Below are 230,686 nucleotides of genomic sequence, written 5' to 3' on the forward strand. Positions count from 1 at the left end.
GCTTGTAGCCGTTCTCGATGCTCAACTGCATCAGCTGCTGCACTTCAGGCGGCAGGGATTTGGTGGTGGACACATCCGCCAGCGCGGAGGTCGCCACGCCATCGGTATGTACGCCAATCGAGTCCAGCGTATTTTCAACGGTGTTAATCACCCCGAAAATACCGATGGAGCCGGTGAGGGTGCTCGGGTTTGCCACGATGTAGTTAGCCGGCGTGGAGATCCAGTAACCGCCAGACGCGGCCATACCGCCCATGGAGACCACCACCGGTTTACCGGCTGCTTTCGCCGCCGCCAGCTCTTCACGAATGACTTCCGATGCGCTGACGCTGCCGCCAGGGCTGTTTACGCGCAGGACGATCGCTTTCACTTTCGGATCGAGACGGGCATCGCGGATCTGAGCCACAGTGGTGTCGCCGCCGACGTTGCCTGGGGTCTCTTCGCCATCCATGATCGCGCCGTTAGCAAAGATCACCGCAATGGAAGCACCCTGATCGGCCGGCGTTTTGACGTTGTAATCGTAATAGCTGATGGCGCGATAGTTATTATCCGCTTTGCTCCAGCCAAACTGTTTGGTGAGCGCTTTCTCCACGTCGGTGGAGGTGCCCAGCTCATCAACCAGTTTATTATTCAGCGCGTATTGTGCGGTATCGCCATCCACTTTACGCAGGCCGTCCAGCAGGCCCTGAGCGCCTGGGAACAGCTGCTGCGCCGTGATTTGACGGTTGGCAGCGATGGTATTGAGGTAGTTCTGCCACAGTTCGCCAATCCAGCGGCTATCGGCTTCACGGGCGGCCGGTGACATATCGTCGCGGATAAACGGCTCAACCGCCGATTTATAGGTACCGACGCGGAAGACATGGGTAGACACTTTCAGTTTATCGAGCAGCGACTTGTAGTACAGCCCGTTGGTGGCAAAACCGTGCAGGTCGACTTCACCCTGTGGAGACAGCCAGATTTTGTTGGCGAAGCTCGCCAGATAATACTGCCCCTGGCTGTAGCTGCTACCAACGGCATAGACCGGCTTACCGCTGTCGCGGAATTCGCGCAGGGCTTTACCGATGTACTGCATCGACGGCTGATCGCCGCCGGCAAAATTTTTCAGATCCAGCACGATACCGGTGATATTCCGGTCATCTTTGGCCTGACGAATGGTTTGGACGATATCAAACAGCGAGTTTTCCTGCAGGCGGTCGGAGCTGGCGCCAAAAAGCTGGCGACCGATAACCCCGAGCTTGCTGCTGGCGGACGGTTTATCCACCACCACGCCGGTGATATCCAGCAGCAACGCGCCGCGTGCCGCATGTTCCGGTGTGCTGCTGCTGAACTGCGCCCAGATACCGACACACACCAGGACCAGCAGCAGGAATACCAGGTTCAGTGCGAGCTGGCGAATAAAATTGAGCACCCGCCATGTCCATTTAAAAAATCCGGCGAGCAGCCGCCAAAGAGTTCGCATGTATTCTCCCTAACATTGTTAAAAATGGGCTAACCGCGGGGGTTGCCGCGTCTGGTTATCCTAAAGAGACGACTGGCGGTTGTCAGCAGGAATCACCGGTCGTGCTGTAACAAAATTCTCGTGCATGTTAATTTTATGAAAAATGACATCACAGGAGTTATACAGATGGATGCTCTCGAACTACTGGTTAACCGCCGCAGCGCCTCGCGCCTGACCGAACCGGCACCGGCTGGCGAACAGCTGGAAAACATTCTTCGCGCTGGCCTGCGCGCCCCGGACCACGGCACGCTGCAGCCGTGGCGCTTTTATATTATTGCTGATGACGGCCGCGAACGCTTCAGCCAGCTGCTGGAGAAAGGGGCGATTGCCGCCGGGCAGGATGAAAAAGGGATCGAAAAAGCACGTAGCGCGCCGTTCCGTGCGCCGTTGATCATTACCGTCGTCGCCCGCTGCGAAGATCATCCGAAGGTGCCGAAGTGGGAGCAGGAGATGTCGGCGGGATGTGCGGTAATGGCCATGCAGATGGCGGCGGTCGCGCAAGGCTTTAACGGCATCTGGCGCAGCGGCGCCCTGACCGAAAGCCCGGTGGTTCGTGACGGCTTTGCCTGCCGTGAGCAGGATAAAATCGTCGGTTTTCTCTACCTCGGTACGCCGCAGCTGAAAGCCTCCACCACCATTTCAGTGCCTGACACCTCGCCGTTTGTGATCCGTTTCTGATCGCCATCGGATAGCCCGGCAGGCATAACCTGCCGGGCTGTGTGGAAACGCTCTCTTTTGAATCTGCCCGGAAACGTGCCCCTTGCGATAAATGCAGCAGAATTTGTATTTGTCACCCCCTCCACCGGTAAAATCGGACTTTTGTCTGCTTAATGAGCAACCACTCGCGATTTAAGACTGACGGACTTACTACCTTGGCGTTTGAGCGCTACCATAGCGGGATTGCAATGACAGGAGATGTCCATGAGCGAGCAAGCTATTCGTTTAACGCAATACAGCCACGGAGCCGGTTGTGGTTGTAAAATTTCCCCGAAAGTGCTGGAAACGATCCTCAAGAGCGATCGGGCCAAGTTTATCGACCCGAACCTGCTGGTCGGCAATGAGACCAGCGATGATGCCGCGGTCTACGACCTGGGCAACGGTACGTCCATTATCAGCACCACCGACTTTTTTATGCCGATTGTCGATAATCCGTTCGACTTTGGGCGTATCGCCGCGACCAACGCCATCAGCGACATCTTCGCGATGGGTGGAAAACCGATCATGGCGATTGCCATTCTGGGCTGGCCGATCAATACCCTGGCGCCGGAAATTGCCCGCGAAGTGGTTGATGGCGGGCGCTTTGCCTGTCAGCAGGCCGGTATCTCGCTGGCGGGCGGCCACTCCATTGACGCCCCGGAGCCTATTTTTGGCCTCGCGGTGACCGGCGTCGTGCCGACGGAGCGAATCAAGAAAAACAGTACCGCCCAGGCGGGCTGCAAGCTCTTCCTCACTAAACCTCTCGGGATTGGCGTGTTGACCACGGCAGAGAAAAAATCGCTGCTCAAAGCAGAGCATCAGGGACTGGCAACGGAAACCATGTGCCAGATGAACCTCGCCGGGGCGGCTTTCGCCAATATTGAAGGGGTCAAAGCGATGACCGACGTCACCGGTTTTGGTCTGTTGGGCCACCTGAGTGAAGTGTGCCGCGGCGCTGGCGTGCAGGCGTTGCTTAACTATGCGGATATCCCGAAACTGCCGGGCGTGGAAGCGTATATCGCGGCGGGCGCGGTGCCTGGCGGTACCGGGCGTAACTTTGCCAGCTACGGTCACCTGATGGGCGAGATGCCGGCAGAGTGGCGCGATCTGCTGTGCGATCCGCAAACCTCCGGCGGTCTGCTGCTGGCGGTGACGCCGGATGCGCAGGATGAGGTCTGTGCCGCTGCGCAAGAGTTCGGCATTCAACTGGCCGCCATCGGCGAGCTGGTAACCGCCAGGGGCGGACGCCCGATGATCGAGATCCGTTGATTACATGCGGTTGTTTATAGCGGAAAAACCCAGCCTCGGGCGTGCCATCGCTGAAGTGCTACCCAAACCGCACCGGAAAGGTGATGGCTATATCGAGTGTGGCAACGGGCAGGTGGTCACCTGGTGTATCGGCCATCTGCTGGAGCAGGCCCAGCCGGACGTCTATGACGGCCGCTATGCACGCTGGAACCTTCTGGACCTGCCCATTGTGCCGGAAAAATGGCAGCTGCAGCCAAAACCGTCGGTCACCAAGCAGCTCAACGTGATCAAGCGTCTGCTTGGCGATGCGCAGGAGGTGATTCACGCAGGTGACCCCGACAGAGAGGGGCAGTTGCTGGTGGATGAAGTGCTCGACTATCTGCAGCTGGCGCCGGAAAAGCGTCAGCAGGTGCAGCGCTGCCTGATTAACGACCTTAACCCGCAGGCGGTAGAGCGGGCGATTTCGCGTCTGCGCGCCAACAGCGAATTTATTCCGCTGTGCGTGTCGGCCCTGGCGCGCGCCCGTGCCGACTGGCTGTATGGCATCAACATGACCCGCGCCTATACGCTGCTGGGCCGCAATGCCGGCTATCAGGGCGTGCTCTCGGTCGGCCGTGTCCAGACGCCGGTACTGGGGCTGGTGGTGCGGCGTGACGAAGAGATCGAGAACTTCGTGGCCAAAGATTTCTTTGACGTCAAAGCACATATCGTGACGCCGAAAGAGGAACATTTCGTCGCCACCTGGCAGCCAAGCGATGCCTGCGAACCCTATCAGGATGAAGAGGGCCGCTTGCTGCATCGCCCGTTGGCTGAGCACGTCGTAGCGCGCATTGAAGGCCAGCCGGCGCTGGTGACCGCCTATAACGATAAGCGGGATTCTGAGCCGGCACCGCTGCCGTTTTCCCTCTCGGCGCTGCAGATTGAGGCCGCGAAACGCTTCGGCTTTAGTGCGCAGAACGTGCTGGATATCTGCCAGAAGCTGTATGAAACGCACAAGCTGATCACCTATCCGCGTTCAGACAGCCGCTACCTGCCGGAGGAGCATTTCGCCGGTCGCCATTCGGTGCTGAATGCTATTGCGGTGCATGCCGCGGATCTGCTGCCGCAACCGGTGGTTGACCCGGAAATCCGCAACCGCTGCTGGGATGACAAAAAGGTCGATGCTCACCATGCGATCATCCCGACCGCCCGCAGCAGCAAGGTGAAGCTCACGGATAACGAAGAGAAGGTCTATGGCCTGATTGCCCGTCAGTATCTGATGCAGTTCTGTCCGGATGCGGTATTCCGTAAGTGTCAGATCGATCTCGATATCGCCAACGGCAAATTTGTCGCCAAAGCGCGCTTCCTGGCGGAAGCCGGCTGGCGGACGCTGCTCGGCAACAAAGAGCGCGATGAAGAGAACGACGGGACGCCGCTGCCGGTGGTGGCGAAGGACGACGAACTGCTGTGTGAAAAGGGCGAGGTCGTTGAACGCCAGACTCAGCCGCCGCGCTACTTCACCGATGCGACGCTGCTGTCGGCGATGACCGGGATCGCCCGCTTTGTGCAGGATAAAGATCTGAAGAAAATCCTGCGCGCGACCGACGGCCTGGGAACGGAAGCGACCCGTGCCGGGATCATCGAGCTGCTGTTTAAGCGCGGTTTTCTGGTTAAAAAAGGGCGCTATATTCACTCTTCCGACGCGGGACGGGCGTTGATCCACTCGCTGCCGGAAATGGCGGCCCGCCCGGATATGACCGCCCACTGGGAGTCGGTGCTGACGCAAATCAGCGAAAAGCAGTGCCGCTATCAGGACTTTATGCAGCCGCTGGTCGGCACGTTGTACCAGTTGATTGACCAGGCCCGGAGCACGCCGGTGCGCCAGTTCCGCGGCATCGTCGCTCCCGGAGATGGCAAAAAGAGCTTCAGCAAAGGCAAGGCGAAAGCTAAACCGAAAGCACGAAAACCGGCGGCGGATCCCGCCGCTGACAATCCATAATAAAAAACCCCGGCTGTCCGGGGTTTTTTATGCGTGGTGCTCAGGTCGTTGTGCGGCAGGTCTTAGATAACGCCCTGCGCCAGCATGGCGTCAGCCACTTTGACGAACCCGGCGATGTTGGCGCCACGAACGTAGTTAGTCTGCTGAGCCTCACCGCCGTATTCAACACAGGCGTGGTGAATGTCGAGCATGATGTGATGCAGACGCGCGTCGACTTTCTCGGCTTTCCAGCTCATGCGCGCGGCGTTCTGCGCCATTTCGAGGCCTGAAGTGGCAACGCCGCCGGCGTTGGCCGCTTTGCCCGGTGCGAACAGGACGCCCGCTTCGAGGAACAGGTCGGTGGCGGCGATCGTGGTCGGCATATTGGCGCCTTCCGCAACAGCCTTCACGCCGTTTGCAATCAGCACGCGCGCGGCATCGGTATCCAGTTCGTTCTGGGTGGCGCATGGCAGCGCGATATCAACCGGCACGGACCACGGCTGCTGGCCTTCGAGGTAAACCAGACCATATTCACGCGCGTAATCGGCAACCCGGCCGTCGCGGCTGGCTTTGATTTCGCACAGACGGGCAAGTTTTTCCGGCGTGAAGCCGGCTTCATCGACCACGGTGCCGCTGGAGTCGGAAGCGGTGATGACGCGCGCGCCCAGCTCCATCGCTTTTTCGATGGCGTACTGCGCGACGTTGCCGGAACCGGAGACCGCAACGCGCATCCCTTCAAAGCCCAGACCGTGACGCTTGAGCATCGCGTCGGTGAAGTAGACCAGGCCGTAACCGGTCGCTTCCGGACGGATCAGGCTGCCGCCGAAGGAGAGCCCTTTACCGGTGAAGACGCAGGCGCTGTTGTTGGAGAGCTTACGCATCATCCCGGCCATAAAGCCGACTTCACGACCGCCAACGCCGATATCGCCCGCCGGAACGTCGGTATCCGGGCCTAAATGACGATACAGCTCGGTCATCAGCGCCTGACAGAAGCGCATCACTTCGCCATCGCTTTTACCTTTAGGATCGAAGTCGCTACCGCCTTTACCGCCGCCCATTGGCAGCGTGGTGAGGGCATTCTTGAAGGTCTGTTCAAAGCCGAGGAACTTGAGGATCGACAGGTTAACCGACGGGTGGAAGCGCATCCCGCCTTTGTACGGACCAATGGCGGAGTTGAACTGCACGCGCCAGGCGCGGTTGACCTGAACCTGATTGCGGTCGTCGACCCAAACCACACGGAACTGAATAGCACGTTCTGGTTCAACCAGACGTTCCAGCAGCGAGAGCTGGCGATAGCGCGGATTTTCCTCAAGGAACGGCCACAGCGTGGTCATGACCTCGCGGACGGCTTGAGCAAATTCGGTTTGCTGAGGATCGCGCTGTTGAACGCGGGTGAGAAAACTTTCCAGAGTGCACATCTGATCCATAGATATAATTTCCCCTTATGGTTGTGGTTGCATGTATTCGCGTCACATTTCAGATTGCCTCGTCGCCAGCGTCAAAAGCGTGTTAGCGGCGGTTGCGCGGTAATCTGAATGATTTTTGGTCTGTTTTTTTATTATGCGGCCCTTGAAAAGGCCGGTTTTCCGACTATAACACCGGGAATCGTTAGGCAAGCAAGGAAAAATTAACCTGACAGGAAAATTTATAATCTGGCGTCTGTCATAACTAAAAACGATGACGCCAGATGAAAGGGCTAGCGGGGAAGGTCGGTCGCGCGTTGGGCGATAAAGGCATGCAGCAGCGGGACATCCGCCGGGGCGAGGTTAAAGGTTAACGCCTCCTGCGGGGTACACCAGTGCAGTTGCTGGTGGTAGCGGGCGGCGAGCAGCCCGCTAAAACGCGGCACCCACCAGGCGTGCAGGTGAATCAGGCGGCCGGAAACCTCGCGCTGATGGCTGGCGATGTAGCGTTCCACTTCGGCGGTGATGCCGAGCTCTTCCTGCAGTTCGCGGATCAGCGCCTGGGGCTGGCTTTCGCCAGGCTCGACTTTGCCACCGGCAAACTCCCACATGCCAGGCTGATCGGCGTGGGCAGGGCGCTGCGCCAGCAGAATGTTGCCGTCCTGTTCAATGACGGCGGCCACTACATCAAGCGTTTTTTGCATCTGAATCATCGTTCCTTGCAGGATAATGGCCTATTATCACCGTCTTTGTCTGTACCAGACAACCTTTAGCCCGCTGGAGATATGTCGTGCTCGATCGTCATCTGCATCCCCGCCTGAAACCGTTACTCAATGTTTGCGCTGCGCGTCTGGAGCGCATCGGCGTGACGGCCGATGGCGTTACGCTGACCGGCTTCGCCATTGGCGTACTGGCGTTACCGTTTCTGGCGTTAGGCTGGTACGGCGCAGCGTTGGTGGCGATTGTGCTGAACCGCCTGCTGGACGGCCTGGATGGTGCGCTGGCGCGTCGTCGGGGATTGACCGACGCGGGCGGGTTTCTTGATATCGCGCTCGATTTTCTGTTTTATGCGCTGGTACCGTTTGGTTTTATCCTCGCCGATCCGGCACTGAACGCGGTGGCCGGCGGCTGGCTGCTGTTTGCTTTTATCGGCACCGGCAGCAGTTTCCTCGCCTTTGCGGCGCTGGCGGCAAAACATCAGATTGATAACCCAGGCTACGCCCACAAATCTTTTTACTATCTGGGCGGGTTGACGGAGGGGAGTGAAACGATCCTGCTGTTTGTGCTCTGCTGCCTGTTTCCGGCGCACTTTGCGTGGCTGGCCTGGCTGTTCGGCACGCTGTGCTGGCTGACGACCGCCACCCGGATTTACAGTGGCTACCTGACGCTGAAGCAGCTTCAGCGTCAGGCGTAGAGGATTACAGGCTACTCTGGGGCCCGCGTTCGCCGCGCTGTACCGGGTTTTTCGGATTGCTGCTCCATTCGTACCAGCCGCCGTCATACACCGAGACATTTTTCCAGCCCATGGCCCGGGCATACATGAAGGTTTCAGAAGCGCGCCAGCCGGTACCGCAGTAGAACGCCACCTGCTGATCCGGGCGGATATTCCACTGTTGCCACATCGCAGCAATATCGTCGGCGCTGCGCATGGTGCCGTCCGGGTTATGGAAGTCTTCCATGTGGGTTGAGTCACTACCGGCGTGTCCCCAGCGGGCACCGGCGATCTCACCTTTGGGCTTGATATAGCTGTAGCCGCTGGTGGTGCCGACAAACTCAGGCCAGGAACGAATGCTGACCAGCGACGCATCCTGGCGGTGCAGCAGCCCGCGCGCCTGTTGCTCATTGAGCATCAGCTGCGGCTGACCGGGGATCGGTGCGCCGAAGTCCGGCGCCGGTTTCGGCTCCGCTGGCGTCCCTCGTTCTACCGGCAAGCCCGCATCGGACCAGGTTTTCCAGCCGCCATCGAGCAGACGAACGTCCTTCACTCCGGCATACAGCAGAATCTGCGCCACGCGGGCCGCTGCATACACGTCACGGCCGTAGAGGATCACCGTGGTGTCGTGGCGAATCCCCTGTTTTGCCAGCAGTGCCTTCAGCTTGTCGTCAGAGACCTTGTTCCACAGCGGTTCGCTCTCCACCTCGTTGGTATCGATGTAGCCGGCGCCGGGAATATGATTCAGCAGATAAAACTTCGGCGCGCCCCAGGCGGCCTCCAGCACTTTCCACTCTCCGGCCGGCGCGGCGGCCACCGCTTTGCCTTGCTGGAGATCGTGCAGCCACTGCGGGTAAACCAGTTGTTCAAAATGCGGCAGCTTTTGCAGGCGGTCGGCCTGGGTGAGCGCATCGCTCAGGGTGTTGAGGTGGGTAAACCCTGCGGCCTGCAGACGCGCTGCCACTTTGCGGTTGTCCGCTTCGCTATCGTACAGCGCCAGCGGCGAGGTGGCCTGCAGCTGGTGCTGTTTCGCCCAGGCGCTAAGCTGGTCGTCGCTCATGGCGCTGAGCCAGCTGGCGGAGAGGTTCAGCGCCTGCGGTTCATGGCCCTGGGGACCGTTGGCGGACTGGGGCCAGCCGTTGTAGAACGCGCTCAGACGGGTATCGATAGCGACACCGTGCTGTTGTTGCAAGGCGGAGAGCGTCAGCGTTGGCATGGTTTCAGCGGCGGAGGTGGTAGTAGCAGCAAGCCCGATCAGCAGGGCGAGTGCGGTCAATTGAGAAACACGTTTCATCGAAATGCCCGACAAGAGAAAATTGAGCGCACATTCTCCACTGCGACGCGGGCAAATTCTTTGCGGTAACGCAGGTTCGCCGGGGTTTCATTGCCAGTCGCTCATTTTCAGACAACGACCGTGGTCGGGGATATCGTGGCTGTCGTGAGTCACCAGCACGGCGGGGATCGCCAGCCGCGCCAGTTCATCGAAAACCCACTGGCGAAAATCGGCGCGCAGTTCGGCATCCAGGCGGTTAAAAGGCTCGTCCAGCAGCAGCGCCAGCGGCCGCGCCAGCAGCGCCCGCAGCAGGCTCACTCGCGCACGCTGGCCGCCGGAGAGGGTCGCCGGATCGCGGGAGTCGAACCCGGCCAATCCGGCCCGCTCCAGCGCCTGTTGCACCTGATCTTTGCGTTCGCCGCCGCGCACTTCAGCCGGCAGCGCCAGCAGCAGATTGTGCCCGACGCTGAAGTGATCAAACAGCAGCGCATCCTGAAATAAAATCCCGATCCGACGCCGTTCGGTGGGCAGCGTGTCGCAGCGGCTGTCGGCCAGCCACAGTTCGCCCGTGGCCTGAAAATGTTCCGCCAGCGCGCCTACCATCCAGGCAAACAGCGTGGATTTCCCGCTACCGGAAGGGCCCATCAGCGTCAGCACTTCGCCGGCACGCACGGAAAACCCGACCTCGCGCAGCAGCGGCTGGTGGTGTTGTGTCAGGGTCAGATTCTTGACGGTGAGCACTAGCGTAATCCTCGGCGATAGCGGCCAGCCACGAAGGCCAGCAGGGCAGTCAGACTAAAACAGAATGCCGGCAGCAGCAGTTGCCATAAGGCCTGCGCGGCAAGGGTTTGCGTATCGCCGCCGGCGCTGAGCGCCACGGCTTCACTGGTGAGGGTGGTCATCCGCCCGGCCCCTAACCACAGTGTAGGCAGATATTGCGCGATACTCACCGAAAAACCGACCGCCAGCGCCGCCAGCAGCGGACGCAGCATCAGCGGCAGCGTGACCCGGAAGAATATCTTACCGCGTCCCCAGCCAAGGGTGCGGGCGACCAACGCCATACGCGGATCGCGCTGCCGCCACGCCGGGCGCAAAATAAATAACATCCACGGGATCACCCACAGCAGATGGCCCCACAATACGGTCATTAACTGGCCGTCCAGCCAGGCGTACAGCGCCAGCTGATACTGTCCGTCAGCCAGCGGGAGCGCGGGTAATACCAACGGCAGCCAGACCCAGCTATCGCCACGGGACGGGCCACACTCCAGCCACAGCAGGCACAGCGCAGCGCCGATCGGCGCGGCCAGCAGCGCCAGCGTCAGGCTGGTGGCGAGGCTGCCGCTGACCGGCGCGCTGCCGTATGCCAGCCAGGCCAGAAACAGCGCGCAGCCCAGACCGCAGAACGGCAGAAGGCCTGCCAGCAGTCGACCGGATTGCGCTTTCGGTTGCGGGCGGCGAATGCCGCGCAGATCCGCGGGCTGCCGCTGCCGGAGACGCCACAGGCCCCAGCCGCCAGCGACCAGACCCGCGAGGATCAGCAGCAGCAGCAGGCTGGCGAGGGCCCCTTTTGCCTGCTGGAGTTCATCGCCCTGGTTTAACCATTGCCAGGCCAGCACCGCCAGGGTCGGTGGGTTTCCCGGACCGATCACCAGCGCAACATCGACCACCGACAGGCTCCACGCGGTGGTGGCGATCAGCACCAACGTCATCGCGGGCAATAGCGTCGGCAGAATAAGCCATTTCAGGCACTGCCAGCGGCCGTAGCCGAGGCTTTTCATCACCGTGACCTGCTCCGCCAGCCGTTTTTCTCCCAGCAGGCCATACACCACCCACAACAAAAAACCGCTCTCCTTGACGGCGAGGGTTAGCCCCAGGCCGATACCGTAACGGTCGGCGAAGGGGGTACACAGGGTACAGACACGATAGAACCAGCCGCCTTCGGCAAAGAGCAGCAGCGCCGCGGTAGCAAAAGCAACATGGGGCACCGCCAGCAGCAGCGGCAGACGTGAGGCCAGCCGCTGCCAGCCGCGAGAGGGCCACAGCGCGCTAACGATCGTCAGGGTGATCGCTGCCGCACCTGCCACCGCCAGCAGGGTTGAAACCAGGGTGGCGGCCAGCGCCTGCCACAGTTGTGGGTCGGCAAACAGCGCCTGCCAGCTGGCAAGCTGAAGCGCCGGGGCGATCATCAACGCGATGCCGGGGAGCACGGGCAGATAAATCAGCACCATGCTTCCCCAGGCCAGCAGGATCAGTGCGTACCGTAGCGGCGCAGCCATTCCTGCTCCAACGCATCAACCCAGGCCGCGTGCGGTTCCGCCAGTACCGGCGGTCTGTTTTGCGGCATCAGCACCTGTAGCGCTTGCTGCTGCTGGGTGGAGAGCGATTCCGGATTTAACACGCTCGGATCGCCCCAGATGGCCGGGTCGGCTTTACGCAACTGTGCCGCGGGCGAAAGCAGGAAATTGGCCACCACTTTGGCCCCGGCAGAGGCGCGGGCGCTGGCCGGGATCGCCACAAAGTGGACGTTGCCGAGCATGCCGCGTTTGAAGCCAAAGCTGTAGCTGTCAGTCGGCAGTTCACCGCTGGCGGCTTTCTGCAGGGCGTGCAATGGGTTAAAGGTCATTGATAACACGAGGGTGCCGTTGGTCAGCATCGCATCCATCCGGGAGGGGGACGCCGGGAAGTCCCGTCCTGCGCGCCATAGCTGAGGATGGAGCTGATCGAGATAGTGCCATAGCGGCGCGGTCACCGCGGCATAGCTTTTGGCGTCCGGCGGCTGACGCAGAGCCTCCGGCCGCTCCGTCAGGTTAATCAGCAACTGCTCGAGAAAAGCGGTCCCGGTGAAGTCCGGCGGACGCGGATAGGTGATGGTGCCTGGATGCGCGGTGGCAAAGTCCAGCAGGGCCTGCGCATCGCGGGGCGGCATCGGGGTTTGCGCGCGGCGGGCAATAAAGGTGAGCTGCGCGCCGCCCCATGGTGATTCAGCGCCATCGGTGGGGACGGAGAAATCTTCCCGGACCGGCAGACGGGTATCGACGTAACGCCAGTTAGGCAGCGACTCTGCCCAGCCGGTTTGCAGCAGCCTGGCGGCCTTCAGATTGTGAAAGTTCTCGCCATTGACCCACAGCAGATCCACCGAGCCATTATGCTTGCGCCCGGCCCGGGCCTCGCTTTTCAGGCGTTTGACGGTATCGGCAGCATCGGCGATATGCACGATCCGCAGATCGACGGCATAGTCGCGTTTCACTTCGTCGCTGACCCAGTCGAGGTAGCGATTCACCGCCGGGTCGCCGCCCCAGGCGTTAAACCACACCGTCTGACCGCGAGCCTGCTCTTTGATGAGCTGCCAGCTTTCACCGGCGCTGGCGATGCTCGGCGTGAACCACAGCGCCGCCAGCCAGAGTAAACAATAACGCATACCCATATCCTTATGATCTGTTGTCGGAAGAGGTGGCCGTGGGGATCTGACACAAGCCTTGCGCCGGGATCGCCATGGCGGAGTTAAAGCGGGCGGAGAGATTTTGTAACCCGATCAGCGCCGTCAGTTCGGTCAGGGCCTGAGGGTCGAAGCTGTCGGCCAGCCGGGCGCGCAGCGCATCGTCAACGGTGGGCGGCGTGAGGCTGGCGGCCTCGGCATAGCTCAGCGCCAGCCGCTCCTGCTCGCTAAACAGCGGGCTATGGCGCCAGTCGGCTACCGCTTGTAATTTATCGACGCTACCGGTGCGTTCCGCCAGCTTCATGCTGGTGATATCCACGCAGAATTCGCACAAGCACATCTGGGCAATGCGGGCGCTGACCAGCGAGCGCAGCACCGGGTCGAGGGGCGAGCGTTTACGTTCCAGGTAGCCGACGAACATCGACACCAGGTAAAACACAAACGGGATACGCCCCCACCAGCGGATAGGACTGAGCACCTCGCCGTAGTGGCGACGATGGAGCCACGCCTGCGGGCGAAGGAGCAGGGGGATGGTGTCGAGCGGCGGCAGTCGCATCAGGACTTCCTCTTATGTCGTTCGAGATAACAGGCTTTGGCGATAAAGATAATTAACGCCAAAGCACACAGAATCGATAATGTGGTGACCAGCCAGAAGGTGCCTCCGGTCAGCATACTGCCTGCCCAGGAGTATATGATAGTCGCAGGCAGCTGGCCGATGCCGGTGGCGAGCATAAACTGGCGAAAGCGAATCGAGGTCAGGCCGGCCGCGTAGCTGATGGGGTCGAAGGGGACGAACGGCAAAAGCCGGCAGATTAAAATCGTATGCTTGCCGTAGCGCTCGAAAAAACTGTCCATCCCATGCAGTACCGTTTTGCCGGTCAGTTTTTCCACCGCTTCGCGCCCGAGAATTCTGGCGATATAAAAGCACAGCGCCGCGCCGGCCATGGCGCTGCTCCAGGAGAGCAGCCCGCCCCAGAAGGCGCCAAATAACGAGGCGTTGGCAAAGGTGATCAGAAAGGCGGGTAGCGGGGCGACCACCGCCTGTAACAGCATTAAGGCGAAGGAGACCAGCGCCGCCTGAGCGCCATAAGAGTCAATAAAGCGCTCAATAGCCTGCTGATCTAAGGCGGAAAACGCCGCCAGGCTGTGCTCAATGAAGGCGTTGACGCCGGGGATCAGGCACCAGGCGAGCAGCGCGATCATCCCCGCGACGATAAGCGCGCCCCGCCAGTACCAGACTAAAGACCCGTTATTTTTCGCCATCGTTCACCTGCCACCCGTCGGCAGAAATCTGCCGCTGGCGGGCAAAGATTTTTGCCCCCTGAATGATGCCAAACAAGACCAGACCGGCGAGGCTCAGCTTCAGCACGAAGCCCAGGGTGATCCCCTCCCGGACAAGCTCGCTGGCCATCAGGGTGTAGATGAACAGCCCCGGCAGAGTGGTCAGCGCCGAGATCAGCGTGAATGACCAGAACGGAATAGCCGTCAGGCCATAAGCGTAGTTCTGGATATTGTAGGGAAACAGGGGAACCAGGCGGGTCAAAATTAAAAAGTCGCTGCCGCTGCGGGCCATGCCGCGTTCGATCGCCTGAAAGGTGGCGCTATGACCGGCATATTTCAGCAGCAGATCGCGCCCCAGCCAGCGGGCCAGCAGGAAAGAGAGCGCCGAGGCCATCGTCGCCGCACACAGCGAGAGTATCGTTCCCCACAGCGGGCCAAAGACCACGCCGCCGACCATCACCAGGATACTGCCCGGGATCAGGCACAGGGTGGCGACGATAAACAGGGCGATGTACAGCGTCCAGCCCAGGGCACCGCTCTGGCGGATGAGGGTCTGCAGATGATGAAAATGCGTAATCAGGTCGGCGAAGCCGGAAAAGGTGATAACGACGGTCAGAACAGAGAGCAGGGCGATAATAATCAGCAGCTTATATTCTGCCGGGTAACGGCTTCTTTTGCATTGCGGAGTCTCCTGTATCAACCCTGTGTCGCGCGCGCTTTCCCACCGGGAAAAGTGGGCGAGACAGTATTACAAATGACGAATCACAACAATGTCTTACCGCTGATTTATTGATGTTGCTCAGAAAAAGGTGACTCTCCACGACCGCAAGGGCCGGGAGAGTCGATAGCGCGATGGCGTTACGGTTTAAAGGTGGCCCAGATCGGCGCATGATCCGACGGTTTTTCCATACCGCGGATCTCGTAATCGATGCCGGTTTCAACGCAGCGCTGGGCCAATGGTTCGCTGGCCAGCAGCAGGTCAATACGCAGCCCGCGGTTATCGTCGAAGCCTTTAGAGCGGTAGTCGAACCACGAGAAACGATCGTTAGTTTGTGGGTTGGCATGGCGCCAGGTATCGACCAGCCCCCAGCCCATCAGGCGATCCATCCACTCACGCTCTTCCGGCAGGAACGAGCACTTGCCGGTGCGCAGCCAGCGCTTGCGGTTCTCTTCGCCGATGCCGATATCCAGATCGGTCGCGCTGATGTTCATATCGCCCATGATCAGCACCGGATTGTCTTTATTCAGCGCGCTCTCAAGGTAGTTTTGCAGGTTCTGGTAAAACGCGGCTTTGGCCGGGAATTTGGTTTCGTGATCGCGACTTTCCCCCTGCGGGAAGTAGCCGTTAATGACCGTGACGTTACCGAATGCCGAAGGAATCTCCGCCATGATGATGCGGCGCTGGGCCTCTTCGCCATCATCAGGGAACCCGCGACGCACCGAGACCGGCGTCTCTTTGGTCAGCAGCGCCACGCCGTAGTGGCCTTTTTGTCCGTGGTAGAACACGTTATAGCCGAGCTTTGCGACCTCTTCGAGAGGAAACATGTCGTCGTGCACTTTGGTTTCTTGTAAGCCGATCACGTCGGGCTGGTGCTTGTCGACGATGGCGGCCAGCTGGTGAGGACGGGCACGCAGGCCGTTGATATTAAAAGAGACAAATTTCATAGTCGCTGCCACTGTGCAAGGTGAATAGTGCAGGGATGGTAGCAGAATTTCGTCGAGCTGGCTGCCGGAAGGCATTTTATTGTGCCTGTTAGTGTTATAGGCGCGGCGAGGGTTGCTATTGCGCACCATGCTGGCGCAAGTTGCGCCAAAAAAGGGCGAATTTTTACGATAAATTTCGTATACGATCACAAATGCAGAATTATATTTTCCTCATGCATAACACAGCTGTTTTATTCACTGCCTGTGGCGCAATGTAAGATAGTTATTCACTAATTATGCATTTAATGTGAATGATACACTTTTGTAACTCCTTGATATTCCGTTATCGACCTCGGTTTATGCACTTTTACTGCTGGCTGGCACGAAGTGTGCAATCTACATTTACAGCGTAACAACTCATAATATTTAACATTATTCATACTTTTTATTTACCGGAAGAGGTCGATATGTCTCAGTCAATTACGCGTAGCAACTTTGATGAATGGATGATGCCGGTCTACGCGCCGGCGGCTTTTATTCCGGTACGTGGTGAAGGGTCGCGCCTGTGGGATCAGCAGGGCAAAGAGTACATCGACTTTGCCGGCGGTATCGCGGTTAACGCGCTTGGTCATGCTCACCCGCGGCTGGTTAAGGCGCTGACGGAACAAGCCGGAAAATTCTGGCACACCGGCAACGGCTACACCAATGAGCCGGTCCTGCGTCTCGCGAAACAGCTTATCGACGCCACCTTCGCCGACCGGGTGTTCTTCTGTAACTCCGGCGCGGAGGCCAACGAGGCGGCGCTGAAACTAGCGCGTAAATACGCCCACGATCGCTTCGGTAGCCAGAAAAGCGGCATCGTGGCATTCAACAACGCTTTCCACGGGCGCACCTTGTTTACCGTCTCCGCCGGCGGACAACCGGCTTATTCTCAGGATTTCGCGCCGCTGCCGCCGCAGATCCAGCATGCCGCCTATAACGATCTCGACGCCGCCCGCGCGCTGATCGATGACAACACCTGCGCGGTGATTGTGGAGCCGATGCAGGGTGAAGGTGGCGTAGTGCCCGCCGACCCGGCGTTTCTGCGCGGCCTGCGTGAACTGTGCGATGCCCATCAGGCGCTGCTGATTTTTGATGAAGTCCAGACCGGCGTGGGGCGTACCGGCGAACTGTACGCCTACATGCACTATGGCGTGACACCGGATCTGCTGTCGACGGCGAAAGCGCTGGGCGGCGGTTTCCCGATTGGCGCGCTGCTGGCGAGCGAAACCTGCGCCAGCGTCATGACGGTGGGGACCCACGGGACCACCTACGGCGGGAACCCGCTGGCCTGCGCGGTGGCGGGTGAAGTGTTGTCCATCGTCAATACGCCGGCGGTGCTGAACGGCGTTAAGCAACGTCATCAGTGGTTTAGCGAACGACTGAACGCCATTAACGCCCGTTACGGCCTGTTCAAGGAGATCCGTGGCATGGGCTTGCTGATCGGCTGCGTGCTGAACGATGCCTGGGCCGGCAAGGCGAAAGCCATCAGTACGCAGGCTGCGGAAGACGGGCTGATGATTTTGATTGCCGGGGCCAACGTGGTGCGTTTCGCCCCGGCGCTGATTGTGAGTGAGGAAGAGGTGAACGCCGGGCTGGATCGCTTTGAGCTGGCCTGCCGCCACTTCCTCGCGGGAGCGTCATCATGATGGTGATCCGTCCGGTTGCGCCAGACGACCTGGCCGGTCTGATGATCCTTGCCGGAGAAACCGGCGGCGGGCTGACGTCGTTGCCGGCGGATGAAGCGACGCTGGCGGCACGCATTGAGCGCTCAATGAAGACCTGGCGTGGAGAGCTGCCAAAAAGCGAACAGGGTTACGTGTTTGTGCTGGAAGACAGCGTCAGCGGCAAGGTGGTGGGGATTTGCGCCATTGAAGTGGCTGTAGGGCTGAACGATCCCTGGTACAACTACCGCGTGGGGACGCAGGTGCATGCCTCGAAAGAGCTTAACGTCTACAACGCGCTGCCGACCCTGTTTCTCAGCAACGATCACACCGGCAGCAGCGAGTTGTGCACGCTGTTTCTCGACCCCGCCTGGCGTAAAGAGGGCAACGGCTACCTGCTGTCGAAATCGCGCTTTATGTTTATGGCCGCGTTTCGCGAGCACTTTAATGAAAAAGTGGTGGCGGAGATGCGCGGCGTGATTGACGAGAATGGCTACTCGCCGTTCTGGGAAAGCCTCGGCAAACGCTTTTTTGCCATGGAGTTTTCCCGCGCTGACTACCTGTGCGGCACCGGGCAAAAAGCCTTTATTGCTGCCTTGATGCCTAAGCATCCGCTGTATATCGACTTTTTATCCGACGAAGCGCGTGCGGTGATCGGCGAGGTACACCCGCAAACCGCGCCGGCTCGCACGGTGCTGGAGAAAGAAGGGTTCCGTTACCGCAACTATATCGACATCTTTGACGGCGGGCCGACGCTGGAGTGCGACATTGACCGGGTGCGGGCGATTCGGAAAAGCCGGATGGTGACCGTGGCTGAAGGACAACCTGCGCCGGGGGAATGGCCGCTTTGCCTGGTGGCCAATGAACAGTATCAGCAGTTTCGCGCCATGCTGGTAGCGGCCGATCCGCAGACCGATCGCCTGTTGTTAAGCGCCCGCGAACTGGATGTCCTGAAATGCCACGCTGGCGACTCGCTGCGGTTGGTTCAGCTGATCCCTGAGGAGAAAAAATCATGAGTTTATGGATTAACGGCGACTGGCAGAGCGGACGCGGCCCGGCCCGCACTAAAACCGACCCGGTCAGCCAGGTGCTGCTGTGGCAGGGCAACGACGCCGATGCAGAGCAGGTTGCCCTGGCGGTGAAGGCCGCGCGCCAGGCGTTCCCGGCGTGGGCCAGGCAGCCATTCAGCGCCCGCCAGGCGATCGTCGAAAAATTTGCCGCGCTGCTGGAGACGCACAAAGCCGCGCTGACGGCGATTATCGCGGCGGAAACCGGCAAGCCGCAATGGGAGGCCGCCACGGAAATCGGCGCGATGATCAACAAGATTGCGATCTCGCTGAAAGCCTACCATAGCCGTACCGGTGAAGCGCAGACCACCATGAGCGACGGTGCGGCAACGCTGCGCCACCGGCCTCACGGGGTGCTGGCGGTATTTGGTCCCTACAACTTCCCCGGGCATCTGCCTAATGGCCATATCGTGCCGGCGCTGCTGGCCGGCAATACGCTGGTGTTCAAGCCCAGCGAGCTGACGCCCAACAGCGGTGAGGCGGTGGTGAAACTGTGGGCCGAGGCGGGTCTGCCGCCGGGGGTGTTGAACCTGCTCCAGGGCGGACGGGAAACCGGCGAAATGCTGAGCGCCCGGCCGGATATTGACGGGCTGTTGTTTACCGGCAGTTCAGCGACCGGCTTTCAGCTGCATCGCCAGCTGGCCGGGCAACCGGAAAAAATTCTGGCGCTCGAAATGGGAGGCAATAACCCGCTGATCGTTGATGAACCGCAGGATATTGATGCGGCGGTGCATCTGACTATTCAGTCGGCCTTTATCACCGCCGGGCAGCGCTGCACCTGCGCGCGTCGGCTGCTGGTGAAGCGGGGCGAAACCGGCGATCGTTTTCTTGATCGGTTGGTGACAGTGTCACAAAACGTGATTCCCGGCGCCTGGGACGCGTCCCCCCAGCCGTTCATGGGTGGATTGATTTCTGCCCAGGCGGCGCACAAGGTCCATCAGGCCTGGCTCAAACTGGTTGCCAGCGGCGGCACCACGCTGCTGGAGCCTCGGCTGCTGCAGGCCGGTACCTCGCTGCTGACGCCGGGGATTATCGAGCTGACGGAAGTGGCCGGGGTTGCGGATGAGGAAGTCTTCGGGCCGCTGCTTGGGGTCTGGCGTTATGACGATTTTGATCAGGCGATAGCGCTGGCGAACGCCACTCGTTTCGGCCTCTCATGCGGGCTGATCTCGCCCGAGCGGGAGAAATTCGACCGCCTGCTGCTGGAGGCGCGGGCCGGGATCGTCAACTGGAATAAACCGCTGACCGGCGCGGCCAGTACCGCGCCCTTTGGCGGGACCGGTGCCTCAGGTAACCATCGTCCGGGCGCGTGGTACGCCGCGGATTATTGCGCCTGGCCGATGGCAAGCCTCGAAACGCCGACCCTGAGCATGCCGGAAACCCTCAGCCCTGGTCTCGAGTTTTGGCGGGGTGGGTCGCGATGAAAGCCTGGGAGCTGAATCTTGACGGGCTTCCTGGCCTGACTCATCACTACGCCGGGCTTTCTTTTGGCAATGAGGCCTCGACCCGCCACCGCTACCGGGTCTCCAGCCCGCTGCTGGCGGCACAGCAGGGGCTCAAGAAGATGAAAGCGCTGGCGGATGCCGGGTATCCGCAGGCGGTGATGCCGCCGCAGGAGCGGCCGAATGTGCCGTTGTTGCGCCAGTTGGGCTTCAGCGGCAGCGACCCGCAGGTGATCGAGAAGGCGGCACGACAGGCACCGGATCTGCTGTCGGCGGTCAGTTCGGCTTCGTCGATGTGGGTAGCTAACGCGGCTACGGTGTCACCCTCCGTCGATTCGCTCGACGGCCGGGTACACCTGACCGTTGCCAATCTTAACGATAAATTCCATCGCGCCAGCGAAGCGCCGACCACGGAGGCATTGCTGCGGGCGATCTTTCCCGACCCGCAACATTTTGCTGTCCATTCGGCGCTCCCACAGGTGGCGCTGTTCGGCGATGAAGGGGCGGCCAACCACAACCGGCTGGGCGCGGAGTATGGTGCTCCCGGTCTGCAGCTCTTTATCTATGGCCGTCAGCAGGGTGGTAATGGCGAGCGCCCGCAGCGTTATCCGGCACGCCAGACCCGCGAAGCTAGTGAAGCGGTCGCTCGCCTGAACCAGGTTAACCCGTGGCAGGTGATTTTTGCCCAGCAGAACCCGGCGATCATCGACAAAGGCGTGTTTCATAACGATGTGATTGCGGTCAGCAATCAGCAGGTGCTGTTTTGCCATGAGCAGGCGTTTGTCGATCAGCCTCAGCTGATGCAGCAGCTGGCCGGGCAGGTCGCCGGTTTTACGCCGGTCGTGGTGCCGACCCGCGCCGTCAGCGTAGAAGATGCGGTGGCGACCTATCTGTTCAACAGCCAGTTGCTGAGTAAACCCGATGGCGCGATGCGTTTGATATTGCCTCAGGAGGCGCGGGAACATGCCGGGGTCTGGCGCTATCTGAACCAGCTGCTGGCGGAAGATAACCCGATTGATGAGCTGCAGGTGTACGACCTGCGCGAAAGCATGGCCAACGGCGGCGGTCCGGCCTGTCTGCGCTTGCGAGTGGTGGTGCGCGAAGAGGAGCTTCGGGCCGTCAACCCGGCGGTGATGATGAACGATGCGCTATTCGCCACCCTCAATGACTGGGTCGAACGCTACTATCGCGACCGTCTGACCCAGGCGGATCTGGCTGACCCGCAGTTGCTGAGCGAAGGCCGCGAGGCTCTCGACCGGCTGACGCAAATCCTGCAGCTTGGTTCCGTCTACCCGTTCCAGCACTAGCTGCGGTCGTGTTTATCTTTTCAAGGAGGCGTCGTGGACGACTTTCTGGCATTAACCCTGGCGGAGCGCTTGCCCCACCATTTTCATGGCGAAACCGCCCATTTTCGCTGGCACTGGCTGGATTGTGGGGTGCTGCAACTGACTCCCCACGCCCGCTGCGAGCGTTCGCTGGTGCTCTCATCAGGCCTGCACGGCAATGAAACCGCGCCGGTGGAAATGGTGCATGATCTGCTCCAGCAACTGTTTACCGGCGAGCTACCGCTGCGCTGGCGGCTGCTGGTGGTTTTTGGCAACCCTGGCGCGTTACGGGCGGATAAACGCTACCTCGATAGCGATATTAACCGGATGTTTGGTGGGCGCTGGCAGCAGTTTCCCGCCGGTGAGGAGACCCGCAGAGCGCGTCTGCTGGAAAAGACGCTGACCCGGTTTTATGCCGCCTCTACGGGACTGCGCTGGCACCTGGATTTACATACGGCCATCCGCGGGTCGCGACATCCGCGCTTCGGCGTGCTTCCGGCGCGGGAAACGCCGTGGGACGAGGGATTCTTACACTGGCTGGCAGGAGCCGGGCTGGAGGCGCTGGTGTTTCATCAGCAGCCGGCGGGAACCTTCAGTCATTACAGCAGCGAACATTTTGACGCGCTCTCCTGTACGCTTGAGCTGGGTAAGGCGCTACCGTTTGGGGAAAATGACCTTGCGCAATTCGCCGTCACCCGCAAGGCCTTAATGCGCCTGCTGGTGGGCGATCTGACGGTGGTTGACAGCGACGCGGCGCCGCTACGCTACCGGGTGGTGCAGCAGATCATCCGCAAGAGTGATAATTTCCAGCTGCATATGTCGGCACAGACCCTCAACTTTACCGCCTTCACCGCCGGCACTCTGCTGGCAGAAGATGGCGAGACACGTTACACGGTGGAAAAGGCGCAGGAGTACGTGCTGTTTCCTAACCCTTCGGTGGCGACGGGCCTGCGCGCCGGGCTGATGCTGGAGCGCATCCCCTGAATATCTTCGCCGCTCATGCGGGCGGCGTCGTTAATTTTTCACCGCCATTTTTTAGTTCCGTTCTTATTTTTTCGTGCTTTGAGATTTGATTGCGGATTATTCCTGGATAAATGCTTTGTTTTTAATCTGTGTTGCTTTATAGTTTTGGTGAATGTCATAAAAAACAGCCTGTTAAATAACATTTGTTGCAATTATTTTCCTCCCTTCCTTATTTTCTCCATAATTGGTGAGAAACTGTTTATTACACTTTCATTGTTTTACTCTTGCTCTGACTAATTGACGATAAACGTCGTAAAGTTTATCTCGTCAACACGGCAAATCGCCGTAAGAATAACGTAAAGTAAGGACTGACTATGAAGAAGATTACTGCTCTGTTTGTTGCCTCTACCCTGGCTCTGGGCGCGGCTAACCTGGCCCACGCTGCTGATACCACTGCAACACAAACCGAAAGCAAACCGATGATGCACCATAAAGGAATGCACGGCGGCCCGCACGAGATGATGTTCAAAGGTCTGAACCTGACCGATGCGCAAAAACAGCAGGTCCGCGACATCATGAAAGGCCAGCGTGACAACATGAAACGTCCGTCACTGGACGAACGCCGCGCGATGCATGACCTGATCGCCAGCGATACCTTCGACAAAGCGAAGGCAGAAGCGCAGATTGACAAGATGGAAGCCCAGCACAAAGCAATGGCGCTTTCCCGTATGGAAACCCAGAACAAGATCTACAACATCCTGACGCCGGAACAGAAAAAACAGTTCAATGCGAATTTTGAGAAGCATCTGACAGATCGCAAAGTGCCAGAAGGTAAAATGCCTGCATCAGCTGAGTAATTCAGCGCCCGAATGAAGACCGCCGGTCTTGCCCAACACTTGCCGTATGGCATTGGGCAGGACCGGCGGTTTTTTCGTTTGTGCAGTACCGATTTTTTGTTCTTCACCGCAAAAAATAACCCCGGCAGAGGCCGGGGTTGCGTCGTGAGCAGGGCAGGCGCTACTTTTTCCAGAAATCGTCGAAGACGGTGATCGGCGGGCGGCGCTTATGCTCGGTTTTCAGATACCAGCCTTCAATGATGCCCGCGGTTTTGGCATCCAGCGTTTTGCCTTCCAGATAGTCGTCGATATTTTCGTAGGTCACACCAAGGGCCACTTCATCCGGCAGGGACGGGCGGTTGTCTTCCAGATCGGCGGTCGGGAGCTTCTTATAGAGATGCTCCGGGCAGCCTAATTGCGCCAGCAGTTGCTTGCCCTGGCGTTTATTGAGGCGGAAGATCGGGTTGATGTCCGTACCGCCGTCACCGTATTTGGTGAAGAAACCGGTAATCGCCTCTGCGGCGTGGTCGGTGCCGACCACCACACCGTGGGTCATACCGGCAATGCTGTACTGAGCTTTCATGCGTTCACGGGCTTTCTCATTGCCGCGAACAAAGTCGCTGAGCTCGATGCCGGCTTCACGCAAAGCCTGCTCGCTGGCCAGCACGGCACCCTTAATATTCACCGTCAGCACGCGATCGGGCTGAATAAAGGCGATGGCGTCCTGACAGTCCTGCTCATCCGCCTGAACGCCGTAGGGCAGGCGCACGGCGATAAACTGCAGCTCCGTCTTCCCGGTTTCCGCACGCAGTTCATTGATAGCCTGCTGGCACAGTTTCCCGGTCAACGTTGAGTCCTGGCCGCCGCTGATGCCCAACACCAGGGACTGTATAAAAGGATAGGTCTGCAAATAGGATTTCAAGAAATCCACGCTGCGGCGGATCTCGCCTTCAGCATCAATCTGGGGCTTAGCACCCAGCGCCTGAATAATTTCGTGTTGTAGCGTCATCGCGCCCTCCGGGAAGTGAATCTGTTTGGCTGCCAGTTAGGGTTTAAGCTACCTCTTTGACGGTAAAACGACAAGGATCACAGTTTTGACTGATGTAAAAGAAGGCAATCAACGACATATACCCGTCATACTTCAAGTTACATGTACGTTGGCTTTCCTCGCTCACCCCAGTCACTTACTTGAGTAAGCTCCTGGGGATTCCCTGCGTCGCCGCCTTCCTGTAACTCGAATTATTTAGGGTATGTTTTTTTATTAGAAAGATCTTAAATTTAGCCGATTTGGACCTTCAGCTTGAAAAATAACGGTTTTTATTCCAGGCTTATTAACACACGAATAAAAGAGGACGGAATATGAACAAGCATTTTGCAGGATTTTTAGGCGCAGCAGCAGTATTGACCATTCTGGCTGGTTGTACTGCCTACGATCGTACCGCTGACCAGTTCACGCAGCCGGTAGTTAAAGATGTGAAAAAAGGCATGACCCGTTCACAGGTCCTGCAGATCGCGGGTAAACCGGCCTCTGAGGTCACTATGATCCACGCTCGCGGAACCTGCCAGACCTACATCCTGGGTCAACGAGATGGTAAAATGGAGACCTACTTTGTCGCCCTCGATGAGACCGGGCACGTCATGAACTCTGGCTACCAGACCTGTGCCGAATACGATACCGACCCGCGCACGACTAAGTAGTTCATCACGCTTAGATCTACGAAAGCCCGACCACCGGTCGGGCTTTTTCATGAGCACTGATGCTTATTTAATTGCGCGAATTATTTGAGGGAAATGTGAAGGTTGTCAAAACGCGAGGTCAATGAGAGACAATTTTGATTAACCAGGAATTATCCAGGCCCCGAACGATGCCGTATACTCAATGCATAAACAATATTAATCGAATGACGACACGCCTTAGCCGGCTTTCAGACATAAGGTGATTCTGAAGCCGCCAGGTCTTACAAATTGAGGAAGCGCTCATGGAAAAGAAACACATCTATTTATTCTGTTCGGCTGGAATGTCTACATCACTGCTGGTCTCAAAAATGCGGGCGCAGGCAGAAAAATATGAAGTGCCGGTCATCATTGAAGCCTATCCGGAAACCCTGGCCGGAGAAAAAGGCCCGCAAGCTGATGTCGTATTATTAGGCCCACAAATTGCGTATATGCTTCCAGAAATTCAGCGGCTGCTGTCGAATAAGCCGGTGGAAGTTATCGACTCAACGCTGTATGGCAAAGTCGATGGTTTAGGTGTCCTGAAAGCGGCCGTTGCGGCCATTAAGAAAGCTGCTGCACAATAATTTTATTTTAAAACTCGATATCTTTTCGTGATTTCGCTGGGGAAATTGTCCTCAACGGTAATATGGAATCAGCGAAAAAGTGAAAGGTGAGAGTTTATTTCCCGTCAAAGAGTAATTTCATACATCATGCCGTAATTATTCGATTACGGCTTTAAAGGGTATTTGATATGAGTAAAGTGATTGACTCGCTTGAAAAGGTACTCCTTCCTTTTGCTGTTAAAATAGGAAAGCAACCGCACATCAATGCGATTAAAAACGGCTTTATTAAATTAATGCCGCTGACCCTTGCGGGGGCCATGTTCGTATTAATCAACAACGTATTTTTGAGTTTTGGTGAAGGTTCTTTCTTCTATTCAATGGGTATTCGCCTGGATGGCTCAACCATTGAAACATTAAACGGCTTTAAAGCCATCGGCGGTAACGTTTATAACGGTACGTTAGGCATTATGTCGCTGATGGCGCCATTCTTTATCGGCATGGCGCTGGCCGAAGAGCGAAAAGTCGATCCGCTGGCGGCAGGTCTGCTGTCGGTCGCAGCATTTATGACCGTGACTCCCTACAGCGTGGGCGAAGCCTATGCGGTCGGTGCCAACTGGCTGGGTGGGGCGAACATTATCTCGGGCATGATTATCGGCCTGCTGGTGGCAGAAATGTTCACCTTTGTTATCCGTCGCAACTGGGTTATCACCCTGCCGGATAGCGTGCCGGCCTCGGTATCGCGTTCATTCTCAGCGTTGATTCCGGGTTTCCTGATCCTGTCCGTATTCGGCATTATCTCGTGGCTGCTGGCGAACCATGGCAGCAACTTCCACCAGATTATCATGGACTCCATCTCCAAACCGCTGGCGTCAATGGGCAGCGTGGTGGGCTGGGCTTACGTTATCTTCAACTCCCTGCTGTGGTTCTTTGGTGTACACGGTTCACTGGCGCTGACCGCGCTGGATAACGGCATCATGACCCCATGGGCGCTGGAAAACATCGCGCTGTACAACCAGTACGGTTCTGTTGAAGCCGCTATCGCCGCGGGTAAAGAGTTCCACTTCTGGGCTAAGCCGATGCTGGATTCCTACATCCTGCTGGGTGGTTCCGGGGCAACGCTCGGTCTGATTATCGCCATCTTCATCGGTTCACGCCGTGCGGATCACCGTCAGGTGGCTAAGCTGGCGCTGCCGTCAGGCATCTTCCAGATTAACGAGCCGATTCTGTTTGGTCTGCCGATCATCATGAACCCGGTGATGTTCATCCCGTTCGTCCTGATTCAGCCGATTCTGGCGGCGATTACGCTTGCTGCCTACTCGATGGGGATTATCCCACCGGTGACCAACCTGGCACCGTGGACCATGCCTACCGGCCTCGGCGCGTTCTTTAACAGTAACGGTAGTATCGCTGCACTCTTCGTAGCGCTGTTCAACCTGGGTGTGTCGGTGCTGGTTTACCTGCCGTTCGTGGCGGTCTCCAACAAGGCGCAGGCGGTGATTGAAGAGCAGGAAAGCGAAGAAGATATCGCTAACGCACTGAAATTCTGATGTCGAGCGGTACGGGAGCACTCCCGTACCGCCTGAGAAACGAGGGAATAATTATGTTTGATCTGGACCATATCGACGCAGTTGCTGCACCTGAGAACGACCTCGAAGAGGTGGTGATGGGGCTGATTATCAACTCCGGACAGGCCCGCAGCCTGGCCTATGCGGCACTGAAGCAGGCAAAGCAGGGCGACTTCGCCGCCGCTAAAAACATGATGGAGCAGTCGCGCCTGGCGCTGAGTGAAGCACATCGTGTACAGACCCAACTGATTGAAAGCGATGAAGGTGAAGGCAAAATGAAGGTCAGCCTGGTGCTGGTTCATGCGCAAGATCATTTGATGACCTCAATGCTGGCACGTGAGCTGGTTGCCGAATTGATTGAGCTGCACGAGAAGGTACAATAGGCCATCTACACGATGAGGCAGCCAAAGATGATAACCACCGAGATCAGTACCGCCAGAGAACAGCAGCTTTTCAACGGCAAAGATTTTCATGTGGTTATCTACAACAAGACGGAAAGCGTAAGCGGTCTTCACCAGCATGATTATTACGAGTACACCATCGTTTTAACCGGGCGTTATTACCAGGAAATCAACGGTAAACGGGTGCTGCTGGAGCGCGGGGATTTTGTCTTTATCCCAATGGGGTCGCATCATCAGAGCTTTTATGCTTTTGGCGCGACACGCATTCTTAACGTGGGTATCAGCAAGCGTTTCTTTGAGAAACACTATTTACCGCTGCTGCCGTTTGGACTGGTCGCTTCACAGGTCTACGCTGTCAAAAGCACCTTTCTTAGCTATATCGAGTCGGTGATTGCTTCGCTGAATTTTCGCGATACCGAATTTGACGAATTTATTGAACTGGTGTCGTTTTATACCATTAACCGTTTACGGCATTACCGCGAGGAGCCGGTGCAGGATGTCATTCCGCAATGGCTGAAAAATACCGTCGAGGATATGCACGATAAACTGAAGTTTGGCGAAGGGGCGCTTGAGAATATGGTCGAGCGTTCCGGGAGAACTCAGGAATATTTGACCCGGGCGACCCAGCGCTATTATGGTAAAACGCCGATGCAGATTATTAATGATATTCGCATCAACTTCGCGAAAAAACAGCTGGAAATCACCAACTATTCGGTCACTGATATTGCCTATGAGTCGGGATACAGTAGCCCAAGTCTGTTTATTAAAACATTCAAACGGCTGACCTCGTTTACCCCGAGCAATTATCGTAAAAAGCTGACCAGCATTAATTAATCCGGGGCGGAATGTTCCGCCTCAGACACTATTCAAGTTACTGTCCGTGTAGATGCGGAGGGTAGGCTACGTGTAATTTGCGATGCCATAAGGGAGAGTAAAATGAGCCAGAAATTAAAAGTTGTCACGATCGGCGGCGGAAGCAGCTATACCCCAGAATTACTGGAAGGGTTCCTGAAACGTTATCACGAACTGCCGATAACGGAACTGTGGCTGGTGGACGTGGCGGAAGGCCAGGAAAAACTCGATATTATTCATGCACTGTGCGAGCGCATGGTGGAAAAAGCCGGCGTGCCGATCAAGGTCTACAAAACGCTGGATCGCCGTGCCGCCCTCGAAGGCGCCCACTTCGTTACCACCCAGCTGCGCGTCGGCCAGCTTAAGGCCCGTGAAAAAGACGAGCGCATTCCGCTCAGCCACGGCTATCTGGGTCAGGAAACCAACGGCGCAGGCGGGTTGTTTAAAGGCCTGCGTACCATTCCGGTGATTTTTGATATCGTCAAAGACGTGCAGGAAATCTGCCCGGACGCCTGGATCATCAACTTCACCAACCCGGCCGGGATGGTCACCGAAGCGGTCTATCGTCACACCGGCTTCAAACGTTTCATCGGCGTCTGCAACATTCCGATCGGCATGAAAATGTTCATCACCGACGTTCTGCAGCTGAGCCCGAGCGATGAGCTGTCTATCGATCTGTTTGGTCTGAACCACCTGGTGTTCGTGCGCGATGTGCTGGTTAACGGCGTGTCTCGTTTCGACGAGCTGCTGGATGGTGTCGCAGCCGGCACCCTGAGCGCCAACTCGGTGAAAAACATCTTCGATCTGCCGTTCAGCGAGGGGCTGATTCGCTCTCTGCGCCTGATTCCGTGCTCCTATCTGCTGTACTACTTCAAGCCAAAAGAGATGCTGGCTATCGAAATGGGCGAGTATTACAAAGGCGGCGCCCGTGCCCAGGTGGTACAGAAGGTCGAGAAACAGCTGTTCGAGCTGTATAAAAATCCGGATCTCAACGTCAAGCCGAAAGAGCTGGAGCTGCGCGGCGGGGCCTATTACTCCGATGCGGCCTGCGAAGTCATCAACGCCATCTACAATGACAAGCAGACCGAGCACTACGTCAACATTCCGCACCATGGCCATATCGATAACATCCCGGCCGACTGGGCGGTGGAAATGACCTGTACGCTGGGCCGTGACGGAGCCACCCCGACGCCACGTATTACGCATTTCGATGAGAAAGTGCTGGGGCTGATTTATACAATCAAAGGGTTTGAAGTGGCGGCCAGCCAGGCGGCGATCAGCGGGGAGCTTAACGATGTGCTGCTGGCGCTGAATTTAAGCCCGCTGATTCATTCGGACCGCGATGCCGAACTGCTGGCGCGTGAAATGATCCTGGCGCACGAAAAGTGGCTACCAAACTTTGCGGCGACCATTGAAAAACTGAAACACTAACGGGAGCGGCCGATGGAACGCGTGTTAATCGTTAATGCCGACGATTTTGGCCTGAGTAAAGGCCAGAACTACGGGATTATTGAAGCCTGCAAAAATGGACTTGTCACGTCGACAACGGCGCTGGTCAATGGGGCGGCTATTGGTCACGCCGCCCAGCTGAGCCGCAGCGTCCCGGAACTGGGCATCGGGATGCATTTTGTCCTGACGCTGGGTGAGCCGTTATCGGCCATGCCGGGGCTGACCCGCGAGGGACGGTTAGGCAAGTGGATCTGGCAGATGGCGGAAGAAGACAGCCTGCCGCTGGACGAAATCGCGCATGAGCTGGAGTGCCAGTATCGCCGGTTTGTCGAGCTGTTTGGCTGCGAACCGACGCACATCGACAGCCATCATCATGTGCATATGATCGCCGGGATTTACCCGATTGTGGCCGCGTTTGCCCGCGAAAAAGGAGTGGCGCTGCGGATTGACCGCCAGCTCGCCCAGCGGGACGGCCTGGCGCAGGACGCGGCGCGTAGCAGCGACGGCTTTGCCAGCGAGTTCTATGGTGAGGCCATTTCTGAAGCGCTGTTTTTGCAAACCCTCGATGACTCCATCCAACGTGATGAAGCATCGCTGGAAGTGATGTGTCACCCGGCATTTGTCGATAACACCATCATGGGGAGCGCCTATTGCTACCCGCGCCTGGCGGAGCTGGAGGTGCTGACGTCGGCATCGCTGAAGTATGCGATTGCCGAACGCGGTTATCGTTTAGGCACCTATCGCGACGTGTAATCTGAAGCGCACAGGGGAGGTTTGTCCTCCCCTGATTTCATCTCAACCCACTCTCTGATATTCCGCCAGCCGCACTGAACGTACAACGTTAGGGGCGACGAAAGGGGCTGCAATCGGCTATCATAGCTGATTATGTCTCCCGCTTTGTTTAGTGAATCTATCGGTTATGAAAACACTTCGCCAACAAAATCGCCCTGTCATTAGCTACGTGCCTCGAGTGGAGCCAGCCCCGCCGGAACACGCCGTCAAAATGGACGGTTTTCGCGATGTGTGGCTGCTGCGGGGTAAATATGTCGCGTTCGTGCTGATGGGCGAGAACTTCCGGCGTTCACCGCCGTTTACTCTGCCAGAGGCGGCACAGCGCTGGGCTATGCAGACCCGCCAGGAAGGCGACATCGCTTCCTGATAGCCCGGTGAACCATAAAAAAAACCGCAGAGGTTACCCTCTGCGGTTTTTTTATGCCTGCCCGGAAAGGGCGGTTAGCGATGCGCCAGTTCGGCGTCTTCTTCGCTGTCGAGAATCGTTTTGTCGGTCTGGCGCAGCCACTGGCTGGTCAGGGTGCCGGCGGTCATCGAGCCGCTGACGTTGAGAGCGGTACGGCCCATATCGATCAGCGGTTCAACGGAGATCAGCAGGGCGACCAGCGTCACCGGCAGACCCATCGCTGGCAGCACGATCAGCGCCGCGAAGGTCGCGCCGCCACCGACGCCAGCAACGCCGGCGGAGCTGACGGTCACCATGCCGACCAGGGTGGCGATCCACAGCGGGTCAAGCGGGTTGATGCCAACGGTTGGTGCAACCATGACTGCCAGCATCGCCGGGTACAGGCCCGCACAGCCGTTCTGGCCGATAGTCGCCCCGAAGGAGGCAGAGAAGCTGGCGATAGATTCCGGTACACCCAGACGACGGGTTTGCGCTTCGACGTTCAGCGGAATAGACGCGGCGCTGGAACGGCTGGTAAAGGCAAAGGTCAGAACCGGCCACACCTTACGGAAGTATTTCAGCGGGCTCACGCCGTTGATCGCCAGCAGCAGACCGTGCACCACAAACATGATGCCGAGGCCAAGGTAAGAGGCCACCACAAAGCTGCCCAGCTTAACGATGTCCTGCAGATTGGAACCGGCCACGACTTTGGTCATCAGCGCCAGTACGCCGTACGGCGTTAACTGCATCACCAGACGTACCAGCTTCATTACCCAGCCCTGCAGGGTGTCGATGGCGGTCAGCACGCGTTGGCCTTTGGCTACGTCGTCTTTCAGCAGCTTCAGCGCCGCGACGCCGAGGAACGCGGAGAAGATAACGATGCTGATGATCGAGGTCGGGTTGGCGCCGGTCAGGTCAGCAAACGGGTTCTTCGGAATGAAAGAGAGGATCAGCTGCGGGACGCTGAGGTCGGCAACTTTGCCAACGTAATTGCTCTGAATGGCGTTGAGGCGGGCGGTTTCCGCTGTACCCTGCACCAGACCTTCGGCGGTCAGACCAAACAGGTTGGTCACCAGCACGCCGACCAGCGCGGCGATCAGGGTGGTGAACAGCAGCGTACCGATGCTCAGGAAGCTGATTTTGCCCAATTGAGAAGCGTTATGCAGACGCGCAACTGCACTCAGAATCGAGGCAAATACCAGCGGCATCACGATCATTTGCAGCAGCTGGACGTAGCCATTGCCGACGATGTTGAACCACTGAATGGAGTCTTTCAGCACCTGGCTGTCAGAACCGTAGATCAGCTGCAGCGCCAGGCCGAATACCACGCCGACCACGAGGCCGACCAGGACTTTTTTGGCGAGGCTCCACTGTTTATGCCGCGTTTGCCCCAGCGCAAACAGTAAAACCGCGAACACGATAACGTTCGCTATTAATGGAAAATTCATCCCCGTTCTCCTGATTTGTTTTTTTATCTGGCTGGTCTGTTACCAGCGCTATGGGCGCAAGGTTAGCAGAAGCGGAATTCATTACTTATATTCAAATGGAATTGATTATAACTAATCTGCGTTTTCCGCCTGTTTATCGTCCGCCCTGATGACTAATAAAGCGATTAAAGGTGATCTGCAGTGAATTAATCATCCCCGATGACCAGCGCACGGCGCTGTTTTCGGCGAAGGTTTGCGGCATCCAGACGGCATAAACAAACAGCGCCATACAGAGCGCGCGCTCCAGCTGGTTGCCTTTACGTGGCGCGAGGATCGGCAGGCGAAAGCGCCAGCGGCAGGGCCACAGCAGCGGAACCCCCGCCGGCGTCAGCATATCGGCAAGAATATGGCTCAGATAACCCAGCACCAGCCCCTGTACCGCGTCGGCGGGCACAATCCAGCTTTCCGGTACTTTCAGATAAAACAGCGTTATGGCGCCGAAGACCGCCAGCAGGCTATGGGTAAACCCCCGATGGCCAAAGGCCCGGGCAACCGGTTTGGCTATCCAGCTTAATCGCTGCCCGAGAAACGACTTAGGATGATCGATATCCGGCAGCAGGCAGGTCAGCACCGCGGAGGGGACAATATGCCACCAGTCACCCTGTGCCAGCACGGGAGTTAACTCTGCGTTTTTCGCAAATACCGCACAGGCGATAGAAAAGAGGAGATGGCCTTCCGCCGTCATGATAAAAACCCTAAACTGTCAATTCATACAGTATAGGGTTTTTATACAGTACACGGAAGAGGTGACGGTGTAACTCTATGTCACAAAAATATCACCGTGCCAGCCAGCCGCCATCCACCGCAAGGGTATAACCATTCACATAATCCGCCGCGCCGGAGGCCAGGAATACCACCGGGCCTTGCAGGTCATCGGCAACGCCCCAGCGACCGGCAGGAATACGGTCAAGGATCTCTTTGCTGCGCTCGGCGTCATCCCGCAATTGTTGGGTGTTATTGGTGGCCATGTAGCCTGGCGCAATGGCATTGACGTTAATCTGGTGCCCGGCCCATTCGTTGGCCATCAGGCGGGTCAGGCCCAGCACACCGCTCTTGGATGCGGTATACGAGGGGACGCGGATGCCGCCCTGGAAAGAGAGCATCGAGGCGATGTTAATGATCTTGCCGCCGCACCCTTGCTGAATAAACTGCCTGGCAACCGCCTGCGATAAAAAGAACACCGACTTGAGGTTGAGGTTCAGCACATCGTCCCAGTCCTGCTCCGTAAACGTCAGGGCGTCCGCACGGCGAATGGTGCCGGCGTTATTGACCAGAATATCGATATGGCCCATGGCGGAGACCGCTTTGGCGACGATCTCGCTAATATCATCCTGACGGCTGAGGTCGGCCTGAATGGCGGTGAACCGGCGGCCCAGCGCCTCGACTTTGGCGGCCGTTTCGTGGGGGATCTTCCGATTGACGCCGACGATATCACACCCGGCCTGCGCAAGGCCCAGCGTCATCCCTTGACCCAGTCCCTTGTCACATCCCGTCACGATCGCGACCTTACCCGTCAGGTCGAAGGCGTTAAGTACCATATTCACCTCTGTATGCCGATTGATATATACGTTAAACATCACCGTTATGTTCAAGCATAGAGGCTGAGGCAGGAAAAAACAATTAAAAATGAAACGCTGTTTTATTTTGTGATGGGCGGATTATCACCCGCTCATCACAACGGGAAGGAAAATCAGAGGCCGAGTTCAGCGGCGGTCAGCGAGGACAGGGTTGCGAGGCGGACGTCAGCCAGCACAAAACGTGGGTCGTTGCGGTTTTCCTCGGCAGGCACCACGATCGAGCGCATCCGGGCCGCTTTGCTGGCGATCATTCCGTTGACGGAGTCTTCCAGCGCGACGCAGGCCATGGGGTCGACGCCGAGGCTGGCGGCGCAGTTAAGGTACACCTGTGGATGGGGCTTGCTGTAGGGCAGCGATTCGGCAGAGGAAAGGGCATCGAACTGGTCGCGTAGATCAAACATGGCGAGCACTTTTTCCAGCATACGTAGCGGCGAGGCAGAGGCGAGGCCAATCTTCAGCCCCTGGGCTTTGCACAGGGCAACGGCTTCACGGGCGCCCGGCAGTAACGGCTGGGAGGCTTCAACCAGTTGAATCGCACGGTTGATAATTAGCGCGGTGACCTCGGCGCGGTCCGGGCCTTGCCACGGTTGTTGGGCAAACCACAGGTCCACCACTAAATCGATGCGCAGTCCCAGCATGTCCGGCAGCTCATCGCGGCGGCTGATATCGACACCAAGGCTTGCAATAACCTCCAGTTCCGCCTGATCCCATAGCGGCTCGGAGTCAATCAGTAATCCATCCATATCAAAAATAGCGGCATGAATGTGTCGCTTTGCTGACATAAGTCCCTCTCCAGTAGCGTAAGTAGTATGAATATCTCCTCATGGTATATCATACCGCGCATTATTGGGCGAAATTCGCCACTGAAGGTAGACTTAGCAAGTGGTTAAGGCGTCTTAATTAAGGGGAATCGATGACGTATCAACAAGCTGGACGCATTGCAGTGCTTAAACGCATTTTAGGGTGGGTGATTTTTATTCCCGCGGTGATTTCGACGCTGATTTCGGTACTGAAGTTTATGTACGAGCACAGCGAAAAGAAGCCGGGCATTGATGCGGTGCTGATGGACTTTGCGCACGTCATGATTGAAATGATGCGTTTCAATACGCCATTTCTTAACTTTTTCTGGTACAACTCGCCGCTGCCGGATTTTCGACACAGCCTGAATATCGGCTTCTGGATTATCTATATCCTGGTGTTTGTCGGCATGGCGTTACAGGCCTCGGGCGCGCGGATGAGTCGTCAGGCGAAGTTCCTGCGTGAAGGGGTGGAAGATCAGCTGCTGCTGGAACAGGCCAAAGGGCCAGAAGGGCGCACCCGTGAGCAAATTGCGGGGAGTATCGTGGTGCCGCGTCATACTATCCTGGTGCAATACTTTCCGCTGTATATCCTGCCGGTGATCGTGATTGTTCTCGGCTATATCTTCTTCTCTCTACTCGGCTTCCTGTAACAAAAACGGCCCGGTAAACCGGGCCATTTTTTGGTGTTACTCGCCAGGAATGGCGCGCGGTTTACCTTGATTGTCGACCGCGACGTAGATAAACAGTGCTTCCGTCGCTTTATAGCGCTGACCAATCGGTTCTGAAGAGACCTTCTTCACCCACACTTCGATGTTGATGGTGATAGAGGTGTTGCCACGCTTCACGCAGCGCGCATAACAGCACACCACGTCACCCACGGCGACCGGTCGTAAAAAGGTCATGCCGTCTACGCGCACGGTCACCACGCGACCATGGGCGATCTCCTTGGCCATAATGGCGCCGCCGATATCCATTTGCGACATCAACCACCCACCAAAAATATCGCCATTGGCGTTCGTGTCCGCCGGCATCGCCAGGGTGCGTAAAACCATTTCGCCCTTCGGCGCGAGATCTGTTGTTGTCATTCTGTACTCTGTGCTGGTCAATGAAGATCAGCGCGATGCTACTATGAAAATGGCGGGGAGAAAACAGGGGAATGACCTGGTGCGGCGTGGGATGTCGCAGTGAGAATCACTGCTCCCTCCTGGGGAGGTGGACGGCAGGAGGGAGGAGAACTGGATGTTGTCATGCAAGAGCGTCAGAATATTTCATTAATTTGATTATCTTGTCCTTCATTATCCACTTCTGTTCAACGATTTTATCGTTAATCTGTGCCAGCCTTTTCTGGTCGGTTTTGACGATATTTGGTGTCAATTCATTGATTCCAGAAGCTAAATTTTTGTTGGTTTCGCATCGATACCCACATTCATACAGCAAATCATTCAGCGCTTTTTCAGAGGCATTGAGATTTTCATAAGTTCGTATGTAGGAAGAAACCTCTGCGGCACTGTTAAGCACAAAAAATTTGGATGGCACCGATGGGGATTTATCAATATCAATCGTGATTGAGTCATCAGGAACAAACGTGGTGGCAAATGGTTTGTCCGACACCGGCGATCTGGCCGTGACATCGAACAGCTCACCATCAGGTGACATCAAAACAGCATGATGAGTGGCCACCAGAAAACAGCCTGGCCAACGATTTACTTCCCAACCTAATAACATCTTACCGCCTACTTTTTTTATCGCGGCTGCGACGTTCCAGTAGGCGTTCCCGTTCGGGCCTGGAGTATCAATAACCGGCACCAATACCGGTTTTTGTGAAGGGCTAAGCAAGGACGAGAATTCCAGAAGCTGCGGATCATTTACAGGTACATGTTTATAGATAGCGCCGGACCTTACCATATGTTCTCCTTGCCATGTCGTGTCACATCATGTGTTTAGTGTATATCAGTAACGGGACAACACCAGGCGATGTGACTCATTACCACTCGATGATAAACAAGGTCTGTTGCATTGGTAGAAACCGCAGGTGGGGGCACAATAGCAAAGCGGGCTGATAATGATTTAAGCCCTTGATGTAATATTATTTGTCTTCTGTCGCCCTAAAAAAAACACGCTTCGTGGTATGCGGCCACAAAGCGTGCTGTTTTGTTTATTCCCCACCAGGCTTGAACTGCTTGACGTGAGGTTTTATTTTACGTCACTCACTTATCGTCCTGCGGCATGTGGCGGTAGATATACACGCCGCTCAGCAGGGTGAAGACCAGCGTCAGCGCCGTCAGGCCGAAGACCTTGAAGTTGACCCAGATATTCTGCGGTAACCAGAAGGCGATGTAGATATTGGCCAGCCCGCAAAGAATAAAGAACAGCGCCCAGGCAAGGTTCAGGCGCGACCAGACCTGTTGCGGCAGAGTCAGCTCTTTACCCAGCATGCGCTGGATCAGCGGCTTTTTCATCACCCACTGGCTGAACAGCAGCGCACCGGCGAACAGCACATAGATGACCGTGACCTTCCATTTAATAAACTCATCGTTATGGAAGAAAATCGTCAGACCACCAAAAACGGCCACCAGTACGAAGGTGATCAGCGCCATTTTTTCAACTTTGCGATAGCGTACCCAGGTGTAGATCAACACGATAGCGGTAGCGACAATCAGCGCGGTGGTCGCGGCGTAGATATCATAGAGCTTGTAGAATGCGAAGAAGACTACCAGCGGTAAAAAATCCAGAAACTGCTTCATACATTGGATCCGTTGTTCAGAGATGGCCGGAGTGATTACCGGCCAGGGTTAAATTTAGTGGCGAATAAGCATATACAAGCGGAACAGATAGATCAGCAGCAGGGCGGAAATCAGGTTGCTGATCGTATTGATGACCACTGCGCCGACGTTTGGCGTCAGTACCGCGAAGCTCGATGCAAACAGCAGCAGCAGGGTTTTCGCCAGCAGCCAGCCGAGGATCACCGGTGCCACCAGACGTAAATTGGCCCACGCCAGACGGATACTGCTACGCATGGCGTTGAAGATCCCCAGCTTATCCTGCACCAGCATGATAGGGGCAAAGGACAGCACGATCGCCAGCAGTACGCCCGGCACCAGAACCAGCATCATCCCCATCTGCACCACAAAGGTGGTGAACAGGATCAGCAGCAGCAGCTTTGGCATGACCGGCGCAGAAGCACCAATCGCGCGCAGGGCACTGACCCGCTGGCCTGCGGAAACCAGCTGAATCAACAGCAGCATGCCGCCGGCGAGAATCGCATTCCCGACCAGACCGGAAAAGGTTGAGGCCGCCGAGGCACGCAGCAGGATCTGCTGTTGCTCAGGGGTCATGTTCTGTACCAGTTCAAACAGCCCGGCGCTACCCGCCAGATTGTCGCCTTCGCTAAGTATTGAGAGCTGCTCTTCACTGGGTGAAAAAGCATGGCCAAGGACTACCGTAATTAATGCGCACAACAACGCAATCAGCAAAATGGTGACGAACTGATTACGAAAGAAATTTCCCGTGTCACGGTAGACGGACTTCGCCGTGATAGACATGCACTCTCCTTGAGTATTGCTGGTGTTAGCTAGCCGGCGATTGTACCGCAAATCCCTTCGGCGTAGCACGCTCTGCTCACATCAGGCTAAGTATATCTTTGTAAAGACGGATGAAGACAACAATCACTCGCGGACACCGTTTTTCACGGCTGTTCGGGGAGTAAGTCGCCAGTATTAGTGCATCCGGGTTAAAACTGATGTAATCGATCATGATTCAATTACAGTCATTTACAGAAAATTAATCTGGATCAATAAATGTTACATCTCATGACTTAGTGTGATCTATGTTGGATCAAACGTAACTCATTATGGGTATATTCACCGCGCAATAACCATAATGAGGAAGTGGATATGAAAAAATTAGCAGTGGCTGGCATTATTTTAAGCACCCTTTCTGGCAGCGTCTGGGCGCATGAAGCCGGGGAGTTCTTTATCCGTGCAGGTACGGCGACCGTCCGCCCGACGGAAGGCTCGGATAACGTGTTGGGAAGTCTGGGCGGCTTCAACGTCAACAATAATACGCAGTTGGGGTTAACCTTCACCTACATGGCGACGGACAACATTGGCGTTGAGCTGCTGGCCGCTACGCCGTTCCGCCATAAAGTCGGCACCGGTCCGACGGGCAACATTGCCACCGTAAACCTGCTCCCGCCAACCTTAATGGCTCAGTGGTACTTCGGCGACGCCCAGAGCAAAGTCCGTCCCTATATCGGTGCCGGTATCAACTACACCACCTTCTTTAATGAAGACTTTAACGATACCGGCAAAGACGCCGGGCTGTCGGATCTGAGCCTGAAGGATTCGTGGGGGGCGGCAGGCCAGGTGGGGCTGGACTATCTGATCAACCGCGACTGGCTGCTGAACATGTCGGTGTGGTACATGGATATCGACACCGATGTGAAATTTAAAGCCGGTGGCGTCGACCAGAAAGTCAGTACCCGTCTGGATCCGTGGGTGTTTATGTTCTCCGCGGGTTACCGGTTCTAAACGCGTCTGCGCTGTCTGAGTGAAGCTGGTTGCAGTATGACCAGCTTTGCTGTTCCTGAACTACGGGGCTCGCCCGGCTTAGGCAGCAGGTGGCATGAGGCCCCAAAAAAAAAGCCCGCACAAGTGCGGGCGAAAAATACTGGAAGCAATGTGAGCAATGTCGTACCGAATACCTGAGTGTTTTGCTCAACTATTCGGTAATGAGAAAGATAATAGTTCTCATCTAAGATATCAACCCCAACTTTTGTGCGGAAGCGATTTTTTTAATCGATCATAAAAACGGTGCGTTTCTGACTGTTATCTTGCGGCCAGGCGCTGGCCACGTCGGCTAGCGGCAGCGGGGTAGTGGCGATGGTAAAACCTCCTGCGACGGCGGCCTGTAACATTTCACCGGTGGCGGCAAGCAGCTGCGGCATCGACAGGCTGCCAATACCGCTGCCCATCAGCTGCAACGGCGCAGATCGCAGCACGGCAGCGTTGAGTGCTATACCGCTACCGGCAAGGGAACCGACCTGAACATAGCGCACCGGCGCGTGGCCCGGGCTGTGTTTTGCCAGCGCGGGCAACATGATTTCGGCGCTGTGTCCCCATAAATAATCCACCACCACGTCAATCTGCTGCGCCGCCTGCTCGCTAAACCGGGCGCGCAGCGTCGGCTCATCCTCCGTCAGGTTGATGCAGACATCGGCGTCGAGTACAGCCAGCGCCTGCGCATTGCGACCGGTGGCGATGACCTTTTTAGCCCCCAGAAAACGGGCAATTTGTACCGCCAGCTGCCCGGCGCTGCCGGTGGCGCCGTTAATCAATACCGTCTCTCCGGCGACCACCCCGGCACGCTTCACCAGCGCGGCCCAGGCCGACATGCCGGGATTCGCCATGGCGGCGGCGGTAACATCATCCAGCGCATCCGGCAACGGCAGGCAATGCCTGAGCGCGACCGGAGCCCATTGCGCCATGCTCCCCCACGGGGCTGTCGGGAAGGCGAAGTAGACGCGCTGCCCGTCGGCAAGGGTTCCGGCGCCATCGATACCGACGACAAACGGCAGCTGGCCGTCATAGCTGTAGTGCTTGCCGCTGGCACGGCTCTTCACCACGTGGCTGATGGCGGCAGCGTTCACCTTGACCAACGCATGCTGCGAATCGGCCTGAGGATCGTTAAAATCGGCCCATACGGGCCCTTGTTGCAGGTCAAAAACAACGGCGGCTTTCATAATGTTATCTCCTGAAGATGATTATGTGTAAAATGCACATATCTGATAACGGCACTATACCCGGTTAAAAAATATATGCAAGATGCACATAATGATTACGACATCACCGATTTCCACGGCGCGCTGCTCGACATCATCAACGTGATGAATCAACCGGTGCGCGATGAGCAGCTGCTGCAGGCGGCGGATGTGCAGCTCGATCATGTGCTGTTTCCGCTGCTGGTGGCGATAAGCCGCTACGGGCCGGTGGGGGTAGTGGAACTGGCGGATGGTCTGGGGCGCGATTACACCACCGTCAGCCGCCAGCTGAAAAAACTGGAAGCGCAGGGGCTGGCGATAAAGCAGCCGAATGCCAACGACCGACGGATCAGTGAAGTGACGCTGAGCGAGCCAGGCATGGCGTTGATTGACCGAATTGCGGTAGCCAGAACGCGGCTGATGAATCAGGTGCTGGCGGGGTGGGATGAAGCGGATGTGCGGGCGTTATTTCGTCTGACGCGGCAATATGCCAATAGCCTGCAGCAAAAATAACCGCCTGGCGTGGTGCCAGGCGGCGGCGGCCGTTATGCTGCTTTGGTGGCAGCTTTCAGGCTCTGGACGAAGGTTTTCAGCTCGGCCAGCATGGTCTGCGGATCGTTCAGGTTGCGCTCGATGATTTTGACGATTGCCGAGCCGGAAATGGCCCCGGCGGCGCCAGCGTCAAGCGCGGCAGTGACCTGATCCGGCGCGGAGATACCAAAGCCCTGCAGCGGCGGCGCGGCGTTGTATTCGGCCAGTTTTGCCACCAGATGGTGCAGCGGCAGCGCGGCGCGGTTTTCCGCCCCGGTAACCCCGGCGCGTGACAGCAGGTAGGTATAGCCGCGTCCCCAGGAGGCGATCTGGCGCAGCAGTTCGTCATCGGCGTTCGGCGGGCAGATGAAGATCGGCGCGATGTTATGGCGCAGCGCGGCCTGACGGAACGGTGCGGACTCTTCAATCGGAACGTCGGCGACCAGCACCGAATCAACACCCACGCGCTGGCATTCGGCGTAGAATTCGTCGATCCCCGGGCTGAATACCAGATTCGCGTACATCAGCAGGCCAATCGGGATCGTCGGGTGCTTTTGGCGGATCGCTGCCAGCATCTCAAAACATTGCGCCGGGTTCACACCGGCAGCAAAGGCGCGCAGGGTGGCACCCTGAATGGTTGGGCCGTCCGCCAGCGGGTCGGAGAAGGGGATCCCCAGCTCCAGCGCATCGGCGCCGGCTTCAATCAGCGTATCAATGATTTTTAACGACAGTTCCGGGTTCGGGTCGCCGAGGGTGACGAAAGGAACAAACGCGCCTTCCTGGCGACTTTTCAGTTGTGCAAACAGCGTCTCATAACGTTCCATCAGATTTCCCCTCGCGCTTTCAGAATGTCGTGTACGGTGAAGATGTCTTTATCGCCGCGACCGGACAGGTTAACCACTAGCAGCTGCTCTTTTTCCGGGTTCTCACGCATCATTTTCAAGGCGTGGGCCAGCGCATGGGAGGACTCAAGGGCCGGAATAATCCCTTCATGACGGGAGAGGGCTTTAAAGGCGTCCAGCGCTTCGTTGTCGGTAATCGAGACGTAATCGGCGCGCCCGGTACTGTTGAGGAAGGCGTGCTGCGGGCCAACCGACGGGAAATCGAGACCGGCCGAAATGGAGTAGGACTCTTCAATCTGACCGTCAGCGGTCTGCATCATCGGCGACTTCATGCCGAAGTAGATGCCAACGCGGCCGTGTTTCAGCGGCGCGCCGTGTTCCCCGGTTTCAATCCCGTGGCCTGCCGGCTCGACGCCGATCAGTCCGACGTTGGTTTCGTCGATAAAGTCAGCAAACATGCCGATGGCGTTGGAACCGCCGCCGACGCAGGCAATAACCGCATCCGGCAGACGTCCTTCTTTATCCAGAATCTGCGCTTTGGTCTCTTCGCCAATCATCCGCTGGAACTCACGCACGATGGTCGGGAACGGGTGCGGACCCGCGGCGGTGCCGAGCATGTAGTGCGCGGTTTCGTAGCTGCCAGACCAGTCGCGCAGCGCTTCGTTACAAGCATCTTTCAGGGTGGCGGAACCGCTGTGTACCGGAATCACCTCAGCGCCCATTAAACGCATACGGAAGACGTTCGGCGACTGACGCTCAACGTCTTTTGCTCCCATATAGATGCGGCATTTCAGGCCGAGCAGGGCGCTGGCGAGCGCCGAGGCCACACCGTGCTGACCGGCGCCGGTTTCAGCGATAATTTCGGTTTTACCCATGCGCTTAGCCAGCAGCGCCTGACCCAGAACCTGGTTAGTTTTGTGCGCGCCGCCGTGCAGCAGGTCTTCACGCTTGAGGTACAGCGTGGTGCGGGTCCCTTCGGTCAGGTTACGGCATTTGGTCAGCGCCGTCGGGCGACCGGCGTAGTTTTTCAGCAGATCGCTAAATTCGGCCTGAAACGCAGGATCTTTCTGCGCGCTGACGAATGCTTCTTCCAGCTGGCGCAGGGCAGGCATCAGGATCTGCGGGACGTACATACCGCCGAATTCACCAAAATAGGGGTTCAGTAAAGTACTCATTATTGCATTGCTCCTTAATATGCGCGCAGCGTCTGGAAAACCGAGGCCAGCTTGCTGGCATCTTTAATCCCCGGCTGCGACTCAACGCCTGAATTAAAATCGAGTCCGGCACAACCGCTTTTGGCGGCGTCTACACAGTTATCGGCACCCAGACCGCCCGCCAGTATGACGTTACGCAGGTCCTGGCCTTGCAGCAGTGTCCAGTCGAAACGCTGACCGCTGCCGCCCTGGCCATTATCGAAAAGATACTTGTCGACGTGGTTGAGATCGCGCGGCGGCAGCGTGTCGCTGACGCTCAGGGCTTTCCAGATATCAACGTCATCCGCCAGCGCCGCGCGCAGGGCGTCGATGTAGGCCTGATCTTCGTTGCCATGCAGTTGAATGGCCGCCAGCTGCAGATGCTCTGCCCGTGCCGCGACTTCGGCGACGGGCGCATCGCGGAACACGCCAACGTAACGCAGCGGCGCCGCCTGGGTAATCTCTTTTGCCTGCGTCTCGTTCACCACGCGCGGTGAGGTAGGGACGAAAATCAGACCGCCATAAATCGCGCCGGATTCACAGGCAATCTGCGCATCCTGTGGGCGGGTCAGGCCGCAGACTTTGTTTTCCCCGAGCAGCACGCGCTTCACGGCGCCATCGAGGTCGGCATGTTCCATCAGCGCGGAGCCGATCAGGAAGCCGTTGGCAAAATGGCTGAGCTCGCGCACTTCGGCGTAGGTATGAATGCCGGATTCGCTGATCACCGTGACATCATGGCCCAGACGTGGCGCCAGCTGACGGGTGCGGTTCAGGTCGATCGACATATCGCGCAGGTCGCGGTTGTTAATCCCGACCACTTTGGCTTCCAGCGCAATCGCGCGCTCCAGCTCTTCTTCGTTGCTGACTTCGGTCAGCACGCCCATATTCAGGCTGTGGGCGACGGCGGCCAGCTGACGATACTGCTCGTCATCCAGCACCGACAGCATCAGCAGGCAAGCATCGGCCTGGTAATAACGCGCTAGGTATATCTGGTAAGGATCGATGGTGAAATCCTTGCACAGTATCGGCTGCGGCGCGATGGCGCTGACGATCGGCAGAAAGTCGAAGCTGCCCTGGAAATATTTCTCATCACACAGTACGGAGATGGCTGAGGCGTAGTTTTTATAGACGCCGGCGATAGCGGCCGGGTCAAAATTCTGGCGAATCAGTCCTTTGGACGGAGACGCTTTTTTGCATTCCAGAATAAACGCGGTGCGGGTTCCGGCAAGCGCATCGTAAAAGTGGCGCTGTGTCGGGACGACCTCATTCAGAAAACTGGCTAACGGTTGCTGTTGTTTGCGGGCTTCTACCCAAATCGCTTTGTCGGCAACGATTTTTGCTAAAACGGTCTGCATTATTTACCCTCTTGCCGCTAATGCGGTCACTCTGTCATAGGCCGCTCCGCTGCGCAGCACGTTGATCACCTGCTCAGCGTTGGCTTTCAGGTCTTCATGCCCGTGTAAACGCATTAGCATCGCGACGTTGGCGGCGACAGCGGCTTCATGAGCGGCTTCACCTTTACCTTGTAGCAAGCGCGTAAGAATGTCACGGTTTTCTTCCGGCGTGCCGCCAGCCAGCTGCTCCTGATGGTAAGGGGTCAGACCGAAGTCCGTTGCCGTCAACTGATAGCTTTTGATTTCACCGTTGTGCAGCTCGGCAACCACCGTCGGCGCATGCAGCGACACTTCATCCATTCCGCCGCTATGCACCACCGCCGCACGTTGATAACCCAGCACTCGCAGAGTTTCGGCAATTGGCAACACCAGTTCCGGGCTGTAGACGCCAATCAGCGCCAGCGGCGGATGCGCCGGGTTGATCAACGGCCCGAGCACGTTAAACAGCGTGCGGGTTTTCAGCTGCTGACGGACCGGCATCGCGTGGCGGAAACCGGTGTGATACTTCGGTGCGAACAGGAAGCAGACCCCCAGTTCATCCAGCGCGGCGCGGGATTTATCGGCATTCATGTCCAGGTTGATACCGAAGGCGGCCAGCAGGTCGGAAGACCCCGATTTGCTGGAGACGCTACGGTTACCGTGTTTCGCCACCTTCAGGCCACAGGCCGCGGCAACAAAGGCGCTGGCGGTGGAAATATTGATGCTGTTGCTGCCGTCGCCGCCAGTGCCGACGATATCGGCAAACAGGTAATCCGGGCGTGGGAACGGCGCGGCATTTTCCAGCAGCGCGGTGGCGGCACCGGCAATTTCCTGTGGCTGCTCGCCACGCACCTTCATGCTGACCAGCGCGGCAGCCAGCTGCTCGGGCTTGACCTCACCCCGCACAACCGCAGAGAACAGCTGATGACTCTCCTGCTGGCTCAGGGTTTCGGCCTGATACAGTTTTTCGAGAATCGGCTGGATGGTGTTGGTTTGCTCCAGTTTCTGCAGCGCCCACGCCAGCGTTTGTTCCAGCAGACGCGCGCCCTGGGTGGTGAGAATAGATTCCGGATGGAACTGGAAGCCGCAGACGCGATCCGCATCATGACGTACTGCCATGACCATGCCGTTAAAGTTGGCGTTGATGGTCAGCCCGGCCGGAATATTGCTGCCGACCAGTGAATGATAGCGGGCAACCGGCAGCGGATTAGTCAGTCCGGCAAACATCGCCTGACCATCATGTTCAATGCTGGAGGCTTTACCGTGCAGGATCTCGCCGGCCTGGCCGACATAACCGCCGTAGGCTTCGACAATCGCCTGATGACCGAGGCAGATGCCGATGATCGGCAGCTTGCCGCGCATCCGGGTCAGCAGCTCAGGCATGCAGCCCGCTTCGCTGGGGGTGCCAGGGCCTGGGGAAAGCATCAGTACCGGGTTGTCCATGGTGCCGATACGCTCAATCAAGGTCTGTGCCGGGACGGAGTTACGGTAAATCACCACGTTATGACCGTTAGCGCGTAGCTGGTCTGCCAGGTTATAGGTAAAAGAATCGATATTATCGAGCAGCAGAATGTCGGCCATCAGAAAGTCTCCTTAGCGTGGTGGGCCTGGGCGATTGCGCGCAGCACCGCGCGAGCTTTATTGCGGGTTTCATCCGCTTCGGACTGAGGCACGGAATCCAGAACGATACCGGCACCGGCCTGAACGGTGGCAATGCCATCCTGGACATAGGCAGAACGAATGACGATGCAGGTATCGAGGTCGCCGTGGGCGGTAAAGTAGCCGACGGCACCGCCGTAGCTGCCGCGACGCTTGCCTTCGGCAGCGGCGATAAGCTGCATGGCGCGCACTTTTGGCGCTCCGCTGAGGGTGCCCATATTCATACAGGCGCGGTAGGCGTGCAGGACGTCAAGGTCGCTGCGCAGCTCACCGACCACGCGGGAAACCAGGTGCATGACGAAAGAGTAGCGGTCAACTTTGGTGAGGTCGGCGACGTAGCGGCTGCCCGGCGTACAAATGCGTGCCAGATCGTTACGCGCCAGGTCGACCAGCATCAGGTGCTCGGACATCTCTTTATGGTCAGTACGCATTTCCAGTTCGATACGGCTGTCGAGATCGCGATCCAGCGACCCGTCGGCGCGGCGGCCGCGAGGGCGGGTTCCGGCAATCGGGTAGATCTCGATCTGGCGGCTCAGCGCGTCATATTTCAGCGAGCTTTCCGGCGAGGCGCCGAACAGCGAGAAGTCGTTATCCTGCATAAAGAACATGTACGGGCTAGGGTTGCTCTTCTTCAGCACATCGTAGGCTGCCAGTGCCGATGGGCAGGGCAGTGAGAAGCGGCGCGATGGCACCACCTGGAAAATCTCACCGGCCCGGATGGCGCGCTGCATTTTGCGCACTACGGCGCCGTACTCTTCGTCGGTCTGATCGCAGTCGCAGGTCATCGCTTCGACTTTAGTGACCGGCAGCGGCGCCGGCGGTTCGTTGAGCTGCTGGCGCAGTTGAGCAATGCGCTGGGTCAGGCGCTGTTTTTCGCTCTCCAGCGGGGTGAACAGGCTCGACTGAATGCGGGTGTTTTTGGTCTGGTGATCGATAACCAGCAGGGTTTCCGCCAGGTAGAAGCAGTAATCCGGGCAGGCGGTATCGCTCTCCAGCGGCGGCAGGTTTTCAAACCCGGCGACCAGGTCATAGGCAAACAGGCCGCCGAAGAACATCGCTTCACGCTCATCTTGCGGGACGGTTACCAGCTCCTGCAACAGGCGGAAGGCGTCGAAGACCGATAAAGAGCACAGGCGCGCGTCTTCATCCAGCAGGGCGCTGATCGGTGGAAACGTCAGGATTCTGCTGTTTGGCTGGCGCTGATTGTCGATGCCTGCCGGCAGCACGTTATCCAGTAACTCCAGCAGGGCCGCGCCGTTGGCGGAGAGCGCCTGAATAGTGACGGTGTCACTTAATGCGGTAATGCGCAGCGCGCTGTCAACCAGCAGCAGGCTCTTTAAATCATCTTTACTGTCAATGTCTGCAGATTCCAGCAGCAGCGTGGCGGGACGCGCGCCGCACAGCTGGTGGAACAACGCCGTCGGGTTTTCGCGGTAGATGGCGTCGCTGGTGAGAAGCTCGAGTGCCGGTTTTGTTGTTTGCATTATTATTCTCGCCTTTCGGTATAATATTTTGTCCAATAAAAAGCCCGCTCATTGGCGGGCCGGGTATCTGTATGCTGAGTGCAAAACGCGATTACGCCGCCCGATATCAGGAGGTGCGCCACCAGCCGTGCAGAGTGATAGATTGCGTTTTCATCGTGATACCCCTTCATGTGAACTTGCGTACTAGTTAACTAGTCCAGAGGAATAAAGTCAACCCTTGTTTGCAGATTTTCTCCGCGAGTCGGTATGATAATGCGCTAATTTAAGTCTATGTCCAGCAGGAGTCTCTTTGAGCGACAGTCAATACGCAGTGATTTACGATCTGCACAGCCATACCACCGCCTCTGACGGGCGGTTGACTCCAGAAGAACTGGTTCATCGCGCGCACCAGATGCGGGTCGGGACGCTGGCAATCACCGACCATGATACCGTGGCGGCGATCCCCGCGGCCCAGGCCGAAATTACCCGTTCCGGCCTGCCGCTGACGCTGGTGACCGGCGTTGAGATTTCCACTCTGTGGGAAAACCATGAAATTCACATCGTGGGTCTCAATATTGATATTGCCCATCCGGCGATGATCAACCTGTTAGAGGAACAGAAAGCCCGCCGCATGTTGCGGGCGCAGTTAATTGCCGAACGGCTGGACAAAGCGCGGATCCCCGGCGCCTGGGAAGGGGCGCTGGCGCTCGCCGACGGCGGGGCGGTTACCCGCGGACACTTCGCGCGCTTCCTGGTCGAAGCCGGTCACGCCAGCAATATGGCCGACGTTTTCAAAAAATATCTCGCGCGTGGGAAAACCGGTTACGTTCCCCCGCAGTGGTGTACAATAAAACAAGCGATTGATGTCATTCATCATTCTGGCGGCAAAGCGGTTATCGCCCATCCCGGGCGTTACGACCTCTCCGCCAAGTGGCTGAAACGGCTGTTGGCCCACTTCAGTGAGCAGGGTGGCGATGCGATGGAGCTGGCGCAATGTCAGCAGGCGCCCCATGAACGTACGCAGCTTGCCGCGTACGCTGCACAGTTTGGTCTGCTCGGTTCGCAAGGTTCTGATTTTCATCAGCCTTGCCCGTGGATTGAGCTGGGCCGCAAGCTCTGGCTACCCGCAGGCGTAGAAGGGATCTGGCACAGCTGGGAAACGGCCGCAGAATAAAATTGAGAGGGAAATATGAGCCAGTTTTTTTATATTCATCCGGATAACCCGCAGGCTCGGTTGATTAACCAGGCGGTGGAAATTGTGCGTAAGGGTGGGGTGATTGTCTATCCCACAGATTCCGGTTACGCGCTGGGGTGTAAGATCGAAGATAAAGGCGCCATGGAGCGTATTTGCCGCATTCGTCAGCTGCCAGATGGTCACAACTTCACCCTGATGTGTCGCGATCTGTCCGAGCTGTCGACTTACGCGTTTGTCGATAACGTGGCCTTCCGACTGATTAAAAACAATACGCCGGGCAACTACACGTTTATCCTCAAAGGGACCAAAGAGGTGCCGCGCCGTCTGTTGCAGGAAAAACGCAAGACCATCGGGATGCGTGTCCCGTCGAACCCGATAGCCCAGATGCTGTTGGAGACGTTGGGTGAGCCGATGCTGTCGACCTCGCTGATGCTCCCCGGCAGCGAATTCACCGAGTCCGACCCGGAAGAGATCAAAGACCGTCTGGAAAAGCTGGTGGATTTGATTATTCACGGGGGTTATCTGGGGCAACAGCCGACAACCGTTATCGATCTGACCGAAGATTCGCCGGTGGTGCTGCGTGAAGGCGTTGGCGATGTAAAACCGTTCCAGTAAATATCCACACCGGGCGGTATATTGCTGACCGCCCGGCATGCTGTTCCCTCCATAGTTTATTTTAAGATAACATTCGCATTGCGGCTGTTTTTTAACCTCGCTACTATTATTGCGCTTACGATGTCTGCTGCAGACAGCGTTTTAATAGAATCTGAATATTATGCATAAGCTGACAATTTATCCTTCTGCTGGTTTTAAGAAGGATAAACCCCTGTTGAACACCGTTATTCTTTTTAGTCTGACGGTGGCGCTGTATGCCGTTGGGCAATTTATTGGTCATCACGGTACTGCGCTATTCTGGCCAATGAACGCAGTAGTGGCAGGATTATTTATTCGTCACCAGTCTCTGCGCCAGCCTTACTATTTTGTGATTTTTATCCTGGCGGTTTTGTTTTCTGGCCTGGTGCTCGATAACTACGACCTGACCGGCATACTGATGAACATGTCTGATATTGCTTTCGTGGCAATATTAAGCGGGTTGATATTAAGAGAACGCCAGCCCGCCGAACCTCATTTAAAAATAACCATATTTCGACTGTACAGTTACTGTTTGTTGACCGGGTTACTGTGCGCTATTCCGGGCAGTTATTTTTATGCCCAGATGCATCAGAGCGACTTCTGGCAAATCTACCCGGCCTGGCTGAGTGAAGAGTTTACCACCAGCGTGCTGGTATTACCGGTCATCTTAATTCGCAGAGCAGAGCGCACACCGCGACGCATAACGCTGAGTCGACCATTACCGTTGGTCCTGCTGGTGCTGTCGCTGACGGTTTCCATCACCACCGGTACCCTGGAAAGTATGGGGACGCTGTCGATGATCCTGCCGGCGTTGATCTGGTGTGCGATTGTCTACTCGCTGCCGACGACGTGCTTACTGACCTTGCTGGCCGGCGTTGTTGAAGTGCTGATGGTGGACCAAAAGGTTTCCGGAGTTCATCTGATGGGGCAGATCCCGCCGATCATTTCGGCGCGATTAGGTATCGCAGCCGTTGCGCTCAGCCCGCTGATTGTAGCGGTCAGCGTTGAGGCGGTTAATACCCTCGTTAAGCAGCTCTCACATCAGGTCAGGTATGACTATTTGACCCGGGTCTATTCGCGTTTTGGCCTCTATGAACGGCTAAAAGAGTTGGATGATACCGGCAATGCCACCCCGCTTAACGTGTTGATTCTTGATATCGACCATTTCAAGAACATTAACGATACCTGGGGACATGACTGCGGCGATCGCGTGCTTACCGCCTTTGCGGGCCGGGTGAAGAGCGTCGTCGGTAAGCTTGGCATCGTCGCCCGTCTGGGTGGCGAAGAGTTTGCGGTTATTATGGCCGGCAAACCCGGTGACGCGGGTTTACAACTGGCGGAAGAGATCCGTCAGGCCGTTGAGGAAATGGAAGTTGAATGGGGCAGTAAAAAGCTGTCACTGACTGTCAGTATTGGACTGAGCTACGGAACAGCGATGCGGCAGAATATTGTCGATATCTTTGACAAGCTGCTATCAGAAGCAGATGGCTATTTATACCAATCGAAAAAAACGGGGCGCAATCGTACCAGCGCACCGTCCGTATTGGCAATTCGCTAGCCGATAGCTTCATTCTGATTGCCCTTGATGCGTCATTGTGGGGTGATATTTATTAAACGAATTCACCCACATGGGTATAACGTGTCCTATGACCAAATCTTCTTATAAAATGTATCCGTTCACTTTATTAAAAAGTGTGCTTCTGGTTTCTCTGATTTTATTGATTATCATTATTGTTTGCCTGACTGGGTTATTTAATTATCAGTCTCATCAGGTGGAAGAGGTGGTCAGTAAGCAATTGCTGCTCAGTAATAGCCAACTGGTGCAACATAAGCTGGAAGATTTCTTCGAGCGCCCGCTGCAGGTCAGTAATCTGTTGCAGCAATATATTCAGGGCAGTGACGACAATATCCCGGAACAGCAACTGGTGCCGGAGTTAGTCTATTTAACTGCTCATGCGCTGAATTCCACTCCGGCATTTAAAAGCCTTTCCTGGGCTGAAACCAGCGGTCGTTACTATTCCGTGGTGCGAAACGATCACAGCAACCAAATCTATTTACAACGCACGCTGGCTAGCGAGCCGCAGCGCCTGGTGAGCTATAGCGGCATCACCAAAGATTCGACGATTGTCAAAGTTAACGAGCATTTCAACGTTACCGGGCAGCCGTGGTTTGTGAAGGCGCGACAAAAGAAGCAACCTTTCTGGAGTATCGAACGCCTCACCGGGAGCCCGACCATCATCTATCATCTGCCGGTATTCAATAAGCAGGGGATGTTCCGCGGGCTGATCTCCAGCGGGACGATGCCGGCCGATATGAAGGGATATTTGCAAAGTATTCTTCCGGGCACCCGCTCAGCGCTGTTGATAAGCGATGAAAGCAACCATATCGTCGCTTCCTCGGGCATCACCGCGGCGCTGCAACAAAACCAGCCGGTGATTCGCCAGATCCTCAAGACCAGCCGTCCACAGGACGTCACGTCCTTTAACATCGATGGCCGCGAGTACCTGGCGACCGTCTTTGATGTCCAGGATCGCGATCGGGCATTGAAGTGGAAGGCACTGATGATCGCGCCTTATAAGCAGGCAAATACCGCGATGAACCAGCAGCGGTTGATGATGACCCTCAGCAATATGCTGTTCATTTTTGCGCTGATGGTCGTTCTGGCGCTCATTATTTCTCACTTTACCGGCACCCTGAAAGAAGTGGCGGATAAAGTGCGGCCTGGCCTGATGCCGTGGACTAAACAGCCTAAACGGCTGTTCCCGGAAATTGCCAACCTCGATGAGGCGCTGAATAACGTCTCGCAGACCCTGCCTGGGGCCTTCGAAAATAAGCGTAAGAAGTTAGAAGAGGATCCGGAAACCGGCTTTTTAAACCGCAACGGCCTGCTGCTGACCGAGTCGCTGTATGACAACCGCAACCTGTTAGCGATGGTGCATGTCAGCAACTACAACTCGGTGAAGAACGTGCTAGGCAATGAGCTGGCACGCCAGTTTATCCGCCAGTTTGCCCTGCGTATCCGCGAGATCCTGCCGGAAGGGGCGCTGTGCTGCCGCGATCGTGAAGATCTGTTTATCATCGCGTTTGCCGGAACCTATGAAAGCAAAGATGTGGCCTATTACAGCTCATTGCTCTCCTCGATATTCCGCCTGGCGACGCCGGAGTCATCCGGTGATGCGCATATTTTCACCGGCCACGTCGGGATGGTTCAGGACACGCTGTCGCAGGAGAACATCAGCGAATGCCTGATGAACGTCAGTATTGCCTTACAGCATGCGCAACTTCAACGCAGCGGAGCCAGCGAGTTGTTTACCTCGCAAATGCGCGAAGAAGAGGTCAATAACCTGCGTCTGCACCAGGCCCTGTGCGATGACCTGCAGACCGAAGGTTTCCACCTGGTGTTGCAGCCCATCGTCTCCTTTGAAGAAGGCAGCCACTGCAAAGAGGGTGAATGCCTGATCCGCTGGCAGTCCAACGTGCTGGGCTTTGTGCCGCCGGACAAATTTATTGGTCTGGCCGAGCATACCGGCATGATTGTGCCGCTCGGTAAGTGGATTGTCGAAACCGCCTGTCGCGAACTGGCAGCCTTTATCGCCAACGGTGCGCCGCAGGACTTTAAACTGCATGTGAATATTTCCGCGGTGCAGCTACAACAACCTGATTTCTCGACTCATTTACTGGCTGCCATCCAGCGCTATGAGCTGATGAACAGCAATATTTGCATCGAAATTACGGAAAGCGTCCTGCTGCACGATACCCACCGGGTGGTGAAGATCCTCGCCTATTTGCGCCGTCTGGGCGTATCGGTGGCGATTGATGATTTTGGCTCTGGTTATTCCAGCCTCTCTTACCTGCATTCATTACCGTTTGACTGCCTGAAAATCGATCGCGGGTTTGTGAAAAACGTGCTGGATGACAAGAAGAGTGAGGCGGTGATCGCCTCCGTACTGATGCTGGCACAAAGCTTTGAAGTTCCGCTGGTTGCCGAAGGGGTCGAAACCGCAGAAATGGCGGCCAAGCTCAAGGAGATGGGATGTGACCTCGCTCAGGGTTACTACTACTCCCGACCGAAGGCCTTCGATCAATTCGCACCGGAAAACGGCATTTTGTTTGTCGAGCCGGAATAACGGCGGCACCTTCGGGAGACTCTATGCAAATTCTCAAGAAACAGTTTTCGATCAAGAGCTATCCGCTGTCGCTGGCGCACATGATTCCGTTAACGCTGCTTACTACCGTCATCGCGGTTTTGCTGATCGTTTATACTTTTCTCTACTTCCAGGGCTCGGCTTTTATTGATGAAGTCAGCCAGAGCATTCTCAGCGCCAGGCGAATCGCCATCGAAGAGGCCATCCACGACTATATCGATGTTCCGATCCAGTCGAATGCCATTATTGTTCATGCCATTGGCCGTGAAGAGGGCGATACCATCGAGGTTCGTCATCTGGTCAGCGATATCGCCAATACCCTCAACAATGTGTTTATCAATAAGCAGTATCTGAGCACCATTGAGTTTGGTAGCGTAAATGGCGACCTGGTTCAGGTGGCACATGATAAAGCGCATTCGGATAATGACTATCTCTCGCTCAAGGATGCGCAAACTCAGCATCAACTGACGGTCTACAACCATCTCAGCGTGAACGCCAGCGTCGATAAAACGATCGACAATGTGGATGTTTTACAGAGCGCGTGGTTTAAGCCTGTCGCACACAGCCAGAATGCTGGCTGGACAACCCCTTTTCAGAACGATGAGCATCGTCAGGAAATCGCGGTCGCGTACAGTTCCCCGGCGTTTAACCGTCAGGGGAAATTTGTCGGCGTGGTGGCCAGCGAAATGCATCTCGAAGAACTGAATCAGCAACTGGAAAAACTCAAACCCTTTCCGAGCAGCGTGCTGTTGATCGTCAACGAGCAGCAGCAATTGATCGCCTCATCCCTGCCGACGCTGGCGCACGGTATGTTGAAAAAAGAGGGGCAGAGCGCGCTCACGCTGCAAAAGCTGGATTCCCTCGACAACCCGGTTATCGTCGCGGCGAACGAGGCGATAAAACAGGCGCAGCAGCCAGGCCTGCAAGCGATGACGGTGCAGGGCAAAGATTATTACGTCGACGCCTTCCCGGTACGAGACCGCGAGTCATTACTGCAATGGCAGGGGGTGATTATCAGCCCGGCGAAGACCATTACCCACACGGTAGTGAAGTATTCGATGATGACGATGGCGGTGCTGTTTCTGGTGCTGATTACTGGCCTTCTGGTGGTGTTCTGGGTGTTGAAACGGGTGGCGAAACCGCTGCAGGATATCGTGCGTAAGTCCGACCAACTGGCGACACACCGCTGGACCCCGCCGGATAATAAGCGGCATTTCCCGGAGATTGTCTCCCTCGAAACCACCTTTATGGCGCTGTCGTACAAGCTGGCGGAAAGTTTTGAAAGCCAGCGGCGGAAAATTGAAGAGGATGAAAGCACGGGGCTTTTTACCCGGGCGGGGCTGCTGCAACAAGATGCGCTCTACAGTCGCCGCAACCTGCTGGGGCTGGTGAGTATCAGCAACATGAACACCATTATTAACTCGCTAGGGGCGGAGTACGGCAACACCTTTATTAATGAGTTTATCCGCCGTCTGCAGACATTGCTGCCGACGGACACGCTGCTCGCCCGCGATAAAGACGATAAGATCATTATTGTTTTCCCAGGGATGAATCAGCAAAAGGATTATCAACGCTACCGCGACATTTTATCGTCACTGTTTATCAGCGAAGAACTGGAGCACTATCCCTCAGATAAAAAGTATGTCTATACCGGTAATGTCGGGATGGTGTTCAGCGAGATCACCGCGCAGAACGTGACCCAGGTGCTGCAGGAAGCCTGGATTACGTTGAAGCAGGCGCAAAAGCAGGGCAATGGTGTGGTTACGCTGTTCTCCAGCGAAATGCGCGATCACGAACTGTTTAATATCCGCCTGCATGAGCACCTGAGCGATGCGATTCATCGGCAGGAGTTTCATCTGGTCCTGCAGCCTATTATCGATCAGGGCGATGAGGAACATTGCCGTGAAGGGGAGTGTCTGATCCGCTGGCATTCTGAGGTGCTGGGTGACGTTCCTCCTGACCGCTTTATTCCGCTGGCCGAAGAAACCGGGCTTATCATCCCGCTGGGGAAATGGATCATTGAAGAGGCGTGCCGTGAGCTGGCCGCGATGATTGCCCGCGGCGCGCCGAAAGATTTCGTTATCTATATTAATGTCTCGGCGATCCAGATCCTGCAGCAGGATTTTGCCTGGCACTTAATGGATTCCATCCGCCGCAATGGGCTGTCAAATGCCAACGTCTGCATCGAGATCACCGAACGCGTGCTGGCCAATAATGTTGAGCGGATTGGTAAGATGTTGAGCTACCTGCGTCGCCACGGTATATCGGTCTCGCTCGATGACTTTGGCGCCAATTTCTCCAGCCTGTCCTATTTGCATACGCTACCGTTCGACAGTATTAAAATCGACCAGCAGTTTATCAGCGATTATCTGGATGATGAGAAAGCGACATCGGTGATTAACTCGCTGATCGTGCTGGCTCGCGGGTTTAAAGTGCCGCTGATTGCTGAAGGGATAGAAGATGAGGGCGTGAAGCAGCAGCTGCAGAAGCTGGGGTGCCAGAAGGCGCAAGGGTACTACTTCCATCACCCGGCGGCCTTTTCCAGCTTCCGCTGCGAAACCGGGGCCTTCTATTACCAGAATGAGAGCCCCGCTGACGATGAAAAAGAGGGTGAACCTGCGTGAAATTGTGCGCAACAGGGAGGATAAAGGCGGCAATCTGACGCATAATCGATGGAGCCTGTAGACCGGCGTAGCAGGCGAATGCAACGCAAAGCAGCATTCATTTTTTAGTTAGTGTAGAATAGCCGCCCACGTAGACGGGCGGGCCCGGCTTTGGCTGAAGATAACGCCCCCCTTTGATGTAGAAAGCATCTACAAAACAACTGGTTATATAGCTATCCGGTTGTTTTATAAAGTATACCAGACGCCTGGGAAGGCGACACCTTAAGGAAGCTCAATGAGCGAGAAACTACAGAAAGTGCTGGCCCGCGCCGGCCACGGCTCCCGCCGTGAGATTGAATCTAAAATCGAAGCTGGCCGCGTCAGCGTCGATGGCAAAATCGCCACCCTCGGCGATCGCGTTGAAGTTGTACAGGGTATGAAAATTCGTATTGATGGTCATGTGATCTCGGTGAAAGAGTCTGCTGAGCAGATTTGCCGCGTCCTGGCGTACTACAAACCGGAAGGTGAACTCTGTACCCGTAACGATCCGGAAGGCCGTCCGACGGTGTTTGACCGTTTACCAAAACTGCGTGGCGCACGCTGGATTGCGGTGGGGCGTCTGGACGTCAACACCTGCGGTCTGCTGCTGTTTACCACCGATGGTGAACTGGCAAACCGACTGATGCACCCAAGCCGTGAAGTCGAACGTGAATACGCCGTGCGCGTGTTTGGTCAGGTTGACGAAGACAAACTGCGTCAGCTGTCTCGCGGCGTGCAGCTGGAAGATGGCCCGGCGGCCTTTAAAACTATCAAGTTTGCCGGCGGTGAAGGGATCAACCAGTGGTATAACGTCACGCTGACCGAAGGGCGTAACCGTGAAGTCCGTCGCCTGTGGGAGGCCGTCGGTGTTCAGGTCAGCCGTCTGATCCGCGTTCGCTACGGCGATATCCCGCTGCCAAAAGGCCTGCCTCGCGGCGGCTATACCGAGCTGGATCTGGCGCAGACCAACTACCTGCGTGAGCTGGTGGAGCTGCCGGCAGAAACCACCACTAAAGTAGCGGTAGAGAAAGATCGTCGTCGTGTGAAGGCGAATCAGATTCGTCGCGCTGTCAAACGCCATAGCCAGGTGGGCAACAGCAGCAATCGCCGCTCTGGTGGCAGCCGTAACAACGGCTAATCTCCTGATGTCCGGTGGGTTCCCGCCGGACACCTTTTTGCAGTAAATCTTCCTGTAGTGCCTCTACCGCTGTCGTCATTGACGCTGGCGTACCATCATGCGTGGTGGGTACGGCGAGCGCTTAGTAATCAATTCCCATCTGCGCTTTGAGCCCGGCATCGAAGGCGTGCTTCACCGGCCGCAGCTCGCTGACGGTATCGGCCAGGTCGATTAACTCGCGATGACAGCCGCGCCCGGTGATAATCACCGTTTGTTGGGCAGGGCGGTTGCGCAGTGCCGACAGCACCTCTTCAAGCGGCAGGTAGTCGTAGGCCACCATGTAGGTCAGCTCGTCAAGCAGAACCATATCCAGCGTCTCGTCAGCCAGCATCCGCCGCGCGTGTTGCCAGACGGCGAGGCAGGCAGCGGTGTCGCTTTCCCGATCCTGGGTATTCCAGGTAAACCCGGTGGCCATCACCTGAAATTCAACCCCGTGTGGCTCCAGCAGGTTGCGCTCGCCATTGGGCCAGGTACCTTTAATAAACTGGATGACGCCGGCTTTTTTACCATGCCCGATGGCACGGGTGACGGTGCCAAAACCGGCGGTGGTTTTTCCTTTCCCGTTACCGGTGAACACGATAACAATGCCGCGTTCTTCCTGCGCTGCCGCCACTCGGGCGTCGACTTTATCTTTTACCCGCTGCTGGCGTTCACGGTAACGTTCATCACTCATTGTGCAATTCCTGGTTTGCGCCCGGGCTGGGCATCGAAGGTCATTCCCGTCTTACGACGGCTGTCATCGCCCATCAACCATAAATAGACCGGCATGATATCGGCGGGAGTTTTCAGCTTTTGCGGATCTTCCGTCGGGAAGGCATTGGCGCGCATTTTGGTGCGCGTGCCACCCGGATTAATGCAGTTCACCCGCAGGTGACGGCTCTGATACTCTTCGGCCAGCACCTGCATCATCCCTTCAGTCGCAAACTTGGAGGCAGCGTATGCGCCCCAGTTGGCGCGTCCCTGACGGCCAACGCTGGAGGAGGTGAAGACCAATGAGCCCGACTCGGACTTCAGTAATAAAGGAAGCAGGGCCTGGGTCAGCATAAAGGTGCCGTTGACGTTAACCTGCATTACCTGCTGCCAGACGTCCGGTTTTTGCTGGTCCATCGGACACACGTCGCCCAGCAGGCCGGCGTTATGCAGCACGCCATCGAGGCGCGGGTAGTGGATGCTTATCTGTTGCGCCAGCTGCTGACACGCCTGAGGGGTACAGGTGAGCAGATCCAGCGTAAACCACGGCGCGGGGATCCCGCCGGCCTGTTGAATTTCATGCGAGACGCTTTTCAGCTTCTCTTCGTTACGCCCGACCAGGATAACGCTGGCGTTGTAGCGCGCGTAGGTCAGCGCGGCTTCACGACCGATCCCATCGCTGGCGCCGGTAACCAGAATGATGCGATCTTTTAATAAATGACTCTGCGGCTGATAGTGCACGGCGACTCCTTGAGCAATCTGCAGACGATCGCACGGTGTATTCGGTATCTCACTTTTGCGTTTTATGCCTGAAACAGGCGGCTATTGCAATCGGCGAAGGGGGAAACACGTATCGAAATGAATATCTTGCAACGTTTTCAGCGTCGCTAAAAAAAAGAGGAACGAGCCTCGTACCGCACACAAAGCGCAGAGACTTCCTGAAGGCGGCTGATGTACACTGTGCTTCAACGTCAGTGGTTTACACAAGGTGAAAACGTGGAATTACTTGCTCAATATGGCCTGTTTTTGGCCAAAATCGTGACAGTGGTTGTCGCGATTGCGGTTATTGCCGCAATTATCGTTAACCAGGCTCTGCGCAAGAAACAGCGCGGTGAGCTGCGGGTGACTAATCTTAGCGAGCAATACAAGGATATGCGGGAAGAGCTGGCGGTAGCGCTGCTCGATGGCCCGCAGCAAAAGCTCTGGCATAAAGCGCAAAAGAAAAAGCTCAAGCAGGAGGCGAAAGCCGCCAAAGCGCGAGCCAAACTGGGATCGGCGGAGCCGGACAGCAAACCGCGTGCCTGGGTGCTGGATTTTAAAGGCAGTATGGATGCGCACGAAGTCGGTAGCCTGCGCGAAGAGATAACCGCAGTGCTGGCGGCGGTAAAACCCCGCGACCAGGTTATTCTGCGTCTGGAAAGCCCCGGTGGCGTGGTCCACGGTTATGGCCTGGCAGCCTCGCAACTGCAGCGTCTGCGTGACAAAAAAATTCCACTCACCGTCGCGGTCGATAAAGTCGCGGCCAGCGGTGGCTATATGATGGCCTGCGTGGCGAACAACATTGTTGCCGCTCCCTTTGCCATCCTCGGCTCTATCGGTGTGGTGGCGCAGATCCCAAACCTTCACCGTTTCCTGAAGAGCAAAGAGATCGATATTGAGCTGCATACCGCCGGGCAGTACAAACGGACCTTAACACTGCTGGGTGAGAACACCGATGAAGGCCGCCGCAAGTTCCGCGAAGACCTGAACGAGACCCATCAGTTGTTCAAAGATTTTGTCCATGAAATGCGCCCCTCGCTGGATATCGAGCAAGTGGCAACCGGTGAACACTGGTATGGCGTGCAGGCGCTGGAGAAGGGGCTGGTGGACGCGGTGAAAACCAGTGACGAGCTGCTTCTGGGCCTGATTGACACTCATGACGTGATTGCCGTGCGTTACCAGCAGCGTAAAAAAATGCTCGACCGCTTTACCGGGAGCGCCGCGGAAAGTGCCGACCGGTTACTGCTCCGCTGGTGGCAGCGGGGACAAAAACCGCTGATGTAACTGGCTTATCAAACAACAACGCGAGGCAAATGCCTCGCGTTGACATTATGGGCTTTGGATATATTACAAAGTCTAATCTGCCAGGTGGTATTTGTCTGACAGCGTATGCGCCAGATATTTGAACATATTAAATACCGCAGTGCTCCTGGGCGTTGGCAGGCCTTGCTCATCAAGATAAAACTCGCCGCTGAAAACCAGTACGCCATTACGTTGAACAACGTCGGTCGCTTCGATTCCGGCGAGCGTGTCTTCATGTTCACGAATGAGTTTATTCGCTACTTCAAGTAGTGTCTGGCGATCGATAGGTTGGGTTGTATCTTGCATAACGGACTCCTGTGTTTCTTCCTGCGATAGTTTACGCCGCGTGGCGAGCAGGGGCAAATTTTCCATTTAGAATACATGGATAATGGCAAGGGTCTAAGAAACATGACTTTACTGGCAGGATTTGCATTTGCATGCTAATAAAGTTGCGTAACGAATTTTATCAGGTACAGTGTGACGCTTTCGGCGATCTGGCAACAGATTTGCTTGACATTCGGCCAAAAATTCTTCGTGCTATGTCACCTGACGGGCAAACGTCAGTAAACTCAGCTATCTGGTTTTATGGATGTGAAACCAGACGTGCAAAGGGTTGATATCCATCGACGGCGTCGCAACATTTGACGTACGCCACCCATGGATGGTGAATCAACATGTGCGATCTATTCCTGGATGAATCAAATTAGGTAAAGGTGAATATGGGTAAAGCTCTCGTTATCGTTGAGTCCCCGGCAAAAGCCAAAACGATCAATAAGTATCTGGGTAATGACTACGTGGTGAAATCCAGCGTCGGTCATATCCGCGATTTGCCGACCAGTGGCTCAGCCTCCAAAAAGAGCGCCGACTCTACCTCCACCAAAGGGGCTAAAAAGCCTAAAAAGGATGAACGTAGCGCTCTGGTCAATCGTATGGGCGTCGACCCATGGCATGACTGGGATGCACAGTACGAAGTACTTCCGGGTAAAGAAAAGGTAGTTTCAGAACTCAAACAGTTGGCTGAAAAAGCCGACCATATCTATCTCGCAACTGACCTTGACCGCGAAGGGGAAGCCATTGCATGGCACCTGCGGGAAGTTATCGGTGGAGATGAAAAACGCTATAGCCGCGTGGTGTTCAATGAAATCACTAAAAACGCGATCCGTCAGGCATTTGATAAGCCAGGCGAGCTGAATATCGATCGTGTTAATGCCCAGCAGGCGCGTCGCTTTATGGACCGCGTCGTGGGCTATATGGTTTCTCCGCTGCTGTGGAAAAAAATTGCGCGTGGCCTGTCTGCCGGCCGCGTCCAGTCCGTTGCTGTGCGTCTGGTGGTTGAACGCGAACGCGAAATTAAAGCCTTCGTCCCGGAAGAGTTCTGGGAAATCGACGCCAGTACCACCACCCCGGGGGGCGATGCCTTACCGCTGGAAGTCACGCACAAGCACGACAAGCCATTCCGTCCGGTTAACCGTGACGAGACCATGGCCGCGGTGGCGTTACTGGAAAAAGCCAGCTACAGCGTCCTCGAGCGTGAAGATAAACCGACCAGCAGCAAGCCGGGTGCGCCGTTTATCACCTCGACGTTGCAGCAGGCCGCCAGTACGCGTCTGGGCTTTGGGGTAAAGAAAACCATGATGATGGCGCAGCGTCTCTATGAGGCGGGCTACATCACCTATATGCGTACCGACTCCACCAATCTGAGCCAGGACGCGCTCAGCATGGTTCGCGGGTATATCGACGATAACTTTGGTAAAAAGTATCTGCCGGAAAACGCCAACCAGTACACCAGCAAAGAAAACTCGCAGGAAGCGCACGAAGCGATTCGTCCTTCTGATGTGAGCGTGATGGCTGAAGACCTGAAAGGGATGGAAGCGGACGCGCTGAAACTGTATCAGCTGATCTGGCGCCAGTTTGTCGCCTGTCAGATGACACCGGCGCAGTACGACTCCACCACGCTGACCGTGAAGGCCGGTGACTTCAAACTGAAAGCGCGTGGTCGTACCCTGCGCTTTGACGGTTGGACCAAAGTGATGCCGGCGCTGCGTAAAGGCGATGAAGATCGCACCTTACCGGTGGTCAATCAGGGCGAGAGCCTGACCCTGGTTGAACTGATGCCAGCGCAGCACTTCACCAAACCGCCGGCGCGCTTTAGTGAAGCGTCGTTGGTAAAAGAGCTGGAGAAACGCGGTATCGGCCGTCCGTCTACCTATGCGTCGATCATCTCGACCATTCAGGATCGCGGTTACGTGCGGGTAGAAAACCGTCGCTTCTATGCAGAAAAAATGGGTGAGATTGTCACCGATCGCCTCGAAGAGAACTTCCGCGATCTGATGAACTACGATTTCACCGCGCAGATGGAAGACCGTCTTGACCAGGTGGCTAACCACCAGGCCGAGTGGCGTAAGGTGCTGGACCACTTCTTTGGCGACTTCACCACCCAGCTGGAAACGGCTGAGAAGGATCCGGAAGAGGGCGGCATGCAGCCGAACCCGATGGTGCTGACCAGCATCGACTGTCCGACCTGTGGCCGCAAGATGGGTATTCGTACCGCCAGCACCGGTGTGTTCCTCGGCTGCTCTGGCTACGCGTTGCCGCCGAAAGAACGCTGCAAAACCACCATTAACCTGGTGCCGGAAAATGAAGTGCTCAACGTGCTGGAAGGCGATGACGCCGAAACCAACGCGCTGCGTGCCAAACGTCGTTGCCAGAAATGCGGCACGGCGATGGACAGCTACCTGATCGATCCGAAGCGCAAGCTGCACGTCTGTGGTAACAACCCGACCTGCGACGGCTACGAGATTGAAGAGGGCGAATTCCGCATCAAGGGCTATGACGGCCCGGTCGTGGAGTGCGAGAAATGTGGTTCTGAAATGCACCTGAAAATGGGGCGTTTCGGCAAATACATGGCCTGCACCAACGACGAATGTAAGAATACGCGTAAAATTCTGCGTAATGGCGAAGTGGCTCCGCCGAAGGAAGATCCGGTTCCATTACCGGAACTGCCTTGTGAAAAATCGGATGCCTATTTTGTGCTGCGTGATGGTGCGGCAGGGGTCTTCCTTGCGGCTAACACCTTCCCGAAATCACGTGAAACACGTGCGCCATTAGTTGAAGAACTGTACCGCTTCCGCGATCGTCTGGCCGAGAAACTGCGTTATCTCGCCGATGCACCGCAGCAGGATCCTGAAGGCAACAAAACGCTGGTGCGTTTTAGCCGTAAGACCAAGCAGCAGTACGTGGCCTCAGAGAAAGATGGCAAAGCGACCGGCTGGTCAGCCTTCTATATTGATGGCAAATGGACTGAAGCGAAAAAGTAAGCGCATGACTCTCCTTGAAAGGGCCGCATAGCGGCCCTTTTTCTTGCTGATTTTTCAGCTAAAATGGTTTTTATTCCCCGCCTGAACGCTGCCTTATAACCGGCTTATTATTTTTTGTTAGTGTCTATACACTGAAGGTATAAATGATATAGTGGTTATAGTTAATCTCTTTTTTATTATTAAATCGTCTTATACATCATCGTTTCAGCGTGCCTGATGGCGATATCACTGCAACCCGCAGGGATCGTCCTGGCGTGCAACAGACCTCAATCGATTGAAACGTTCATGTATCAAGCTGGCTCATTTTACGCGTTAACGGATATCAGCCATGAAATTACAGCAGCTCCGCTACATCGTTGAGGTGGTTAACCATAATCTGAACGTCTCTTCTACTGCCGAAGGCCTGTATACCTCGCAGCCCGGCATCAGTAAGCAGGTTCGGATGCTGGAAGATGAACTTGGCATTCAGATTTTTGCCCGTAGCGGCAAACACTTAACTCAGGTCACTCCTGCCGGCCAGGAGATCATCCGTATTGCACGCGAAGTGCTGTCCAAGGTTGATGCGATTAAATCGGTGGCCGGCGAACATACCTGGCCCGACAAAGGCTCATTGTACGTGGCCACCACCCACACCCAGGCCCGCTATGCGCTCCCTGGCGTGATTAAGGGCTTTATTGAACGTTATCCTCGAGTCTCTCTGCATATGCATCAGGGCTCGCCGACGCAGATTGCTGAAGCGGTCTCAAAGGGCAATGCCGATTTCGCCATCGCCACCGAAGCGCTGCATCTGTACGATGACCTGGTGATGCTACCGTGCTACCACTGGAATCGCTCGATCGTGGTGACGCCGGAACATCCGCTGGCCTCCCGAGGCTCGGTGACGATTGAAGAGCTGGCGCAATACCCGCTGGTGACCTACACCTTTGGCTTTACCGGCCGCTCCGAACTGGATACCGCGTTTAACCGTGCCGGGCTGACGCCGCGTATCGTCTTCACCGCCACCGATGCCGATGTCATCAAAACCTATGTGCGTCTGGGCCTTGGCGTCGGGGTGATTGCCAGCATGGCGGTTGATCCGGTCTCCGATCCGGATCTCGTCAAGCTGGATGCTAACGGCATCTTCAGCCACAGCACCACCAAAATAGGCTTCCGTCGCAGCACCTTCCTGCGTAGCTATATGTATGATTTTATTCAACGTTTTGCGCCGCATTTGACGCGTGATGTGGTTGATACGGCGGTGGCTTTACGTTCGAATGAAGACATTGAGGCGATGTTTAAAGATATTAAACTGCCGGAAAAGTGAGAGCACTGCATATCTGGCATCCCCGGGTGGGATGCCAAATCCTATAATGGCCCTTAATTACATTTGTAAACGTCGTCTAAATCACAAAAATCATTATTTCTATTAACACGAATGCAAATATACCCGGTGGGGTCAAAATAATAATCAAAGATAATAGGAGAAATCAGAATTCACTGGATTAATTTATTATCTCTAATTAAGCTTTAACTGTACCTGATAATTTTAGCGATTGGTGGTGATAAAATGATTAGTGATATCGATTATATGAAGTTGGCGATGTCACAGGAAAGTGACAAAACGGAGATTGATCCTGTGTTGAGGAGTCGGGCCTGGAGCGCCGTACTCATCGGGTTAGCGATGTTCTGGAGTATCATCGCGCTCGTCGTCTGTAACGTTTGGATCATCAGCTGAGCGTACATTTTCTGGAAGGCGGTATGTTTCATTTTTATGACAGCGAAATCGTGAGAAATTATTTTAGTTAATAACCCGCGGCGACAAGGAGGATATATTTCGCGACCACAAGTTTTAAACAATCATCCCTTCTGTTGAACTAATCGTCAGACACCTGGCGATTAGTTCTTTCTGTACTCATGTACTAATACGATTCCCTCAGACATATTCCTTTCTATCAATTTCATTCGACAATATACCCTGTCTTTATTCAGGTTTTTTGTTTTTAGCGCTTTTGCCGATTTTAGCAATTTGGGTTGTTATCAAAGTGTTATGGCTGGGATGTGTTATCTTTATTATTAACCCTGAGGAGATTCAGGGCATGCCATCCCTGCAATAAAGGAGGAGCTATGTCGTCAACCCTACGAGCAGCCAGTAAGGATACGCTACAGGTCAAAAATAAAACCTACCATTACTACAGCTTACCGCTGGCCGCTAAACAACTGGGCGATCTGACCCGTCTACCCAAATCGCTCAAAGTACTGCTGGAAAACCTGCTGCGCTGGCAGGACGGTGACTCCGTGACCGCCGAAGACATTCAGGCCCTCGCGGGCTGGCTTGAACATGCGCATGCTGACCGGGAGATTGCCTATCGTCCTGCGCGCGTGTTGATGCAAGATTTTACCGGCGTCCCGGCAGTGGTCGATTTAGCCGCCATGCGTGAAGCGGTAAAACGGTTGGGAGGAGATACGGCGAAGGTTAATCCGCTGTCGCCCGTTGATCTGGTGATTGACCACTCGGTGACGGTCGACCGCTTTGGCCATCAGTCGGCGTTCGAAGAGAACGTCCGCCTTGAAATGGAACGCAACCACGAACGGTATGTGTTCCTGCGCTGGGGGCAGCAGGCCTTCAGCCGCTTCAGCGTCGTGCCGCCGGGCACCGGTATTTGCCACCAGGTTAACCTCGAATACCTCGGGAAAGCGGTCTGGAGCGAAGAACAAAACGGCGAGTGGCTCGCCTGGCCTGACACCCTGGTGGGAACCGACTCGCATACCACGATGATCAACGGGTTGGGGGTACTCGGCTGGGGCGTCGGCGGTATTGAAGCGGAAGCCGCAATGTTAGGACAGCCGGTCTCCATGTTGATCCCGGATGTGGTGGGCTTTAAGCTCAGCGGTAAACTGCGCGAAGGGATCACCGCCACCGACCTGGTGCTGACGGTAACCCAGATGCTGCGCCAGCATGGCGTGGTTGGTAAGTTTGTCGAATTCTATGGTGATGGTCTGGATTCACTGCCGCTGGCGGACCGCGCTACCATCGCCAATATGGCGCCTGAATACGGGGCGACCTGCGGTTTCTTCCCGATCGACGCCGTCACCCTGAGCTACATGCGCCTGAGTGGCCGCAGCGACGAGCAGGTGGCGCTGGTGGAAGCCTATGCCAAAGCGCAGGGCATGTGGCGCCAGTCTGGGGATGAGCCGGTCTTCACCAGCACGCTGGCGTTGGATATGGCTTCGGTGGAAGCCAGCCTGGCAGGGCCGAAGCGGCCGCAGGATCGCGTGGCGCTGGGCGATGTACCCAAGGCATTCGCCGCCAGCAGCGAGCTGGAAGTCAATCGGGCACAAAACGCTCGTCAGCCGGTAGACTATACGCTGAACGGACACCATTACGCTTTGCCGGACGGTGCAGTGGCCATTGCCGCCATTACGTCGTGCACCAATACCTCCAACCCCAGCGTGCTGATGGCGGCCGGTCTGCTGGCGAAAAAAGCGGTGGAACTGGGCCTCAAACCACAGCCGTGGGTCAAAGCATCGCTGGCGCCGGGGTCCAAAGTGGTCTCGGATTACCTGGCGCATGCCGGACTGACGCCGTACCTCGATGCGCTTGGTTTTAACCTCGTCGGTTATGGCTGCACCACCTGCATCGGTAACTCCGGGCCGCTGCCAGAACCGATCGAAGAGGCCATCAAAAAAGGTGATTTAACCGTCGGCGCGGTGCTGTCGGGTAACCGTAACTTTGAAGGGCGCATTCATCCGCTGGTGAAAACCAACTGGCTGGCGTCGCCGCCGCTGGTGGTGGCCTATGCGCTGGCCGGGAATATGAACATCAACCTGACGAGCGACCCGCTGGGTACCAGTAAAGAGGGGCAGCCGGTCTATCTGAAAGATATCTGGCCGAGCGGCCATGAGATTGCTCGGGCGGTGGAGCAGGTCTCGACCGAGATGTTCCACAAAGAGTACGCGGAGGTGTTTGAAGGTACTGCGGAGTGGAAAGCGATTGAGGTCGAACGCTCCGACACCTATGACTGGCAGGAAGACTCCACCTACATTCGCCTGTCGCCCTTTTTTGATGACATGGGGGTACAGCCGAAGCCGGTGGAAGATATTCACGGGGCGCGCATTCTGGCGATGCTCGGGGACTCGGTCACTACCGACCATATTTCCCCTGCCGGGAGTATCAAAGCCGACAGCCCGGCCGGGCGCTATTTGCAAGAGCACGGCGTGGCGCGCGCGGACTTTAACTCCTACGGCTCCCGTCGCGGTAACCACGAAGTGATGATGCGCGGTACTTTTGCCAACATCCGTATTCGCAACGAAATGGTACCGGGCGTTGAGGGGGGGATGACCCGCCACCTGCCGGGCAGCGAACCAATCGCTATCTATGACGCGGCGATGCAGTATAAACGCGAGGGCGTACCGCTGGCGGTGGTCGCCGGGAAAGAGTACGGCTCCGGCTCCAGCCGCGACTGGGCAGCTAAAGGACCGCGTCTGCTGGGCGTGCGGGTGGTGATTGCCGAGTCCTTCGAGCGTATTCACCGTTCTAACCTGATTGGGATGGGGATCCTGCCGCTGGAGTTCCCGCAGGGCGTCACGCGCAAAACGCTGGGCCTCAGTGGTGAAGAGCAGATCGACATCGGCAATCTTCAGGCGCTACAGCCTGGTGCAACGGTTGAGGTGGTCTTAACGCGCGCGGACGGCAGGCGGGAAGTGCTTGACTGCCGCTGCCGCATCGATACCGCCACAGAGCTCACCTACTATCAGAATGACGGCATTCTGCATTATGTGATCCGCAATATGCTGTAAATGTTGTAAAAAAAGGGCCAGCAATCGCTGGCCCTGAATCTTTTCAGACACCTTACTTATTCAGCAGGTGACCCATCTTCGCGGCTTTCGTATCCAGATAATGGGCATTCTTCGGATTGCGGCCGACAATCAGCGGCACGCGCTCGACGATATTGATACCGGCTTCGGTCAGGATTTCGACCTTCTTCGGGTTGTTGGTCAGCAGACGAACCTGGTCAACATGCAGAAGTTTGAACATATCGGCACACAGCGTGAAATCGCGCTCATCGGCGGCAAAACCCAGCTGATGGTTCGCTTCTACGGTGTCGTAGCCCTGATCCTGTAACGCATAGGCGCGGATCTTATTCAGCAGACCGATATTACGGCCTTCCTGACGATGGTACAGCAGAATGCCGCGTCCCTCTTCGGCAATATGCGACAGGGCCGCTTCCAGCTGAAAACCACAATCACAACGCAGACTAAAAAGGGCATCGCCCGTTAAGCACTCAGAGTGTACGCGAGCCAGGACGGGCTGCTGGCCCGAAATGTCGCCGAATACCAGTGCGACATGGTCCTGCCCGGTTGCCAGTTCTTCAAATCCCACCATCAGGAAATCGCCCCAGGGGGTTGGCAGTTTGGCTTCTGCCACACGTTTAAGCTGCATGTGATTCTCCAGATTTTGTCAGCACCTGAATGTGCTTTCTGTTTGCCGCTATTTTGCCACAATGCCGTGACGTTCTCCTAATTACGCACGGCTGCCTGCGCGTAAAGCGCACAAACGAACCACTTTCCGTTATGATAGTCGAAAGATGAAATAAGGAGATAAGATGCTGTCGATAGCCAGACGAACTGCCGTTGCGGCGACACTGCTCATTGTTATGCCCGCCGTGGTCTGGATATCCGGATGGAAGTGGCAGCCCGGACTGCATGGTGCCGAACTCAAACTGCTGTACTGGGTGACCGAGAGCGTGACCCAGCCGTGGGGAATTATCACCCATACGCTGTTATGCGGCTGGTTCCTGTGGTGTCTGCGTTTTCGCCTGCGCGCGGCCGTGGTGCTGTTTATGATACTGGCGGCGGCAATATTGCTGGGGCAAGGCATTAAATCCTGGATTAAAGAGCAGGCGCAGGAACCGCGCCCGTATGTGGTCTGGTTAGAAAAGAGCCAACAGGTGCCCGTCGATCAATTCTACGCGTTAAAACGCAAAGAACGCGCTAAACTGGTGCATGAACAGCTGGCGCAGCAGCAGGATATTCCTAAATTCCTGCGTAAGCACTGGCAAAAAGAAACCGGGTTTGCGTTCCCTTCCGGCCACACCATGTTTGCCGCCAGCTGGGCGCTGCTCGGCGTGGGGCTGCTGTGGCCGCGTCGGCGTTGGTTGACCATGGCCGTTCTGCTGACGTGGGCAACGGCGGTGATGGGCAGCCGCCTGGCGCTGGGTATGCACTGGCCGCAGGACCTGATTGTTGCAACGCTTATCTCGTGGTTGCTGGTGACGCTGGCGACCTGGCTCACGCAGCGGCTGTGCGGTCCGCTTACGCCACCGGGCGAAGAGGCCCAGGATATTAAGAAACGGGCGATAAAACAGGAATAGCGTTGATTTTCGCGCCAGCCGGACACATATCCTGACAGGGTGTCATGCTTTTCCATTTCACCACTGCAGCGAAAATGATACTTTATAGGGCTGAATGCGGGATTTTTTCGCTCAACCCACAAAACGGGAAGTAGTGTGAAATATTTACTTATTTTCTTACTGGTACTCGCCATCTTCGTCATCTCGGTGACGCTGGGCGCGCAAAATGATCAACAGGTCACCTTCAACTATCTGCTTGCGCAGGGTGAATTCCGTATTTCAACGTTGCTGGCGGTCCTTTTCGCCGCAGGTTTTGCGATTGGCTGGCTGATTTGCGGCCTTTTCTGGCTGCGGGTACGCGTTTCCCTGGTTCGCGCTGAACGTAAAATTAAGCGTCTCGAACATCAAATTGCTCCTGCCAGCACCACGCTGGCTGGCGCAGCCGTTCCTGCGCTGAAGGAATAATCATTTATGCTGGAGTTGTTGTTTCTGCTTTTGCCCGTTGCCGCTGCTTATGGATGGTATATGGGGCGCAGAAGTGCACAACAGTCCAAACAGGACGATGCGAGCCGCCTGTCACGTGATTACGTGACCGGGGTGAACTTCCTGTTGAGCAATCAGCAGGATAAAGCCGTGGATCTGTTCCTCGACATGCTGAAAGAGGACACCGGCACCGTTGAGGCCCACCTGACGCTGGGTAACCTGTTCCGCTCCCGCGGCGAGGTTGACCGGGCAATTCGTATTCACCAGAGCCTGATGGAAAGCGCCTCGCTGACCTACGACCAGCGACTGCTGGCCGTGCAGCAGCTTGGTCGCGACTACATGGCCGCCGGCCTCTACGACCGCGCGGAAGATATGTTCAAGCAGCTGGTAGACGAGACCGATTTTCGCCTTGGCGCGTTGCAGCAGTTGCTGCAAATCTATCAGGCCACCAGCGACTGGCAGTCTGCTATTGATGTCGCCGAACGGCTGGTTAAGCTCGGCAAAGAAAAACACCGGGGCGATATCGCCAACTTCTGGTGTGAGCTGGCGCTGCAGCAGATGGCAAACAGCGATATGGACAAAGCCATGACGCTGCTGAAGAAAGGCGCAGCGGCTGACCGCAACAGCGCCCGGGTATCGATAATGATGGGCCGGGTGTGGATGGAGAAGGGCGACTACGCTAAAGCGGTAGAAAGCCTCGAGCGGGTCATCAATCAGGATAAAGAGCTGGTGGGGGAAACCCTCGATATGCTGCAGACCTGCTACCAGCAGCTGGGGAAACTCGACGAGTGGGAGCAGTTCTTACGCCGCTGTGCCGATGAAAACACCGGCGCCACCGCCGAGCTGATGCTGGCGCAAATTCTTGAGCAGCGGGAAGGGATCGAGTCTGCGCAAAACTATGTGACCCGCCAGCTGGAGCGTCATCCGACTATGCGGGTGTTCCACAAGCTGATGGACTATCACCTCAATGAAGCCGAAGAAGGGCGCGCGAAAGAGAGCCTCGGCGTGCTGCGCAATATGGTGGGTGAGCAGGTGCGCAGTAAACCGCGCTATCGCTGCCAGAAATGTGGCTTCACCGCCCATACGCTCTACTGGCACTGCCCGTCCTGCCGCTCATGGTCAACCATTAAACCGATTCGCGGCCTCGACGGACAATAACCGTCGCAAGGTCTAAAAAAAGTCGCGTTTTAGTTACAACATACTAATGAGTTTATCGCGTTTCACCACTTCAGCGCCGCAGACAGCCTCGTCTGGCAGGGGATAAAAGCAGCCTGTCAATTTGCCGATATCGCAGGTAGAATGCTGCCCGTTTACCTTTTTTGCGCCAGACGGCGCCTATCAACAATTAAGGTCTGGTCACGATGTCTACTGCTACCTCTTCTCCTCGCGTTGTTACATCCTCTCCGGTTGTTGTTGCGCTCGATTATGATAACCGCGACAAAGCGCTGGCATTTGTTGACCTTATCGACCCGCGCGATTGCCGCCTGAAGGTGGGCAAAGAGATGTTTACGCTGCTGGGGCCGCAGTTTGTTCGCGATCTGCATCAGCGTGGCTTCGAGGTGTTCCTCGATCTGAAATTCCATGATATCCCGAACACCACCGCTCGTGCTGTGGCAGCGGCGGCAGAGCTTGGCGTCTGGATGGTTAACGTGCATGCCTCCGGCGGCGCGCGGATGATGACCGCGGCGCGTGAAGCGCTGCTGCCGTTTGGTAACGATGCGCCACTGCTGATTGCCGTAACCGTACTGACCAGTATGGAAGCCTGCGACCTGCAGGATCTCGGGATCACGTTATCGCCTGCCGATCATGCAGCGAAGCTGGCGGCATTAACCCAGCGCTGTGGTCTGGATGGCGTGGTGTGCTCGGCGCAAGAAGCGGTGCGCTTCAAGCAGGAGCTGGGCCAGGCATTTAAGCTGGTCACGCCGGGTATCCGTCCGCAGGGCAGCGACGCGGGCGATCAGCGTCGTATTATGACCCCGGAACAGGCACAGGAAGCCGGCGTTGACTATATGGTTATCGGTCGTCCGGTCACCCAGTCTGCGGACCCGGCTGCGACCTTACGCAGCATCAATGCATCACTGCACAAGGGGGCATAATGAGCGATTCTAATAGCCGGCTGGTCTATTCGACCGACAGCGGCCGCATCGATGAACCCAAGGCGGTGGTGGAACGTCCGAAAGGTGACGGCGTGGTACGCATTCAGCGCCAGACCAGCGGCCGTAAAGGTAAGGGCGTATGCCTGATCACCGGAATCGACCTCGATGATGATGCGCTGGCGAAACTGGCCGCTGAGCTGAAAAAGAAATGCGGCTGCGGCGGTTCAGTTAAGGACGGTGTTATTGAGATTCAGGGAGATAAGCGGGATCTGCTGAAATCGCTGCTGGAAGCCAAAGGCATGAAAGTAAAACTGGCGGGCGGTTAATATGACAAGGCCACGGTAAATACCGTGGCCTTGATACTTTCAGGTGCGTAAGTCTGATGAAGTAAATTATTTTTATTGGTTGTTCAGTTTAAAACTTATTTGCCAACCTGGTGGCCGATAATCCCACCGACAGCCGCGCCACCCAGAGTCCCCAGGGTGCTACCATCGGTTAATACTGCGCCACCAATTGCGCCCGCACCCGCACCAATAGCGGTATTACGATCGCGTTTAGACCAGTTAGAGCAAGCGCTCAGAGACATTGCGACGGTGATAGCCAGTACTGCGGCAGCCATTTTTTTGCTCGTTGAAGTCATCATAATTTTTCTCCTGAATAATCTATTCATGGATCCAACTTCCCTTAAATCATAGCGTGATGCTCAGGCTTAAGGGCTATTCCATGAAACTTAAGTTGCGCAGGTGTTACTTTAATCACGCGGGTGATAGTCACTTCCTGTTATATCGCTAACATTAATTCTACTTTTTTTAAATTTTACCGGCAGGTAAAAACTCTTAATTGCCGGCTCGGAAAACTCTCAGATAGGCCGCGTGGCGCCTGCGCCCACGATGGTGGGCGGCGGAAGGAGAAGCGAAAGGAGAAGGGGATGACTGGGGAGAAATCAGCTGCAGCTGACGATATCAACGGTTAAACCATTGGCCGCCAGCTGCTGGCGTGCATCGTCACTCAGGTTTTCATCGGTAATCAGGCGGCTAAAGAGCGTCGTCGGCCCGAGCGGATACGGATGCACCACGCTGAACTTCGAACTGTCGCTCAACACAATGGCTTCACATCCTTTCGCCAGCACCGCGTTGACCACATCGGCGCGCATCATATCTTTCCCGGTAAAACCGGTTTCCGGCTGCCAGCCATCAATACCGATAAAGGCCTTGCTGAAATGCACCTGCTGGATAAATTGCCGGGTCAGGGGGCCGACCATGCTTTCGCTGCGTTTCTGGTACAGTCCGCCGAGCAGAATTACTTCGCCAGGGGTCTCCTTCAGCAGATGGGCAATATAGCTGCTGACGGTAATGATGGTGATATCCCCGCGCTCAGCCAGCGTACGGGCCAGCAGGGCGTTACAGCTGCCGTTTTCGATAAACACCGTCTCTCCGGCATTGACCAGGCTGGCGGCCCGGCTGGCGAGCTCTCGCTTGATAGAGAAGTAGGTCATCATGCGGGTTTCGACATCTTCACTGTCCAACGGAACGGCGAAACCGTGAGTCCGGCGCAGATAGCTCTGCTTTTCCAGTAAATTTAAATCCTGGCGAATCGTAACTTCGGAAACACCGGTCATTTTGGCGAGATCGGCCACGCTCATGCGGCCTTTATCGATGACCATTTGCAAAATACTTTGTTGTCGGGCGTTCATAGCAACATCGCAGTTAGAGGGCTATTTTGCCGACAATCGACTCCAGCGGGCGATTGTGGCGAGATGGACGTTCAGATTTCCCAGGGTGCTTTTGGCTGGCCGGGCTTTGTTTCCGCTTGATCGTCAGTGAGCGCCTGAAGCTCCGCTTTCAGGATCTCCAGATTGTGGATCGCAGAGTGATAATCTCCAGCAACCAGAATATCCAGCACGGTATCGATGCGTTGGGCGAGCAGGCGGGCATTCAATTCAGACATAGCATTATCCTGGTGACAAAAACGAATGAAATCAATGATGCAAAAAACGGATGAAAAAGAGAAGTGAAAAAATAGCACAACATAAATCATTCGAGCATAAATGGCGGAGAAATGCGGTCAAATGAGGTGATAAAAAGAGCGGCCCCTGGGTTCAGGAGCCGCTGAGGCGTGCTATCAGGCGAACGGACGCGCGATGACGCTGCGGGTTTCCATGCGAACTTCAGCAATCTTGACGTCGATAACATCAGTCACCTTGTAGACGGTCTCACCTTTGATCTGGACGGTGCCGTTTTCCTGGCTGCAGACCAGCTCATCGCGGACGGCGTGCAGGAACGGCGCCGGGATAAAGGCGACGGCGCCGTTATCCACCAGACGTACGCGCATACCGCCACGGCTGATATCAATGATTTCAGCGGCAAAACGGGTATCGGTCCCCGCCTGCGGATTCAGATAACGGGCATACAGCCAGTCACCGACATCGCGCTCGGCCATGCGGTTCAGGCGACGACGCTCGGCCATCTGAACGGCAACTTCATCCTGCGGACGAGAGGCACTTTCACCTTTGATAATCGCTTTCAGCAGACGATGGTTAATCATGTCGCCATACTTACGAATCGGTGAAGTCCAGGTGGCATAGGCTTCCAGGCCAAGGCCGAAGTGCGGGCCTGGCTCGGTGCTGATCTCTGCGTAGGACTGGAAACGACGAATGCGGCTGTCGAGGAAGCCTGATGGTTGGGCATCCAGTTCGCGACGCAGTTTACAGAAGCCGTCGAGGGTCAGGACTTCGACCGGATCAACATGCACGTCATGCGTTTTCAGCAGTGCTGCCAGCTGCTCGGTGTTCGCCGGATCAAAACCGGTATGAACGTTATAAACACCAAAGCCCAGCTTGTCGCGCAGGACACGAGCGGCGCAGATGTTGGCGGCAATCATTGACTCTTCGACGATGCGGTTGGCGATGCGGCGCGGTTCGGCCACGATATCCAGCACTTCGCCTTTTTCACCCAGCACGAAACGGTAGTCCGGGCGGTCTTTGAACACCAGCGCATGGGTCTGACGCCATTGGCTGCGGCGCAGGCAGACATCCTGCAGCAGGTTAATCTGCTGTGCGATAGCGTCGCTTTCTGGCTGCCAGCTGCCGGTTTTTTCCAGCCAGTCGGAGACGTTGTCATAAGCCAGCTTCGCTTTTGACTCGATGGTAGCGGCGAAGAATTCAATATCATCTTCGATAGTACCGTCGGCGGCCAGCGTCATGCGGCAGGCCAGAACCGGGCGCACAACCTGGGGGCGCAGCGAGCACAGGTCGTCAGACAGTTCACGCGGCAGCATCGGGATATTGAAGCCCGGCAGATAGTTGGTGAACGCGCGGATTTTTGCGGTCTGATCCAGCTTGCTACCTTCAGCAATCCAGGCGGTCGGATCGGCAATCGCGACGGTCAGGTGCAGTTTGCCGTCGTCGGCTGTCTCGACATACAGCGCATCATCCATATCTTCGGTGCTGGCGCTGTCGATGGTGACGAAGTCCAGCGCCGTTAAATCGCGACGTTCCAGACCTTCATCCTGCATCTCGGTGGCGACGCCATCCGGGGCTTCTTTTTCCAGATTATGGCGTGCCAGCGTGACCCACCAGGGAACGAAATGATCGTCACTGAAGGTAATGAACTGGGTTAATTCCGCGTAAAAACCACGGTCGCCTTTCAGCGGATGACGGCGCATTTCTGCAACGGCCCAGTCACCCTGTTGAAAATCATGGCTCACGCTACGGTCGGCGCGGCAAGGGATAGCGTCTTTCAGCAGCGGATGATCGGGAACAATCGACAGGCGGTCATCTTTCTTATGCACTTTACCGACGAAACGCGTCAGGAAAGGCTCAATCAATGTTTCCGGCTCAGCGCTTTCGCGCTCTTTTTCAGTGTGGATCACGGCGCTGATACGGTCGCCATGCATCACTTTTTTCATTTGCGGCGGCGGAATAAAGTAGCTTTTCTGCGCATCAACTTCGAGGAAGCCAAAGCCTTTTTCCGTACCCTTTACGACCCCTTCAACACGAGGAGTCTGAGAATGCAGTTGCTGTTTAAGCTGCGCGAGCAGCGGGTTGTCCTGAAACATAATTAGGTATTTTCGTGGCTAAAAGAGCGGCTGACATTTTTACGCGATAATGCCTGTTGCAGCAAGCGATGTTTGGCATTTTAGGTCTGCTGACTCACATTCCCGAGGGCGATTTTCAGACGATTAATCCAGCCGCACAAACCGCACCACGCCAGAATATCGATAATCTCTCGCGGCGAAAGCCCCTGCTCGATCAACGGGGTTAATTGCGCAGCGCTTAACCGGGCAGGAGCGCGGGTTAAAAGTTGTGCCGCCTGCAGCAGCGCGTACTCATCGGGATGGTTTTTTCCCCAGTGCGTCAGGCCGTTATCGTCATGACGCAGCAGTGTGGACAGCGCGTCGCTTTCTGCGTCCGTCTGCACCCAGGCGTTAAAACAGCTGACGCTTCCGTTGATGCGGGCGGACAGCAGCGCCATCGACGCGGCATGGGGCTGAAGGTCGTGTAAGCGGCCCAGCAGGGTATTCTGGGTTTTGAAGATGGCTTCGTGGGTCGCCAGCAGCGGCGCCAGCGCGGAAAATTCAGAGTGTGGCTGACAGCTTGCCAGCAGGGCCTGGCGCTCATCATCCGCATAGCGCCATTCGGTTTCGTTCACATCGGGCTGCCAGCTGACGGGATCGGGCGAAAACAGCTCTGCCGGAGCATCGTCTTGCTGCGGCATACCCGGCATCCAGCGCACAGGGAAGCCCATTAGCGCGTGAAAGGTGGCAATGGTCCGCGCCTGAAAGCCGATAAAGCCAATAATTTGATTGATGAGGATGATATCGCGCGGGGTTAAGCCCACCTCATCGAGCTGGCTGCGGGACAGCGCGGTAATCACCGACGGGGAACTGGCTAACTGGCGGGCATATTGCGTAATTTGTGCCAGCCGGCGGTTGCTTTCCCGGGAAGAGTCCGGGCCGGACAGCGGCGCGAGGCGTGCGGCATAGTGATTGCACAGCCGCTGGACGCCATACACCTGGGCGACGGTCAGGGCGGTGCTCAGGCGATCGTAGGCACTCAATGTATGTAATCGGTTGACCATCACGGTGGCAGGGAAAAAGGCATCGGCCAGCCGCCTGGCCGGCAGCAGCCAGCCTGCATGCACCTGGCTCCAGGCTTCCGGCAACGTCAGATCGAGTAAAAAGCGGTCTTCGACATCGGCGGCTTCAGGGACGAGTGGCAGTACATCGACCGGGCAGATGGTTGACTGGGTTTCATGATACCAGTGATTTTTGCCATAAACGCGGCGTTGCTCCATGGGCGTTCCTTGATAGGTATATGACTAGCCGCACTTTTGTGGGCCATATATGCATAACTATCCTGGCGTAACCCTGAGGCAGTAGAAAATATTGATCCGTGCTAACAAATAGCGGATTGGAATAACAGAAAGGGGAACAGGCGGGGGAGACCCCTCCTCAGAGACCCGAGGAGGGGAAGGAACTTATTTCAGTTCCAGCTCATTCATTGCCGCGATGCTAAAGCCACCATCGACATGAACGACTTCACCGGAGATACCGGCAGACAGGTCAGAGCACAGGAAGGCTGCGCTGTTGCCGACGTCTTCGGTAGTGACGGTGCGACGAATCGGGGTAACCGCTTCGCAGTGGGCCAGCATTTTACGGAAATCTTTGATCCCGGATGCTGCCAGAGTACGGATCGGACCCGCAGAGATAGCGTTGACGCGCACGCCTTCCGGACCCATCGCGTTCGCCATATAGCGTACGTTAGCTTCCAGGGATGCTTTCGCCAGACCCATGACGTTGTAGTTCGGGATTGCGCGCTCTGCGCCCAGGTAGGACAGGGTCAGCAGGGCCGAACCCGGATTCAGCATGCCGCGGCAGGCTTTCGCCATCGCCACGAAGCTGTAAGCGCTGATGTCGTGGGCAATTTTGAAGCCTTCACGGGTGACCGCGTTAACGTAATCGCCGTCCAGCTGATCCGCCGGTGCGAAACCGATGGAGTGAACGAAACCGTCAAACTTCGGCCACACGTTGCTCAGTTCAGTGAACAGAGACTCGATGCTCTCATCTTCAGCCACGTCGCACGGCAGTACGATGTTTGAACCCAGTGCCGCAGCAAATTCTTCCACACGACCTTTCAGTTTTTCGTTCTGATAGGTGAACGCCAGTTCAGCCCCTTCACGGTGCATTGCTTGCGCAATACCGTAGGCGATGGACAGTTTGCTGGCAACGCCAGTCACCAGAATGCGCTTACCGGAAAGAAAACCCATAGCTTTAATCCTTATCGTTATTGCTTATTTTTACTTTAACAATCATGGGGTTAAGGTTGTTATTTCAAAATAACTCAAATTTAGCCGAGAATTATATCCCACTGACGACCCCTTGTGTCACGCTATTTTCGTGTCTTCACACGTAATGACGACCGGACACCCTCCAGTATATCACCGGATATCAGCCCCGTTTGACGTCATTCACCCGGCCAATTTCACTCGGGTGACGGGTAATTTGGGCCAGCAATAACAGGGCATCGGCAGAGTCCGGCGTCATGATGCCAGGCGACTCCCCCTGCCAGCCGACCCCTGAGCGGGCATCATAGCTAGCGCCAGCCAGCTGCCAGCGTCCCTGCAGCACCCAGGCAATCCCTTCGCTGCCGGGCAGTTGCTGGTCGGAGACGATGCTGACGCTGGCGCTGGCCCGGCTGCGCTGGGTCATAATATTAAAATCCAGCCCCGGAGCGGTGATGCCTTCGCTCCTGAGCGCCCATTCGCCGGGAAATGCCCACGGCTGCTGATGCCTCAGCTGATGATTAATTCCGTCGCCCCGCAGCCACAGCGGTTCGCCTTCCAGCAGCATGATCACCCGATCGATGCCGGTAAACTGGGAGAACGGGCCGTCGCTTTGCAGCGTGGCGATGCTGGCGCGCCAGAGAAACGGCGCATCGGGGTCGGGTGACGGAACGCAGAGGATTTCACGTGTCGTACCGCCGCCGTTTTTCCACGATGTCATCGGCAAAGAGGAGAAGGTAAAGGAAGTCAGCATCGCAGTTTCACCATCAGGTCAGTTTTTTGGTTGTGTAACGCTGCGTCATCATTGTGAGCGATGAGGGATTTGTCAATGCTTGTATAGACAAGTGCTGTTGGCGGAGGGGACAAAATTAAAAGCAGATGTGGGCGATCGCGGGAAATGCACAATCCCGACGGCAGCGCCGTCAGGATAGTATACAGACGGTTATTTCCCGTCTTTACGCCAGGCATCGGCGGTGAGCGCTTCACCGAAGTGTCCGGCAATCAGGCGCCTGGTCAAATCGTGCAGCGGCGAAGCCAGCACGTCGGCGGTGCTGCCGCGCTCGACCACTTCCCCCTGGTGCATCACCAGCACCTGATCGCTGATATGCTTCATCATGCCGAGATGCTGGGTGACATAGATATATGAAATTCCCTGTTTTTCCTGAAGCTCCAGCATCAGATTAATCAGCTGCGAGCGCATCGACATATCCAGCGAGGCGAGGGCTTCATCGCAGATGATTACCTTCGGGCGCAGGATCAGCGCTCGGGCCAGACCCAGACGCTGTTTCTGTCCCGGCGCCAGCATATGGGGATAGTAGCTGACGTGATCCGGCAACAGGCCGACCATTCGCAGCGTTTCAATGATCTGCTTCTCCCGGGACTCGGGTTCGAGGTCGGTATTCAGGCGCAGCGGAAAGTCGAGGATCTGCGAAATTCGCTGGCGCGGGTTAAGCGAAGTGGAGGGATCCTGGAAGATCATGCGAATCCGCTGGCTACGGAACGAGTAATCGCCAAACGCCAGAGGATGGTCGTCGATCAGCAGGTCGCCGGAGGTCGGCTCAATCATCCCGGCCAGCATTTTCGCCAGGGTTGATTTCCCCGAGCCGTTCTCACCAATGATCGCCAGAGTTTGACGCTCGCGCAGGGTAAAACTCAGCGGTTTGACCGCTTCCACCGTCTGACGCCGAAACCAACCGGTACGGTAGCGAAAGGTCTTACTCAGATTGCGGACTTCGAGCAATGTTTCGACCATTTCACTCTTTCTCCATGTTCAACGGGAAATGACAGGCGTACAGATGCGTTCTGGCACCGACCAGACGCGGCGTCTCAATGCATTCTCGTTGCGCGTACGGGCAGCGCGGCCCCAACCGACAGCCGATCGGCAGTTGTTCAAGCAGGGGAATCGCGCCCGACAGGGTATTAAGACGGCTTTTATGCGGCAAGGCGCTACCGAAATCAGGGATCGCGCGGATCAATGCCTGGGTGTACGGATGGTGGGGCGTGTTCACCAGCTCTTCGCTGAGCGCCGTCTCCACCGTTTGCCCGCAGTACATCACATTGATTTTATCCGCCCACTTGCTGAGCATCTGCATATCGTGGCTGATCAGCAAAATCGTGGTGTTATTGTTCTGGTTCAAGCGGGTGAGCAGGCGGATGATCTGCGCCTGGGTCGTTGGCTCCATGGCGTTGGTCGGCTCATCGGCGATCAGCAGACGCGGCTGGTTGGCGAGGGCGATGGCAATCATCACCTTCTGACACTCCCCGTCGGTTAATTCATAGGGAAAACTGCGCATCGCATCTTTGTGGTCTTTGATCCCGACGCGATGGAGCAGTTCGATGGCCCGGCGTTTACGCCAGCCTATACGCTGCCACCAGTGGCCTTTAAAGGTCCAGCCGGGGATATTCTGCATCAACTGCAGACCGATGCGTTCAGACGGATCCAGACAGGATTGCGGCTCCTGGAAAATCATCGACACGTTGTGGCCGATAAGCTTGCGGCGCTCGCGGTTGGAGAGGCGCAGCAGGTCGATATCATCGAAGCGCATGCGGTCTGCGGTAACCCGCCAGTTATCTTTGGTCACCCCGCAGATCGCTTTGGCGATCAGACTTTTACCGGAGCCGGATTCTCCCACCAGGCCACGAATTTCCCCTTCCGCGAGGGTCAGGCTGACGCGGTCGACGGCTTTGACCCAGCCTTCGTTGGTTTTGAACTCAATGGTTAAATTGCGAATATCGAGTAACGGCATTATTCCACCCCGGCGATAATGGCACGGCGGATACCGTCGCCCAGCAGATTGACCAACAGCACGCTAATCATGATTGCCGCACCGGGCAGCATGACCGTCCACGGGGCCACGTAGATAAGCTCCAGCGCGTCGCCTAGCATCGCGCCCCATTCCGGCGAAGGGAGCTGGGCACCAAGGTCGAGAAAACCGAGGGCGGCAATATCCAGAATGGCCATCGACAGGGCGCGGGTGATCTCCGTCACCAGCCCGGAAGCGATATTGGGCAGCACCGCAAACCACAAAATATTGAGGGTCGAGGCCCCGTCGAGACGGGCGGCGATGACGTACTCTTTTTCCAGTTCGTCATGCACCATGCTGTAGACCGAGCGGACGATGCGCGGCAGCAACGCCAGCCACACGGCAAACATCGCATGGCTCAGATGCGGCCCGGCAAAGGCGACGACGATAATCGCCAGCAGCAGCGACGGAATCGACAGCAGGGTATCGAGGATGTGGTTCAGCATCGCCGACAGCAGGCCGTGGGTCGAACCGGCGATAACCCCGAGCACCAGGCCGAACAGGGTGGCCGCGAAGGTCACCACAAAGGCGCCGCCCACGGTGGGAGCCGCGCCGCTTAACAGCCGACTCAGCACATCGCGACCGAGATCGTCGGTGCCGAGGAAGAACGACACTTCACCATAGCGCGACCATGATGGCGGCAGCAGCTGATAGCCGAGGAACTGCTGATCGATACCGTAGGGGGCAAACCAGCCGCCGAAAACACACAGCAGGATCAGAGCGGCACAGCCATACAGGCCGATCATAGCGGTGGTATCGCCGTAGAATTTCCGCCATACGGTACGCAGCGCGCCAGGCGGGCGCTTTTCCAGATAGACGCTATCGTAGGGCATATGAATCCGTTTTAAGTTTGTTAGTCATGCTTAATTTCTTTTCAAGAATCCCGCTATTATCAACGCCTTGTCAGTATGTAACGCTTTATTTTTGTGTGTTCTTCATAGATTTGAAGGTTATCAATTTACGCTAATGTGTACACTGATGTGTATATCTTCTTCCGGAGTGTACACATTGCTTACCGACACAAAATTAAGAAAAGCTCTTGGCAAAAAAAGAGACCAAATCGAGGTCATTTCAGACGCACATGGTCTGAATGTCAGGTTGTCTACATCCGGCAGTATAACATTCTTTTACCGCTACAGATGGAACGGGAAAGCCGCTCAACTAACGATTGGTGATTATCCAACCACCTCATTAGCTCATGCGCGAGAACGTAGGCAGCAGTTCAGGGCTTGGCTAGCGGAAGGGCTTGATCCTAGACGGCAAGTAGTACTCGAGAAACAGAAAAAAGTAGAAGCGCTTACAGTGAAAGAAGCATTCGATTACTGGGAGAAGTACTACTGCATCCCTGAAGGTCTGGTAAAAATCAAAGTTAACCGCCGCGACTTCAATAATCATATAGCCCCAGTGCTCGGAAATATGATTGTAGATCAGACAACTAAAGCTCACTGGCTAAATCTTTTTGACGGTATGGGGCGAAGAGTGGTTACAGGGCAAATGCTCGGTTTGATGCAGCGCACATTTCGTTTCTGTTCCAACCGTGGGGTAATTAACGTGAACCCTATTGAAAGCCTTAGACGATCAGATGTAGGGCTCACAGCAGCTGTAAAAGATCGCAGGTTAAGTGATGATGAAATCATTACAGTTTGGAATGCCCTGCCTGAGATGAAATATAGGCAGCAATTGATAATGAAGTTTCTCATTATGACTGGCTGTCGAAGTACAGAGATCAGAACAGCAAAATGGGAATGGTTTGATTTCAAGGAACAAACATGGACTATCCCGGCAAGTGACTATAAAACTGGGAAGTCGGTGAGAAGGGCGCTTCCTGAGGCTGTAATACAGATGATGGTAGCTGAAAAAGAAACATCAGTTTCAAAACATGTTGTGACGTTGTCACGATACAGGGGGCCAGAAGATGACAGGCCGCCACTTCAACCAAACGTGGCTCTGTTCTCTGCGCAGATAATTGCAAAAACAGGGATGAAACCTTGGTCGCTTCATGATTTGAGAAGAACAGTGGCGACGCGCCTTTCTGAATTAGGTGCGCCACCACATGTTGTGGAAAAACTACTAGGGCATCATATGTCTGGAGTCATGGCGCGGTATAACCTCCACGATTATTTGGATGATCAGCGTCATTGGCTTGCTGTTTGGCAACGTCATCTTGAGAAGTTGATTGGCCAGCCTCTGGTTTGATACCCATGTTGTCTTCCCAAGCAAGAAGGTCTGACAAACGCCATCTTTTAGGACTGCCATTTATTTTTGGCTTCGGAAACGGCTGAGAAAAGTACGATGGCATCCGGGATGGTGTGCTCCAGAAATACAGTGTGCTGCGCGAAATTTTGTATCTGGACAGAATGTCACTGGTTATCAATATTTCATCTTGGAAATGAGATGCGTTATTCATAAAAGCCCCTTAGTTACATTGTCCAGGAAGATGCTGCAGCCTACGGGCGCAGCTCATGGCCGTCGCCACATAACTGCATTTTCTGTTTACAACTTCTACAGTGATCTTTGAGCCTTGAACCACCACCGTATAAGTTCTCTTCGTTTTCTGTCGCCCGTAGGCGCCATAAAGCTCAACATGTTTTGCCAGTGCGGCATCACAAGCCTGGCAGCCCAGCGGTGATTGCTTGCTTCGGTTTATCAGTCGCATATCCACCTCACACAAATACATCAACTGGATCGCCAGCTGCGCGCGCGTTGTCGTTCGCCTCCCGACGGAGGCCGAGAACATAGCCAACGGGATCCCAACTGGACAGAATTGCATTGAGCTCTTTCTGGCTGTGCCAGGTTGTCAGGCGTTTTTTAAGCTCGGTGGCGCAGGCGCGCAAGTTCTCCCGAGTAGGGCCGGCCATCTTCATGCACAAGCACAAAGTCAGAAGCAGATCCGAATATTCGTCGGCGGCCGCGCGCAATGCCGCAGGGTCGATGCTGGCTTACCGGGTTGATCCCGACTATCTTTACGGCTCTGGATACCGTATCCCGCGAACAGGTCGGTTTTATCCCGGCTGTATCGCGCAATGCGAAAGCTGATGCGGCGGCGAAGGATCAGACTGTTACTGCGCCAGTTGCTCCACCGGCAACCACAGTTGATATTACGCCGGGGGCTACTGCACCAAATGATGGCGACCAGACGATCGGTACCGTTGATGTCAAAATCACCAAATCCAAAATGGCCCCGGTCAAATGGAACGGCGAAGAGCAGTTGGCCCTTGGTCCGGCCGGTACTTACAACACCATCCTGGCGGATCAGTTCAAGCAAGCGTTCCGTGCGCTGGCAAATGAGATGGACTCGGATCTCGCGGCTTTGTATTTAGCTTCCTCCCGCGCTGTCGGTACGGCTGGTACTACTCCATTCGGGATTGCTGGCGATCTGTCGGATGCGGCAAATGCGCGCCAGGTATTGTCCGATAACGGCTCCCCGACTACCGATTTGCAGATGGTCCTTGGTTCCTCTGCGATTGCTAACCTCCGTGGTAAACAGTCAGTTCTGTTCAAGGTGAACGAGTCTGGTACCGATGCGCTGCTGCGTGAGGGTATCGTGGGGCGACTGGAAGGATTCAACATCCATGAATCCGCGCATGTTAAGAAACGCGCGGCATCGGCTGCCACTGATTATCTGGTAAATGGTGCAAAATCGGAGGGTGATATCCTGATCGCGATTGATAAAGGCCATGTTTTTTGCTCCAAAAAGAAGATTCGCCCAAACGAGGGTTTGAGCGAAAGTCAGGAGCTTTTTACAATCAGCTATTTCAAGGAGTTAGAGAGTGCTGATTGGCTATGCGAGGGTCTCAACGGTAGACCAAAACCTCGATTTACAGAAAAATGCACTAATTCGTGCAGAATGTGAGCTTGTTTTTGAAGATATGGCCAGCGGGAAAAATGCCAGGCGACCTGGTTTAAAGCGTGCGTTGCGCAGACTCAAGCCTGGTGATGTGCTGGTGGTCTGGAAGCTGGATCGGCTTGGGCGCAGCGTGCGCGACTTAATAACCATGGTATCGGAGCTACAGCAGCGCGGCGTAAACTTTCGCAGCCTGACTGACTCGATCGACACGTCGACCCCTGCAGGCCGTTTCTTCTTTCATGTCATGAGTGCGCTGGCAGAAATGGAACGAGAGTTGATCGTCGAACGTACTCGCGCTGGTTTAGCCGCAGCAAGGGAGCAGGGGAGAATTGGAGGGCGGCGTCGGGTAATGACGACTGATATCGTGGAACATTGCCGCCGGATGCTCGCAAATGGAGCTACCCGACAGCAGGCTGCAGATGTTATTGGGGTTGGGGTAAAGACGATTTACAAATATTTCCCTGTAGCTGGCGTAGGGAATTTTGAGAATCAGTAATCGTCAGGGATGTTGGAGATACCGCCCCACACGATAATCAGGCCAAGTATAGTCATGGCAAATAAGGTTACAGATACGCCTGAGATGATTAAAAATGTCATATAGTTCCTTGAGGTGTGTGTTGTCATTCATTAGACAGCAGGAACTGTAGAAGGTTGTGAGCTTTACAAATTTCTGGCAATCGTTTTTTGGTTAAGTAAACGGCCAATGGCTATATGTAAGAGTTAGTTGGGAACCACCAAGTACTTACTCGGGAACCTCTTGGTAAAGAATTGCAGGGATAATCGGAGATAGTTTGAAGACTACTAAGATATTTCCCCGGAAAACATTGCCTCATCCTTATAAACTTAAGGTTTTCAACGTGGTAAAGCCTGCTGCTATTACAAAGTAGTCAGCAAGATAGATTCATGGTACATGACAAGTAGAATGGTTCATTTATATAAAGAGGCTTCGCCTTCAGGACGCGTTTTGAATCTGCGATGCATCCACAGGTATTGCTCAGGGGCTCGGAGAATTTCATGCTCGATGATCTTATTCATATAACCCGCTGCGGCGACCTTGTCTTCCCCTGGATAGCCTGACAACGGATTGCTGATATACATGCGATAACCTTTTTTATCGCTACGTCGAATCATGCTAAGTGTGATCAGTTGTGCACCTGCGAGTTTTGACAGAGCATATGTTCCGTTCGTTGAGGCTGCTTTTTTTACCGAGAAAAAAGGTGCAAAAACGCTTCCCTTAGGCCCATAATCCTGATCTGGTGCAAACCACACGGCTTCACCAGCTTTCAATGCATGAACAAAACCAGATAAATTACGCCGATTAATCATCGCCTTATTTGAACGCATACGACCTTTTGTCTGTACCCATTCCATTAATAGATTATTGTGTGGGCGATACGTAGCCATCATAGGATGGCATAAACCCATTACTCTTCCACACAACTCAAGGGACATAAAATGAATCCCGACAACCATTACCCCTCTGGTCGCACCGGTCAGGTTTTCAAGCCCTTCGACATCAAACCATTTTTTGACTCTCGCATCACTCCAGAACCAGGCCATTCCTGTTTCCATCAGCCCCAGTCCGAGAGAAACAAAGTTTTTCTTGACCATCTGGTTTCGGGCAAACGGTGTCATTCCTGGAAAGCAGAGTTCGATATTTCTAATCGCAATTCCTTCCCGACGTTTCAGAAAGGGTCTGGATATTTTTCCAAGACCAGAGCCCAGAATATGTAAAACCGGGTAAGGAAGCTGAACGAGAAGCCACAGCAGACCCAAACCAGTCCAGGTAAGCCAGTAGCGGGGATGGAGTAAATTATAAGTAAAAGTCTGTGACATAAATTTCCTTAATGCTAATGGAGTTATAACGCAAAAGGGAAATGCTGAGAAAATTCGTCTTTAGCGATACTCATTCTTTTAGACAGTTTGAATTCGTATAAATTCAGAAGAAACAATTTCAATTACTGGCAACAGTTTTTGAATAGTCAGGGATACATTGTAAATCAGCAAAGTTATGCTGTTATAACTTCATGGGTTTTTCATTGATATTCAAGAAATTGTCTTCTGGATTCATCATCATCAAGGTACTCAAAAGAAAGAAGGCGAATTTTGGTAAGTTTATAAAACCACTCACAATCGTTTCGTTGAATAATTTCGCCTGGTTTGAAACATATCCCGGATGCCACCCGGATAATGGCATATTTACCATTACTAAACCTGACCCGGTGAATACAGAAAGGTTGGCCAGCCTGCCCGTGACAGCTGTTCGACAGGATACGTCCTTCAATAAAAACAGATTTTTTAGATTTCATTATCATACCCTCGACAACTGCAGTACAGGAGGAACGTTGTCATTTTCCGACATCACTGACGTTAAGTGGCAGAAGCTAATCAGCCGCCGATACACCAGCATTCTGAAGGTCTGAACAACAGTCCGCAGGCAGGGCACTCAAGAACCGCATCTTTTCTTAGCTTACCTGCTTTCTGATCAGCTCTGTGTGCGCATACCGGGCAGGCAACATGAACCGGTCTTTCTTTAAAATATCTGAGCCCTTTTGTATAAGACATAAATGATTCTCTGAGGAATACAGTAATTATTATACGCTTTGATATAAAAATAACTGGCATAAGTTATGTTAAGTTGTGTCTGAATCAGGATGTAAGATATTGAAAATTGAACGTCTGATTTATGATACACTATCCTTCCGTGAGAAATTTATGATGAAATCAGAAGACACCCTTGACTGGTATCCGGCACAACTACCGCCAGTGAAAATTATTCTTGGTGAAGCCGTGCTGGCTGTGGGTAAACAGGGCAGACCGATTAATACCCGCACCTTGCTGGAATACCTTCAGGTCATGCAGGACAAACAAAAAAGGCGGGATGACAAAATCGCCATGCAGACTGCGATTGATGTTCTCAGGGATAATCAGCGCATTAACGGCAGACGTTAATGCACCTCCGGGATCAGTGTCAGTTCTGAATGATCTCAACCGTATGGTTTTGTCCATCATCCTTCAGCGGTATTCTGTCATCAGGGAGGAGAACACCATCCAGCGTCACGGAATATTCTGCATCGCCGCGTGAGACACTAATCTGATAGTGGCTTTCACCATACTGATAAGCAATAGAAAAAGACGGCCACGCATCCGGTAATAGGGCATGAACACTAAAGTCAGTGCCGGTGCGTTTTATCCCCAGTAATTCCTCGGTAAGTAAACGCCAGGCCCAGCCTGCAGAACCGGTGTACCAGCTCCAGCCTGCACGACCAGTATGGGGAGCTACGCTGTAGACATCAGCACTCATGACATAAGGTTCAGCTTTATAAATCCCGACAGAGCCCGCATTGAGAGTATGATTTACAGGGTTGAGCATTGACCAGAGTTGCCAGGCACGTTTGGCATTCCCCATCCGGGCAAATGCCATCACGGCCCAGATGGCGCCATGAGTATACTGCCCTCCGTTTTCCCGCACACCGGGCAGGTACCCCTGTATGTAGCCCGGATTTGGACCGTGTCCGTCGAAAGGAGGCGTTAACAGTTTGATCAGCCCGCCTTTGTTATCCACAAGGTGCTTATCCAGCGCCTGCAGGGCTTTTGCGCACCGTCCCGGGCTCGCGGCACCGGACAATACAGACCAGCTCTGCGCAATCGCATCAATCCGGCAGTCCTGTGAGGTTTTCGATCCCAGGGGAGTACCATCGTCAAAATACCCGCGCCGGTACCATTCCCCATCCCAGGCGTGGGCTTCGAGATTGCTTTGCAGGCGCAGAGCCTGTGAATGGCACATCGCGGCGACGCTTTCATCCAGCCTGCGCTCCGCCAGCGCTGCAAACCGCTGCAAAATGTCGTACAGGAAGAAGCCCAGCCAGACGCTTTCACCTTTGCCTTCGATACCCACCCGGTTCATCCCGTCATTCCAGTCACCAGCCCCCATCAGCGGCAGGCCATGCCCCCCGAACCGAAGTCCATGGCGAATAGCTTTGACACAGTGTAACCAGAGAGTCTCTCCGATGCCGCTGATGACCGGCGTGTCATAGACAGACTCTTCACCAGGCGGAAGCGGGCGCCCCTCCAGATAAGGAATGTGTATTCCCAGAGCCTCCATATCCCCCGTCGTTTCAACATAGTGGCAAACGGCAAGCGGCAGCCACAGGTAGTCATCTGAACAACGGGTACGGACACCGTTACCGTGTGGTGGGTGCCACCAGTGCTGCACATCCCCCTCGATAAACTGCCGGGAGGCACAGAGTATTATCTGTTCACGCAACCGGTTCGGATCAGCATGGCTCAGTGCCAGTGAATCCTGCAACTGATCGCGAAAACCATATGCACCGCCAGACTGATAGTAACCACTGCGGGCCATAAGGCGACAGGCGACTGTCTGATATAACAGCCAGCCATTGACCAGTAAATTTACTGACGTGTCGGGGGTGTTAACCACGATTTTATCGAGCACATTGTGCCAGTGGTTATGAATCCGGTTCAGCTCCTGGCGGACTGTATCCTCGTTCATGTAATGGGCCAGCGTCTCATTAGCACAAACATCATTCTCTTCTGCGCCGAGGATAAAAATAAACGTCCTCTGATCCCCATCAATTAATGTTACCGTCGATTGTACCGCCCCGCAGGGATCCAGACCGGCGCCCGTGTTACCTGAAAGCCTGCGCAGTTTCATGGCTGACGGCGCGTGAAGGGAACCATTACGGCCAATAAACTCCCGACGGTCCCCGGTCAGCGAACAGTCATTACCGCTGACGGCAAAAAATGCAGTTCGGCCTCCACCATTATCACCATAAAAGTTGTTCGCCAGCACCCCGCAACCGCCAGACGTTCTGGCCGCATGTGTCACAATGTGAGGAGCTGAGCGAGTTCGTGATCCTCCGAGCGTCCACTCTACATAACCTGTGACGGAGAGTTGACGTGTCCGTCCCGAAGAGTTACTGAGTGTCAGGAGCACCAGTTTAACTGGCGCCTCTTCGGCAACCAGGACCGTCAGCTCGCTGTCTATTCCACTCTCTCGATGGGCAAAAACGCTGTAGCCAAAACCATGCCGGGTCAGGTAATCACCGTGTCCGCGAACAGGCAACGCTGTCGGTGACCAGTTTACCCCGGTCTCTTCATCACGCAGATAAAACGCCTCGCCAGAGCGATCGCTCACAGGATCGTTTTCCCAGGGTGTTAACCGGTATTCATGGGCATTCTCATACCAGGTATAGGCCTGTCCTGCCTCTGAGATCACGCTGCCAAAACGGGGATTTGCCAGTACGTTTGACCAGGGAGCCGGTGTCTGCGCATTTTCCCGCATAACAATTTGATATTCCCGTCCATCCTGAGAAAATCCACCGAACCCATTGAAATAGCATAACTGACTGATATCGGGGGGCCAGTCCGTATGTTGATTACGCTCGCGCACTGCACGCGGCATGAATGCTATGACCGGCGATTTCAGGGTATGGATACGCTGGTTAAGCTGCTCATTAATACTCCCTGCGCGGTCATCAAGATAAAGACAGGCCACGCTCATCAGAAGCAACTTATCTTCTGCGGAGAGATGCTCGCCATTACGGACAAAAAGACCGCCCGTTTTGTCCAGCAGACTGGCTTCAGACCCCGCATAAATTAATTCCATAATTTGATTTTGTAATCCCTGCTGGTAGCCACCGGGGCTGTTATTCAGGATAACCAAATCAACATCCAGTCCTTTCTGTCGCCAGTAACGGTGTGCCTGAATCAGTGTGGTCACTGAGGCGATACTTTCTTCGCCGGTTATACTGAGCAGTACTATCGGCAGATCGCCTGAAATTGCCCAGCCCCACAGACCGGACTGACCACGCCGGTTGCGGCTGATCACCTGGCCTTCAGCGCGTAGCTCCTGGACAGGGTAAAGCACAGCACTGGCGAGACGATTAAACAAAGTTGCATCATCTTCACTGGCATTCATCTGGCGTAATACCACCAGACTGTGAGACCAGGCCAGTTCAAAGACGCGATCGGCAATAGGGTAATCGCGATATTTTTCCAGCAGGGCCAGGCTCTGCTGGCGGTTCTCGCTGATACCATAAACGATATCAATCGTAACCGGATGCCCCGGCTGTAGAGTGATGGAGTGACGTATAGCCAGTATCGGATCCAGCACTGACCCCGACGTGTTGCTGAGCGTCCCTCCCGCCTCTATTGCCTGGGCATTCGCAGGATTTCTGCCACGTCCAATAAACCTTGCCCTGTCCGTTTCAAACGACACGTTATTTCGGTTATCGCCGTGCACCACCATCATGTGAAACAGGCAAGGACCCGGTTCATCCGGTGAGCGCGGGCGCCGGTGGCAAAGAATAGCGTCACGCTCAGGAGCCAGCTCAGTCTGAATAAACAGATTGCTGAATGCCGGGTGTGCCAGATCGCTGGCAGCCGCTGCCAGGACCACTTCAACATAGGTTGTCAGCTCCAGAGAGCGAGGCTTGCGACCACGATGAATCAGTGTGAGCCGTCGCAATTCAACATCATCCTCCGGAGAGATCACCACCTGAGTTTTGACGCTGAGTCCCCCGAAGCTGCGTCTGAATTCTGCCCCCGCATCGGTGAATAACACTTCCTCGTCTTGTCCGCTGATGTAGCCTGTCGGTTGCCAGGTATTGCTCCACACATCTCCCGTCTGGGTATCGCGGATATAGCAGAATGCTCCCCAGTTATCACGGGTGGAATCACTGCGCCAGCGTGTTATTGCAATATCGTTCCAGCGACTGTAACCGCCGCCGGCTGCGGTCAGCATCAGATGATAATGGCCGTTGGACAGAAGTTGAATATCCGGGGCAGGGGTATCCACGCTATAGAAAATACGGGGTTCATAGCGGATGGGTTTGACCCTGCCCTCATGAGATTCAAAATGACGGCGCGGACTGTACAGATCGACCGCATCCGGCACGCGCTCCTGTAACAGCAGACTCGCTGACCGGAATACCGTACTGGACATAAAGCGTTCAGTCATGGGGGCGTCAAGCAGCACATGAGCCAGCGCCTGAAATGCCATACCCTGGTGATGCGCCATCCAGGACTGTACCACCGCATAGAGCTGACCGGTTGCAAGACGTGAGGGGGTATAGTCCAGCGCTTCATAAAAACCGTATTCTCCGCGTGCACCATTTTTTTGCAGCCTGAACAGGTTCTCACAGGCTTTCTGCGGGGAAACCATCAGCGCCAGCAGCGTGGCGTAAGGAGCAACAACCATGTCATCGGCAAGCCCCCTGCGCAGACCGAGCCCCGGTACGCCAAATGCCTGATACTGATAATTATGCTGAACATCAAAAGCATGATAGCCAGACTCTGAAACACCCCATGGTACCCCGCGTTCTTTCCCCCAGTGAATCTGGCGCATAACCGCCGACTGACTCATTTCATCGAGCAGGCTGCCGGGCCAGGTGGGCATCACCAGATTCGGCATCAGATATTCAAACATGGATCCGCTCCATGACATCAGGGCCGTTTCATTATCAATCGTGGTAAACAATCGACCCAGCGCGTACCAGCTTTTAAGAGGCAGCTGATTAGTCGCAATGGCAAGAAAACTGGTCAGGCGGATTTCAGACGGCAGGAGATCGTAGTGGCTCTTGTCAGGCGTATTCGTGTCACAGTTATAACCGACGCTGAGCAGACTGGTTGCTTCACTGTACAGAAAGGCGAAATCCATCCGGGCATGCTCATCCAGCCGCTGTTCCAGCTCGGTGATAATATTGAGTCGCATTCGGGCCTGCTCCGCCACTGACGCCGGAGGCGTTTCTGTACCGGTTAATGTCGGACGGGCAAGCTCGCTCAGCGTCGGCAGCGTCTGCTCATTCCAGGATACAGGTAACCAGCCAAGCAACAGAGACCACTCATGGCAAAGCTGAACCAGTTGATGCTCCAGATGTCCTGCCCAGCGCATCTGAAGAGGTGACCCCTGATGGCATAACATGGTCAGATGGTTGCACTGGGTGCGCATGTTTTTCAGTTCGCTGATAAACGCCTGCGGAGAGAGCGACACCGCATTCAGGCAATGCTTGCGCAGCAGTCTCAGGCTGTCAGGTGGGTTCTTACCCCACTGTTTTTCCAGAATATCCAGCGTATCGTTCAGTCCTGCCAGTATCTGTTGGCTGCTTAAAACAGGCTGATGACGCATGGCGGACAGCCCTGCACGCAGCGTCAACAAATGCCCGGCCATGTTGCCGCTGTCGACGCTGGAGATATAGCGTGGACTGAGGGGGACCAGCGTACGGGTGTCATACCAGTTGTACAGATGGCCCCGGTAGTGCTCCATTTTATCCAGCGTGTCGAGTGTGAGCGACACGCGCCGGAGCACCTCTCCGCCGGGCAGGTAGCCAAAGTCCCATGCCGTCAGGTTAGCCATTAGTGAAAGACCAATATTGGTAGGAGAAGTTCGGTGTGCCACCGTCGGTTGTGGTATTTCCTGATAATTATCAGGCGGAAGCCAGTTCTCTTTTTCTGTGGCAAAGGTTTCAAAAAATGCCCAGATTTCACGGCTTGTCTGGCGTAACAGCTGTTTTTGTTCCTGACCTGGCGAAAAAACCTTACGCACGGGCTGACGACTCAGCCAGCTCATCAGCAACGGCGCCACACACCATACCAAACCGATCGGTAACACAATCCCCAGCAGCTGGGGGGCCAATTTTCCGGTCAGAATTATCAGCGTCACGCCACCGGCAACATTCAGCCACATCGCCTGATAAAAACGTGCAACAGTGGATCTGGCCTGATTGCTGTCCTGGCTGTGGCTGACCCACTGGCTGAGGTGACGCCTGCTTATCCCCAGTCGCCATAGCGTCACGGCGATCGCTTTCAGCGAATATCCGGCTTCGTGTGGCAGTATCGCAAAATTAAGGCTGATACCTGACAGACGCTTTAGCGCGCCCGCCCCCACCAGTAACAGATGCGGCTTCACGCGGCGACGCAGAGGTTTATGCAGAAGGTCATGGGTGATGCAGAGGAGGGCTGGCAACAGCCATATCAGCAACAGTATGCCCAGCCAGTAAACCGGATTGGGTACCCAAAGCAGAGCGAAGAACAGCAATATCAGTAAGGAGGGGGCGACCAGACTGCGACGTAGATTATCGAGTAATTTCCAGTAAGAAAGCGCGGTCAGCGGATTCCTGACCCGGGTTCCATCGGCTTTTCTGACGCGTGGTTTTAGCCAGTTAAGCAGTTGCCAGTCACCCCGGATCCAGCGTGAACGGCGTGCAACGTCCGACAGATAATTATTAGGGTACTGTTCGTAGAGTAACACCTCACTCAGCAGACCCGAGCGCGCATAGCATCCTTCAAGCAGATCGTGGCTGAGTACCAGATTTTCCGGGCAGATGTTCGTAGTGGCCTGCATAAAAATATCAACATCGTAAATCCCTTTGCCCACAAACGAGCCTTCCCCAAAGAGATCCTGATAAATATCCGAAGACATCATAGAATAGGGGTTATTACCCGGTATGCTGCTGCGCAGGGCGGCGTAACGCCCCTGACCGTTACGTGGTATCTCCTCAGCAAGACCGGGTTGTAAAATACCAAATCCTTTGACCACCCTCTGGCGTACCGGATCATACTCTGGCGTATTCAACGGATGGGCCATCGCCGCGACCAGTTTGTGAGCCGTATCGCGCGGCAACACCGTATCACTGTCCAGGGTAATGACGTATTTTATGTGACCCGGTAAAAGGTGGGCAGGCATGTCTGCAACGCTGACGAATTGCGTTCCGGGATGGCGCAACCAGCTGTTCAGTAACGCCAGTTTTCCCCGCTTGCGTTCATAGCCCATCCACGCTCCTTCCGAGGGGTTCCATTCAGGCTGGCGATGTAACAGATAAAAACGTGGTCGGCCGGAGGGGTAGCGGCGATTAAGCGCCTGCGTATCGGCGATAGCCTGTCTGAGCAGCGCGTGACTTTCCGGCGAGGGTTCATTTTCAGAATCAGCAAAATCAGTGAGCAGCGCGAACCTGAGATTTTCGTTTTCATTCCCCAACCAGCAGACTTCAAGACTGGTGAGGAGCTGGCTGAAACTTTCGTGGCTGGTCAACATGCAGGGAATGACTAACATGGTGGCACTGTCAGCGGGAATACCGGCTGAAAAATCCATCCCCGGCAAGGGTCGAGGAACGCGAAAACGGGTGGTTGCATCACTGAGCAAATCGCTCATTAACTGAGTTAAAGCGATAACCAGAGGTAATATCACCGCGATTAACAACCAACCTGCGCCCTGCATGGCAGTTTCGTGCAATATTGCCGCGGTCGCTGCGGTTGTCAACAACGCCAGGCTACCAAGCCATGACAGCAGGGTTATTCTGTTGAAACTGTGCCGCAAGCGTATGAGTCTTGAGGTGTCTGCCAGGAGATGTATATCCAGTGCCTGTCGACCTTCGCCGGCGAGATAATAACCAACATGATGTTCCGGTGTATTGGGGGCTTTTTCCTCTGAAAGCGCCAGCACCCTGTCAGCAACCTCAGGCTCGCTGAGCCCACTGTCTCTGGCCAGGACCTCAACTACGTGCCGGTAATGATCCCGGGTATTGAAGTGCATCCGGGGATAGATACCGGCAGGATCATTGCTTAATACCTGTTCGACGACGCTTATCGTTTCGGCGAAATCAGCCCAGTCCGTTTCACCCAGTAATCGCAGACCTGCGATGCTGTTACTGACAGACAGCTGGCTGGCGGCAAGCTGTTGATTGAAGTTATTTATGAGAATGTCAGTGGTGACTCCCTGTTCCCGAAGGCACTGATCAACCCAGGTAAGAGGTAACGACAGCGCGTTGCCGTGCCCCTGCAGACGCCGCACCAGTTCTGCGACAAACGCGCTGGATAACGGAGGACGGGAGCGCGCCAAATCGGCAACCACCATAATTAAATCACCAGGCGCACTCTCTGCACATTCGAAAATCCTGGTTATCCACGTATCTGCCAGGTTTCTGTCCTGTTGCGCTTTTATCACTTCCATACTGATACGACGAAGATTTTCAATCAGCGCCAGTCGAAGCATTCCCGGTAATGCCCAGACTTCACCCAGCGTCAGCGGCGTCACCTGTTGATAGGCAGCGAGATAGCTGGTCAGACTGGTGGCATCCCAGCGGCCATCACCGTGAGCAATGGCCTCTGATGCGATATGATAAATTCTTGGGCAATTCAGCGGCGACATCAGCGACGGGAGACCTTTACCAAAACTTTTCGGCAAGTGCTGGCGGACGGTACGGATTTGTTCCTCAATCAGATAATAATTGTCCAGCAACCACTCCCCGGCGGGCATGATACTGGTCTTTTTACCTGCATTAAGCTCATAGCAGTTTTGGGTGATAACGGCCTCATTGTCGCCAAGCCGTTTCAGAAGATAATAGGGATGTTTATCCGGTGATACTTTATGGGTCCGCGCCAGCTTCTGACCATAGCGTTCCATCTGGGCAGTCGAAAAGAGTTCTGACCGCGGAGTGCTTTCGCTTGCAGGATCGTTCGCCGAAAACGTTACGTTTTCGGCAGCATTCACCGGAATACGGGGGCGGTTAAACCACGCTCTGGGGTTCATTTTCATAGCATTGCTCTGATGCGACATTAGCGCGCAGGAGCAGTTGCGAAATCAGTTCAGAAACGTTCTCTCAGGATGGGCGTAAGGCATCAGGGATTTAACAGCTGCTGGGATTTAACTTAAGTATAGAAGATGGTTCTGTCCACGGCGGATCAGTTGATACTAGCGCCGTGAGATAAACAGGGCTTTACACCGAGGGCAAAGCATGGCCTGATTGCGCCGGATTTTTGCCATCGGTTGAACTGATTTGAAACCACAAACAGTGCAGACAACAGTGGCAGTAGATGCACCGCTGAAGAATTTCATTGCGTAATTGATAATAGACATAACCATTAACCTTTCAATGAATGAACTTCACCGTATCACATATGGTTAAGTTTTAATCTGTTTATTTTGTGACCCTGAAATTCAGGAGAGGTAAATGTTCGCAGCCACAGGCCCTCTGGGACCATTGATCCGACAGAATTCTATGCGGCTTCCTGGGATGAGTAATTCTGATTCGCGGGAGTTAACGGCTGAAATGTGAAGCAGAACATCTTTTCGCCCATCTGAAGGGATGATGAGGCCTTTACCACTGAGAATGTCAAAGCTTTTGACAATGCCTGTCATTTTATGGGACAAGTCGATTCCTTATTAAAAACACGTAAAGACTATACATTCAAAATAGTATATTGCCACACTTAATTTTCCTGCAGGACTTCTGGATGGCTAAAAAATAATTTGCGTATTAGTATCTCCCGTGTCTTAATGAATCCTGTTAGTTCAATGTACAAACGAACGTTAAACATTTTCTGGTCAGTCCTCATTACCAGGCGCTATCGCTGATATCCCCTCCTTTTGAGTCATACCTTTAATACTATACGTTTACTATTAATACTATCATGTATAACGGGAGTCAGTATGTCCACAAGAATTAAAGGTTTGGTAAAATGGTTTAACGAAGATAAAGGTTTTGGTTTCATTTCACCTCTTGACGGAAGCAAGGATGTCTTCGTCCATTTTTCCGCACTCCATGGTGAGAATTTCAATACCTTATTTGAAGGGCAGAAAGTTGAGTTCGCCATGCAGAGTGGTGAAAAAGGGCCTGCTGCTACAAACGTAATACTTTGCGATAAATGAAGATTTGTGGGCCCGCGACAACGATGAAGGATTATTCCTGAGTAGACAGGTCCATAAATTAAATCAGAGAAAGTCGGTTGTTTTTTTAATATCAGGTCAACATGTTTTTCGCAATTATGAGTGTGCTGACCGATGTGATGAAGTGCAGGACTGCTGCCTGAAAGCCTGAAAGCCTGAAAGCCTGAAAGCCTGAAAGCCTGAAAGCCTGAAAGCCTGAAAGCCTGAAAGCCTGAAAGCAGAAGCTAACTGCTTGTTAAATAATAAAGTGCGTAAGAGACGAGACTGCCTTCGAAAGCATCACGTCCCTGATTGTATTTTAATTGCATCGGCATTTATAGAAGAGAGTGACGGGAAAGACTAACAGAATTATGGTGGCATATGATAAAAGTACTCGTTTTCTTTAATACCGAATCCTGTAAAGTCATGACCGTTCCGGAGGGTACATCCTCAATCAGACAGGAATACCCAAACGGTGAAGAAATACATCTACAGATTATGTCTGCAGGCTTTCCTTCATTAACCGGTGATCATGATGTTATTTACGTAGCCTCTGACAGACAGTTAATGTCACAGGAAATACTCGATGCGTTCCGGAAATATTTATAGCATTTTCGTTATGTTCTCTGCTTCAAATTGAATTGCGTATTTACCCTATTTATCAGAAGCGAACAAAGAATGAGTTAAAATCTTTGTGGCTTGCTAATAGCAGGCTTTTTTTTACATGTTCATTTTTAATAATCGGTCTCATATAAGGAAGTCACTCTTTGTGCACTGACAAAATGCAGATATCTTTCTAACCTGATGACTTTGCTGCTGGAATGTTCATCATGCACGACTGAAGCCGCGAGTCATGGGGGGATACCTAAATATTTACCGGGAGGAACCCGGCATCATATTGATACATCCAGACAATGCAACAAGGGCTTTTTCACCGGATATTCCGTTTTCTGACCCAGTAAGTTATTATCGAAAAATTATTATTTATTTCCGCTTTTGGCATTAGGCGTACGTCTGGCTATGTGCATTTGATTGCCTCAATCAATTATTCCCCTGATTTTTCACATTTCTTACGGCGCGCGTCACTGCATGCCAGATAAATTTGTCTGCGGGCACGGTGCCATTCGCAGCTAACTCCTCTGACTCTTTCCCTCCAATGTCCTGCCTCATCCATTATCTTGCTGCTTCTGGCGACAGTACCAGAGGCTGGTGGTCGTGGATATCTATTAGACCTTTTTCTGTTGCTGCGGTGACGATCAGAAAGCCTTCTGTTTCGTCTCCACGTTCAAATGGTGTGCTTCCGATTGCCGCCATGAATATCGGCTGGCCATCGGCGCGATGGATAAAGTAGAGTGGGTTGCTTCTTGTCACCTTCTTTCTTCCATCCGAAGCCCCCATCAGCAAAGCAGATCGCCCGGCCATGTTGCCATAGCGCCTTAAACATCCTGCTGGTGGCCACAGTTTCAACACGCGCGTTAATCAGTGGAGCCTTATCCCACCACCCGGGCGCATAACCCCAGAAGACAGGATCGATATGCAGTTGTTCGTCGCGTTCGCTCAGGAGCAAAACCTTTGTACCTGGCGACACGTTGTACCGGCCGATTGGTTCGGGGTCATAAGCGATATCCCGCTCAGCCTCTTCAGCCAAATAAGCCAGGTACTCTTCACGGGTTTGTGATTGAGCAAAGCGTCCGCACATGGTTACCTCCCGTTTGCAGACTGAAAGTATAGAATGTGTGGAGGAGTAGGAAGAGAACTCCGACAGCAATCAAACTGATGACTGTCGGAGCTAACGTTAAAAACAATGTGTACAAAATTGTGTATTAAAGTCAGGAATATCGAAGAATTTTAAAATTTAACTCATTGTTTTTAATTGATAAAGGTTTTTGCTTTGTAGGTGCTATCGTAAGGCATACCATTCCTTATGTTTCAGCGGGTTAGCCATCGCTCCCAGAATGTCTGATATCACGTTGACGGTAATCACCAGTGCGCCAATCACCATCACGCCTGCCGAAATCGCGGCGTAATCCTGCTGGCGGATGGCATTAATCAACCAGCGGCCCAGGCCCGGCCAGCTAAAGACCATCTCGGTGATCATCGCCAGGGTCAGCATGGTTGAAAACTGCAGGCCAAGACGCGGGATCACCGGCGGCAGGGCGTTGTGCAGCACGTGGCGATGTAAAATCGTGCGTCGTGAAACGCCACGGGTGGCGGCGGCCTTAACATAGTTGGTGTCATACACTTCGCTGGTGCTGATGCGCATCAGGCGGATCACTTCGGTGGTAGGCGCCACCGCCAGCGTGAGGACCGGTAAAACCATATGGCGCGCGGCGCTAACGATCATCTCATGGCGCCACGGTGAATCGGAAAGCCAGGCGTCAATCAGTGCAAAGCCGGTAACGGTTTTCACTTCATAGAGCAAGTCAAAGCGCCCGGAAACCGGGAACCAGCCGAGCGTCAGGGAGAAAAACAGCGTCAGCAATAGCGCCAGCCAGAACACCGGAATCGAAAATCCCACCAGCGCGAGGGCGCTGATCAGGGTATCCGGCCACTTATTGCGCATGATGCCCGCCAGCATCCCCACCGGGATACCGATTAACAGCGCAAAGCCAAACGCGAGGATGCACAGCTCCATGGTCGCCGGGAACACCTCTTTCAACTGCTCTGAAATCAGCTGGCCGTTAATGCTGGAGACGCCGAAGTCCCAATGTAGCAGTCCGGTGAACCAGAACTGCCAGGCATTCCACAACGAGGCGCCCTGCAACGGGGCATGGGGCGTAAAATAGCTCAGGCTGAAGCCCACGAAGGTCAGGAAAAAGAGCGTCACCAGCAGGAGCAGCAGGCGGCGCAGGGTAAAAATAATCATGGTTTTTTCACCTCGTCTTTTTTCTCCCGCGAGACGCCCGCAAAGGAGGCGTTACCGAACGGACTCAGGATCAGACCTTTCATATCATAGCGGTAGGCCTGCAGGCGCAGCGATGACGCCAGCGGCAGCACCGGCAGGTCGCGAGCCAGGATATGCTGCGCTTCTTTATAAGCCTCAATGCGTGAAGCCAGTTGCTGTGAGCGTAGCGCTTTTTGCAGCACCTCATCGAATTCGCGGTTGCACCAGTGGGCAAAGTTGGTCTGCGAGGCAATGGCCGCGCAGCTCAGCAGCGGACGGAAAAAACTGTCCGGGTCATTACTGTCGGTAGCCCAACCGGAAAGGGTCAGATCGTGGTTCATGTCCATCAATCTGGCTTCCTGGAATCGGCCCTCCACCGGCACGATAATGACCTTCACGCCAATTTGCGCCATGTCCGCCTGGATAAGCTCCGCGGTTTTCAGCGGGCTGGGGTTCCAGGCCTGCGAGCTGGTCGGGACCCAGAGCTTCAGCGTCAGCTTTTCCAGACCTAGCGCTTTAAGCTGGGCCCGGGCTTCCTTCGGGTTGTATTCCGTGATTTTTGCGTCGTTATCGTAGGCCCACGAGGCGCGCGGCAGCATCGACGCGGCGGTTTCGGCGGTACCGTAATAAATGGACTGCATCAGACGCTGGTTATTAATGGCCAGCGCCAGCGCGTGGCGAACTTCGGGTTTATCAAGCGGCGGTCGGGCGGTATTGAACGCCAGCCACGCGATGTTCATGCCCGGGCGCAGCGTCAGGCGCAGGCGCGGATCGTCACGGAGGATCGTTAACTGGCTGGCAGCCGGCCAGGCCAGCACATCGCACTCACCGGTTAACAGTTTCGACAAACGCCCCGTGCCGCCAGAGCCGAGATCGACCACCACCTGCGGCATCAGCGGCTTACCGCGCCAGTAGCCAGGATGGCGCTGCAGGCGTACATACTGCCCCGCGCGATACTCTTCAAGCTGGAACGGACCGGTGCCGACCGGCTGGCGATCGAGCTGTTCCTGGCGATCGACTTTGGCCAGCTGTGCGCCATATTCCGCCGACATCACCGAGGCATAGTGGGTCGCCAGATGCCAGAGGAACGAGGCATCCGGCTGTTTCAGGCGAAATTCGACGGTTTGATTATCCAGCTTGCGCACGCTCTCAACGCTGTCGGCGAACTGCAAACTGTCGAAATAGGGGAAGCTGCTGCCGTTGACGTTGTGCCACGGATCGTCGCGCTTAAAAATGCGGTTGAAGGTGAAAATCACATCGTCTGCATTAAAAGCGCGAGAGGGCTTAAACCAGGAGGTTGACTGGAAAGCGACGTGAGGACGCAGATGGAAGCGGTATGTGGCACCGTTATCCAGCACTTCCCAGCTTTCCGCCAGCTGCGGCACCAGCCGGTAGGTATAAGGGTCGACATCCAGCAGGCGGTCGTAGAGTTGAGCCGCTAAGGTATCGACAATCAGCCCGCTGCTGACTTTCTGCGGGTTAAAGGTATTGACCTGACCGCTCACACAGTAAACAAAACCGCTGTCGCGGATGTCGGCATCTGGCGGCAACGTGGGCGCGGCCATTGCCTGCGTACACAGCAGCGATAGCGTCGCCAGCAGGGAGGAGAGTTTCAGGCGCATAATATTTTTTTGGTTATAGAGCAGAGCTCTGTTTTATTAATGTTCAATGACATATTCCATCACCTTAAACGCTCACAGGAACCATTTCGTCAGTCGCTGCGTTATGTGCAAGAGCACCACTCCTTCGAGTATACCTCGTAAACCCATCCGGCGTTTTTATCTGCCATTTCCCTGAATAAACGCGTAAAACCCGCGAGGGCGCAAGCCGCGCCGATCGTCATGCGTCCAGGGAGGTGACGGGTTGATATTCATCAAAAACCTGAGGGTATGGTGCTCTTTTAAGCGCTTCTCAGCATATTCATGCGTTGTATGGGGGATAATGAAACATGGTATCTTTTTATGGCTGAATTCTCCAGTAAGCTTGGTGATTACAGCGGAAGCAGGCGGTTATAACGCCCGATATACTCCTTGGGTGTGATTTCAATTTCTGAGCCTTCACGATGGGTGGCCACGAAAGTCCGCAATACCATCCCGCTGCGTTTCTCGCTAATTTCCCAGCCTTGCTGGCGATAGGCATCAAGAGTCGAACGAATACACAGGTCCGAGAAAATCATCATCACCGACAGCGCAGGTGAATGATGATGCTTCATGGTGTGGGTTAAGCTGACGTGGGCCGCATAGCGACTAAGAGTATGAATATTAACCGGAATCATGTGCGTTTTCAGTCCATTGAACGATGATGGCGCAGACTATAATTCACATTGACACATCTTGCCAGTTACAAATATTTAACCGCCAGTGTGCTGAAAACACAGGGCAATCTGGCCAGGCAGACGACGGGGGGTAAAATGCGGGTTACTGCTGTTGCGAGCGACCCGCATGGCATCGCGAAGGCTGGAATCAGGCGCTATCAGGTGAGCGAATGGGCCAGTCTGGTCAGGGCAAACTGCAGTACTTTTTCGCCATCAAAGGCGGCGTAGGGCAGGCTTTCAATCACCGCAATCTGCTGGTTATCCAGCAACACGGCAGCGATCTCATCGGTCTTATATTGAATATGTGGCGCCACTAAAACCGCGTGGTAGGCGGGAGCCACGCTAAAGACATTCTCCAGACCGACGGCGCTAATCAGCATATTCATCCCCTGAGCATCCGCGATTTTTTGCATTTTCTTCGCTAAGAGGTTCGCGGTTTCCCCGAACAAGCAACATATCAGTAGTTTTTTCACGGTGTGATCCTCGATGGAGTCCCGTGTCTACATTATGCCGCTGCGGTTGATGAAAATGCGCAGTGCATCAATTAGTGCAGCAAATTGTCTGATTAATCACCTAACGGGGTGAACTCATAAAGCACCAGCGCATTGCTGTCCAGGGAGTCGACAATATGCCAGCCGCTCTCCGGTGCCTCTTCCGAAACGCTCAGCGCCGGGCGGGCCTTGTGCATCAGCCAGTGATAATCCTCATCGTCCGGGCCGCTGTGGCTGCGAAAGGCTTCAAACAGCGGGAATAATGCGCCGTGATGCTGATCGAACAGATGCTGCTTCACCCGCCAGCGCCCGTCAAGTCCGGACAGTCGGACGCTGTAGGGCTGACGAAAGCGCTGGATAAACGCCTCTTCGCTGGAGAGCCAGGGGTTGAACACTACCGTATTACGCAGCAGAAGCTGATACTGATTACCGTGACGTAACAGCAACATTTTTTTGTCGTTAACCAGCACGTCGCCGCGCAGCCGTCGCCATAACCACAGCACCCAGTATACGGGACGGGGCAGGCCGTGGAGATAATGCAGCGCCAGGCTGGAGGTATCCAGCTTACCGGTAACGCTCGATTCCCCTTGCAGGCCAGAGTTGAGCCAGAAGCCCGCCAGCCATACCTGCTCCGCCAGCCCCAGCAGGTTATCCATCAGCAATGCGCCGCGGAAAAACCGACCGTTGGTGTCGCGGGTATTGCCGGTTAAGGTATTCCAGGACAGCAGCCAGACCGGCAGCGACAGCTGACGCTGGCGCAGGGCGCTGTGGATCTGCCGCAGCTTATGTACCGGATAGTTTTCGCTCGAGGCCAGCTTGCTGCTATCCAACTGGGCCAGATCCAGTAGCTCATTGGCGTCGGCCTGGCAGGCGAGAAAGCTGGCTTCGCTGAGGATGGGCGACTGCAGCAGCGGATCATCGCCAATGGCAAGCTCCGGGAAGCGGTGCCAGACCCCCAGCTGCGGCTGCGACAGATAAGTCTGTAAGGTCTCTCGCTGCTGCAGCCAGGCATGCTGGCGGGCCGCTTCGGTGGCCTGGGGAGACCAGTGCCAGACAAAACGCCAGCTGGCGAGGGTTGCCGCCGGGAAATGGTTGGCGGCGAGGCGCAAAAAGCGCTGTAGCAAATCGCAGCGGGTGGTCAGCCCGGTATGTAAAATCACCCCCCAACCCATTTTCGCCAGCCAGCTGAAAATCTGCTGCAGGTTATACCAGCAGGCGTAGCCGGCCATTTGCGGGTCGTCCCAGCCGGTGGCAAACAGCCGGCTGCTGAGAAAAGGATCGTTAATATCAATCGCGTAGACCGGCAGGCTGCGGTGCAGCTGCTCCAGCTCGCGGCGTACATCCTCACGCAGTAAATCATCCAGCTCCCGGACGGTGACCACCATGCGGGTGTGGCGTAAGGTGGCGACGCGGGCCGGCAGCTGGCGCAGATCGATCTGCCGGGTTTGCTGCGGGTTGAGCAGCGGCGGCGGGTTGTCCCAGCCATTCTGTTCCGGCTCGTTGAGGCGGGCATAGAGACGCTCGACGGCCACCGGCTGCCAGATATCCACCAGCCCGGTGCGCGGGCGCCCGGATTCGCCGCTGGTTTGCGGGTGCTGCTGGCGAAACTGACGCGGTGTCACCTCATGCAGGCGTTTAAACAGATCGCTCATGATGCGGGTGCTGGCGAAACCTTGTTCCTGGGCAATCTGCTGGACCGGTTTGCGGGTGGCGATCAGCTGCTCCGCCGCCTTATTGAGGCGCAGGGCGGTAATGTACTGCATGAAGCTCATGCCCACTTCCTTGCGAAACAGGCGCGACAGCCAGGCTTCAGAGACAAACTCGGCGGCGGCAACATCGTGGAGCGAAAGCCGACGCTGGTAGTTTGCATCGATACGCGCCACCACCCGCGCAATGCGCCGGCTCCACTTCTCGGCCCCGCGTTTGGGGCTGGAAGCCAGCGGGCGAGAGAAACGGGTAGAGAGCAGCAGGGCAATCTCGCTCAGCCAGCGGTTGGCTTCAAGCCGGTAGCGGGCCTGATGATTCACCAGCTCTATCACCAGCAGCTGGCGCATTAACCGGCGGAGGTTATCATCGGCGTCGCGCGTTTCGTCGCTGACCTGGTAGCCCACGGCAAAGAACTCGCTATCGAGGCGTGTCAGCCAACTGCAGGACAAGGTCAGGAGCATCACTGCGTTACCGGCCGCCGCGTGCAGGCGCCACCGACGATTGCGGTTTACGATGGCCAGCTCGTCAGGGTGCAGTATCTGCTGCCCGTCGCCGTCATGCAGCTCTACGCGACCTTCCAGCACCCAGATCAGGGTTAACAGCTCACTCTCCGGCTGATTGAACTGCCGAATATCGCGGACCGCGACGCTAAAATCGCCTGAATGATGCTCCACCGTCACCTCTTCTCAAGGACAAAAAACAACAGGTCATTTTTTGTCATAACCGATCAGTATGAAAAACACTCATGAATAATCCGTCAATATAAAACAAAAAACCGCACTTTAATGCTAATCGGACAGCATAAACTCGAAAGTGTCGCGCAAACACAATCAAGGAATAACAAAAATGACACATCCGCTTATTGAGGCATTACAGGTTAAAGAAGCATCGTTTATTGAGCTGCGCCGTCGATTCCATCAGCAACCGGAAATTGGCTTCGAAGAACATAAAACCAGCGATGAGGTGGCTCGTCTGCTGACGGAGTGGGGTTATGAGGTACACCGTGGTCTGGCAGGGACCGGAGTGGTCGGAACCCTGAAGGTGGGCAACGGCGAGCGTCGTCTGGGTCTGCGGGCAGATATGGACGCGTTACCGATGCAGGAGGCCAGCGGCAAGGCCTGGGCCAGCCAGACCGATGGCCGGTTTCACGGCTGTGGCCATGATGGACATACCACCACGCTACTCTACGCCGCCGAATATCTGGCGCGTACCCGGCAGTTCGACGGCACGCTGCATTTGATTTTCCAGCCGGCGGAAGAGCTGCTGTATGGCGGGCGGGTGATGGTCGAAGATGGTCTGTTCGATAAATTCCCCTGCGATATCCTGTTTGGTCTGCACAACATGCCGGGGCAGGCGCTGGGGAAAATTGGCCTGCGCGACGGCGCGATGATGGCCTCTTCCGATACGCTGCATATTGAAGTGAAAGGGGTCGGCGGGCATGGGGCAGTACCGGAACACACCGTCGACGCGACGCTGGTCGCCTGTCATATCACCCTCGCGCTGCAATCTATTGTGTCGCGCAATATCACCCCCTTTGAACCGGCGGTGGTGACCGTGGGCAGTATCCAGGCCGGGCATGCGCCCAATATCATCAACGACAAAGTGCTGATGAAGCTGACGGTACGTACCCTCAACGAACAGGTACGTGAAACGGTCCTCCAGCGGATCCACGATATTGCCGTCGCCCAGGCGGAAAGCTTTAACGCCACTGCCACTTTAAGCCACATCAACGGCAGCCCGGTGCTTAAAAACGATCCTGCCGCCAATGAGATGGTGCGCACGGTGGCAACCTCGTTGTTTGGCGAAGCGCTGGTCGGCGAAGTGAAGCCCTTTATGGGTAGCGAAGATTTCGCCTTTATGCTGGAGCATAACCCGCACGGAAGCTACTTCACCATCGGCGCCGGGGACGAAGCCGACCGCTGCATGGTGCATAACCCGGGCTACGACTTCAATGATGAGATCCTGCTCAAGGGCGCGGCGCTGTGGTGCGGCCTGACGGAACATTATCTGCGTTAACCACTCGCGATGGGGAGGACCCACTTATGAGTTCCGTATCTCTGACCGAAGCACCTTTTGTTGGTACCGACCGTCTGCTGGCGGGCATTGTATTGAGCGTGTTGACCTTCTGGCTGTTTGCCCAGTCGGTGATTAACGTCGTACCGGCAATGAAAAACAGTCTTGATATCTCCCTTGAAACGTTGACGCTGGCGGTGAGCCTCAGCGCGTTGTTCAGCGGTTGCTTTGTGGTGGCCAGCGGCGGGCTGGCGGATAAATTTGGTCGGATGCGCATGACCCATATCGGCCTGATGCTGAGTATTGGCGGCAGTGCTCTGCTGGTGCTGGCGCAGGGGCCGTGGTTGTTTCTGGCCGGGCGGGTCCTGCAGGGGTTATCGGCGGCCTGCATTATGCCGGCTACCCTGGCGCTGATAAAAACCTGGTACGAAGGCAAAGCGCGCCAGCGGGCGGTGAGCTTCTGGGTCATCGGTTCGTGGGGCGGCAGCGGCTTATGCTCGTTTGTCGGCGGGGCTATCGCGACCGGGCTGGGCTGGCGCTGGATCTTTGTCTTCTCCATTGCCGTGGCGCTGGTGGCCTTGCTGCTGTTGCGCGGCACGCCGGAGAGCCGTAGCGCCAGCGCGCAGGAGCACAAGCTGGATATCAGCGGTTTGTTGAGCCTGATCGTCTCGCTGGTGCTGTTTAATCTGTTTATCAGCAAAGGCCACAGTTGGGGCTGGAGCAGCGGCCTGTCGCTGGCGATGCTCGCCGGCTCACTGGTATCGGGCGGGTATTTCATCCGCAGCGGGCTGCGTAAAGGGGAATCGGCGCTGATTGATTTTGCGCTGTTTCGCAACCGGGCCTACAGCGCTGCGGTACTGTCAAACTTTATGCTCAATGGCGCCGTCGGCACGATGATGATCACCAGTATCTGGCTGCAGAAGGGGCACAACCTGAGCCCGCTGGAAACCGGCGGAATGACGCTGGGCTATCTGGTCACCGTGCTGGCGATGATCCGCGTCGGTGAAAAGCTGCTGCAGCGCTACGGGGCCAGGCTGCCGATGATGACCGGGCCGGTCTTTACCGCAGTGGCGATCCTGCTTATCTCCTGCACCTTCCTCGATAAATCCGTCTATATCGTTACCGTCTTTCTCAGTAACGTGTTGTTTGGCCTTGGGCTGGGCTGCTACGCCACGCCGTCAACCGACACCGCGGTGGTGAACGCCCCGGAAAATAAAGTCGGTGTCGCTTCAGGGATTTACAAGATGGGCAGTTCGTTGGGCGGGGCGATGGGGATTGCCGTGACAGCGTCACTTTTTGCGCTGCTGTTACCGCTTGGCATGGCCAGCGCCGCGCAGTATGCCCTGTGGTTCAACGCGGCGATGTGCCTGGGCGCGACGGTAGTCAGCGCCCTGATGCTGCCGCGGCTGTCTCACAGCTGATGCTTTTTCAGCAACGCCCGTAGCTGGTGGTAGGTTAAGCCGAGCAACTGCGCCGCCTGTTTCTGATTGAACTTCGCCTGCTGTAGGCTTGCCTGCAGCAGGTTTTTTTCTTGCTCATGCTGGAAGTTTCGCAGATCCAGCGGTAGCGCAGTCCCGGCGGTTTGCAGGTCGGCATCGGCGCGCTGAGGTGACGACGCCGACGATTGTTGTTGATGAAAAGGGTTGATGATGATGTTGTCGAGTTCGCTGTCGCTGGTGCCATGGCGATAGACCGAACGCTCCACCACGTTTTTCAGCTCACGAATATTCCCCGGCCAGCGGTAGCCCAGCAGCGTGTCGCAGGCGTTTTCGCTGAATCCCGGAAACAACGGCAGCCCCAGTTCGCGGCACATCTGAATGGCAAACTGATTCGCCAGCAGCATGATGTCGCTTTGCCGTTCGCGCAGTGGCGGCAGCTGCACCACATCAAAGGCCAGGCGGTCGAGAAGGTCGGCACGAAAATGGCCGGATTCAACCATTGCAGGCAGGTCGGCATTGGTGGCACACACCAGCCGCACGTTGACCTGTAACGGCTGGCTGCCGCCGACGCGCTCCAGCTCACCATATTCAATCACCCGCAGTAGCTTTTCCTGTACCAGCATCGGCGCCGTGGCCAGCTCATCGAGAAACAGCGTTCCGCCATCGGCGCGTTCAAAGCGGCCGGGATGACGTTTGCTGGCGCCGGTAAACGCCCCGGCCTCATGACCGAACAGTTCGCTATCCAGCAGGTTTTCATTTAATGCCGCGCAGTTGAGGGAGATAAACGGCCCCTGCCAGCGGGAAGAGAGAAAGTGCAGGCGGTTAGCGATCAGCTCTTTACCAGTACCGCGCTCGCCAATGACCAGCACCGGTTTATCGAGCGGTGCCAGCCGCGAAACCTGTTCCAGTACCTCGATAAAGCTGTTGGCTTCGCCGAGCAGGTTGTCCTTGTAGTCCGCCATGATGAAATTCGCCATTTAATCGTGTGATTCACCAGGTTACTCTAGCAACCCGTTGTGCAGATAACAATCACTTCTTTTTAAATCAATAAGATAAAAACTTGGCACGCAACTTGTATTAATACTCTCAGTATTGCCACAGGCCACCGCCTGATATCAGAACTATGAGGATTATTATTATGGGTATTTTTTCTCGTTTTGCCGACATCGTGAACGCCAACATCAACTCCCTGCTGGAGAAAGCAGAAGATCCGCAGAAGCTGGTTCGCCTGATGATTCAGGAAATGGAAGACACTCTGGTGGAAGTACGTTCCACTTCGGCCCGCGCGCTGGCCGAAAAGAAACAGCTGAGCCGCCGTATCGAACAAGCCCTTGCCCAGCAGGCAGAGTGGCAGGAAAAAGCCGAACTGGCGCTGCGCAAAGATAAAGAAGATCTGGCTCGTGCGGCGCTGATCGAAAAACAAAAACTGACCGACCTTATTGCCAGCCTCGAAAATGAAGCGCAGATGATCGATGAAACCCTGACGCGCATGAAAAAAGAGATTGGCGAGCTGGAAAACAAACTGAGCGAAACCCGCGCGCGCCAGCAGGCGTTAACCTTACGTCATCAGGCAGCCAGCTCCTCTCGCGACGTACGTCGTCAGCTGGACAGTGGCAAAATTGATGAAGCGATGGCGCGTTTTGAATCTTTTGAACGTCGCATCGACCATATGGAAGCGGAAGCAGAGAGCCATGGTTTTGGCAAACAGAAAACCCTGGACCAACAGTTTGCCGACCTGAAAGCGGACGACGAAATCAGCGAACAGCTGGCGGCCTTAAAAAGTAAAATGAACCAAAACAACTAATGGAATACGCCCACGCCTTCGGCACATGCTGTGCAGTTCCGGCAGACTGAAGGCGCAGGTGTTGCGGCGCGATCATGCGCCGCCGTTCACTCACTGTAAGGAGTACACATGAGTACGCTTTTTATTGCCATACCCCTGACGCTGTTCGTGCTGTTCGTATTACCGGTCTGGCTGTGGCTGCACTACAACAACCGCAGCGCCAGCGGCAGTTTATCGCAGAACGAACAGCAGCGTTTATTGCAGCTGACCGATGATGCGAAGCGCATGCGCGAACGTATCCAGACGCTGGAAGACATTCTTGATGCCGAACATCCGAACTGGAGAGAAAAATAATGGGCGGACTGGACCTGAATAAAAAACTCTGGCGCGTGCCGCAGCTTGGCATGGTCAAAGGGGTCTGCGCCGGTATTGCGCAGTACCTGGATGTACCGGTCAAACTGGTGCGCTTAATTACCGTGCTGGCGATGATATTTGGCCTGTTTTTCTTTGTGGTGGTGGCGTACATCATCCTGACCTTCGTTCTCGACCCGATGCCGGATAGCGAACTGCATGGCGAGAAAATGCCCTCCAGCGGTGAACTGTTAGCCGCGGCGGACAGGGAGCTGGCGGCCAGTGAGCGCCGTCTGCGGGAAATGGAGCGTTACGTCACGTCAGATACTTTTACGCTGCGCAGCCGGTTCCGCCAGCTGTAGCCTAACGACGAGGTCACGCATGAATATCAAATGGCAGCAAACAGGACAAAAGATGAAGCCCGGTCTGAAAATCGTGGGCAAACTGGTGCTGCTGACGGCGTTACGCTACGGGCCGGCCGGCGTTGCTGGCTGGGCGGTGAAGTCGGTGGCGCGTCGACCGTTAAAAATGCTGCTGGCCGTTGCCCTTGAGCCGGTGCTCAGCCGCCTGGCCCATCGCTTTGCCCGCGGGATGAAATAAAAGGCCGGGCAGGCGTACCTGGCGCCTGCGGCACAGTCAGCAGAACTTTCTGCTTATCTTCACCTAATAGCTTATAATAAAAGCACTTTCCTTCAGCGCACTACAGGATGGCAATGAAGCGACTCAAAACAGAATTCAATGCGCTGGTCAACCGTGGGGTTGACCGGCATTTACGTCTGGCGGTGACCGGCCTGAGCCGAAGTGGTAAAACCGCCTTTATCACCGCCCTGGTAAACCAACTGCTGAATATTCACTCCGGCGCGCGTCTGCCGCTGCTCAGTGCGGTCCGTGAAGAGCGCCTGCTTGGCGTCAAACGCGTGCCGCAACGTGATTTCGGCATTCCTCGTTTTACCTATGATGAAGGACTGGCGCAGCTGTATGGCTCGCCGCCGGTGTGGCCGACGCCGACCCGCGGGGTCAGTGAAATTCGCCTGGCGCTACGCTACCGCTCCAGCGAATCGCTGCTGCGCCACTTTAAAGAAACCTCCACGCTGTATCTGGAAATTGTCGATTACCCAGGCGAATGGCTGCTCGATTTACCGATGCTGGCCCAGGATTACCTGAGCTGGTCACGGCAGATGACCGGCCTGTTGCAAGGGGATCGTGCGGAGTGGTCAGCCCGCTGGCGTCAGCTGTGCGAAGGGCTGGACCCGCTGGCGCCGGCGGATGAAAACCGTCTGGCGGAGATTGCCGCCGCGTGGACCGACTATCTGCACGCCTGCAAGCGTGAAGGGCTGCATTTTATTCAACCTGGCCGCTTTGTGCTGCCCGGCGACATGGCCGGGGCGCCCGCGCTGCAGTTTTTCCCGTGGCCGGATGTCGACGCGATCGGCGAAGCCAGGCTGGCGCAGGCCGACAGACACAGCAACGTCGGCATGTTGCGCGAGCGTTTTAAGTACTACTGCGAAAAAGTCGTGAAGGGCTTTTACAAGGATCATTTTCTGCGCTTTGACCGCCAGATCGTACTGGTGGACTGCCTGCAGCCGTTGAACAGCGGGCCGCAAGCCTTTAACGATATGCGCCTGGCGCTGACCCAGTTGATGCAGAGTTTTCATTATGGCCAGCGGACCCTGTTCCGCCGTCTGTTTTCCCCGGTGATCGACAAACTGTTGTTTGCCGCCACCAAAGCTGACCACGTCACCGTCGATCAGCACGGCAATATGGTCTCTCTGCTGCAGCAGTTGATTCAGGATGCCTGGCAAAATGCCGCCTTCGAAGGCATCAGCATGGACTGCCTGGGCCTGGCGTCGATTCAGGCGACGCAGAGCGGGTTAATCGAGGTTAACGGCGAGAAAATTCCCGCATTGCGCGGTGCCCGCCTGAGCGATGGTCAGCCCCTGACGGTCTATCCGGGTGAAGTACCGGCCCGTCTGCCGGGCCAGGCGTTCTGGCAACAGCAGGGGTTCCAGTTTGAGAATTTCCGTCCGCAGGTGATGGACGTTGATAAGCCGCTGCCGCATATCCGCATGGACGCAGCGCTTGAATTTTTGATCGGAGATAAATTGCGATGAGCGAACCGATAAAACCGCGTATCGACTTCGACGGGCCGCTGGAAGCGGAGAAAATAGATGCCCTGAAATCGGCCCGGGCCTTTGATGGCGTCGAGGCGGAGAAATTTGCCCCGGCCCGTCTCGACGCGCTGGAAGAAGAAGAGGGCGCAGCAGAGGCGGTGGTGGAGTCGGTGCTGCGGCCAAAACGCAGCCTGTGGCGGCGGATGGTCAGTGCCGGGCTGGCGATCTTTGGCGTCAGCGTAGTGGCGCAAGGGGTACAGTGGACCATGACCGCCTGGCAGACGCAGGACTGGATCTCCCTCGGCGGCTGCGTCGCCGGGGCGCTGATTGTCGGCGCCGGGGTCGGCTCGGTGGCGACCGAATGGCGGCGCTTGTGGCGTCTGCGCCAGCGCGCTCACGAGCGCGATGAGGCCCGGGATCTGATGCACAGCCATGCGGTCGGCAAAGGGCGCGCATTTTGCGAGAAGCTGGCCCAGCAGGCTGGACTGGATCAGGCCCATCCGGCGTTACAACGCTGGTACGCGGCCATCCACGAAACGCAGAATGACCGCGAAGTGGTCAGTCTGTACGCGCAGCTGGTGCAGCCGGTGCTCGATGCTCAGGCGCGCCGCGAAATCAGCCGTTCGGCGGCGGAATCGACGCTGATGATCGCCGTCAGCCCGCTGGCGCTGGTGGATATGGCGTTTATCGCCTGGCGTAATCTGCGGCTGATTAACCGCATCGCCACGCTGTACGGTATCGAACTGGGCTATTACAGCCGCCTGCGTCTGTTCCGCCTGGTGCTGCTGAATATCGCCTTCGCCGGGGCCAGTGAACTGGTGCGCGAAGTCGGTATGGACTGGATGTCGCAGGATCTGGCGGCGCGGTTATCGGCGCGCGCGGCCCAGGGGATCGGTGCCGGGTTGCTGACCGCCCGTCTGGGGATTAAGGCCATGGAGCTGTGCCGTCCGCTGCCGTGGATCGCCGACGATAAACCGCGGCTGGGTGATTTCCGCCGCGAACTGATAGGCCAGCTCAAGGATACGTTGCAGAAGGGTAAACCTCAGGCCTGATAGCGACGTCAATCATCAGGGCCGTCGGCTAACCGGCGGCTTTTTTGTTTCCGCGCGCCGGGTACAGCGCCAGTGAGCGGATATCTTTACGCCACAACGGCGCTTTTTCCGCCATGCTGTCAATATTTGTTGACAGCTATCTTCACGCCAGCAAATAACTGTCCTATTATTCATCCGTCATTGGCCTTTTTAGGGTGAAAACTCCCATGCGTCTTGAAGTCTTTTGTGAAGACCGTCTTGGTCTGACCCGCGAATTACTGGATTTGCTGGTGCTACGCGGTATCGATTTGCGCGGCATCGACATCGATCCTATTGGCCGAATTTACCTCAATTTTGCCGAGCTGGAGTTTGCCAACTTCAGCAGCCTGATGGCGGAAATCCGCCGCATTTCTGGCGTGACCGACGTGCGTACCGTGCCATGGATGCCGTCGGAGCGTGAACACCTGGCGCTGAGCGCGCTGCTGGTGGCGATGCCGGAGCCGGTGCTGTCGCTGGATACCAAAGGCAAGGTTGAACTGGCGAACCCCGCCAGCTGCCAGCTGTTTGCGCAAAGCCCGGAGCGGCTGCGTAATCATCCGGTCGCACAGTTAATTACCGATTTTAACGTTCAGCGCTGGCTGGAAAGCAGTCCGCAGGAGTCGCTGAGCGAACATGTGGTGGTGAACGGACAGAACTTCGTGCTGGAAATCACCCCGGTGTACCTCGAAGGTGAACACGGAGAACGGGTCCTGACCGGGGCGGTCGCGATGTTGCGTTCGACCGTGCGTATGGGGCGCCAGCTGCAAACCATGACCACCCAGGACACCAGCGCCTTCAGCCAGATTCTGGCCGTCGGGCCGAAAATGCGTCATGTCGTTGAGCAGGCGCGTAAGCTGGCGATGCTGAGCGCGCCGCTGCTGATTGTCGGCGATACCGGCACGGGCAAAGATTTGCTGGCGCATGCCTGCCATCTGGCAAGCCCGCGGGCGGCTAAACCCTATCTGGCGCTGAACTGCGGCTCGATTCCGGAAGATGCGGTAGAGAGCGAGCTGTTCGGCGACGCCATTCAGGGCAAAAAAGGCTTCTTTGAGCAGGCCAACGGCGGTTCGGTGCTGCTGGATGAAATCGGCGAAATGTCGCCGCGGATGCAGACCAAACTGCTGCGTTTTCTCAATGACGGCACCTTCCGTCGGGTCGGGGAAGATCACGAAGTTCATGTCGATGTCCGGGTTATCTGCGCCACCCAGAAGAATCTGGTGGAGCTGGTGCAAAAAGGGTTATTCCGCGAAGACCTCTACTATCGTCTGAATGTACTGACCCTGAATCTGCCGCCGCTGCGCGACTGTCCGCAGGACATCATTCCGCTGACCGAACTGTTTGTCGCCCGTTTTGCCGACGAGCAGGGGATCCCGCGCCCGAAACTCTCTGCCGATCTCAGTACCGTCCTGACCCGCTACAGCTGGCCTGGCAACGTTCGTCAGCTGAAGAATGCGGTCTACCGCGCGTTAACTCAACTGGATGGTTACGAGATGCGTCCGCAGGATATTTTGCTGCCGGACCACGATGCGGCCTCCCTTCCGGTAGGCGAAGAGGCCATGGAGGGATCGCTGGACGATATTACCCGTCGTTTTGAGCGCTCGGTGCTGACCCAGCTGTACCGTAGTTTCCCGAGCACCCGCAAACTGGCGAAACGTCTTGGGGTATCGCATACGGCGATCGCCAATAAGCTGCGCGAATACGGCCTCAGCCAGAAAAAAGGCGAGGAGTAAGTCTGCTACCGGCTGCCTGGCAGCCGGTTGATTATGACGAAGGGGCTGTCTTTCGCACCGTTCTGTATATACTCAGGTTTTACTCATTTTCCCAGGAATACGGATGTCGACTTCGCCGGGTCATCTGCTTCAGTGGATGAAACTGCTGGCTCTCTCTGCCGGACTCTCATGGCTGCTGTTCTGGCTTCATCTGCCAGCGGCGCTGCTGCTGGGGCCGATGATCGCCGGGATCGCCCTGAGCCTGCGCGGGGCCAACATCCGGGTACCCCGTCCCTTTTTTATTGCCGCCCAGGCCATTATCGGCTGCATGATCGCCCGCACGCTGACCCCCTCGATTTTTGGCGTGCTCATCGGACACTGGCCGCTGGTGCTGTTTATTCTGCTCTCCACGCTTGCCGTCAGCGCCCTGACCGGTTGGTTGTTGGTCCGTTATAGCTCGCTCCCCGGCGCGACCGGGGCGTGGGGTAGCTCGCCCGGCGGCGCCTCGGCGATGGTGGTGATGGCGCAGGATTACGGTGCTGACGTGCGGTTGGTGGCGTTGATGCAGTACCTGCGGGTGTTGTTTGTGGCCGGGGCTGCGGCGCTGGTGGTGCGTTTTACCCTTGGTGGTGAAGCCCAGGAGATGAGCCAGCAGATAGTCTGGTTTCCACCTGTAACCTGGCAACTGCCCGGTACATTGCTGCTGACCGCCGCCGCAGGATGGCTGGGGCTAAAAACGCGTTTTCCTTCCGGCGCCATGCTCTTTCCGATGCTGGCCGGCGCGCTGGTGCAAGGCGAGGGCTGGCTGATGCTGGAGCTGCCGGAATGGCTACTGGCGCTGGCTTATGCCGCGGTTGGCTGGAGCGTTGGTCTAAAGTTTAATAAGGCCATCTTTTTGCTGGCCCTCAAGACGCTGCCGCAGATTATCGCCTCGATTATCGGCCTGATTGTGGTCTGCGCGTTGATGGCGCTGGGGGTGACTCAGGTACTGCCGCTTGATTTTATGACCGCCTATCTGGCGACCAGCCCCGGTGGACTGGATACGGTGGCGATTATCGCCGCCGGCACACGGGCTGATATGTCGTTTATCATGGCGATGCAGACCTTGCGGTTGTTTACTATTTTGCTGACCGGCCCGGCGATCGCGCGCGTTATTTCGCGCTATGCGCCGCAGAGATAGCGCCGTAGAAATAAAAAAGCCCCCGTCACCGGAGGCTTGTGTTTCGCGGGCTATCTTAGCCTTTCAGCGAAGCCAGGGCTGCATCGTAGTCCGGCTCTTCGGTGATTTCATTCACCAGCTGGCTGTATACAACCTGGTCATTTTCATCAACAACGACCACAGCACGTGCTGCCAGACCCGCCAGCGGACCGGCTGCAATAGCTACGCCGTAATCAGCCAGGAACTGCGGAGCGCGCAGGGTGGAGAGGGTGACGACATTGTTCAGGCCTTCCGCGCCGCAGAAACGAGACTGGGCGAACGGCAGGTCGGCAGAGATGCATAACACAACGGTGTTATCCAGCTCGGATGCCAGTTGGTTGAATTTACGTACCGATGCCGCGCATACGCCGGTATCGATGCTCGGGAAAATATTCAGTACTTTACGTTTGCCGGCGAACTGGCTCAGCGCGACGTCAGAGAGATCTTTGGCGACCAGCGTAAACGGCTGCGCTGCGGCGCCTGCCTGAGGAATGGTGCCCTGAACAGAAACGGGGTTGCCCTGGAAATGCACGGTTTGTGACATGTTTATCTTCCTGTTTACATATAGTTAACGTCACCGGTAGTGTATGACATCCGTTATCGGCACGGCAAATCCTATTTACTGTTTCCCCTGGAGGAACCTGGGAATGCGAAATCTGCGAGTGTATGAAGAAGCCTGGCCCTTACATACTCCCTTTGTGATTGCCCGCGGCAGCCGCAGCGAGGCAAAAGTGGTGGTGGTGGAAGTGGAAGAGAACGGCGTGAAAGGCGTCGGGGAGTGCACCCCCTATCCACGCTATGGCGAGAGCATCGCTTCGGTGATGGCGCAGATACTCGCCATTGGCGAGCAGCTGGAGAGCGGCGTCACCCGCGAACAGCTGCAGCAGCTATTGCCGGCCGGCGCGGCGCGTAATGCCGTGGATTGCGCCTTGTGGGATTTGCAGGCAAGAGGCGTCGGGAAAACGATCCCGCAACTGCTGGGGGTGGGGCTGCCGAATCGGGTGGTCACGGCGCAAACCGTGGTGATTGGCACCCCGGAGCAGATGGCGGCCAGCGCCGCAGCGTTATGGGAAAACGGCGCCCGGCTCCTGAAGGTGAAGCTGGACGATCATCTGATCAGCGAACGACTGATTGCCATCCGTAACGCGGTGCCGCAGGCCACGCTGATTGTCGACGCCAATGAGTCCTGGCACAGCGACGGGCTGGCGGCACGTTGCCAGCTGCTGGCGGATATCGGCGTAGCGATGCTCGAGCAGCCGCTACCGGCGGACGACGATGCCGCGCTGGAGAATTTTATTCACCCGTTGCCGATCTGCGCCGATGAAAGCTGCCATACCCGTGCCAGCCTGCCGAAGCTGCGCGGGCGCTATGAGATGGTGAATATCAAGCTGGATAAAACCGGCGGTCTGACCGAAGCGCTGTTTCTGGCTCAGGATGCTGAGGAGCTCGGGTTTGAACGAATGCTCGGCTGCATGCTCTGCACGTCGCGGGCCATCTCTGCGGCGCTGCCGCTGGCACCGCTGGCGCGCTTTGCCGATCTGGATGGCCCTACCTGGCTGGCGGTAGATGTTGAACCGGCGCTGCATTTCAGCACCGGCGTGCTTCATCTCTGAGGGTGCCAGTGCAGCAGGTCAGTCATCGCCGACAGATACTTTTCTGTCGCTTCGTCAGCTGAAACGGGCGGGAACTCGGCGGTAATGCAGGGCAGGCCGATATCGGCGCACCAGCTGCCAAAAGATCCCGGCGTCTCGTAACCCACGCTGCTGACCAGCGGCAGCGTAAAGGCATCGGCCAGCCATTGCCCCAGTTCACTGTGGCCGGGGTCTTCAATGCAGGCCAGCGGATCGTGAAACGAGACCACCCACGCCGGGTGGATCTGGTGGATCAGCTGGCACAGCGCCTGGGTTTCGGGTTCCGAACCGGGCTTTTCTCCGGTCAGCAGCACCACGTCACGCTGCTCCGCGGCGCTATTCCAGCGATACACCGTTTCCCCTGCTTTCCAGTTTGCCGCCGGGAAGTTACGGTTCAGATCGACACCCCGGGCGTTGGCCCGCAGCCCCAGTTGACAGCCGTCAGGGTTCACCGCCAGCACCACATGATGACGCCGTAATTCTGGCTTGAGCGTGCGCAGCGCGCAGGAGAGCGTGACCACCGAAGAGTTTTCATCACCATGGGTCCCGGCAAGAATCAGCCCGCTGCGGCTTTCCGCCAGCGGAGCAGGGAACCAGAGCAAGGGCGCCCCAAGATGGGACTGACCATAGCGTTGTGTGCCGGGCGGAAAGGCGCCACGCAGTGGGCGAGGACGAGAAAGAGGCATAGGGCATCCTGTTAGCAGGTTATTTCCAGCAGTGTTGTGTAAAAGCGTCCCGGAATCAAATAGTTTCCTGTCGCCGTTAAAACACAAGAGAGGTCAATTTTCTCTCATAAGCCGTTTGCAATTTTCGATGATGAAACAAATAATTATCGTTCTGCCAGCTTTGGTTCTTTTATTTTAAAGGGGATCTCATGAAGTATCCTGTCACATTGACATGCGGCGCGCTGTGGTTAGCCAGCGTTTCTTCTCTTGCCTGGGCGGCGGATGTCCCTCAGGGCACCGTATTAGCGGAAAAGCAGGTGCTGGTACGGCACATTAAAGATGAGCCCGCGTCGTTAGATCCCGCCAAAGCCGTTGGTCTGCCGGAAATCCAGGTCATTCGCGATCTGTTTGAAGGTTTAGTCAACCAGGACGCAAAAGGCAATATTATCCCTGGCGTTGCAACCCGCTGGCAGAGCAATGACAACCGCGTCTGGACCTTTACTCTGCGCGATAATGCGCGCTGGTCCGATGGCTCGCCGGTCACCGCACAAGATTTTGTCTACAGCTGGCAGCGACTGGTCGATCCGAAAACCACATCGCCATTTGCCTGGTTCGCCGCGCTGGCGGGGATCAGCAATGCCCAGAATATTATCGACGGCAAGGCCGCGCCGGATACCCTGGGCGTCACCGCCGTGGATGCGCGTACCCTGCGCGTACAGCTCGATAAACCGCTGCCGTGGTTCAGTAATCTGACCGCCAGCTTTGCCTTCTATCCGGTTCAGAAAGCGAATGTTGAGAGCGGGGCCAACTGGACCCGTCCGGGCAGCCTGATTGGTAACGGCGCGTATGTCTTAAAAGACCGGGTGGTGAACGAAAAACTGGTGGTCGTGCCGAACAGCCACTATTGGGATAACGCCAAAACGGTGATCCAGCAGGTGACCTTCGTGCCGATCAACCAGGAATCGTCGGCGACCAAGCGTTATCTGGCCGGGGATATTGATATCACCGAGTCCTTCCCGAAAAACATGTATCAGAAATTGCTAAAAGATATTCCCGGTCAGGTGTACACCCCGCCGCAGCTGGGGACTTACTATTACGCCTTCAATACCCAAAAAGGGCCGACCGCCGATGAGCGCGTGCGTCTGGCGCTGAGTATGACTATCGACCGGCGTATCATGGCCGAGAAGGTACTGGGGACCGGTGAAAAACCGGCCTGGCACTTTACCCCGGACGTGACAGCCGGGTTTACCCCGCAGCCTTCGCAGATGGAAAGCATGAGCCAGGCCGAGCTGAACGCCCAGGCGAAAGCGCTGCTGCAGGCGGCAGGCTATGGTCCGGGCCGTCCTTTACAGCTGACGCTGCTGTATAACACCTCAGAAAACCACCAGAAAATTGCGATAGCGGTGGCGTCGATGTGGAAGAAGAATCTCGGCGTGGATGTGAAGCTGCAGAACCAGGAGTGGAAAACCTACATCGATAGCCGCAACACCGGTAATTTTGATGTGATCCGCGCGTCGTGGGTGGGGGATTACAATGAACCTTCGACCTTCCTGTCGCTGCTGACGTCGACTCATAGCGGCAATATTTCCCGCTTTAACGACCCGGCCTATGACAAAATTCTCAATCAGGCGGCGCTGGAAACCTCGGAAAAAGCGCGAAATGATGATTATAACGCGGCAGAAAAAATCATCATGAGCAAAGCGCCGATTGCGCCAATCTACCAGTACACCAACGGCCGGTTAATTAAGCCGTGGTTGAAAGGCTACCCGATTAACAACCCGGAAGACGTGGCCTATAGTCGCACGATGTATATCGAAAAGCATTAAGCTCCGGGTCTGCACCGGTATTTCACAATGGCGCGATGAATCGCGCCATTTTTTTGCCTGTACTGGCTGTGTCTCTCCTGACACGTCACAAAGTGATGGCGGCGGCTATCGCGCCATCTGCCGGTGGGCTACGCTTAAAAGTGCCTGCCATTCTTTCCTGTTACTGATACCCGTTCTCTCGGCTTTTTAAAGTGTTAAGAGGGATCCGCATGAACGCAGTGAGATCGCTTTCCCCGGTGTTGGTTATCGCGACCTTGTTGCTATTCAGTTCATTTTCCCAGGCTGCCGGGACAGAACCGGCTAAATGTCTCGATCCCCAACGGGTTAACGCGATGCTCGCTCACTTTCAGGTCAGTGCGCAGGATGACGATGGCAAAGAGGTGCGGCAATACAGCGTTAAGGATCATTGTGATAATGCTGACTTTACTAAACTCATCCTCGCACTTGAGCAAATTAAAACCGTTTCAAAAATAAAAGTCCCGTCAAAGGAACGGTCCGATTCCGGCAAAGCACAGTCGTTTGAATATATTACCGGCAGGATCAAAAATATTATTCTGTTGCCCCACAACGCGAACATTTGCGGGTTTCAGGAAGGCGGCGTGGTGCTGGATAGCGAAAAAGCAGACAAAACCATGCGGCTGTGTATGTTAGATGGCGGGGCGTCGGTCTCAGGCCTTGCTATGAACCTCGTCCACGAAGCCCGCCATATGGATGGGTTTAAGCATGTGAAATGTACCCATGGGATCTTTATGTCGTTATCCTATCCGGAGTGCGATAGGTCATTTGAAGAGCAGGGGAGTCATGCCTTTCAGCTTTCCTATTTATTGAAGCTGGATAAAACATTAAAAAACGACGGTGACAAATTTAAAGTGCGGATGCTGATCGTCCACACCGTAGAATATGCCTTCAACGATGCTCCCTTTGGCCTGAAGAAAGGCGGCCTGATTTTAGACAGCCAAAACAGAGTGCTATTTTTTGACGGGCAGCAATTGACGCTGATTAAAGCGTTCGAGGATAACATCGTGGCACTTGCCAACTATAATGGCTACCCGGTAGTTTTTCATGAAAATGGCAAAGTCGAAGCCTATACCTTTTTACCTGCCTGGGACCCGATAAAAGGACCAATAGTCAGCCATTACCAACAGCTTTCGCCGGAGGATCGCGCGGCCATTCTCGATGCTTACTTTGGCAATAAAGAACAGTGCTATCTGCTGCGGGCTAAGATAGCCTGCGTGCAGAAAGAAGGATTTACCCACTTTGTTTTCGACGGCATTACCCCGGTGGTGTTTTTTGACGAGCCGGATATGAGTCAGTACTTTCTGATGCGCATAATGAGTGATAGCGGGAAAATTTATAATATCCCGGGCTCAGTATTATTTACCAGCAAAGAGAAAAACTTCAATTCGGCATTTGAATTTAAAAAGGTGGTATATCCGCAAGGGGTATCATCTTACGCTGTGGATAACAGCGGCGGGCTTATTGGTATCAATCCGCAAGGAACCGTAGTGTATCGAGCGAATAATGAGCCATCATGGCGGGCAATTCCGGATTTCGATGGAATAACAGCCAAAAAGGTCATTCCTTATTACTGGTCACCACAGTTACAGACAATGCTGAACTGATGACGGCGTAGCGCTTGCAGACATCAGGTCATCGCTGTCTTCTGGGTCAACAGAGCGATAGCGTATGACCTGATTCATTTTATTAGCCACCTGATTATTGAAAATAATATAATTTGAGCTGACAGAATATACCCTGCACAACGAGTCATAACGTCTCGAAGGTGCATGAGATGACAGCGCTATTATGTTATTAAATAGTTAATATGGTTGTTATATTATGTATTAGTCTTTCTTATGCTTTGGCGTGTTAGTGGTGAGTAAAGCTTTTCCTGTTAGCTAAGCGCTGTGGTTAACGACGCTTCTTGAACGTAAACTGTTGTTTTTTCCTGTCTCTGATATAAGAAACGAGAGAAAAAACAGCGACCAGAAGCAGTATTATTGCCAGAATTAAAAATAGTAAGTTTGCCATTTTTTTATTCCCCGGGATGTTTATGGATATTATTGCTTTTATCAAATGCAATCTACTCCTGGGTTAAGAAAAATCCTAATTAAATATTTTGGCTTGTTTATAAAAATATGCTTTTATGCTGCGTTGGTGGTTTTTTTAGCGAGAAATACCAATAACCAATAAGTGGTATAGCATGTTATGGATACGACAGATGGATTTTTCACTTAAAAATTCCGGGCTAACTCGGCTTTAAGCAAGGTCAGTGCTGTACGATAAGCATGCAGACAGGTTATGTATGTGTCTAAAAAATAAGTATAAATTTCAGAATTGTTAAACACCTGAATGTGGGGCTGAAACGGGGGAATGGCAGATGCGATAAGCCCCTCTGTAAGACCTATTCAGTAGCACAATACGCGCGCCGTTTGCGCTGATGATGCCGAGGGGCTTCGATTATTGCCTGGTTAAGCACCAGATGGTGCGGCAAAAGCAGGATAGATTTGCCGGGCGTTAATCCACGTTGTTGAAGTAATCCCGGGCAACCGCCTCGACGCCCTTTGGCTCGAGACCGGTCTTGTCGGCAATCATTTCAATGAACTGTTTGAATTTATCGGTCATCACGTTACCACCATCCCAGTGGGCGACGTAGAAGCGACATTGATAACGATAAAAGTGGAGGGTGGTATCTCCTAACGTGTAGTACATAAACATCTCCAGTTCAGTCTCTCGGAAAAACAGCCGTCGTAATAGCAATAACCTATAACGCGCAGGTCTACCAGTCCATCCTCCTCCCAAACAGCGGAAATATCCAGAGATGTCGCTGGTGTGATGATGCTTTATTACTGACGTCCTGATCGGCGTGGACATTACGTTTATGCTCAATATGGCAGTGGCGAAAAGCGAGCTAAAGCGGGGAGAAAAGACAATAACGCATGGCCTGCGAGGTAGGCAGACCATGCGATTAAGAGCAGGGTGATTACAGCGCAGCCTGCTCGTCGGCGGTCAGGGCGACGGTTTGCACTGTGCCAGATTCCGCTGACTGAACCGCCGCTTCTAATACCGCCATCACTGCCAGTGCCTGCAGCGGCGATACCGGGTTGTCAATCGCCCCGGTTAAGGCATCGCGCACGTTAATATAGTACTGACGCTGATCGCCGCGTGGCGTCTCGTGCTGCTGAGTCTGTCCCGCGGCATCAAACATCACCATCTTGTCGTCGTCGTGGCCCCAGCTGTCGCTACCTGGGATCACGCCTGCCAGCAGTTGCGCTTCCTGCTGATCGGCTCTTTGTTTAACCACGCTGCCTTTATCGCCGTGCACGGTAAAGCGTGAAACGCCGCCGGCCACCAGCATGCTGCAATGCAGAATAACTTTGTGCTGCGGGTAATTGAGGACCACATGCGCCCAGTCGTTGATCTCTGCGCCTTCACGCAGGGTGGCGATATTGCCCTGGACCGACTGTGGCAGGCCGAAAAGCTGCAGCGCCTGGTCGATCATATGCGGCCCGAGGTCAAACCATAAGCCGCTACCCGGGACGTTTTGCTCTCTCCAACGGACGCGAACTTCCGGGCGGAAGCGGTCAAAATGCGATTCAAAGTGCTTAACCTTGCCGATCAGCCCCTGCTCGATAACCTGCTTAATGCCGAGGAAATCACTGTCCCAGCGGCGGTTATGGAACACCGACAGCAGCAGCTGTTTTTCCTTCGCCAGGGCGATCAGCTCGCGGGCTTCCTGCATATCCAGGGTAAAAGGTTTATCCACGACCACATGTTTACCGGCATTCAGCGCCAGTTTGGCTAACGGCGCATGGGTTGCGTTCGGCGAGGCGATCACCACCACATCAACATCCGGGTGCTGAATAGCCTCCTCCGGTGAAGCGATGACCGTCACATCCGGCAGATCCTGCTTAACCTTCTCTTCATTGCCGGAGGCGACTATCGCCAGCTTCAGCCCGTCGACCGACTGGATGAGCGGGGCATGAAACGTTTTGCCGACGAAGCCATATCCGATCAACGCGATATTGATCTCTTTACTCCCACGAGCGATGACTTTATTCATTACCTTCTCCACCTTGTTGAGCGCCAGCAATATTGACCTGCAGTGCGTTGTTGTCCCCCAGTTCTTCCCAGGGTCTGTCCAAAAAGAGTTGATCGATGTCGGCTAACCCGGCCACCAGATGCGGTTCACAGTGGTTTAGCTTCATATGATCGGCCACCAGCCAGTGTTCGGTACTGGCGGCGAGCATCGCGCGTTTAATTTCCGCATCGGCTTCCTGGCTGGCGCTTAAGCCCAGCTGTGCATGAATGGCACAGGCGCCAAGAATAGCGATATCGGCGCGATAGCGAGCTAACAGCGCCAGGGTGGCGCTGCCGGCAAACAGTCGTTGTTGGCTGTCCCAGCTTCCCCCCAGCAGGATCAGCTGGATATCCGGGCGCGCGCTGAAATGTGACGCAATATCCAAAGAGGTGGTGATCACCGTCACCGGCACCGTAATCTGGCTGGCGACGGCCAGAATCGTACTGCCGGCGTCTAAAAAAAGCGTCGAACCCGCCGGGATTTTGTCGGCGACCAGGCGGCCAAGACGCTGCTTGGTTTCAGACAGCAGGGCGTTTCTGCCCTGACGGTTCATCGCGGACAGATCGAGGGCAATCGCGCCGCCGTGATTCTTCTGCGCCAGGCCCTGTTTTTCGAGATCGCCGAGGTCGCGACGGATGGTGTCCGCGGAAACCTGCAGCTTCTCCACCAGCTCGCTGATGCTAACCTGTCCATTTTCACTAATAATATCAAGTAGATATTTTTGTCTGGCGGTTTTATGCATGATGTTGAATCCAGCAAAATATTGCAATAAACAGCATAATACAGCAATTAGCGGCAAAGGGAACCTTGCATTACGCAGGGTTAACGGCGTGAAACCGCAGGACAGGTCGGGCAGAAGTGAGGCGCGGGGAAGACGGGGATCGGGAGGTTGCAGGCCCCGAACAACGGGGCCTGTCAGGCGCGGCTAGCGCATCACCCAGTGGCGTTCCCCCACCTGTTCGTAGCGGCGCTGCGGCGGCTGGTACGCTTTATCGCGAAACGGCGAAGGCAGCTCGTCGTTGCTGGCTTCACGCAACAGATGACGGCGGGAAGGATCGGTTTTTGGGATCGCCGCAATCAATTTTTGCGTATACGGGTGCTGCGGATTGGCAAAAATCGCCTGACGCGGGCCGATCTCCACGATCTCCCCGAGGTACATCACCGCCACCCGGTGGCTGATGCGCTCAATGACCGCCATGTCGTGGGAGATAAACAGAAAGGCGATCTGCAGGGTCCGCTGGAGCTCGATGATGAGATTCACCACCTGCGCCTTCACCGACACGTCGAGCGCCGATACCGACTCATCGGCGATAATCACTTTGGGGTTCATCGCCAGCGCGCGGGCAATGCAGATACGTTGGCGCTGACCGCCGGAAAACTCATGCGGATAGCGGTTGAGCACCTGCACGCTGAGCCCGACTTTCTCGATCAACTCCTGCGAGCGGGCCAGCGCCTGGCGGCGGGTAGCGAGGCCGTTTTCCAGCAGCGGTTCAATCAGCGCCTCCTGCACCTTCAGGCGCGGGTTCAGGCTGGCGAAGGGATCCTGGAAGATCATCTGCATATCCTGCCGCAGCCGTTTTTGCTGTGAACGGCTGGCCTGCAGGACATCATAACCATCGAGTATCACTTCGCCGGATTGCGCCTGAATCATGCGGATCAGGCTGCGCCCGGTGGTGGATTTGCCGCAGCCGGACTCGCCCACCAGCGAGAGCGTCTCCCCGGGCCACAAATCAAAGCTGACGTTTTCAACGGCATGGATATGACCGGTGAGCTGGTTAAAGAAGCCTTTTTTGACCGGGAAACGGGTCACCAGATTTTTGACCGACAGCACCGGCGTCGTGGTGGCAGCGGCCAGCGGCGGCTCTGGCGAATAGCGCAGGGTCTCGCCGCTGTGCAGGTTGACCGACGGGAACTTGCACGGCGTGCTCATGGCATCCATCTCTCCCGCTGCGGGCACCGACGCCAGCAGCGCCCGGGTGTAGGGCTGCTGAGGCGCGGCAAACAGGCTGGTGGTCTGGGCGCACTCGATGGCATCGCCGCGATACATCACCAGCGTATGGTCTGCGGTTTCCGCCACCACCCCCATATCGTGGGTGATAAACAGCACCGCGGTGTTGTTTTCCGCCTGCAGGGTTTTAATCAGATCGAGGATTTGCCCCTGGATCGTGACGTCCAGCGCGGTGGTTGGTTCATCGGCGATCAGCAGTTTGGGTTTGAGCGCCAGCGCCATGGCGATCATCGCGCGCTGGCGCATGCCGCCGGAAAACTGATGGGGATATTCATCGAAACGCTGCGCGGCATGGGGGATCCGCACTTTCTCCAGCAGGGCGATGGTCTCCTGCCGGGCCTGGCGTTTTGATAACCCCTGATGATGAATAAAGACTTCTGCAATCTGCTGGCCGATGGTGAAGGCCGGGTTCAGGCTGGTCATCGGCTCCTGGAAGATCATCGCCACTTCCGAACCACGAATACGGCGCATGGCCTCTTCCGGTAGCGACAATAATGAGCGTCCGCAGAGTTCGACGCTGCCTTCGGTCCGGCTCTGGCGCGACGACAGCAGGCGCATCACCGCCATGGCGGTCACGCTTTTCCCCGAACCCGATTCGCCGACAATGGCTAAGGTCTCGCCCGGATAGAGGCTAAAACTGATATTGCGTACCACTTTTTGCCAGCTCTCGCCGCGGCGAAAGGAGACCGATAAATTATCAACGCTTAGCACCGGAGAAGGGGTCGGGGTGTTCATGAATCAGGACTCCTGGGAAAAAGGGGCTCTGGCGGAAACAAAAACCTGCGCCGTGAAGTCGAGGTCGCGGTCGAATGGCCAGGTGCGGGTCAGCATACGTTGACGTGGGACGCGTTCGATATCCTGATCGACCACGCCTTCCGAGAGCGCCATCAGATTCGGGTTGGCGATCGGCGCCAGCTCCGGGGAGAGATAGCCGGATTTGACCACCACAATCCTGAACGCCTCGGGGTCTAAGCCAAGCTGGTGAAAATCGGCGATGTCGTGATAAGGACGGCGGCGATCGGCCACCACCACGGTGATGCCCTCTATCTGCAATACCGCCTGACTGGCGCTGCTGTGCGCGCCGGCAGGCAGCAGGTTTTTCACCGTGAAGCGACCGCTGACGCTTTCACCCGCCGGATCAAGCCGGGCGCCGACGGTCAGCGCCAGCTCTGCACCTACGCCAGCGGCAAAGGCGGCTTCGGTTGCCGGCGCATCGGTGATCCCGGCAACGAGGGTTTCGGTTGCCTGTTGTCGCTGCAGTTCAGCCAGCACATCGCCGCGATCGCCCACGCCGCCGCCGGTCGGATTATCGCCAGAGTCCGCGAGAATAACCGGGGAGGTGGGGCTGGCGATCGCCTCTTCGACACACTGCGCGACGCTGCCGGTGCGACAGCCGAAGACGAACGCTTCCCGGGCGTCCCAGTACGCCTGCGCCAGAATCGCTGCCTGCTGTTTCAGGACCGTAACGTCGGTGCCGGTGAAGATCGCCGCCGCGGTGGCGCGCGGCTCATCGGCCCAGACGTAGCCGACCATTAACGAGCTGTCGAGTACCCCTGGGAGCTGGTCGCTTGCCGTCAGGGTAGCGTAGAGGCTTTTCGCCGCTTCATCTTCGGTGCTGGTGCGCTCACCGGGCAGGATCACCGGCACTGGCGCCCAGACTACGCCGGGGCGAACGCCGCTCTGCAGGCTGTTTACCAGCATGGTGACCGCGCGGCGCATGGTCTCTTCGACATCAATATGCGGCGCGGTGCGGTAGGTCGAATACATGTCGATCGCGTCAATAATACGTTGCGTAACGTTACCGTGCAGGTCGTAGCTCACGGCGATCGGACAGTCCTCGCCAACGCAGGCTCTGGCGGCGGTGATCCAGTCGCCTTCGGCATCTTCCAGCCCTTCAACATACATCGCGCCGTGCATCGCCAGATACAGGCCGTCGATGGGCAGCGAGGCCTGCAGGCGGGTCAGAAACTCGGCTTTAAAATTTTCGTAGGTCTCCCGGGCCACCGGGCCGCCCGGAATCGCACGGGTATGCAGCGTTGGCAGAAACGTTGCCGGATAGTCGCCGAGAAACTGAAAGTAGGGCGCCTCCAGCAGGGCGTCACCTTTTACCGTTCGAAACTCGGCTTCGTGAGTCAATACGGGATTGAAAGTGCTGCATTCAATGTGTATTCCGCCAACGGCAATTCGCATAGAGACCTCGTTAATATCCGGGAAATAAAACGTGAGTAAGCGCCACGCTTGCGGCAGCGAGCGCCCAGCTGTCCTCGGCAAGGGGGCGATAAATAAGCGGGGTTTTGCCTGCCATACCGGGGAGCAGATAGGTTTCGATCGCCTGCTGCATCACGGTGTTCAACAGCCCCTGAAAACTCTCAGGTTGATGCGCCAGCATAATCGCCGCCGGATCGTTGTTCTGTATTTGGTGGGAGATGGCCATCCCCAGCGCATCGCCGGCCTGGTGCAGGATCTGGATCGCGCCGGAATGGCCTTTGCGGGCCAGCGCTTCCAGTTCATTGAGGCTCCCGGCCTCAATGCCTTCCATGCGCGCCTGTTCAAAAATGGCGGTCAGCGAGGCGATGGTGTCAAGGCAGCCGCGCTTGCCGCAGCGGCAGGGTTTGCCCGCCGGGACGATGGTGCAGTGGGCTATTTCCCCGGCTCCGCCGTGGGCGCCGCGCCAGATGCGCCCGTAGATCACCGCCGCGCTGCCGATACCGCTGCCGTGGGAGATAACCACCGCACTCTCTTGTTTTCGCAGGTGACCGAAGGTTTTTTCGTAGGTTGCCAGCGCCCGGGTGTCGTTTTCCACGATCACCGGGATCCCGCCGGTGGCCTCGCTCAGCAGACGTGCCAGCGGCACCTGATGCCAGCCCAGCAGCGCGGACTGCACGCAGACGGACTGACTGGCGTCAATAAAGGCCGAGAGGGCAAAACCGATGCCCACCAGACGCTGGCGATCGATGGCCGACTCCTCCAGCAGCAGGGCAATATCCTGCGCCAGCTGTTGAATCAGCTCCGGGATCTCGCTCGCCGGGGTGAACTGGCGCTGGCAAACTTTGCCGCCGACGGCGTTCATCAGCACCAGAACCAGTTGATGGTCGATCAGGGAAATACCGATGGCATAAGCGGCATCCGGCGCCAGGGAGAGCGTGACGGACGGGCGCCCCTGGCCAACGGAGGAGGCAATATCGCTCTCCTGCAGGACGCCATCGCTCAGCAGTTCTTTGACCAGCGCGCCAATGGCCGCTTTGCTCATCCCGGTTAAGCGTGCGAGGTCAGCGCGGCTGGCCCCCTCTTCGCTACAGACCAACTGGACGAGCTGTTGTTGGAGTTTGTTCAGCATAGTTACTCAGCCAGATGCTTTTTTTCTGAACATAATTGCGGGCTGGTGGTTTGGCAATCAGTTTCTTTCAAAAAATAACTAAATGCTCACATATAAGTTAAATTTATTACCTAATTAAGCGCTAATCATGGCTAATATCACATTTACGGAAATTTATTTTGGGTAAAAACAAAACTTAATAGCAACATAACAGCCACAACTGGCGACATAACATACAGGCAGGGGTTAGCAGATGAAGCGCTTTCTTTTGAATAAATATCGACTTGCCGTGCTGGCAGGCATGGTGGCAGCAAGCGGAACGATGTCATTGCAGGCCGCAACGCTCAACGTAATGCAGAATGAACCGCCGCGCAGTATGGACCCCGGCGATCAGACCGCGACCTTTACCGACACGGTCCTGCGGCCGATGTATGAAGGGCTGGTCGGCCTGACGCCAGATAACAAAATCGCCCCTGCGCTGGCAACGGCCTGGCAGGTGAGCGATGACGGCAAAGTCTGGACCTTCACCCTACGTCAACATGTCACCTTCCACGACGGCACGCCGTTTAACGCCGATGCGGTGGTGGCAAACATTCAGCGCCATATCGATCCCAAAGGCAGCCTGGCGGCCAGCTCGCGGATGCGCAACGTGATTGCCTCGGTGAAGAAAATCGACGACGGCAGCGTGGCGATCACCCTGAACAAAGTCTACCCCTCGTTCCTGAATCTGCTCACCGGCGGGGCGGCGAAAATGGTCAGCCCGGCGGCAGATAAAGCCGGCACCATTGGCCGCAAAGCGGACGGCACCGGCCCGTATATGCTGCAGGAGTATAAGACCGGGGAGTACGTGTTAGAGCAGAAGAACCCGCATTACTGGGGAGAAAATAAGGGCCCAGACCAGATTAAATGGACGTGGAGTTCGGAGCCTTCGGTGATGAATATGGCGCTGCTCTCCGGTCAGGTTGATGTGATTAACCCGGTTCCTCCGCAGTTTGGCCGTCAGCTGAAGAGCAATCCGCAGGTGACGCTGGAGCAGGGTGCAGGGGCCTCGGTGTTCTGGGTGGCGTTAAACGTCGAACGTAAACCGTTGAGCGATGTGCGGGTGCGTCAGGCGCTTAACCTGGCGACCGATAAAGAAGCGCTGCTGAAAGCGGTGATGTTTGGTTATGCATCGGCGGCCAACTCGCCTCTGGCGCCGGTCAACGAAGGTTATGATAAGTCGTTGAATGAATACCCCTATAACCTCGATAAAGCCCGGACGTTGCTGAAGGAGGCCGGCTATCCTGAAGGCTTCGCCATGAACATTGCCGTGCAGGGGCCGGATGCCCGTACCGCCCAGATTTTGCAGGCCATGTGGGGCAAAGCCGGCATCAAGCTTAATATCCAGCAGATGGAGAGCGGGGTGTGGAGTAAAGCGGCCTTTGCGCCGGTCGCAGAAAAAGAGGCCGGCAAAACCGATGCCATTCTCGCCTCATGGTCCTCCGGCCTGAACGGCTCAGACCTGCAGCTGCGTCCGCTGTACTACTCTCTCAGCGCGGCGCCGGTCGGGGCTAACCTCGGCTTCTATAACAACCCGCAGCTGGATCAACTGCTGGACAAAGCGGCCACCACGATGGATGACAAAACGCGTATTGCCGACTACGTGCAGGCGCAAAAAATCATTATGCAGGATGCGCCGCACGTCATGCTCTATTTCCAGGACGATCTCTATGCCACCCGCGCCGATATTAAAGGCGTGCGCATGGAGCCGGGCGGTGAAATCATCGTGGTGGATGCACAAAAACCGTAAAGCAGGATCTTTTCTGGAGTTGTTATGAAAGCTTACGTCATCAAAAAACTGCTTTCTTTGCCGCTTATCCTGCTGGGGGCCTCCCTGATCGTCTTCCTGGCGATCAGGATGCTTCCGGGCGATCCCGCGCGACTGATGGCAGGGCCTCAGGCAACGCAGGATGATGTGAGCCGGATGCACGCCCGCCTCGGGCTGGACGACCCGCTGGCGGTGCAGTACGGGCGCTTCGTCAGCGGGATGCTGCAGGGGGATTTTGGCACCTCGCTGAAATCCGGCCAGCCGGTCTCCGCCGAACTGGGCGAGCGGGCGCCGTACACCTTAGGGCTGGCGCTGCTGGCCTGGGTGATGGCGGTGGTGTTGGGGATCCCCATGGGCATGTGCGCGGCCATTTATCGCAACCATGTCGCCGACCATGTTCTGATGCTGGTAGCCATCGGCGGTGCGTCGATCGCCAACTTCTGGCTTGCGCTGATCGCCATGGATACCTTTTCGGTCAAGCTGGGCTGGCTGCCGTTACTCGGGGCCGATGGCTGGAAAAGCTACATCCTGCCGTCAATCTGCCTGGGGATTTTCCCCATGGCGGTGATGTCGCGCATGACGCGATCCAGCATGGTCGATGTCCTCGGGGAGGATTATATCCGCACCGCCAGAGCCAAAGGACTGGCGCCGTTTTATATCTATTTCAAACACGCCTTACGTAATGCCCTGATTCCGATTGTGACCATCATCGCGCTGAACTTCGGCAGCCTGATAGGCGGCGCGGTGGTGACGGAGTCGGTGTTTAACTGGCCGGGCATCGGGCGCTATCTGGTGGATTCCGTGCGTTATCGTGATTATCCGGTGATACAGGGAGTGACGATGATAACGGTCGCCAGCGTGGTGGTGATGAATCTGGTGGGCGAAATGATCATCGCCAGAATCAACCCGAAAATAAGGTTTGATTAATATGTCTGAACTCTCTGTCGTCAAATCGCGCAACAGCGTCATGCACAGTCTGCGCTGGGGGATGGCGCATCCCTCGGTAACCATCGGCGGGTTCATCGTCGGGGTGATCATTCTGAGCGCCCTGTTTGCGCCGTGGATTAGCCACTACGACCCTTATGCCCAGGACCTGCTGAATATTCTCTCGGCGCCCTCGGCGGAGCACTGGCTGGGCACCGATGACTACGGGCGCGATATTTTCTCCCGCATCCTGTACGGCGCCCGTATTTCATTGATTGAAGTGGTGGTCAGCGTGGCGCTGTCGCTGCTGATGGGGCTGCCGCTGGGGATCATGGCGGCGCTGTGCGGAAAAAGCGTCGACCACCTTATTATGTGGGTGATGGACGTGATCTTCGCCTTTCCCGGGATCGTGCTGGCGATTCTGCTGGTGAGCGTGCTGGGTGCCGGGCTGATGAATATGCTGCTGGCGATCGCCATTTTCTCGGTGCCGGTGTACGCCCGCTTAAGCCGTAACCTGACGCTGGGCATTAAGAATATGGAGTATATGGAGGCGGCGCGGGCGTTAGGCATCGGCTATCGTCGGCAAATCATCCACTATATTCTGCGTAATACCCTTGGCCCGATTACGGTGCAGGCGACGCTGACCGGCGGGTCGGTGATTCTGGCGGCGGCCTCTCTCTCGTTCCTCGGCATGGGGGTTCAGCCGCCGATGCCGGAGTGGGGCACGATGATGAGCGACGGGCGTAATTTCCTTGGCATCAGCCTCGGGATCTCCCTGTGGCCGGGGCTGGCTATCGTCTTCTCGGTACTGGGATTTAACGTTCTCGGTGACGGGCTGCGTGACTTACTGGACACCCGCTTATGAGCCGCCCTGTGTTGTGTCTGGATATTGGCGGCTCGTTCATCAAAAGCGCGGTTTCTGTGGCGGCGGGACGGATAAGCGACATCCGTCAGCGTCCGATTCCGACGCGCTGCTGGGATGATTTCAGCACGGCGATTGCGCAGATCGTCGCTGAGTATGGCGAAATGCTGGCGGCGGACAGCCCGGTAGCGCTCTCCTGCGCCGGGGTGGTGGATGTCGCCACTGACCGCATTCTGGCCAGCAACGTACCGCCGTTTCAGGGCGTCAATATCACCCGCACCCTCGTCGCGGCGCTGCGGCGTCCGGTGGTGATGGCGAACGACGCCGACTGTTTTACCCTGGCGGAGGCCAGCTTTGGGGCCGCGAAAGATCTCCCCGTGGTGCTAGGGATTATTCTCGGAAGCGGCATTGGCGGCGGGATTGCCATCGCCGGGAAAATTCATCATGGTCGCCAGGGCATCAGCGCTGAATGGGGCCATGGCCCGATCCTCCAGACCACGCTGCAGCTGGGGGAGCAACGGGTGAGCATCCCGCGTCTGCCGTGCGGCTGCGGTCAATGCGGCTGTCTGGATACCTTAGGCGGGGCGCGAGGCCTGGAGCGACTGCATCTGCTGTTGAGCGGCCAGGCCCTCGACAGCCGGGAGATAGTCGCCGCAGGCGTGCACGGCAGCGCGCAGCAGGCGTTCACCTTAGCGACGTGGGCCGAACTGGTCAGTGAGCCGCTGGCCCATACGGTCAATATTCTCGGGCCACATCGCATCGTGGCGGGCGGCGGGCTGGCCGCGCAGCCGGAGCTGCTGACCTTGCTGGACGAGGCGGTGCGGCGCAAGGTACTGATGAAGACCGGGGAACCGCTGGTGGTGGCAGGGCAGTATGCCAGCGAGGGCGGTTTGATGGGCGCTTCGGTACTGGGGCGAACGCTATGTTAATCCGGGTTTGCAAAACTGCCAGGACGGTCTATGCTTATCCTGCTTATCACAATGGAGGAAATAAACATGTGTACCCATCTGCACGACTACGCGCGTCAGTACGCACAAGAGAAAAAATGAACGACTCCTGCCAGCCTGCCTGTCCGCCAGCATAGTTTCTGGCGGTGGTTAATCCGGCGGGTTGGACACATCATCGTTAAGCACACCCACGACCCGCCGCCGGCGGGTTCTTTATTTCTCCCTCTGTTGCGCCCTCCCCAGATTGCTTTTTCATCAGCAAATTCAGCACCCTGCTGCCATTAGCGCTTGATTAACCGAGGTGCCAGGCTAGACTAGCAAAAATACGCAATAACTGACGGAGGTCGGGTGGACGCCATTAAGGGATCGGAATTGAACGTACCGGATGCCGTTTTTGCATGGCAATTCGACGGGCAGGGCGGCGTTAAACCGCTGACTGACAGTGACGAGATTAATAAGGATCACCCTTGCTGGTTGCATCTGAACTATACCCACGCCGATAGCGCACAGTGGCTGACATCCACGCCGCTGTTGCCTAACAGCGTCCGGGACGCCTTAGCCGGCGAGAGCACTCGCCCACGGGTGACCCGGGTCGGCGACGGGACCCTTATCACGCTGCGTTGCATCAACGGCAGCACCGATGAGCGGCCCGACCAACTGGTGGCTATGCGCCTGTATATGGACGAACGCTTAATCGTCTCGACCCGCCAGCGGCGGGTGCTGGCGCTGGATGATGTGCTCGGCGACCTGCGGGAGGGCACCGGGCCGGTGGATTGCGGCAGCTGGCTGGTGGAGATCTGCGATGCGCTAACTGACCATGCCAGTGAATTTATCGAGCAGCTGCACGACCGGATTATCGATCTCGAAGACAATCTGCTGGACCAGCAGGTGCCGCCGCGCGGTTTCCTGGCGCTGCTGCGCAAACAGCTGATCGTGATGCGCCGCTATATGGCCCCTCAGCGCGATGTGTACGCCCGTCTTGCCAGCGAACGCCTGCCGTGGATGAATGACGATCATCGTCGGCGGATGCAGGATATTGCCGACCGGTTGGGGAGAGGGCTGGACGAAATCGACAGCTGCATTTCGCGTACGGCAATCATGAGCGATGAAATCGCGCAGATTATGCAGGAGGCGCTGTCGCGTCGAACCTATACCATGTCATTGATGGCGATGGTGTTTCTGCCCAGCACCTTTTTGACCGGCCTGTTTGGCGTCAACCTTGGCGGGATCCCCGGCAACGAGTGGCATTTGGGCTTTTCTCTATTCTGCATAATGTTAGTCGTTCTCATTGGCGGTGTTACATGGTGGTTGCATCGTAGTAAATGGCTGTAAATAATCGTTTTTCATCGCCTGCCTGAACGTGAAAATCCGGTAATGTTTGAGCCAAATCAATAAACCATCTACCCATTCGGGGCAATATCTCTCTCGCAGGTGAATGCAACGTCAAGCGATGGGCGTTGCGCTCCATATTGTCTTACTTCCTTTTTTGAATTACTGCATAGCACAATTGATTCGTACGACGCCGACTTGATTAAGTCGGCTTTTTTTTGCTCTCTGGTTACCAGCTTCTACGCTTAATGGGTACACCCGCTCACAACCGGGAGAGTCGACATGCCATACCAGCCCCTGACATCAATACCTATTTCACCTGAACCGAACGACCCGACACCGCAGCCCGATCCGCGCCCACGCCCGCATCCACTGCCAGACCCGCCGCCGGATGATGAACCGATTAAATTGTCGCATCAGAGCCGCAGATCTGCGAGGATACGCGCCTGCCCTTTATGTGCCCGTTAAATCGAGAAACCATTGTGACCGCTTTTTCTACATTGAATGCTTTACCCGCCGCCCAGCTCGCTAATCTCACTGAACTGGGTTATCTCGCGATGACGCCTGTTCAGGCCGCGGCCTTGCCCACTATTCTGGCGGGCAAAGATGTACGCGTGCAGGCAAAAACCGGCAGTGGTAAAACAGCGGCATTTGGTCTGGGGTTGCTTCAGCATATTGAAGCGACTCTGTTCCAGACACAATCTCTGGTGCTGTGCCCGACCCGCGAACTGGCTGAACAGGTCGCGGGCGAGCTGCGCCGTCTGGCACGCTTTCTGCCGAATACCAAGATTTTAACGCTGTGCGGCGGGCAACCCTTCGGTGCCCAGCGTGATTCACTCCAGCACGCGCCGCATATTATTGTCGCCACCCCAGGCCGCCTGCTGGACCACCTGCAAAAAGGCACCGTGTCGTTGGATGCCCTGCAGACGCTGGTGATGGACGAAGCCGACCGTATGCTCGATATGGGCTTTAGCGACGCCATCGATGAGGTGATCCGTTTTGCACCGGCCGATCGCCAGACGCTGCTGTTTTCTGCCACCTGGCCACCGGCTATCGCGGCGATTAGCGGCCGTGTGCAACGCGATCCGCTGGCCATTGAGATCGACTCCGTCGATGCGCTGCCAGCCATCGAGCAGCAGTTCTTTGAAACCTCTCAGCGCGGTAAAATCCCGCTGCTGCAAAAGCTGCTCAGCCAGCATCAACCGGCGTCCTGCGTGGTGTTCTGCAACACCAAAAAGGATTGCCAGTCGGTGTGTGATTCGCTGAACGCCGCCGGGCAGAGTGCGCTGTCGTTACATGGCGACCTTGAGCAGCGCGATCGCGATCAGACGCTGGTGCGTTTTGCCAACGGTAGCTCGCGGGTGCTGGTGGCCACTGACGTCGCCGCCCGTGGTCTCGATATTAAATCGCTGGAGCTGGTGATTAACTATGAGCTGGCGTGGGATCCGGAAGTTCACGTACACCGTATTGGCCGTACCGCCCGTGCGGGCGAGAGCGGTCTGGCGATCAGCCTGTGTGCTCCGGAAGAGGCGCAGCGCGCGAATATTCTGTCCGAAATGCTGCAGCTGAAGCTCAACTGGATGACCGCACCGGCAGGCGATAATATCGCTCCGCTGCATGCAGAAATGGCGACGCTGTGTATTGATGGCGGCAAGAAGGCCAAAATGCGTGCTGGCGATGTGCTGGGAGCGTTGACCGGAGATATGGGCTTTGATGGCGCCGACATCGGCAAGATTAACGTCCATCCGGCGCATGTGTACGTGGCAATTCGTCAGGGCGTGGCGCAGAAAGCTTATAAGCAACTGCTAAACGGCAAGATCAAAGGCAAAAACTGCCGGGTCCGTCTGCTGAAGTAAAGGGTTTACCCAGCCTGAAGTAAGAAGGGTATCAAAACGCGTCTCAGCCACAACGCTGAGACGCAGGTTTGTTACTTCACTTCCACCACGTCCAGACGCAACTCTTCCAGTGGCGCAGCGTCTTCTTCCGGCTGCCAGCCCGCAGGCTGCAACGGAATGTCTTCCCGGTCAAAGGCCAGATCGCCGCCGTCCACCACCGCAGACTGGTGGTTAATCCCTTTAAAGTCGAACAGATTAATGTCGCTCAGATGAGACGGCACCACGTTTTGCATCGCGCTGAACATGGTCTCGATCCGCCCTGGGTAGCGTTTATCCCAGTCGCGCAGCATATCGGCAATAACCTGACGCTGGAGGTTCGGCTGCGAACCGCACAGATTGCACGGAATAATCGGGTAGCCTTTCGCCTGGGCGAAACGCTCGATGTCTTTTTCGCGGCAGTAGGCCAGCGGGCGAATCACGATGTGTTTCCCGTCATCGCTCATCAGCTTCGGCGGCATGCCTTTCATCTTGCCGCCGTAGAACATGTTGAGGAACAGAGTCTGCAAAATGTCGTCGCGGTGATGGCCGAGGGCAATCTTCGTCGCGCCCAGTTCGCTGGCGGTACGGTAGAGGATCCCGCGACGCAGGCGAGAGCACAGCGAGCAGGTGGTTTTGCCTTCCGGGATTTTCTCTTTCACAATCCCGTAGGTATTCTCTTCAACAATCTTGTACTCGACGCCCAGCTGCTCCAGATATTCCGGCAAAATATGCTCGGGGAAGCCCGGCTGTTTCTGGTCGAGGTTGACCGCCACCAGCGAGAATGAAATGGGCGCACTTTTCTGCAGATTGCGCAAAATTTCCAGCATGGTGTAGCTGTCTTTGCCGCCGGAAAGGCACACCATAATCCGGTCGCCGTCCTCAATCATGTTGAAGTCGGCAATCGCTTCGCCCACGTTACGGCGCAGGCGCTTTTGCAGTTTATCGATGTTGTACTTTTCTTTTTTGCTAATATCTTGATTTTGCAGCATTTAATAGTGGCTCAATTCATAGTGTGACCCACGCACGGTGCTTGCGGCGCGGCGTGTGGGCGCAATTAACGATGTCTGACGTTGATGAGTATATACCCTAAATAATTCGCGTTGCGTGTCGGCGGCAAGGCCGTAAACCCCCAGCAGCTTACTCAGGTAAGTGACCGGGGTGAACGGGGGCAGCCAACACCCAGGCAACTTGAAGGATGAAGGGGATAAGTCTGTGGCGTGTATGGTACGGATTCACGGGGGGGATGTCAGCACATTTCCGGCGTTTAGCCTGCCGGTGATGCAGATAAAAAGGCCCGCCGGGACGGCGGGCCAAAGCATTAACGCACGACCAGCACCGAGCAGTCGGCGTGCCGTACCACGGCAGCAGCGTTAGAGCCAAGCAGATAGGTGGTGATGTCCGGGCGGTGAGAGGCGATGATAACCAGATCCGCCGGAAGCGTTTTCGCCAGCTCCAGAATATTATCCTTCGGCGAGCCCTCTTTAACATGGAGCTGCACCCGGTCTTCCGGAATGGAAAACTGCGCCACGATCTCTTTCAGACGCGTTTCCGACTCCGCCTTGAACTCATCCATCGGCGGCAGTTCGGTGGTATAGGCCATCCCCAACGAAGCGTAATAGGGAAGGGATGGGATCACGGTCAGAAAATGCACTTCGGCATCATCAATGCGCGCTTCTGCCTCAACGTGGCAAATAACGCGTTGAGTTAATTCTTTATCTGAAATATCAATGGGTACAAGAATTATTCTGGCCATAAAACCTCCTGTTTAAGTAACCGCTTAAAGTATATGCCATTACGGGGCGGTTTGTCTTATGACCGGGTCACACTTTGGGGTTAGTTCCCGCGACGTTCGGTAAATTTTCCTTTGATTACGCCATCATAAAAACGCCCTTTAGAGACGACCTGCAGAAAATTTTGGAACAGACGTGCCGGTACGTTCTCGTACTGCAACGTGGAGCGGTCGTGAAAACGGATTTCGAGGGTGCCAGAAGCATCGTCATAGGCGACGGAGGCGATTCGGGATGATCTCACAGGATGATGGTGCATGACAGGCGTCCTCAACGACAGGCTTTACCGGTAATATATCATTCATCGGGTGACTATTTTAATACAGAAGATTTATTGTTTTGCTGAGATGGCCGCTGTTTAAGGCACGTTGATAATGCCCGCCGTCGCCGACGGGCCGGGACATCAGAACTGGTAAACCAGACCAAGGGCAACAACGTCATCCGTTGAGATACCGTTGTCAGAATAGAAGTGGTCATCTTCGTCAAGCAGGTTGATTTTGTAATCAATGTAGGTGGACATATTACGGTTAAAGTAATACGTGGCGCCGATATCTGCATATTTGACCAGATCTTTATCACCGTGGCTGGCGTTCAGATCTTTCCCTTTAGACATCAGGAAAGAGACCGCCGGGCGCAGTCCGAAGTCGAACTGATACTGTGCGGTGACTTCGAAGTTCTGTGTTTTATTCGCCACGCCATTGCTGTTGCCATACGGTGTCATATTGCGGGTTTCTGAATACATCGTGGCCAGATAAACACTGTTGGCATCATATTTCAGGCCTGCCGTCCACGCATCGGCTTTGTCGCCGCCAGCGGTGGTTTGCGTCATCTGATCGTTGGTACGGTCAGAAGAGGCGTAAGCGGCAGCGGCGCTGATGCCCATGCCAAAATCATAAGACGTCGACAGGCCAAAACCGTCACCGTTGGCATTGCGGACGCTGCGGTCACCGTTATTGGTGCCTTCGCCGCTGCCGGCATTTTCATTTTTACCCTGATACTGCAGCGCAAAGTTAAGGCCATTCACCAGACCGAAGAAATCGTTGTTGCGATAGGTCGCCACGCCATTGGCGCGGTTTGCCATAAAGTTATCGGCCTGGGAGTATGAGTCACCGCCGAACTCCGGCAGCATATCGGTCCAGCCCTCTACGTCGTACAGCACGCCATAGTTGCGACCGTAGTCAAATGAGCCGTAGTCGCCGAATTTCAGCCCGGCAAAGGCCAGACGCGTCCAGGACTGATTGCTGGTGCTTTCCGTGTTATTGGCCTGGACGTTGTATTCCCACTGGCCATAACCGGTCAACTTCTCGTTGATCTGGGTTTCACCTTTGAAGCCAAGACGAACGTAAGATTGATCGCCATCTTTTGAGGCGTCATCAGAAAAATAGTGCAGACCGTCAACCTTGCCATAGAGGTCTAATTTATTACCGTCTTTATTATAAATTTCAGCAGCGTGCACCGCACCTGCGGCTAATAATGCTGGAATAACGAGGGCCAGTACTTTTCTTTTCATTGAGATATTCCTTTGAGTGTTTTTATTTTTAACTTCCGCTGAAGAAGTGGTCACATGCTAAAGGAGGGATTTAAGATCCGATAAGAATCAATTGTTACGATATAAGTGAAATCTAAAATAAATAATACGATGGTTACGGTGATAATTCTCGTGAATGTATTGCATGAATGTATATAAAATAAAAATTATACATGCAGAAATCGTTGGCGTACTATCCGCCTGTTATATGCCTTTTTAGTCGCTGTTATTGATTATTACCGTCTTATATTTAAGCACGATATTTTCTGGCGGTAGAAGTGACAAGCCCGAATGGATATTCGGGCTTTTTTCTTTAGGGTATTACGCGGCTTTTATCCTAACTTTCACTGCCCGTTTTCTCCGCCTTGCCGGCCATTTGTGCCAGGAAGTCGTAGCGTTTTTGCAGATCCGCCGCCGCATCTTTCCATAACTGCTCCGCCACCTCCGGCTGCTGGGCGTTGAGACGACGGAAGCGTTGCTCGTTCAGCAGCGTTTCTGCCAGCGCGTCTGACGGCGGGCGTGAGTCCAGCGCCAGCGGCAGTTTCCCTTCATCTTCACGACGCGGGTCAAAGCGATACAGCGGCCAGAAGCCGGTAGCAGTGAGCTGACGCATCTGGTCGTGACTCAGCGCCAGGTCGTAGCCATGCTCCTCACACGGGCTGTAGGCGATGATCAGCGACGGACCCGGATAGGCCTCCGCCTCCTGAATCGCTTTCACCGTCTGATTGAACTGTGCGCCTAACGAGATTTGCGCCACATACACATGCCCGTACATCATCATGCTGACGCCGAGATCCTTGCGTGCTTTACGCTTGCCATGTTCACCGAACTTGGTCACTGCCCCAAGCGGCGTGGCTTTCGATGCCTGGCCGCCGGTGTTGGAGTAACACTGGGTATCGAGCACCAGAATATTGACGTTTTCGGTCAGGCTCAGCACATGATCGAGCCCGCCGAAACCAATGTCATAGGCCCAGCCATCGCCGCCGATAAGCCAGATGGATTTCTCTACCAGCGCGTCGGCATCGGTGAGCAACTCCTCGGCGCCCTCAACGTCAGCCAGCGCCAGACGTAGCGCTGTCACCTGCTCGCGGCGCAGCTCTGGAGTGGCTTGTGCCTGTAGCGCCTCGTTCAGCTCCGCCGGGATCTTATCGGCAAACTGGCTCAGCAGGCGCATTACCCGCTGGCGATGCTGATCGACAGAGAGTCGGAAGCCGAGCCCGAATTCGGCGTTATCTTCAAACAACGAGTTTGCCCACGCCGGACCGCGGCCGTTGGCGTCGGTGGTGTAGGGGGTAGACGGCAGGTTGCCGCCATAAATCGACGAACAGCCGGTGGCGTTGGCGATCAGCATCCGGTCGCCGTACAGCTGGGTCAGCAGCTTGATATACGGCGTTTCGCCGCAGCCGGAGCAGGCCCCGGAATATTCAAACAGCGGGCTGATCAGCTGAGAGGTGCGGATATCAATACGTTCCAGCTTACTGCGGTCAATTTCCGGCAGGTTGAGGAAGAAGTCGTAATTCACTTTTTCTTCTTCGACGTGTTCAAGGCGCGACATCATGTTGATGGCCTTGATCTGCGGATCCTGGCGGTCTTTCGCCGGGCACACTTCGACGCACAGGTTACAGCCGGTGCAATCTTCCGGTGCGACCTGCAGCACATATTTCTGCCCGCGCATATCGCGGGATTTCACGTCAAGGGCGTGCAGACTGGCAGGGGCGTCGGCCATCGCTTCCGGGGAAACCACTTTGGCACGGATTGCCGAATGCGGACAGGCCGCGACGCAGTGGTTGCACTGGGTACACAGCGACTCTTTCCAGATAGGGATCGCTTCGGCGATATTGCGTTTTTCCCAGCGGGTGGTGCCCATCGGCCAGGTGCCGTCCGGCGGCAGCGCAGAAACCGGGAGCGCATCGCCAAGCCCGGCCAGCATCGCGGCGGTGACGGTTTTCACGAAGTCCGGGGCGGCGTCGGACACCACCGGCGGACGGTTTGGGCTGGTGGCATCGACCGGCTGTAGCGGCACTTCAGCCAGCGACTCGCGGGCCAGCGCCAGCGCCTGCCAGTTGCGTTCAACCAGCTCCTGGCCTTTGCTGCTGTAGCTTTTGGCGATTGCCCCCTGCAGTTCGCTCAGCGCGCTGTCGCCCGGTAAAATATGCGTTAAGTGGAAAAACGCCATCTGCATCACGGTATTGATGCGTGCGCCCAGGCTGCATTCGCGGGCAATCTTCGCCGCGTTGACAATATAAAAGTGCGCTTTTTTCTGGTTCAGCGCCGCCTGGACCTCCTGCGGCAGGCGTGACCAGGCTTCATCTACCGGATAGGGCGTATTGAGCAGGAAAATGCCGCCCGGTTTGAGCCGTTCGACCATCTGATACTTATCAATAAACTGCAGCTGATGGCAGCCGACAAAATCCGCCTGGGATATCAGATAGGAGGAGCGAATCGGTTTTTCACTAACCCGCAGGTGCGAGACGGTCAGCCCCCCGGCTTTTTTCGAGTCATAGACGAAATAGCCCTGCGAGAACCACGGGGTGGAGTTACCGATAATCTTGATATTGTTTTTGGTAGCCGAGACGCTGCCGTCGCTGCCAAGGCCATAAAACAGCGCTTCCAGCTTGGCTTGCGACGGCAAGGTGTTCTCAACCAACGGCAGAGAAAGGTTGGTCACATCATCATAAATGCCGACGGTGAAACGCGGTTTGGGGCGGGCTTCGTTCAGCTCATTGAACACAGCCAGCACGCACTCCGGGCCGAACTCTTTTGACGACAGGCCATAGCGCCCGCCGATGGTGCGCGGCAGGGTTTCGCGCTCGCCGCGGTTAAAGGCTTCCGCCAGCGCGCTCATCACATCGAGGTACAACGGTTCCGCCTGGGCGCCCGGCTCTTTGGTGCGATCCAGCACCGCGATGGCGCGGGCGCTCTCCGGCAGCACCGCCAGCAGATGCGCGGCGGAGAAGGGGCGATAGAGGCGAACTTTCAGAACCCCGACTTTTTCACCCCGGCTGAGCAGTTCGTCCACCACTTCTTCACAGGTGCCGATGGCCGAGCCCATGATCACAATCACTCGTTCCGCCTGCGGATGGCCGTAGAACTCAAACGGCTTGTACTGGCGTCCGGTGGCGCTGGCGAAATCGTCCATCGCCGTTTCGACATGGTCGTAGACCGCGTCGTACCACGGGTTGGTCGCTTCGCGGGACTGGAAATAGGTATCCGGGTTCGCCGAGGTCCCGCGGATCACTGGATGTTCCGGATTCAGCGCGCGCAGACGGTGCGCGTCGATGTCGGCCTGCGGCAGCAGGCTGCGCACAGTGTCGTCCGCCAGCGGGATGATTTTATTGATTTCGTGCGAGGTCCGGAAACCATCGAAGAAGTGAATAAACGGTACCCGACTTTTAAGGGTCGCAATATGGGAGATCAGCGCGAAGTCCTGCGCTTCCTGCACGCTGCTGGCGCACAGCATGGCGCAGCCGGTCTGGCGCACGGCCATCACATCAGAATGGTCACCGAAAATAGAGAGCGCGTGGGTCGCTACGGTACGGGCGGCGACGTGCAGGACGAACGGCATCAACTGCCCGGCCAGTTTGTACAGCGTCGGGATCATCAGCAGTAAGCCCTGCGATGAAGTGAACGAGGTCGACAGGGCGCCGGTCTGCAGCGCACCGTGTACGGCCCCGATGGCCCCGGCTTCCGACTGCATTTCTACCACCCGAGGCACGTCACCCCAAACATTTTTCAGCCCGTTTCCCGCCCAGGCATCCGCCTGTTCCGCCATGGTTGAACTGGGCGTAATCGGGTAGATGGCGATAACCTCACTGGTGCGAAACGCGACTGAAGCGGCCGCGCCATTACCGTCGATAGTAATCATAAGAAGACACCCTAACATTGCGCAAAAGAAGGGACCCGACAAACGGCCACAGGTCCTGTAATTATAGTCGTTAGTATAAGAGCATTATCTATACCCTTGAAGTTATGAGGCTTTCGAGTGCACAAATTGATCCATGAAACACAGGCGCGGCGGCGGGGATAGCACAGGATATCGCTATGATCTTAAACCGGACTTGCTGCGGTCTGCCGCTCATCATTCGAGGGGCGTCATTATGGCGCTATCGTTGAACAATAGGGGATTCAGGCCGTGAGATGCATGACAAACCCTGTCGAGATCAAGGTTACGCCAGATATTTTGCTAAGAAATGTTAATGGGGCGCATAAATACGTATTTCGCCTCTCGACGTTCACGGCTGCGCTGCCTATTATTCTTGGGTTTGCTTATTTTTAGATATTGCTGAGGGGAAGTCGATGCGAGCTGCGTTTTTAGTGGGGTGTGCCGCGTTATTATTGTCGGCCTGTAGTAGTGAACCGGTTCAACAGGCGACAGCGGCACATGTGCCGCCTGGCATGCGTGCCGCAATGAGCAGCACCGGGCAGGCGAACTGCGCGATGATTGGCGGCTCATTATCGGTGGCACGGCAGCTTGATGGTTCAGCGATCGGGATGTGCGCATTACCCAACGGTAAGCGTTGCAGCGAGCAGGCGTTAGCGGGCGGCAGCTGCGGTAACTACTAGTTCACCAGATCCGCAAGTTTATAGACCAGCGTTTGATCGGCGGTGGCCAGCGTCAGCTGATTTTCCGTCAGGTCGACCTGTGCGCCATCGCGTAGCATTGTGCTCAGCGTATGATCCAGCGTATTGAGCTGCGAATCGCTGCACAGCATACGGGTCATGGCCAGCGCTTTGACCTTCAGCTCGCCGCCGCTGATGCTGCCTTTGCCGCTAAAGCCGTTACACATATTGCCTGAGACATACATATCCTCACCAAAACTCAGCTCCAGCGGCTTTCCTTGCGTATTCAGCGCCTGGCCGTTGACGCTGGTCAGAACAAAGCGATGGTGCTGAAGTTGCTCGGCGCCAGTTGATACCTTGCTGTTATACACACAACCCGATAACAGCATTCCCGTCGCCAGCAGTACAGCAAACTTATTCATTACTCCCCCAAATCATTAATGACGTTTATCAGATTTAGCCAACATTATTCGGGTTGCTTGCAGGCGGCAGGGCCGTCAATTCCCAGGGCCTGACGCAGGTCAGTGACTGGGGTTACGAATGCGGCCAATGCCCAGGCAACCTGAACGATGAATGACATAAGCGATTGTTAACTTTACTGCGGTCTTTTTCTGTGGGGGTTATCTGAAAGTGCCCCCCATAGCAGGAGGGCACAAAAGGAAAAAGAAATCAGACCAGTGCGTTCGGGCAGGTGTCGCCGGCATCTACCTGGCGCAGGTTGTCCAGCGTGGTTTGCGAAATGCTGATCAGCGCTTCGGCGGTCAGGAACGCCTGGTGCCCGGTGAACAACACGTTGTGACAGGCGGAGAGACGACGGAACACGTCATCCTGAATCACGTCGTTGGATTTGTCTTCAAAGAACAGGTCGCGCTCGTTCTCGTACACATCCATCCCCAGGGCGCCAATTTTCTGGTGTTTCAGGGCATCAATCGCTGCCTGAGAGTCAATCAACGCGCCGCGGCTGGTGTTGATCACCATCACGCCATCTTTCATCTGGTCAAACGCCGCATGGTTCAGCAGATGATAGTTCTCATCGGTCAGCGGGCAGTGCAGGGAGATCACGTCAGACTGCGCGTACAGTGTCGGCAGGTCGACATACTCAACCCCGAGATCCAGCGCCGCTGCGCTCGGATAGGGATCAAACGCCAGCAGGCGCATGCCAAAACCTTTCAGAATACGCAGCGTCGCCACGCCGATTTTCCCGGTACCGATCACCCCGGCGGTTTTACCGTGCATGGTGAAGCCGGTTAAGCCTTCGAGGGAGAAGTTAGCATCACGGGTGCGCTGATAGGCGCGGTGAATGCGGCGGTTTAACGACATCATCATGCCGATGGCATGCTCTGCCACGGCTTCTGGCGAGTAGGCTGGGACGCGCACAACGCGCAGACCCAGCTCTTTTGCCGCCTCAAGGTCGACGTTGTTAAAGCCGGCGCAGCGCAGGGCGATGTACTTCACACCATGCGATTTTAACTCTTCCAGCACCGGGCGGCTTCCGTCGTCGTTGACGAAGATGCACACCGCTTCACAACCGTTGGCGGTTTTCGCCGTTTTCTCGGTTAACAGAAAGTCGAAAAATTCAAGTTCAAAGCCATATGCATCATTAACATGCTGAAGGTACTTTTTATCGTACTGCTTTGTACTATACACAGCGATTTTCATAAGACTTTTCTCCAGTGATTATACCGGCACGGTAGCATATTTAAAATAATCATACAAATATTAAAAATAAGTTTGCCTTAACGGTGATACAGATAATTCTAGAGCATATCGCGGTGTTGAGGTATCTCTTTAAAACACAATGTGTTTTACCAAAAACTGAGGCTAAAGGCTCCCGGAGCCAGCAGCATCAGCGGCCACAGCAGCCCGGAACTGACGTTGGCCAGTTGAAATGACCAGAACGCGGTCCCGCTGGCGCCGCTGGCCAGCGGAAGAGTCGCGCGAAGCGGCGACAGAAAGCGGCCAAAAAACACCGCCCATGCCCCGTGACGTTGCAGAAACACCAGGCTGCGGGTCAATCGCTGGCCGCGCAACCAGCGTATGCTCGTCAGGCGGTGCCGGTTGCGCCGTCCCAGCCACCAGGAGAGCCAGAATCCGCCGATTGCCCCGAGGCTAGCGCTGAGCCACATTAATAAGAAATGGTTAAGACTGCCGGAGGCCAGCGGGCCGAGTAACAGCAACCCGGAGGTGCCCGGCACCAGCAGAGAAATCAGGGCGCAGGATTTAGTCAGGGTCAGCACAAACACCACCATCAAGAGCCATGAATAGTGGCGCTGGGCGTGTTCGATAAGCAAAACAAAAAAGTCCACGGGATCCACCGACGTCGGCAACGAAGACTTCGAGTGTGACAGGGGCCGATTAAATGACGGCTTAACGGGCGAAAGGCATAAATTCACGGTGGTGGTGGTGTGTACCAGCTATTCTTAAGCTGGATAGATCCTTTAACTCGCCAGTCGAACGTGCCACAATATGCACTTCTTTCGGCTTTTACTTTTGTTTAATCAGGATATTACTGCCCATGAAGGGTAAATATAAAGCCGCCATCGCGCTATTGTTAGCACTTATTCTGCTACCGCTGGCCATGTTGTCGACGCTTACCCATTGGGTGCCAACGCTTGCAGGGATCTGGCTGCCTGAGGGGACCCGCATCGCGTTTTCCGACAGCCCGCGACTGACGCGTTCTGCGTTACGCATTCCCGAATTACGCTATCTGGTCGGCGATTGTGAGCTGGCCCGGGTGACCAATGCCCAACTTTCTCATCCCAGCCGCTGGCGGCTGCATCTCGACGAACTCGATATCAATAGCGCCTGTCTGAGCAAACTGCCCGAAAGCGAACCGACGGTGGGCGCGCCGCGTACCCTGGCGGAGTGGCAGTCGATGCTGCCTTACAGCTGGCTGACCATTGAAAACCTGCGCCTCTCGCCATGGGAAAAGTGGCAGGGGCGACTGGTGATGTCGTTGACCCCGCAGCAGCAGGATATTGGCTACAGCGGCAAAGAGCTGACCTTGCAGGCGCGCCTGCGCGGACAGGCGCTCACCGTCAGCCATTTTTCCGCCCAGCTGGTCGACGAGCAACCGCCGGTGAAGCTGGCCGGCGAATTTCATATGCCGCTGGTTCCGGACGGCCTGCCGGTCGATGGCCATCTGCTGACTACCTTTGAATTCCCGCAAACCGGCGGGCTGGTTGATGCCGAGCTGGAGTGGCAGAAAAACCGCGGCCAGCTGGTGGTGACTCCGCGCGGTGAAGTGCAGCCGATACTCGATCTCCCCTGGGAAGTGACCCCTGAGCGCATTGTCATCAGCGATGGCCGCTGGAGCACCGACTATGCCGGCTATCCATTAAGTGGCCGTCTGGCGCTGTCGGTGGGCAACTGGCAGGAAGGCACCGAGCAGATGGAGGTGAGCGGTCGGCTCAACGTCCTCACCCAGGGCAAAGCCGGTAAAGGCAACGCCGTGCTGAACATCGGCCCCGGCAAACTGAGCATGGACAACAGCGACATGCCGTTACAGCTGACCGGCGAGGCGAAGCTGGGGGATCTGATTGTTTATGCCGTACTGCCGGCCAGGCTCAGCGGCCCGTTGACCGCCCCGGCATTGGCCTTCAACCCCGGCGCGCTGCTGCGTTCCCGCGGGCGGGTCGTCGACTCATTGAATATTGATGAAGTCCGTCTGCCGCTGGCGGGGGTCAAGGTGACCCAGCAGGGCGTGGACGGCCGTCTACAGGCGATTCTGCGCGCCCATGAACAGCAGATGGGAGACTTCACGCTGCATCTTGACGGCCAGGCCGACAATTTTATGCCCGACAGCGGTCGCTGGCAGTGGCGTTACTGGGGCGACGGTCACTTCACCCCGATGCAGGCGCGGTGGGACGTCAAAGGGGTGGGGGCATGGGTCGACAGCTCGATCGTTCTGAACAGCCTGTCGACGGGCTTCGATAAACTGCAATATGGCACCATGCTGGTGAGCGCGCCGCGCCTGACGCTGGATCAGCCGATCCACTGGTTGCGCAATGAGCAGCACCCGAAACTGACCGGCGCGCTGTCGCTGGATGCGGGGACCACCAGCTTTAGTCACGGCAGCGTGCTGCCACCTTCAACGTTAAAATTCACCATTGATGGCCGCGATCCGACCTGGTTTCAGTTTAACGGCGCGCTTCATGCCAACAAAATCGGCCCGGTTCGGGTCATCGGGCGCTGGGATGGCGAACGTCTGCGCGGTAAGGCATGGTGGCCGAAACAGTCGCTGACCGTGTTTCAGCCGCTGGTACCGCCTGAGTGGAAAATGAACCTGCGTGAAGGGATGCTGTACGCCCAGGTGGCTTTCTCGGCAGCAGCCGAACAGGGATTCGAAGCCGGGGGGCACGGCGTGCTAAAAGGCGGCAGCGCCTGGATGCCGGACAACCAGATCAATGGCGTCGATTTTGTCCTGCCGTTCCGCTTTAGCGAGGGGGTCTGGCAGCTGGGTACCCGTCGGCCGGTATCGCTGCGCATCGGCGAGATAGTCAACCAGGTGACGGCGAAAAACCTGACCGCGGACCTGCAGGGAGCCTGGCCGTGGAGCGAGAGCCAGCCGCTACAGCTGAGCAACGTCAGCGTGGATGTTCTCGGGGGCCAGGTGACCATGCAGCAGTTGCGGATGCCGCAGCATGACCCGGCGCTGCTGCGGCTGCAGCATATCTCCAGCAGCGAGCTGGTGAGCGCGGTCAATATCAAACAGTTTGCCATGTCCGGCGCCTTCAACGGGGCGCTGCCGCTGTGGCTGAACAACGAGAAATGGATCATCAAAGACGGCTGGCTGGGCAACCCCGGCCCGATGACGCTGCGCCTCGATAAGGACATGGCGGACGCGATGGTGAACGATAATATCTCCGCCGGCGCGTCAATCAACTGGCTGCGCTATATGGAGATCTCCCGCTCCTGGACGCGCATCGACCTCGATAACCTCGGGATGTTGACTTTGAAGGCGACCATCAGCGGCACCAGCCGCGTCGGGGATCAGAGTAATACGGTGCATTTAAACTATTCTCATCAAGAGAATATTTTTGACCTGTGGCGCAGTTTACGTTTTGGCGACAATTTACAGGCATGGTTTGAGCAGAATGCCGTGCTCCCCGTGCGCAGCTGTACGGACAGTAAAAAGTGTAAGGAACAACAATGATGAAATTGCTAACGGCGGTGCTGGTGCCGATGCTGCTGGCGGGCTGTACGCCGCGCATTGAAATCGCGGCATCGAAGGAGCCGATCACCATCAATATGAATGTCAAAATTGAGCACGAGATTCATATCAAAGTGGATAAGGATGTTGAAGCGTTACTGAAGTCGCGCAGCGATCTATTCTGAGGTGGCGATGAGAAAACGACTGAAAATCGCGGCGCTGACGCTGGTTCTCCTCAGTACGCCGGCGCTGGCTCTGACGCTGAGCGAAGCCCGGGAACAAGGGCGGGTCGGCGAAACGCTGAAGGGCTATCTGGCGCCATTGCGGCAGGATCAGGAAACTCTGGCGCTGGTCGCACGGATCAATACGGCGCGCAGTGAAAGCTACCAGCAGCTGGCGGATGAAAATAATCTGCCGGTGGATGAAGTGGCCAAAATGGCCGGGCAGAAGCTGGTCAACCGGGCGCAGCCTGGGGAGTATGTCCAGGGGCTGAACGGCAAATGGCTACGCAAATAATTAGCGGCAGCGCTTGCGGTATTCCCCCGGCGACACGCCAAAACGCTGCTTGAACGCGGTGGAGAAGTGGCTGTGGTCGCTGAATCCCCAGCTGTAGCCAATCCCCGCCAGTTTCTCATCGTCATGGGCGCTGCGCAGCGCCCGGGCGCAGAGGTCGAGCCGGCGGTTCTTAATATACTGAGCGACCACCAGACCCTTGTCAGCAAACAGCCGGTACAGGCTGCGCAATGACATCCCGGTTTCGTTCGCCAGCCATTCCGGGCGCAGATGTTCTGCCTGAATCGACGCATCGATTAACTCAATAATTCTCTGGAACTGCTTCTCCCGGCGAGACGGCTGGGCTTCCTGCTGGTGCAGCATCGGGCGCAGCAGGCAGACGATGGCCTCCAGCGCCGCTTCGCTTTCGCTGTCCGACAGCTCCGGGCTGTTCATGCTTTCCTGCAGCAGGCGCTGGCTGAGCTGAACCATCGGCAGCGATTTTTGCAGGCGCGAGGCAATGCAGATTTCGCTGCCGCGCAGCTGGTGTTCGATCAACTGCCGGGGCAGCAGCAGCGAGGCCTGGCGCGAGGTCTGCTGCCAGAAGATAGAGCAGGGGCGCGAGGCGTCAATCAGCGTGATATCACCGGCTTCCAGCATCACCTGGCGATCGTCCTGCTCAATGGCCGCCTGGCCGGCGAGCTGGAACACGGTATAAAACCAGTCGTCGTTGCTGCGCTTGATCTCGTTGCGGGTGCGGAACAAATTGACCCCGCAGGCGGTGACGGTGCTGACTTTCAGGTTCCCCGCGTAGCTGGCGTCAATCTCGCCGTGAAAGTTCCCCTCCAGCGGACGGGCGGCAAAATGGCCGCAGACCTGATTGATTTTCGCCAACCAGCGTTGGTAATCCTGTCCGTGCTCCGCCGTCGCCATAATGTTTCTCTTATCGATATAATGTTTCTGCATTGTTGCATTTACGTTGCGGCATACAAGAGCGGGAGCCGGAGTATATGAAAGAACTATTACCTGCGGCACACTTCTGGGTACGCAAAATGCTTAATTGCGGAGCCTGTCACAGCGGCACAAACGAATGTCACAGAGAAAAAAGCGCGGATGCCGACCTCGTCGTAGACTCAATTCACGACCCGAAAGGAATAAGGAAGCGATATGTCCACAGCACAGGTTGCGCTGCTCGCCAGCGTACAGCAGTTTTTAGACCGGCAGCATGGTTTGTATATCGACGGTAGCCAGCAGGAATCGCAAAGCGAACAGCGGCTCACCGTCTGGAACCCGGCCACCGGTCAGGCCATTGCCAGCACGGCGGATGCCAATGCCGCTGATGTCGATCGTGCGGTGATGTCGGCCTGGCGGGCATTTGTTGCCCGTAGCTGGGCGGGGCGTACCCCCGCCGATCGTGAGCGGATCCTGCTGCGTTTTGCCGACCTGGTCGAACAGCATGGTGAAGAGCTGGCGCAGCTGGAAACCCTGGAGCAGGGCAAATCCATCAATATTTCCCGCGCGTTTGAAGTGGGCTGCACGCTGAACTGGATGCGCTACACCGCCGGGCTGACGACCAAAATCAGCGGGCGCACGCTCGATGTGTCGATTCCTTTCCCGCAAGGCGCTCGTTACCAGGCGTGGACGAAGAAAGAGCCAGTGGGGGTTGTCGCCGGGATCGTCCCGTGGAACTTCCCGCTGATGATTGGCATGTGGAAGGTGATGCCGGCGCTGGCGGCCGGGTGTTCTATCGTGATTAAGCCGTCAGAAACTACTCCGCTGACCCTGCTGCGCGTTGCCGAACTGGCGACCGAAGCCGGGATCCCGGACGGGGTGTTTAACGTGGTGACCGGCAGCGGAAGCGAGTGCGGTGCGGCGTTAACGGCGCATCCGCAGGTGGCGAAGGTGAGTTTTACCGGCTCCACCGCCACGGGCAAACACATTGCGCGGGTGGCTGCCGATCGCCTGACCAGGGTGACGCTGGAGCTGGGCGGGAAAAACCCGGCGATCGTCCTCAAAGATGCCAACCCGGAATGGGTGATTGAAGGGCTGATGACCGGAAGCTTCCTCAACCAGGGCCAGGTGTGCGCCGCCAGCTCGCGGATCTACATTGAAGCGCCGCTGTTCGACACCCTGGTGAGCGGGTTTGAGCAGGCGGTTAAATCCCTGCAGGTCGGACCGGGAATGCTGGAAACCACCCATATTAACCCGGTGGTCTCGAAGGCCCACTGCGCCAAAGTGGCGGCCTATCTTGATGATGCCCGCCAGCGCAATGCTGAACTGATCAGCGGGCAGCTCGGGCCGGATAGCCAGGGCTACTACATTGCGCCAACCCTGGTGATTAACCCGGATGCCGGGCTGCGTCTGAGCCGCGAAGAAGTCTTCGGGCCGGTGGTGAATCTGGTGCGCGTCGCCGATGGCGAAGAAGCGCTGCGCCTCGCCAACGACAGCGACTTTGGCTTAACTGCCAGCGTCTGGACCGGCGATCTGACCCAGGCGCTGAGCTATACCGAACGCCTGCAGGCGGGCACGGTATGGGTCAACAGCCATACGCTTATCGATGCCAACCTGCCGTTCGGCGGCATGAAGCAGTCCGGTACCGGGCGCGACTTCGGCCCGGACTGGCTGGACGACTGGTGCGAGACCAAATCGGTCTGCGTACGTTATTAATCGTTAAACCCAGCGCCTGGTCATGCAGTACCGGGCGCTGCTCCCACCTTTTTTTCTCATTAATTACCGTTTTTTTCCTGCTGTTTTTTAATCATCAAGGAATCCAGCTGCTTAATGGACTCCGTTAACTGGGTTGACCATGATTGAGTTTCTTGTAGCTGTGCAAGGTGGATCGCATTAATAAACGCAGCAGCAATCTCGGTCGCTTGACGATAGTGCTCAGTTGGTTGCTGATGTTGGGTGCCATCGTTTTTTATCCACTCCGCAATAAATTCCGCATGGCGAGTCTCGATGACTATCATCGTATTAATGTAATTCATCCATCCACCAGTAATACGAAATGCTCTGTCGGCAGTAAATAGCAATACGGCAAGCGTTAGTAGTCCGAGGGATATTTGGGTAAACAACAGCTTAGTATCGACATCATTAATAAAAGGAAGCTTAAGGATCTGAATGCTACCGATGGCCACCATAATAATTAAGATTGCCAATAGCAGTAATACAGAGAGTCTGCGTTTTTTCTTGACCTCATTTTTATACCAGTTGGTAATATTTTGTTCGTACAGGGTAGTAATGCGAAAAATAGTGTTCAGCTTTTGTTCTGGGGGCAATGAATGTAATTTAGCTAACTCGTTGAGAGCCAGGTGGTAGTGCGTATCGGTTACCATGATGATCCCCGTAATAACATTGACTTAGAGCCTATCCCATTAGGCTGCTTTATTTGCCATTTTGGCCCTGGCAGTGCTCACCATCCTCACATACTGCGTGTACGTTCCGGCTGTTCCGCGCTGTTCGTGACCAAACTGGCTGTATCAATCTACGCCTACTGGGATAGACTCTTAATTATGGCGTGAGCCAGAAAAGATTCACGAGTGCCCACCAGCATCAGTCGATGCCGGGTATTACGGGCGTTTTTTCGTTTGAACTCTAGCTTCGATTACAGTCTGCTATTTTTAATCTGTCAATCCTGAACGCTTTTAATGCAGCCTGTGAAGAGGTTCCTATGAACTTACTGGTGTTTTGCGACGGTACCTGGAATACACCGCAACAGCTTGATGACGGTAAACCGGCCCCGACGAATGTGGTGAAGCTGAGAAATGCGGTGGCGGAAAATAATAGCCAGCGCGTCTATTACCATACCGGAGTGGGAACCGACGGCGGAGCGATCGAGCGCTACATCGGTGGCGGCATCGGCGAAGGCCTTGATAAGAATATCATTAGCGCCTATTACTGGCTGGCGACCAACTACCAGCCCGGCGATAAAATCTGGCTGTTTGGTTTTAGCCGTGGCGCCTATACCGTTCGCAGCCTCGGTGGAATGATTGCGCGCTGCGGTTTATTGAATGCTGCTAAGGCGGGAACCGGCGACGATAAAGTGTGGGAGGATATCAACACGCTGTTTGCCCATTACCGCCAGCCAGTTGGCAGCGTTCCGCCCATTATTGCCAGCGTGGGCCGGCCCTTTTATGCGGTGGCGACGGGGGATCCGACAAAAGGCAGTATCCCTGTCTTTTTTATCGGCGTCTGGGAGACGGTAGGGGCGTTGGGTATTCCCGACGATATGGCGTTAGCGAATCTGCTGGACGATCCTAAAAAGTATACCTTCCACGATACCTCTCTCAGTCCCATCGTGGAAAACGCCCGTCATGCTCTGGCGCTGGACGAGCAGCGCCAGAGCTTTATCCCCACGCTCTGGGATAACGTGGAGGGCAACCCGCGGGTCAAGCAGCGCTGGTTTGTCGGCGTGCATTCTGACGTTGGCGGGGGCTACGCACAATGCGGATTATCGGACATTCCCCTGCGCTGGATGATGTCAGAAGTCGAGGACCTGGGCCTCGAATTGTTGCCGGGCATGGATTCACAGCTGTCACCCAACCCTCATGGATTGCTGCACGATTCGGTGACCGGTGTGTTTACGCTGCTGCATACCTGCCCACGGGCGGTGCCGCAGCTGGTGGCAGACGATCCCCGTGTCGATGACAGCGTGCTGCAACGTCAGAGTCTGCCCTCGCTGCTTAATGGGCGCTACCGGCCGGAGAAAGTCCTGGTCGCAGGCCATTCGGCGACCGTTGACGTATTTGCTCGTGAACGCTGGAATGCCACCGGCGTGTGGCTGGAGGCCGGTATTGAATACCGTTTTAGCGCTACGGGAAAATGGCTGGACAGCTCGATTCCCTGTGATGCGGGCGGCACCGATGACGGGAAGTTTTATCCCGGTGAGGCGGCTCAGATTCTGGCTTCTGTCTCCGACAAACTAGAAACGTTGTGGAAAGGGGCCACCAAAAATCAGGATGTGGATTTTTGGCTGAGCAGACGTGTCGGCTCGGCACCGTGGTTCGCCCTCATCGGGGTGGTGGCAAATAGCGCCGCCGGTGCTTCTGCGGTACCTCAACAACAGCATCAGATTTTTGTTATTGGCACTGAATGCCGTTTTACCCCGGCGAAAAGCGGCTATTTTTACGCCTGGGCCAACGACGCGTGGCAAATGTACGATAACAATCGGGGAAGTGTCTCCCTGACGATAACCCGCTGACGGCGCCCGGACCAACGGGCTTGCTCAACGCTATCCTTTCTCGCTACTGTTGATTGCTGCCCGCCATCGGGCGGAGAAATCCTCAGGAGGCAGAAATGAGATCGCAAGAGCCAACCGTTGCCCTGATTGGGCCCGGCGCCATTGGTACCACTATCGCGGCGGCGCTGCATGAAGCCGGGCGTACGCCGCTGATCTGCGCCCGCACGCCCCATCCGCAACTGTCGCTACGCTTTGACGGCGGCCAGATTACCGTGCCCGGACCGCTGCTGAGCGATCCGGCGACGATACCCCGGCCGGTCGATGTGGTTTTTGTGGCGGTGAAGACCACCCAGATCCGCGCGATTGCGCCCTGGCTGGCCGTATTATGCGATAACAATACGGTGGTGTGCGTCCTGCAAAACGGCGTAGAACAGCAGGAGCAGTTTGCCCCGTGGGTTGCCGCTTCCCCGGTGTTGCCCTCGGTGGTGTGGTTTCCGGCGCTGCGCGAATCGGAAACCTCGGTGTGGCTACGGGCTGCGCCACGCCTGACGCTACCGGATGTGCCGCAAGCCCAACGGGTACAACACGCGCTGCGGGGAACCCGCTGTGCGGTGGATCTGGCCGCCGATTTTACCTCCGTGGCATGGCGTAAGCTGCTGCAAAATGCCGTCGCCGGGCTGATGGTGCTGACGGGGCGGCGGGCCGGTATGTTCTCCCGCGCCGATATCAGTGATGTTGCCCTGGCCTATTTGCGTGAATGCCTGACCGTCGCCCGCGCCGAGGGCGCGTCGCTGAGCGACAGTGTCCCGCAGGAGATCCTCGACGGCTTCCACCGTGCGCCCCCTGACCTCAGCACCTCGATTCTGATTGACCGTGAAGCCGGGCATCCGCTGGAGTGGGAGATCCGCAACGCCGTGATACCGCGGCGAGGCCGCCGCCACGGCATTCCGACGCCGATGAGCGATCTGATCGTCCCGCTGCTGGCTGCCGCCAGCGATGGTCCGGGCTGATGGTCCCGTCTTTGGCGGGAAACGTCCCGCCGAATCCTGCTATGATTGCGCCTCTGTTTTGCCGGAAGGTGGTAACTCCCCGCTATGCTGAACCACGCGCTTTGCTATGACACTTACGGGGCGCCGGCCGCGGCGCTTCGGCTGCGTACTACTCCCATGCTGCCGCTGGCGGCGGGAAAGGTGCGGGTTGCGATGCGCTATGCGCCGGTCAATCCTTCGGATCTGATCCCTATCACCGGGGCCTACAGCCACCGTACCCGGCTGCCGGCGACGGCGGGTTACGAAGGGGTTGGAGTCGTGGTGGAGGCGCCGCCCGGTGCCAGAGTTGCCCCCGGACAGCGGGTGCTGCCCCTGCGTGGCGATGGCACCTGGCAGCGTTATCTGGATATCCCCGAACGCTGGCTGGTGCCGGTGCCTGACGCCATCGACGATCTGCTGGCCGCCCGCGCCTATATCAACCCGTTAACCGCGCTGCTGATGCTCAACCGCTGGCCGGTAGCCGGGTGCAATATCGTGCTGACCGCGGCGGGGTCCAGTTGTGCCAGCCTGCTGGCGCAGTGGGCGTTGCATAAAGGGGCGCGATCGGTGAGTGGTGTTATCCGTTCGCCGCAGCATATTTCCCGGCTGGAGCAGCTGGGGGTCTACCCGCTGCTGGAAGCGGACCGACTGATGCTGGAGCAGGTCGGGCAGAATGCCGATTGGCTATTTGATGCGGTGGGCGGGGCGCTGGCGAACACGCTGCTATCGGTGCTGCCGGACCGCGCCGGACTGATCTCCTACGGGCTGTTATCCGGGCAGGCGCTGACCCAGACCCGACTGCTTCCGCGGGTGCACAAATTCCATCTGCGCGAGGCGCTGGCGACCCTGTCTGACGCGCAATGGCAGGCGGCGTTTGCAGGGATCTGGCGTCTGCTGCCGACGACAACGTTGCCGCCGGTGGAGGTGGTGCCGCTGCACCGCTGGCAGGAGGCCATCCGCGCCAGCAGCCACGGTAAATACCTTCTCGACTTCACCACCCTGTAGCCCGGATCAGGCGCTTGCGCCGCAATCCGGGGGCGGTTAAAAAAGCGGTCGGTCCGTCACTTGATCTCTTGCACGAGATAACTACGCTAAATAAGCGCCTGTCCGTGACCAAACTGGCCCTGCGCCATATTGATGGTGGTTATTCTCTATCGCTATTTTCCACCAGACGCTAAGTCTGATATTTATCATGTAATTGATCGAGGTCTAATATGATCCTTCTTTTATGATGATTTTTTATAAGAGAACTATTTCGCGTTTAAAATAGCGAGCTAACATGCCTGGCTCTCGGGAGGTGACGTTATTTTTTATCTGTAATAGCCTGTGGCGTTTAACATTACATTTATCATGCGAATCATTTCTTTATTAACTAACGTGAATATGACGGGGACGATATGCTTAAACTCGGTGATGAAGGCAGCGCAGTCGCGCAGCTAATAAATGATTTACGGAGATTATTTTTTGGCCTGGAGCCAGGTAATAAATTTGACCAGGTGGTTAAAAAGTCGGTAGAAGCCTTTCAGGTAGCCAACCTCGATGCCTCAGGCCAACCGCTGGTGGTCGATGGTAAAGTCGGCCCGCATACTCGCTGGGCGCTGGATGTGGCATTGGGCAAGCAGACGGTTGTGCCGGTGCCGGCGGCGCCTGCGTTGGTGAACGTCGAAGGCGGCAGTCCCGCAGGCCAGGCGGCGCTCAAGATAGCGCAGGGTGAACTTGGTCACGGCGAGCAGGGCTCCGACAACCACGGGCCGGATATTAAGAAGTACTTTTCCGGGCACGGTTCACAGGGGCAAAGCTGGTGTGCCGCTTTTGTCAGCTACTGTTTTAACCAGGCATCACCGGCGGTATTTGGTTATCAAACCTCCGCTCAGGCGCTGCATAATGAAATGAAATCATTGGGCTATGCCTATACCCCGTCATTAAGTAACCCACCGCAACCGGGCGATATTATCTGCTGGCTGAGAGTTGACCCGAAAAAACCGAAGGAGAGCGCCTGGCAGGGCCATGTCGGCATTGTTCAACGCTACGCTGACGGTATTTTGTGGACTATCGAAGGTAACCGCGGCGCTTATCCCTCGAAAGTGAATATCTTTCATTATTCGTGGTCAGTGTTAGTCGCATCTGCAACCAATGATAAATATAAAGGGCTGTATGGCGTGTCTCGTCACCCATAATATCCCCGTTATTTTTCAACGTGCAGGGTGTTGGCTGCATCGTGAATTTCATTGGGTGTAAGCATAATAAATCTCAGGAAAATAAAAATGGCTAATAATAAAGTGCCTTTTTTCCCTATTATTTACGTTCGTGGTTATGCGATGACGCAACGCGACGTTAATGAGACTACAGCAGATCCGTTTAATGGTTTTAATCTTGGATCAACGATGCTGCGTGCGTCGGCGAGCCAGAAAGATCGCCCCAGGAAGTTTTATTTCGAATCCCCGGTCATTCGTCTGGCCACGGAGTTTGGCTACAGCGATGTGTTCGAGCAGGGGCTGGATATCATGGATGAGGGCTGGGAGACCGATCCGGAGGGGAAACCCACCGGCAATGTACTGGATGATAAATCGGTGATCGTCTATCGCTATTATGATGACGCCTCGACACTGCTCGGGTCCGGTAAGACGCCGTCAATCGAGGACGCGGCCATCGGGCTATCGAAACTGCTGGTCAAGGTGCGGACGTTACTGCTGGCGAATCCCAACAGCGGCGTGAAGGTGGCGGGTGATTTTCGCTGCTATCTGGTGGCGCACTCGATGGGCGGTCTGGTATGCCGGGCGTTGCTGCAAAATCCGCGGCTCGATCCGGGCAGGATGGCGGCCAGTGTGGATAAATTTTTCACCTATGCGACGCCCCATAACGGGATTGAGTTCGCGGGGCTCAACGTTCCGGACCTGCCGTGGCAAAGCAGCGTCACCAATTTTAACCGCGAGCGGATGGCGGATTACCTTAACCTGCAACAGGCCTACCAACGCTATAACCGGGTCGATGTGATACCGGAATCCTGTCTGCCGTCCTCGCGGATTTTCACCATGGTCGGCACCAACCGCCTTGATTACGATGCCGCCGCCGCGCTATCGCGAACCTTTGTCGGCAACGGCAGCGATGGTCTGGTCAAAATCGAGAATGCCACGTTAACCGGCCTGAATGCCGATGGCTCTCCTGGCGCCCCCTGTGCGAAAGCCTTCACCTACCGCTCACACTCTGGCTATTTTGGTATTGTGAACAGCGAAGAGGCCTTCCAGAACCTGGCTCGCTTTCTGTTTGGCGATGTGCGGGTGGATATCTGGCTGGATATTGATGACATCCGCCTGCCGGAGGCGGCAATCAAAGCGGCGGGGGGCAATGCGTCGAAAATTGACGCCATCTATCAGATAGAGGCGATCGCCTCGCCTCGCGGCAAGCCGTGGTCGCTAACCCGTCGCGTCTCGGAAGAGGACTCCGTTGCCTGTCTGACGCAAAAAGAGTGGTTTGAGCAACAACGTGCGTCGCAGTATCTCTCCAGCGTGTTCTTGTCGAAGAGCGCGCGCGTCAATAAAAACCGGCGCTCGCTGGCCTACAGTCTGACGCTCGGGGTCAAAATGCCGGATTATGAAATCGAGAAGCGATTCTGGTTCAACGAACACTATGAAGGAGGGTATCTGTTCCGCAATTCGCTGATCCTCGAGATTGTCCCGCCGACCAACGATAACACGCCCTGGAAGATAAAATATGCCTGGCAGGACGCCGGATTTTCCAGCGCCGATATCGTTCTGCAACCGAAGGAAACGGCCGGCAAGGCCTGTGAGGTCACCATCCCGGTAGACAGCGTCACGCTCGATGCCAACGGCAAAAAACGCCCTTCGGTACCGGGCATTTCGGGGCGGTTGCGCTTTGTGGTGCAAAGCTGGAACGACGCCTCGTAAAAACGCGAGCGCCACGCGAGGGATTACCCTCGGTGGCGCTCACTCACAACATCATCATCCTACACCGTAACCCGGACAGGGCGCTTCGCCGCTATCCGGGTTGCCGGTATGAAATGTGGGCTACTTTTTCTTCTCGCCGAGGGTCGGCGTTTCGTCAAAGAAGTTCCACGGTTTCAACAACGCGTGCGCCCATTCGGTCGGCATAATCGGCCACTCTTCGGCACGGGCCACGTGGGTGGTGCCGGTAGTGATCCACACGACGTCATCGTGGTTGGTCAGCGACTCGTCATCCTTGGCATAGGCGCCGAGACCGGTGTCATGGACTGAACGGTTCGGATACTTGCCTTCAGGATAACGCTCTTCCTGATGATAGCGGGTGACCCACAGCTGCTTATCCATAAAGCTCAGACGGTGATAGATCCACTCATCCGGGGCGAACTTGGCGCCGGTTGCTGCCGGGTGAGTCCCGCCAGCATACGGGATTATCTGATACGACACCGGGTTGCCCATCCGGTTCTCTTTGGTGGTGTTGCTCAGCAGGCGAATGGTGCCTGGGTCGAACTTCTGCGCCGCCTTCTGCTCATTGTCGATGGTGTACTGATTCACCTGCATGGTGCTGGTTCGCGGGCCACCGGCGGTGTTGGGTTTCACTTCCGGGTCCATAGCCACCAGGCTGTTGTTTTCGCCATCGACATCAAGATCCAGCCGGAAGTTGTAGATGTGCTGGTGGGTGGTGCCGACGATGTTATGGTCGATCAGCGTCCCGTAGCGGGTATCATCTTTGGCGCTCGGATCGTGCATGGTTTTCGCCATCACGCCTTTCACCGCTTCGATCCCGGTGGCGCCGGCATCGATGCCGATGGTGCCGTTCTCGTGGAATACCCAGTCAAAGATATAGTCGTAGTTGCCTACGGTACTGATCCAGCGGACCACCAGTTCGCGGCGCTCGGTGCTGACGTTCGGCTGCCCCATTTCCTGGTGCTTGTACTCCGGCCCGGCATAGCGTTCAAAAATTGCAATCGCGTGTGGGATCGTGGTGGGTTTACCGGTGTAATCGGCAATGGTTTCATCCAGCAGCACCGAGTTCGCAGGCGCATCTTTGCCGCGCACGATAGGCGAGGTCAGGGTGCCCATACCGTAATCGCCGGAGTCGAGATAGGCCTTAAAGTACCAGCCCACGTCCGGGTCACCGTAAGGTACGATCATGCCGCCCAGCGAACCTTCATACATCACCTGGCGTTTCTTCCCGTTGTCGTTGTAGGTGACCGTCGAGAGGATCGGCCCGACGCGGGAGTTCAGACGCAGGTGGAAATCCCAGTTCTGCCAGTGAATGGTGTCGCCGGTAATGGTGTAGTTTTTGCCTTCCGGCTCGGTGATATCCAGCGGTTTCACCGCGGAGGCGACGCGGTCGCGGCCATCATACGGGCGCGCTTCCATCGGCACCGGGATCACCGGGCCTTCTTCAATTTTGATGATCTTCTTCTGCTCAAGGTCGACCACCGCCACCAGGTTTTCAATCGGGTGCGCCCAGTAGTTGCCGTCGCCGGTATCCAGATAGCTCACCACTTTCAGCAGGCGCGAGTCCTGCTTCAGGCCATCTTTGCCGTCGAAGTAGCCCACGGTCAGCGGGGTGGTGATCACCTTTTTGGTATCGGTGATGCCGTGTTTTTTGAGGACCGCGGCAAATTCATCGCTGGCGTTAATGATGTTCTGCACGCTGACGAAATCGTCAATCAGCACCATGCCGTGGGCATCTTTAATTGGCTGCCAGGAGAGGATTTTTTTGTTCTGTAAGTCGACCACGCTTTCGATAACGTGCTTGCCATCGAGCATGATGACGTCAGCGGTGCGCGGGGCCGACACGGCGGTGCCCTGCAGCGCAAAAGCCCACACTGCGGCCTTATCCGGCTCGTGCAGCGAAATTTCGGTGAAGCGGGTATTGGGGCGGAACTCTGGCGACGCTTTGACGATGGTGACGGCTTCGCTGATTTCCGCCGCGGTTAATGAGTTGAGCGGGTGCGGGCGTTTCTCGACCTGGAAGGTCTGGTCAAGTCCGGACTGGAAGACATCGTTGATAAAGGTCTCGGAGACCCACGCCTTGCCATTTTTCATCACCACCGGCACCTGCAGATTCAACGTTTTGCCGTTGACGATTGCGGTTTTAGCGCCGGGCTTCACTTTGACGTAGGCCCCGTCCTTCATCAGGGTAAACATCTGGGCATAATCATCCCACTGCACATCGGCGCCAAATTCCTGCAGCGTTTTATCCATCGGAACCATATGCGCTTCACCGCCATGGGCGAAAACCGGGCTTTGCCAGGCGCAGAACAGGGCAACAGCCAGCGCCAGAGCCGTTTTGCGGGGGGAACGAATCGCCATTGTGACCTCACCTAATTGTTGTGTTGTGCTTTGCCGCTGCGAAAGTCGGCTTGTGTATCGTTAACCTAGCAGTGCGCGATGACCAGGTGTTTGCCTGCGTATGCCAGGTTGTTTGTCAGTTTTGCCAGTTATAAAAAATGCCTCCGCAGAGGCATTGTGGTGGTGTGGATCATGGCCGTATCGGCGAGTCTCAGGCCGGGAAATCCCCGTGCTGACGGGCTACCAGCGTCAGAATCGAGTAGAGCGCTACCGGCTGCTGATGCTGGTTCGCAATCTCAACTGCCCACTCCACGACGCCGGTCGCTTTCTCATCGGCATTGCGCTGACGCTTCACCGTCTTGCGTTTACAAGTCAGGCGAACCTGGATGGTATCGCCCGGTTTGACCGGTTCGATAAAGCGCAGATTTTCCATGCCGTAGTTGGCGATGACCGGCCCGACGCCTGCATCAACAAACAGCCCGGCGGCGGCAGAGATCAGGAAATAACCATGCACAACGCGTTCGCCGAAGATCGACTCGGCGGCGGCAATTTTATCCATGTGGGCGTAGAAGTGATCCCCGCTCAGACAGGCAAAGTTGACGATATCCGCTTCGGTCAGGGTCCGGCGCGGCGTCAACAGGCTATCGCCGGGCTGGATCTCTTCGAAATATTTGCGGAACGGGTGGACCCGGTCTTCGCTCACCTGGGCGCCGCGCACCCACTGTTGACCGATGGTCGCCAGCATCGTCGGGCTGCCCTGGATCGCGGTGCGCTGCATGTAGTGTTTCACCGCCCGCAGTCCGCCCAGCTCTTCACCGCCGCCGGCGCGGCCCGGTCCGCCATGGACCAGTTGCGGAAGCGGTGAGCCGTGGCCGGTGGACTCCACCGCCGACACCTGGTCGAGAACCTGGATACGGCCGTGACAACGGGCAGCCCCGAGAATAAATTCGCGCGCCAGTTCACCGCTGGCGGTGACCAGCGTACCGACCAGACTCCCTTCACCGGCGCGGGCCAGCGCCAGCGCGTGGTCGCGATGCTGATAGGGCATCAGGGTTGCCACCGGGCCGAACGCTTCGACGGCGTGCACCGCCGGGGTTTCATCCGGCTGCGGGCAATACAGCAGGGTCGGTGGGAAAAAGGCGCCGCTGGCGTTGAGATCGGCCTGACCGCCAAGCAGCACCTCGCACCCGGCCTGAACCAGGGTGTTGACCTTATCCTGAACGTCCTGTCGCTGGTCGTGGCTGACCAGCGCGCCCATCTTGACCCCTTCCTGCGCCGGATCGCCGACCACCACTTTTTGCAGACGGGCGATCAGCGCCTCGCTGACGGCTTTCACCTGAGCTTGCGGCACGATAATCCGGCGGATAGCGGTACATTTCTGTCCCGCTTTGGTGGTCATTTCGCGCACGACCTCGCGGATAAACAGCGCAAACTCCGGCTGTTCCGGGGTGATGTCATCCCCGAGCACGCAGCAGTTTAGTGAATCCGCCTCCATGGTGAAGGGGATCGATTTTGCCACCAGATTCGGGTGAACGCGCAGCTGCTGGCCGGTCTGTGCCGAACCGGTAAAGGTCACCACGTCCTGGCTATCAAGCTGTTCGAGCAGATCCCCCGCGCCGCCGCAAATCAGGCTGATGGCGCCCGGCGGTACCAGCCCGCTGTCGACAATGGATTTGACCATCGCCTGGGTCAGCTGGGCCGTGGCGGTGCCCGGTTTGACGATCGCCGGCATACCCGCAAGCCAGGTGGGCGCCAGTTTTTCCAGCATCCCCCAGCACGGGAAGTTAAAGGCGTTGATGTGCACCGCGACGCCGGATTTTGACGTCAGCAGGTGACGGGCCGCGAAGCCACCCTGTTTCGACAAGGGGATCAGTTCATCTTCCGGCCACAGTGTATCGTCCGGCAGCTCACGGCTGCCGAGGCTGGCGTAGGTGAACAGCGTACCAATCCCGCCCTCGATATCCACCCAGCTATCGGCCCGGGTCGCCCCGGTCTGCGCCGAAAGCGCATAGAAGGACGCTTTCTCTTCCAGCAGGTGCTTCGCCACCGCTTTCAGCATCGCGCTGCGTTCGATAAAGGTCATGGCCTGCAACGCCTTGCCGCCGTGGTCGATGGCAAACCGGCGCGCCTGCGCCATATCCAGCCCGTCGCTGGTGACTTCCCAAAGCGCGTCACCGCTGATGGCGTGGCGAATAGTGCGGGCGCGGCCCCGGCCGGTCTGCCAGGTGCCGGATAAGAAGCTGGCTAACTGCTGCATTGCGACTCTCCAATGTGTTACGTGAAATCTCTATAAATAGTTATTTTATGAATCATAAAACGCAAGCTGATATTTAATAATTTATTAACATTGTGATCGTGGGCGCGAGACGGCGCGGCGCTATGTCGTTGTGTTCTGGCGAGTTTACGCAATATTTTGCGGTAGCTATCACAAAAAGAACAAACAAAATTTGTGGTTTTATTTAACCTGCATGTAACTTTTATAAAACAAAGTGATTCACAAATGATGATTTGTTGAATTTATCGGAATCATAAAGGTGATGACGTGACACAAGAACAACGCTTTGACCAGCGCATCGCGCAGGATACGGCCATCGAACCGCAGGACTGGATGCCGGAGGCCTACCGTAAAACGCTGATCCGCCAGATTGGCCAGCACGCGCACTCTGAAATTGTCGGCATGCTGCCAGAAGGCAACTGGATTACCCGTGCGCCAACGCTGCGCCGCAAGGCCATTCTACTGGCCAAGGTGCAGGACGAGGCCGGGCATGGCCTGTATCTCTACAGCGCGGCGGAAACCCTCGGCTGCGCCCGGGAAGATCTGTATCAGAAAATGCTGGATGGCCAGATGAAGTACTCCTCGATCTTTAACTACCCGACCCTGAGCTGGGCCGATATCGGGGTGATCGGCTGGCTGGTCGACGGCGCGGCGATCGTCAATCAGGTAGCGCTGTGCCGCACCTCCTACGGCCCCTACGCCCGGGCGATGGTCAAAATCTGCAAAGAAGAGAGCTTCCATCAGCGCCAGGGTTTTGAAGCCTGTATGGCGTTGGCCGAGGGCAGCGAGGCGCAACGCCAGATGCTGCAGGATGCCATCAACCGTTTCTGGTGGCCGGCGCTGATGATGTTTGGCCCGAGCGACGATAACTCGCCGAACAGCGCCCGCAGCATGGCGTGGAAAATCAAACTGCACTCCAACGACGAACTGCGTCAGCGCTTTGTCGATAACACCGTACCGCAGGTCGCGATCCTCGGCATGACCGTGCCGGACGCCGATTTACAGCTTGATGAGGCCACCGGGCACTACCGCTTTGGCGCTATCAACTGGCAGGAACTCAATGAAGTGATTAACGGGCGCGGCATCTGCAACCACGAACGTCTGGCCGCCAAGCGTAAAGCCTGGGAAGAGGGGGCATGGGTGCGCGAAGCCGCGCTGGCGCATGCCCAAAAACAACACTCCCGCGATGCGGCATAAAGGAGAAGCATGATGAGCAACGTTTATTGGCCGTTATATGAAGTATTTGTCCGCAGCAAACAGGGGTTATCCCACCGTCACGTGGGTAGCCTGCATGCCGCCGACGATCGGATGGCGCTGGAAAACGCCCGCGACGTGTACACCCGTCGCAGCGAAGGCTGCTCGCTGTGGGTGGTGAAAGCCAGCCAGATCATCGCCTCCCAGCCGGATGAGAGCGGCGAGTTTTTTGACCCGGCGGAGAGCAAAGTCTACCGCCATCCTACTTTCTACAACGTGCCGGACGGCATGGAACATATGTGAGGCAACGATGAATAACCTGAATCCCGTTGCAACTTATGCCCTGCGTCTCGGCGATAACGGCCTGGTGCTGGCCCAGCGCTTAGGCGCCTGGTGCGGCCATGCGCCGGAGCTGGAAATCGACCTGGCGCTGGCCAATATCGGCCTCGACCTGCTTGGCCAGTCCCGCAATTTCCTCAGCTACGCGGCAGAGCTGGCGGGCAGCGGTGACGAAGACACCCTGGCCTTCGGTCGCGATGAACGGCAGTACCGCAATCTGCTGCTGGTGGAGCAACCCAACGGTAACTTCGCCGACACCATTGCCCGCCAGTGCTTTATCGATGCCTGGCACGTGGCGCTGTTCAGCCGTCTGACGGCGAGCCGCGATGCGCAACTGGCCGCCATTGCCGCCAAAGGGCTGAAAGAGGTGCGCTATCACCTGCGCTTTAGCCGCGGCTGGCTGGAGCGTCTGGGCAACGGCACGGCGGTATCGGCGCAGAAAATGCAGCAGGCGGTGGATGACCTGTGGCGCTTTACCGGCGAACTGTTCCATGCCGATGACTTAGAGCTGGCGCTGGTTGAACAAGGCATTGCCGTTGACCCGCGCGACCTGCAGGAAGAGTGGCAAAGCACGATCCACACCGCGCTGCTCGAAGCCGGGCTGCAGATCCCGCAGGAAGCCGCGTTTCGTCACGGCGGCAAACAGGGGTTGCACAGCGAACATCTCGGGCCGCTGCTGGCAGAAATGCAGTATCTGCAGCGCGCGTATCCCGGTCAGCAGTGGTAACTGGAGGTGACTATGCAACGTCTTGCCGATATTGCTCCCGCCGAGGTCCATGCGATTTGGGCGTTGCTCAGTGAGATCCCCGACCCGGAAGTACCGGTGCTGACCATTACCGATCTCGGCATGGTGCGCAACGTCACGCCGCAGGGGGAAGGTTGGGTTATCGGCTTTACGCCGACCTACTCAGGCTGCCCGGCGACCGAGCATCTGCTGGGGGAGATCCGCGCGGCGATGACCCGCCACGGCTACACCCCGGTGCATATCGTCCTGCAACTGGATCCGCCGTGGACCACCGACTGGATGAATCAGGACGCTCGCGAGCGTCTGCGCCAGTACGGCATCAGCCCGCCGCAGGGACACGCCTGCCATGCCGGGCTGCCGGGCGAGGTGGTTTGCCCCCGTTGCGGCAGCGTCCACACCACGCCGATCAGTGAATTCGGTTCAACGGCCTGCAAAGCGCTCTACCGCTGCGACAGCTGCCGTGAACCCTTTGATTACTTTAAATGTATTTGAGGTTGCCATGACGACGTTTCATTCGCTTACCGTGGCGAAAGTGGAGCCGGAAACCCGCGATGCGGTGACCATTACCTTCGCGATCCCCGACGCGCTGCAGGCCGCGTATGCCTTCCGACCGGGCCAGCATCTGACGGTCAAAACCCGCCTCGGCGGGGAAGAGCTCAGACGTTGCTACTCCATCTGCCGCAGCCGCTCGCCGGCGGAAATCAGCGTGGCGGTCAAAGCCATCGACGGCGGACGATTCTCCCGGTATGCGCAGCGCGATATCTGCCAGGGGATGGCGCTGGAGGTGATGGTGCCGCAGGGACACTTCGGCTACCAGCCGCAGGCCGGGCGCGAAGCCGACTACCTGGCGATTGCCGCCGGTTCCGGGATTACGCCGATGATGGCGATTATTGCCGCTACCCTCGCCACCGAAGCGCACAGCCGCTTCACTCTGATCTACGGCAACCGCAGCAGTAGCAGCATGATGTTTCGCCAGGCGCTGGCGGACCTGAAAGACCGTTATCCGCAGCGGCTGCAGGTGGTGCATCTGTTCAGCCAGGAGTCGATGGACAGCGACCTGCTGCAGGGGCGAATCGACGGCGACAAGCTGCACGCGCTCTCGGCAAAACTGCTCGACTTCAGCCGCTTCGACGAGGCGTTTATCTGCGGTCCGGCGGTGATGATGGACGAGGCGGAAGCCGCGCTGCGCGCGCTGGGAATGGCGGATGGCCACATCCACCTCGAACGCTTTAACACGCCGGGGAGCAGCGTTAAGCGTGCTACCGGCGTGCAGGCCGAAGGCCGCACGGTGACGATTCGTCAGGACGGCCGCGACCGGTTGATTTCCCTCGGGGCGGATGATGACAGCATTCTCGATGCGGCGCTGCGCCAGGGGGCGGATTTACCCTTCGCCTGCAAAGGCGGCGTCTGCGCTACCTGCAAATGCAAAGTGCTGCGCGGTGAAGTGGCGATGGCGGCGAACTACAGCCTTGAAGCCGACGAACTGGCGGCCGGGTATGTCCTGAGCTGCCAGGCGCTGCCGACCAGCGGCGATGTGGTGGTCGATTTTGACGCGAGGGGAATGGCATGAGCGATCTGCTGATAGCCCGCCACAAGCAGGTGTTGCACCTGACCCTTAACCGTCCGCAGGCGCGTAATGCCCTGAATAATGCGCTGCTTACCCAGATTGCCGATGCGCTGGACGCGGCGGCCGTTGATCCGCAGATCAACGCCTGCGTAATCAGCGGCAACACGCGTTTCTTTGCTGCGGGCGCCGATCTTAACGAAATGGCGGAGAAAGATCTCCCCGCCACGCTGGACGATATTCGCCCTCGTCTGTGGGCGCGCATCGACGCTTTCCCGAAACCGCTGATTGCCGCCGTTAACGGCTATGCCCTCGGCGCGGGCTGCGAACTGGCGCTGCTGTGCGATGTGGTAGTGGCGGGAGATAACGCCCGTTTCGGCCTGCCGGAAATCACCCTCGGGCTGATGCCGGGAGCCGGTGGCACCCAGCGGCTGATCCGCAGCGTCGGCAAAGCGCTGGCTAACCGCATGGTGCTGAGCGGCGAAAGTATCGATGCCCAACGGGCGCAGCAGGCCGGTCTGGTGAGCGACATCACGCCGGCGCAGTTAACCGACGAATACGCCCTGACGCTGGCAGCGACAATGGCGAAGCATGCGCCGCTGGCGCTGCGTGCCGCCAAACAGGCGCTGCGTCAGGCTCAGGAAGTGAGCCTTCAGGCCGGACTTCAGCAGGAGCGCCAGCTGTTTACGCTGCTGAGCGCCACTGACGACCGCCGCGAAGGGATCGCCGCCTTCTTACAAAAACGAACCCCGGAATTTAAAGGACGCTAATCGTGGACGCATTTATTCTCAGCGAAGTTGAACAGGGTGTGATGACGATTACCCTTAACCGCCCGGATCGTCTGAATAGTTTTAACGACCTGATGCATCAGCAACTGGCGGCCTGTCTGACTCAGGCCGAGCGCGACGACGCCGTGCGCTGCCTGTTGATTACCGGCGCCGGACGCGGTTTTTGCGCCGGTCAGGATCTCAATGACCGCAACGTCGACCCCAGCGGGCCGGCGCCGGATCTCGGTCTCTCCGTTGAGCGTTTCTATAACCCGCTGGTGCGCCGTCTGGCGGCGCTGCCGAAGCCGGTGATTGCCGCCGTGAACGGGGTTGCGGCCGGGGCCGGGGCGACGCTGGCGCTGGGTTGCGATCTGGTGCTCGCCGCCCGCTCGGCCAACTTTGTGATGGCCTTCAGCAAACTGGGGCTGGTGCCCGACTGCGGCGGTAGCTGGTTCCTGCCGCGGGTGGCCGGGCGCGCACGGGCAATGGGGCTGGCGCTGCTGGGCGAAAAGCTCAGCGCCGAACAGGCCGAGCAATGGGGGATGATCTGGCAGCTGGTGGAGGACGCCGAACTGGCGGACACCAGCCGTCAGCTGGCGCGCCATCTGGCGACGCAGCCCACCTTTGGCCTCGGGCTTATCAAGAAAGCGCTGCTGGCATCGGAAACGCAAGGTCTTGATGCACAGCTGGATCTTGAACGCGATTATCAGCGCCTGGCGGGACGCAGCGACGATTACCGCGAAGGGGTTAGCGCCTTCCTCGCTAAACGTCCACCACAGTTCAGCGGGAAATAAATTATGGGAAACGCACAGCACACCGTCGCCGTGATTGGCGGCGGCACGATGGGGGCAGGTATTGCGGAAGTGGCCGCCGCCGCCGGGCATCAGGTTCTGCTCTACGATATCGCCGCCGAAGCGCTGACCCGCGCCGTTGACGGTATTCGCCAGCGCCTGGCATCCCGGGTGGCACGCGGCAAGCTGGCGGCGGATCAGGCAGAGGCGTTGACCGCGCGGATTGTACCGGTGACGTCCTTAACGGCGTTGTCTGACGCCTGGCTGGTGATCGAAGCCGCGTCGGAACGCCCGGACGTCAAAAAAGCGCTGTTCAGCCAGCTGGCGGAGATCTGCTCCCCGTCGACGCTGCTAACCAGCAACACTTCGTCGATCTCAATTACCGCCATTGCCGCCGATGTGAAACATCCTGAGCGCGTGGCCGGACTGCATTTCTTTAACCCGGCACCGGTGATGAAACTGGTGGAAGTGGTCAGCGGGCTGGCCACCTCGCCGGAAGTGGTTGAACAACTGTGCCAGTGCGTCAGCGCCTGGGGCAAACAGCCGGTACGCTGCCGATCAACGCCGGGCTTTATCGTCAACCGGGTGGCGCGTCCGTTCTACGCCGAGGCGTGGCGGGCGCTGGAAGAGCAGGTGGCGAGCGCCACGGTCATTGACGCGGCGCTGCGCGACGGCGGCGGTTTTCCGATGGGGCCGCTGGCCCTGACTGACCTGATTGGTCAGGACGTCAACTTTGCCGTGACCTGCTCGGTGTTTAACGCATTCTGGCAGGATCGGCGCTATCTGCCGTCACTGCTTCAGCAGGAGCTGGCGCTGGCCGGACGGCTGGGTAAAAAGAGCGGGCAGGGCGTTTTTCGCTGGCCCGTTGAACCCCAGTCAGACGTGGCGCTGGCCGCCGTACCCGCCGCATCCGGGGCGCAGGCAATACGCACTAAAGGTGACGGTGTCACTGGTGAAGTGCGAATTGAGCTTGACGACCTGCGGCTGGTGGAAACCACCGGTGCGACCGCTCAGGCCCTGAGCGTGCAGCATGGCTGCCCGGTGGTGGTGTACGACTACTGTGCCGGCGAGACGGTGGTGCTGGCCGCGGCGGCCACCAACCCGTCATCGGCTACCGACAAAGCGGTGCGCTATTTCCAGCAGCAGGGCAAGAGCGTGCTGCAGATTGCCGACTATCCCGGCCTGCTGGTCTGGCGCACCGTCGCCATGCTGGTCAATGAAGCGCTGGACGCGGTACAGAAAGGAGTCGCCAGTGCGGCAGATATCGATACCGCAATGCGCCTCGGGGTCAACTACCCGCATGGCCCGCTGGCGTGGGGTCAGACACTAGGCTGGCCGCGCGTACTGCGCCTGCTGGAGAACCTGCAACAGCATTATGGCGAAGAGCGTTATCGCCCTTGTTCCTTGCTGCGCCAGAAGGCGCTGGAGAGTGCTCATGAGCAATGAGGCCTGGCGCAATGCGCGCGCGATGTACGAACACGACAGCTGTGCCAGAACCCTTGGCATCGAGATTATAGAGATGGATGACGGCTACGCGCAGATGAGCATGACCGTCTCGCCAGCGATGCTCAACGGGCATCAGACCTGCCACGGCGGGCAGCTGTTCTCGCTGGCCGATACCGCCTTCGCCTACGCCTGCAACAGCCAGGGGCTGGCGGCGGTCGCGTCAGCGGCCAGCATCGATTTCCTGCGCCCGGCCTTCGCCGGCGACCGTCTGGTCGCTACCGCAAGGGTCAAGCAGCAGGGGAAACTGACCGGCGTCTACGACATTGAAATCGTTAACCAACAACAAAAGATTGTGGCCCTGTTTCGCGGCAAATCGCACCGCATCGGCGGCACAATCACGGGAGAAGTCTGATGCGTGACGCCTTTATCTGTGATGGGATTCGTACCCCGATTGGCCGCTACGGCGGGGCGCTCGCCAGCGTGCGCGCCGACGACTTAGCCGCCATCCCGCTGCGTGAGTTGCTGAGCCGTAACCCGGGGCTGGATCCGTCGTGCATCGATGACGTGATTTTCGGCTGTGCTAACCAGGCCGGGGAAGATAACCGCAATGTCGCGCATATGGCGACCTTGCTGGCGGGATACCCGACGTCGGTCTCCGGGACCACCATCAACCGGCTGTGCGGCTCCGGCCTTGATGCGATTGGCTTTGCCGCACGGGCCATCAAAGCCGGCGATGCCGACCTGATGGTCGCCGGCGGAGTCGAGTCGATGTCGCGGGCGCCGTTTGTGATGGGCAAAGCCAGCACGCCGTTCCAGCGTCAGGCTGAACTGTTTGATACCACCATTGGCTGGCGTTTTGTGAACCCACTCATGCAGCAACAATTTGGCACTGACAGCATGCCGGAAACAGCAGAGAATGTAGCTGAATTGTTAAATATAAGCCGGGCCGATCAGGATGCCTTTGCCCTGCGCAGCCAGCAGCTGACGGCGAAAGCGCAGCGGGCGGGGATCCTGGCGCAGGAGATCGTCCCGGTGCAGATTATCGGCAAGAAGGGAATGGTGAGCGCGGTGCGCGACGACGAGCACCCGCGCGCGGAGACCACCCTGGAGCAACTGTCGCAGCTCAAGACGCCTTTCCGTAAAGGCGGGGTGGTGACCGCCGGTAACGCCTCCGGGGTGAACGACGGCGCGGCGGCGCTGATCATCGCCAGCCAGCAGCAGGCCGAGGCCCAGGGGTTAACCCCGCGGGCGCGCATTGTGGCGATGGCGACCGCAGGCGTTGAGCCGAAGTACATGGGTCTTGGGCCGGTACCTGCGGTACGTAAAGTGCTGGAGCGCGCGGGTCTGAACATCAACGATATGGACGTCATCGAACTGAACGAAGCTTTTGCGGCCCAGGCGTTGGGCGTGCTCAGGCAACTGGGCGTGGCGGATGATGCCCCGCATGTTAACCCCAACGGTGGCGCCATCGCCTTAGGCCATCCGTTGGGCATGAGCGGTGCGCGGCTGGCGCTGAGCGCCACTCTGGAGTTGCAGCGTCGCAACGGGCGCTATGCGCTGTGTACGATGTGTATTGGCGTGGGTCAGGGCATTGCCATGATCCTCGAGCGAGTGTGAGCTAATTTACCTGCGAGTACCCTAAAATGATAACTACTACAAAATTAGATCCGATTGAAACTGCTTCTCGTGACGAATTACAGGCTCTGCAGACCCAGCGTCTGAAGTGGACGCTGAAACACGCCTATGAAAATGTGCCAATGTACCGCCGTAAATTTGATGCGGCGGGCGTGCATCCCGACGATTTTCATGAACTGAGCGACCTGAGCAAGTTCCCGTGCACCACCAAACAGGATCTGCGCGATAACTATCCGTTTGATACCTTTGCGGTGCCGATGGAGCAGATTGTGCGCATCCACGCCTCCTCGGGTACCACCGGTAAACCGACGGTGGTGGGCTACACGCAAAATGACATCGACACCTGGGCCAATATTGTTGCCCGTTCCCTGCGTGCCGCAGGCGGGACGGCAAAAGATAAAATTCATGTTGCCTACGGCTACGGCCTGTTCACCGGCGGCCTCGGGGCGCACTACGGCGCGGAACGTCTGGGGGCGACGGTGATCCCGATGTCCGGCGGCCAGACAGAGAAACAGGCCCAGCTGATCCGTGATTTTAAGCCAGATATGATCATGGTGACGCCGTCTTACTGCCTCAATCTGATTGAAGAACTCGAGCGCCAGATGGGCGGCGACGCCAGCGGCTGCTCCCTGCGGGTGGGCGTGTTCGGCGCCGAGCCGTGGACGCTGGCAATGCGGGCGGAGATCGAGCGTCGTCTGGGGATCTCCGCGCTGGATATCTACGGCCTGTCGGAAGTGATGGGGCCGGGAGTGGCGATGGAGTGTCTGGAAACCGCCGATGGCCCGACTATCTGGGAAGATCATTTCTTCCCGGAAGTGGTGAACCCGGACGACGGCACGCCGCTGGCGGACGGGCAACACGGCGAGCTGCTGTTTACCACTCTGACCAAAGAGGCGCTGCCGGTGATCCGCTACCGCACCCGCGACCTGACCCGTCTGCTGCCGGGGACCGCGCGCACCATGCGCCGGATGGATCGCATCAGCGGTCGCAGCGACGATATGCTGATTATCCGCGGGGTCAACGTCTTCCCGTCGCAGCTGGAAGAAGAGATCCTCAAAGTGGAGCATCTGTCGCCGCATTACCAGCTGGAGGTCAATCGTCGTGGTCATCTTGATTCGCTTTCGGTGCGCGTTGAGCTAAAAGAGAGCAGCTTATCGCTGAGCCACGAGCAGCGCTGCCAGATCTGCCATCATCTGCGTCATCGTATTAAGTCGATGGTGGGGATCTCGACCGACATCAGCATCGTCAACTGCGGCAGCATTCCGCGCTCAGAAGGCAAAGCCTGCCGCGTATTCGATCTGCGTAAGGTTGCCGCCAACGGTTAATGTTTTACCCCGGCTTGCCGCGTTGTTCCCGGTGGCGCTTCGCTGACCGGGCTACGGATTCACGGTAGCCCGGACAGGTGCGGAGCACCGCCTCCGGGGAAGGTGGAATATTTACAGCCGCCAGCAGGTCGGTAGCCCGGACAGGTGCGCAGCACCGCCTCCGGGATTTCCTGTGCTATGATTCGAAAAGGACAAAAACAACAACAGAATGAATCAGATGAGTAAACTCGACACCTTTATTCAACAGGCGGTGACGGCGATGCCGATTAGCGGAACCTCGCTGATTGCCTCGCTGTACGGGGATTCGCTGCTGCAACGCGGGGGCGAAGTGTGGCTGGGAAGCCTGGCGACGTTGCTGGAGGGGCTGGGTTTTGGCGAACGCTTTGTGCGTACCGCATTGTTTCGCCTGAACAAAGAGGAGTGGCTGGACGTGGTGCGCATCGGCCGCCGTAGCTTCTACCGGCTGAGCGACAAAGGACTGCGCCTGACGCGCCGGGCGGAGCATAAAATTTATCGCGCCAGCGCCCCGGAATGGGACGGCACCTGGCTGTTGTTGCTGTCGGAAGGGCTGGAGAAAACCCAGCTGGCGGAAGTTAAAAAACAGCTGCTGTGGCAAGGTTTTGGCGCACTGGCGCCGAGCCTGCTGGCGTCACCATCGCAAAAAATGGCCGATGTACAGTCGCTGTTGCACGAAGCCGGCGTGGCGGAGAATGTGATCTGCTTTGAGGCCCATTCACCGCTGGCGCTCTCCCAGGCGGCGCTGCGCGCCCGGGTCGAAGAGTGCTGGCACTTAACTGAACAAAACGCGATGTATGAGACCTTTATTGCGCTGTTCCGTCCGCTGTTGCCGCTGCTGCGTGAAGCCGATGCCGAAGAGCTGACGCCGGCGCGCTGTTTCCAGATCCAACTGTTGCTCATTCATTTCTATCGCCGGGTGGTGCTGAAAGATCCGCTGCTGCCGGAAGAGCTGCTGCCTGCCCACTGGGCCGGGCAAACCGCCCGTCAGCTGTGTATCAATATTTATCAGCGGGTCGCGCCGGGAGCGCTGACCTTCGTCGGCGAAAAAGGCGAAAGCTCGGTGGGGGAACTGCCCGCGCCGGGACCGCTCTATTTTCAGCGTTTTGGCGGTTTGCCAGGCGCCTAAGGAGGCTCAATGCCGATTTATCAGATTGACGGTATGACCCCTGTCGTACCGGATGAGAGCTATGTCCATCCCACGGCGGTTCTGATTGGCGATGTGATCCTCGGTAAAGGGGTTTACATCGGTCCGAATGCCAGCCTGCGCGGTGATTTTGGCCGTATCGTGGTGAAAGATGGCGCCAACATTCAGGATAACTGCGTGATGCACGGCTTCCCCGGTCAGGATACGATCGTCGAAGAGGACGGGCATATCGGTCACGGGGCGATTCTTCACGGCTGCGTGATTGGCCGCAACGCGCTGGTCGGTATGAGCGCGGTGATTATCGACGGGGCGACGATCGGCGAAAACAGCATTGTCGGCGCGTCGGCGTTTGTCAAAGCCCGCGCGGAAATGCCGGCGAACCATCTGATAGTCGGCAGCCCGGCCAAAGCCATTCGTACCCTGAGCGAGCAGGAAATCGCGTGGAAAAAGCAGGGAACCCGGGAGTATCAGGTGCTGGTGGAACGCTGCCAGCAGACAATGCATCAGGTGGAGCCGTTAAAACAGGCGGAGCCAGACCGCAAGCGGCTGGAATTTGACGATAACCTGCGGCCAAAATCGCAGAGTTAATGCACTAAGCCCGTCTCGTCATATCGCCCTGTAGCCCGGCTAAGCAACGCGCCAGCCGGGATTTCTGCACCTCACCGGGCAATCTGCATCTGCTGGGGCTTAATGCTCCGCCAGTTCGCGAAAGAATGCCGGGTTAGCCTGAATAACCGCCAGCACTTTTGCCGCCAGGCCTGTCGGGTTACGACGTCGGGATTCCCAGCTTTTGATAGTATCCACGCTGGTTCCCAGCGCTTTTGCCATTTCCGCCTGCGAAACATTGAGCTGCGCTCGAATGGCTTTCACGTCAGCAATCTCATAGCGAGTCACGCGGGCCGGGGCTGTATCGCCATTTTTGATATCAACGGCTTCTTTAAGAGACGTTTGAAGCTCATCAAAAAAACTCATATCACACCTCATTTTTCAGTCGTTTTGCTAGTTTTTTGAGCTGTGCTTTTTCAGCATTGGTCAGGTCATCTTTGGTGCTTTTCGGGTAAGCCAACACCAGATAGATAATCTCAGCGGTTGCGAGGAAATAAATAACCCTCGTGCTGCCACTTTTCCCCTGAGAGCCTGTCGCCATCCTGATTTTCCGTAGACCACCTGTATTCTGGATAATATCCCCGGCATCCGGATTACCAATAAGTTCTTTCTGCAGCGCTCGAAGCTCATCGTCAGTAGCAAGCTGTTTTATCTGTCGGGTAAACAGTGGCGTTTCGATAAATTCAATCGCATGGCACACGGGTAACCTCCTGTTAAGGTACCATGTACACCTCGATGTGTACATAGTACCTGTTCCTGATGTTCAGCCATCGCAACGTTGGCTGCCAGCTGTCTGATATCTTCCTGAAACACGGGGGTCAGACGAGAGAGGCTAGCGTATAAGCAGGGAGAAAAAGGTGTTGGATTGGGTGCTGATTTTAGAAGACGGCGCGCAAACTGATGGTGAGAGGGGATAAAAAAAACTCCCACCGGGCGGTGGGAGCGAAGTCTTATGCGGCAACGACGCTGTCGATTGCTGCTTTGGCGTCGGACTGGGCTTTCGCTGCCACGTCCGGACCGTACGCGATGCCTTCTGCGAAGACAAAGTTCACGTCGGTGATACCGATGAAGCCGAGGAAGGTAGACAGATACGGGGTCACCAGATCGGTCGGGGTATCTTTATGGATGCCGCCGCGGCTGGTCAGAACCACTGCACGTTTACCAGTCACCAGACCTTCCGGCCCTTTTTCGGTGTAGCGGAAGGTCACGCCAGCGCGCGCCACCAGGTCAAAGTAGTTTTTCAGCTGCGTCGGGATGTTGAAGTTGTACATCGGGGCGGCAATGACGAACACGTCATTTGCCTGCAGTTCAGCAATCAGCTCGTCAGACAGCGTCAGCGCTTCCTGCTGACGCGGGGTCAGCGGGGTGTCGCTCGGACGCAGCGCGCCAACCAGTTCGCCATCCAGTACCGGGATTGGGTTCGCTGCCAGGTCACGCACGGTGATAACGTCATCAGCGTGCTGTTCACGCCATTGTTCAACAAAATAGTCGGACAGCTGACCGGATTGCGAGTAGCCTGCCAGAATACTGGATTTCAGAACGAGTACTTTGCTCATGGGTGTTTCCTTATATGAGATTGACGGGTCAATGCCCTGGTGCTTGCTGACACTTTATTCACAATCATGCCACAGAGAAAGCGCAATAAATCGAACCCTGTATTCAGTTTTTTTGAACAAGGCATGGGAATTACAGATGTGGTAATATACAGCAATACATCAAAAGAGATTTTGCCCGGCAGTGCACTGCCCGATAACGCTATGACAGAACAACAAAAGTTCACCTTCTCTCAGCTATTCCAGCAGCTTGATGGCCTGATGCTGCGTGACAGATCACGCTTCTCCCGTCGCCTGCACGGCGTGAAAAAGGTTAAAAATCCTGAATCCCAACAGGCCATTCTTCAGGAGATGGCGCAAGAGATTGAACAAGCCGCAGGGAGAGTCCTGCTGCGCGAAGCGTCGCGTCCGGCGATTACCTACCCGGAAAACCTGCCGGTCAGCCAGAAAAAACAGGAGATCCTGCAGGCGGTTCGCGACCATCAGGTGGTGATCGTCGCCGGGGAGACCGGTTCCGGTAAAACCACCCAGTTGCCGAAAATCTGCATGGAGCTGGGGCGCGGGGTAAAAGGGCTGATTGGCCATACCCAGCCGCGTCGTCTGGCGGCGCGTACCGTCGCCAACCGTATTGCCGAAGAGCTGCAAAGCGAGCCGGGCGGCTGCATCGGCTATAAAGTCCGCTTTAGCGATCACGTCAGCGACAACACGATGGTGAAGCTGATGACCGACGGTATTCTGCTGGCGGAAATCCAGCAGGACCGGATGCTGATGCAGTACGACACCATCATTATCGATGAAGCGCACGAACGCAGCCTCAATATCGACTTCCTGCTCGGCTACCTGCGAGAGCTGCTGCCGCGTCGCCCGGATCTGAAAGTGATCATCACCTCGGCGACCATCGACCCGGAACGCTTCTCGCGCCACTTTAACAATGCGCCGATTATCGAAGTCTCCGGGCGGACCTATCCGGTGGAAGTGCGCTACCGGCCGATTGTCGAAGAGGCGGACGATACCGACCGCGACCAGCTGCAGGCGATTTTTGACGCGGTGGATGAGCTGGGTCGTGAAAGCCCGGGCGATATTCTGATCTTTATGAGCGGCGAGCGCGAAATTCGCGACACCGCCGACGCGCTCAATAAGCTCAATCTGCGTCATACCGAAGTGCTGCCGCTGTATGCGCGGCTGTCGAACAGCGAGCAAAACCGCGTCTTCCAGTCCCATAGTGGGCGGCGCATCGTGCTGGCGACCAACGTCGCCGAAACCTCGCTGACCGTGCCGGGCATCAAGTACGTTATCGACCCCGGTACCGCGCGTATCAGCCGCTACAGCTTCCGTACCAAAGTCCAGCGCCTGCCGATTGAGCCGGTGTCTCAGGCCTCCGCCAACCAGCGTAAAGGCCGCTGCGGCCGCGTGTCGGAAGGGATCTGTATTCGTCTCTATTCCGAAGATGATTTCCTGTCACGGCCGGAATTCACCGACCCGGAAATTCTGCGCACCAACCTGGCGTCGGTCATTTTGCAGATGACCGCCCTAGGGCTGGGCGACATCGCCGCGTTTCCGTTTGTCGAAGCGCCGGACAAGCGCAATATTCAGGACGGCGTGCGGCTGCTGGAAGAACTCGGTGCCATCACTACCGATGAACAGCAAACCGCCTACAAGCTGACGCCGATGGGCCGCCAGCTGAGCCAGCTCCCGGTGGATCCGCGTCTGGCAAGAATGGTGCTGGAAGCGCAAAAACAGGGTTGCGTGCGCGAAGCGATGATTATCACCTCGGCGCTGTCGATTCAGGACCCGCGTGAACGTCCGATGGACAAACAGCAGGCTTCCGACGAGAAACACCGCCGCTTCCACGATAAAGAGTCGGACTTCCTGGCATTTGTGAACCTGTGGAACTACCTCGGCGAGCAGCAAAAAACGCTGTCTTCGAACCAGTTCCGCCGCCAGTGCCGCACCGATTTCCTCAACTATTTGCGGGTACGCGAGTGGCAGGACATCTACACCCAGCTGCGTCAGGTGGTGAAAGAACTCGGGCTGCCGATTAACAGTGAACCGGCGGAGTATCGCGAGATCCATACCGCGCTGCTGACCGGGCTGCTGTCGCATATCGGTATGAAAGATACCGACAAGCAGGAGTTTACCGGGGCGCGCAATGCACGTTTCTCGATCTTCCCGGGTTCCGGTTTATTCAAGAAACCGCCGAAGTGGACGATGGTCGCCGAGCTGGTGGAAACCAGCCGTCTGTGGGGACGCATTGCCGCACGTATCGACCCGGAATGGGTCGAGCCGGTGGCGCAGCATCTGATCAAACGTTCCTACAGTGAGCCGCACTGGGAGCGGGCGCAGGGCGCGGTCATGGCTACGGAGAAAGTGACGGTTTATGGCTTGCCAATCGTCGCCGCCCGTAAAGTGAACTACAGCCAGATTGACCCGGCGCTGTGCCGCGAGCTGTTCATCCGCCACGCGCTGGTGGAAGGTGACTGGCAGACCCGGCATGCCTTCTTCCGCGACAACCTCAAGCTGCGCACGGAAATCGAAGAGCTGGAGCACAAATCGCGCCGCCGCGACATTCTCGTCGATGACGACACGATGTTTGAGTTCTACGACCAGCGCATCAGCCATGAGGTGATCTCGGCGCGCCACTTCGATAAGTGGTGGAAACAGGCCAGCCGCGAGACCCCGGACCTGCTCAACTTTGAAAAGAGTATGTTGATCAAAGAGGGCGCGGAGCAGGTCAGCAAGCTGGACTACCCGAACTTCTGGCATCAGGGCAACCTGAAGCTGCGGTTGAGCTATCAGTTTGAACCGGGCGCCGACGCCGATGGGGTGACGGTGCATATTCCGCTGCCGCTGCTGAACCAGGTGGAAGAAGCCGGGTTCGAGTGGCAGATCCCGGGCCTGCGCCGGGAGCTGATCATCGCGCTGATTAAGTCGCTGCCGAAGCCGGTGCGCCGCAACTTTGTGCCGGCGCCGAACTACGCCGAGGCATTTTTAGGCCGCGTGACGCCGCTGGAGCTGCCGTTGCTGGATTCGCTGGAGCGCGAGCTGCGGCGGATGAGCGGCGTAACCATCGACCGCGAGGCCTGGCACTGGGATCAGGTGCCCGATCACCTGAAAATCACCTTCCGGGTGGTGGACGACAAGAATAAGAAGCTGGCCGAAGGCAGTTCGCTGGCGGAGTTAAAAGCCTCGCTGAAAGGCAAGGTGCAGGAGACGCTGTCGGCGGTTGCCGATGACGGTATCGAGCAGAGCGGGCTGCATATCTGGAGCTTCGGGCAACTGCCGGAAAGCTATGAGCAGAAACGCGGCAACTATAAGGTGAAGGCCTGGCCGGCGCTGGTGGATGAACGTGACAGTGTCGCGATCAAGCTGTTTGATAATCCGCTGGAGCAGCAGCAGGCGATGTGGCAGGGGCTGCGACGACTGCTGCTGTTGAATATTCCTTCTCCGATCAAGTACCTGCACGAGAAGCTGCCGAACAAAGCCAAGCTGGGGCTCTACTTTAACCCTTACGGTAAAGTGTTGGATCTGATTGATGACTGTATCTCCTGCGGCGTGGATAAGCTTATCGACGAAGCGGGCGGCCCGGTGTGGAGCGAAGAAGAATTCGCGAAACTGCACGACAAAGTGCGCGCCGAGCTGAACGACACGGTGGTGGAGATTGCCAAACAGGTCGAGCAGATCCTGACCGCGGTGTTCAACATCAATAAACGCCTGAAAGGGCGCGTGGATATGAGCATGGCGCTGGGGCTGTCGGATGTTAAAGCGCAGATGAGCGGGCTGGTGTATCGCGGCTTCGTCACCGGCAACGGTTTCCGCCGGCTCGCTGATACCCTGCGTTATCTCCAGGCTATTGAAAAACGGCTGGAGAAAATGGCGATTGATCCGCACCGCGACCGGGCGCAGATGCTGAAAGTGGAGAGTGTCCAGCAGGCCTGGCAGCAGTGGCTGAATAAGCTGCCGCCGGGGCGTCGTGGCGATGAGGATGTGCAGGAGATCCGCTGGATGATCGAGGAGCTGCGCGTCAGCTTCTTCGCCCAGCAGCTCGGTACGCCGTATCCGATTTCCGATAAGCGGGTGCTGCAGGCGATGGAGCAGATTGTCGCGTAAGCGATGCCCGAAACCTGCGCACTTCCCCCGGTGGAGCTGCGCTGACCGGGCTACGGGTGCTGCATTGGCCTGTAGCCCGGACAGGTGCGAAGCACCGCCTCCGGGGCAAGGTTACCGAGCGTTCACCCACGCCAGGGTGAAGCCGTCCCAGCCTTTGCTGCCAACGGTTTGCAGCGCCGTGACCGTCAGGCGCGGGTCGCTGGCCATCATCTCGATAAAACGCCGTACCCCCTGCACGCGATCGTCGTCGCTGTGGGGGTTCACCACCTCACCATCACGCACCACGTTATCGCCGATAATCAGCGTTCCCGGCCGGGAATAGCGCAGGGCCCAGCGCAGATAATCGGGGTTACTGGGTTTATCCGCATCGATAAAAATCACATCGAACGCAGGACAGTCGCCGAGGGATTCCAGGGTTTGCAGCGCCGGACCTTCCCGCAGCGTGACCCGGTCGGCCACGCCTGCCAGGCGGAGGTTTTCCCGCGCCACCGCGGCATGATGTGGATCGGCCTCCAGCGTCAGCAAAGTGCCATCTTCAGGCAGCTCGCGGGCCATCCAGATGGTGCTGTAACCGCCGAGCGTGCCAATTTCCAGGACCCGGCGGGCACGTACCATACGGATCAACAGCGCCAGAAATTGACCCTGGTTGGCGGCAACGTCGAACGCGGGCAGTCCGGCGCGTTGGTTGTTTTCCAGCACCTGAGCGAGCACCGGGTCGTCAGGAATTAACGCATTAACAAGATAGCTATCTACAGCAGACCATTTTTGTTGCATAAACGATTTCCTGCGTTACGTCCCTGATGAGTCAGACCAGCCACCTCCCAGTGCCCGGTACAAATCCACCTGCGTCAACAGCAGGTTGTTCTTCACCTGCACAACGCTAATCTGCGTGGCGAACAGCGTCCGCTGGGCATCCAGTACGTCAAGATATGAGGAGTAGCCGTTGCGGTAGCGGTTCTGCGCAATACGTAGCGTTTCCTGCGCAACCTCCTGCTGGCTGAGTAATTCGGTTAACTGCTCGCCATAGCGGGTGATGGCATCAAGGCTGTCATTTACTTCCCGAAATGCACCGCGCACCGTTTTCTCATAACCGTACAGCGCCTGGTTGCGCTGCGCCATCGACACATCAACCTGAGCATTCAGCGCCTGTCGGTTGAGCAGCGGGGCGAGAATACTGCCGCCGACGCTCCAGAGCCGGAGCGGGTTATCGAGCAGGTCTGGCAACGTCCGGTCCTGCAGGCTCCCGGTGGCGGTCAAATTGAGCGACGGCAGCAACTGCGCCTGTGATGAGGCGAGCGTCGCATCGGCGGCAATCAGTTGCCGCTGGGCCTGGACGATATCCGGTCGACGGTTCAGTAGCGTAGACGGCAGCTGCGATGGCAGGACGAGGGGTGTCAGTTGGGCGAACGCTTGCCGCTTAATGTTGCCGGGGTTACTACCGATCAGCACGCTCAGGGCATTCTCCTGTTGCGCAATCTGATGCTGTAGCGGCGGGATCTGCGAGCGTGTCGAACGCAGTTCCGAGTCGGCCTGCATTAATTCCAGCCGCGACGTATAGCCGGTCTCAAACTGGCGTTTGGCCAGCTTGTAGGCATCTTCACGCGATTTCAGCGTCTGCTGCGTCACCTGCAGCTGATCGTCCAGCGATAGCAGGGTCAGATATCCCACGGCCACCGAGGTGGCGACGGTGAGATCGGCGGCCGCAGCGGCGGCTTTTTGCGCCTCCAGGCTCGCCTGTGCGGCGCTGGCGGCGCTGCGGTTAGCTCCCCAGAGATCCACATCATAGCTGGCGGTTAATCCACCTTTATAGACCGTACTGTGTATGGGCAGGCCGGTTGCCGCAGACTGCGCCCGCGCGCGAGTGCCGGTCAGTCCGGCATCCAGCGACGGAAACAGCGTGCTGTCGGCGGCATAGGCCCGGGCCTGATACTCGTTGACCCGTTCGCGGGCGATCAGGACATCGCTGTTGTAGCGCAGCGCCTGATCAACATAGTGGTTAAGTTGGCTGTCGTGAAAGTTGCGCCACCATACACCTTCAACCGTACTGGCTGGCCCGATATCAGCGCGCCAGGCGGCCGGGATCTGTAATGACGGCTCGGCACGCTGAACGTCCGCTGATTGACAGCCGAGCAGAGCGAGCGTCAGCGCGAGGGTAAGCGGGCGAATCATGGCTGCGCTCCCTCACGAGTATCAATAGTGACCTGCACCGACATCCCAGGACGCAGCCGGGTGCTGTTCTTCTGCCCCTCATTCACGGCGATACGCACCGGAATTCGCTGTGCGATTTTGACGAAGTTACCGGTGGCGTTATCCGGGGAAATCGCGCTGAACTCAACCCCGGTCGCCGGGGAGATGCTCTGGACGGTGCCGTTGAACGTTTCGCCGTTTAGCGCATCAACGCTAAAGGTCGCGGCCTGGCCGATACGAATTTGCGCCAGTTGAGTCTCTTTCATATTCGCAATCACCCAGTGCTGCGGCGGCACCAGCGAGGTTAAGTGGGTGCCGGAACTGACGTAGGCACCGAGGCGTACTGAAATCTGTCCGAGCTGGCCGGCGGTGGGCGCGACGATCCGGGTGTTGTTCAGGTCGATCTCCGCCAGCTCCAGCGCGGCATGAGCGCTGGCAACATCGGCCTCCAGCGCATCGCGGTTAACGATAGTCGATTGCCGATCCTGGCGTGACATCTCCAGCGTCGCCTTTGCCTGTTCGATATCGGCGGTACCCTGCGCCGCGCTGGCCCTGGCGGAATCGCGTTCGCGAATGGATAACGATCCGTCGGCGGTCAAATCCTGAACGCGCTTTAAGTCCGCCTGGTTTTTCTGGTTCTGCGCACGGGCATTTTGCAGCGCGGCTTCATTGCGCTGAATGACCGCCTCGGCACTTTTGCGTTGCTGAAGGTTGTTGTTTAACGCCGCCTCTTTCATCGCCAGCGTCGCCTGCGCCTGATGAACGCGCTGTTTGTAGATCCGATCATCAATCTGGAACAGTACCTGTCCCGGCTTAACGTAATCAAAATCCTGCACGTTCACAGCCGTCACATAGCCACTGACCTGAGGGCTGATAAAGGTAGTTTGCCCGCGAACATAGGCGTTATCGGTAAACTGACTGTGCCGGGTAAACGGCGGCAGCTGCCAGGCGTATAAAATCACAAGTACGCCGATGAGGCCGATGGCGGCGGCGGTAAAAATGGATACTACGCGGATATTGTTGCGGGTGTTGGCCTGTTGCCTGGCCGCATCCTGCTGACTCATAACGACTCCAGAGTAAAAATTATCAGTGTTATTTGCTTCCCGTTGCGCGTTTCAGCGCGATATGGGCGGTAATACGCAGTCTTATCAACCGCCAGAACACCCAAATAAGCGTTCCGGCGGAAATCGCCGCGGTCAGAAGATAGGTATCATTGTAGGCAAGAATATTAGCCTGCAGCGTCGAGGCATTTTGCAGCAGCGTGCTGGCCTGTACGCTCAACAAGGTGCTGTCGCCAATCTGGTTTTGATACAGTTGGCTATATTGCTGCAGGCGCTCGGTAATCAACGGATTCAGCGTGGTCAACTGGTCGGCCAACTGGCTGGAGTGAAATTTCTCCCGCCAGGTCTGGAAGGTCCCGAGTATTGCCGAACCGAGCAGTCCGCCGATGTTCTGGCTCATGCCAAACAGCACCGAAAAACTCACCAGGTTACGCGGGTCGGCAATGACGCCGCCGATCCCCGCCAGCATCGCCGGGGCAAGGAAAAAGGCGCTGCCGAAGCCGAGCAAGAACTGGCTGAACATCAGCTGCTCCGGACGGGTCAGAATAGTGGACTGGCTGTCGAGCAGCGAGGCGACCATGATAAACGCCAGCGCGGTGGCGATAGGCCAGTAGAGCCGCTGCGGATTCAGGGTCAGGCAGCTGGCAACAATCCCACTGAGAATACCGGCGAAAATCGACCACGCGAGGGTGTTCATCTGCTCGTTTTGCAGGCCTGCATACTGTAGCCAACCGATAACCCCGGTGTTTTGCTCCGCAAGCACGATACGGATCAACAGCATAATCAGTCCCAGGCGCAGGATACTGCCGCTGGAAAGCCAGTGTGTGTTAAGCAGCGGGTTGCTTCGGTTGTGCTCAAAGACGATAGCCGAAACAATAAGCACCACCGCGCCGGCTAACGACCAGCCAATCCACGGGGCTTCAAACCACCAGTCAAGACGCCCCAGCGAGAGGACGGCGCAGACCAGTGCCATGCCGGGTGCCAGCAGCATAAAGGTGATGAAATCCTTTTTCTCAAACACTTTTTGGCGATCGCTGGGCGGCAGCTTCAGGGCGATCACGCAGGCAAGCGAGATCAGTGCCAGCCCCAGCTCAAAAAAGTAGAGCCCGCGCCATTCATCGATCTGTAGCAGCTCGGTGGAGAACAGGCGAGCAATAGGGATGGCCAGTGACGATCCGGTAATGCCAATGGTCAGCGCTTTAAGACGATGGCGGGCGGGCCAGGCCTGAACCTGATAGTAGATACCCAACGAGCTAAGCGCCGCTGCCACCATGCCGTGGGCGGCCCGGACCATGATAGCCGAGCTGAGATCGTTAACGAAAAGGTGGAAAAAGGTCACCAGGACATACAGCACCAGGAAGCCTTCAGTAAAGGCGCGCAGGCCGAACTGCTGGCGAAATTTCACCAGCAGCAGGTTGATCGATACGTTAGTCATAACGTAAACGGCTGGCAGCCAGGCTATCTCCGTCGACCAGGCGGCGAAAGTACCCTGCAGGTTTTGCAGGTTAGCGGTGACCACCGCATTACCCAGTGCGCCGGTCAGGCAGACCAGCAGCCCGACAATACCGTAGGCAACACGTTTTGGGGGGCTGTGAATGGGCGTTGACGGCGAACCGAGCAGGGCGGGTTTTTCGTGCGCTGCCCACTCGTGAGGCACATAGGGGTTACTCTTGCGACGTGGCATTACTTTTTCTCCACCTCGCGCAGCAGTTTTTCCAGCACCCGCTGGGTTTGCTCGCGCTCCTCGGCAGTGAGGGTGCTGAGGATCTCTTCGCGCAACGCGTCCGCAACGGCTTTGACCTGGAGATAGACCTCAAGTCCTTTTTCCGTGGCGACCAGCAGACGCTTGCGTTTATCGCGCTCGGTGATGACGCGCTCGACCAGCCCCTGTTCGACAAGGCGATTGACCAGCGGGACCACGGTGGCGCTTTCTACGCCAAGCTCCTGGGCAAGCTCAATTTGCGAGAGCGGATCTGCGTTGCGGGCAATGGCCGCAACTGCGACCCAGCTCGCCTGGCTCATACCGAGGTCTTTTAAGCGACGATTGACCGCCAGCCGCCAGTGGTGGGCCGTGAGATACAGGAGATGGGAAAAGGTAAGCTGCCGGTTATCCATAGTGTCTTGACATCAGGTAATTATAAAATAGTTAGAGCTCTAATGATTCTATTCCTGATAGAAAGAGAAATTCAAGGGAGAGGCTAAAAAATGGTTAACGCTGCGTGTGCTTAGCAAGAGGAATACGCAACCACTGCGGGCAAAAAAAAGCCCGGGCCATGGCCCGGGCATTGATCAACGGAAGAACTTAACCCGGATAGATACCGCGATCTTTACGCGCCATCAGGATGCGTTCACAGGCCACGATATAGGCCGCCGTGCGCAGAGAACACTCTTTCTCAGACGCTTTTTCGCACACGTGGATGGTCGCATCGGTCATGATACGGTCCATTTTGGCGTTGATCTCTTCTTCGCTCCAGAAGAAGCTCGCCATGTCCTGCACCCACTCGAAGTAGCTGACGGTCACGCCGCCGGCGTTACAGATAACGTCCGGCACCACGACCACGCCGCGCTCGGCCAGCACATCATCCGCTTCCGGATAGGTCGGGCCGTTTGCCCCTTCCAGCACCAGCTTACAGGTCAGCTTCTCGGCACGTTCGCGCGTGATCTGGCCTTCCAGGGCGGCAGGGATCAGAATATCCATCTGGGTGGTCCAGAAATCATCTTTATCGATTTCACGGGCGCCCGGGAATCCGGCAATCTGTTTCTTCTCGGCCTGCCATGCGGTCAGGGCCGCCATATCAATGCCGCCTTCGTTATACAGAGTGGCGGTATGGTCCTGGATCACAACGATGCGAGCGCCGACGCCAGCAAACAGACGGGCTGCTTCGCTACCGACGTTACCGAAGCCCTGCAGGGCCACTTTCGCGCCTTCGATTTCAATCCCGAAACGACCAGCCACTTCACGACCGCTAATAAAGACGCCGCGACCGGTGGCTTTTTCACGACCCAGCGAACCGCCGAGGTGAATCGGCTTGCCGGTGACCACGCCGGTAATAGTGGTGCCATGATTCATGGAGTAGGTGTCCATCATCCACGCCATCACTTTACCGTTGGTGCCGACGTCCGGCGCCGGGATATCTTTCTGCGGCCCGATAATCAAACCGATCTCACTGGTATAACGGCGGGTCAGGCGTTCCAGTTCGCCTTCGGACAGGCTGAACGGGTCAACGCGCACGCCGCCCTTGGCTCCGCCATACGGAATATTGACTGCGGCACACTTGATGGTCATCCAGGCAGAAAGTGCCATCACTTCATTCAGGTCTACATCTGGATGGTAGCGAACACCACCTTTACCCGGTCCACGCGATAGATTGTGCTGTACGCGATAACCTTCGAAATGGCGGATGGAGCCATCATCCATCTGCACCGGGATATCGACGATCAGCGCGCGTTTCGGGTGGCGTAGGGTTTCAACCCAGTAGGCGAGATCGCCCAGGTAAGGTGCGACGCGGTCGATTTGGCGCAGGTAGGTTGTCCATGGAGATGTAGTACTTTCAGATGCGTAAGATAACTTTTCCATAAGAGTCCTGTTCTTAATGTTTTTTGTTTCGTGTAAAACCGTGGAATACATACAGCAGTAAACTCTGTGCAATGAATCTTATCACCAATTTTATAAACCGGTATTTGACCGCCGTTGCGAATTTTACATTTTTGTTAGAATTTTGGTTTTTTGATTGCATAAATAAGCACGGCAAAGTACCGCCATATCGTGCATCGATATGCATATTTTATGCAGTTAAGTGAATAGGCAAATAATTTTTCCATATTTATCATTATCTTGATAGCTATCAAAAAGTGAATAAAATGCAGGTGGGTGTATTGACTTTATTGTGTGTCCCGGTCCAGCATGAGAACACGCAACACACAAGGTATTAACTGTGAATTAACAAATACCCACAAATATAAAAAGGCTTTATTTGATTGCGGTGAATTTACATTCATCGTAACGGGCGCGCTCGTCATCAAATCAGGGCCGGGGAATTGTTAATGTCGACCACCCCTGACTGGTCAATAAATTCAGGCCAGTCATCGTTCCGGAGAATTGTTATGTCAGGCTGTATGACTCGTGAAGATTTTAATGCGTATATGGTGCCCTGTTTTGCCCCGGCTCCTTTTATTCCGGTGAAGGCGGCGGGTTCAACCGTTTGGGATCAGCAGGGGAAAGACTATATCGATTTGGCGGGCGGGATTGCCGTCAATTCACTCGGTCATGCTAACCCGGCGCTGGTGGCGGCGCTAAAGTCGCAGCTCGATAACCTGTGGCACATCGGTAACGGCTACACCAACGAGCCGGTACTGCAGCTGGCCAAAACGCTGGTGGAATCTACCTTTGCCGACAAAGTGTTCTTCTGCAACTCCGGTGCGGAAGCCAACGAAGCGGCGCTGAAGCTGGCGCGTAAATACGCCCACGATAAATGTGGTCCCGATAAAAGCGAAATCATCGCCTTCCAGAATGCCTTCCACGGCCGCACCCTGTTTACCGTGACGGTCGGCGGTCAGCCAAAATACTCCTGTGATTACGCGCCGCTGCCGCAGGACATTACCCATCTGCCGTATAACGACATTGCCGCCGTGAAAGCCGCGATCTCGGACCGCACCTGCGCGGTGATCGTCGAGCCGATTATCGGGGAAGGCGGCGTGAGACCGGCTGACCCGGCATTCCTGCAGGTGCTGCGCGAGCTGTGCGACCAGCACGACGTCACGCTGATTTTTGATGAGGTACAGACCGGTGCCGGACGTACCGGGTCGCTCTATGCCTACCAGCACTACAATGTGATCCCGGATATTCTCACCAGCGCGAAAGGGCTTGGTGGCGGCTTCCCGATTGGCGCGATGCTGACTAAAGAGGCGTGGGCGCAGGTTTTCCAGCCGGGCACTCACGGCACCACCTTTGGCGGTAACCCGCTGGCGGCAACGGTCGCCAACGGCGTGCTGGCGCAGATGGATAGCGAACTGCTGGCCGGGGTCAACGTTCGTCACGATCTCATCGTCGAAAAACTGAATGCCCTGAACGCGCGTTACGATCTCTTCAGCGCGGTGCGCGGAATGGGGCTGTTGATTGGCGCCGAGCTTGCCAGCCACCTGCGCGGTCAGGCCAAAACGCTGACTAACCTCGCGGCGGAAGAGGGGCTGATTGCGCTGATCGCCGGGCCGGACGTGCTGCGCTTTGCACCGGCGCTCAATATTCCGCTGGCGGATATTGAGGAGGCTTTTGTGCGCCTTGAGCGCGCCGTCGCCCGCCTGACAGCCTGATCCGGGAGACGGTTTATGATGCTATTTCGTCCCGTTCGGGAAAATGACCTCGACGATATTATCCGCCTCGCGTCGCGGGCGGGTGTCGGTATGACCTCGTTACCCAACGATCCCGTGCGGCTGGCCGCACGGATCCAGCGCAGCGTGGAAACCTTTGACGGCAAGCTGTCGCGCGGCCAGCAGGGCTTTCTGTTTGTGCTGGAAGATACCCACGCCGGTCGGGTGGTGGGCGTCAGCGCTATCGAAGTGGCGGTGGGGCTGGATGAGCCGTTTTACAATTTCCGCCTGCAGCGCACCGTCCGCGCCTCGAAAGAGCTGGGGGTCTATAAAAACCAGGAGCTGCTCAACCTTAGCTATGACCATACCGGTCACAGCGAGCTGTGTACGCTGTTCCTAGACCCGGAATACCAGAAAAACCGCAACGGTCTGTTCTTATCTAAGGCGCGCTTCTTATTTATCGCCGCCTTCCGCGAACTGTTTTCGCCTCATCTGTTTGCTGAGCTGCGCGGACGCAGCGACGAGCAGGGCAATTCGCCGTTCTGGGATGCGCTGGGGCACCACTTTTTCGACATTCCCTTCGCCGACGCCGACCGTCTGACCGGCACCGGCATGAAGACCTTTATTGCCGAGCTGATGCCGGCGTACCCGATCTACGTGTCGCTGCTGCCGGAAAACGCCCGGGCGGTGATTGGTGAAGTGCATGCCAACACCTCACCGGCGCGGGCGATTCTGGAAAAAGAGGGATTCAGCTGGCGAGGATCGGTGGATATTTTCGATGCCGGCCCGGTGCTGGAGGCGGAAACCGACGCCATCAGAGCGGTCAGCGAGAGCCAGTTCATTCCGGCGCTGCAGCTGAAGGCCTCGGGGTCGTCGCCGCTGATTGTCGCCAATAACCAGTTTGCCCAGTTCCGCGCGGTGCTGCTATCGCCGGAAGACCAACCTGAACTTAACCAATCCATGCTGGATGCGCTGGCGGTCAATGATTCCGAGCGGGTCCATGCGGTGACTTTACACCCGGAGGCAAGAACATCATGGCGCTAAATGCACAGTTTATCGCAGGACAATGGTTGCAGGGCGCCGGCGCGCTGCTGACGAAGCTGGCGCCAGAAGACCAGTCGCTGTTATGGCAGGCCGCCAGCGCGGGTGCGGCGGATGTTCAGGCCGCCTGCAGCGCCGCCCGTGGTGCCTTTTACGCCTGGTCCCACCGGCCAGTGACCGAACGTATTGCCTGTGTTCAGCGCTTTGCGGCACTGCTGGAGAGCGAAAAAGAGCAGCTGGCGACGTTGATTTCCCGTGAAACCAGCAAACCGCTGTGGGAAACCCGCACCGAAGTGCAGGCGATGATCGGCAAAGCCGGGATCTCGATTGAGGCTTACCACGAACGTACCGGCCAGCGCGAAACGGCGATGCCGGACGGCAAAGCGCTGCTGCGCCATAAGCCGCACGGCGTAATGGCGGTGTTTGGCCCCTATAACTTCCCCGGTCATCTGCCGAACGGCCACATTATTCCGGCGCTGATTGCCGGCAATACCGTGGTCTTCAAGCCGAGCGAACTGACACCGGCTACCGCAGAACTGACGGTGCAGCTGTGGCAGCAGGCCGGGATCCCGGACGGGGTGATCAACCTGATTCAGGGTGGCAAAGAGACCGGCCAGGCGCTGCTGGAAAACCGGGATATCGACGGCGTGCTGTTTACCGGTAGCGCTTCGGTCGGGTTCCATTTCCACCGTTACCTCGGCGGCCAGCCGGAGAAAATGCTGGCGCTGGAGATGGGCGGCAATAACGCGCTGATCGTCGCCGACGTGGCCGACAACGACGCGGCGCTGAATGTGATTATTCAGTCGGCCTTTATCTCTGCCGGGCAGCGCTGCACCTGCGCGCGTCGGCTGCTGGTCCCGCGGGGTGCCGAGGGTGATGCGCTGCTGCAGCGGTTGGTTGAGGCCAGCGCCCGTATCCGGGCTGGCAAATGGGATGCCGAGCCGCAGCCGTTTATGGGCGGAGTGATCTCGCTGACGGCGGCGCAGGGGATGCTGGCGGCGCAGGACAAGCTGGCCGGACTGGGGGCAACGGTGTTGCTGCGCATGCAGCAGCCGGACCCGCAATCGACGGTATTAACGCCGGGCATTATCGACGTCACCGGGATTGATGTTCCTGATGAAGAGTACTTCGGTCCGCTGCTGACCGTTATCCGCTACGACGCGTTTGAGGAGGCGATACGCATTGCCAACGCCACCCGTTACGGGCTGGCGGCGGGGCTGATCTCCGCCGACCCGGCGCTGTTTGAACGCTTTGCCGATGAGGCGCGGGCCGGGATCGTCAACTGGAACAAGCCGCTGACCGGCGCCTCCAGTAAAGCGCCGTTTGGCGGCGTGGGCGCCTCGGGCAACCATCGTGCCTCGGCGTGGTATGCCGCCGATTACTGCGCCTGGCCGATGGCCTCGTTGGTCAGTGACACGCTGACGCTGCCGGCGACCACGTCGCCTGGCCTGCCATTCTGATAACGGATCCTGAGAGGACACTATGTCTGGTTTTGAAGCTAATTTTGATGGCCTGGTCGGGCCAACGCACCACTACGCCGGGCTGTCGGTCGGTAACGAAGCCTCGCAAAACAACCGTGACGGGGAGTCGAACCCGAAGAAAGCGGCGTTGCAGGGGCTGTTTAAAATGAAAACCCTGGCGGATAAGGGCTTCATTCAGGGGATTTTACCGCCGCAGCCGCGACCGAATATGACCGCGCTGCGCGCTCTGGGTTTCCAGGGCAGCGACGCCGAGGTTATCCAGAGCGCCGCGGCACAAGCGCCGCAGCTGCTGTCGGCGTTTAGCTCTGCGTCATCGATGTGGACCGCCAACGCCGCGACGGTATCGCCTTCCGCCGACAGCGCCGACGGCAAGCTGCATTTTACGGTCGCCAACCTGAACAACAAACTGCATCGCTCGCAGGAAGCACCGACCACCGCGGCCATTCTGCGTGCCACCTTTGCCGATGAAACCTGCTTCAGCCACCACGCCGCGCTGCCGCAGCATGAGTATCTGGGGGATGAAGGCGCGGCTAACCACAACCGTTTTTGTCGCGACTATGATCGCCAGGGCGTCCAGTTTTTTGTCTACGGCAAGCGCGCCAGCGGCGGCGTTGCGCCGGTGAAATATCCGGCCCGTCAAACCCTGGAGGCCAGCCAGGCCATCGCCCGGCTGCATCAGCTGAACCCGGACTATACCGTTTTCGCCCAGCAGGACCCGGCGGCTATCGACCGCGGCGTGTTCCATAACGACGTCATTGCGGTCAGCAACCGTCACGTGCTGTTCCACCACCAGCATGCCTTTTTAAATCAGCAGGCAGTGCTGGATCAGCTGCGGGAGAAGACCGCGCGGCTGGATATTCCGTTTACCAGCGTTGAAGTGCCGCAGGCGCAGGTCAGCCTCGACGATACCGTGGCCTCCTACCTGTTCAATAGCCAGCTTCTGAGTAAGGCGGACGGCAAAATGTTGATCGTGGTGCCGGAAGAGTGCCGCCAGCGCAGCAACGTCTGGCAGTATCTGAGCGGGCTGGTCAGCGACAGCGCTTCACCTATTAATGAAGTGGCGGTATTCGACCTGCGCGAAAGTATGCGTAACGGCGGTGGCCCGGCGTGTCTGCGTTTGCGGGTGGTGCTCAACCATCGCGAACTGGCGGCGGTTAACCCCCAGAGCCTGATGAATGATGAGCGTTATCAGCAACTGACCCGCTGGGTTGAAAAACACTACCGTGACCGGCTGCACGCTCGCGACCTTGGCGACCCGCAGCTGCTGGGCGAGGTGTACCAGGCCCTCGATGAACTGACGCAAATTTTAGGTCTGGGGTCGGTCTATGACTTCCAGCGCTAAGGGGCCTGCAATGGAAAAGTGGGTGAACGATTTACATCACTGTCGCCTGTCGAGCTGGCCGTTTCCGCCGGATATCGAGGCGCGCTGGCTGGCGGATGGCGTGCTTCAGCTGCTGCCGGTGAAGCCGTGGAGCCAGGCCACGGTGGTGTCGGCGGGGATCCACGGTAACGAAACCGCACCGATTGAGATCCTGCTGCAGGTAATGCACGGCCTGAGCGAAGGCCAGCAGCCGCTACAGCATGCGCTGCTGCTGATCTTCGGCAACCTGCCGGCGATGCGCGCCAGCCGTCGTTACTGGCATTACGACCTGAACCGCCTGTTTGGCGGGCGGCACCGTGCCGTGGCGCCGGGTAACGAGTCGCGGCGCGCGCAGGAGCTGGAAAGCGTCGTGGAAGCCTTCTTTACCACGGCGGACAGCCAGGGCGCGGTTCCGCGCCAGCATCTGGATTTGCATACCGCCATTCGCGGCTCGCGCTACCGGCAGTTTGCGCTGCTGCCGGCTCACGACGGCGATTACGGTGCTGATTTTTACCAGCTGTTGCAGGCCAGCGGAATGGACGCCATCGTGCGCCATACCGAACCGGGAGGCACCTTTACCCACTTCACCAGCGAGGTGTTTGGCGCGCAGAGCGCTACGCTGGAGTTGGGTAAAGTCATGCCGTTCGGGGAGAACGACCTCGCGCTGTTCGCCGCCACCGAGACGGCGATCCGCGCGCTGATTGCCGATGCGCCGCTGCCCGCGAGGGCGAAAGCGCCGGCGGACTATTTTCTGGTGCAGGAGAGCATCATCAAGAGCGATCGCGATTTCACGCTCAACCTGGATCCGAAAATTGAAAACTTCACCGCGCTGCCCGCCGGGTATGAGATTGCCCGCCAGCCGGAAAGAACGTGGGTGGTTCAGGCTCACGCGCCGTACATCTTATTTCCGAATGCGGGAGTGGCGACCGGTCAACGTGCCGGTTTGTTACTGAAGTCTGCCGCGCCATGCCTTTCTTTGCCTGCCTGAAGGAATCGACATGACTCAACATCAACGCGAGGGGCAGACCACGTCTGCCATCGAGGGGGAGCGCCCGTCGCAGCTCAAACGCGGCCTTGGCGCCCGGCACATTCAGATGATTGCGCTGGGCGGGGCTATCGGGACCGGCCTGTTTATGGGGGCGGGAAGAAATATTGCCGTAGCGGGGACCTCGATCCTCGTCATCTATGTGCTGGTGGGCTTCTTTACCTATATGGTGATGCGGGCGATGGGTGAGGTGCTGCTCACCCGGATGGACTATCGCTCCTTCGCCGATTTCGTCGGCGAGTATCTCGGCCCGCAGGCCAGCTTCTATCTGGGCTGGACCTACTGGCTGAGCTGGGTGGTGACCTGCATCGCCGACGTGGTGGTCTGCGGCAGCTACATGCAGTACTGGTTTCCCGAGATGTCGGCCTGGATGCCGGCGCTCAGTACCCTTGGGATCCTGTTCCTGTTTAACCTGCTGTCGGTGAAAATGTTTGGCGAGGCCGAGTTCTGGTTTGCGCTGATCAAGGTGATTACGATTATTGCGCTGATTATTACCGGGGCGTGGATGATCGCGATTGGCTGGACCTCGCCGGACGGGGTGAAAGCCTCGCTGAACCATATCACCGACCCGGCGGTGTTTATGCCGCACGGCGTTACCGGGTTCTTCGCCGGTTTCCAGATAGCCATATTCTCCTTCACCGGGATTGAACTGCTCGGCACCATGACCGCCGAAACCCGCGACCCGCAGAAGATTTTACCGAAGGCGATCAACGCGCTACCGCTGCGCATTATCATTTTTTATCTGCTGTCGATGGTGGTGATTATTGCCGTGGCCTCCTGGCCAGGCGTCTCGCCGGATGCCAGCCCCTTCGTGACGCTGTTTGCCAACGCCGGGCTGCCGGCAGCGGCGGCGGTGATCAACTTTGTGGCGCTAACCTCGGCGATGTCATCGGCCAACAGCGGGGTCTACTCCAGTACCCGCATGCTGTACGGTCTGTCAGTGGAAAAGCACGCCCATGGTCAGTTCCGCATTCTGTCTCGCTCCACGCGGATCCCGGTGCGCAGTCTGCTGTTCTCCTGCTTCTGCATGCTCAGCGGTACGCTGCTGCTGTTCCTGGTGCCGAACGTGATGACCCTGTTCACCATTGTGTCGACGCTGGCGGCGATTATGGTGGTGTTCAGTTGGGGAATGATTCTGGTGGCCTATCTGGTGTATCGCCACAAGCGCCCGGATCTGCATCAGCAGTCGACCTTTAAGATGCCGGCGGGCGTGGTGATGAGCTGGGTGAGCCTGTTGTTTTTCGCCTTCGCCATCTTCATCATGATTTTCGACCCGGACACGCTGAAAGCGCTGCTGGCGACGCCGTTGTGGTTTATCGCGCTGTGGCTGTGCTGGAAGATCAAGCATAAGCGGGAAGGGCAACGCCAGCTTGAGAGGCTCAACGCCTAGCGCTACGCCTGGAGCAACGCCGACAACAGCAGGACTGTTGTCGGCGTTTGTTTCATTGATTATCGATTTTTTACAGCTGACCGGCCTGGGCAACCGGGGTTGCCGGGGTCTGCTTCAGACGGCTGGCGCAGAAGATAGCGATCAGCGAAATCACCACCGTACCGCTCAGATACCATGCCACCGGCACCCAGTCACCGTCATATTTCGCCAGCAGTCCGGTGGCGATAAGCGGAGCCGTTCCGCCCGCCAGCGCCGCGCCAAGCTGATAGCCCAGCGTAATCCCGGTGTAGCGTACGTTGGCGCTGAAAATTTCCGAACACAGGGTTCCCAGTACGGCGGTTACCGGCGCCCACAGCACGCCGAAAGCAATCACCGTGGCTAACACAATGCCCCAGGTGGTTTGGGTATCCAGTAGCAGGAACCACGGAACGATAAACAACCCGAGCAGCAACACGCTAATGGAATACATTTTCTGGCGGCCGATTTTATCGGAAAGCAGCCCCATCAGCGGGATCATCACCGTGGCCACCAGCGCGCCAAGGGTCACGGCCTCCAGCGCCTGAGATTTTTGATAGGTCAGGGTGTTGGTGGCATAGCTGACAATAAAGGTCGAGAAGATATAGAACGGGGCGGTTTCGACAACTTTCAAACCGGCGGCAATCAGCACTTCGCGCCAGTGGAACTTGAGGGTATCGCGCAGCGGCGCTTTCGCCACCTGACCAGATTTTTTGACCTGCTTAAAGGCCGGTGTTTCATCGATATCTTTACGGATCCACAGGCCCAGCAGCACCAGCACCGAGCTTAACAGGAACGGAATACGCCAGCCCCAGGAGAGGAACTGCTCTTCGCTAAACAGCGTCATCAGAGAAACGATAAAGGTCGCCATCAGCATGCCGATGGTGACGCCAGCCTGCGGAATACTGCCGAAAAAGCCTTTGCGCTTTTCCGGGGCATATTCGTAAGCCAGCAGCAGGGCGCCGCCCCATTCGCCGCCGATCCCCATCCCCTGGACGATACGTAGGGTAATCAGCAGCGCCGGCGCCCACAGGCCGATCATCTCATAGGTGGGCAGCAGTCCGATGGCCACCGTAGCGCCACCCATCAATGACAGCGTCAGTACCAGCGTTTTTTTACGTCCAATCCGATCTCCAATGTGAGCGAACAGCACCCCTCCGATAGGGCGAATAAAGAAGGTTAATGAGAACGAAAGCCATGAGAGAATCAATCCGATGACCGGGTCGACCATCGGAAAGAAAATCTTATTGAACACCAGCGCCGCCGCGGTGCCATAGAGGAAATAGTCGAACCATTCGATGGCGCTACCAGTGAGACTGGCAATCAGCACCTTCTTGTTTTTTTTAAGGATGGATGTGGTACTGCTATCGTGTATTGTCATTATTCACTCGACTCCGCCATGGACGTAACGTTCCAGGTAGCACCTGCGGTGATTGAGGTGCAACCTGACACCAGAAAAGGTTGTGTAATTGTTAAGCAACTTAGGGTGGAGTGTTATTTTTAGCAAGTCATCAGACGAGTTAATCGAGTGAAAACAGCGGTTTTATGCCCTATATCACACGGTGTTTGTTCTATCTTGTGCGTATTTCTGCTGTTTAATGGCGTCATCGTGGTGAGTTATTCAGGTGCAACCCGATGATTTTTAGATGTTTCTTGTTATTTCTTTTTTGTTACACATTGCCGTCAATATACCGATGGCCCCAGGAAGGGTTTACGAAGTGGTGACACCTCGGGACCCAATAAGTAGTCATAAAAAGGAGTGAGTATGACAGAGCATTTTCCAACCCTCGCGGAAGAGACACTCGAGGCCGCTAACCTTGTGGGACAATGGTTGGCGCTGGACGATCTCAGCGAACAGCAACCGGAACCCGCTATAGATGTAGTGGTTCTCGCGGGTAATGCCGTGATCCCAACGATTGATACCGCTTGCTTGTTAGCGGTCCAGAGTGGGGCGACCCTGCTGATTAGCGGGGGGATCGGCCATTCAACATCCTTCCTCTATCAGGCGGTACAGCAGGATCCGCGCTATCGCGAGCTGCCGGTGGACGGTCGCCCGGAAGCGCATATCCTCGCCGATATCGCGCATCAGTTCTGGCACATTCCACGGGAGCAGCTGGTGGTAGAAGACCGCTCCAGCAACTGCGGTGAGAACGCGCTATTTACCCGTCAGACCCTTGAGGCGCGCGATATGGTGCCGCGTTGCGGCGTAGTGATTCAGGACCCGACCATGCAGCGACGCACCATGGCGACCTTTGCCCGCATCTGGCAAGACGCAGCGGCGGCTCCGCAGTGGTTCAGTACCCCGGGCTTTACGCCGCGCCTGTACAACACGCCGCAGGGGGTTGCATTTAGCCATGAGGTTGATGGCGTGTGGCCGGTCGGGCGTTACCTGTCGCTGATCCTCGGAGAGCTGCCGCGCCTGCAGGATAACCCGCAAGGTTATGGTCCGCGTGGTAAAGGCTTTATCGTTCATGTCGATATCCCGGCGCAGATCGTTGCCGCCGGGGAACGTCTGCGTGCAGACAGTCTGCTGACTGAAGCGCTGCAGGCGCGCACGCTGGCGTGATGACTGCCCGTTTGCGAGCGTTTTTTCGCAAACGGGCAGCTCTTGTTGCCAGAATGTAATTTCCTGGCCGTGATCAACGGCGTTTTTTATGAACTGATTCACAAAACCGCGCGTATGCGCTGGGTTTATTACGTTCCGTGGATAAATTTTTAACAAAACAATTACTTGTTAAAAACACTAAATCTACAGGAGCAGGCCATGACAGCACCCGTTCAGCATCAGATGTATATTGATGGTCAGTTTGTTGCCGGGCGCGGTGACGCCTGGATCGATGTGCACAATCCGGCGACCGAAACGCTGCTGTCGCGCATCCCCGATGGCACGGCTGACGATGCGCGTCGGGCAATTGACGCCGCTGAACGCGCACAGCCAGCCTGGGAAGCGCTGCCGGCGATTGAGCGTGCCGGCTGGTTGCGTAAAATTGCCGCCGGGATCCGTGAACGCGCCGACGATATTGCCGGGCTGATTGTCGCGGAAGGTGGCAAAATCCAGCAGCTGGCGGCGGTGGAAGTGTCGTTTACCGCCGATTATCTTGAGTATATGGCTGAGTGGGCGCGCCGCTATGAAGGCGAGATCGTCCAGAGCGACCGTCCGGGCGAGAACATCCTCGTATTCAAACGCGCATTGGGAGTTACTACCGGAATTTTGCCGTGGAACTTCCCGTTTTTCCTGATTGCCCGCAAACTGGCGCCGGCGCTGATCACCGGCAACACCATCGTCATTAAACCAAGCGAATTTACCCCTAATAACGCCGTCGCTTTTGCGCAGATTGTCGATCAGATTGGCCTGCCGAAAGGGGTCTTTAACCTGGTGCTGGGCCGCGGGGAAACCGTTGGTCAGGAACTGGCGGCCAACCCGAAAGTGGCGATGGTCAGCATGACCGGCAGCGTTGGCGCTGGCGAAAAAATCATGGCCGCGGCGGCGAAAAATATCACCAAAGTGTGTCTTGAACTGGGCGGTAAAGCTCCGGCTATCGTGATGGATGACGCCGACCTTGAGCTGGCGGTAAAAGCGGTGGTCGATTCGCGGGTGATTAACAGCGGACAGGTCTGCAACTGCGTTGAGCGGGTGTATGTGCAAAAAGGCATTTACGATCGTTTCGTCAATCGTCTGGGCGAGGCGCTCAAAGCGGTGGCGTTTGGCGACCCGAGCGTGCGCGACGATATCGCGATGGGGCCGTTGATCAATGCCGCCGCGCTGGAGCGCGTCGAGCAGAAAGTGGCGAAAGCCCTGTCACAGGGGGCGCGTCTGGCGCTGGGTGGTAAAGCGGTGGCGGGGCAAGGGTACTTCTACCCACCGACTCTGCTGCTGGATGTACGCCAGGAGATGGACATTATTCACGAGGAGACCTTTGGCCCGGTGCTGCCGGTGGTGGCGTTCGACACCCTGGAAGAGGCGCTGACCATGGCCAATGACAGTGATTATGGCCTGACCTCGTCCATTTATACCCGGGATCTGAATGTCGCCATGAAAGCGATTAAAGGGCTGAAATTCGGCGAAACCTACATCAACCGCGAAAACTTTGAAGCGATGCAGGGCTTCCATGCGGGCTGGCGTAAATCGGGGATCGGCGGCGCTGACGGACGTCATGGCCTCAACGAATACCTGCAAACTCAGGTGGTCTACCTGCAATCGTAAGCATCGCCGTGTGGGGAAAGAAAAGCGGATAGCCTGGCTATCCGCTTTTTGCTTTCAGGGCGCCGCTAGCGGGCAAATTTATCCAGTACGCGAATCAACTGGGTGACAAAACCGTATTCGTTATCGTACCAGGCAACGGTTTTCACCAACTGGACGTCGCCGGCTTCGGCGATTTCAAGCTGGGTGGCGTCATAGATCGAGCCGAAATGGCTGCCGATAATATCGGACGAGACAATCTCTTCTTCGGTGTAACCGAAAGCGTCGTTGTTCTCGGCCGCGTGCTTCATGGCCTGATTGACCTCTTCGGCGGTGACTTTTTTCTCAAGGATGGAGACCAGTTCAGTGACCGAGCCGGTTTTGGTCGGTACGCGCTGGGCGTGGCCCTTGAGCTTGCCGCTGAGCGCCGGGATCACCAGGCCAATCGCTTTTGCCGCCCCGGTGGTGTGCGGAATGATGTTTTCCGCCGCCGCGCGTGAGGCGCGTAAATCCTTGCCGCGCGGGCCATCCACCAGAGACTGGGTACCGGTATAGGCGTGGATCGTGGTCATGGTGCCGAGCTTGATACCGAAGGCGTCGTGGAGCACTTTAGCCATCGGCGCCAGGCAGTTGGTGGTGCAGGAGGCGACGGAAATAATGGTGTCATCGGCGGTCATGGTGTCGTCGTTGACGTTAAAGACGATGGTTTTCATGTCGCCGGCCGGCGCGGAGATCAGCACTTTTTTGGCACCCGCGTCGAGGTGAGCCTGGGCTTTTTCGGTCGAGGTGTAGAAGCCGGTGCATTCGACAATCAGCTCTGCGCCCACCGTTTTCCACGGAATGTTTTTGGCCTCTTTTTCCGCATAGACATTGATGGTTTTGCCGTTCACAATCAGCGCGTTATCCGTAAAATCAACGCTCCACGGGAACGGGCCGTAGTTCGAATCATGCTTTAACAAATAGGCCAGCACTTTCGGCGAGGTGAGATCGTTGATCGCCACCACCTCCAGCGGGCTGTCAACTTCCAGCAAACGGCGCAATACCAGACGTCCAATACGACCAAAGCCATTAATTCCAAGTTTGCTCATGTAAAGCCTCCTGACAGGATGGAGTGTGAGGTTGAGGGTATACAAGACACACCAGGCATACGCCAGGAATGACGAATCGGCAACCCGGCTTGCAAAGCGCTGGCAAGCCGGCGAGGCAAAAGTGGCTGAATATTCAGGGACACAGGCTATGTCGCGGGGCGGAAAAAAATTTTGTTGCTGTCTGATACCCGCCGCATATTGGCGATGGTCATGGGGAAGAGGCCGCATGCCTTGCTAAGTGTCCGCTTCCCCCGTATTTTGGCTCTTTCCGGCCGCTCGCGGCATTGATGGTGGTGGTGAAGAGGGATCATGGAACGTTTATTTGTCTACGGGACCCTGCGTCCGGGTCACGAGAATGCCTTTATTCTGGAGAATATCGGCGGTGAATGGCTGACGGGCCAGGTGAAAGGCACCTTTTACGCGCGCGGATGGGGCGAGGCGGCGGATTTCCCCGGCATCGTGCTCGATCCTGACGGCGCGCCCGTCGACGGCTATCTGTTTGTCTCCGATAAGCTCCCGGCGCACTGGCCGATGCTGGATGCGTTCGAAGCGGGCTACGATCGCGTGACGGTCACGGTGACCACCGCGACAGGGGAGCAGGTGACCGCATGGGTGTACCAGCTTCAACCGCGGGTCGGGCCGGCACAGTAACCGCAAATGTGAGCTCCCGGCGCGGCGTTGACAGCAGCAACGTCGCGCCGGGCCGCGAATATAACCATCAGCAATCAGCATTCTTTGTTAGTCTCCCATATATAAAACATATGGATATTGCTGTTTGCAGTCTATAGCTCACCGGCGTTCCCACAATTACTATCAACACTATTCGGGCACCCTATTTATGCCGACGAATGCATCCTGAAATATCTTCTGAAAAACCCACTTCTCGATAATTAACCTCATCGAGGGGTATTGCTGTTTTTAAATGTTGGATGCGTTAAATGATGATCGCAAATGTGCGAGCGCTGTTGAAAGGTTGTGATAACGTTAAATGCCTCTTTGTTTATTGATTGTGAGCGGTCTCTGCTGGTTCACATTGTGCAAATTATTCACGTGGTTATTGGGAGAGGGGAAATTAGCCCCTTGTATCTTCGCATTTATATTTATTGTAATGGCCTGGTGCCTGTGGTTAGCCGATCCGGTTGCCGGGACGTTTATTTAAGGTAATGATGAAATCGTTAATGTTGACTCCGGAAGCCTCCGCGGCCTTTAGCTGGATGCTGGATAATATGCCCGACCGTTTATTCAATGTGTTTGCTCTGGAGCTGGAGGCATCGCTGCGCAACACTGCTCTGCGATTTGGGCTCAATGAGGAACTACTCAAGACCTTTAATGTGAACGCGCTGGTGGCCAGGCGTGACGATCTGACGCTGGATGATGTCCACCAAACCCTTGAGGCCAATATCTACGCCGGGAGCAAACGCTATGCGGTATTGAGCAGCGGCAGAGTTTACTGCCAGTGCCAGCGGGGAAGCTGGCGGCCTTCGCTGTTAACCCCCGATGACGTGAAAAAGCAGAGCGTGACCTGCGAATGCCTGCGCATAAAAATCAAACAAAAATATCTCTGAGCAGCCACGCCTCGCCATTAATGTCGGTGGTTTAAACGAACATTTTTAAGAAGTGGTTTACCGCGGGCGAACGCTCATTAACCCGACTGATGATCGACAGCGGCACGTTGGCATTTTTATGGTTAATTTTCACAAAGGCGACATCAATTCCGGCGCTGGCGTTATTTTCCAGTGAAGCAGGGACGATTGAAATTCCCAGTCCCGCCGATACCAGGTTAATAATCGAGGCCACCGTCGGTGTCGTGCGCTTATAGGTGAGAGTGACGCCTTCCTCATCCGAGATGCGGCGGATGGTACTGTGTAAAAAGCGGCTGCGTTCCTGCTGGCACATAATCAGCGGTTCTGCGGCGATCTCATGCAACGAAATCTCACTGCGTTGTGCCAGGGGATGATCCATCGGTAAGGCCACCACCAACGGTTCGTGCAGGATGACCTGCAGGCGCAAGGCGGTTTCGGCAAGGTGCTCGGTTCTGACGAAAGCCACGTCCAGCGTGCCATTGTTGACGCTGTTGATCAGCATATTGGTGTGGGTTTCTTCGAACTGCATTTCGAGCGACGGATATTTCTTGCTGAAGGTTTTTACGGACTGGGTAACCGCCCGGTTAAATACCGACGAGGTGGTGAAACCGACTTTGAGGATCCCGGACTCACCGCGTGAGGCCTTGAGCGCTGCGGTTTTGGCGGTTTCTACCAGTTCGGGAATGGCTTTTACCACCTGGTAGAACTCATTCCCGGCCGGGGTCAGTTCGACCCCGCGGGCAACCCGGTGAAAAAGCTCGGTTCCGACCTCTTTTTCCAGATCGCGGATCTGCATACTGAGGGGCGGTTGACCAATGCCCAGGGTTTCTGCGGCGTGGGTAAAGCTTTTAGCATTGACTATCGCGAGAAAGTACCTGAGATGTCTGAGTTCCATTATTTCCTCTAACACACTGAATCATGGCCAATAAATGGCTGGCGTGACAATGCTGTCTGGAACAGATTCGAACGCTGTGAGCTGCGGCCCTGTAAAGGGTGAGGCTCATGAATGCGCCGAATAACGGGTGCAGCCAACACCCAGGCGACGTGAAGTATAACGGGTATATATATTTTATATATAACTTCTCATCTGGAAAGTGAATATCTCATCCTGAGCCTCAGGGATATACTCTTTTTATCGCGCAACCTTGCTCTGACCTTCTTTTCTGCGAGCGGAAGGGCACGTTGCCGATGGCGGTGATGATGGTTATTTCTGATCTGACTTCTGGCTGATTAAATACGCATCAATTGTTCTCTATTTTATAAGTAAGACTCATATTGCTTAACAAATTAATAAACAGAATACCCATTATCATGACTATTTTAAATTCATTCGCGCAGTTAAAAACCGTGCCGGGTTTACTGTTTCAGGAACTGCTTGACGGGGCGAGAAATAAAGCCCGAGTGATTGATAGCGGCGAGGCGGTGGTCTCGGTGCTCTGCGCTATTTTTATGGCTCATCAGCTTCAGCTTCCACATGTTGGTTGGGCGGCATTCAGCGGTTATATGGTGATGCGCTCGCATGTCTGGATCAGCCTTGAACGCGGAATGCTGCGGGTCATGGGCACCATTTCCGGGGCGCTGCTGGCCGAATTTCTGGCGGTGGGCAGCCGCGGAACGCTCTACAGCAGCCTGGTATTCGGTCTGGTGGCCACCGTGTGTCTCTACCTCGCGCTGACCACCCGACACGGCTATGCCTGGTTGTTTATGGGGATTACCTTCACCATGGTCAGCATGGATGGGATCGAACATGGGATGCATACCGTCCCGTACTTCGCTCAGGCGCGTATTTTTGAAGTCAGCATCGGCACATCCTGTTCGATCGTGGTGAGCGCGCTTTCCACCGTGCTGATCCGCCGGCGGCTGTTTGCACTGGCCGACGCGGGTAGGGTGAAAGCCAGCGGGTCTGCTCCCTATTTTTGCTGGCATAAAAAAGCCGGGTTCCATGCCTTGCAGGGTGGGATTGCGCTGGCGCTGGTGCCCATCGCCTGGCGCGAGTTGAGCATCGCGTCACTATCGCAAACGGTGATTACGATCATGGCGGTGATGACCATTCCGCTCAACGCCATCAATCTCTCACGTCATCCTTCCAGTATTAAAATCACCCATCGATTTCTGGGCTGTTTTCTGGGGGCGAGCCTGGCGTTTATCGCCATTACCCTCGGTCAGATTAATCCCGGCCTGATCTATGCGGTGCTGGTGTTGGGGATTTTTATCGGGCGCACGATTGAAAACAGCGGCACCCTGACCTTTAAGTATGTCGGCACGCAACTGACGCTGGCGCTGCTGGTATCGTTGACCCCCGACCACGCGCATTTTATCAACGTCGATCCGGGGTTTAGCCGGCTGTCGGGGATCATGATGGGGATACTGCTGCTGGAACCGACCCGGTTATTGACCCTGAAAGTGCTGACGATGTGCCGTAAGCCTCATTCGGGGGCGTGTGTGGGTTATAGACGGTAGTTTTGAGCGAGGAACGACGTAAATCTCACCCGGAAATTCTCTGTTTGTCGGAAGCGCGCGTAAAGTGGACCGCTCAAATGAGCGGAACAGTTAGACTTTCAGTGCGGCAAGGATGGCGGTTTCCATTTTCTCCGGGGTGGTGAACGGTGCGAAACGTTTAAGCGGTTTGCCATCGCGTCCGACCAGGAACTTCGTGAAGTTCCATTTAATTCGTCCACCCAGCACGCCGGGCAATTCGTCTTTCAGGTAACGAAACAGCGGGTGGGCAGCAGCGCCGTTGACCTCGACTTTCTCGAACATCGGGAAGCTTACGCCGTAGTTGATATGACAGGTCTGCGCGATTTCCTCGGCGCCTCCGGGTTCCTGCTTGCCGAACTGGTTACAGGGGAAACCGAGCACCACCAGCCCCTGGGAGGAGTACTTCTTGTAGAGTGCCTCAAGGCCGGCATATTGTGGCGTGAAGCCACAATGGCTGGCGGTATTCACCACCAGCACCAGTTTGCCAGCATAGTCGGCCATAGAGATAGGCTGGCCCTGCAGGCTGGTGGCGGTAAGTTGATAAAAGGTAGTCATATCAGGGTCCTCAGAACGAAATCAGTTAGATGTCGACATTGTTACTCATCCCGGCGTAGTTGTTTGTTATAAGTACGTAAAAGTTAATGAATTTTTAATAAAAGGTCGTTATGTTGTCGACATCACAGTTTTATTAAGGGTTTATCATGCGCGATAAATACACTGGCCTGCAAATCGGCATCCACTGGCTGGTCTTTTTATTGGTTATTGGCGCCTACGCCACCATGGAGCTGAGAGGCTTCTTCCCACGCAGCGACCGGCCGCTCATCAACATGATCCACGTCTCCTGCGGCATCTCGATTCTGGTGCTGATGGTGGCGCGCCTGCTGGTGCGGCTGAAATATCCGGCGCCGCCGATTGTTCCGAAGCCTTCGCCGATGATGACCGGCTTTGCCCACCTCGGGCACCTGGTTATCTATCTGCTGTTTATTGCCCAGCCGATTATCGGCCTGGTGATGATGTATAACCGTGGCAATCCGTGGATAGCCTTCGGCCTGACCATGCCGTTTGCTCCGGAAAGCAATTTTGAGCTGGTCGATACCCTGAAGGGCGTCCACAGCCTGCTGGCGAATACCGGTTACTTTCTTATTGGCTTGCATGCTCTGGCCGCGCTGCTGCACCACTATCTGTGGAAGGACAATACCTTGCTACGGATGATGCCGCGCAAGCGCTAAACCCGGTACTCATACTGCACAGACCCCGCCACATGGCGGGGTTTTTTTATCGCTTTTATCACGGGCTGTGGTACATCTGGTATGGACTGACACACAAGGAGCGCCAATGAATATCAGACTTGCCGTACCCGATGAAGCCCCCGCGCTGTGGGTCATCCGTAATCAGGCCATCCGCAGCGGCTGTCGCGAGAGCTACGGCGCCACCGTGGTGGATGCCTGGACGCCGGATCGTATGCCGGAAGGCTATCGCGAGGCGGTGCAGGACAATCCTTTTTATGTGGTGGAAGACGAGGGTGGGAAACCGGTCGCTACTGGCTATCTCGATATCCACACCGCCAGCGTCGAAGCTATCTTTACGCTGCCTGAATGGGGCGGGAAAGGCTGCGCCGGGATGATCATCAATGCGGTGATTGCCGAAGCGCGACGGCGCAAATTTCGGGTGATTACGCTGGAGGCGACGCCAAACGCCGCCGGTTTTTATCTGCGCCACGGCTTTGTGGCGGTGCGCGAAAAGCTGCTGCCGTCAAAACTGGCGCAGGCGGATCTGCGCTGCGTGGAGATGGCGCTGGAGCTCGACTAAACTCAATGACTGGACGCTTTATCGCGGCGTCAGACGACGTTTCAGTTTGCCTCATCGGTCAATAAAATATAGTATACCCCCCTATACGATATTGAGGGCGACAATGTGCCACATTCACCTGAAGACAAAAAACGCGCGCTGAGTCGCGTACGTCGCATTCGCGGGCAGGTTGAAGCCCTGGAAAGGGCGCTGGAGTCCGGCGAATCCTGCATGTCGATACTGCAGCAGATTGCTTCTATCCGCGGCGCCACTAACGGCCTGATGGGGGAGATGGTGGAAATCCATCTCCAGGATGAGCTGGTCAACGGCGAAACCACCCCGGACCAGCGCGCGGTCAGAATGGCGGAAGTGGGCCATCTGCTACGATCCTACTTAAAATAAATCATCACGAAGGAAGAGACGGTTATGAAATCACGTGCAGCTGTCGCGTTTGGCCCAGGCCAGCCGCTGAAGATTGTTGAGATTGATGTCGCGCCGCCGAAAAAAGGCGAAGTGCTGGTCAAAATTACCCACACCGGCGTCTGCCATACGGATGCGTTTACGCTCTCCGGTGACGATCCGGAAGGCGTGTTCCCGGCGGTGCTGGGTCACGAAGGCGGCGGTATCGTGGTGGAAGTCGGCGAAGGCGTGACCAGCCTGCAGCCCGGTGACCACGTGATCCCGCTGTACACCGCCGAGTGTCGCGAGTGTAAATTCTGTAAATCCGGCAAAACCAACCTGTGCCAGGCGGTACGCGCCACTCAGGGCAAAGGCCTGATGCCGGACGGCACCACCCGTTTCTCCTATAACGGCGAGCCGATCTATCACTACATGGGGACCAGCACCTTCAGCGAATACACCGTGTGCGCCGAGATTTCTCTGGCGAAGGTCAACCCGCAGGCGCCGCTGGATAAAGTCTGTCTGCTGGGCTGCGGCGTGACGACCGGTATTGGTGCCGTTCACAACACCGCGAAAGTCAAAGAGGGCGATACCGTTGCGGTCTTCGGCCTGGGCGGCATTGGTCTGGCGGTGATTCAGGGCGCGGTACAGGCGAAAGCAGGGCGCATCCTGGCGATTGATACCAACCCGGAAAAATTCACCCTCGCAAAAGAGATGGGCGCGACCGATTTTATCAACCCGAAAGATTACGATAAGCCGGTGCAGGATGTGATCGTCGAACTGACCGACGGCGGCGTGGACTTCAGCTTTGAATGTATCGGCAACGTCAACGTCATGCGCGCGGCGCTGGAGTGCTGCCATAAAGGCTGGGGCGAAAGCGTGATTATCGGTGTTGCTGGTGCCGGGCAGGAGATTAAAACCCGTCCATTCCAGCTGGTGACCGGGCGCGTCTGGCGCGGGTCGGCGTTTGGCGGCGTGAAAGGCCGTACCCAGCTGCCGGGGATGGTGGAAGATGCGATGGCCGGTAAAATCGACCTCGATCCGTTTATCACCCACCGCATGCCGCTGGAGCAGATCAACGAAGCCTTTGATCTGATGCACGACGGTAAATCCATCCGCACCGTGATCCACTTCGGCGACCAGTGATCGACAGGTGCTCAGTGCCGTCAGGCAGATGAGCACCGTTATTCATCCTGCTGAGCAAAAACCAGCGCAACTCTCTGACAGGTTACGCTGGTTTTTTTTACTTCTGGTCAGGCAGGGCGTAGGCGATGATGTAGTCGCCGCGGTCCGGAGACTGACGGGCGCCGCCGGCGTTGATGATAATGTACTGTTTGCCGGTTTTCGGCGAGACATAGGTCATCGGGCCAGACTGGCTGCCAACCGGCAGACGTGATTTCCAGATTTCTTTGCCGTTAGCGGTATCAAACGCGCGCAGGTAGAAATCCTGAGTACCGGCGAAGAACAGCAGGCCGGACTGGGTCGACAGCGACGCGCCGAGGGTTGGCATACCGATAGGGATTGGCATATGCATACGGATCCCCAGCGGCCCGGTGTCTTCCACGGTTCCCACCGGCACCTGCCACACCAGCTTACCGGTTTTCAGATCCACCGCGGACATGGTGCCGAACGGCGGTTTCTGGCACGGAATACCCAGCGGCGACAGGAAGCGCTCGCGCATCGCACCAAACGGCGTCCCTTCCATCGGGACAATCCCCATCTCAATGCCGCTGGCGTTTTTGGCGACTTTTTCGCGCGGAACCATATAGTTCGCCAGTCCCAGACGCATATCGTTGACGAACATCAGGCTGTTGTTCGGATCGACCGAGACGCTGCCCCAGTTCATACCGCCCAGCGAGCCAGGATATTGCAGTGAACGATCTTCGCCCGGCGGGGTGAAGACGCCCTGATGGCGCATGGCTTTAAAGGCAATCCGGCACATCAGCAGGTCCACCGGCGTGGCGCCCCACATATCCGACTCTTTCAGCGTATCGTTACCGATCATCGGCATGCCGACGGAGTAAGGCTGTGTCGGAGAGTAGCGCTCGCCTTTAATATCACCGGCAGGGACCGGACGTTCTTCCACTTTGGCGACCGGTTCCCCGGTGGCGCGGTTGAGCATAAAGATCATGCCCTGTTTACTGGTCTGCACCAGTACCGGCGTGGTGCCGCCTTTACCATCAGGAAGGTCATACAGCAGCGGCTGCGACGGCAGGTCGAAGTCCCACAGATCGTGGTGGGTGGTCTGGAAGTGCCAGCGCACCTGTCCGGTGGTGGCGTCAACGGCGACGATCGACGAGCTGTATTTATCATCCAGCGCGGTACGTTCCCCACCGAAGAAGTCCGGGGTGGCGTTGCCGGTTGGCAGATAGATCAGGTTGAGCTTCGCGTCATAGGACATGGCGGACCAGACGTTCGGCGTCCCGCGGGTATAGGTCTGGCCTTCCGGCGGCAGGCCGGTCAGCGCAGGGTTGCCTGGATCCCAGGCCCATGCCAGCTTGCCGGTATGCACATCATAGGCACGCACGACGCCCGGAGGCTCGCCGGTGGAGAAGTTATCCGCCACGCGGCCGCCGACGACGACGACGTTGCCAGCCACCAGCGGGGTAGAGGTCTGCTGGTAGTAGCCCGGTTTGATTTCACCCATCCCGACGCTCAGGTCGACGGTACCGTGGTCACCGAAGTTTTCACAGGCTTTACCGGTGTCGGCGTCGATGGCGATCAGACGAGCATCGGTGGTCGGCAGGAACAGACGGCGGGCGCAGGCGGCGGGCTGAGTACCCGCGGTTGCTGCGGCCTGCAGGCTGTCTTCGGCATAGCCCAGACCCCGGCAGCGCTGCCAGTTTGGCGCGGTGGCTTTGGGATCGTAACGCCATTTTTCTTTACCGCTGTCGACATCCAGCGCCAGCACTTTGCTGTATGGCGTACAGACGTACAGGGTATCGCCGATCTGCAGTGGGGTGTTCTGGTCTTCCGCGCCGGAGCCGTTGCTTTGCGGGATATCGCCGGTATGGGCGACCCAGGCAACCTGCAGCTGGTTGATATTCTGCTTGTTAATCTGGTCGAGGGCGGCAAAACGATCGCCGTGGGTAGTGTTACCCCAGTGCTCCCAGTTCTTCTGCTGCTCGCCGGGGGCGACCGGTTTGACCGGCACCGCTTCGATGGCGCTCACCAGCGGCTGTGATTTGAACATCCAGCCGAAGCTGGCGGCCAGCACCACGGCGAGGAGCGCGGCCAGCGTAAAGGCCGGGCCTTTCTTCGCCGGCTGGGGCGAGAGATAGGGCCAGACCAGCGCCGAAAGGCAGGCCAGCGCGCCGAGAGCGAACAGGCGCGAGAACAGCGGCCAGTAGGTCCAGCCAGCATCAGAGATCGCCCAGAAAATGGAGGCGATAAAAGCGATGGCGTACAGCACAATCCCGATCCGACGACGGCGGAAAATCAGCGCCGAGGCGATGACCATCACCAGTCCCATAATGGCGAAATAGAGCGTACCGCCGAGCGTCGCGAGTTTAACCCCAAGAATACCGATAGCCAGACCGATGATCAGCATCAGCCCGGCGAGCAGCCACAGCAGGATCCGGGGGAATCCGCGTGGTACAGCGAAAGTTGCCATTTTGTCTCCTTAACCATCTGTTGTCAGATGTGAACCAAATGAATCAATTAATAAAATATTATGTTTTGAGTGAAGGCGGTAAAACCTTCGTTGTTGCAGTTAGTGGGATGATTTCTGAATTGCGTATGAACCATATGGTGAAATAAAGGCAATGATATGACTGTTAATGAACTTGATGCAATTGTTAAAAAATAATTGCGCATTAATTGATTGTTTTGATGGTTTCGCCATCACTCGCGCGCAGGGCTGAAGAGTGATGCCAGGTGCGTAAGAAAGAGCCAAGGGCAGGGGAAGAGAAGCCCGGATAAGGCGCAGGGCGCGTTATCCGGCGATCGTCAGGCAGGCATCGATTTGCGAATGGCGCTCAGTAACGTTTGTGCGCCGGAGGAGAAGGTCGCGTCCACGCGGGTCAGAATACCAATCGGCTCCCCCGCGCCTTCGGTCGGGATCGGCAGGGTAGCCAGCAAGCCCCGGCGCAGATCGTCTTTAACCGCACCGGACGGAACGAACCAGATGTAGTCATAGTTGACGGTCAGCTGGCGCGATAACGACGCGGAGAGCGTCTCGATACAGCCGGCAGGGATTTTACACCCCTGGCTTTGCAGCAGGGTTTCGGCATTCTGGCGCGGGATAGTGCCTTTGGGTGACACCACCACCGGCCACTCCATCACCCGACTGAGGGTGACGGTCTCCTGCAATAAAGGGTGTCCGGGACGAACCACCAGCTTCAGGGATTCGAGGAACAACAGCTCATAGTTCAGGCCGCTCATCAGTTCCGGGTCAGACATCCGCCCGATACCGATGTCAATTTCACCGGATTTCAGGCCCGCCAGCAGCATGGTGTTATTCATGGTGGCGACCTGCAGGGTGATATCTTTTTGTTGTTGGTGGAACTGGCCAATGACCGTGGGCAGGATCCCCAGCGCGGCGGTGGGCAGCGCGCCGATGCGCACCACGTCATTATTCAACCCCTCTTTACGGTTAAGCGCCTGGCCCGCCGTATTGAGCGCGTCGAGGACTTTTACCGCATGAGTGAGGAACTGTTCGCCGACCAGCGTCAGCTGAGCCCCGAGGCGTCCGCGTTCAAACAGTCGCGTGCCGGTCAGCTGTTCCAGTTCATTGAGCGTTTTAGATAACGCAGGCTGGCTGAGATTGAGGGTTTCAGCCGCGCGCCCCAGAGTTCCCTGTTGAGCGACGGCCACGAAAGTGTGTAGATGGCGCAAGCGAATGCGCTGACTGAAAAGACCATTTTTTTCCATAATCGATGTTAAAAACAGAGCAGCATAGGTGACAAGCGAAGTTATTGAATTTTGATAACCTGATAGCAAAATATTATTAACATTTCATCTTGATGTATTACAAGTTTTTTCATTTTGTACAAAAAACAGACGCCCCGAGCCAGGTCGGGGCAAATCAGGCGAGAAAGCACTCAAAGATCAAAGAAGACGGTTTCGTTGTCACCCTGCAGGTGAATATCAAACCGGTAGACAGTCTCGTTGCCGCGCACTTCGCGCTGGGCAATCAAGGTCTGGCGCCGCACTTCCCACTCAATCAGATTGAGTACCGGATCATTGAGGTTGGCGTCCTGCTCGTCAGAGAAGTACAGCCGCGTGTTGAGGCCGATGTTGATCCCGCGCGCCACCACCCAGACATTGATATGAGGTGCCATCATGCGGCCATCGCGACCAACCACGGCGCCGGGTTTGATGGTTTCAAAACGCCAGATCCCGGTGGCGAAGTCGGAGCAGCTGCGGCCCCAGCCGCGAAACGCCGGGTCGACCTTTTTGCTCTGCTGGCGATCATCGGGGTGGTGATAGCGCCCGGCGGCGTTGGCCTGCCAGATCTCCAGCAGCACATCACGTACCGGGGTTCCGGAACCATCGATCACACGACCTTCAAGCGTAATACGCTCGCCTTCGGTATCGGCGGTCGTGAGGTCAGGGCCGAAGTTCTTTTCAAAAATATGGAACCCGGCGGCCTCGGGGGCCAGGCCGATATGCACGTACGGTCCGGCGGTCTGCGAGGCGGTTTCGGCTAAATAGTCTTTCATCGGGTAGCCCCCTGAGTGCGGTTTTCAAACAGCGTGGCGCGATGGCCGCGCAGCACAAGGTCAAAGCGATAGGCCAGGCAATCCAGCGGCACTGCGGCATGAGTATCGAGTTCGGCAATCAGCGTGCGCACCGCGTCATCGTTATTAATGGTTTTGACGATCGGGCACTGCTTAATCAACGGGTCGCCTTCGAAGTACATCTGGGTAATCAAGCGCTGCGCCCACGCATCCCCGGAGAGGGAAAAGTGGATATGGGCCGGACGCCAGTCGCTGACCTGGTTACGCCACGGATAGGGGCCGGGCTTGATGGTACGAAAACAGTAATAACCGTTTTCATCCGTCAGCACGCGCCCGCAACCGCCAAAGTTGGGGTCGATGGGGGCCAGATACTGATCTTTTTTATGCCGGTAGCGGCCGCCGGCGTTCGCCTGCCAGACCTCCACCAGGGTGTTTTTCATCGGTCGACCAAAGCCGTCGCGGACGTAGCCGTGGACGATAATGCGCTCGCCAATCGGCAGGCCTTCTTTGGCATAGTTGAGGATCAGGTCATTATCCAGAGGACCGAGATCGTCATGGCTGAAGACCGGACCGGTGATTTCAGACAGCGAATTTTGCAGCGAGATCAGGGCATTGCGCGGCGAGCGCAGCACGCTGGTTTTGTAGCCCGGTGCGTAAGCCGGGGGATGGTTATTATAGTCGCGATGAATAACCTCGCGCGGTGACCATTTATCGTTCATAGGGTACGGACTCCGTATCTATCGGTAGAGGGGCTTCTTATTGTGTTATCGCCAGAAACAGTGTGTGTAAATGTAATGTTAATTTAAAGTGAAATTAAAGGGTGTTTTCCATAACTTTAGGTTATGTCACAAACGGACGAAAAGCGGGAGGCAGGTTATCCTCATCACAATTTGTAAATTCTTCCCGCCGCCGCCATCGGCCTTTTCTACACTCCAGGAAGTATCCACTGGAGGTAAGGCATCATGGCGAACACCATCACGGCTGATGAGATTCGGGAACACTTTTCGCAGGCAATGTCGGCGATGTACCAGCAGGAAGTTCCACAGTACGGGACGTTACTGGAGCTGGTGGCGGACGTAAATCTGGCGGTGCTGGAGCAGCATCCGAAACTCCATGAACAACTGGCTAATGCGGACGAGCTATCGCGGCTGAATGTGGAACGCCACGGCGCAATTCGCGTCGGCACGGCGGAGGAGCTGGCGACGTTGCGCCGGATGTTTGCCATCATGGGGATGTTCCCCGTGAGCTATTACGATTTATCGCAGGCGGGTGTGCCGGTGCATTCCACGGCGTTTCGCCCGATTGATGACGCGGCGCTGGCGCGTAATCCGTTCCGTATCTTTACCTCGCTGCTGCGCCTGGAGCTGATTGCCAGCGCTGAACTGCGCCAGCGGGCGGCGGAGATCCTGGCCCGACGCGACATCTTCACCCCGCGTTGCCGCGAGCTGATCGCCCGGCATGAAGAGCAGGGCAGCTTTAGCCCTGCCGAGGCCCGGGAATTTGTCCGCGAGGCGCTGGAGACCTTCCGCTGGCACAGCCATGCGACGGTCGACGCCGACAGCTATCACGCACTGAGTAACGAACACCGGCTGATTGCCGATGTGGTGTGCTTCCCCGGCTGCCATATTAACCACCTGACGCCGCGTACTCTCGATATCGACCGGGTGCAGTCCCTGATGCCCGAGTGCGGGATTGTCCCGAAAGCGTTAATCGAAGGGCCGCCGCGCCGCGAGGTGCCGATTTTACTGCGGCAGACCAGTTTTAAAGCCCTCGAAGAGCCGGTGATGTTTAACGGGGAGCAGCAAGGCACCCACACCGCGCGCTTTGGCGAAATCGAGCAGCGCGGGATCGCCTTAACGCCGAAGGGCCGCGCGCTGTATGACCGTCTGCTGAACGAAGCCGGGGTTGGCAAAGATAACCTGAACCACCAGCGCCATCTGCAGGAGGTGTTCAGCCAGTTCCCGGACAGCGAATTCCTGCTGCGTCAGCAGGGGCTGGCGTGGTTCCGCTACCGTCTGACGCCGGCGGGGGAAGCCCACCGTCAGGCATTCGGTCACGGGGACGATCCGCAGCCGCTCATCGAACGCGGCTGGCTTATCGCCCAACCGATTATTTATGAAGATTTTTTACCGGTGAGCGCCGCCGGGATTTTTCAGTCGAATCTCGGCAATGAAACCCAGGCCCGCAGCCACGGCAATGCCAGCCGCGAGGCCTTCGAAACGGCGCTCGGTTGCCCGGTGCTGGATGAGTTCACCCTCTACCAACAGGCGGAGGAGCGCAGCAAACGCCGTTGCGGTCTGCTCTGAAACCGGTACTCTGCTGACATGAACCATTGACGACCGCAAAAGGAATCAGGTCATGCAGACGTTGTCGACTCCGCTGGTTAACACCCGGCAAGGGACGTTATCCGGAACCACCGAACAGGGGATCCACATCTGGCGCGGGATCCCCTTTGCCGCGCCGCCGGTCGGCGCACTCCGCTGGCGCGCCCCTCAGCCTCCCGCGCGCTGGCAGGGTGTGCGCGATGCCACCACTTTTTCCGCTGCCAGCTGGCAGGACATTGAATACTGCCGCGAGCTGGGCGGCGGCGATCCTGGCCGTTTCTCAGAAGATTGCCTGTACCTGAACGTCTGGGCGCCGGCGACGCGTTCGCAGCCGCTGCCGGTAATGGTCTGGCTACACGGCGGCGGTTTTACGATCGGCGCCGGCAGCCTGCCGCCTTACGATGGCGCCGCGCTGGCGGGGCGCGACGTGGTGGTGGTGACCGTTAACTACCGGCTTGGCCATCTGGGGTTCTTTGCCCACCCGGCGCTGGAAGGGGAAGATGGCGAACGGGTCTATAATTTTGCCCTGCTCGATCAAATCGCGGCGCTGCAGTGGGTGCAGGAGAATATCCATGCCTTCGGCGGCGACGCCACCAACGTGACTCTGTTTGGTGAATCAGCCGGTGCGCGCAGCGTGCTGTCGCTGATGGTGTCGCCAAAATCCCGTGGTCTGTTCCATAAAGCCATTATTCAGAGCGGCTATACGCTGCCGGACCTGCCGCGCGATAAGGCGCTGGAGAAGGGGCAACGGTTAGCCGAACACTTTTCGCTTCCTGAAGCCAGCGCGGAACAGCTGCGGGCGATCCCGGCAGAGGCTTTCTGGTCGCTGACCGCACCGTTGACCATCGGCCCGGCGCCGATCGCCGGTGACGCGGTGCTGCCCCAGCCGATGCTGGAGGCCTTTTTTGCCGGTCGTCAGCATCCGCTGCCGGTGATGATTGGCTCGAATAGCGATGAAGCCAGCGTGATGGCGGTGTTTGGCGTCGATATCGCCGGGCAGATCCAAAAGCTGCGTCGCGAACGGCGCCTGGGACTGGGGCTGATTAAGCTGCTCTATCCGGGGGTTAAGGGGGACGAAAACCTCGGACGCGAAGTGTGTCGCGACATGGCGTTTACCACCCTCGGCTATGTAGTGATGCAGGCCCAGCAGCGCGTGGGACAACCGTGCTGGCGCTACTGGTTTGACTATGTTCCGCAGGGTGCCGAGGAGACCTGCCCGCACGGGGCGTGGCACGGCGATGAAGTGCCGTATGTATTTGATACTCTCAGGCTTTCCGAACCAGTGCGCACCTATGCCAGCGATGACGATAACGCCTTTGCCGCCGAGGTCGCCAACTACTGGGTCAATTTTGCGCGCCTGGCGGGGCACCACTGTCGCGAACTGCCGGGTGTCGTGCGCTGGCCGGCCTGCCTGCGTGGGCGGGACCGACTGCTGCGCATCGGGTTGCATAAGCGCGCCGGTTTTAAACTGGAAAACCGCTTTATGCGCGCGCGACTGGCGCTATTTCGCCGGGTGATGCGCCACCACGTTACGCTGGATTAAGCAGTTCTTCGCGAAAGCGCGTCAGTCCCTCGGCCTTGCTCGGCACGTGGCGCAGCACCAGCCGGTAGCTGGCGCCGGTTTTCACGCTTAAGGGGAAGGGGCGCGCCAGGCGACCCGCCCGCACATCTTCCGCCACCAGCGTGGCGTCCGCCATGGCGATCCCCAGCCCCTGCATGGCGGCGGTGATCGCCAGATCCATGGTGTCAAAGTGCTGATTTTTGCGCATCGCCAGCGGCGTGTCCGGTGAAAAGGTGGTCAGCCACAGCGACCAGTCGGTCTTATCCCGCGTCGGGTGCAAAAAGGTGACGTCGCTGAGGGTGTCGTCGCAGGCGAGGCTGCCGTTGCTCACCGGCGTCAGCGCCTCTTCAAACAGCAGATCGCCGGCGCTGTGCTGGGTACCGAATACAATCGCCGCATCGTAGGGTTCAGTTCTGAAGTTCACGCTATGTTCCGTGGTGGTGGTGAGCGCAATCTGCAGCTCCGGATGGCGCTGCTCGATAGCCACCAGCCGGGGAACCAGCCAGCGAATGGCGCAGGTCGGGGCCTTCAGGCGCACCACGGTCTGCTGCTGACGCGCCTGTTCCGCCACCGCCACCAGCTGGCCGAATGCCGACTGCAGTTCCGGGTAGAGGGCGCTACCCTGCGGGGTCAGATGCAGCCCGCGGGCGTGGCGGGCAAAAAGCGCAAAACCAAACCAGGCCTCCAGCGCGGCGATCTGGCGGCTGACCGCCCCCTGGGTCAGGCACAGCTCACGCGCGGCATGGGTCAAATTAAGATGCCGGGCGGTCACCAGAAAGGTTTCCACGGCATGAAAAGGCAGGGCGCTTCGCGACATCGTTGCTCCAGCTATGCAATTTGATCATAGGCAGTATGCCAGCTTCGTTCAGAGAATGGGACAATGCGTTCTACTTTCGACGGCTAATCCTCCGCCAGTAACTGAACTATGATTTGCCATGAGTTGTAAGCATCTGCCCGCGCAGGAGCGCTGGCGGGGATAACCTGATAGTTAAATGAGGAAGAGATCATGGCTAAACCCTACGTTCGTCTGGATAAAAATGATGCAGCTGTCCTGCTGGTGGATCATCAGGCCGGGCTATTATCGTTAGTGCGCGATATCGACCCGGATAAATTCAAAAACAACGTGCTGGCGCTGGGGGACATGGCGAAATACTTTGGCCTGCCGACCATCCTGACCACCAGTTTTGAAAACGGCCCCAATGGCCCGCTGGTGCCGGAGCTGAAAGCCCAGTTCCCGGATGCCCCTTATATTGCCCGTCCGGGGAATATTAACGCCTGGGATAACGAAGATTTCGTCAAAGCCGTAAAAGCCACCGGCAAGAAACAGCTGATTATCGCCGGGGTGGTCACCGAGGTTTGCGTGGCATTCCCGGCGTTGTCGGCGATAGAAGAGGGATATGAGGTCTTCGTTATCACCGATGCGTCCGGCACCTTTAACCCGATTACTCGCGACGCCGCCTGGGATCGTATGTCGCAGGCCGGGGTGCAGCTGATGTCATGGTTTGGTGCCGCCTGTGAACTACATCGCGACTGGCGCAATGATGTGGAAGGGCTGGGGACGCTGTTCTCCAACCATATTCCGGACTACCGCAACCTGATGACCAGCTTTAACACCTTAACCAGCAAGTAATTTTCCCCTCCGGCCAGCCTCTGCTGGCCGTCTCTTTTCTCAAGGCATGATCAGAATGCATGGCTACTATGACAACAATTCGTTTGTCGCCGGGTAGCGCTTTGGATTGAATGGTTATGCAATTAAAATGAGAAAGGATTAACTATGAGTCTTACCTCCCCGGTGACAACCCGCTCCAAATTACCGGATGTCGGCACCACGATTTTTACCGTAATCGGTCAACTTTCCGCCCAACATAAGGCCATTAACCTTTCTCAGGGCGCCCCCAATTTTGCCTGTGATGCCGGGCTGATCGCCGGCGTCACCCAGGCGATGGAAGCCGGGCACAACCAGTATGCGCCGATGACCGGCCTGCCGGTGCTCAAAGAGCGCATTGCTGAAAAAATCGCGACGCTGTACGGCACTCGCTACGATGTCGACAGTGAAGTGCTGATTACCGCCAGCGCCAGCCAGGGGATCTACTCGGCGATTGGCGGGCTGGTGCACCCGGGAGATGAGGTTATCTACTTCGAACCCTCTTTTGACAGCTATGCGCCCATTGTTCGTCTGCAGGGGGCCACGCCGGTCGCCATCAAGCTGACGGTGCCGGATTTTAGCGTCAACTGGGATGAGGTCCGCGCCGCCATCACTCCGCGTACGCGGATGATTATCGTCAACACGCCGCATAATCCCAGCGGGCAGGTGTTCTCCCGGGAGGATTTGAACCAGCTGGCGGCCCTGACGCGCAACACCGACATCGTGATTTTGTCCGATGAAGTGTACGAACATGTGGTCTTTGACGGCGAGCAACACCACGGGATGGCGACCCATCCGCAGCTGGCAGAGCGCAGCGTCATCATCTCGTCGTTTGGCAAAACCTACCACGTAACCGGCTGGCGCGTAGGGTACTGCGTGGCGCCCGCCGCGCTGATGGACGAGATCTGCAAAGTCCACCAGTTCCTGATGTTCTCCGCCGACACGCCGATGCAGTACGCTTTTGCCGGGCATATGACCGACCCGCAAAGCTGGCTGTCGCTGGCGGCGTTCTATCAGCAGAAACGCGATCTCCTCCAGCGACTGCTGGCCGATTCGCCATTCCGCCTGCTGCCGAGCGCGGGCTCGTTCTTCATGCTCGCCGACTACAGCCACTTCAGCGATGAAAGCGACAGCGAGATGGTCAAGCGACTGATCACCGATTATGGGGTGGCGACGATCCCCCTGTCAGCGTTTTATACTGATGGCACTGATAACAAACTGATTCGCCTCTCTTTTGCTAAAGATGAAGCCACATTGCTGGCCGGTGCTCAGGCACTGTGTCACGTTAAGCCGCGTTAAGGAGCCCCATGATGAAATTGAAAGCCCTCACCCTTGCACTGGGGATGTTCTGTACCTTCTCTTCGCTGGCGGCCAGCGAGCTGCGCTACGGGGTAGAAGCCGAATACCCGCCGTTTGAAAGCCGCAACACCGCAGGGGAGCTGGTCGGTTTTGATATTGAGCTCGGGAATGCGATTTGCCAGGCGGCCGGGCTGAAATGCCGCTGGGAAGAGACTTCGTTTGATGCGCTGATCCCAGGGCTGGTGGCGAAAAAGTTCGACGCCATCAACTCGGCGATGAATATCACCGAGCAGCGGCGCAAAAGCATCGACTTCACCCAGCCGATTTACCGCATCCCTTCGCAGCTGGTAGGCAAAGCGGATAGCGGTATGCAGGCGACGCCGGAAGGGCTGAAAGGCAAAACCATCGGCGTGCTGCAGGGATCAATTCAGGAAACCTTCGCCAAAGAGCACTGGGAAAAACACGGCGTGACGGTGGTGTCGTACAAAGATCAGAACATGGCGTGGGCGGATCTGCTGAACGGCCGTATCGACGCCTCGCTGGTGATGTCCGCCGCCGGGCAGGCCGGTTTCCTCAGCAAGCCGCAGGGCAAAGGGTTCGGTTTCATTGGCGCGCCGGTGGCTGACGATACCATTCTCGGCAGCGGGATTGGCTACGGTCTGCGTAAAGGCGATGAGGTCACTAAAAAGCAGCTGGATGCGGCGATCGATAAGGTGCGCGCCGATGGCACCATCACCCGTCTGGCGGCCAAATATTTCCCGGGTATTGACGTCAGCGTCAAATAACCCGTCAGCCCCCGCGGCGTAAAAGCATCGGGGGCTTTGTCAGTTAAAATATTCATCATTTTTATACTTACAACAATTGGATTATCAATCGTTTTTGTCTAGAGTGGGCGAAATTCACGACGCATCTGTTTGTCGCGTTGCGTATCAATTGACACAACAGAAGGACGCTTTCTCAGGCATGAATCGCAGACGTTTTCTCAAATCTTCCATGGCTGTTGCCGCCGTATGCAGCACGTCAGGAGTCGCATCACTTTTCTCTAACGCCGCGCTTGCCGAAGATTCGGGCATTGCTGATGGGATGACGCGCCGTTTTGACTTTTCCGTTTTGCAATCAATGGCGCACGATCTCTCTCGTCAGCCGTGGGGAGGTGCGCCGCGCGCGCTGCCGCCGACTCTGGCGAACCTGACCCCGCAGGCTTACAACAGCATCCAGTACGATGCGGGACATTCGTTGTGGAACAATATTGACGAACGCAAACTGGACATCCAGTTTTTCCACGTTGGCATGGGCTTCCGTCGCCGCGTGCGCATGTTCTCGTTAGATACGCAGACCCAACAGGCGCGGGAAATTCACTTCCGTCCGGAGCTGTTTAACTATAACGACGCCGGCGTCGATACCTCGCAGCTGGTGGGGCAGACCGACCTCGGCTTCGCCGGGTTCCGTGCCTTTAAAGCGCCGGAGCTGGCGCGGCGTGACATCGTCGCCTTCCTGGGGGCGAGCTACTTCCGTGCGGTTGACAGCACCTACCAGTACGGGCTGTCCGCGCGTGGTCTGGCGGTTGATACCTTCACCGACACCCCGGAAGAGTTCCCGGACTTTACCTCCTTCTGGTTCGAAACGGTTAAACCGGGCGCCACGGTGTTTACCGTTTACGCGCTGCTCGACAGCCCGAGCGTCACCGGGGCCTACAAGTTCGTGATCAACTGCCAGGAGACGCAGGTGATTATGGATGTGGAAAACCACATCTACGCCCGCAAAGATATCAAACAGCTGGGCATTTCGCCGATGACCAGTATGTTCAGCTGCGGCAACAACGAGCGCCGGATGTGCGACACCATCCACCCGCAGATCCACGACTCCGATCGTCTCGCGATGTGGCGTGGCAACGGCGAGTGGGTCTGTCGTCCGCTGAACAACCCGCAAAAGCTACAGTTCAATGCCTTCCAGGACAAAAACCCGCGCGGATTCGGTCTGCTGCAGCTTGACCGTGATTTCACGCATTATCAGGACATCATGGGCTGGTATAACAAACGCCCGAGCCTGTGGGTCGAGCCGCGTAACCAGTGGGGCAAAGGGGCCGTCTGTCTGATGGAGATCCCGACCACCGGTGAAACCCTGGATAACATCGTCTGCTTCTGGCAGCCGGAAAAAGCCATCAAAGCCGGCGACGAGCTGGACTTTAGCTACCGCCTGTACTGGAGCGCGCAGCCGCCGGTGCGTTCACCGCTGGCCCGCGTAATGGCAACCCGTACCGGCATGGGCGGTTTCCCGGAAGGCTGGGCGCCGGGCGAGCATTACCCGGACAAGTGGGCGCGTCGTTTTGCCATCGACTTTGTCGGCGGCGATCTGAAAGCCGCAGCCCCGCGTGGCATTGAGCCGGTGATTACCCTCTCTAACGGTGAAGCGAAGCAGGTTGAGATTCTGTACGTTGAGCCGTTCGACGGCTATCGCATCCAGTTTGACTGGTACCCCACCAATGACTCCACCGATCCGGTGGAAATGCGTATGTTCCTGCGCTGTCAGGGCGCGGCGATCAGTGAGACCTGGCTGTATCAGTATTTCCCGCCGGCACCGGATGAACGACGCTACGTTGATGACCGGGTCATGAAATAATCGCAGATTCCCCCGCGGCGGCGCGATGTCGTCGCGGAGGAACCTTGCCGTGAGAGAGCGCTATGTCTGACCAAACCCCTCCCGTCCCTGAAGCAATCCCGGTAACTGACCAGCTGACGCTGCGCGCGGTGGATGAACGCTACGTCAGCGCATTACATCAGCTGGTTGAAAAAAATAAGCACTGGTTACAGCACACTTTAAGCTGGCCGGCGGCGGTAAGCAGTGAGGATGAAACCCGCCGTCATGTGCAGGGGAACGTCATGCTGCATCAGCGCGGCTACGCCAAAATGTTCTTGCTGTTTGTCGGGGATGAGATGGTCGGCGTGCTGTCGTTCAACCAGATCGAACCGCTGAATAAGACCGGCTATATCGGTTACTGGATTGATGAACATCACCAGGGCCAGGGGCTGCTTTCGCAGGCGCTGCAGGCCTTTATCCAGCATTATGCGCGCAGCGGTGAAGTGCGACGCTTTGTGATTAAGTGCCGGGTGGCGAACCACAAGAGCAATCAGGTGGCGCTGCGCAACGGCTTCAGCCTGGAAGGGTGCCTGAAGCAGGCGGAGTACCTGAACGGCAGCTATGACGACCAGAATATCTACGGACGGATTATCGACAGCGCCGGGGAGTGAGAGCGGTTCCCCGGCAGTTGGCGTTCCGCCTTAGCCGGGCTGCGAACGTGGACTACAGTGAGCCCAGCAGCGGCGTGCGGGTGATGTGGCAGCTGCCGTTGATCACCTTGCGGCCACGCAGATGGATGGCATCGCCGTGGCGGGCATCGATGTGGGCGCTGTCGCCAATTTCAACCTGGTGTTCGATCACCACATCGCCGCTGATGCAGGCGTGGCCCTGAATCAGCACCTCGTCATCCAGCAGAATCGGGCCGCCGCTGAGCCTGGCATGACCGCCTACCATCACCCGATGTTTGAGCACGCAGTTTCCCTCGACCACCGCGTTCTCCGCCACCTGCGAACTGTAGCGCAGGGTCGGGATGGCATCTTCGCCACGTCCGGCGACGATCCGCGCATGGTCGTAAACCCGGGCGTTATCGCAGACCCAGACATCATTGTCTTCGTTACCCTCCAGCCGTGCATGGTCAAAGATCTCCGCCCGATGTTCGACAAAAGCGTGCTCGACGAAGGCATCCCCGTAGATTTGCGCCTGATGCACGATACGCGAGGCGCTGACGGTGGCCCGCTGATAAATTTGCAGATACTTGTCGCGATCGGCGGTCAGACCCTGGGCGGCAACGATCAGGCAGTGGGGGAGAATACGTGCGCGATCCGCCAGACGGCAGTAGCCACGGATATGGGAATGTTCGACAGTGACGTTGTCACGTATTTCAGCATGATGGCTGACCTCGGCGTGATCGACCCAGGCCTCGCCGCGGATCCGCGCGCCATGGCTGACGATACAGGTGCCGGTGAGGCGCGCGTTATCTTCCACCCGCGCGCCGGCAAATACTGCGCTGTTGGGGTCATAGATCCAGCAGTCGCCTTCATGGCTGAGCGCCGACTCTTCGTCCAGCCAGCCGCCTTCGCTCCCGGCCTGCACGTCAGCAAAATCACGTAAGGCCACAATTTGCCGCAGATTTACGCTATGTTTAATCCCGTCCTCTTGATAGTGAAACAGGCGAACGTGCGCGCTGAGACGATATTTGTTCATCAAGGTTTCTCTTTACTTTTGGTTAACATAAACATAGCAAAAAATGCCGTAGCGCGTTTTATAAGGTTCTTTTAAAATGCACCTTAAAGATAAATTGAAAAATTAAACAAAATGAATAATAAACAGCAGGGACAGCAGGCCCTGAATTTACCTGCGGGCTATTTCGGGATGGTACTGGGTCTTATCGGGATGGGCTTCGCCTGGCGTTACGCCAGCACCCTGTGGCCGGTAAGCCGCAGCATTGGCGACGGGCTGGTGCTGCTGGCGGCGACGATATGGGCGCTGCTGGCGCTGGCGTTTATCCTGCGCGCGATCCGCTATCCGTGGAGCGTTGTGCAGGAGGCCCGGCACCCGATCGCCGGCAGTTTCGTCAGCCTGTTCCCGGCCACCACCATGCTGGTGGCGATCGGCTTTGTGCCGTGGCTGCGTCCGCTCTCGCTGGTGCTGTTCGCCATCGGCGTGGTGCTGCAACTGGGGTATGCCGCCTGGCAAAGCGCCGGGCTGTGGCGGGGCAAGCACCCGGCAGAGGCGACGACGCCAGGTCTCTATTTACCGACGGTCGCCAACAATTTCATCAGTGCTATGGCCTGCGGCGCGCTGGGCTTTACCGACGCCGGGCTGGTTTTTCTTGGCGCCGGCGTTTTCTCATGGCTCAGTCTGGAGCCGGTTATCCTGCAACGACTGCGTAGCCACAACGAGCTGCCCGCCGCGCTGCGGACCTCGTTGGGTATTCAACTGGCCCCGGCGCTGGTGGCCTGTAGCGCCTGGCTAAGCGTCAACGGTGGGGAGGCGGATACCTTCGCCAAACTGTTGTTCGGCTACGGCCTGCTGCAGCTGCTGTTTATGCTGCGCTTGATCCCGTGGTATATCCGACAGCCGTTTAACGCCTCCTTCTGGAGCTTCTCATTCGGTATTTCCGCGCTGGCCAGCACCGGGCTGCATCTCGGGCATAGTCATCCGGACGGCTTTTTCCATTACCTGGCGATCCCGCTGTTTGTCTTCACCAATCTGGTGATTGGGCTGCTGATCATTCGCACCGTTCTGCTGCTGGTGCAGGGCAAACTGCTGATTCGCGTCGACCGGGCGACCTTATTAAAAAACAAGGACTCATTATGATTATCCGTGACGAAAACTACTTTACTGACAAATACGGCCTGACCCGCACCCACTCCGAAGTGCTGTATGCCGCCACCCAGGTTGCGCCAGGAAAGACGCTGGATCTGGGCTGTGGCAACGGGCGCAATAGCCTGTACCTGGCGGCTAACGGCTACGACGTGACCGCGTGGGATAAAAACGCCATGAGCATCAGCACGCTGGAGGGGATCCGCGAGGCGGAAGGGCTGAGCAATTTACAGACCGCGGTGCAGGATCTTAATACCCTCAGTTTCGACGGCGAGTATGACTTTATTCTCTCCACCGTGGTGCTGATGTTCCTTCAGGCGGACACCATCCCAGGCCTGATCGCCAACATGCAGCGCTGTACCAAACCGGGCGGCTATAACCTGATCGTCGCGGCGATGGATACTGAGGATTATCCTTGCACCGTTGGCTTCCCGTTTGCCTTTAAATCTGAGGAACTGCGGCGCTATTACGCCGGCTGGACGTTCCTCAGATATAACGAAGAGGTGGGCGAACTGCACCGCACCGACGCCGATGGCAACCGCATCAAGCTGCGGTTTGCCACCATGCTGGCGCAAAAACCGGCTTAACGGGCCGCCAGCAGGCACAGCTGCATCGCGGTCTGGTATGACGCTTCGAAGGCGCGCAGCGGCAGAAACTCAAATTTTGAGTGGAAGTTATGCGCGCCGGTGAAAAAGTTTGGCGTGAGCAGGCCTTTGGCAGATAACGCTGCCCCGTCGGTCCCGCCGCGCATCGGCGTCGGTTTCGGCGTAACGCCAATGCTCTCCATCGCTTCAAACATCAGGTCAATGGCCCGGCGGTCGTCGCCAATGGCGTTGCTGATATTGCTGTAGGTGTCGCTGATGGAGAACTCGACGTTGGCGGTCGGGTAGCGGGCGGCAATGATTTCAGCGACCTCGCCGATCTGCTGTTTGCGGCGTAAAAAACTGTCGCGGTCGAAATCACGAATGCTGGCCTGTAGCAAGGTGCGGTTTTGGTCGCCCTGAATCCCATTGAACCACACGTAGCCCTCGCGCCCGGCGGTATGCTCCGGCGTTTGCTGACGGTCAAAATGGCTGATGTAATCGGCGGCCATCAGCAGCGGATTCACCAGTACGCCTTTCGCCGACATCGGATGGGCGGTCACGCCGGTAAAGCGGATCTCCGCCGCCGCGGCGTTGAAGTTTTCATAGACAATCTCCCCCAGCTCGCAGCAGTCGATGGTCCAGGCAAAATCGACGGCAAAGCGGCTGAGATCCAGCGCTTTCGCCCCCCGCAGCCCGACTTCCTCATCGGGGACAAAGGCCACCACGATATCGCCGTGGCGATGGTCCGCCGTCAGGTTTTCCAGCACCGTCATTACCACCGTCACCGCTGACTTGTTATCGGCGCCCAGCACGCTGGTGCCGTCGCTGAAAATAATCTCTTCATTCGGGTAGGCGAGGATTTCCGGGTGTTCACTCACGCGCAGCCAGATATCTTTTTCGCTGTTCAGGCACAGGTCTTCCCCGGAAAAGCGCAAAATCTGCGGATGAATATCCGGAGACAGGCCGACATCAACGGTGTCGATATGGGTAATAAAACCAATCCGCGGCGCGCCCGGAACATTGCCTTTTTTCACCGCCGTAACGGTGGCATGTTCATCGATCACGATATCGTCCAGGCCGAGACGCTGTAGCTCATCGGCCAGTTCACGCGCCATGTCATGCTGTCCCGGCGTGGTGGGCAACGTGGTGGCGCGCGCGTCGCTCTGGCTGCTGATGGCGAGGTAGCGGAAGAAGCGCTGGGTCAGTTGGCTGGCGAGAGGTGATGACATAGTGATTCCTTCTTTATTTATATTTTCAGGTGTTTGCAATCTGGCTTTAGTGTTATGTATGGGATGGAAAACAACAAGCTATTCATTAGCTGACAAATTAAAAAAGGAAACGTTATGCAACGCAAACTCACCACGCTTGCTCTGACATTAACGGCGCTCACGTTCGGTTCCAGCGTGAGCGCAAAGACGCTGGTTTACTGCTCCGAAGGATCGCCGGAGAATTTCAACCCACAACTCTATACCTCCGGAACCAGCGTCGATGCCAGTGCGGTGCCGGTTTATAATCGCCTGGTCGACTTTAAGGTAGGCACCACCGAACTGCAGCCGAGCCTCGCAGAAAGCTGGGAGGTGAGTGAAGACGGCAAGGTCTACACTTTCCATTTGCGTAAAGGGGTGAAGTTTCAAAGCAATAAATATTTCACGCCCACCCGCGATTTTAATGCCGATGACGTGATCTTCTCTTTTATGCGGCAAAAAGATCCGCAGCACCCTTATCATAATGTCTCCAACGGTAACTACTCGAATTTCGAAAGCCTCGAGTTTGGTCAGTTAATTACCGCAATTGATAAGCCTGATGAATATACCGTGCGCTTTACCTTAGCCCGTCCCGAAGCGCCGTTTGTCGCCGACCTGGCATGGTATTTCGCCTCTATTTTGTCGGCGGAATATGCTGACGCGATGCTAAAAGCCGGCACGCCGCAGCGTGTCGATTCCGACCCCATTGGCACCGGGCCGTTTAAACTGGCGC

Annotated in this window: 206 protein-coding genes, 2 pseudogenes and 1 other annotated feature (2 of these 209 only partly in view); of the genes and pseudogenes, 112 read left to right on the forward strand and 96 right to left on the reverse strand. The window is 56.7% G+C overall.

Annotation, left to right across the window (positions count from 1 at the left end; translation table 11 throughout):
- A protein-coding gene (sppA, locus tag EDF82_RS02205) for a signal peptide peptidase SppA (RefSeq protein ID WP_123753987.1) crosses the window boundary here: on the reverse strand, positions 1–1,456 show its 5' portion. The gene continues 398 nt to the left of window position 1, outside the view; the window shows 1,456 of its 1,854 coding nt (coding positions 1–1,456); the start codon lies at positions 1,454–1,456; its stop codon lies beyond the left edge, outside the window.
- Between the two features lie 165 nt (positions 1,457–1,621).
- Here sppA and EDF82_RS02210 point away from each other — a divergent pair, with 165 nt between their 5' ends.
- The 3 genes from EDF82_RS02210 (at position 1,622) to EDF82_RS02220 (ending at position 5,417) form a co-directional block, all read left to right on the forward strand.
- Positions 1,622–2,173: an NAD(P)H nitroreductase gene (locus EDF82_RS02210; protein WP_123753988.1), complete on the forward strand. Its 552-nt coding sequence runs from the start codon at positions 1,622–1,624 to the stop codon at positions 2,171–2,173.
- Positions 2,174–2,416: 243 nt separating this feature from the next.
- Positions 2,417–3,460, forward strand: a complete 1,044-nt coding sequence (gene selD / locus EDF82_RS02215; protein ID WP_123753989.1) for a selenide, water dikinase SelD — start codon at positions 2,417–2,419, stop codon at positions 3,458–3,460.
- Positions 3,461–3,464: 4 nt separating this feature from the next.
- Complete coding sequence (locus EDF82_RS02220; RefSeq protein ID WP_123753990.1) at positions 3,465–5,417, forward strand: DNA topoisomerase III; 1,953 nt, start codon at positions 3,465–3,467, stop codon at positions 5,415–5,417.
- A 62-nt stretch (positions 5,418–5,479) separates the two neighbouring features.
- Here EDF82_RS02220 and gdhA read toward each other — a convergent pair whose 3' ends face one another.
- Both gdhA and EDF82_RS02230 read right to left on the reverse strand, forming a co-directional pair.
- Positions 5,480–6,823, reverse strand: a complete 1,344-nt coding sequence (gene gdhA, locus EDF82_RS02225; protein ID WP_123753991.1) for an NADP-specific glutamate dehydrogenase — start codon at positions 6,821–6,823, stop codon at positions 5,480–5,482.
- A 269-nt stretch (positions 6,824–7,092) separates the two neighbouring features.
- Entirely contained in the window at positions 7,093–7,503 is a 411-nt protein-coding gene (locus EDF82_RS02230) for a pyrimidine (deoxy)nucleoside triphosphate diphosphatase (RefSeq protein WP_123755451.1), read from the reverse strand.
- A gap of 86 nt (positions 7,504–7,589) precedes the next feature.
- Between EDF82_RS02230 and EDF82_RS02235 the strand changes: the two genes are divergently transcribed.
- A complete protein-coding gene (locus EDF82_RS02235) occupies positions 7,590–8,213 on the forward strand; it encodes a CDP-alcohol phosphatidyltransferase family protein (protein WP_123753992.1) in 624 nt (207 codons plus the stop codon).
- Between the two features lie 4 nt (positions 8,214–8,217).
- Here EDF82_RS02235 and EDF82_RS02240 read toward each other — a convergent pair whose 3' ends face one another.
- The 8 genes from EDF82_RS02240 to xthA all read right to left on the reverse strand — a co-directional run bounded on the left by EDF82_RS02240 (position 8,218) and on the right by xthA (position 15,886).
- Complete coding sequence (locus EDF82_RS02240; protein ID WP_123753993.1) at positions 8,218–9,525, reverse strand: sulfurtransferase; 1,308 nt, start codon at positions 9,523–9,525, stop codon at positions 8,218–8,220.
- 87 nt (positions 9,526–9,612) lie between these two features.
- A complete protein-coding gene (locus tag EDF82_RS02245) occupies positions 9,613–10,245 on the reverse strand; it encodes an ATP-binding cassette domain-containing protein (RefSeq protein WP_123753994.1) in 633 nt (210 codons plus the stop codon).
- Positions 10,245–11,780 carry an ABC transporter permease subunit gene (locus tag EDF82_RS02250; protein WP_123753995.1) on the reverse strand — a complete coding sequence of 512 codons (1,536 nt, stop codon included), beginning with the start codon at positions 11,778–11,780 and terminating at the stop codon, positions 10,245–10,247. Before EDF82_RS02250 ends, EDF82_RS02245 begins: the two co-directional genes overlap by 1 nt.
- Entirely contained in the window at positions 11,753–12,922 is a 1,170-nt protein-coding gene (locus EDF82_RS02255) for an ABC transporter substrate-binding protein (RefSeq protein ID WP_123753996.1), read from the reverse strand. The genes EDF82_RS02250 and EDF82_RS02255 overlap by 28 nt, the downstream gene beginning before the upstream one ends.
- 10 nt (positions 12,923–12,932) lie before the next feature.
- A complete protein-coding gene (locus EDF82_RS02260) occupies positions 12,933–13,496 on the reverse strand; it encodes a carboxymuconolactone decarboxylase family protein (RefSeq protein WP_123753997.1) in 564 nt (187 codons plus the stop codon).
- Positions 13,496–14,203, reverse strand: a complete 708-nt coding sequence (locus tag EDF82_RS02265) for a TVP38/TMEM64 family protein (protein WP_123753998.1) — start codon at positions 14,201–14,203, stop codon at positions 13,496–13,498. The genes EDF82_RS02260 and EDF82_RS02265 overlap by 1 nt, the downstream gene beginning before the upstream one ends.
- Complete coding sequence (locus EDF82_RS02270) at positions 14,190–14,855, reverse strand: TVP38/TMEM64 family protein (RefSeq protein ID WP_123755452.1); 666 nt, start codon at positions 14,853–14,855, stop codon at positions 14,190–14,192. The genes EDF82_RS02265 and EDF82_RS02270 overlap by 14 nt, the downstream gene beginning before the upstream one ends.
- Before the next feature lie 224 nt (positions 14,856–15,079).
- Positions 15,080–15,886: an exodeoxyribonuclease III gene (xthA, locus tag EDF82_RS02275; protein ID WP_123753999.1), complete on the reverse strand. Its 807-nt coding sequence runs from the start codon at positions 15,884–15,886 to the stop codon at positions 15,080–15,082.
- Between the two features lie 446 nt (positions 15,887–16,332).
- Between xthA and EDF82_RS02280 the strand changes: the two genes are divergently transcribed.
- The 6 genes from EDF82_RS02280 to spy all read left to right on the forward strand — a co-directional run bounded on the left by EDF82_RS02280 (position 16,333) and on the right by spy (position 23,222).
- Positions 16,333–17,553, forward strand: coding sequence for an aspartate aminotransferase family protein (locus tag EDF82_RS02280; protein ID WP_123754000.1), 1,221 nt, complete (start codon positions 16,333–16,335; stop codon positions 17,551–17,553).
- Positions 17,550–18,584, forward strand: a complete 1,035-nt coding sequence (gene astA, locus EDF82_RS02285) for an arginine N-succinyltransferase (protein ID WP_123754001.1) — start codon at positions 17,550–17,552, stop codon at positions 18,582–18,584. The genes EDF82_RS02280 and astA (EDF82_RS02285) overlap by 4 nt, the downstream gene beginning before the upstream one ends.
- Positions 18,581–20,059, forward strand: a complete 1,479-nt coding sequence (astD, locus tag EDF82_RS02290) for a succinylglutamate-semialdehyde dehydrogenase (protein ID WP_123754002.1) — start codon at positions 18,581–18,583, stop codon at positions 20,057–20,059. The genes astA (EDF82_RS02285) and astD (EDF82_RS02290) overlap by 4 nt, the downstream gene beginning before the upstream one ends.
- Positions 20,056–21,384, forward strand: a complete 1,329-nt coding sequence (gene astB, locus EDF82_RS02295) for an N-succinylarginine dihydrolase (RefSeq protein WP_123754003.1) — start codon at positions 20,056–20,058, stop codon at positions 21,382–21,384. Before astD (EDF82_RS02290) ends, astB (EDF82_RS02295) begins: the two co-directional genes overlap by 4 nt.
- Positions 21,385–21,417: 33 nt before the next feature.
- A complete protein-coding gene (gene astE / locus EDF82_RS02300) occupies positions 21,418–22,386 on the forward strand; it encodes a succinylglutamate desuccinylase (protein WP_123754004.1) in 969 nt (322 codons plus the stop codon).
- A gap of 353 nt (positions 22,387–22,739) precedes the next feature.
- Positions 22,740–23,222: an ATP-independent periplasmic protein-refolding chaperone Spy gene (spy, locus tag EDF82_RS02305; RefSeq protein WP_123754005.1), complete on the forward strand. Its 483-nt coding sequence runs from the start codon at positions 22,740–22,742 to the stop codon at positions 23,220–23,222.
- Between the two features lie 160 nt (positions 23,223–23,382).
- Here spy and nadE read toward each other — a convergent pair whose 3' ends face one another.
- On the reverse strand, positions 23,383–24,210 hold the full coding sequence (nadE, locus tag EDF82_RS02310) for an ammonia-dependent NAD(+) synthetase (protein ID WP_123754006.1): 828 nt from the start codon (positions 24,208–24,210) through the stop codon (positions 23,383–23,385).
- A gap of 350 nt (positions 24,211–24,560) precedes the next feature.
- Here nadE and osmE point away from each other — a divergent pair, with 350 nt between their 5' ends.
- The 8 genes from osmE (at position 24,561) to cedA (ending at position 30,906) form a co-directional block, all read left to right on the forward strand.
- Positions 24,561–24,899: an osmotically-inducible lipoprotein OsmE gene (gene osmE, locus EDF82_RS02315; RefSeq protein WP_123754007.1), complete on the forward strand. Its 339-nt coding sequence runs from the start codon at positions 24,561–24,563 to the stop codon at positions 24,897–24,899.
- A 281-nt stretch (positions 24,900–25,180) separates the two neighbouring features.
- Positions 25,181–25,501, forward strand: a complete 321-nt coding sequence (gene chbB, locus EDF82_RS02320; RefSeq protein WP_123754008.1) for a PTS N,N'-diacetylchitobiose transporter subunit IIB — start codon at positions 25,181–25,183, stop codon at positions 25,499–25,501.
- A 167-nt stretch (positions 25,502–25,668) separates the two neighbouring features.
- Entirely contained in the window at positions 25,669–27,027 is a 1,359-nt protein-coding gene (chbC, locus tag EDF82_RS02325) for a PTS N,N'-diacetylchitobiose transporter subunit IIC (protein WP_123754009.1), read from the forward strand.
- Positions 27,028–27,080: 53 nt separating this feature from the next.
- The gene (gene chbA, locus EDF82_RS02330; protein WP_123754010.1) at positions 27,081–27,428 is read left to right on the forward strand and encodes a PTS N,N'-diacetylchitobiose transporter subunit IIA; all 348 of its coding nucleotides are present in this window, start codon (positions 27,081–27,083) and stop codon (positions 27,426–27,428) included.
- Positions 27,429–27,455: 27 nt separating this feature from the next.
- Positions 27,456–28,280 carry a transcriptional regulator ChbR gene (gene chbR / locus EDF82_RS02335; protein ID WP_123754011.1) on the forward strand — a complete coding sequence of 275 codons (825 nt, stop codon included), beginning with the start codon at positions 27,456–27,458 and terminating at the stop codon, positions 28,278–28,280.
- 102 nt (positions 28,281–28,382) lie between these two features.
- On the forward strand, positions 28,383–29,729 hold the full coding sequence (locus EDF82_RS02340; RefSeq protein ID WP_123754012.1) for a 6-phospho-beta-glucosidase: 1,347 nt from the start codon (positions 28,383–28,385) through the stop codon (positions 29,727–29,729).
- A 12-nt stretch (positions 29,730–29,741) separates the two neighbouring features.
- Positions 29,742–30,500 carry a chitin disaccharide deacetylase gene (gene chbG / locus EDF82_RS02345; protein ID WP_123754013.1) on the forward strand — a complete coding sequence of 253 codons (759 nt, stop codon included), beginning with the start codon at positions 29,742–29,744 and terminating at the stop codon, positions 30,498–30,500.
- A 151-nt stretch (positions 30,501–30,651) separates the two neighbouring features.
- On the forward strand, positions 30,652–30,906 hold the full coding sequence (gene cedA, locus EDF82_RS02350) for a cell division activator CedA (protein ID WP_123754014.1): 255 nt from the start codon (positions 30,652–30,654) through the stop codon (positions 30,904–30,906).
- Positions 30,907–30,980: 74 nt separating this feature from the next.
- Here the strand turns inward: cedA and EDF82_RS02355 are convergent, their stop codons facing one another.
- The 4 genes from EDF82_RS02355 to hxpB all read right to left on the reverse strand — a co-directional run bounded on the left by EDF82_RS02355 (position 30,981) and on the right by hxpB (position 34,770).
- Complete coding sequence (locus tag EDF82_RS02355; RefSeq protein WP_123754015.1) at positions 30,981–32,372, reverse strand: L-cystine transporter; 1,392 nt, start codon at positions 32,370–32,372, stop codon at positions 30,981–30,983.
- Positions 32,373–32,505: 133 nt separating this feature from the next.
- Positions 32,506–33,096, reverse strand: coding sequence for a metal-dependent hydrolase (locus EDF82_RS02360; protein ID WP_123754016.1), 591 nt, complete (start codon positions 33,094–33,096; stop codon positions 32,506–32,508).
- A 91-nt stretch (positions 33,097–33,187) separates the two neighbouring features.
- Positions 33,188–33,949, reverse strand: a complete 762-nt coding sequence (kduD, locus tag EDF82_RS02365) for a 2-dehydro-3-deoxy-D-gluconate 5-dehydrogenase KduD (protein ID WP_123755453.1) — start codon at positions 33,947–33,949, stop codon at positions 33,188–33,190.
- A 152-nt stretch (positions 33,950–34,101) separates the two neighbouring features.
- Positions 34,102–34,770 carry a hexitol phosphatase HxpB gene (hxpB, locus tag EDF82_RS02370; RefSeq protein WP_123754017.1) on the reverse strand — a complete coding sequence of 223 codons (669 nt, stop codon included), beginning with the start codon at positions 34,768–34,770 and terminating at the stop codon, positions 34,102–34,104.
- Positions 34,771–34,901: 131 nt separating this feature from the next.
- Between hxpB and EDF82_RS02375 the strand changes: the two genes are divergently transcribed.
- Complete coding sequence (locus EDF82_RS02375; RefSeq protein ID WP_123754018.1) at positions 34,902–35,438, forward strand: YniB family protein; 537 nt, start codon at positions 34,902–34,904, stop codon at positions 35,436–35,438.
- 36 nt (positions 35,439–35,474) lie between these two features.
- On the opposite strand, the gene yciA is transcribed toward EDF82_RS02375, so the two are convergent.
- From yciA to EDF82_RS02395, 4 genes are all read right to left on the reverse strand, one after another.
- The gene (yciA, locus tag EDF82_RS02380) at positions 35,475–35,873 is read right to left on the reverse strand and encodes an acyl-CoA thioester hydrolase YciA (RefSeq protein WP_095096945.1); all 399 of its coding nucleotides are present in this window, start codon (positions 35,871–35,873) and stop codon (positions 35,475–35,477) included.
- A 160-nt stretch (positions 35,874–36,033) separates the two neighbouring features.
- On the reverse strand, positions 36,034–36,693 hold the full coding sequence (locus tag EDF82_RS02385) for a hypothetical protein (protein WP_123754019.1): 660 nt from the start codon (positions 36,691–36,693) through the stop codon (positions 36,034–36,036).
- A gap of 302 nt (positions 36,694–36,995) precedes the next feature.
- Positions 36,996–37,532 (reverse strand): septation protein A, encoded by a 537-nt coding sequence (locus EDF82_RS02390; RefSeq protein ID WP_123754020.1) that lies wholly within the window; start codon positions 37,530–37,532, stop codon positions 36,996–36,998.
- A 54-nt stretch (positions 37,533–37,586) separates the two neighbouring features.
- A complete protein-coding gene (locus EDF82_RS02395) occupies positions 37,587–38,330 on the reverse strand; it encodes a YciC family protein (protein ID WP_123754021.1) in 744 nt (247 codons plus the stop codon).
- Positions 38,331–38,681: 351 nt separating this feature from the next.
- On the opposite strand from EDF82_RS02395, the gene ompW reads away from it, so the two are divergent.
- Positions 38,682–39,317 (forward strand): outer membrane protein OmpW, encoded by a 636-nt coding sequence (ompW, locus tag EDF82_RS02400; RefSeq protein WP_123754022.1) that lies wholly within the window; start codon positions 38,682–38,684, stop codon positions 39,315–39,317.
- A 263-nt stretch (positions 39,318–39,580) separates the two neighbouring features.
- Here ompW and EDF82_RS02405 read toward each other — a convergent pair whose 3' ends face one another.
- Positions 39,581–40,528 carry a zinc-binding alcohol dehydrogenase family protein gene (locus tag EDF82_RS02405; RefSeq protein WP_123754023.1) on the reverse strand — a complete coding sequence of 316 codons (948 nt, stop codon included), beginning with the start codon at positions 40,526–40,528 and terminating at the stop codon, positions 39,581–39,583.
- Between the two features lie 75 nt (positions 40,529–40,603).
- Between EDF82_RS02405 and EDF82_RS02410 the strand changes: the two genes are divergently transcribed.
- Positions 40,604–41,059 (forward strand): MarR family winged helix-turn-helix transcriptional regulator, encoded by a 456-nt coding sequence (locus EDF82_RS02410; protein ID WP_123754024.1) that lies wholly within the window; start codon positions 40,604–40,606, stop codon positions 41,057–41,059.
- Between the two features lie 32 nt (positions 41,060–41,091).
- Here the strand turns inward: EDF82_RS02410 and trpA are convergent, their stop codons facing one another.
- From trpA to EDF82_RS02435, 5 genes are read right to left on the reverse strand one after another with little or no spacing between them, the layout of a single operon-like run.
- Complete coding sequence (gene trpA, locus EDF82_RS02415; protein WP_123754025.1) at positions 41,092–41,901, reverse strand: tryptophan synthase subunit alpha; 810 nt, start codon at positions 41,899–41,901, stop codon at positions 41,092–41,094.
- Complete coding sequence (gene trpB / locus EDF82_RS02420) at positions 41,901–43,094, reverse strand: tryptophan synthase subunit beta (RefSeq protein ID WP_123754026.1); 1,194 nt, start codon at positions 43,092–43,094, stop codon at positions 41,901–41,903. The genes trpA and trpB overlap by 1 nt, the downstream gene beginning before the upstream one ends.
- A 14-nt stretch (positions 43,095–43,108) precedes the next feature.
- Positions 43,109–44,467, reverse strand: coding sequence for a bifunctional indole-3-glycerol-phosphate synthase TrpC/phosphoribosylanthranilate isomerase TrpF (trpCF, locus tag EDF82_RS02425; RefSeq protein WP_123754027.1), 1,359 nt, complete (start codon positions 44,465–44,467; stop codon positions 43,109–43,111).
- Between the two features lie 3 nt (positions 44,468–44,470).
- Positions 44,471–46,066 (reverse strand): bifunctional anthranilate synthase glutamate amidotransferase component TrpG/anthranilate phosphoribosyltransferase TrpD, encoded by a 1,596-nt coding sequence (gene trpD / locus EDF82_RS02430; protein WP_123754028.1) that lies wholly within the window; start codon positions 46,064–46,066, stop codon positions 44,471–44,473.
- Positions 46,066–47,628, reverse strand: coding sequence for an anthranilate synthase component 1 (locus EDF82_RS02435; protein ID WP_123754029.1), 1,563 nt, complete (start codon positions 47,626–47,628; stop codon positions 46,066–46,068). Before EDF82_RS02435 ends, trpD begins: the two co-directional genes overlap by 1 nt.
- A 34-nt stretch (positions 47,629–47,662) precedes the next feature.
- Positions 47,663–47,758 (reverse strand) — a sequence feature (Trp leader region).
- A gap of 159 nt (positions 47,759–47,917) precedes the next feature.
- On the opposite strand from EDF82_RS02435, the gene rnm reads away from it, so the two are divergent.
- The 6 genes from rnm (at position 47,918) to rluB (ending at position 57,360) form a co-directional block, all read left to right on the forward strand.
- Positions 47,918–48,781 (forward strand): RNase AM, encoded by an 864-nt coding sequence (gene rnm / locus EDF82_RS02440; protein WP_123754030.1) that lies wholly within the window; start codon positions 47,918–47,920, stop codon positions 48,779–48,781.
- Between the two features lie 15 nt (positions 48,782–48,796).
- Entirely contained in the window at positions 48,797–49,417 is a 621-nt protein-coding gene (locus EDF82_RS02445) for an L-threonylcarbamoyladenylate synthase (RefSeq protein ID WP_123754031.1), read from the forward strand.
- A gap of 214 nt (positions 49,418–49,631) precedes the next feature.
- Positions 49,632–50,993 carry a diguanylate cyclase gene (locus EDF82_RS02450; protein WP_158613261.1) on the forward strand — a complete coding sequence of 454 codons (1,362 nt, stop codon included), beginning with the start codon at positions 49,632–49,634 and terminating at the stop codon, positions 50,991–50,993.
- A 223-nt stretch (positions 50,994–51,216) separates the two neighbouring features.
- Complete coding sequence (locus EDF82_RS02455) at positions 51,217–53,562, forward strand: EAL domain-containing protein (RefSeq protein WP_227540096.1); 2,346 nt, start codon at positions 51,217–51,219, stop codon at positions 53,560–53,562.
- A 23-nt stretch (positions 53,563–53,585) separates the two neighbouring features.
- On the forward strand, positions 53,586–56,204 hold the full coding sequence (locus tag EDF82_RS02460) for an EAL domain-containing protein (RefSeq protein WP_123754034.1): 2,619 nt from the start codon (positions 53,586–53,588) through the stop codon (positions 56,202–56,204).
- Positions 56,205–56,478: 274 nt separating this feature from the next.
- Positions 56,479–57,360 (forward strand): 23S rRNA pseudouridine(2605) synthase RluB, encoded by an 882-nt coding sequence (rluB, locus tag EDF82_RS02465; protein ID WP_123754035.1) that lies wholly within the window; start codon positions 56,479–56,481, stop codon positions 57,358–57,360.
- A 121-nt stretch (positions 57,361–57,481) separates the two neighbouring features.
- On the opposite strand, the gene cobO is transcribed toward rluB, so the two are convergent.
- Together cobO and EDF82_RS02475 are read right to left on the reverse strand one after the other, a co-directional pair.
- Entirely contained in the window at positions 57,482–58,072 is a 591-nt protein-coding gene (gene cobO, locus EDF82_RS02470) for a cob(I)yrinic acid a,c-diamide adenosyltransferase (RefSeq protein ID WP_123754036.1), read from the reverse strand.
- Positions 58,069–58,830: a YciK family oxidoreductase gene (locus EDF82_RS02475; RefSeq protein WP_123754037.1), complete on the reverse strand. Its 762-nt coding sequence runs from the start codon at positions 58,828–58,830 to the stop codon at positions 58,069–58,071. Before EDF82_RS02475 ends, cobO begins: the two co-directional genes overlap by 4 nt.
- Before the next feature lie 255 nt (positions 58,831–59,085).
- Here EDF82_RS02475 and sohB point away from each other — a divergent pair, with 255 nt between their 5' ends.
- On the forward strand, positions 59,086–60,132 hold the full coding sequence (gene sohB, locus EDF82_RS02480) for a protease SohB (RefSeq protein WP_123755454.1): 1,047 nt from the start codon (positions 59,086–59,088) through the stop codon (positions 60,130–60,132).
- Positions 60,133–60,204: 72 nt separating this feature from the next.
- Here sohB and EDF82_RS02485 read toward each other — a convergent pair whose 3' ends face one another.
- The gene (locus EDF82_RS02485) at positions 60,205–60,456 is read right to left on the reverse strand and encodes a YciN family protein (RefSeq protein WP_123754038.1); all 252 of its coding nucleotides are present in this window, start codon (positions 60,454–60,456) and stop codon (positions 60,205–60,207) included.
- Positions 60,457–60,869: 413 nt separating this feature from the next.
- On the opposite strand from EDF82_RS02485, the gene topA reads away from it, so the two are divergent.
- From topA to acnA, 4 genes are all read left to right on the forward strand, one after another.
- Complete coding sequence (gene topA / locus EDF82_RS02490) at positions 60,870–63,467, forward strand: type I DNA topoisomerase (RefSeq protein ID WP_123754039.1); 2,598 nt, start codon at positions 60,870–60,872, stop codon at positions 63,465–63,467.
- 328 nt (positions 63,468–63,795) lie between these two features.
- The gene (gene cysB, locus EDF82_RS02495; protein ID WP_004861036.1) at positions 63,796–64,770 is read left to right on the forward strand and encodes an HTH-type transcriptional regulator CysB; all 975 of its coding nucleotides are present in this window, start codon (positions 63,796–63,798) and stop codon (positions 64,768–64,770) included.
- A 243-nt stretch (positions 64,771–65,013) separates the two neighbouring features.
- Entirely contained in the window at positions 65,014–65,181 is a 168-nt protein-coding gene (locus EDF82_RS02500) for a YmiA family putative membrane protein (protein WP_123754040.1), read from the forward strand.
- A 389-nt stretch (positions 65,182–65,570) separates the two neighbouring features.
- Positions 65,571–68,243 (forward strand): aconitate hydratase AcnA, encoded by a 2,673-nt coding sequence (gene acnA / locus EDF82_RS02505; protein ID WP_123754041.1) that lies wholly within the window; start codon positions 65,571–65,573, stop codon positions 68,241–68,243.
- A 52-nt stretch (positions 68,244–68,295) separates the two neighbouring features.
- Here the strand turns inward: acnA and ribA are convergent, their stop codons facing one another.
- Positions 68,296–68,886, reverse strand: a complete 591-nt coding sequence (ribA, locus tag EDF82_RS02510; protein ID WP_123754042.1) for a GTP cyclohydrolase II — start codon at positions 68,884–68,886, stop codon at positions 68,296–68,298.
- A 163-nt stretch (positions 68,887–69,049) separates the two neighbouring features.
- Here ribA and pgpB point away from each other — a divergent pair, with 163 nt between their 5' ends.
- The 5 genes from pgpB to yciH all read left to right on the forward strand — a co-directional run bounded on the left by pgpB (position 69,050) and on the right by yciH (position 72,701).
- Positions 69,050–69,817 carry a phosphatidylglycerophosphatase B gene (gene pgpB, locus EDF82_RS02515; RefSeq protein WP_123754043.1) on the forward strand — a complete coding sequence of 256 codons (768 nt, stop codon included), beginning with the start codon at positions 69,050–69,052 and terminating at the stop codon, positions 69,815–69,817.
- 135 nt (positions 69,818–69,952) lie between these two features.
- On the forward strand, positions 69,953–70,261 hold the full coding sequence (locus tag EDF82_RS02520) for a LapA family protein (RefSeq protein WP_123754044.1): 309 nt from the start codon (positions 69,953–69,955) through the stop codon (positions 70,259–70,261).
- A 6-nt stretch (positions 70,262–70,267) separates the two neighbouring features.
- Positions 70,268–71,437 (forward strand): lipopolysaccharide assembly protein LapB, encoded by a 1,170-nt coding sequence (lapB, locus tag EDF82_RS02525; RefSeq protein WP_123754045.1) that lies wholly within the window; start codon positions 70,268–70,270, stop codon positions 71,435–71,437.
- 203 nt (positions 71,438–71,640) lie between these two features.
- The gene (gene pyrF, locus EDF82_RS02530; protein ID WP_123754046.1) at positions 71,641–72,375 is read left to right on the forward strand and encodes an orotidine-5'-phosphate decarboxylase; all 735 of its coding nucleotides are present in this window, start codon (positions 71,641–71,643) and stop codon (positions 72,373–72,375) included.
- Positions 72,375–72,701 carry a stress response translation initiation inhibitor YciH gene (yciH, locus tag EDF82_RS02535; protein WP_123754047.1) on the forward strand — a complete coding sequence of 109 codons (327 nt, stop codon included), beginning with the start codon at positions 72,375–72,377 and terminating at the stop codon, positions 72,699–72,701. The genes pyrF and yciH overlap by 1 nt, the downstream gene beginning before the upstream one ends.
- Positions 72,702–72,796: 95 nt before the next feature.
- Here the strand turns inward: yciH and osmB are convergent, their stop codons facing one another.
- From osmB to sapC, 10 genes are all read right to left on the reverse strand, one after another.
- Positions 72,797–73,015 (reverse strand): osmotically-inducible lipoprotein OsmB, encoded by a 219-nt coding sequence (gene osmB, locus EDF82_RS02540; protein WP_123755455.1) that lies wholly within the window; start codon positions 73,013–73,015, stop codon positions 72,797–72,799.
- A 303-nt stretch (positions 73,016–73,318) separates the two neighbouring features.
- A complete protein-coding gene (locus tag EDF82_RS02550) occupies positions 73,319–74,068 on the reverse strand; it encodes a DNA-binding transcriptional regulator YciT (RefSeq protein WP_123754049.1) in 750 nt (249 codons plus the stop codon).
- A 71-nt stretch (positions 74,069–74,139) separates the two neighbouring features.
- Complete coding sequence (locus EDF82_RS02555) at positions 74,140–74,322, reverse strand: hypothetical protein (protein ID WP_123754050.1); 183 nt, start codon at positions 74,320–74,322, stop codon at positions 74,140–74,142.
- A gap of 174 nt (positions 74,323–74,496) precedes the next feature.
- The gene (locus EDF82_RS02560) at positions 74,497–76,431 is read right to left on the reverse strand and encodes an exoribonuclease II (RefSeq protein WP_123754051.1); all 1,935 of its coding nucleotides are present in this window, start codon (positions 76,429–76,431) and stop codon (positions 74,497–74,499) included.
- Positions 76,432–76,511: 80 nt separating this feature from the next.
- Positions 76,512–77,669, reverse strand: a complete 1,158-nt coding sequence (locus EDF82_RS02565) for a carboxymuconolactone decarboxylase family protein (protein ID WP_123754052.1) — start codon at positions 77,667–77,669, stop codon at positions 76,512–76,514.
- Positions 77,670–77,852: 183 nt separating this feature from the next.
- A complete protein-coding gene (gene fabI / locus EDF82_RS02570; protein WP_123754053.1) occupies positions 77,853–78,641 on the reverse strand; it encodes an enoyl-ACP reductase FabI in 789 nt (262 codons plus the stop codon).
- 181 nt (positions 78,642–78,822) lie between these two features.
- Positions 78,823–79,410, reverse strand: a complete 588-nt coding sequence (locus EDF82_RS02575) for a HutD family protein (protein WP_123754054.1) — start codon at positions 79,408–79,410, stop codon at positions 78,823–78,825.
- Between the two features lie 189 nt (positions 79,411–79,599).
- Positions 79,600–80,409: a peptide ABC transporter ATP-binding protein SapF gene (gene sapF / locus EDF82_RS02580; protein ID WP_123754055.1), complete on the reverse strand. Its 810-nt coding sequence runs from the start codon at positions 80,407–80,409 to the stop codon at positions 79,600–79,602.
- A gap of 1 nt (position 80,410) precedes the next feature.
- Positions 80,411–81,403: a putrescine export ABC transporter ATP-binding protein SapD gene (sapD, locus tag EDF82_RS02585; RefSeq protein WP_123754056.1), complete on the reverse strand. Its 993-nt coding sequence runs from the start codon at positions 81,401–81,403 to the stop codon at positions 80,411–80,413.
- On the reverse strand, positions 81,403–82,293 hold the full coding sequence (sapC, locus tag EDF82_RS02590; protein WP_123754057.1) for a putrescine export ABC transporter permease SapC: 891 nt from the start codon (positions 82,291–82,293) through the stop codon (positions 81,403–81,405). The genes sapD and sapC overlap by 1 nt, the downstream gene beginning before the upstream one ends.
- Positions 82,294–82,438: 145 nt before the next feature.
- Between sapC and EDF82_RS02595 the strand changes: the two genes are divergently transcribed.
- A complete protein-coding gene (locus EDF82_RS02595) occupies positions 82,439–83,656 on the forward strand; it encodes a site-specific integrase (protein ID WP_047053504.1) in 1,218 nt (405 codons plus the stop codon).
- A 220-nt stretch (positions 83,657–83,876) separates the two neighbouring features.
- Here the strand turns inward: EDF82_RS02595 and EDF82_RS02605 are convergent, their stop codons facing one another.
- Together EDF82_RS02605 and EDF82_RS25600 are read right to left on the reverse strand one after the other, a co-directional pair.
- On the reverse strand, positions 83,877–84,116 hold the full coding sequence (locus EDF82_RS02605; protein ID WP_123755456.1) for a DUF4060 family protein: 240 nt from the start codon (positions 84,114–84,116) through the stop codon (positions 83,877–83,879).
- Between the two features lie 7 nt (positions 84,117–84,123).
- Complete coding sequence (locus EDF82_RS25600) at positions 84,124–84,393, reverse strand: hypothetical protein (RefSeq protein WP_123754058.1); 270 nt, start codon at positions 84,391–84,393, stop codon at positions 84,124–84,126.
- Here EDF82_RS25600 and EDF82_RS02615 point away from each other — a divergent pair.
- Together EDF82_RS02615 and EDF82_RS02620 are read left to right on the forward strand one after the other, a co-directional pair.
- A pseudogene (locus EDF82_RS02615) lies at positions 84,378–85,136 on the forward strand (P22 phage major capsid protein family protein); the annotation flags it as partial. The gene EDF82_RS25600 and the pseudogene EDF82_RS02615 sit on opposite strands and share 16 nt — an antisense overlap.
- A gap of 94 nt (positions 85,137–85,230) precedes the next feature.
- Positions 85,231–85,803 carry a recombinase family protein gene (locus EDF82_RS02620; protein ID WP_123755457.1) on the forward strand — a complete coding sequence of 191 codons (573 nt, stop codon included), beginning with the start codon at positions 85,231–85,233 and terminating at the stop codon, positions 85,801–85,803.
- A 431-nt stretch (positions 85,804–86,234) separates the two neighbouring features.
- On the opposite strand, the gene lpxP is transcribed toward EDF82_RS02620, so the two are convergent.
- The 3 genes from lpxP to EDF82_RS25605 all read right to left on the reverse strand — a co-directional run bounded on the left by lpxP (position 86,235) and on the right by EDF82_RS25605 (position 87,932).
- Positions 86,235–87,143 carry a kdo(2)-lipid IV(A) palmitoleoyltransferase gene (gene lpxP, locus EDF82_RS02625; protein WP_047053427.1) on the reverse strand — a complete coding sequence of 303 codons (909 nt, stop codon included), beginning with the start codon at positions 87,141–87,143 and terminating at the stop codon, positions 86,235–86,237.
- A 200-nt stretch (positions 87,144–87,343) separates the two neighbouring features.
- Positions 87,344–87,616, reverse strand: a complete 273-nt coding sequence (locus EDF82_RS25245) for a hypothetical protein (RefSeq protein ID WP_023279061.1) — start codon at positions 87,614–87,616, stop codon at positions 87,344–87,346.
- A 79-nt stretch (positions 87,617–87,695) separates the two neighbouring features.
- A complete protein-coding gene (locus EDF82_RS25605) occupies positions 87,696–87,932 on the reverse strand; it encodes a YnfU family zinc-binding protein (RefSeq protein ID WP_353888876.1) in 237 nt (78 codons plus the stop codon).
- A 93-nt stretch (positions 87,933–88,025) separates the two neighbouring features.
- On the opposite strand from EDF82_RS25605, the gene EDF82_RS02640 reads away from it, so the two are divergent.
- On the forward strand, positions 88,026–88,259 hold the full coding sequence (locus EDF82_RS02640; RefSeq protein ID WP_004132711.1) for a hypothetical protein: 234 nt from the start codon (positions 88,026–88,028) through the stop codon (positions 88,257–88,259).
- A 19-nt stretch (positions 88,260–88,278) separates the two neighbouring features.
- Here the strand turns inward: EDF82_RS02640 and EDF82_RS02645 are convergent, their stop codons facing one another.
- The 3 genes from EDF82_RS02645 to cspF form a co-directional block, all read right to left on the reverse strand.
- Positions 88,279–96,861, reverse strand: a complete 8,583-nt coding sequence (locus EDF82_RS02645; protein ID WP_123754059.1) for a GH36-type glycosyl hydrolase domain-containing protein — start codon at positions 96,859–96,861, stop codon at positions 88,279–88,281.
- A gap of 156 nt (positions 96,862–97,017) precedes the next feature.
- The gene (locus tag EDF82_RS25355) at positions 97,018–97,188 is read right to left on the reverse strand and encodes a YnfU family zinc-binding protein (protein ID WP_306305617.1); all 171 of its coding nucleotides are present in this window, start codon (positions 97,186–97,188) and stop codon (positions 97,018–97,020) included.
- A 75-nt stretch (positions 97,189–97,263) separates the two neighbouring features.
- Positions 97,264–97,476: a cold shock-like protein CspF gene (cspF, locus tag EDF82_RS02650; protein WP_071787615.1), complete on the reverse strand. Its 213-nt coding sequence runs from the start codon at positions 97,474–97,476 to the stop codon at positions 97,264–97,266.
- Between the two features lie 279 nt (positions 97,477–97,755).
- Here cspF and EDF82_RS02655 point away from each other — a divergent pair, with 279 nt between their 5' ends.
- The gene (locus EDF82_RS02655) at positions 97,756–97,974 is read left to right on the forward strand and encodes a cold shock domain-containing protein (RefSeq protein ID WP_023279058.1); all 219 of its coding nucleotides are present in this window, start codon (positions 97,756–97,758) and stop codon (positions 97,972–97,974) included.
- A 378-nt stretch (positions 97,975–98,352) separates the two neighbouring features.
- The gene (locus EDF82_RS25360; RefSeq protein ID WP_072051401.1) at positions 98,353–98,580 is read left to right on the forward strand and encodes a hypothetical protein; all 228 of its coding nucleotides are present in this window, start codon (positions 98,353–98,355) and stop codon (positions 98,578–98,580) included.
- A gap of 432 nt (positions 98,581–99,012) precedes the next feature.
- On the opposite strand, the pseudogene EDF82_RS25250 reads toward EDF82_RS25360, so the two are convergent.
- The 6 genes and pseudogenes from EDF82_RS25250 to EDF82_RS02695 form a co-directional block, all read right to left on the reverse strand.
- Positions 99,013–99,670 (reverse strand): annotated as a pseudogene (locus EDF82_RS25250) (SOS response-associated peptidase).
- Positions 99,671–99,871: 201 nt separating this feature from the next.
- Positions 99,872–100,837: a putrescine export ABC transporter permease SapB gene (sapB, locus tag EDF82_RS02675; protein ID WP_123754060.1), complete on the reverse strand. Its 966-nt coding sequence runs from the start codon at positions 100,835–100,837 to the stop codon at positions 99,872–99,874.
- Positions 100,834–102,477 (reverse strand): ABC transporter substrate-binding protein SapA, encoded by a 1,644-nt coding sequence (sapA, locus tag EDF82_RS02680; protein ID WP_123754061.1) that lies wholly within the window; start codon positions 102,475–102,477, stop codon positions 100,834–100,836. The genes sapB and sapA overlap by 4 nt, the downstream gene beginning before the upstream one ends.
- Positions 102,478–102,845: 368 nt before the next feature.
- Positions 102,846–103,130: a hypothetical protein gene (locus EDF82_RS02685; protein ID WP_123754062.1), complete on the reverse strand. Its 285-nt coding sequence runs from the start codon at positions 103,128–103,130 to the stop codon at positions 102,846–102,848.
- 197 nt (positions 103,131–103,327) lie between these two features.
- The gene (locus tag EDF82_RS02690) at positions 103,328–103,642 is read right to left on the reverse strand and encodes a PTS sugar transporter subunit IIB (protein ID WP_123754063.1); all 315 of its coding nucleotides are present in this window, start codon (positions 103,640–103,642) and stop codon (positions 103,328–103,330) included.
- Between the two features lie 92 nt (positions 103,643–103,734).
- Positions 103,735–106,041 carry a helix-turn-helix domain-containing protein gene (locus EDF82_RS02695; protein ID WP_123755458.1) on the reverse strand — a complete coding sequence of 769 codons (2,307 nt, stop codon included), beginning with the start codon at positions 106,039–106,041 and terminating at the stop codon, positions 103,735–103,737.
- Between the two features lie 172 nt (positions 106,042–106,213).
- Between EDF82_RS02695 and EDF82_RS02700 the strand changes: the two genes are divergently transcribed.
- Together EDF82_RS02700 and EDF82_RS02705 are read left to right on the forward strand one after the other, a co-directional pair.
- Positions 106,214–107,383, forward strand: a complete 1,170-nt coding sequence (locus EDF82_RS02700) for a M20 aminoacylase family protein (protein WP_123754064.1) — start codon at positions 106,214–106,216, stop codon at positions 107,381–107,383.
- Positions 107,384–107,409: 26 nt separating this feature from the next.
- A complete protein-coding gene (locus tag EDF82_RS02705) occupies positions 107,410–108,801 on the forward strand; it encodes an MFS transporter (protein WP_123754065.1) in 1,392 nt (463 codons plus the stop codon).
- Here EDF82_RS02705 and pspF read toward each other — a convergent pair.
- On the reverse strand, positions 108,792–109,796 hold the full coding sequence (pspF, locus tag EDF82_RS02710) for a phage shock protein operon transcriptional activator (protein ID WP_187042807.1): 1,005 nt from the start codon (positions 109,794–109,796) through the stop codon (positions 108,792–108,794). The genes EDF82_RS02705 and pspF overlap by 10 nt on opposite strands.
- A 161-nt stretch (positions 109,797–109,957) precedes the next feature.
- Here pspF and pspA point away from each other — a divergent pair, with 161 nt between their 5' ends.
- From pspA to EDF82_RS02750, 8 genes are all read left to right on the forward strand, one after another.
- Positions 109,958–110,623 (forward strand): phage shock protein PspA, encoded by a 666-nt coding sequence (gene pspA / locus EDF82_RS02715; protein ID WP_123754066.1) that lies wholly within the window; start codon positions 109,958–109,960, stop codon positions 110,621–110,623.
- A 108-nt stretch (positions 110,624–110,731) separates the two neighbouring features.
- A complete protein-coding gene (gene pspB / locus EDF82_RS02720; RefSeq protein WP_123707669.1) occupies positions 110,732–110,956 on the forward strand; it encodes an envelope stress response membrane protein PspB in 225 nt (74 codons plus the stop codon).
- Complete coding sequence (gene pspC / locus EDF82_RS02725; protein ID WP_123754067.1) at positions 110,956–111,315, forward strand: envelope stress response membrane protein PspC; 360 nt, start codon at positions 110,956–110,958, stop codon at positions 111,313–111,315. Before pspB ends, pspC begins: the two co-directional genes overlap by 1 nt.
- A gap of 19 nt (positions 111,316–111,334) precedes the next feature.
- On the forward strand, positions 111,335–111,553 hold the full coding sequence (pspD, locus tag EDF82_RS02730) for a phage shock protein PspD (RefSeq protein WP_123754068.1): 219 nt from the start codon (positions 111,335–111,337) through the stop codon (positions 111,551–111,553).
- A 113-nt stretch (positions 111,554–111,666) separates the two neighbouring features.
- Positions 111,667–113,064, forward strand: coding sequence for a YcjX family protein (locus EDF82_RS02735; RefSeq protein ID WP_123754069.1), 1,398 nt, complete (start codon positions 111,667–111,669; stop codon positions 113,062–113,064).
- On the forward strand, positions 113,061–114,116 hold the full coding sequence (locus EDF82_RS02740) for a TIGR01620 family protein (protein WP_123754070.1): 1,056 nt from the start codon (positions 113,061–113,063) through the stop codon (positions 114,114–114,116). Before EDF82_RS02735 ends, EDF82_RS02740 begins: the two co-directional genes overlap by 4 nt.
- 206 nt (positions 114,117–114,322) lie before the next feature.
- Positions 114,323–115,864: a transcriptional regulator TyrR gene (tyrR, locus tag EDF82_RS02745; protein ID WP_123754071.1), complete on the forward strand. Its 1,542-nt coding sequence runs from the start codon at positions 114,323–114,325 to the stop codon at positions 115,862–115,864.
- Positions 115,865–115,967: 103 nt separating this feature from the next.
- The gene (locus tag EDF82_RS02750; protein WP_187042806.1) at positions 115,968–117,023 is read left to right on the forward strand and encodes an AbrB family transcriptional regulator; all 1,056 of its coding nucleotides are present in this window, start codon (positions 115,968–115,970) and stop codon (positions 117,021–117,023) included.
- A gap of 55 nt (positions 117,024–117,078) precedes the next feature.
- On the opposite strand, the gene tpx is transcribed toward EDF82_RS02750, so the two are convergent.
- Positions 117,079–117,585 (reverse strand): thiol peroxidase, encoded by a 507-nt coding sequence (tpx, locus tag EDF82_RS02755; protein WP_123754072.1) that lies wholly within the window; start codon positions 117,583–117,585, stop codon positions 117,079–117,081.
- Between the two features lie 103 nt (positions 117,586–117,688).
- Between tpx and ycjG the strand changes: the two genes are divergently transcribed.
- Positions 117,689–118,654, forward strand: a complete 966-nt coding sequence (gene ycjG, locus EDF82_RS02760) for an L-Ala-D/L-Glu epimerase (protein WP_123754073.1) — start codon at positions 117,689–117,691, stop codon at positions 118,652–118,654.
- Here the strand turns inward: ycjG and mpaA are convergent.
- A complete protein-coding gene (mpaA, locus tag EDF82_RS02765) occupies positions 118,645–119,358 on the reverse strand; it encodes a murein tripeptide amidase MpaA (RefSeq protein WP_123754074.1) in 714 nt (237 codons plus the stop codon). The two genes, ycjG and mpaA, sit on opposite strands and share 10 nt — an antisense overlap.
- 188 nt (positions 119,359–119,546) lie before the next feature.
- Here mpaA and EDF82_RS02770 point away from each other — a divergent pair, with 188 nt between their 5' ends.
- Entirely contained in the window at positions 119,547–121,163 is a 1,617-nt protein-coding gene (locus tag EDF82_RS02770; RefSeq protein WP_123754075.1) for an ABC transporter substrate-binding protein, read from the forward strand.
- Positions 121,164–121,372: 209 nt separating this feature from the next.
- A complete protein-coding gene (locus EDF82_RS02775) occupies positions 121,373–122,785 on the forward strand; it encodes a hypothetical protein (RefSeq protein ID WP_148060369.1) in 1,413 nt (470 codons plus the stop codon).
- A 289-nt stretch (positions 122,786–123,074) separates the two neighbouring features.
- Here the strand turns inward: EDF82_RS02775 and EDF82_RS25100 are convergent, their stop codons facing one another.
- The 7 genes from EDF82_RS25100 to EDF82_RS02805 form a co-directional block, all read right to left on the reverse strand.
- Positions 123,075–123,194, reverse strand: coding sequence for a small membrane protein (locus EDF82_RS25100; RefSeq protein WP_148060370.1), 120 nt, complete (start codon positions 123,192–123,194; stop codon positions 123,075–123,077).
- 486 nt (positions 123,195–123,680) lie between these two features.
- Entirely contained in the window at positions 123,681–123,875 is a 195-nt protein-coding gene (locus tag EDF82_RS02780) for a hypothetical protein (RefSeq protein ID WP_123754077.1), read from the reverse strand.
- A gap of 271 nt (positions 123,876–124,146) precedes the next feature.
- The gene (locus tag EDF82_RS02785; RefSeq protein WP_123754078.1) at positions 124,147–125,226 is read right to left on the reverse strand and encodes an oxidoreductase; all 1,080 of its coding nucleotides are present in this window, start codon (positions 125,224–125,226) and stop codon (positions 124,147–124,149) included.
- Positions 125,219–125,986, reverse strand: a complete 768-nt coding sequence (locus tag EDF82_RS02790; RefSeq protein WP_123754079.1) for a DeoR/GlpR family DNA-binding transcription regulator — start codon at positions 125,984–125,986, stop codon at positions 125,219–125,221. Before EDF82_RS02790 ends, EDF82_RS02785 begins: the two co-directional genes overlap by 8 nt.
- Positions 125,987–126,169: 183 nt before the next feature.
- Positions 126,170–127,987 carry an ABC transporter ATP-binding protein gene (locus EDF82_RS02795; protein WP_123754080.1) on the reverse strand — a complete coding sequence of 606 codons (1,818 nt, stop codon included), beginning with the start codon at positions 127,985–127,987 and terminating at the stop codon, positions 126,170–126,172.
- A 3-nt stretch (positions 127,988–127,990) separates the two neighbouring features.
- Positions 127,991–129,442 (reverse strand): M81 family metallopeptidase, encoded by a 1,452-nt coding sequence (locus EDF82_RS02800; RefSeq protein ID WP_123754081.1) that lies wholly within the window; start codon positions 129,440–129,442, stop codon positions 127,991–127,993.
- Positions 129,443–129,452: 10 nt separating this feature from the next.
- Positions 129,453–130,589 (reverse strand): ROK family protein, encoded by a 1,137-nt coding sequence (locus tag EDF82_RS02805; protein ID WP_123754082.1) that lies wholly within the window; start codon positions 130,587–130,589, stop codon positions 129,453–129,455.
- A 232-nt stretch (positions 130,590–130,821) separates the two neighbouring features.
- Here EDF82_RS02805 and EDF82_RS02810 point away from each other — a divergent pair, with 232 nt between their 5' ends.
- The 7 genes from EDF82_RS02810 (at position 130,822) to dbpA (ending at position 138,293) form a co-directional block, all read left to right on the forward strand.
- Entirely contained in the window at positions 130,822–132,357 is a 1,536-nt protein-coding gene (locus EDF82_RS02810) for an ABC transporter substrate-binding protein (RefSeq protein ID WP_187042800.1), read from the forward strand.
- Positions 132,358–132,381: 24 nt separating this feature from the next.
- Positions 132,382–133,302, forward strand: coding sequence for an ABC transporter permease (locus EDF82_RS02815; protein WP_123754083.1), 921 nt, complete (start codon positions 132,382–132,384; stop codon positions 133,300–133,302).
- A gap of 1 nt (position 133,303) precedes the next feature.
- On the forward strand, positions 133,304–134,164 hold the full coding sequence (locus EDF82_RS02820) for an ABC transporter permease (protein ID WP_123754084.1): 861 nt from the start codon (positions 133,304–133,306) through the stop codon (positions 134,162–134,164).
- Positions 134,161–135,090 carry an ROK family protein gene (locus EDF82_RS02825; protein WP_123754085.1) on the forward strand — a complete coding sequence of 310 codons (930 nt, stop codon included), beginning with the start codon at positions 134,161–134,163 and terminating at the stop codon, positions 135,088–135,090. Before EDF82_RS02820 ends, EDF82_RS02825 begins: the two co-directional genes overlap by 4 nt.
- 366 nt (positions 135,091–135,456) lie before the next feature.
- Positions 135,457–136,440: a zinc transporter ZntB gene (gene zntB / locus EDF82_RS02830; RefSeq protein WP_123754086.1), complete on the forward strand. Its 984-nt coding sequence runs from the start codon at positions 135,457–135,459 to the stop codon at positions 136,438–136,440.
- Between the two features lie 279 nt (positions 136,441–136,719).
- Complete coding sequence (locus EDF82_RS25610; protein WP_370453873.1) at positions 136,720–136,905, forward strand: hypothetical protein; 186 nt, start codon at positions 136,720–136,722, stop codon at positions 136,903–136,905.
- A 14-nt stretch (positions 136,906–136,919) separates the two neighbouring features.
- Positions 136,920–138,293 carry an ATP-dependent RNA helicase DbpA gene (dbpA, locus tag EDF82_RS02835; RefSeq protein ID WP_123755462.1) on the forward strand — a complete coding sequence of 458 codons (1,374 nt, stop codon included), beginning with the start codon at positions 136,920–136,922 and terminating at the stop codon, positions 138,291–138,293.
- A gap of 71 nt (positions 138,294–138,364) precedes the next feature.
- On the opposite strand, the gene ttcA is transcribed toward dbpA, so the two are convergent.
- The 5 genes from ttcA to nifJ form a co-directional block, all read right to left on the reverse strand.
- Entirely contained in the window at positions 138,365–139,300 is a 936-nt protein-coding gene (ttcA, locus tag EDF82_RS02840) for a tRNA 2-thiocytidine(32) synthetase TtcA (RefSeq protein WP_123754087.1), read from the reverse strand.
- A gap of 329 nt (positions 139,301–139,629) precedes the next feature.
- Positions 139,630–140,064, reverse strand: a complete 435-nt coding sequence (gene uspF / locus EDF82_RS02845; protein ID WP_123754088.1) for a universal stress protein UspF — start codon at positions 140,062–140,064, stop codon at positions 139,630–139,632.
- 80 nt (positions 140,065–140,144) lie between these two features.
- Entirely contained in the window at positions 140,145–140,357 is a 213-nt protein-coding gene (locus EDF82_RS02850; RefSeq protein WP_123754089.1) for a KTSC domain-containing protein, read from the reverse strand.
- Between the two features lie 144 nt (positions 140,358–140,501).
- Positions 140,502–141,608: a porin OmpC gene (ompC, locus tag EDF82_RS02855; protein ID WP_123754090.1), complete on the reverse strand. Its 1,107-nt coding sequence runs from the start codon at positions 141,606–141,608 to the stop codon at positions 140,502–140,504.
- Positions 141,609–141,963: 355 nt separating this feature from the next.
- Entirely contained in the window at positions 141,964–145,491 is a 3,528-nt protein-coding gene (gene nifJ / locus EDF82_RS02860) for a pyruvate:ferredoxin (flavodoxin) oxidoreductase (RefSeq protein WP_123754091.1), read from the reverse strand.
- A 431-nt stretch (positions 145,492–145,922) separates the two neighbouring features.
- Between nifJ and EDF82_RS02865 the strand changes: the two genes are divergently transcribed.
- Positions 145,923–146,189, forward strand: coding sequence for a DUF333 domain-containing protein (locus EDF82_RS02865; RefSeq protein ID WP_123754092.1), 267 nt, complete (start codon positions 145,923–145,925; stop codon positions 146,187–146,189).
- Here the strand turns inward: EDF82_RS02865 and hslJ are convergent.
- The 3 genes from hslJ to EDF82_RS02880 all read right to left on the reverse strand — a co-directional run bounded on the left by hslJ (position 146,186) and on the right by EDF82_RS02880 (position 148,435).
- The gene (gene hslJ, locus EDF82_RS02870) at positions 146,186–146,608 is read right to left on the reverse strand and encodes a heat shock protein HslJ (protein ID WP_123754093.1); all 423 of its coding nucleotides are present in this window, start codon (positions 146,606–146,608) and stop codon (positions 146,186–146,188) included. The two genes, EDF82_RS02865 and hslJ, sit on opposite strands and share 4 nt — an antisense overlap.
- A 247-nt stretch (positions 146,609–146,855) precedes the next feature.
- Positions 146,856–147,845, reverse strand: coding sequence for a 2-hydroxyacid dehydrogenase (locus EDF82_RS02875; protein WP_123754094.1), 990 nt, complete (start codon positions 147,843–147,845; stop codon positions 146,856–146,858).
- A gap of 146 nt (positions 147,846–147,991) precedes the next feature.
- Positions 147,992–148,435: a DedA family protein gene (locus tag EDF82_RS02880; RefSeq protein WP_154143934.1), complete on the reverse strand. Its 444-nt coding sequence runs from the start codon at positions 148,433–148,435 to the stop codon at positions 147,992–147,994.
- Positions 148,436–148,701: 266 nt separating this feature from the next.
- Here EDF82_RS02880 and EDF82_RS02885 point away from each other — a divergent pair, with 266 nt between their 5' ends.
- From EDF82_RS02885 to EDF82_RS02895, 3 genes are read left to right on the forward strand one after another with little or no spacing between them, the layout of a single operon-like run.
- The gene (locus tag EDF82_RS02885) at positions 148,702–151,341 is read left to right on the forward strand and encodes a YdbH family protein (protein WP_123754096.1); all 2,640 of its coding nucleotides are present in this window, start codon (positions 148,702–148,704) and stop codon (positions 151,339–151,341) included.
- Positions 151,338–151,523, forward strand: a complete 186-nt coding sequence (locus tag EDF82_RS02890; RefSeq protein ID WP_123754097.1) for a YnbE family lipoprotein — start codon at positions 151,338–151,340, stop codon at positions 151,521–151,523. Before EDF82_RS02885 ends, EDF82_RS02890 begins: the two co-directional genes overlap by 4 nt.
- A 7-nt stretch (positions 151,524–151,530) precedes the next feature.
- Positions 151,531–151,854 (forward strand): YdbL family protein, encoded by a 324-nt coding sequence (locus EDF82_RS02895; RefSeq protein ID WP_123754098.1) that lies wholly within the window; start codon positions 151,531–151,533, stop codon positions 151,852–151,854.
- On the opposite strand, the gene feaR is transcribed toward EDF82_RS02895, so the two are convergent.
- Complete coding sequence (gene feaR, locus EDF82_RS02900) at positions 151,855–152,766, reverse strand: transcriptional regulator FeaR (RefSeq protein ID WP_199733679.1); 912 nt, start codon at positions 152,764–152,766, stop codon at positions 151,855–151,857.
- Positions 152,767–152,997: 231 nt separating this feature from the next.
- Between feaR and EDF82_RS02905 the strand changes: the two genes are divergently transcribed.
- A complete protein-coding gene (locus EDF82_RS02905) occupies positions 152,998–154,497 on the forward strand; it encodes an aldehyde dehydrogenase family protein (RefSeq protein ID WP_123754099.1) in 1,500 nt (499 codons plus the stop codon).
- A gap of 59 nt (positions 154,498–154,556) precedes the next feature.
- Here EDF82_RS02905 and EDF82_RS02910 read toward each other — a convergent pair whose 3' ends face one another.
- Complete coding sequence (locus tag EDF82_RS02910; protein ID WP_123754100.1) at positions 154,557–155,165, reverse strand: SLATT domain-containing protein; 609 nt, start codon at positions 155,163–155,165, stop codon at positions 154,557–154,559.
- Positions 155,166–155,500: 335 nt separating this feature from the next.
- Here EDF82_RS02910 and EDF82_RS02915 point away from each other — a divergent pair, with 335 nt between their 5' ends.
- The 5 genes from EDF82_RS02915 to EDF82_RS02935 all read left to right on the forward strand — a co-directional run bounded on the left by EDF82_RS02915 (position 155,501) and on the right by EDF82_RS02935 (position 161,942).
- Entirely contained in the window at positions 155,501–157,030 is a 1,530-nt protein-coding gene (locus tag EDF82_RS02915; protein ID WP_123754101.1) for a DUF2235 domain-containing protein, read from the forward strand.
- Between the two features lie 95 nt (positions 157,031–157,125).
- The gene (locus EDF82_RS02920; protein ID WP_123754102.1) at positions 157,126–158,019 is read left to right on the forward strand and encodes an oxidoreductase; all 894 of its coding nucleotides are present in this window, start codon (positions 157,126–157,128) and stop codon (positions 158,017–158,019) included.
- Positions 158,020–158,103: 84 nt separating this feature from the next.
- A complete protein-coding gene (locus EDF82_RS02925) occupies positions 158,104–159,042 on the forward strand; it encodes a zinc-dependent alcohol dehydrogenase family protein (protein ID WP_123754103.1) in 939 nt (312 codons plus the stop codon).
- Positions 159,043–159,434: 392 nt separating this feature from the next.
- Positions 159,435–160,214 (forward strand): CHAP domain-containing protein, encoded by a 780-nt coding sequence (locus tag EDF82_RS02930; RefSeq protein ID WP_123754104.1) that lies wholly within the window; start codon positions 159,435–159,437, stop codon positions 160,212–160,214.
- Positions 160,215–160,301: 87 nt separating this feature from the next.
- Positions 160,302–161,942: a triacylglycerol lipase gene (locus EDF82_RS02935; RefSeq protein ID WP_123754105.1), complete on the forward strand. Its 1,641-nt coding sequence runs from the start codon at positions 160,302–160,304 to the stop codon at positions 161,940–161,942.
- A 120-nt stretch (positions 161,943–162,062) separates the two neighbouring features.
- Here the strand turns inward: EDF82_RS02935 and tynA are convergent, their stop codons facing one another.
- On the reverse strand, positions 162,063–164,321 hold the full coding sequence (tynA, locus tag EDF82_RS02940) for a primary-amine oxidase (RefSeq protein WP_123754106.1): 2,259 nt from the start codon (positions 164,319–164,321) through the stop codon (positions 162,063–162,065).
- Between the two features lie 190 nt (positions 164,322–164,511).
- Positions 164,512–166,557 carry a phenylacetic acid degradation bifunctional protein PaaZ gene (gene paaZ / locus EDF82_RS02945; protein ID WP_123754107.1) on the reverse strand — a complete coding sequence of 682 codons (2,046 nt, stop codon included), beginning with the start codon at positions 166,555–166,557 and terminating at the stop codon, positions 164,512–164,514.
- A gap of 285 nt (positions 166,558–166,842) precedes the next feature.
- Between paaZ and paaA the strand changes: the two genes are divergently transcribed.
- The 13 genes from paaA to paaY all read left to right on the forward strand — a co-directional run bounded on the left by paaA (position 166,843) and on the right by paaY (position 178,131).
- Positions 166,843–167,772, forward strand: coding sequence for a 1,2-phenylacetyl-CoA epoxidase subunit PaaA (paaA, locus tag EDF82_RS02950; RefSeq protein WP_123754108.1), 930 nt, complete (start codon positions 166,843–166,845; stop codon positions 167,770–167,772).
- Between the two features lie 12 nt (positions 167,773–167,784).
- Positions 167,785–168,072 carry a 1,2-phenylacetyl-CoA epoxidase subunit PaaB gene (gene paaB, locus EDF82_RS02955; RefSeq protein WP_123754109.1) on the forward strand — a complete coding sequence of 96 codons (288 nt, stop codon included), beginning with the start codon at positions 167,785–167,787 and terminating at the stop codon, positions 168,070–168,072.
- Positions 168,073–168,079: 7 nt separating this feature from the next.
- Positions 168,080–168,835, forward strand: coding sequence for a 1,2-phenylacetyl-CoA epoxidase subunit PaaC (paaC, locus tag EDF82_RS02960; protein ID WP_123754110.1), 756 nt, complete (start codon positions 168,080–168,082; stop codon positions 168,833–168,835).
- 12 nt (positions 168,836–168,847) lie between these two features.
- A complete protein-coding gene (paaD, locus tag EDF82_RS02965) occupies positions 168,848–169,345 on the forward strand; it encodes a 1,2-phenylacetyl-CoA epoxidase subunit PaaD (RefSeq protein ID WP_123754111.1) in 498 nt (165 codons plus the stop codon).
- 7 nt (positions 169,346–169,352) lie between these two features.
- A complete protein-coding gene (paaE, locus tag EDF82_RS02970; protein ID WP_123754112.1) occupies positions 169,353–170,423 on the forward strand; it encodes a 1,2-phenylacetyl-CoA epoxidase subunit PaaE in 1,071 nt (356 codons plus the stop codon).
- Positions 170,420–171,187 carry a 2,3-dehydroadipyl-CoA hydratase PaaF gene (gene paaF, locus EDF82_RS02975; RefSeq protein WP_123754113.1) on the forward strand — a complete coding sequence of 256 codons (768 nt, stop codon included), beginning with the start codon at positions 170,420–170,422 and terminating at the stop codon, positions 171,185–171,187. The genes paaE and paaF overlap by 4 nt, the downstream gene beginning before the upstream one ends.
- 2 nt (positions 171,188–171,189) lie before the next feature.
- On the forward strand, positions 171,190–171,978 hold the full coding sequence (gene paaG / locus EDF82_RS02980) for a 2-(1,2-epoxy-1,2-dihydrophenyl)acetyl-CoA isomerase PaaG (RefSeq protein WP_123754114.1): 789 nt from the start codon (positions 171,190–171,192) through the stop codon (positions 171,976–171,978).
- A 3-nt stretch (positions 171,979–171,981) separates the two neighbouring features.
- Positions 171,982–173,421, forward strand: a complete 1,440-nt coding sequence (gene paaH / locus EDF82_RS02985) for a 3-hydroxyacyl-CoA dehydrogenase PaaH (protein WP_123754115.1) — start codon at positions 171,982–171,984, stop codon at positions 173,419–173,421.
- Positions 173,411–173,833: a hydroxyphenylacetyl-CoA thioesterase PaaI gene (gene paaI, locus EDF82_RS02990; protein ID WP_123754116.1), complete on the forward strand. Its 423-nt coding sequence runs from the start codon at positions 173,411–173,413 to the stop codon at positions 173,831–173,833. The genes paaH and paaI overlap by 11 nt, the downstream gene beginning before the upstream one ends.
- Positions 173,833–175,038 carry a 3-oxoadipyl-CoA thiolase gene (pcaF, locus tag EDF82_RS02995; protein ID WP_123754117.1) on the forward strand — a complete coding sequence of 402 codons (1,206 nt, stop codon included), beginning with the start codon at positions 173,833–173,835 and terminating at the stop codon, positions 175,036–175,038. Before paaI ends, pcaF begins: the two co-directional genes overlap by 1 nt.
- Before the next feature lie 26 nt (positions 175,039–175,064).
- Positions 175,065–176,381: a phenylacetate--CoA ligase PaaK gene (gene paaK / locus EDF82_RS03000; protein WP_123754118.1), complete on the forward strand. Its 1,317-nt coding sequence runs from the start codon at positions 175,065–175,067 to the stop codon at positions 176,379–176,381.
- Positions 176,382–176,598: 217 nt separating this feature from the next.
- On the forward strand, positions 176,599–177,525 hold the full coding sequence (gene paaX / locus EDF82_RS03005) for a phenylacetic acid degradation operon negative regulatory protein PaaX (RefSeq protein ID WP_174508843.1): 927 nt from the start codon (positions 176,599–176,601) through the stop codon (positions 177,523–177,525).
- Between the two features lie 9 nt (positions 177,526–177,534).
- Positions 177,535–178,131 carry a phenylacetic acid degradation protein PaaY gene (gene paaY / locus EDF82_RS03010; RefSeq protein WP_123754120.1) on the forward strand — a complete coding sequence of 199 codons (597 nt, stop codon included), beginning with the start codon at positions 177,535–177,537 and terminating at the stop codon, positions 178,129–178,131.
- 99 nt (positions 178,132–178,230) lie between these two features.
- Here the strand turns inward: paaY and nadS are convergent, their stop codons facing one another.
- From nadS to azoR, 3 genes are all read right to left on the reverse strand, one after another.
- Positions 178,231–178,515 (reverse strand): NadS family protein, encoded by a 285-nt coding sequence (gene nadS, locus EDF82_RS03015; RefSeq protein ID WP_123754121.1) that lies wholly within the window; start codon positions 178,513–178,515, stop codon positions 178,231–178,233.
- A gap of 1 nt (position 178,516) precedes the next feature.
- Complete coding sequence (locus tag EDF82_RS03020) at positions 178,517–178,849, reverse strand: type II toxin-antitoxin system RelE/ParE family toxin (protein ID WP_123754122.1); 333 nt, start codon at positions 178,847–178,849, stop codon at positions 178,517–178,519.
- 250 nt (positions 178,850–179,099) lie between these two features.
- Positions 179,100–179,705, reverse strand: coding sequence for an FMN-dependent NADH-azoreductase (azoR, locus tag EDF82_RS03025; RefSeq protein WP_123754123.1), 606 nt, complete (start codon positions 179,703–179,705; stop codon positions 179,100–179,102).
- A 201-nt stretch (positions 179,706–179,906) separates the two neighbouring features.
- Here azoR and hrpA point away from each other — a divergent pair, with 201 nt between their 5' ends.
- The gene (gene hrpA / locus EDF82_RS03030) at positions 179,907–183,809 is read left to right on the forward strand and encodes an ATP-dependent RNA helicase HrpA (protein ID WP_123754124.1); all 3,903 of its coding nucleotides are present in this window, start codon (positions 179,907–179,909) and stop codon (positions 183,807–183,809) included.
- A 111-nt stretch (positions 183,810–183,920) separates the two neighbouring features.
- Here the strand turns inward: hrpA and EDF82_RS03035 are convergent, their stop codons facing one another.
- The 6 genes from EDF82_RS03035 to EDF82_RS03060 all read right to left on the reverse strand — a co-directional run bounded on the left by EDF82_RS03035 (position 183,921) and on the right by EDF82_RS03060 (position 190,634).
- The gene (locus EDF82_RS03035; protein WP_123754125.1) at positions 183,921–184,583 is read right to left on the reverse strand and encodes an O-methyltransferase; all 663 of its coding nucleotides are present in this window, start codon (positions 184,581–184,583) and stop codon (positions 183,921–183,923) included.
- Between the two features lie 15 nt (positions 184,584–184,598).
- Entirely contained in the window at positions 184,599–185,978 is a 1,380-nt protein-coding gene (locus EDF82_RS03040) for an efflux transporter outer membrane subunit (RefSeq protein WP_123754126.1), read from the reverse strand.
- Complete coding sequence (locus EDF82_RS03045) at positions 185,975–187,060, reverse strand: HlyD family secretion protein (protein WP_123754127.1); 1,086 nt, start codon at positions 187,058–187,060, stop codon at positions 185,975–185,977. The genes EDF82_RS03040 and EDF82_RS03045 overlap by 4 nt, the downstream gene beginning before the upstream one ends.
- A 28-nt stretch (positions 187,061–187,088) precedes the next feature.
- A complete protein-coding gene (locus EDF82_RS03050) occupies positions 187,089–188,741 on the reverse strand; it encodes an MFS transporter (RefSeq protein WP_123754128.1) in 1,653 nt (550 codons plus the stop codon).
- Positions 188,741–189,172 carry a MarR family winged helix-turn-helix transcriptional regulator gene (locus tag EDF82_RS03055; protein WP_123754129.1) on the reverse strand — a complete coding sequence of 144 codons (432 nt, stop codon included), beginning with the start codon at positions 189,170–189,172 and terminating at the stop codon, positions 188,741–188,743. The genes EDF82_RS03050 and EDF82_RS03055 overlap by 1 nt, the downstream gene beginning before the upstream one ends.
- A gap of 187 nt (positions 189,173–189,359) precedes the next feature.
- Complete coding sequence (locus EDF82_RS03060; protein ID WP_123754130.1) at positions 189,360–190,634, reverse strand: Glu/Leu/Phe/Val dehydrogenase; 1,275 nt, start codon at positions 190,632–190,634, stop codon at positions 189,360–189,362.
- A gap of 527 nt (positions 190,635–191,161) precedes the next feature.
- Here EDF82_RS03060 and EDF82_RS03065 point away from each other — a divergent pair.
- Genes EDF82_RS03065 through EDF82_RS03090 form a run of 6 tightly spaced genes read left to right on the forward strand, consistent with a single transcriptional unit; the run spans position 191,162 to position 198,681 of the window.
- Entirely contained in the window at positions 191,162–192,367 is a 1,206-nt protein-coding gene (locus tag EDF82_RS03065; RefSeq protein WP_123754131.1) for a bifunctional succinylornithine transaminase/acetylornithine transaminase, read from the forward strand.
- Positions 192,368–192,385: 18 nt separating this feature from the next.
- The gene (gene astA, locus EDF82_RS03070; protein ID WP_187043039.1) at positions 192,386–193,408 is read left to right on the forward strand and encodes an arginine N-succinyltransferase; all 1,023 of its coding nucleotides are present in this window, start codon (positions 192,386–192,388) and stop codon (positions 193,406–193,408) included.
- Positions 193,399–194,865 carry a succinylglutamate-semialdehyde dehydrogenase gene (gene astD / locus EDF82_RS03075; protein WP_123754133.1) on the forward strand — a complete coding sequence of 489 codons (1,467 nt, stop codon included), beginning with the start codon at positions 193,399–193,401 and terminating at the stop codon, positions 194,863–194,865. Before astA (EDF82_RS03070) ends, astD (EDF82_RS03075) begins: the two co-directional genes overlap by 10 nt.
- Positions 194,866–194,887: 22 nt before the next feature.
- Positions 194,888–196,228 carry an N-succinylarginine dihydrolase gene (gene astB / locus EDF82_RS03080; RefSeq protein ID WP_123754134.1) on the forward strand — a complete coding sequence of 447 codons (1,341 nt, stop codon included), beginning with the start codon at positions 194,888–194,890 and terminating at the stop codon, positions 196,226–196,228.
- A gap of 10 nt (positions 196,229–196,238) precedes the next feature.
- Positions 196,239–197,234: a succinylglutamate desuccinylase gene (astE, locus tag EDF82_RS03085; RefSeq protein ID WP_123754135.1), complete on the forward strand. Its 996-nt coding sequence runs from the start codon at positions 196,239–196,241 to the stop codon at positions 197,232–197,234.
- 10 nt (positions 197,235–197,244) lie between these two features.
- Positions 197,245–198,681, forward strand: a complete 1,437-nt coding sequence (locus EDF82_RS03090; protein ID WP_123754136.1) for an amino acid permease — start codon at positions 197,245–197,247, stop codon at positions 198,679–198,681.
- 70 nt (positions 198,682–198,751) lie between these two features.
- Here the strand turns inward: EDF82_RS03090 and EDF82_RS03095 are convergent, their stop codons facing one another.
- Positions 198,752–200,077, reverse strand: coding sequence for an MFS transporter (locus EDF82_RS03095; RefSeq protein WP_123754137.1), 1,326 nt, complete (start codon positions 200,075–200,077; stop codon positions 198,752–198,754).
- 384 nt (positions 200,078–200,461) lie between these two features.
- On the opposite strand from EDF82_RS03095, the gene EDF82_RS03100 reads away from it, so the two are divergent.
- Both EDF82_RS03100 and aldA read left to right on the forward strand, forming a co-directional pair.
- Positions 200,462–201,262, forward strand: a complete 801-nt coding sequence (locus EDF82_RS03100) for a YdcF family protein (protein ID WP_123754138.1) — start codon at positions 200,462–200,464, stop codon at positions 201,260–201,262.
- Positions 201,263–201,460: 198 nt separating this feature from the next.
- Positions 201,461–202,900 (forward strand): aldehyde dehydrogenase, encoded by a 1,440-nt coding sequence (gene aldA / locus EDF82_RS03105; protein ID WP_123754139.1) that lies wholly within the window; start codon positions 201,461–201,463, stop codon positions 202,898–202,900.
- A gap of 65 nt (positions 202,901–202,965) precedes the next feature.
- On the opposite strand, the gene gap is transcribed toward aldA, so the two are convergent.
- Positions 202,966–203,964 carry a type I glyceraldehyde-3-phosphate dehydrogenase gene (gap, locus tag EDF82_RS03110; RefSeq protein ID WP_123754140.1) on the reverse strand — a complete coding sequence of 333 codons (999 nt, stop codon included), beginning with the start codon at positions 203,962–203,964 and terminating at the stop codon, positions 202,966–202,968.
- Between the two features lie 309 nt (positions 203,965–204,273).
- Between gap and EDF82_RS03115 the strand changes: the two genes are divergently transcribed.
- Positions 204,274–204,615, forward strand: a complete 342-nt coding sequence (locus EDF82_RS03115; RefSeq protein WP_123754141.1) for a gamma-glutamylcyclotransferase family protein — start codon at positions 204,274–204,276, stop codon at positions 204,613–204,615.
- Between the two features lie 512 nt (positions 204,616–205,127).
- A complete protein-coding gene (locus tag EDF82_RS03120; RefSeq protein ID WP_148060373.1) occupies positions 205,128–205,529 on the forward strand; it encodes a hypothetical protein in 402 nt (133 codons plus the stop codon).
- Positions 205,530–205,560: 31 nt separating this feature from the next.
- Here EDF82_RS03120 and EDF82_RS03125 read toward each other — a convergent pair whose 3' ends face one another.
- Positions 205,561–206,442 carry a LysR family transcriptional regulator gene (locus EDF82_RS03125; protein ID WP_123754143.1) on the reverse strand — a complete coding sequence of 294 codons (882 nt, stop codon included), beginning with the start codon at positions 206,440–206,442 and terminating at the stop codon, positions 205,561–205,563.
- 416 nt (positions 206,443–206,858) lie between these two features.
- Here EDF82_RS03125 and EDF82_RS03130 point away from each other — a divergent pair, with 416 nt between their 5' ends.
- Positions 206,859–208,007 (forward strand): FUSC family protein, encoded by a 1,149-nt coding sequence (locus EDF82_RS03130; protein WP_123754144.1) that lies wholly within the window; start codon positions 206,859–206,861, stop codon positions 208,005–208,007.
- Between the two features lie 90 nt (positions 208,008–208,097).
- Here EDF82_RS03130 and EDF82_RS03135 read toward each other — a convergent pair whose 3' ends face one another.
- On the reverse strand, positions 208,098–208,580 hold the full coding sequence (locus EDF82_RS03135; RefSeq protein ID WP_123754145.1) for a glutathione peroxidase: 483 nt from the start codon (positions 208,578–208,580) through the stop codon (positions 208,098–208,100).
- Between the two features lie 146 nt (positions 208,581–208,726).
- On the opposite strand from EDF82_RS03135, the gene cybB reads away from it, so the two are divergent.
- The 4 genes from cybB (at position 208,727) to EDF82_RS03155 (ending at position 211,358) form a co-directional block, all read left to right on the forward strand.
- A complete protein-coding gene (gene cybB, locus EDF82_RS03140) occupies positions 208,727–209,254 on the forward strand; it encodes a cytochrome b561 (protein WP_123754146.1) in 528 nt (175 codons plus the stop codon).
- Between the two features lie 106 nt (positions 209,255–209,360).
- Entirely contained in the window at positions 209,361–209,834 is a 474-nt protein-coding gene (locus tag EDF82_RS03145) for a GNAT family N-acetyltransferase (RefSeq protein ID WP_123754147.1), read from the forward strand.
- 105 nt (positions 209,835–209,939) lie between these two features.
- On the forward strand, positions 209,940–210,215 hold the full coding sequence (locus EDF82_RS03150) for a metal/formaldehyde-sensitive transcriptional repressor (RefSeq protein ID WP_123754148.1): 276 nt from the start codon (positions 209,940–209,942) through the stop codon (positions 210,213–210,215).
- A gap of 24 nt (positions 210,216–210,239) precedes the next feature.
- Positions 210,240–211,358, forward strand: a complete 1,119-nt coding sequence (locus tag EDF82_RS03155; RefSeq protein ID WP_123754149.1) for an S-(hydroxymethyl)glutathione dehydrogenase/class III alcohol dehydrogenase — start codon at positions 210,240–210,242, stop codon at positions 211,356–211,358.
- A gap of 97 nt (positions 211,359–211,455) precedes the next feature.
- On the opposite strand, the gene EDF82_RS03160 is transcribed toward EDF82_RS03155, so the two are convergent.
- The 4 genes from EDF82_RS03160 to pcaH form a co-directional block, all read right to left on the reverse strand.
- The gene (locus EDF82_RS03160; protein WP_123754150.1) at positions 211,456–213,825 is read right to left on the reverse strand and encodes a membrane-bound PQQ-dependent dehydrogenase, glucose/quinate/shikimate family; all 2,370 of its coding nucleotides are present in this window, start codon (positions 213,823–213,825) and stop codon (positions 211,456–211,458) included.
- A 335-nt stretch (positions 213,826–214,160) separates the two neighbouring features.
- Positions 214,161–215,084, reverse strand: coding sequence for a LysR substrate-binding domain-containing protein (locus tag EDF82_RS03165; RefSeq protein WP_123754151.1), 924 nt, complete (start codon positions 215,082–215,084; stop codon positions 214,161–214,163).
- 170 nt (positions 215,085–215,254) lie between these two features.
- A complete protein-coding gene (pcaG, locus tag EDF82_RS03170; RefSeq protein WP_123754152.1) occupies positions 215,255–215,875 on the reverse strand; it encodes a protocatechuate 3,4-dioxygenase subunit alpha in 621 nt (206 codons plus the stop codon).
- Positions 215,872–216,612: a protocatechuate 3,4-dioxygenase subunit beta gene (pcaH, locus tag EDF82_RS03175; RefSeq protein ID WP_123754153.1), complete on the reverse strand. Its 741-nt coding sequence runs from the start codon at positions 216,610–216,612 to the stop codon at positions 215,872–215,874. Before pcaH ends, pcaG begins: the two co-directional genes overlap by 4 nt.
- A gap of 243 nt (positions 216,613–216,855) precedes the next feature.
- Between pcaH and EDF82_RS03180 the strand changes: the two genes are divergently transcribed.
- Both EDF82_RS03180 and EDF82_RS03185 read left to right on the forward strand, forming a co-directional pair.
- A complete protein-coding gene (locus EDF82_RS03180; protein ID WP_123754154.1) occupies positions 216,856–218,199 on the forward strand; it encodes a VOC family protein in 1,344 nt (447 codons plus the stop codon).
- A 52-nt stretch (positions 218,200–218,251) separates the two neighbouring features.
- Entirely contained in the window at positions 218,252–219,760 is a 1,509-nt protein-coding gene (locus EDF82_RS03185) for a carboxylesterase/lipase family protein (protein ID WP_123754155.1), read from the forward strand.
- Here EDF82_RS03185 and EDF82_RS03190 read toward each other — a convergent pair.
- The gene (locus EDF82_RS03190; protein ID WP_123754156.1) at positions 219,747–220,595 is read right to left on the reverse strand and encodes a LysR family transcriptional regulator; all 849 of its coding nucleotides are present in this window, start codon (positions 220,593–220,595) and stop codon (positions 219,747–219,749) included. The genes EDF82_RS03185 and EDF82_RS03190 overlap by 14 nt on opposite strands.
- A gap of 189 nt (positions 220,596–220,784) precedes the next feature.
- On the opposite strand from EDF82_RS03190, the gene ycaC reads away from it, so the two are divergent.
- From ycaC to rimL, 5 genes are all read left to right on the forward strand, one after another.
- Positions 220,785–221,408 carry an isochorismate family cysteine hydrolase YcaC gene (gene ycaC, locus EDF82_RS03195; RefSeq protein ID WP_123754157.1) on the forward strand — a complete coding sequence of 208 codons (624 nt, stop codon included), beginning with the start codon at positions 220,785–220,787 and terminating at the stop codon, positions 221,406–221,408.
- Between the two features lie 144 nt (positions 221,409–221,552).
- The gene (locus EDF82_RS03200; RefSeq protein ID WP_123754158.1) at positions 221,553–222,722 is read left to right on the forward strand and encodes a pyridoxal phosphate-dependent aminotransferase; all 1,170 of its coding nucleotides are present in this window, start codon (positions 221,553–221,555) and stop codon (positions 222,720–222,722) included.
- 11 nt (positions 222,723–222,733) lie between these two features.
- Positions 222,734–223,507 carry a transporter substrate-binding domain-containing protein gene (locus EDF82_RS03205; RefSeq protein ID WP_123754159.1) on the forward strand — a complete coding sequence of 258 codons (774 nt, stop codon included), beginning with the start codon at positions 222,734–222,736 and terminating at the stop codon, positions 223,505–223,507.
- 178 nt (positions 223,508–223,685) lie between these two features.
- Positions 223,686–225,341, forward strand: a complete 1,656-nt coding sequence (locus EDF82_RS03210; protein ID WP_123754160.1) for a glucan biosynthesis protein D — start codon at positions 223,686–223,688, stop codon at positions 225,339–225,341.
- 62 nt (positions 225,342–225,403) lie between these two features.
- Positions 225,404–225,970 (forward strand): 50S ribosomal protein L7/L12-serine acetyltransferase, encoded by a 567-nt coding sequence (gene rimL, locus EDF82_RS03215; protein WP_123754161.1) that lies wholly within the window; start codon positions 225,404–225,406, stop codon positions 225,968–225,970.
- Between the two features lie 52 nt (positions 225,971–226,022).
- Here the strand turns inward: rimL and ydcK are convergent, their stop codons facing one another.
- Positions 226,023–227,003, reverse strand: a complete 981-nt coding sequence (gene ydcK / locus EDF82_RS03220; RefSeq protein WP_123754162.1) for a YdcK family protein — start codon at positions 227,001–227,003, stop codon at positions 226,023–226,025.
- Positions 227,004–227,114: 111 nt separating this feature from the next.
- Here ydcK and tehA point away from each other — a divergent pair, with 111 nt between their 5' ends.
- Together tehA and tehB are read left to right on the forward strand one after the other, a co-directional pair.
- Positions 227,115–228,119 carry a dicarboxylate transporter/tellurite-resistance protein TehA gene (gene tehA / locus EDF82_RS03225; protein ID WP_123754163.1) on the forward strand — a complete coding sequence of 335 codons (1,005 nt, stop codon included), beginning with the start codon at positions 227,115–227,117 and terminating at the stop codon, positions 228,117–228,119.
- Complete coding sequence (gene tehB / locus EDF82_RS03230; RefSeq protein WP_123754164.1) at positions 228,116–228,712, forward strand: tellurite resistance methyltransferase TehB; 597 nt, start codon at positions 228,116–228,118, stop codon at positions 228,710–228,712. Before tehA ends, tehB begins: the two co-directional genes overlap by 4 nt.
- Here the strand turns inward: tehB and pepT are convergent.
- Positions 228,709–229,938, reverse strand: a complete 1,230-nt coding sequence (pepT, locus tag EDF82_RS03235) for a peptidase T (RefSeq protein ID WP_123754165.1) — start codon at positions 229,936–229,938, stop codon at positions 228,709–228,711. The two genes, tehB and pepT, sit on opposite strands and share 4 nt — an antisense overlap.
- 114 nt (positions 229,939–230,052) lie before the next feature.
- Between pepT and EDF82_RS03240 the strand changes: the two genes are divergently transcribed.
- Positions 230,053–230,686, forward strand: partial view of an ABC transporter substrate-binding protein gene (locus EDF82_RS03240; protein WP_199733654.1) — the start only. Its footprint extends 959 nt past the window's final position; the window shows 634 of its 1,593 coding nt (coding positions 1–634); it begins with the start codon at positions 230,053–230,055; its stop codon lies beyond the right edge, outside the window.

The sequence above is a fragment of the Klebsiella sp. BIGb0399 genome (assembly GCF_003752615.1).
In the GTDB taxonomy this organism is placed as follows: Bacteria; Pseudomonadota; Gammaproteobacteria; order Enterobacterales; family Enterobacteriaceae; genus Klebsiella; species Klebsiella lignicola.

What these genes read in the sequence shown, in the direction of transcription:
- EDF82_RS02210 (WP_123753988.1), top strand. Translation starts at nt 1,622, where the DNA reads ATGGATGCTCTCGAACTACTGGTTAACCGCCGCAGCGCCTCGCGCCTG.
- selD (WP_123753989.1), top strand. Translation starts at nt 2,417, where the DNA reads ATGAGCGAGCAAGCTATTCGTTTAACGCAATACAGCCACGGAGCCGGT.
- EDF82_RS02220 (WP_123753990.1), top strand. Translation starts at nt 3,465, where the DNA reads ATGCGGTTGTTTATAGCGGAAAAACCCAGCCTCGGGCGTGCCATCGCT.
- gdhA (WP_123753991.1), bottom strand. Translation starts at nt 6,823, where the DNA reads ATGGATCAGATGTGCACTCTGGAAAGTTTTCTCACCCGCGTTCAACAG.
- EDF82_RS02230 (WP_123755451.1), bottom strand. Translation starts at nt 7,503, where the DNA reads ATGCAAAAAACGCTTGATGTAGTGGCCGCCGTCATTGAACAGGACGGC.
- EDF82_RS02240 (WP_123753993.1), bottom strand. Translation starts at nt 9,525, where the DNA reads ATGAAACGTGTTTCTCAATTGACCGCACTCGCCCTGCTGATCGGGCTT.
- EDF82_RS02250 (WP_123753995.1), bottom strand. Translation starts at nt 11,780, where the DNA reads ATGGCTGCGCCGCTACGGTACGCACTGATCCTGCTGGCCTGGGGAAGC.
- EDF82_RS02255 (WP_123753996.1), bottom strand. Translation starts at nt 12,922, where the DNA reads ATGCGTTATTGTTTACTCTGGCTGGCGGCGCTGTGGTTCACGCCGAGC.
- EDF82_RS02260 (WP_123753997.1), bottom strand. Translation starts at nt 13,496, where the DNA reads ATGCGACTGCCGCCGCTCGACACCATCCCCCTGCTCCTTCGCCCGCAG.
- EDF82_RS02265 (WP_123753998.1), bottom strand. Translation starts at nt 14,203, where the DNA reads ATGGCGAAAAATAACGGGTCTTTAGTCTGGTACTGGCGGGGCGCGCTT.
- xthA (WP_123753999.1), bottom strand. Translation starts at nt 15,886, where the DNA reads ATGAAATTTGTCTCTTTTAATATCAACGGCCTGCGTGCCCGTCCTCAC.
- EDF82_RS02280 (WP_123754000.1), top strand. Translation starts at nt 16,333, where the DNA reads ATGTCTCAGTCAATTACGCGTAGCAACTTTGATGAATGGATGATGCCG.
- astA (WP_123754001.1), top strand. Translation starts at nt 17,550, where the DNA reads ATGATGGTGATCCGTCCGGTTGCGCCAGACGACCTGGCCGGTCTGATG.
- astD (WP_123754002.1), top strand. Translation starts at nt 18,581, where the DNA reads ATGAGTTTATGGATTAACGGCGACTGGCAGAGCGGACGCGGCCCGGCC.
- astB (WP_123754003.1), top strand. Translation starts at nt 20,056, where the DNA reads ATGAAAGCCTGGGAGCTGAATCTTGACGGGCTTCCTGGCCTGACTCAT.
- spy (WP_123754005.1), top strand. Translation starts at nt 22,740, where the DNA reads ATGAAGAAGATTACTGCTCTGTTTGTTGCCTCTACCCTGGCTCTGGGC.
- nadE (WP_123754006.1), bottom strand. Translation starts at nt 24,210, where the DNA reads ATGACGCTACAACACGAAATTATTCAGGCGCTGGGTGCTAAGCCCCAG.
- osmE (WP_123754007.1), top strand. Translation starts at nt 24,561, where the DNA reads ATGAACAAGCATTTTGCAGGATTTTTAGGCGCAGCAGCAGTATTGACC.
- chbB (WP_123754008.1), top strand. Translation starts at nt 25,181, where the DNA reads ATGGAAAAGAAACACATCTATTTATTCTGTTCGGCTGGAATGTCTACA.
- chbC (WP_123754009.1), top strand. Translation starts at nt 25,669, where the DNA reads ATGAGTAAAGTGATTGACTCGCTTGAAAAGGTACTCCTTCCTTTTGCT.
- chbA (WP_123754010.1), top strand. Translation starts at nt 27,081, where the DNA reads ATGTTTGATCTGGACCATATCGACGCAGTTGCTGCACCTGAGAACGAC.
- chbR (WP_123754011.1), top strand. Translation starts at nt 27,456, where the DNA reads ATGATAACCACCGAGATCAGTACCGCCAGAGAACAGCAGCTTTTCAAC.
- EDF82_RS02340 (WP_123754012.1), top strand. Translation starts at nt 28,383, where the DNA reads ATGAGCCAGAAATTAAAAGTTGTCACGATCGGCGGCGGAAGCAGCTAT.
- chbG (WP_123754013.1), top strand. Translation starts at nt 29,742, where the DNA reads ATGGAACGCGTGTTAATCGTTAATGCCGACGATTTTGGCCTGAGTAAA.
- EDF82_RS02355 (WP_123754015.1), bottom strand. Translation starts at nt 32,372, where the DNA reads ATGAATTTTCCATTAATAGCGAACGTTATCGTGTTCGCGGTTTTACTG.
- EDF82_RS02360 (WP_123754016.1), bottom strand. Translation starts at nt 33,096, where the DNA reads ATGACGGCGGAAGGCCATCTCCTCTTTTCTATCGCCTGTGCGGTATTT.
- kduD (WP_123755453.1), bottom strand. Translation starts at nt 33,949, where the DNA reads ATGGTACTTAACGCCTTCGACCTGACGGGTAAGGTCGCGATCGTGACG.
- hxpB (WP_123754017.1), bottom strand. Translation starts at nt 34,770, where the DNA reads ATGTCAGCAAAGCGACACATTCATGCCGCTATTTTTGATATGGATGGA.
- EDF82_RS02375 (WP_123754018.1), top strand. Translation starts at nt 34,902, where the DNA reads ATGACGTATCAACAAGCTGGACGCATTGCAGTGCTTAAACGCATTTTA.
- yciA (WP_095096945.1), bottom strand. Translation starts at nt 35,873, where the DNA reads ATGACAACAACAGATCTCGCGCCGAAGGGCGAAATGGTTTTACGCACC.
- EDF82_RS02385 (WP_123754019.1), bottom strand. Translation starts at nt 36,693, where the DNA reads ATGGTAAGGTCCGGCGCTATCTATAAACATGTACCTGTAAATGATCCG.
- EDF82_RS02390 (WP_123754020.1), bottom strand. Translation starts at nt 37,532, where the DNA reads ATGAAGCAGTTTCTGGATTTTTTACCGCTGGTAGTCTTCTTCGCATTC.
- EDF82_RS02395 (WP_123754021.1), bottom strand. Translation starts at nt 38,330, where the DNA reads ATGTCTATCACGGCGAAGTCCGTCTACCGTGACACGGGAAATTTCTTT.
- ompW (WP_123754022.1), top strand. Translation starts at nt 38,682, where the DNA reads ATGAAAAAATTAGCAGTGGCTGGCATTATTTTAAGCACCCTTTCTGGC.
- EDF82_RS02405 (WP_123754023.1), bottom strand. Translation starts at nt 40,528, where the DNA reads ATGAAAGCCGCCGTTGTTTTTGACCTGCAACAAGGGCCCGTATGGGCC.
- EDF82_RS02410 (WP_123754024.1), top strand. Translation starts at nt 40,604, where the DNA reads ATGCAAGATGCACATAATGATTACGACATCACCGATTTCCACGGCGCG.
- trpA (WP_123754025.1), bottom strand. Translation starts at nt 41,901, where the DNA reads ATGGAACGTTATGAGACGCTGTTTGCACAACTGAAAAGTCGCCAGGAA.
- trpB (WP_123754026.1), bottom strand. Translation starts at nt 43,094, where the DNA reads ATGAGTACTTTACTGAACCCCTATTTTGGTGAATTCGGCGGTATGTAC.
- trpCF (WP_123754027.1), bottom strand. Translation starts at nt 44,467, where the DNA reads ATGCAGACCGTTTTAGCAAAAATCGTTGCCGACAAAGCGATTTGGGTA.
- trpD (WP_123754028.1), bottom strand. Translation starts at nt 46,066, where the DNA reads ATGGCCGACATTCTGCTGCTCGATAATATCGATTCTTTTACCTATAAC.
- EDF82_RS02435 (WP_123754029.1), bottom strand. Translation starts at nt 47,628, where the DNA reads ATGCAAACAACAAAACCGGCACTCGAGCTTCTCACCAGCGACGCCATC.
- EDF82_RS02445 (WP_123754031.1), top strand. Translation starts at nt 48,797, where the DNA reads ATGAGCCAGTTTTTTTATATTCATCCGGATAACCCGCAGGCTCGGTTG.
- EDF82_RS02460 (WP_123754034.1), top strand. Translation starts at nt 53,586, where the DNA reads ATGCAAATTCTCAAGAAACAGTTTTCGATCAAGAGCTATCCGCTGTCG.
- rluB (WP_123754035.1), top strand. Translation starts at nt 56,479, where the DNA reads ATGAGCGAGAAACTACAGAAAGTGCTGGCCCGCGCCGGCCACGGCTCC.
- cobO (WP_123754036.1), bottom strand. Translation starts at nt 58,072, where the DNA reads ATGAGTGATGAACGTTACCGTGAACGCCAGCAGCGGGTAAAAGATAAA.
- EDF82_RS02485 (WP_123754038.1), bottom strand. Translation starts at nt 60,456, where the DNA reads ATGCAAGATACAACCCAACCTATCGATCGCCAGACACTACTTGAAGTA.
- topA (WP_123754039.1), top strand. Translation starts at nt 60,870, where the DNA reads ATGGGTAAAGCTCTCGTTATCGTTGAGTCCCCGGCAAAAGCCAAAACG.
- cysB (WP_004861036.1), top strand. Translation starts at nt 63,796, where the DNA reads ATGAAATTACAGCAGCTCCGCTACATCGTTGAGGTGGTTAACCATAAT.
- EDF82_RS02500 (WP_123754040.1), top strand. Translation starts at nt 65,014, where the DNA reads ATGATTAGTGATATCGATTATATGAAGTTGGCGATGTCACAGGAAAGT.
- acnA (WP_123754041.1), top strand. Translation starts at nt 65,571, where the DNA reads ATGTCGTCAACCCTACGAGCAGCCAGTAAGGATACGCTACAGGTCAAA.
- ribA (WP_123754042.1), bottom strand. Translation starts at nt 68,886, where the DNA reads ATGCAGCTTAAACGTGTGGCAGAAGCCAAACTGCCAACCCCCTGGGGC.
- pgpB (WP_123754043.1), top strand. Translation starts at nt 69,050, where the DNA reads ATGCTGTCGATAGCCAGACGAACTGCCGTTGCGGCGACACTGCTCATT.
- lapB (WP_123754045.1), top strand. Translation starts at nt 70,268, where the DNA reads ATGCTGGAGTTGTTGTTTCTGCTTTTGCCCGTTGCCGCTGCTTATGGA.
- pyrF (WP_123754046.1), top strand. Translation starts at nt 71,641, where the DNA reads ATGTCTACTGCTACCTCTTCTCCTCGCGTTGTTACATCCTCTCCGGTT.
- yciH (WP_123754047.1), top strand. Translation starts at nt 72,375, where the DNA reads ATGAGCGATTCTAATAGCCGGCTGGTCTATTCGACCGACAGCGGCCGC.
- osmB (WP_123755455.1), bottom strand. Translation starts at nt 73,015, where the DNA reads ATGACTTCAACGAGCAAAAAAATGGCTGCCGCAGTACTGGCTATCACC.
- EDF82_RS02550 (WP_123754049.1), bottom strand. Translation starts at nt 74,068, where the DNA reads ATGAACGCCCGACAACAAAGTATTTTGCAAATGGTCATCGATAAAGGC.
- EDF82_RS02555 (WP_123754050.1), bottom strand. Translation starts at nt 74,322, where the DNA reads ATGTCTGAATTGAATGCCCGCCTGCTCGCCCAACGCATCGATACCGTG.
- EDF82_RS02560 (WP_123754051.1), bottom strand. Translation starts at nt 76,431, where the DNA reads ATGTTTCAGGACAACCCGCTGCTCGCGCAGCTTAAACAGCAACTGCAT.
- EDF82_RS02565 (WP_123754052.1), bottom strand. Translation starts at nt 77,669, where the DNA reads ATGGAGCAACGCCGCGTTTATGGCAAAAATCACTGGTATCATGAAACC.
- fabI (WP_123754053.1), bottom strand. Translation starts at nt 78,641, where the DNA reads ATGGGTTTTCTTTCCGGTAAGCGCATTCTGGTGACTGGCGTTGCCAGC.
- EDF82_RS02575 (WP_123754054.1), bottom strand. Translation starts at nt 79,410, where the DNA reads ATGCTGACTTCCTTTACCTTCTCCTCTTTGCCGATGACATCGTGGAAA.
- sapF (WP_123754055.1), bottom strand. Translation starts at nt 80,409, where the DNA reads ATGGTCGAAACATTGCTCGAAGTCCGCAATCTGAGTAAGACCTTTCGC.
- sapD (WP_123754056.1), bottom strand. Translation starts at nt 81,403, where the DNA reads ATGCCGTTACTCGATATTCGCAATTTAACCATTGAGTTCAAAACCAAC.
- sapC (WP_123754057.1), bottom strand. Translation starts at nt 82,293, where the DNA reads ATGCCCTACGATAGCGTCTATCTGGAAAAGCGCCCGCCTGGCGCGCTG.
- EDF82_RS02595 (WP_047053504.1), top strand. Translation starts at nt 82,439, where the DNA reads ATGTGTATATCTTCTTCCGGAGTGTACACATTGCTTACCGACACAAAA.
- EDF82_RS02605 (WP_123755456.1), bottom strand. Translation starts at nt 84,116, where the DNA reads ATGCGACTGATAAACCGAAGCAAGCAATCACCGCTGGGCTGCCAGGCT.
- lpxP (WP_047053427.1), bottom strand. Translation starts at nt 87,143, where the DNA reads ATGTCACAGACTTTTACTTATAATTTACTCCATCCCCGCTACTGGCTT.
- EDF82_RS25245 (WP_023279061.1), bottom strand. Translation starts at nt 87,616, where the DNA reads ATGAAATCTAAAAAATCTGTTTTTATTGAAGGACGTATCCTGTCGAAC.
- EDF82_RS25605 (WP_353888876.1), bottom strand. Translation starts at nt 87,932, where the DNA reads ATGCCAGTTATTTTTATATCAAAGCGTATAATAATTACTGTATTCCTC.
- EDF82_RS02640 (WP_004132711.1), top strand. Translation starts at nt 88,026, where the DNA reads ATGAAATCAGAAGACACCCTTGACTGGTATCCGGCACAACTACCGCCA.
- EDF82_RS02645 (WP_123754059.1), bottom strand. Translation starts at nt 96,861, where the DNA reads ATGAAAATGAACCCCAGAGCGTGGTTTAACCGCCCCCGTATTCCGGTG.
- EDF82_RS25355 (WP_306305617.1), bottom strand. Translation starts at nt 97,188, where the DNA reads ATGGTTATGTCTATTATCAATTACGCAATGAAATTCTTCAGCGGTGCA.
- EDF82_RS02655 (WP_023279058.1), top strand. Translation starts at nt 97,756, where the DNA reads ATGTCCACAAGAATTAAAGGTTTGGTAAAATGGTTTAACGAAGATAAA.
- EDF82_RS25360 (WP_072051401.1), top strand. Translation starts at nt 98,353, where the DNA reads ATGATAAAAGTACTCGTTTTCTTTAATACCGAATCCTGTAAAGTCATG.
- sapB (WP_123754060.1), bottom strand. Translation starts at nt 100,837, where the DNA reads ATGATTATTTTTACCCTGCGCCGCCTGCTGCTCCTGCTGGTGACGCTC.
- sapA (WP_123754061.1), bottom strand. Translation starts at nt 102,477, where the DNA reads ATGCGCCTGAAACTCTCCTCCCTGCTGGCGACGCTATCGCTGCTGTGT.
- EDF82_RS02685 (WP_123754062.1), bottom strand. Translation starts at nt 103,130, where the DNA reads ATGATTCCGGTTAATATTCATACTCTTAGTCGCTATGCGGCCCACGTC.
- EDF82_RS02700 (WP_123754064.1), top strand. Translation starts at nt 106,214, where the DNA reads ATGACACATCCGCTTATTGAGGCATTACAGGTTAAAGAAGCATCGTTT.
- EDF82_RS02705 (WP_123754065.1), top strand. Translation starts at nt 107,410, where the DNA reads ATGAGTTCCGTATCTCTGACCGAAGCACCTTTTGTTGGTACCGACCGT.
- pspF (WP_187042807.1), bottom strand. Translation starts at nt 109,796, where the DNA reads ATGGCGAATTTCATCATGGCGGACTACAAGGACAACCTGCTCGGCGAA.
- pspA (WP_123754066.1), top strand. Translation starts at nt 109,958, where the DNA reads ATGGGTATTTTTTCTCGTTTTGCCGACATCGTGAACGCCAACATCAAC.
- pspB (WP_123707669.1), top strand. Translation starts at nt 110,732, where the DNA reads ATGAGTACGCTTTTTATTGCCATACCCCTGACGCTGTTCGTGCTGTTC.
- pspC (WP_123754067.1), top strand. Translation starts at nt 110,956, where the DNA reads ATGGGCGGACTGGACCTGAATAAAAAACTCTGGCGCGTGCCGCAGCTT.
- pspD (WP_123754068.1), top strand. Translation starts at nt 111,335, where the DNA reads ATGAATATCAAATGGCAGCAAACAGGACAAAAGATGAAGCCCGGTCTG.
- EDF82_RS02735 (WP_123754069.1), top strand. Translation starts at nt 111,667, where the DNA reads ATGAAGCGACTCAAAACAGAATTCAATGCGCTGGTCAACCGTGGGGTT.
- EDF82_RS02740 (WP_123754070.1), top strand. Translation starts at nt 113,061, where the DNA reads ATGAGCGAACCGATAAAACCGCGTATCGACTTCGACGGGCCGCTGGAA.
- tyrR (WP_123754071.1), top strand. Translation starts at nt 114,323, where the DNA reads ATGCGTCTTGAAGTCTTTTGTGAAGACCGTCTTGGTCTGACCCGCGAA.
- EDF82_RS02750 (WP_187042806.1), top strand. Translation starts at nt 115,968, where the DNA reads ATGTCGACTTCGCCGGGTCATCTGCTTCAGTGGATGAAACTGCTGGCT.
- tpx (WP_123754072.1), bottom strand. Translation starts at nt 117,585, where the DNA reads ATGTCACAAACCGTGCATTTCCAGGGCAACCCCGTTTCTGTTCAGGGC.
- ycjG (WP_123754073.1), top strand. Translation starts at nt 117,689, where the DNA reads ATGCGAAATCTGCGAGTGTATGAAGAAGCCTGGCCCTTACATACTCCC.
- mpaA (WP_123754074.1), bottom strand. Translation starts at nt 119,358, where the DNA reads ATGCCTCTTTCTCGTCCTCGCCCACTGCGTGGCGCCTTTCCGCCCGGC.
- EDF82_RS02770 (WP_123754075.1), top strand. Translation starts at nt 119,547, where the DNA reads ATGAAGTATCCTGTCACATTGACATGCGGCGCGCTGTGGTTAGCCAGC.
- EDF82_RS02775 (WP_148060369.1), top strand. Translation starts at nt 121,373, where the DNA reads ATGAACGCAGTGAGATCGCTTTCCCCGGTGTTGGTTATCGCGACCTTG.
- EDF82_RS25100 (WP_148060370.1), bottom strand. Translation starts at nt 123,194, where the DNA reads ATGGCAAACTTACTATTTTTAATTCTGGCAATAATACTGCTTCTGGTC.
- EDF82_RS02780 (WP_123754077.1), bottom strand. Translation starts at nt 123,875, where the DNA reads ATGTACTACACGTTAGGAGATACCACCCTCCACTTTTATCGTTATCAA.
- EDF82_RS02785 (WP_123754078.1), bottom strand. Translation starts at nt 125,226, where the DNA reads ATGAATAAAGTCATCGCTCGTGGGAGTAAAGAGATCAATATCGCGTTG.
- EDF82_RS02790 (WP_123754079.1), bottom strand. Translation starts at nt 125,986, where the DNA reads ATGCATAAAACCGCCAGACAAAAATATCTACTTGATATTATTAGTGAA.
- EDF82_RS02795 (WP_123754080.1), bottom strand. Translation starts at nt 127,987, where the DNA reads ATGAACACCCCGACCCCTTCTCCGGTGCTAAGCGTTGATAATTTATCG.
- EDF82_RS02800 (WP_123754081.1), bottom strand. Translation starts at nt 129,442, where the DNA reads ATGCGAATTGCCGTTGGCGGAATACACATTGAATGCAGCACTTTCAAT.
- EDF82_RS02805 (WP_123754082.1), bottom strand. Translation starts at nt 130,589, where the DNA reads ATGCTGAACAAACTCCAACAACAGCTCGTCCAGTTGGTCTGTAGCGAA.
- EDF82_RS02810 (WP_187042800.1), top strand. Translation starts at nt 130,822, where the DNA reads ATGAAGCGCTTTCTTTTGAATAAATATCGACTTGCCGTGCTGGCAGGC.
- EDF82_RS02815 (WP_123754083.1), top strand. Translation starts at nt 132,382, where the DNA reads ATGAAAGCTTACGTCATCAAAAAACTGCTTTCTTTGCCGCTTATCCTG.
- EDF82_RS02820 (WP_123754084.1), top strand. Translation starts at nt 133,304, where the DNA reads ATGTCTGAACTCTCTGTCGTCAAATCGCGCAACAGCGTCATGCACAGT.
- EDF82_RS02825 (WP_123754085.1), top strand. Translation starts at nt 134,161, where the DNA reads ATGAGCCGCCCTGTGTTGTGTCTGGATATTGGCGGCTCGTTCATCAAA.
- EDF82_RS25610 (WP_370453873.1), top strand. Translation starts at nt 136,720, where the DNA reads ATGCCATACCAGCCCCTGACATCAATACCTATTTCACCTGAACCGAAC.
- ttcA (WP_123754087.1), bottom strand. Translation starts at nt 139,300, where the DNA reads ATGCTGCAAAATCAAGATATTAGCAAAAAAGAAAAGTACAACATCGAT.
- uspF (WP_123754088.1), bottom strand. Translation starts at nt 140,064, where the DNA reads ATGGCCAGAATAATTCTTGTACCCATTGATATTTCAGATAAAGAATTA.
- EDF82_RS02850 (WP_123754089.1), bottom strand. Translation starts at nt 140,357, where the DNA reads ATGCACCATCATCCTGTGAGATCATCCCGAATCGCCTCCGTCGCCTAT.
- ompC (WP_123754090.1), bottom strand. Translation starts at nt 141,608, where the DNA reads ATGAAAAGAAAAGTACTGGCCCTCGTTATTCCAGCATTATTAGCCGCA.
- nifJ (WP_123754091.1), bottom strand. Translation starts at nt 145,491, where the DNA reads ATGATTACTATCGACGGTAATGGCGCGGCCGCTTCAGTCGCGTTTCGC.
- EDF82_RS02865 (WP_123754092.1), top strand. Translation starts at nt 145,923, where the DNA reads ATGCGAGCTGCGTTTTTAGTGGGGTGTGCCGCGTTATTATTGTCGGCC.
- hslJ (WP_123754093.1), bottom strand. Translation starts at nt 146,608, where the DNA reads ATGAATAAGTTTGCTGTACTGCTGGCGACGGGAATGCTGTTATCGGGT.
- EDF82_RS02875 (WP_123754094.1), bottom strand. Translation starts at nt 147,845, where the DNA reads ATGAAAATCGCTGTGTATAGTACAAAGCAGTACGATAAAAAGTACCTT.
- EDF82_RS02880 (WP_154143934.1), bottom strand. Translation starts at nt 148,435, where the DNA reads ATGGTGGTGTTTGTGCTGACCCTGACTAAATCCTGCGCCCTGATTTCT.
- EDF82_RS02885 (WP_123754096.1), top strand. Translation starts at nt 148,702, where the DNA reads ATGAAGGGTAAATATAAAGCCGCCATCGCGCTATTGTTAGCACTTATT.
- EDF82_RS02890 (WP_123754097.1), top strand. Translation starts at nt 151,338, where the DNA reads ATGATGAAATTGCTAACGGCGGTGCTGGTGCCGATGCTGCTGGCGGGC.
- EDF82_RS02895 (WP_123754098.1), top strand. Translation starts at nt 151,531, where the DNA reads ATGAGAAAACGACTGAAAATCGCGGCGCTGACGCTGGTTCTCCTCAGT.
- EDF82_RS02905 (WP_123754099.1), top strand. Translation starts at nt 152,998, where the DNA reads ATGTCCACAGCACAGGTTGCGCTGCTCGCCAGCGTACAGCAGTTTTTA.
- EDF82_RS02910 (WP_123754100.1), bottom strand. Translation starts at nt 155,165, where the DNA reads ATGGTAACCGATACGCACTACCACCTGGCTCTCAACGAGTTAGCTAAA.
- EDF82_RS02915 (WP_123754101.1), top strand. Translation starts at nt 155,501, where the DNA reads ATGAACTTACTGGTGTTTTGCGACGGTACCTGGAATACACCGCAACAG.
- EDF82_RS02920 (WP_123754102.1), top strand. Translation starts at nt 157,126, where the DNA reads ATGAGATCGCAAGAGCCAACCGTTGCCCTGATTGGGCCCGGCGCCATT.
- EDF82_RS02925 (WP_123754103.1), top strand. Translation starts at nt 158,104, where the DNA reads ATGCTGAACCACGCGCTTTGCTATGACACTTACGGGGCGCCGGCCGCG.
- EDF82_RS02930 (WP_123754104.1), top strand. Translation starts at nt 159,435, where the DNA reads ATGCTTAAACTCGGTGATGAAGGCAGCGCAGTCGCGCAGCTAATAAAT.
- EDF82_RS02935 (WP_123754105.1), top strand. Translation starts at nt 160,302, where the DNA reads ATGGCTAATAATAAAGTGCCTTTTTTCCCTATTATTTACGTTCGTGGT.
- tynA (WP_123754106.1), bottom strand. Translation starts at nt 164,321, where the DNA reads ATGGCGATTCGTTCCCCCCGCAAAACGGCTCTGGCGCTGGCTGTTGCC.
- paaZ (WP_123754107.1), bottom strand. Translation starts at nt 166,557, where the DNA reads ATGCAGCAGTTAGCCAGCTTCTTATCCGGCACCTGGCAGACCGGCCGG.
- paaB (WP_123754109.1), top strand. Translation starts at nt 167,785, where the DNA reads ATGAGCAACGTTTATTGGCCGTTATATGAAGTATTTGTCCGCAGCAAA.
- paaC (WP_123754110.1), top strand. Translation starts at nt 168,080, where the DNA reads ATGAATAACCTGAATCCCGTTGCAACTTATGCCCTGCGTCTCGGCGAT.
- paaD (WP_123754111.1), top strand. Translation starts at nt 168,848, where the DNA reads ATGCAACGTCTTGCCGATATTGCTCCCGCCGAGGTCCATGCGATTTGG.
- paaE (WP_123754112.1), top strand. Translation starts at nt 169,353, where the DNA reads ATGACGACGTTTCATTCGCTTACCGTGGCGAAAGTGGAGCCGGAAACC.
- paaF (WP_123754113.1), top strand. Translation starts at nt 170,420, where the DNA reads ATGAGCGATCTGCTGATAGCCCGCCACAAGCAGGTGTTGCACCTGACC.
- paaH (WP_123754115.1), top strand. Translation starts at nt 171,982, where the DNA reads ATGGGAAACGCACAGCACACCGTCGCCGTGATTGGCGGCGGCACGATG.
- paaI (WP_123754116.1), top strand. Translation starts at nt 173,411, where the DNA reads ATGAGCAATGAGGCCTGGCGCAATGCGCGCGCGATGTACGAACACGAC.
- pcaF (WP_123754117.1), top strand. Translation starts at nt 173,833, where the DNA reads ATGCGTGACGCCTTTATCTGTGATGGGATTCGTACCCCGATTGGCCGC.
- paaK (WP_123754118.1), top strand. Translation starts at nt 175,065, where the DNA reads ATGATAACTACTACAAAATTAGATCCGATTGAAACTGCTTCTCGTGAC.
- paaX (WP_174508843.1), top strand. Translation starts at nt 176,599, where the DNA reads ATGAGTAAACTCGACACCTTTATTCAACAGGCGGTGACGGCGATGCCG.
- paaY (WP_123754120.1), top strand. Translation starts at nt 177,535, where the DNA reads ATGCCGATTTATCAGATTGACGGTATGACCCCTGTCGTACCGGATGAG.
- nadS (WP_123754121.1), bottom strand. Translation starts at nt 178,515, where the DNA reads ATGAGTTTTTTTGATGAGCTTCAAACGTCTCTTAAAGAAGCCGTTGAT.
- azoR (WP_123754123.1), bottom strand. Translation starts at nt 179,705, where the DNA reads ATGAGCAAAGTACTCGTTCTGAAATCCAGTATTCTGGCAGGCTACTCG.
- hrpA (WP_123754124.1), top strand. Translation starts at nt 179,907, where the DNA reads ATGACAGAACAACAAAAGTTCACCTTCTCTCAGCTATTCCAGCAGCTT.
- EDF82_RS03035 (WP_123754125.1), bottom strand. Translation starts at nt 184,583, where the DNA reads ATGCAACAAAAATGGTCTGCTGTAGATAGCTATCTTGTTAATGCGTTA.
- EDF82_RS03040 (WP_123754126.1), bottom strand. Translation starts at nt 185,978, where the DNA reads ATGATTCGCCCGCTTACCCTCGCGCTGACGCTCGCTCTGCTCGGCTGT.
- EDF82_RS03045 (WP_123754127.1), bottom strand. Translation starts at nt 187,060, where the DNA reads ATGAGTCAGCAGGATGCGGCCAGGCAACAGGCCAACACCCGCAACAAT.
- EDF82_RS03050 (WP_123754128.1), bottom strand. Translation starts at nt 188,741, where the DNA reads ATGCCACGTCGCAAGAGTAACCCCTATGTGCCTCACGAGTGGGCAGCG.
- EDF82_RS03055 (WP_123754129.1), bottom strand. Translation starts at nt 189,172, where the DNA reads ATGGATAACCGGCAGCTTACCTTTTCCCATCTCCTGTATCTCACGGCC.
- EDF82_RS03060 (WP_123754130.1), bottom strand. Translation starts at nt 190,634, where the DNA reads ATGGAAAAGTTATCTTACGCATCTGAAAGTACTACATCTCCATGGACA.
- EDF82_RS03065 (WP_123754131.1), top strand. Translation starts at nt 191,162, where the DNA reads ATGTCAGGCTGTATGACTCGTGAAGATTTTAATGCGTATATGGTGCCC.
- astA (WP_187043039.1), top strand. Translation starts at nt 192,386, where the DNA reads ATGCTATTTCGTCCCGTTCGGGAAAATGACCTCGACGATATTATCCGC.
- astD (WP_123754133.1), top strand. Translation starts at nt 193,399, where the DNA reads ATGGCGCTAAATGCACAGTTTATCGCAGGACAATGGTTGCAGGGCGCC.
- astB (WP_123754134.1), top strand. Translation starts at nt 194,888, where the DNA reads ATGTCTGGTTTTGAAGCTAATTTTGATGGCCTGGTCGGGCCAACGCAC.
- astE (WP_123754135.1), top strand. Translation starts at nt 196,239, where the DNA reads ATGGAAAAGTGGGTGAACGATTTACATCACTGTCGCCTGTCGAGCTGG.
- EDF82_RS03090 (WP_123754136.1), top strand. Translation starts at nt 197,245, where the DNA reads ATGACTCAACATCAACGCGAGGGGCAGACCACGTCTGCCATCGAGGGG.
- EDF82_RS03095 (WP_123754137.1), bottom strand. Translation starts at nt 200,077, where the DNA reads ATGACAATACACGATAGCAGTACCACATCCATCCTTAAAAAAAACAAG.
- EDF82_RS03100 (WP_123754138.1), top strand. Translation starts at nt 200,462, where the DNA reads ATGACAGAGCATTTTCCAACCCTCGCGGAAGAGACACTCGAGGCCGCT.
- aldA (WP_123754139.1), top strand. Translation starts at nt 201,461, where the DNA reads ATGACAGCACCCGTTCAGCATCAGATGTATATTGATGGTCAGTTTGTT.
- gap (WP_123754140.1), bottom strand. Translation starts at nt 203,964, where the DNA reads ATGAGCAAACTTGGAATTAATGGCTTTGGTCGTATTGGACGTCTGGTA.
- EDF82_RS03115 (WP_123754141.1), top strand. Translation starts at nt 204,274, where the DNA reads ATGGAACGTTTATTTGTCTACGGGACCCTGCGTCCGGGTCACGAGAAT.
- EDF82_RS03120 (WP_148060373.1), top strand. Translation starts at nt 205,128, where the DNA reads ATGATGAAATCGTTAATGTTGACTCCGGAAGCCTCCGCGGCCTTTAGC.
- EDF82_RS03125 (WP_123754143.1), bottom strand. Translation starts at nt 206,442, where the DNA reads ATGGAACTCAGACATCTCAGGTACTTTCTCGCGATAGTCAATGCTAAA.
- EDF82_RS03130 (WP_123754144.1), top strand. Translation starts at nt 206,859, where the DNA reads ATGACTATTTTAAATTCATTCGCGCAGTTAAAAACCGTGCCGGGTTTA.
- EDF82_RS03135 (WP_123754145.1), bottom strand. Translation starts at nt 208,580, where the DNA reads ATGACTACCTTTTATCAACTTACCGCCACCAGCCTGCAGGGCCAGCCT.
- cybB (WP_123754146.1), top strand. Translation starts at nt 208,727, where the DNA reads ATGCGCGATAAATACACTGGCCTGCAAATCGGCATCCACTGGCTGGTC.
- EDF82_RS03145 (WP_123754147.1), top strand. Translation starts at nt 209,361, where the DNA reads ATGAATATCAGACTTGCCGTACCCGATGAAGCCCCCGCGCTGTGGGTC.
- EDF82_RS03155 (WP_123754149.1), top strand. Translation starts at nt 210,240, where the DNA reads ATGAAATCACGTGCAGCTGTCGCGTTTGGCCCAGGCCAGCCGCTGAAG.
- EDF82_RS03160 (WP_123754150.1), bottom strand. Translation starts at nt 213,825, where the DNA reads ATGGCAACTTTCGCTGTACCACGCGGATTCCCCCGGATCCTGCTGTGG.
- EDF82_RS03165 (WP_123754151.1), bottom strand. Translation starts at nt 215,084, where the DNA reads ATGGAAAAAAATGGTCTTTTCAGTCAGCGCATTCGCTTGCGCCATCTA.
- pcaG (WP_123754152.1), bottom strand. Translation starts at nt 215,875, where the DNA reads ATGAAAGACTATTTAGCCGAAACCGCCTCGCAGACCGCCGGACCGTAC.
- pcaH (WP_123754153.1), bottom strand. Translation starts at nt 216,612, where the DNA reads ATGAACGATAAATGGTCACCGCGCGAGGTTATTCATCGCGACTATAAT.
- EDF82_RS03180 (WP_123754154.1), top strand. Translation starts at nt 216,856, where the DNA reads ATGGCGAACACCATCACGGCTGATGAGATTCGGGAACACTTTTCGCAG.
- EDF82_RS03185 (WP_123754155.1), top strand. Translation starts at nt 218,252, where the DNA reads ATGCAGACGTTGTCGACTCCGCTGGTTAACACCCGGCAAGGGACGTTA.
- EDF82_RS03190 (WP_123754156.1), bottom strand. Translation starts at nt 220,595, where the DNA reads ATGTCGCGAAGCGCCCTGCCTTTTCATGCCGTGGAAACCTTTCTGGTG.
- ycaC (WP_123754157.1), top strand. Translation starts at nt 220,785, where the DNA reads ATGGCTAAACCCTACGTTCGTCTGGATAAAAATGATGCAGCTGTCCTG.
- EDF82_RS03200 (WP_123754158.1), top strand. Translation starts at nt 221,553, where the DNA reads ATGAGTCTTACCTCCCCGGTGACAACCCGCTCCAAATTACCGGATGTC.
- EDF82_RS03205 (WP_123754159.1), top strand. Translation starts at nt 222,734, where the DNA reads ATGAAATTGAAAGCCCTCACCCTTGCACTGGGGATGTTCTGTACCTTC.
- EDF82_RS03210 (WP_123754160.1), top strand. Translation starts at nt 223,686, where the DNA reads ATGAATCGCAGACGTTTTCTCAAATCTTCCATGGCTGTTGCCGCCGTA.
- rimL (WP_123754161.1), top strand. Translation starts at nt 225,404, where the DNA reads ATGTCTGACCAAACCCCTCCCGTCCCTGAAGCAATCCCGGTAACTGAC.
- ydcK (WP_123754162.1), bottom strand. Translation starts at nt 227,003, where the DNA reads ATGAACAAATATCGTCTCAGCGCGCACGTTCGCCTGTTTCACTATCAA.
- tehA (WP_123754163.1), top strand. Translation starts at nt 227,115, where the DNA reads ATGAATAATAAACAGCAGGGACAGCAGGCCCTGAATTTACCTGCGGGC.
- tehB (WP_123754164.1), top strand. Translation starts at nt 228,116, where the DNA reads ATGATTATCCGTGACGAAAACTACTTTACTGACAAATACGGCCTGACC.
- pepT (WP_123754165.1), bottom strand. Translation starts at nt 229,938, where the DNA reads ATGTCATCACCTCTCGCCAGCCAACTGACCCAGCGCTTCTTCCGCTAC.